The sequence below is a fragment of the Cupriavidus sp. P-10 genome, from assembly GCF_003402535.2.
Taxonomy (GTDB): Bacteria; Pseudomonadota; Gammaproteobacteria; order Burkholderiales; family Burkholderiaceae; genus Cupriavidus.
Window position 1 is genome coordinate 1,191,304 of the sequence record NZ_AP025171.1, and the last position, 230,686, is coordinate 1,421,989.

General features: G+C 62.9%; 199 protein-coding genes and 3 pseudogenes (2 of these 202 running past the window's edge). 97 read left to right on the forward strand and 105 right to left on the reverse strand.

Annotated elements, in window-relative coordinates:
• The 10 genes and pseudogenes from CTP10_RS22510 to CTP10_RS22550 all read left to right on the forward strand — a co-directional run.
• Nucleotides 1–363, forward strand: the final stretch of a protein-coding gene (locus CTP10_RS22510) for a hypothetical protein (protein WP_147316225.1). It extends 717 nt beyond the left edge of the window; only the last 363 of its 1,080 coding nucleotides appear in the window; its start codon lies off the left edge, out of view; its stop codon occupies nt 361–363.
• A 24-nt stretch (nt 364–387) separates the two neighbouring features.
• Entirely contained in the window at nt 388–1,230 is an 843-nt protein-coding gene (gene kdsA / locus CTP10_RS22515) for a 3-deoxy-8-phosphooctulonate synthase (RefSeq protein ID WP_116321094.1), read from the forward strand.
• Nucleotides 1,230–1,970: pseudogene (kdsB, locus tag CTP10_RS41280) on the forward strand (3-deoxy-manno-octulosonate cytidylyltransferase); the annotation flags it as partial. The gene kdsA and the pseudogene kdsB, both read left to right, overlap by 1 nt.
• Nucleotides 1,971–2,534 (forward strand): KdsC family phosphatase, encoded by a 564-nt coding sequence (locus CTP10_RS41285; protein ID WP_442875245.1) that lies wholly within the window; start codon nt 1,971–1,973, stop codon nt 2,532–2,534.
• A gap of 67 nt (nt 2,535–2,601) precedes the next feature.
• Complete coding sequence (locus tag CTP10_RS22525) at nt 2,602–3,564, forward strand: KpsF/GutQ family sugar-phosphate isomerase (protein ID WP_116321092.1); 963 nt, start codon at nt 2,602–2,604, stop codon at nt 3,562–3,564.
• Nucleotides 3,533–5,668, forward strand: coding sequence for a capsular polysaccharide biosynthesis protein (locus tag CTP10_RS22530; RefSeq protein WP_233528203.1), 2,136 nt, complete (start codon nt 3,533–3,535; stop codon nt 5,666–5,668). The genes CTP10_RS22525 and CTP10_RS22530 overlap by 32 nt, the downstream gene beginning before the upstream one ends.
• A gap of 67 nt (nt 5,669–5,735) precedes the next feature.
• On the forward strand, nt 5,736–7,163 hold the full coding sequence (locus CTP10_RS22535; protein ID WP_116321090.1) for a capsule biosynthesis protein: 1,428 nt from the start codon (nt 5,736–5,738) through the stop codon (nt 7,161–7,163).
• Between the two features lie 486 nt (nt 7,164–7,649).
• Nucleotides 7,650–7,991 (forward strand): hypothetical protein, encoded by a 342-nt coding sequence (locus tag CTP10_RS22540; protein ID WP_116321089.1) that lies wholly within the window; start codon nt 7,650–7,652, stop codon nt 7,989–7,991.
• Complete coding sequence (locus CTP10_RS22545) at nt 7,991–9,169, forward strand: hypothetical protein (protein WP_116321088.1); 1,179 nt, start codon at nt 7,991–7,993, stop codon at nt 9,167–9,169. The genes CTP10_RS22540 and CTP10_RS22545 overlap by 1 nt, the downstream gene beginning before the upstream one ends.
• 16 nt (nt 9,170–9,185) lie before the next feature.
• Nucleotides 9,186–10,547, forward strand: a complete 1,362-nt coding sequence (locus CTP10_RS22550) for a cytochrome P450 (protein ID WP_116321087.1) — start codon at nt 9,186–9,188, stop codon at nt 10,545–10,547.
• Between the two features lie 10 nt (nt 10,548–10,557).
• Here CTP10_RS22550 and CTP10_RS22555 read toward each other — a convergent pair whose 3' ends face one another.
• The gene (locus CTP10_RS22555) at nt 10,558–11,610 is read right to left on the reverse strand and encodes a hypothetical protein (RefSeq protein ID WP_116321086.1); all 1,053 of its coding nucleotides are present in this window, start codon (nt 11,608–11,610) and stop codon (nt 10,558–10,560) included.
• Between the two features lie 296 nt (nt 11,611–11,906).
• On the opposite strand from CTP10_RS22555, the gene CTP10_RS22560 reads away from it, so the two are divergent.
• The 3 genes from CTP10_RS22560 (at nt 11,907) to CTP10_RS22570 (ending at nt 13,914) form a co-directional block, all read left to right on the forward strand.
• Nucleotides 11,907–12,539, forward strand: a complete 633-nt coding sequence (locus CTP10_RS22560; RefSeq protein ID WP_116321218.1) for a PadR family transcriptional regulator — start codon at nt 11,907–11,909, stop codon at nt 12,537–12,539.
• 78 nt (nt 12,540–12,617) lie between these two features.
• Nucleotides 12,618–13,445, forward strand: a complete 828-nt coding sequence (locus CTP10_RS22565) for a siderophore-interacting protein (RefSeq protein WP_199414633.1) — start codon at nt 12,618–12,620, stop codon at nt 13,443–13,445.
• Nucleotides 13,446–13,521: 76 nt separating this feature from the next.
• On the forward strand, nt 13,522–13,914 hold the full coding sequence (locus tag CTP10_RS22570) for a hypothetical protein (protein WP_116321084.1): 393 nt from the start codon (nt 13,522–13,524) through the stop codon (nt 13,912–13,914).
• 42 nt (nt 13,915–13,956) lie between these two features.
• On the opposite strand, the gene CTP10_RS22575 is transcribed toward CTP10_RS22570, so the two are convergent.
• Together CTP10_RS22575 and CTP10_RS22580 are read right to left on the reverse strand one after the other, a co-directional pair.
• Nucleotides 13,957–14,202 (reverse strand): hypothetical protein, encoded by a 246-nt coding sequence (locus CTP10_RS22575; RefSeq protein WP_147316224.1) that lies wholly within the window; start codon nt 14,200–14,202, stop codon nt 13,957–13,959.
• 90 nt (nt 14,203–14,292) lie between these two features.
• On the reverse strand, nt 14,293–15,180 hold the full coding sequence (locus CTP10_RS22580) for a phage integrase N-terminal domain-containing protein (RefSeq protein WP_116321082.1): 888 nt from the start codon (nt 15,178–15,180) through the stop codon (nt 14,293–14,295).
• Between the two features lie 874 nt (nt 15,181–16,054).
• Here CTP10_RS22580 and CTP10_RS22585 point away from each other — a divergent pair.
• On the forward strand, nt 16,055–17,392 hold the full coding sequence (locus CTP10_RS22585) for an IS4 family transposase (RefSeq protein ID WP_022533124.1): 1,338 nt from the start codon (nt 16,055–16,057) through the stop codon (nt 17,390–17,392).
• A gap of 1,217 nt (nt 17,393–18,609) precedes the next feature.
• On the opposite strand, the gene CTP10_RS22590 is transcribed toward CTP10_RS22585, so the two are convergent.
• The 3 genes from CTP10_RS22590 to istA all read right to left on the reverse strand — a co-directional run bounded on the left by CTP10_RS22590 (nt 18,610) and on the right by istA (nt 21,600).
• Nucleotides 18,610–18,825 carry a helix-turn-helix domain-containing protein gene (locus CTP10_RS22590; protein ID WP_116321080.1) on the reverse strand — a complete coding sequence of 72 codons (216 nt, stop codon included), beginning with the start codon at nt 18,823–18,825 and terminating at the stop codon, nt 18,610–18,612.
• 451 nt (nt 18,826–19,276) lie between these two features.
• On the reverse strand, nt 19,277–20,104 hold the full coding sequence (gene istB / locus CTP10_RS22595; protein ID WP_116324068.1) for an IS21-like element helper ATPase IstB: 828 nt from the start codon (nt 20,102–20,104) through the stop codon (nt 19,277–19,279).
• Entirely contained in the window at nt 20,101–21,600 is a 1,500-nt protein-coding gene (istA, locus tag CTP10_RS22600; protein ID WP_116324069.1) for an IS21 family transposase, read from the reverse strand. The genes istB and istA overlap by 4 nt, the downstream gene beginning before the upstream one ends.
• Nucleotides 21,601–22,247: 647 nt before the next feature.
• Here istA and CTP10_RS22605 point away from each other — a divergent pair.
• Nucleotides 22,248–23,450, forward strand: coding sequence for an RNA-guided endonuclease InsQ/TnpB family protein (locus CTP10_RS22605; RefSeq protein WP_116322196.1), 1,203 nt, complete (start codon nt 22,248–22,250; stop codon nt 23,448–23,450).
• A 42-nt stretch (nt 23,451–23,492) separates the two neighbouring features.
• On the opposite strand, the gene alaC is transcribed toward CTP10_RS22605, so the two are convergent.
• The 6 genes from alaC to CTP10_RS22635 all read right to left on the reverse strand — a co-directional run bounded on the left by alaC (nt 23,493) and on the right by CTP10_RS22635 (nt 30,604).
• Entirely contained in the window at nt 23,493–24,713 is a 1,221-nt protein-coding gene (gene alaC / locus CTP10_RS22610) for an alanine transaminase (RefSeq protein ID WP_116322195.1), read from the reverse strand.
• A 122-nt stretch (nt 24,714–24,835) separates the two neighbouring features.
• The gene (locus tag CTP10_RS22615) at nt 24,836–25,978 is read right to left on the reverse strand and encodes an enoyl-CoA hydratase/isomerase family protein (RefSeq protein WP_116322194.1); all 1,143 of its coding nucleotides are present in this window, start codon (nt 25,976–25,978) and stop codon (nt 24,836–24,838) included.
• 9 nt (nt 25,979–25,987) lie between these two features.
• Nucleotides 25,988–26,758, reverse strand: a complete 771-nt coding sequence (locus tag CTP10_RS22620) for an enoyl-CoA hydratase (protein ID WP_116322193.1) — start codon at nt 26,756–26,758, stop codon at nt 25,988–25,990.
• Entirely contained in the window at nt 26,755–27,660 is a 906-nt protein-coding gene (gene mmsB / locus CTP10_RS22625) for a 3-hydroxyisobutyrate dehydrogenase (RefSeq protein ID WP_116322192.1), read from the reverse strand. Before mmsB ends, CTP10_RS22620 begins: the two co-directional genes overlap by 4 nt.
• A gap of 242 nt (nt 27,661–27,902) precedes the next feature.
• A complete protein-coding gene (locus CTP10_RS22630; protein WP_116322191.1) occupies nt 27,903–29,426 on the reverse strand; it encodes a CoA-acylating methylmalonate-semialdehyde dehydrogenase in 1,524 nt (507 codons plus the stop codon).
• A gap of 44 nt (nt 29,427–29,470) precedes the next feature.
• Nucleotides 29,471–30,604, reverse strand: a complete 1,134-nt coding sequence (locus CTP10_RS22635; protein ID WP_116322190.1) for an acyl-CoA dehydrogenase family protein — start codon at nt 30,602–30,604, stop codon at nt 29,471–29,473.
• 192 nt (nt 30,605–30,796) lie between these two features.
• Between CTP10_RS22635 and CTP10_RS22640 the strand changes: the two genes are divergently transcribed.
• Nucleotides 30,797–31,813, forward strand: coding sequence for an AraC family transcriptional regulator (locus CTP10_RS22640; protein ID WP_116322212.1), 1,017 nt, complete (start codon nt 30,797–30,799; stop codon nt 31,811–31,813).
• Nucleotides 31,814–31,871: 58 nt separating this feature from the next.
• Here CTP10_RS22640 and CTP10_RS22645 read toward each other — a convergent pair whose 3' ends face one another.
• The 10 genes from CTP10_RS22645 to CTP10_RS22690 all read right to left on the reverse strand — a co-directional run bounded on the left by CTP10_RS22645 (nt 31,872) and on the right by CTP10_RS22690 (nt 42,453).
• On the reverse strand, nt 31,872–33,089 hold the full coding sequence (locus CTP10_RS22645) for a GGDEF domain-containing protein (protein ID WP_116322189.1): 1,218 nt from the start codon (nt 33,087–33,089) through the stop codon (nt 31,872–31,874).
• Nucleotides 33,090–33,248: 159 nt separating this feature from the next.
• Nucleotides 33,249–33,386: a hypothetical protein gene (locus tag CTP10_RS22650; RefSeq protein ID WP_199414678.1), complete on the reverse strand. Its 138-nt coding sequence runs from the start codon at nt 33,384–33,386 to the stop codon at nt 33,249–33,251.
• 119 nt (nt 33,387–33,505) lie between these two features.
• On the reverse strand, nt 33,506–34,348 hold the full coding sequence (gene fghA, locus CTP10_RS22655; protein WP_116322188.1) for an S-formylglutathione hydrolase: 843 nt from the start codon (nt 34,346–34,348) through the stop codon (nt 33,506–33,508).
• A gap of 10 nt (nt 34,349–34,358) precedes the next feature.
• Nucleotides 34,359–35,465, reverse strand: a complete 1,107-nt coding sequence (locus CTP10_RS22660; protein ID WP_116322187.1) for an S-(hydroxymethyl)glutathione dehydrogenase/class III alcohol dehydrogenase — start codon at nt 35,463–35,465, stop codon at nt 34,359–34,361.
• Between the two features lie 130 nt (nt 35,466–35,595).
• Nucleotides 35,596–36,960: an NTP/NDP exchange transporter gene (locus CTP10_RS22665; RefSeq protein ID WP_116322186.1), complete on the reverse strand. Its 1,365-nt coding sequence runs from the start codon at nt 36,958–36,960 to the stop codon at nt 35,596–35,598.
• A gap of 15 nt (nt 36,961–36,975) precedes the next feature.
• Nucleotides 36,976–37,884: an aldo/keto reductase gene (locus CTP10_RS22670; RefSeq protein ID WP_116322185.1), complete on the reverse strand. Its 909-nt coding sequence runs from the start codon at nt 37,882–37,884 to the stop codon at nt 36,976–36,978.
• A 154-nt stretch (nt 37,885–38,038) separates the two neighbouring features.
• Nucleotides 38,039–39,400 carry a GntP family permease gene (locus CTP10_RS22675; protein ID WP_116322184.1) on the reverse strand — a complete coding sequence of 454 codons (1,362 nt, stop codon included), beginning with the start codon at nt 39,398–39,400 and terminating at the stop codon, nt 38,039–38,041.
• A 233-nt stretch (nt 39,401–39,633) separates the two neighbouring features.
• The gene (locus CTP10_RS22680; protein ID WP_116322183.1) at nt 39,634–40,026 is read right to left on the reverse strand and encodes a RidA family protein; all 393 of its coding nucleotides are present in this window, start codon (nt 40,024–40,026) and stop codon (nt 39,634–39,636) included.
• Nucleotides 40,027–40,090: 64 nt separating this feature from the next.
• Nucleotides 40,091–41,545 (reverse strand): N-acyl-D-amino-acid deacylase family protein, encoded by a 1,455-nt coding sequence (locus CTP10_RS22685; RefSeq protein ID WP_116322182.1) that lies wholly within the window; start codon nt 41,543–41,545, stop codon nt 40,091–40,093.
• 2 nt (nt 41,546–41,547) lie between these two features.
• On the reverse strand, nt 41,548–42,453 hold the full coding sequence (locus CTP10_RS22690; protein ID WP_116322181.1) for a MurR/RpiR family transcriptional regulator: 906 nt from the start codon (nt 42,451–42,453) through the stop codon (nt 41,548–41,550).
• 204 nt (nt 42,454–42,657) lie between these two features.
• On the opposite strand from CTP10_RS22690, the gene CTP10_RS22695 reads away from it, so the two are divergent.
• Genes CTP10_RS22695 through CTP10_RS22705 form a run of 3 tightly spaced genes read left to right on the forward strand, consistent with a single transcriptional unit; the run spans nt 42,658 to nt 45,576 of the window.
• Nucleotides 42,658–43,926, forward strand: a complete 1,269-nt coding sequence (locus CTP10_RS22695) for an amino acid deaminase (RefSeq protein WP_116322211.1) — start codon at nt 42,658–42,660, stop codon at nt 43,924–43,926.
• 13 nt (nt 43,927–43,939) lie between these two features.
• Nucleotides 43,940–44,878 carry a sugar kinase gene (locus tag CTP10_RS22700; protein WP_116322179.1) on the forward strand — a complete coding sequence of 313 codons (939 nt, stop codon included), beginning with the start codon at nt 43,940–43,942 and terminating at the stop codon, nt 44,876–44,878.
• A gap of 53 nt (nt 44,879–44,931) precedes the next feature.
• Complete coding sequence (locus CTP10_RS22705; RefSeq protein WP_116322178.1) at nt 44,932–45,576, forward strand: bifunctional 4-hydroxy-2-oxoglutarate aldolase/2-dehydro-3-deoxy-phosphogluconate aldolase; 645 nt, start codon at nt 44,932–44,934, stop codon at nt 45,574–45,576.
• Nucleotides 45,577–45,688: 112 nt separating this feature from the next.
• On the opposite strand, the gene CTP10_RS22710 is transcribed toward CTP10_RS22705, so the two are convergent.
• The 3 genes from CTP10_RS22710 to CTP10_RS22720 form a co-directional block, all read right to left on the reverse strand.
• Complete coding sequence (locus CTP10_RS22710) at nt 45,689–45,820, reverse strand: entericidin A/B family lipoprotein (protein WP_010814145.1); 132 nt, start codon at nt 45,818–45,820, stop codon at nt 45,689–45,691.
• A 140-nt stretch (nt 45,821–45,960) separates the two neighbouring features.
• On the reverse strand, nt 45,961–47,304 hold the full coding sequence (locus CTP10_RS22715) for a GGDEF domain-containing protein (protein WP_116322177.1): 1,344 nt from the start codon (nt 47,302–47,304) through the stop codon (nt 45,961–45,963).
• Between the two features lie 289 nt (nt 47,305–47,593).
• A complete protein-coding gene (locus tag CTP10_RS22720) occupies nt 47,594–48,907 on the reverse strand; it encodes a hemolysin family protein (RefSeq protein WP_116322175.1) in 1,314 nt (437 codons plus the stop codon).
• A 223-nt stretch (nt 48,908–49,130) separates the two neighbouring features.
• On the opposite strand from CTP10_RS22720, the gene CTP10_RS22725 reads away from it, so the two are divergent.
• On the forward strand, nt 49,131–50,042 hold the full coding sequence (locus CTP10_RS22725) for a helix-turn-helix domain-containing protein (RefSeq protein WP_116322174.1): 912 nt from the start codon (nt 49,131–49,133) through the stop codon (nt 50,040–50,042).
• On the opposite strand, the gene CTP10_RS22730 is transcribed toward CTP10_RS22725, so the two are convergent.
• Complete coding sequence (locus tag CTP10_RS22730; RefSeq protein WP_116322173.1) at nt 50,017–50,613, reverse strand: acyloxyacyl hydrolase; 597 nt, start codon at nt 50,611–50,613, stop codon at nt 50,017–50,019. The two genes, CTP10_RS22725 and CTP10_RS22730, sit on opposite strands and share 26 nt — an antisense overlap.
• A 308-nt stretch (nt 50,614–50,921) precedes the next feature.
• On the opposite strand from CTP10_RS22730, the gene CTP10_RS22735 reads away from it, so the two are divergent.
• Together CTP10_RS22735 and CTP10_RS22740 are read left to right on the forward strand one after the other, a co-directional pair.
• Nucleotides 50,922–51,485, forward strand: a complete 564-nt coding sequence (locus CTP10_RS22735; RefSeq protein WP_116322172.1) for a surface-adhesin E family protein — start codon at nt 50,922–50,924, stop codon at nt 51,483–51,485.
• 154 nt (nt 51,486–51,639) lie between these two features.
• Entirely contained in the window at nt 51,640–51,864 is a 225-nt protein-coding gene (locus CTP10_RS22740; RefSeq protein WP_116322171.1) for a hypothetical protein, read from the forward strand.
• Nucleotides 51,865–52,136: 272 nt separating this feature from the next.
• Here the strand turns inward: CTP10_RS22740 and CTP10_RS22745 are convergent, their stop codons facing one another.
• Nucleotides 52,137–52,571 carry an RT0821/Lpp0805 family surface protein gene (locus CTP10_RS22745; RefSeq protein WP_116322170.1) on the reverse strand — a complete coding sequence of 145 codons (435 nt, stop codon included), beginning with the start codon at nt 52,569–52,571 and terminating at the stop codon, nt 52,137–52,139.
• Nucleotides 52,572–52,845: 274 nt separating this feature from the next.
• On the opposite strand from CTP10_RS22745, the gene CTP10_RS22750 reads away from it, so the two are divergent.
• From CTP10_RS22750 to mdoH, 3 genes are all read left to right on the forward strand, one after another.
• Nucleotides 52,846–53,214: a hypothetical protein gene (locus tag CTP10_RS22750; RefSeq protein ID WP_116322169.1), complete on the forward strand. Its 369-nt coding sequence runs from the start codon at nt 52,846–52,848 to the stop codon at nt 53,212–53,214.
• A 401-nt stretch (nt 53,215–53,615) separates the two neighbouring features.
• Nucleotides 53,616–55,205 (forward strand): glucan biosynthesis protein G, encoded by a 1,590-nt coding sequence (locus tag CTP10_RS22755; protein ID WP_116322168.1) that lies wholly within the window; start codon nt 53,616–53,618, stop codon nt 55,203–55,205.
• Nucleotides 55,178–57,787: a glucans biosynthesis glucosyltransferase MdoH gene (gene mdoH, locus CTP10_RS22760; protein WP_116322167.1), complete on the forward strand. Its 2,610-nt coding sequence runs from the start codon at nt 55,178–55,180 to the stop codon at nt 57,785–57,787. Before CTP10_RS22755 ends, mdoH begins: the two co-directional genes overlap by 28 nt.
• A gap of 147 nt (nt 57,788–57,934) precedes the next feature.
• Here mdoH and CTP10_RS22765 read toward each other — a convergent pair whose 3' ends face one another.
• Nucleotides 57,935–58,426 carry a hypothetical protein gene (locus CTP10_RS22765; RefSeq protein ID WP_116322210.1) on the reverse strand — a complete coding sequence of 164 codons (492 nt, stop codon included), beginning with the start codon at nt 58,424–58,426 and terminating at the stop codon, nt 57,935–57,937.
• A 518-nt stretch (nt 58,427–58,944) separates the two neighbouring features.
• Here CTP10_RS22765 and CTP10_RS22770 point away from each other — a divergent pair.
• Complete coding sequence (locus CTP10_RS22770; RefSeq protein ID WP_116322166.1) at nt 58,945–60,162, forward strand: Bcr/CflA family multidrug efflux MFS transporter; 1,218 nt, start codon at nt 58,945–58,947, stop codon at nt 60,160–60,162.
• A gap of 20 nt (nt 60,163–60,182) precedes the next feature.
• Here the strand turns inward: CTP10_RS22770 and CTP10_RS22775 are convergent, their stop codons facing one another.
• Entirely contained in the window at nt 60,183–61,028 is an 846-nt protein-coding gene (locus tag CTP10_RS22775; protein ID WP_116322165.1) for a mechanosensitive ion channel family protein, read from the reverse strand.
• A gap of 222 nt (nt 61,029–61,250) precedes the next feature.
• Nucleotides 61,251–62,453 carry an ammonium transporter gene (locus CTP10_RS22780; RefSeq protein WP_116322164.1) on the reverse strand — a complete coding sequence of 401 codons (1,203 nt, stop codon included), beginning with the start codon at nt 62,451–62,453 and terminating at the stop codon, nt 61,251–61,253.
• A gap of 503 nt (nt 62,454–62,956) precedes the next feature.
• Here CTP10_RS22780 and CTP10_RS22785 point away from each other — a divergent pair.
• The 3 genes from CTP10_RS22785 to CTP10_RS22795 all read left to right on the forward strand — a co-directional run bounded on the left by CTP10_RS22785 (nt 62,957) and on the right by CTP10_RS22795 (nt 64,395).
• Nucleotides 62,957–63,238, forward strand: a complete 282-nt coding sequence (locus tag CTP10_RS22785) for an HU family DNA-binding protein (RefSeq protein WP_029047409.1) — start codon at nt 62,957–62,959, stop codon at nt 63,236–63,238.
• Nucleotides 63,239–63,416: 178 nt separating this feature from the next.
• Nucleotides 63,417–63,902, forward strand: a complete 486-nt coding sequence (locus CTP10_RS22790; protein ID WP_116322163.1) for an acyl-CoA thioesterase — start codon at nt 63,417–63,419, stop codon at nt 63,900–63,902.
• A 16-nt stretch (nt 63,903–63,918) separates the two neighbouring features.
• On the forward strand, nt 63,919–64,395 hold the full coding sequence (locus CTP10_RS22795; RefSeq protein ID WP_376790672.1) for a CreA family protein: 477 nt from the start codon (nt 63,919–63,921) through the stop codon (nt 64,393–64,395).
• Nucleotides 64,396–64,407: 12 nt separating this feature from the next.
• Here CTP10_RS22795 and CTP10_RS22800 read toward each other — a convergent pair whose 3' ends face one another.
• From CTP10_RS22800 to CTP10_RS22820, 5 genes are all read right to left on the reverse strand, one after another.
• The gene (locus CTP10_RS22800; RefSeq protein WP_233528306.1) at nt 64,408–65,250 is read right to left on the reverse strand and encodes an acid phosphatase; all 843 of its coding nucleotides are present in this window, start codon (nt 65,248–65,250) and stop codon (nt 64,408–64,410) included.
• Between the two features lie 40 nt (nt 65,251–65,290).
• Nucleotides 65,291–67,039, reverse strand: a complete 1,749-nt coding sequence (locus tag CTP10_RS22805; RefSeq protein WP_116322162.1) for a class I adenylate-forming enzyme family protein — start codon at nt 67,037–67,039, stop codon at nt 65,291–65,293.
• A 130-nt stretch (nt 67,040–67,169) separates the two neighbouring features.
• Nucleotides 67,170–67,934: an SDR family oxidoreductase gene (locus CTP10_RS22810; RefSeq protein WP_116322161.1), complete on the reverse strand. Its 765-nt coding sequence runs from the start codon at nt 67,932–67,934 to the stop codon at nt 67,170–67,172.
• Nucleotides 67,935–68,199: 265 nt separating this feature from the next.
• Nucleotides 68,200–69,057, reverse strand: a complete 858-nt coding sequence (locus CTP10_RS22815; RefSeq protein ID WP_116322160.1) for an arylamine N-acetyltransferase family protein — start codon at nt 69,055–69,057, stop codon at nt 68,200–68,202.
• Nucleotides 69,058–69,084: 27 nt separating this feature from the next.
• Nucleotides 69,085–69,855 carry a Crp/Fnr family transcriptional regulator gene (locus tag CTP10_RS22820; protein WP_233528305.1) on the reverse strand — a complete coding sequence of 257 codons (771 nt, stop codon included), beginning with the start codon at nt 69,853–69,855 and terminating at the stop codon, nt 69,085–69,087.
• Between the two features lie 203 nt (nt 69,856–70,058).
• On the opposite strand from CTP10_RS22820, the gene CTP10_RS22825 reads away from it, so the two are divergent.
• Nucleotides 70,059–70,556, forward strand: a complete 498-nt coding sequence (locus tag CTP10_RS22825; RefSeq protein ID WP_116322159.1) for an Mpo1 family 2-hydroxy fatty acid dioxygenase — start codon at nt 70,059–70,061, stop codon at nt 70,554–70,556.
• Between the two features lie 19 nt (nt 70,557–70,575).
• Here the strand turns inward: CTP10_RS22825 and CTP10_RS22830 are convergent, their stop codons facing one another.
• Genes CTP10_RS22830 through CTP10_RS22840 form a run of 3 tightly spaced genes read right to left on the reverse strand, consistent with a single transcriptional unit; the run spans nt 70,576 to nt 73,026 of the window.
• Entirely contained in the window at nt 70,576–71,916 is a 1,341-nt protein-coding gene (locus tag CTP10_RS22830) for a sensor histidine kinase (protein WP_116322158.1), read from the reverse strand.
• A complete protein-coding gene (locus tag CTP10_RS22835) occupies nt 71,917–72,624 on the reverse strand; it encodes a response regulator transcription factor (protein ID WP_116322157.1) in 708 nt (235 codons plus the stop codon).
• Between the two features lie 39 nt (nt 72,625–72,663).
• Nucleotides 72,664–73,026 carry a PepSY domain-containing protein gene (locus tag CTP10_RS22840; RefSeq protein ID WP_116322156.1) on the reverse strand — a complete coding sequence of 121 codons (363 nt, stop codon included), beginning with the start codon at nt 73,024–73,026 and terminating at the stop codon, nt 72,664–72,666.
• A 107-nt stretch (nt 73,027–73,133) separates the two neighbouring features.
• Between CTP10_RS22840 and CTP10_RS22845 the strand changes: the two genes are divergently transcribed.
• Nucleotides 73,134–73,373, forward strand: a complete 240-nt coding sequence (locus CTP10_RS22845) for a hypothetical protein (protein ID WP_116322155.1) — start codon at nt 73,134–73,136, stop codon at nt 73,371–73,373.
• 271 nt (nt 73,374–73,644) lie between these two features.
• Nucleotides 73,645–74,103 (forward strand): HU family DNA-binding protein, encoded by a 459-nt coding sequence (locus CTP10_RS22850; RefSeq protein ID WP_116322206.1) that lies wholly within the window; start codon nt 73,645–73,647, stop codon nt 74,101–74,103.
• 219 nt (nt 74,104–74,322) lie between these two features.
• Here CTP10_RS22850 and CTP10_RS22855 read toward each other — a convergent pair whose 3' ends face one another.
• The 3 genes from CTP10_RS22855 to CTP10_RS22865 all read right to left on the reverse strand — a co-directional run bounded on the left by CTP10_RS22855 (nt 74,323) and on the right by CTP10_RS22865 (nt 77,309).
• Nucleotides 74,323–74,691 carry a 5-carboxymethyl-2-hydroxymuconate Delta-isomerase gene (locus CTP10_RS22855; RefSeq protein ID WP_116322205.1) on the reverse strand — a complete coding sequence of 123 codons (369 nt, stop codon included), beginning with the start codon at nt 74,689–74,691 and terminating at the stop codon, nt 74,323–74,325.
• A gap of 157 nt (nt 74,692–74,848) precedes the next feature.
• Nucleotides 74,849–75,445: an HAD domain-containing protein gene (locus tag CTP10_RS22860; RefSeq protein ID WP_116322154.1), complete on the reverse strand. Its 597-nt coding sequence runs from the start codon at nt 75,443–75,445 to the stop codon at nt 74,849–74,851.
• Nucleotides 75,446–75,689: 244 nt separating this feature from the next.
• Nucleotides 75,690–77,309, reverse strand: coding sequence for a methyl-accepting chemotaxis protein (locus tag CTP10_RS22865; protein WP_116322153.1), 1,620 nt, complete (start codon nt 77,307–77,309; stop codon nt 75,690–75,692).
• Nucleotides 77,310–77,605: 296 nt separating this feature from the next.
• Here CTP10_RS22865 and CTP10_RS22870 point away from each other — a divergent pair.
• A pseudogene (locus CTP10_RS22870) lies at nt 77,606–79,442 on the forward strand (phosphodiesterase).
• Here CTP10_RS22870 and CTP10_RS22875 read toward each other — a convergent pair.
• Nucleotides 79,439–80,467, reverse strand: coding sequence for a response regulator transcription factor (locus CTP10_RS22875; RefSeq protein ID WP_271815886.1), 1,029 nt, complete (start codon nt 80,465–80,467; stop codon nt 79,439–79,441). The pseudogene CTP10_RS22870 and the gene CTP10_RS22875 overlap by 4 nt on opposite strands.
• A 168-nt stretch (nt 80,468–80,635) precedes the next feature.
• Between CTP10_RS22875 and cls the strand changes: the two genes are divergently transcribed.
• The 4 genes from cls to CTP10_RS22895 all read left to right on the forward strand — a co-directional run bounded on the left by cls (nt 80,636) and on the right by CTP10_RS22895 (nt 84,093).
• On the forward strand, nt 80,636–82,072 hold the full coding sequence (gene cls / locus CTP10_RS22880; protein ID WP_116322152.1) for a cardiolipin synthase: 1,437 nt from the start codon (nt 80,636–80,638) through the stop codon (nt 82,070–82,072).
• A gap of 112 nt (nt 82,073–82,184) precedes the next feature.
• Complete coding sequence (locus CTP10_RS22885) at nt 82,185–82,829, forward strand: TetR/AcrR family transcriptional regulator (protein ID WP_116322151.1); 645 nt, start codon at nt 82,185–82,187, stop codon at nt 82,827–82,829.
• A gap of 306 nt (nt 82,830–83,135) precedes the next feature.
• Entirely contained in the window at nt 83,136–83,462 is a 327-nt protein-coding gene (locus CTP10_RS22890; protein WP_116322150.1) for a hypothetical protein, read from the forward strand.
• Nucleotides 83,463–83,586: 124 nt separating this feature from the next.
• Nucleotides 83,587–84,093, forward strand: a complete 507-nt coding sequence (locus CTP10_RS22895; protein WP_116322149.1) for a GNAT family N-acetyltransferase — start codon at nt 83,587–83,589, stop codon at nt 84,091–84,093.
• Nucleotides 84,094–84,116: 23 nt separating this feature from the next.
• On the opposite strand, the gene CTP10_RS22900 is transcribed toward CTP10_RS22895, so the two are convergent.
• Nucleotides 84,117–84,542, reverse strand: coding sequence for a hypothetical protein (locus CTP10_RS22900; protein ID WP_116322148.1), 426 nt, complete (start codon nt 84,540–84,542; stop codon nt 84,117–84,119).
• Between the two features lie 233 nt (nt 84,543–84,775).
• Entirely contained in the window at nt 84,776–85,885 is a 1,110-nt protein-coding gene (locus CTP10_RS22905) for a site-specific integrase (protein WP_116322147.1), read from the reverse strand.
• A 101-nt stretch (nt 85,886–85,986) separates the two neighbouring features.
• Between CTP10_RS22905 and CTP10_RS22910 the strand changes: the two genes are divergently transcribed.
• A complete protein-coding gene (locus tag CTP10_RS22910; protein ID WP_116322146.1) occupies nt 85,987–86,970 on the forward strand; it encodes a DNA-binding protein in 984 nt (327 codons plus the stop codon).
• 15 nt (nt 86,971–86,985) lie between these two features.
• Here CTP10_RS22910 and CTP10_RS22915 read toward each other — a convergent pair whose 3' ends face one another.
• Nucleotides 86,986–88,572: a fatty acid--CoA ligase gene (locus CTP10_RS22915; RefSeq protein WP_116322145.1), complete on the reverse strand. Its 1,587-nt coding sequence runs from the start codon at nt 88,570–88,572 to the stop codon at nt 86,986–86,988.
• A 270-nt stretch (nt 88,573–88,842) separates the two neighbouring features.
• On the opposite strand from CTP10_RS22915, the gene CTP10_RS22920 reads away from it, so the two are divergent.
• The 4 genes from CTP10_RS22920 (at nt 88,843) to CTP10_RS22935 (ending at nt 96,732) form a co-directional block, all read left to right on the forward strand.
• A complete protein-coding gene (locus CTP10_RS22920; RefSeq protein ID WP_116322144.1) occupies nt 88,843–91,110 on the forward strand; it encodes an ATP-dependent DNA helicase in 2,268 nt (755 codons plus the stop codon).
• A 135-nt stretch (nt 91,111–91,245) separates the two neighbouring features.
• Nucleotides 91,246–91,569, forward strand: a complete 324-nt coding sequence (locus tag CTP10_RS22925; protein WP_116322143.1) for a thioredoxin family protein — start codon at nt 91,246–91,248, stop codon at nt 91,567–91,569.
• Nucleotides 91,570–91,786: 217 nt separating this feature from the next.
• Entirely contained in the window at nt 91,787–92,920 is a 1,134-nt protein-coding gene (locus CTP10_RS22930; RefSeq protein WP_116322142.1) for a response regulator, read from the forward strand.
• 17 nt (nt 92,921–92,937) lie between these two features.
• Nucleotides 92,938–96,732: a response regulator gene (locus CTP10_RS22935; protein ID WP_158577723.1), complete on the forward strand. Its 3,795-nt coding sequence runs from the start codon at nt 92,938–92,940 to the stop codon at nt 96,730–96,732.
• 25 nt (nt 96,733–96,757) lie between these two features.
• Here the strand turns inward: CTP10_RS22935 and CTP10_RS22940 are convergent, their stop codons facing one another.
• From CTP10_RS22940 to CTP10_RS22970, 7 genes are all read right to left on the reverse strand, one after another.
• The gene (locus CTP10_RS22940) at nt 96,758–97,093 is read right to left on the reverse strand and encodes a hypothetical protein (RefSeq protein WP_116322140.1); all 336 of its coding nucleotides are present in this window, start codon (nt 97,091–97,093) and stop codon (nt 96,758–96,760) included.
• A 103-nt stretch (nt 97,094–97,196) separates the two neighbouring features.
• Nucleotides 97,197–97,448: a hypothetical protein gene (locus CTP10_RS22945; RefSeq protein ID WP_199414682.1), complete on the reverse strand. Its 252-nt coding sequence runs from the start codon at nt 97,446–97,448 to the stop codon at nt 97,197–97,199.
• 29 nt (nt 97,449–97,477) lie between these two features.
• Nucleotides 97,478–97,816: a hypothetical protein gene (locus tag CTP10_RS22950; RefSeq protein ID WP_116322139.1), complete on the reverse strand. Its 339-nt coding sequence runs from the start codon at nt 97,814–97,816 to the stop codon at nt 97,478–97,480.
• A gap of 186 nt (nt 97,817–98,002) precedes the next feature.
• Nucleotides 98,003–99,493 (reverse strand): efflux transporter outer membrane subunit, encoded by a 1,491-nt coding sequence (locus CTP10_RS22955; RefSeq protein WP_116322138.1) that lies wholly within the window; start codon nt 99,491–99,493, stop codon nt 98,003–98,005.
• Nucleotides 99,490–100,377: an efflux RND transporter periplasmic adaptor subunit gene (locus tag CTP10_RS22960; protein ID WP_116322137.1), complete on the reverse strand. Its 888-nt coding sequence runs from the start codon at nt 100,375–100,377 to the stop codon at nt 99,490–99,492. Before CTP10_RS22960 ends, CTP10_RS22955 begins: the two co-directional genes overlap by 4 nt.
• On the reverse strand, nt 100,374–100,592 hold the full coding sequence (locus tag CTP10_RS22965) for a DUF1656 domain-containing protein (protein ID WP_116322136.1): 219 nt from the start codon (nt 100,590–100,592) through the stop codon (nt 100,374–100,376). The genes CTP10_RS22960 and CTP10_RS22965 overlap by 4 nt, the downstream gene beginning before the upstream one ends.
• Nucleotides 100,593–100,619: 27 nt before the next feature.
• On the reverse strand, nt 100,620–102,623 hold the full coding sequence (locus CTP10_RS22970; RefSeq protein WP_116322135.1) for an FUSC family protein: 2,004 nt from the start codon (nt 102,621–102,623) through the stop codon (nt 100,620–100,622).
• Nucleotides 102,624–102,839: 216 nt separating this feature from the next.
• Between CTP10_RS22970 and CTP10_RS22975 the strand changes: the two genes are divergently transcribed.
• On the forward strand, nt 102,840–103,745 hold the full coding sequence (locus CTP10_RS22975) for a LysR family transcriptional regulator (RefSeq protein WP_116322134.1): 906 nt from the start codon (nt 102,840–102,842) through the stop codon (nt 103,743–103,745).
• Between the two features lie 16 nt (nt 103,746–103,761).
• Here the strand turns inward: CTP10_RS22975 and CTP10_RS22980 are convergent, their stop codons facing one another.
• From CTP10_RS22980 to CTP10_RS22990, 3 genes are all read right to left on the reverse strand, one after another.
• Complete coding sequence (locus CTP10_RS22980) at nt 103,762–104,316, reverse strand: hypothetical protein (RefSeq protein ID WP_233528303.1); 555 nt, start codon at nt 104,314–104,316, stop codon at nt 103,762–103,764.
• Between the two features lie 135 nt (nt 104,317–104,451).
• Nucleotides 104,452–106,794, reverse strand: coding sequence for a cytochrome P450/oxidoreductase (locus CTP10_RS22985; RefSeq protein ID WP_116322133.1), 2,343 nt, complete (start codon nt 106,792–106,794; stop codon nt 104,452–104,454).
• Nucleotides 106,795–106,869: 75 nt separating this feature from the next.
• Complete coding sequence (locus CTP10_RS22990; protein WP_199414679.1) at nt 106,870–107,808, reverse strand: Bug family tripartite tricarboxylate transporter substrate binding protein; 939 nt, start codon at nt 107,806–107,808, stop codon at nt 106,870–106,872.
• A 206-nt stretch (nt 107,809–108,014) separates the two neighbouring features.
• On the opposite strand from CTP10_RS22990, the gene CTP10_RS22995 reads away from it, so the two are divergent.
• Together CTP10_RS22995 and ampC are read left to right on the forward strand one after the other, a co-directional pair.
• On the forward strand, nt 108,015–108,866 hold the full coding sequence (locus tag CTP10_RS22995; RefSeq protein ID WP_116322203.1) for an IclR family transcriptional regulator: 852 nt from the start codon (nt 108,015–108,017) through the stop codon (nt 108,864–108,866).
• A 91-nt stretch (nt 108,867–108,957) separates the two neighbouring features.
• On the forward strand, nt 108,958–110,142 hold the full coding sequence (gene ampC / locus CTP10_RS23000; protein ID WP_116322131.1) for a class C beta-lactamase: 1,185 nt from the start codon (nt 108,958–108,960) through the stop codon (nt 110,140–110,142).
• 76 nt (nt 110,143–110,218) lie between these two features.
• Here ampC and CTP10_RS23005 read toward each other — a convergent pair whose 3' ends face one another.
• The 3 genes from CTP10_RS23005 to CTP10_RS23015 form a co-directional block, all read right to left on the reverse strand.
• Entirely contained in the window at nt 110,219–112,003 is a 1,785-nt protein-coding gene (locus CTP10_RS23005; protein WP_116322130.1) for an acyl-CoA dehydrogenase, read from the reverse strand.
• 219 nt (nt 112,004–112,222) lie between these two features.
• Nucleotides 112,223–113,158, reverse strand: coding sequence for an AraC family transcriptional regulator (locus CTP10_RS23010; RefSeq protein WP_116322202.1), 936 nt, complete (start codon nt 113,156–113,158; stop codon nt 112,223–112,225).
• 207 nt (nt 113,159–113,365) lie between these two features.
• Nucleotides 113,366–113,887: a MarR family winged helix-turn-helix transcriptional regulator gene (locus tag CTP10_RS23015; RefSeq protein ID WP_116322129.1), complete on the reverse strand. Its 522-nt coding sequence runs from the start codon at nt 113,885–113,887 to the stop codon at nt 113,366–113,368.
• A gap of 305 nt (nt 113,888–114,192) precedes the next feature.
• Here CTP10_RS23015 and CTP10_RS23020 point away from each other — a divergent pair, with 305 nt between their 5' ends.
• Complete coding sequence (locus CTP10_RS23020) at nt 114,193–114,363, forward strand: hypothetical protein (protein ID WP_158577722.1); 171 nt, start codon at nt 114,193–114,195, stop codon at nt 114,361–114,363.
• A 34-nt stretch (nt 114,364–114,397) separates the two neighbouring features.
• Nucleotides 114,398–114,790 (forward strand): hypothetical protein, encoded by a 393-nt coding sequence (locus CTP10_RS23025; RefSeq protein WP_147316279.1) that lies wholly within the window; start codon nt 114,398–114,400, stop codon nt 114,788–114,790.
• A 100-nt stretch (nt 114,791–114,890) separates the two neighbouring features.
• On the opposite strand, the gene CTP10_RS23030 is transcribed toward CTP10_RS23025, so the two are convergent.
• Nucleotides 114,891–116,270 carry an MFS transporter gene (locus tag CTP10_RS23030; protein WP_116322127.1) on the reverse strand — a complete coding sequence of 460 codons (1,380 nt, stop codon included), beginning with the start codon at nt 116,268–116,270 and terminating at the stop codon, nt 114,891–114,893.
• A gap of 378 nt (nt 116,271–116,648) precedes the next feature.
• Between CTP10_RS23030 and CTP10_RS23035 the strand changes: the two genes are divergently transcribed.
• On the forward strand, nt 116,649–117,407 hold the full coding sequence (locus tag CTP10_RS23035) for an SDR family oxidoreductase (RefSeq protein ID WP_116322201.1): 759 nt from the start codon (nt 116,649–116,651) through the stop codon (nt 117,405–117,407).
• A gap of 82 nt (nt 117,408–117,489) precedes the next feature.
• Here the strand turns inward: CTP10_RS23035 and uraD are convergent, their stop codons facing one another.
• On the reverse strand, nt 117,490–118,014 hold the full coding sequence (gene uraD / locus CTP10_RS23040; RefSeq protein ID WP_116322126.1) for a 2-oxo-4-hydroxy-4-carboxy-5-ureidoimidazoline decarboxylase: 525 nt from the start codon (nt 118,012–118,014) through the stop codon (nt 117,490–117,492).
• 165 nt (nt 118,015–118,179) lie between these two features.
• Nucleotides 118,180–119,136 carry a LysR family transcriptional regulator gene (locus CTP10_RS23045; RefSeq protein ID WP_116322125.1) on the reverse strand — a complete coding sequence of 319 codons (957 nt, stop codon included), beginning with the start codon at nt 119,134–119,136 and terminating at the stop codon, nt 118,180–118,182.
• A gap of 400 nt (nt 119,137–119,536) precedes the next feature.
• Between CTP10_RS23045 and CTP10_RS23050 the strand changes: the two genes are divergently transcribed.
• Genes CTP10_RS23050 through uraH form a run of 3 tightly spaced genes read left to right on the forward strand, consistent with a single transcriptional unit; the run spans nt 119,537 to nt 121,766 of the window.
• The gene (locus CTP10_RS23050; protein WP_116322124.1) at nt 119,537–120,877 is read left to right on the forward strand and encodes an MFS transporter; all 1,341 of its coding nucleotides are present in this window, start codon (nt 119,537–119,539) and stop codon (nt 120,875–120,877) included.
• Between the two features lies 1 nt (nt 120,878).
• Entirely contained in the window at nt 120,879–121,400 is a 522-nt protein-coding gene (locus tag CTP10_RS23055; RefSeq protein ID WP_116322123.1) for a hydroxyisourate hydrolase, read from the forward strand.
• A 30-nt stretch (nt 121,401–121,430) separates the two neighbouring features.
• A complete protein-coding gene (gene uraH / locus CTP10_RS23060; RefSeq protein ID WP_116322122.1) occupies nt 121,431–121,766 on the forward strand; it encodes a hydroxyisourate hydrolase in 336 nt (111 codons plus the stop codon).
• A 23-nt stretch (nt 121,767–121,789) separates the two neighbouring features.
• Here uraH and CTP10_RS23065 read toward each other — a convergent pair whose 3' ends face one another.
• The 10 genes from CTP10_RS23065 to CTP10_RS23110 all read right to left on the reverse strand — a co-directional run bounded on the left by CTP10_RS23065 (nt 121,790) and on the right by CTP10_RS23110 (nt 132,432).
• Nucleotides 121,790–123,178: a hypothetical protein gene (locus CTP10_RS23065; RefSeq protein ID WP_116322121.1), complete on the reverse strand. Its 1,389-nt coding sequence runs from the start codon at nt 123,176–123,178 to the stop codon at nt 121,790–121,792.
• A gap of 13 nt (nt 123,179–123,191) precedes the next feature.
• Nucleotides 123,192–123,638, reverse strand: a complete 447-nt coding sequence (locus tag CTP10_RS23070; protein WP_116322120.1) for a DUF305 domain-containing protein — start codon at nt 123,636–123,638, stop codon at nt 123,192–123,194.
• Nucleotides 123,639–124,153: 515 nt separating this feature from the next.
• The gene (locus CTP10_RS23075) at nt 124,154–125,680 is read right to left on the reverse strand and encodes a Fic family protein (protein WP_116322119.1); all 1,527 of its coding nucleotides are present in this window, start codon (nt 125,678–125,680) and stop codon (nt 124,154–124,156) included.
• Nucleotides 125,681–125,907: 227 nt separating this feature from the next.
• A complete protein-coding gene (locus tag CTP10_RS23080) occupies nt 125,908–126,933 on the reverse strand; it encodes a tripartite tricarboxylate transporter substrate-binding protein (protein WP_233528301.1) in 1,026 nt (341 codons plus the stop codon).
• A 129-nt stretch (nt 126,934–127,062) separates the two neighbouring features.
• Complete coding sequence (locus tag CTP10_RS23085; protein ID WP_116322118.1) at nt 127,063–127,416, reverse strand: DUF4387 domain-containing protein; 354 nt, start codon at nt 127,414–127,416, stop codon at nt 127,063–127,065.
• 26 nt (nt 127,417–127,442) lie between these two features.
• Nucleotides 127,443–128,804, reverse strand: a complete 1,362-nt coding sequence (locus CTP10_RS23090; protein ID WP_116322117.1) for an acyclic terpene utilization AtuA family protein — start codon at nt 128,802–128,804, stop codon at nt 127,443–127,445.
• Between the two features lie 208 nt (nt 128,805–129,012).
• Nucleotides 129,013–130,044 (reverse strand): sigma-54 interaction domain-containing protein, encoded by a 1,032-nt coding sequence (locus tag CTP10_RS23095; RefSeq protein ID WP_116322116.1) that lies wholly within the window; start codon nt 130,042–130,044, stop codon nt 129,013–129,015.
• Between the two features lie 91 nt (nt 130,045–130,135).
• Nucleotides 130,136–131,371, reverse strand: coding sequence for a phospholipase D-like domain-containing protein (locus CTP10_RS23100; RefSeq protein ID WP_116322115.1), 1,236 nt, complete (start codon nt 131,369–131,371; stop codon nt 130,136–130,138).
• A 244-nt stretch (nt 131,372–131,615) separates the two neighbouring features.
• The gene (locus CTP10_RS23105; protein WP_199414676.1) at nt 131,616–131,801 is read right to left on the reverse strand and encodes a hypothetical protein; all 186 of its coding nucleotides are present in this window, start codon (nt 131,799–131,801) and stop codon (nt 131,616–131,618) included.
• A gap of 265 nt (nt 131,802–132,066) precedes the next feature.
• A complete protein-coding gene (locus tag CTP10_RS23110) occupies nt 132,067–132,432 on the reverse strand; it encodes an EF-hand domain-containing protein (protein WP_116322114.1) in 366 nt (121 codons plus the stop codon).
• A gap of 192 nt (nt 132,433–132,624) precedes the next feature.
• Between CTP10_RS23110 and CTP10_RS23115 the strand changes: the two genes are divergently transcribed.
• The 4 genes from CTP10_RS23115 to CTP10_RS23130 all read left to right on the forward strand — a co-directional run bounded on the left by CTP10_RS23115 (nt 132,625) and on the right by CTP10_RS23130 (nt 134,371).
• Complete coding sequence (locus tag CTP10_RS23115) at nt 132,625–133,161, forward strand: GNAT family N-acetyltransferase (RefSeq protein WP_116322199.1); 537 nt, start codon at nt 132,625–132,627, stop codon at nt 133,159–133,161.
• A gap of 95 nt (nt 133,162–133,256) precedes the next feature.
• Nucleotides 133,257–133,607, forward strand: coding sequence for a hypothetical protein (locus tag CTP10_RS23120; RefSeq protein WP_233528300.1), 351 nt, complete (start codon nt 133,257–133,259; stop codon nt 133,605–133,607).
• Between the two features lie 137 nt (nt 133,608–133,744).
• Complete coding sequence (locus CTP10_RS23125) at nt 133,745–134,128, forward strand: hypothetical protein (protein WP_199414675.1); 384 nt, start codon at nt 133,745–133,747, stop codon at nt 134,126–134,128.
• Nucleotides 134,129–134,137: 9 nt separating this feature from the next.
• Nucleotides 134,138–134,371: a YMGG-like glycine zipper-containing protein gene (locus CTP10_RS23130; protein ID WP_116322113.1), complete on the forward strand. Its 234-nt coding sequence runs from the start codon at nt 134,138–134,140 to the stop codon at nt 134,369–134,371.
• Nucleotides 134,372–134,861: 490 nt separating this feature from the next.
• On the opposite strand, the pseudogene CTP10_RS23135 reads toward CTP10_RS23130, so the two are convergent.
• Both CTP10_RS23135 and CTP10_RS23140 read right to left on the reverse strand, forming a co-directional pair.
• Nucleotides 134,862–135,674 (reverse strand): annotated as a pseudogene (locus tag CTP10_RS23135) (ISNCY family transposase); the annotation flags it as partial.
• A gap of 154 nt (nt 135,675–135,828) precedes the next feature.
• On the reverse strand, nt 135,829–137,355 hold the full coding sequence (locus CTP10_RS23140) for an ISNCY family transposase (RefSeq protein WP_271815661.1): 1,527 nt from the start codon (nt 137,353–137,355) through the stop codon (nt 135,829–135,831).
• Nucleotides 137,356–138,037: 682 nt separating this feature from the next.
• Here CTP10_RS23140 and CTP10_RS23145 point away from each other — a divergent pair.
• On the forward strand, nt 138,038–139,024 hold the full coding sequence (locus tag CTP10_RS23145; protein WP_147316342.1) for a hypothetical protein: 987 nt from the start codon (nt 138,038–138,040) through the stop codon (nt 139,022–139,024).
• A gap of 3 nt (nt 139,025–139,027) precedes the next feature.
• On the opposite strand, the gene CTP10_RS23150 is transcribed toward CTP10_RS23145, so the two are convergent.
• From CTP10_RS23150 to CTP10_RS23165, 4 genes are all read right to left on the reverse strand, one after another.
• Nucleotides 139,028–140,461, reverse strand: coding sequence for a hypothetical protein (locus CTP10_RS23150; RefSeq protein ID WP_147316343.1), 1,434 nt, complete (start codon nt 140,459–140,461; stop codon nt 139,028–139,030).
• Complete coding sequence (locus CTP10_RS23155; RefSeq protein WP_116323821.1) at nt 140,430–141,440, reverse strand: ATP-binding protein; 1,011 nt, start codon at nt 141,438–141,440, stop codon at nt 140,430–140,432. The genes CTP10_RS23150 and CTP10_RS23155 overlap by 32 nt, the downstream gene beginning before the upstream one ends.
• Nucleotides 141,419–143,374 carry a hypothetical protein gene (locus CTP10_RS23160; protein ID WP_147316344.1) on the reverse strand — a complete coding sequence of 652 codons (1,956 nt, stop codon included), beginning with the start codon at nt 143,372–143,374 and terminating at the stop codon, nt 141,419–141,421. Before CTP10_RS23160 ends, CTP10_RS23155 begins: the two co-directional genes overlap by 22 nt.
• A 131-nt stretch (nt 143,375–143,505) precedes the next feature.
• Complete coding sequence (locus CTP10_RS23165) at nt 143,506–144,156, reverse strand: hypothetical protein (protein WP_147316345.1); 651 nt, start codon at nt 144,154–144,156, stop codon at nt 143,506–143,508.
• Nucleotides 144,157–144,476: 320 nt separating this feature from the next.
• On the opposite strand from CTP10_RS23165, the gene CTP10_RS23170 reads away from it, so the two are divergent.
• From CTP10_RS23170 to CTP10_RS23195, 6 genes are all read left to right on the forward strand, one after another.
• A complete protein-coding gene (locus CTP10_RS23170; protein WP_116323822.1) occupies nt 144,477–145,115 on the forward strand; it encodes a DUF6471 domain-containing protein in 639 nt (212 codons plus the stop codon).
• An 818-nt stretch (nt 145,116–145,933) separates the two neighbouring features.
• Entirely contained in the window at nt 145,934–147,205 is a 1,272-nt protein-coding gene (locus CTP10_RS23175) for a metallophosphoesterase (protein WP_233528476.1), read from the forward strand.
• A 15-nt stretch (nt 147,206–147,220) separates the two neighbouring features.
• The gene (locus CTP10_RS23180) at nt 147,221–148,084 is read left to right on the forward strand and encodes an SDR family NAD(P)-dependent oxidoreductase (protein WP_116323824.1); all 864 of its coding nucleotides are present in this window, start codon (nt 147,221–147,223) and stop codon (nt 148,082–148,084) included.
• Nucleotides 148,085–148,093: 9 nt separating this feature from the next.
• Nucleotides 148,094–149,317 (forward strand): MFS transporter, encoded by a 1,224-nt coding sequence (locus tag CTP10_RS23185; RefSeq protein ID WP_116323825.1) that lies wholly within the window; start codon nt 148,094–148,096, stop codon nt 149,315–149,317.
• 38 nt (nt 149,318–149,355) lie between these two features.
• Entirely contained in the window at nt 149,356–150,606 is a 1,251-nt protein-coding gene (locus CTP10_RS23190) for an MFS transporter (protein WP_116323826.1), read from the forward strand.
• Nucleotides 150,607–150,745: 139 nt separating this feature from the next.
• Complete coding sequence (locus CTP10_RS23195; protein ID WP_116323827.1) at nt 150,746–151,744, forward strand: aldo/keto reductase; 999 nt, start codon at nt 150,746–150,748, stop codon at nt 151,742–151,744.
• A 356-nt stretch (nt 151,745–152,100) separates the two neighbouring features.
• Here CTP10_RS23195 and CTP10_RS23200 read toward each other — a convergent pair whose 3' ends face one another.
• Together CTP10_RS23200 and nanR are read right to left on the reverse strand one after the other, a co-directional pair.
• Nucleotides 152,101–152,922: a LysR family transcriptional regulator gene (locus CTP10_RS23200; protein WP_233528477.1), complete on the reverse strand. Its 822-nt coding sequence runs from the start codon at nt 152,920–152,922 to the stop codon at nt 152,101–152,103.
• A 267-nt stretch (nt 152,923–153,189) separates the two neighbouring features.
• Nucleotides 153,190–153,912: a transcriptional regulator NanR gene (gene nanR, locus CTP10_RS23205; protein ID WP_116323829.1), complete on the reverse strand. Its 723-nt coding sequence runs from the start codon at nt 153,910–153,912 to the stop codon at nt 153,190–153,192.
• A 303-nt stretch (nt 153,913–154,215) separates the two neighbouring features.
• Between nanR and CTP10_RS23210 the strand changes: the two genes are divergently transcribed.
• The 20 genes from CTP10_RS23210 to CTP10_RS23305 all read left to right on the forward strand — a co-directional run bounded on the left by CTP10_RS23210 (nt 154,216) and on the right by CTP10_RS23305 (nt 179,635).
• The gene (locus CTP10_RS23210; RefSeq protein ID WP_116323830.1) at nt 154,216–155,097 is read left to right on the forward strand and encodes a 3-keto-5-aminohexanoate cleavage protein; all 882 of its coding nucleotides are present in this window, start codon (nt 154,216–154,218) and stop codon (nt 155,095–155,097) included.
• A 27-nt stretch (nt 155,098–155,124) separates the two neighbouring features.
• Nucleotides 155,125–156,090, forward strand: a complete 966-nt coding sequence (locus CTP10_RS23215; protein ID WP_116323831.1) for a Bug family tripartite tricarboxylate transporter substrate binding protein — start codon at nt 155,125–155,127, stop codon at nt 156,088–156,090.
• 92 nt (nt 156,091–156,182) lie between these two features.
• Nucleotides 156,183–157,247, forward strand: coding sequence for an Ldh family oxidoreductase (locus tag CTP10_RS23220; RefSeq protein WP_199414755.1), 1,065 nt, complete (start codon nt 156,183–156,185; stop codon nt 157,245–157,247).
• Nucleotides 157,248–157,350: 103 nt separating this feature from the next.
• Nucleotides 157,351–157,644 (forward strand): putative quinol monooxygenase, encoded by a 294-nt coding sequence (locus CTP10_RS23225; protein WP_116323832.1) that lies wholly within the window; start codon nt 157,351–157,353, stop codon nt 157,642–157,644.
• Between the two features lie 210 nt (nt 157,645–157,854).
• A complete protein-coding gene (pyk, locus tag CTP10_RS23230; RefSeq protein ID WP_199414757.1) occupies nt 157,855–159,282 on the forward strand; it encodes a pyruvate kinase in 1,428 nt (475 codons plus the stop codon).
• Between the two features lie 12 nt (nt 159,283–159,294).
• Complete coding sequence (locus CTP10_RS23235) at nt 159,295–160,923, forward strand: NADP-dependent glyceraldehyde-3-phosphate dehydrogenase (RefSeq protein ID WP_116323834.1); 1,629 nt, start codon at nt 159,295–159,297, stop codon at nt 160,921–160,923.
• A 90-nt stretch (nt 160,924–161,013) separates the two neighbouring features.
• Entirely contained in the window at nt 161,014–163,890 is a 2,877-nt protein-coding gene (ppc, locus tag CTP10_RS23240; RefSeq protein WP_116323835.1) for a phosphoenolpyruvate carboxylase, read from the forward strand.
• A 38-nt stretch (nt 163,891–163,928) separates the two neighbouring features.
• Nucleotides 163,929–165,254, forward strand: a complete 1,326-nt coding sequence (gene eno / locus CTP10_RS23245; protein WP_271815887.1) for a phosphopyruvate hydratase — start codon at nt 163,929–163,931, stop codon at nt 165,252–165,254.
• A 47-nt stretch (nt 165,255–165,301) separates the two neighbouring features.
• On the forward strand, nt 165,302–166,561 hold the full coding sequence (otnK, locus tag CTP10_RS23250) for a 3-oxo-tetronate kinase (protein WP_116323958.1): 1,260 nt from the start codon (nt 165,302–165,304) through the stop codon (nt 166,559–166,561).
• Complete coding sequence (gene otnC / locus CTP10_RS23255; protein ID WP_116323959.1) at nt 166,552–167,196, forward strand: 3-oxo-tetronate 4-phosphate decarboxylase; 645 nt, start codon at nt 166,552–166,554, stop codon at nt 167,194–167,196. Before otnK ends, otnC begins: the two co-directional genes overlap by 10 nt.
• Before the next feature lie 172 nt (nt 167,197–167,368).
• Entirely contained in the window at nt 167,369–168,265 is an 897-nt protein-coding gene (locus tag CTP10_RS23260) for a LysR substrate-binding domain-containing protein (protein WP_116323960.1), read from the forward strand.
• Between the two features lie 372 nt (nt 168,266–168,637).
• Nucleotides 168,638–169,420 (forward strand): SDR family NAD(P)-dependent oxidoreductase, encoded by a 783-nt coding sequence (locus CTP10_RS23265; RefSeq protein WP_116323961.1) that lies wholly within the window; start codon nt 168,638–168,640, stop codon nt 169,418–169,420.
• Nucleotides 169,417–170,286, forward strand: a complete 870-nt coding sequence (locus CTP10_RS23270) for an alpha/beta fold hydrolase (protein WP_233528494.1) — start codon at nt 169,417–169,419, stop codon at nt 170,284–170,286. Before CTP10_RS23265 ends, CTP10_RS23270 begins: the two co-directional genes overlap by 4 nt.
• Before the next feature lie 4 nt (nt 170,287–170,290).
• On the forward strand, nt 170,291–171,607 hold the full coding sequence (locus CTP10_RS23275) for a ribulose-bisphosphate carboxylase large subunit family protein (protein ID WP_116323962.1): 1,317 nt from the start codon (nt 170,291–170,293) through the stop codon (nt 171,605–171,607).
• Nucleotides 171,604–172,992, forward strand: a complete 1,389-nt coding sequence (locus CTP10_RS23280; protein ID WP_116323963.1) for a four-carbon acid sugar kinase family protein — start codon at nt 171,604–171,606, stop codon at nt 172,990–172,992. Before CTP10_RS23275 ends, CTP10_RS23280 begins: the two co-directional genes overlap by 4 nt.
• 201 nt (nt 172,993–173,193) lie before the next feature.
• Nucleotides 173,194–175,080 (forward strand): TRAP transporter large permease, encoded by a 1,887-nt coding sequence (locus CTP10_RS23285; protein WP_116323964.1) that lies wholly within the window; start codon nt 173,194–173,196, stop codon nt 175,078–175,080.
• A 21-nt stretch (nt 175,081–175,101) separates the two neighbouring features.
• Nucleotides 175,102–176,127, forward strand: coding sequence for a TRAP transporter substrate-binding protein (locus tag CTP10_RS23290; protein WP_116323965.1), 1,026 nt, complete (start codon nt 175,102–175,104; stop codon nt 176,125–176,127).
• A 145-nt stretch (nt 176,128–176,272) separates the two neighbouring features.
• Nucleotides 176,273–176,845 (forward strand): Sua5/YciO/YrdC/YwlC family protein, encoded by a 573-nt coding sequence (locus CTP10_RS23295; RefSeq protein ID WP_116323966.1) that lies wholly within the window; start codon nt 176,273–176,275, stop codon nt 176,843–176,845.
• Nucleotides 176,846–176,944: 99 nt separating this feature from the next.
• Nucleotides 176,945–177,673: a transcriptional regulator NanR gene (locus CTP10_RS23300; RefSeq protein WP_116323967.1), complete on the forward strand. Its 729-nt coding sequence runs from the start codon at nt 176,945–176,947 to the stop codon at nt 177,671–177,673.
• Between the two features lie 120 nt (nt 177,674–177,793).
• The gene (locus CTP10_RS23305; RefSeq protein WP_199414766.1) at nt 177,794–179,635 is read left to right on the forward strand and encodes a hypothetical protein; all 1,842 of its coding nucleotides are present in this window, start codon (nt 177,794–177,796) and stop codon (nt 179,633–179,635) included.
• 865 nt (nt 179,636–180,500) lie between these two features.
• Here the strand turns inward: CTP10_RS23305 and CTP10_RS23310 are convergent.
• A complete protein-coding gene (locus CTP10_RS23310; RefSeq protein WP_116323968.1) occupies nt 180,501–180,914 on the reverse strand; it encodes a HipA domain-containing protein in 414 nt (137 codons plus the stop codon).
• A 125-nt stretch (nt 180,915–181,039) separates the two neighbouring features.
• Between CTP10_RS23310 and CTP10_RS23315 the strand changes: the two genes are divergently transcribed.
• Nucleotides 181,040–181,999: an IS5 family transposase gene (locus tag CTP10_RS23315; protein ID WP_271815889.1), complete on the forward strand. Its 960-nt coding sequence runs from the start codon at nt 181,040–181,042 to the stop codon at nt 181,997–181,999.
• A gap of 38 nt (nt 182,000–182,037) precedes the next feature.
• Here CTP10_RS23315 and CTP10_RS23320 read toward each other — a convergent pair whose 3' ends face one another.
• Complete coding sequence (locus tag CTP10_RS23320; protein ID WP_271815890.1) at nt 182,038–182,865, reverse strand: type II toxin-antitoxin system HipA family toxin; 828 nt, start codon at nt 182,863–182,865, stop codon at nt 182,038–182,040.
• Nucleotides 182,862–183,341, reverse strand: a complete 480-nt coding sequence (locus tag CTP10_RS23325) for a helix-turn-helix transcriptional regulator (RefSeq protein WP_271815891.1) — start codon at nt 183,339–183,341, stop codon at nt 182,862–182,864. The genes CTP10_RS23320 and CTP10_RS23325 overlap by 4 nt, the downstream gene beginning before the upstream one ends.
• A gap of 762 nt (nt 183,342–184,103) precedes the next feature.
• On the opposite strand from CTP10_RS23325, the gene CTP10_RS23330 reads away from it, so the two are divergent.
• Nucleotides 184,104–184,934: a phosphogluconate dehydrogenase C-terminal domain-containing protein gene (locus CTP10_RS23330; RefSeq protein WP_116324073.1), complete on the forward strand. Its 831-nt coding sequence runs from the start codon at nt 184,104–184,106 to the stop codon at nt 184,932–184,934.
• A 192-nt stretch (nt 184,935–185,126) separates the two neighbouring features.
• Here the strand turns inward: CTP10_RS23330 and eno (CTP10_RS23335) are convergent, their stop codons facing one another.
• From eno (CTP10_RS23335) to CTP10_RS23345, 3 genes are all read right to left on the reverse strand, one after another.
• On the reverse strand, nt 185,127–186,416 hold the full coding sequence (gene eno, locus CTP10_RS23335) for a phosphopyruvate hydratase (protein WP_271815892.1): 1,290 nt from the start codon (nt 186,414–186,416) through the stop codon (nt 185,127–185,129).
• 46 nt (nt 186,417–186,462) lie between these two features.
• Nucleotides 186,463–187,899, reverse strand: a complete 1,437-nt coding sequence (gene pyk, locus CTP10_RS23340) for a pyruvate kinase (RefSeq protein ID WP_199414655.1) — start codon at nt 187,897–187,899, stop codon at nt 186,463–186,465.
• A gap of 370 nt (nt 187,900–188,269) precedes the next feature.
• Nucleotides 188,270–189,187: a LysR substrate-binding domain-containing protein gene (locus tag CTP10_RS23345; protein ID WP_116321635.1), complete on the reverse strand. Its 918-nt coding sequence runs from the start codon at nt 189,185–189,187 to the stop codon at nt 188,270–188,272.
• A gap of 186 nt (nt 189,188–189,373) precedes the next feature.
• Between CTP10_RS23345 and CTP10_RS23350 the strand changes: the two genes are divergently transcribed.
• Both CTP10_RS23350 and CTP10_RS23355 read left to right on the forward strand, forming a co-directional pair.
• Nucleotides 189,374–190,672 carry a glycerate kinase type-2 family protein gene (locus CTP10_RS23350; protein ID WP_116321636.1) on the forward strand — a complete coding sequence of 433 codons (1,299 nt, stop codon included), beginning with the start codon at nt 189,374–189,376 and terminating at the stop codon, nt 190,670–190,672.
• A 37-nt stretch (nt 190,673–190,709) separates the two neighbouring features.
• Entirely contained in the window at nt 190,710–191,660 is a 951-nt protein-coding gene (locus CTP10_RS23355) for a DMT family transporter (RefSeq protein ID WP_116321637.1), read from the forward strand.
• Nucleotides 191,661–191,991: 331 nt separating this feature from the next.
• On the opposite strand, the gene CTP10_RS23360 is transcribed toward CTP10_RS23355, so the two are convergent.
• The 8 genes from CTP10_RS23360 to CTP10_RS23395 all read right to left on the reverse strand — a co-directional run bounded on the left by CTP10_RS23360 (nt 191,992) and on the right by CTP10_RS23395 (nt 202,686).
• Entirely contained in the window at nt 191,992–192,621 is a 630-nt protein-coding gene (locus tag CTP10_RS23360) for an aspartate/glutamate racemase family protein (RefSeq protein WP_233528250.1), read from the reverse strand.
• 379 nt (nt 192,622–193,000) lie between these two features.
• Nucleotides 193,001–194,644, reverse strand: coding sequence for a GMC family oxidoreductase (locus CTP10_RS23365; RefSeq protein ID WP_116321639.1), 1,644 nt, complete (start codon nt 194,642–194,644; stop codon nt 193,001–193,003).
• A gap of 69 nt (nt 194,645–194,713) precedes the next feature.
• On the reverse strand, nt 194,714–196,147 hold the full coding sequence (locus tag CTP10_RS23370) for an aldehyde dehydrogenase family protein (protein ID WP_116321640.1): 1,434 nt from the start codon (nt 196,145–196,147) through the stop codon (nt 194,714–194,716).
• 41 nt (nt 196,148–196,188) lie between these two features.
• A complete protein-coding gene (locus CTP10_RS23375) occupies nt 196,189–197,883 on the reverse strand; it encodes a GMC family oxidoreductase (protein ID WP_116321641.1) in 1,695 nt (564 codons plus the stop codon).
• Between the two features lie 4 nt (nt 197,884–197,887).
• Nucleotides 197,888–198,610 carry an ABC transporter ATP-binding protein gene (locus tag CTP10_RS23380; protein WP_116321642.1) on the reverse strand — a complete coding sequence of 241 codons (723 nt, stop codon included), beginning with the start codon at nt 198,608–198,610 and terminating at the stop codon, nt 197,888–197,890.
• Nucleotides 198,603–200,507, reverse strand: a complete 1,905-nt coding sequence (locus CTP10_RS23385; RefSeq protein ID WP_116321643.1) for a branched-chain amino acid ABC transporter ATP-binding protein/permease — start codon at nt 200,505–200,507, stop codon at nt 198,603–198,605. Before CTP10_RS23385 ends, CTP10_RS23380 begins: the two co-directional genes overlap by 8 nt.
• Nucleotides 200,507–201,424 (reverse strand): branched-chain amino acid ABC transporter permease, encoded by a 918-nt coding sequence (locus tag CTP10_RS23390; protein ID WP_116321644.1) that lies wholly within the window; start codon nt 201,422–201,424, stop codon nt 200,507–200,509. Before CTP10_RS23390 ends, CTP10_RS23385 begins: the two co-directional genes overlap by 1 nt.
• Before the next feature lie 59 nt (nt 201,425–201,483).
• Nucleotides 201,484–202,686: an ABC transporter substrate-binding protein gene (locus CTP10_RS23395; protein WP_116321645.1), complete on the reverse strand. Its 1,203-nt coding sequence runs from the start codon at nt 202,684–202,686 to the stop codon at nt 201,484–201,486.
• Nucleotides 202,687–202,984: 298 nt separating this feature from the next.
• On the opposite strand from CTP10_RS23395, the gene CTP10_RS23400 reads away from it, so the two are divergent.
• Nucleotides 202,985–203,881 carry a LysR substrate-binding domain-containing protein gene (locus CTP10_RS23400; protein WP_116321646.1) on the forward strand — a complete coding sequence of 299 codons (897 nt, stop codon included), beginning with the start codon at nt 202,985–202,987 and terminating at the stop codon, nt 203,879–203,881.
• A gap of 263 nt (nt 203,882–204,144) precedes the next feature.
• On the opposite strand, the gene CTP10_RS23405 is transcribed toward CTP10_RS23400, so the two are convergent.
• From CTP10_RS23405 to tpiA, 6 genes are all read right to left on the reverse strand, one after another.
• Nucleotides 204,145–205,425 carry a TRAP transporter large permease gene (locus CTP10_RS23405; RefSeq protein WP_116321647.1) on the reverse strand — a complete coding sequence of 427 codons (1,281 nt, stop codon included), beginning with the start codon at nt 205,423–205,425 and terminating at the stop codon, nt 204,145–204,147.
• A gap of 19 nt (nt 205,426–205,444) precedes the next feature.
• Entirely contained in the window at nt 205,445–205,984 is a 540-nt protein-coding gene (locus CTP10_RS23410) for a TRAP transporter small permease (protein WP_199414650.1), read from the reverse strand.
• Nucleotides 205,985–206,061: 77 nt separating this feature from the next.
• Nucleotides 206,062–207,081: a TRAP transporter substrate-binding protein gene (locus CTP10_RS23415; protein WP_158577695.1), complete on the reverse strand. Its 1,020-nt coding sequence runs from the start codon at nt 207,079–207,081 to the stop codon at nt 206,062–206,064.
• 42 nt (nt 207,082–207,123) lie between these two features.
• The gene (locus tag CTP10_RS23420) at nt 207,124–207,945 is read right to left on the reverse strand and encodes a 3-keto-5-aminohexanoate cleavage protein (protein WP_233528251.1); all 822 of its coding nucleotides are present in this window, start codon (nt 207,943–207,945) and stop codon (nt 207,124–207,126) included.
• A 533-nt stretch (nt 207,946–208,478) separates the two neighbouring features.
• The gene (gene gpmA / locus CTP10_RS23425) at nt 208,479–209,171 is read right to left on the reverse strand and encodes a 2,3-diphosphoglycerate-dependent phosphoglycerate mutase (protein WP_116321650.1); all 693 of its coding nucleotides are present in this window, start codon (nt 209,169–209,171) and stop codon (nt 208,479–208,481) included.
• Nucleotides 209,172–209,237: 66 nt separating this feature from the next.
• Nucleotides 209,238–209,978: a triose-phosphate isomerase gene (tpiA, locus tag CTP10_RS23430; RefSeq protein WP_116321651.1), complete on the reverse strand. Its 741-nt coding sequence runs from the start codon at nt 209,976–209,978 to the stop codon at nt 209,238–209,240.
• A 312-nt stretch (nt 209,979–210,290) separates the two neighbouring features.
• Between tpiA and CTP10_RS23435 the strand changes: the two genes are divergently transcribed.
• From CTP10_RS23435 to CTP10_RS23465, 7 genes are all read left to right on the forward strand, one after another.
• On the forward strand, nt 210,291–211,238 hold the full coding sequence (locus tag CTP10_RS23435; protein WP_116321652.1) for a LysR family transcriptional regulator: 948 nt from the start codon (nt 210,291–210,293) through the stop codon (nt 211,236–211,238).
• Between the two features lie 101 nt (nt 211,239–211,339).
• Complete coding sequence (locus CTP10_RS23440) at nt 211,340–212,524, forward strand: CaiB/BaiF CoA transferase family protein (protein WP_116321653.1); 1,185 nt, start codon at nt 211,340–211,342, stop codon at nt 212,522–212,524.
• Nucleotides 212,521–213,429, forward strand: a complete 909-nt coding sequence (locus CTP10_RS23445; protein WP_116321654.1) for an HpcH/HpaI aldolase/citrate lyase family protein — start codon at nt 212,521–212,523, stop codon at nt 213,427–213,429. The genes CTP10_RS23440 and CTP10_RS23445 overlap by 4 nt, the downstream gene beginning before the upstream one ends.
• A gap of 65 nt (nt 213,430–213,494) precedes the next feature.
• Nucleotides 213,495–214,466: a Bug family tripartite tricarboxylate transporter substrate binding protein gene (locus CTP10_RS23450; protein ID WP_116321655.1), complete on the forward strand. Its 972-nt coding sequence runs from the start codon at nt 213,495–213,497 to the stop codon at nt 214,464–214,466.
• Between the two features lie 217 nt (nt 214,467–214,683).
• Nucleotides 214,684–215,637, forward strand: coding sequence for a D-2-hydroxyacid dehydrogenase (locus CTP10_RS23455; protein WP_116321656.1), 954 nt, complete (start codon nt 214,684–214,686; stop codon nt 215,635–215,637).
• A 25-nt stretch (nt 215,638–215,662) separates the two neighbouring features.
• Nucleotides 215,663–217,141 carry a pyruvate kinase gene (gene pyk, locus CTP10_RS23460; protein ID WP_116321657.1) on the forward strand — a complete coding sequence of 493 codons (1,479 nt, stop codon included), beginning with the start codon at nt 215,663–215,665 and terminating at the stop codon, nt 217,139–217,141.
• Nucleotides 217,138–218,301: a glycerate kinase gene (locus CTP10_RS23465; protein ID WP_116321658.1), complete on the forward strand. Its 1,164-nt coding sequence runs from the start codon at nt 217,138–217,140 to the stop codon at nt 218,299–218,301. The genes pyk (CTP10_RS23460) and CTP10_RS23465 overlap by 4 nt, the downstream gene beginning before the upstream one ends.
• A gap of 89 nt (nt 218,302–218,390) precedes the next feature.
• Here CTP10_RS23465 and CTP10_RS23470 read toward each other — a convergent pair whose 3' ends face one another.
• Nucleotides 218,391–219,353 (reverse strand): hydroxymethylglutaryl-CoA lyase, encoded by a 963-nt coding sequence (locus CTP10_RS23470; protein ID WP_116321659.1) that lies wholly within the window; start codon nt 219,351–219,353, stop codon nt 218,391–218,393.
• 297 nt (nt 219,354–219,650) lie between these two features.
• Between CTP10_RS23470 and CTP10_RS23475 the strand changes: the two genes are divergently transcribed.
• Both CTP10_RS23475 and CTP10_RS23480 read left to right on the forward strand, forming a co-directional pair.
• A complete protein-coding gene (locus CTP10_RS23475) occupies nt 219,651–220,571 on the forward strand; it encodes a LysR substrate-binding domain-containing protein (RefSeq protein ID WP_116321660.1) in 921 nt (306 codons plus the stop codon).
• A 106-nt stretch (nt 220,572–220,677) separates the two neighbouring features.
• Nucleotides 220,678–221,868, forward strand: a complete 1,191-nt coding sequence (locus CTP10_RS23480; protein WP_116321661.1) for a CaiB/BaiF CoA transferase family protein — start codon at nt 220,678–220,680, stop codon at nt 221,866–221,868.
• A gap of 304 nt (nt 221,869–222,172) precedes the next feature.
• Here CTP10_RS23480 and CTP10_RS23485 read toward each other — a convergent pair whose 3' ends face one another.
• Nucleotides 222,173–224,053: a tannase/feruloyl esterase family alpha/beta hydrolase gene (locus tag CTP10_RS23485; protein WP_116321662.1), complete on the reverse strand. Its 1,881-nt coding sequence runs from the start codon at nt 224,051–224,053 to the stop codon at nt 222,173–222,175.
• A 244-nt stretch (nt 224,054–224,297) separates the two neighbouring features.
• Between CTP10_RS23485 and CTP10_RS23490 the strand changes: the two genes are divergently transcribed.
• The gene (locus tag CTP10_RS23490; protein ID WP_158577696.1) at nt 224,298–225,218 is read left to right on the forward strand and encodes a helix-turn-helix domain-containing protein; all 921 of its coding nucleotides are present in this window, start codon (nt 224,298–224,300) and stop codon (nt 225,216–225,218) included.
• 190 nt (nt 225,219–225,408) lie between these two features.
• On the opposite strand, the gene CTP10_RS23495 is transcribed toward CTP10_RS23490, so the two are convergent.
• The 4 genes from CTP10_RS23495 to CTP10_RS23510 all read right to left on the reverse strand — a co-directional run.
• The gene (locus tag CTP10_RS23495; RefSeq protein ID WP_233528252.1) at nt 225,409–225,657 is read right to left on the reverse strand and encodes a hypothetical protein; all 249 of its coding nucleotides are present in this window, start codon (nt 225,655–225,657) and stop codon (nt 225,409–225,411) included.
• Nucleotides 225,658–225,775: 118 nt separating this feature from the next.
• Entirely contained in the window at nt 225,776–228,577 is a 2,802-nt protein-coding gene (locus CTP10_RS23500) for a UvrD-helicase domain-containing protein (protein WP_116321735.1), read from the reverse strand.
• A gap of 226 nt (nt 228,578–228,803) precedes the next feature.
• Complete coding sequence (locus CTP10_RS23505; protein WP_116321664.1) at nt 228,804–229,769, reverse strand: hypothetical protein; 966 nt, start codon at nt 229,767–229,769, stop codon at nt 228,804–228,806.
• Nucleotides 229,766–230,686: the 3' portion of an AAA family ATPase gene (locus CTP10_RS23510; protein WP_116321665.1), read on the reverse strand. Its footprint extends 549 nt past the window's final position; 921 of the gene's 1,470 nt are visible here — the last part of the coding sequence; its start codon lies off the right edge, out of view; it ends in the stop codon at nt 229,766–229,768. Before CTP10_RS23510 ends, CTP10_RS23505 begins: the two co-directional genes overlap by 4 nt.

Sequence of the window (230,686 nt, forward strand, 5' to 3'; positions counted from 1 at the left end):
AAATTCTATGTGAGGCTCATGCAAGGAGTTGGCAAGGATGGTCAGATGAAGAGATCTGATTCTCGTACATTGCCCGGCATCGAGCTTGTAAAGGACGGATCGATCCACGACTATCTGATGTTCGTAAACCTGCGAGGGGAGCGAGATAAATTGCGAGATCTGACGGATGAGGCTCGTGATCTGCAAAAGTATGTACAGATCAGCCTCAGTTCTGCTCGACCCGAGTATGGTCACGATATTGACGTCTTTCGCATTAGCCTGCATCGGGGAATTAGCGCACCCCAGGACCCGGAGTTTGGATCACCGGATCCACGCATCGCACAACGCGGTGAAGCTTGCGGTTCTGCAAGCCACCGTCAGTGATCAGATAGAGATTTGGAGCAACAAATGATTAGTGTTGGAAGTGGCATTTCGGTTGGGAACGCGATCCCCTTCGTCCTATTCGGCGGCATCAACGTCCTCGAATCGCGCGACCTGGCCCTCCGTTCGTGCGAGGAGTACGTTCGCGTAACGCAAAAGCTCGGCATCCCCTACGTCTTCAAAGCCAGCTTCGACAAGGCAAACCGTTCTTCGATCCGCTCCTACCGCGGCCCGGGCCTGGAAGAGGGGATGAAGATCTTCGAAGCGGTGAAGGCGGCGTTCGGCGTGCCGGTGATCACCGACGTGCATGAAACCTGGCAGGCGCAGCCGGTTGCCGAGGTGGTCGACGTCCTGCAACTGCCGGCGTTCCTCGCGCGGCAGACGGATCTGGTGGTGGCGCTGGCCAAGACAGGCCGGCCCGTCAACATCAAGAAGCCGCAGTTCCTGAGCCCCAGCCAGGTAGCCAATATCGTCGAGAAGTTCAAGGAAGCCGGCAACGACCAGCTCATTCTCTGCGACCGCGGCACCTGCTTTGGCTACGACAATCTGGTCGTCGACATGCTCGGGTTCGGTGTGATGAAGCGTGTCACCAATGACATGCCGATCATCTTCGACGTGACCCATGCCCTGCAGCAACGGGATCCGGGCGGCGCTGCATCGGGTGGCCGTCGTCAGCAGGTCGTGGATCTGGCGCGCTCCGGTATGGCGGTTGGTCTGGCGGGCCTGTTCCTGGAGGCGCATCCTGATCCGGCCAACGCCAAGTGCGACGGGCCGAGCGCATTGCCGTTGGACAAGCTGGAGCCGTTCCTGACGCAGGTGAAGGCAGTGGACGATCTGGTGAAGTCGTTCCCGCCGCTGATCATCGATTGATGGAGCCTAACGTCGTGGTCAACGAGAAGAAGGATCGCGTCGCGATCGTCATCCCGGCGCGCTATGGATCGACGCGGCTGCCCGGCAAGCCGCTCGCCGACATCCTGGGCAAGCCGATGGTGCAGCACGTCTATGAGCGTGCATGCAAGGTCCCTGGGGTCCATGCGGTACTGGTTGCCACCGACGACGCGCGCGTTGCGGAGGCGGTGCGCGGGTTCGGCGGCGAATGCGTCATGACTTCTCCGGATCACCCGTCAGGCACCGACCGGCTCGCCGAGGTGATGGCGAAGGTGGATGCGGACATCTACGTCAATCTGCAAGGCGATGAACCGCTGGTGCGGCCGGAGGACATTGCGAGGCTGGCCGCTGGCATGCTCGAGGATGGCACGGTGCAGGTGGGCACGCTCTGCCATGCCATCGATGCGGACGAGGCGGGCAATCCGAACACGGTGAAGGTCGTATTGGCCGCTAACGGTGACGCGCTTTACTTCAGTCGTTCGCCGATTCCCTATCCGAGGGACGCCGAGGCGGCTACCTTCCTCAAGCACGTTGGCGTCTACGCCTATCGTCGCGAGGTGCTGGCGGCGTACGCCGAATTGCCCCAGCCGATGGTCGAGCACGCAGAGAAGCTGGAGCAGCTGCGATTGCTGGCAGCCGGCATGCGAATCCGAGCGTTTGAAGTTGCTCCGACCGGTCCGGGCGTGGATACGCCGGAGTGCCTGGCACGCGTGCGTGCGCTGATGGCCGGCAAAGAGCCGGAGTTGCCGCCCTCGTTGGCTGACGTGCGCCTTGTCATCACCGACGTGGATGGCGTGCTGACCGACGGTGGCATCTATTACGACGCCACGGGGGAGTGCCTGAAGCGTTTCCATGTGCGCGACGGGCTCGGTATTCATCTGCTGGAAGAGAACGGCGTACGGGTGGCGGTTGTGTCCGGCCGCGACTCGGAAACCTTGCGCAAGCGTGTGGCGGATCTTGGCGTGACGCTTTTCCAGTTTGGTGTCAAAGACAAGTTTGCCGCTTGCCGCGCGTTGATGGCCCAGGCGGACGCGACACCCGGGCAGACGGTATGTATCGGAGACGACAGCATCGACTTGCCTGCGTTTGCGGCATGCGGTCTGTCGTACGCAGTTGCGGATGCGGCTAGCTATGTGAAGGCGCGCGCCACTGGCGTGCTGTCGGCGCGTGGAGGCGAGGGTGCCTTCCGTGAACTGGCTGATGGCATTCTTCTTGCTCAAGGCAAGGCAGAAGTTTTTGGTACGGCCGAGGGCTTTGCCACTGTGATGTCTGGCATCACGCAATAGTTGTCGACTGCTACTGACAAGTAGAAGCGATCAGAACAAGAGAAGAAACAAGCAGGGAATAAGAGAGATGACTGGGGTCCTCACATTGGCACGCAATGTCGTTGCCGCGGAGATGCAGGCGCTGGATCGCATGTCGAGCCGTATCGACGCAGGCTTCGAAAAGGCGATTGACATTATTTTGAATGCCCGTGGCCGGGTAGTTGTCGTCGGCATGGGCAAGTCGGGACTGATTGGGAAAAAGATCGCTGCCACCATGGCATCGACCGGGACGCCGGCATTTTCAGTGCACCCGGGCGAGGCCTTCCATGGCGACCTCGGCATGATCAAGCCCATTGATGTGGTGCTGATGATTTCCAACAGCGGGGAAACGGAAGAGCTGATCCGTATCCTGCCGTTCCTGAAGCATCAGCAGAACCCGGTAATCGCGATGACCGGCAAGGTCAATTCAACGTTGGCCAGGCATAGTGACGTTGTGCTGGATATCTCGGTCGAGCGGGAAGCCTGCAACAACAACCTCGCGCCCACCAGCTCGACGACCGCAACGCTGGTAATGGGCGATGCGCTTGCCGTGGTGCTTTCCGTGAACCAGAATTTCCAGCCGGAGGATTTCGCCCGTTTCCATCCCGGTGGAAGCCTTGGCCGGCGGCTGCTGACTCGCGTCGCGGACGTGATGCACAAGGAAAACTTGCCGATCTGCAAGCCGGAAGCGTCCTTTCGCGATGTTGTGCACGTCATCAACCGTGGCCGACTCGGTATGGCATTGGTGATGGAGGGCGGCACGCTCCATGGTGTCGTCACGGACGGGGATGTACGCCGTGCGTTCGATTCGGATTGCGACTACAAGACGATCCGCGCCAGGCAGATCATGTCGACCGACCCGAAGCTGGCGTCCCCGGATGAGCGTTTTGCCGATGCGGAAGCACGGATCCATGCTGCGCGGATCGGGGCACTGGTAGTCAAGGATGAGGCGGGGCGCGTAGTCGGCATCCTGCAGATTCATGATCTGGGGACCGATGAGCCTTCCGTCTGAGGGTGCCATCGGCATTCTTTCCCACGGCATTCGCCGCATTGCACACCTCTCCGCCTTTCTTGGTGAAGAGGTGATGGCGGTGCATGCCTTGCAGGGCGCGCGTGCGCCGCTCTCGGGCATCGCTGCCTGGGGGCGGCGTCCGACCGCACGCAAGGCGCATGCGTTCGCGCGCTCGCGCGGCATTGAACGCTTCCTGTGCCTGGAGGATGGATTCCTGCGATCGTTGCATCCGGGGGCGTCGTCACAGACTTGCTCGCTGGTCGTGGATGACCTTGGTATCTACTACGATGCATCAGAGCCCTCCCGGCTTGAAGCCATGGCCGGCATGCCCCTCTCGCAAACGGAGCAGGCACGGGCGCAAGGTCTGATCGAGCGTTGGCGTGCCGCAGGCGTTTCCAAGTACAACTATGCGCCGGCGCCGACGGCGTTGCCGGCAAGGCCGTACGTGCTGGTCATCGACCAGACCGCCAATGATGCTTCTGTCCGGTTCGGCCAGGCTGATGGCAACAGCTTCCGGCGCATGCTGGAGTCAGCGCTGCTGAATTACCCGGACTGCCAGATCCTTGTCAAGGAACACCCGGAGGTCGCACTCGGACGCAAGCGGGGTTATCTTGGCGGCATTCTCGATGCGGGGGATTATCCGAGCGTCGTGCGGCTGCAGGATGATGTACATGTCGTTCCGCTGATATGCGAGGCGCAGGCGGTGTTTGTTGTCACATCGCAGGTTGGTTTCGAAGCGCTGCTTCATGGCAAGACCGTCTATACCTTCGGCATGCCGTTCTACGCTGGCTGGGGGCTGACAAACGACGATCTGCCGGGGCCGTCCAGGCGTCGTCCAGTATCGCTGGAGCAACTCGCGCTTGCCGCCCTGGTCCGCTACACACGCTATGTCTTGCCGCATTCCTGCAAGCGCTGCGAGGCGGAAGAAGCGATCGATTACCTGGCATTGCAACGTCGGATGCGGCACCAGTTTCCTGCGCAATTGCATGCGGTCGGATTCTCGCGCTGGAAGCGCCCGATCTTGCGGGATTTCCTGCAAGGGAACGAGGTTGTCTTTCATCGGAGTCTGCGCGCGGTGCCGCAGGGTACAACCGTTGTGCGTTGGGGCAGAAGCATCGACACGTCGACGCGCGCCGATCTTTCCGTGATTACGGTGGAGGATGGCTTCCTGCGTTCCGTTGGCTTGGGCGCACAGTTGATCCGGCCACTGTCATGGGTGTTCGACCGTACCGGCATCTACTACGACGCGACCAGGGAATCCGATCTGGAGCGGCTGCTGGCGGGCGCGCAATTCGATTCCGCGACGCTTTCCCGCGCGGAGCGCCTTCGGAATGCGATCGTCAATGCTGGCCTGACCAAGTACAACGTTGGTGAGGGTGACTGGAACCGTCCGCCCGGAGTCGGCAATGTCGTCCTGGTCGTCGGTCAGGTGGAAGCGGATGCGTCGCTACGGTTCGGCGCCCCTGGCATCCGTACCAACCGGGCCCTGCTTGAAGCTGTGCGCGCAGAAGCGCCGGATGCCTACATCGTTTACAAGCCACATCCGGATGTCATGACCGGCTTGCGTGGCGACCGCGATGCCGAGTGCGAACTGGCAGCGCTTTGCGACGAAGTGGTGTCGGATTGCCCCATGGATCGCTTGATCACCGCTGTCGACGCTGTGCATGTGCTGACGTCTCTGGCTGGGTTCGAGGCCCTGTTGCGTGGCAAGCCGGTCACGACGCATGGTGCGCCGTTCTACGCCGGCTGGGGCCTGACCGACGACCGCTGTGATCTGCCGCGTCGGCGCCGCCGGCTCTCGCTCGATATGCTCGTGGCAGGAGCGCTGATCTTGTACCCACGCTACGTCTTGCGCGATGCGCGCGACAACTATGCCACCCCCGAGCAGGCGGTGGACCACATGTTGTCGTGGCGAAATGAGGCGCCGACAGCGGGTGAACGTTTGTTGCAGCGATGGATGCAGCCGCTGCTCAGGCCATGGACACGCTGGCGCGATGCTTCGGCCGGTGCGGATTCGCGGCGGGACGGAGATTGTCGCGATGCCGGGCAGGCCCTGGGCGGTAGAGGTGGACGGCATCGGCCGATACCTGCGCCAGAGCAATAGGGCAGAACAAAGCAAGAATCAAAATAGCTTTTAGCGGAAAACAAGCGCAGCGCGAGGGGCCGGGGAAATGTTGTCGTTCAGGAAGACAGCTGGAAGCATTGACATACCGAGTCCGACGAAGGTCGGTCGGGAGACGGCTGCGCAGGATGTGGCAGGGCCGGTCGTACCCGAGCAGGCCAGCATCGAGCAGATTGCCAGGCATCGGCGCATCCTTCTTCTGCAAGGGCCGAACGGACCGTTCTTCTCGCGGCTGCGCGATCTGCTTGTCGGGAAAGGTAGCCAGGTCACCAAGGTCAACTTCAATGGTGGCGACGACTTCTTCTACCGGGCGGGAGACATCGTCCGTTTCACGCAGCCGATGGTGCTGTGGGAATCGTTCCTGCGCAGCTTGCTGGCGCAGCGTCGCATCGATGCGATCGTCGTGTTTGGGACCAGCCGGCGTCAGCACCGCATTGCGGCTCGCGTGGCGGAGGAACAGGGCATCGCCTTCTGGGCGTTCGAAGAGGGTTATGTGCGGCCGGACTACGTCACGCTGGAGCGCGGTGGCGTCAATGCGGATTCTCCTCTTGCGCCGTTGGCGATGGGAGATGTTCCCAAGGTGGCCGTTCCTTCCAGGCCGCGCAAATTCCGGCACTCATTCCGCAAGATGGCACTGCACTCGTTCTGGTACTTTGCCGGCGGTATGGCGGAAGCGCGTCGCTATCCTCACTACCAGCATCACAAGCCGATCGGCATACATGAACTGGGTCGATGGATTCGGGCGGCATTCCGCAAGCAGCTCTATCGCTGGCAGGAGCGAGAGCTTCGCGAGCAGCTATTGGCAAGCGAGCATCCCCATTTCTTCCTCGCGCCGCTGCAGGTCTACAACGACAGCCAGATCCGCGTACATAGCCCATGGCGGCGTATTGAAGACTTTATCGAGTGGACGATCTTTTCGTTCGCCGAGCATGCGCCCGCCGACAGCGTATTGGTGTTCAAGCATCATCCGATGGATCGCGGGCATACGGACTACGCTGCGACCATCGAGGCATGCGCGGCGCGCTTCGGTGCGAGTGGACGCATTCTTTATATTCACGATGCGCACCTGCCATCGCTGCTGCACCGATGCATGGGACTGGTGACCGTCAACTCGACCACCGGGCTGCAAGCCCTCTTTCACCGCGTACCGGTGATTGCGCTCGGCCGCTGCTTCTACGCCAAGCCGGGATTGACGTACCAGGGGCCGCTCGACGCGTTCTGGAACGATCCGGGCTCGGTGGACATGAATATCTTTACGCGATTCAGGAATTACCTGATCCATGTCTCGCAGATCAATTCGTCGTTTTATGCCGACGACATGCTGGTGCCGGTTCCTGAGCGGCGGCGCTGGAATGTGCAACGGCGGCGCCTGGCACGTGCGCTCTTTGCTGTTGGCCTCGTCACGGCAGATGCCTATAGCGGAAGAGCGTGGGACTTTACCGTGACGGTCAATGTGCTGGCCGCGCTGCTGGGGTAAGCAGAGACGCTACCCCCGATGGCGCCTCGTTTAAATGTGCTCATCATTCAAATCCTGGGCGGCGGATTCAATAACGGCTGCGGTCAGGGAAGCTACAGACAGCAAAACAAGACTGATGGTCAGCATGCTAGTCCTTTATTCGAGCCGGCACGGGCTATGGTGTATTCAACGACCGATAGGGTCGGATACAAATAGGAGGAAACCCGCATGTGCTTGGTTGTCCGGTATTGAGCGTTGGATCGAGCCGGACGCGATCTCATGTGAGTCCTGGTCAACCCTGTGTTTCAAAACTACAACAATGCAAACGGTAACACCGGCTCGCTTGATTGCTCCGCTGGCTGACGCACTGATATAGAGGCTGTCTCTCGTTATACTACTGGGCGCTGGCTCGCCAGCGCCAGGTGTCCTTTCGACACGGCAGGCTGGCCTGCCACCGGCGCCCCCCGCCCCAAACGCCCCCAATCATCAATCTCGCCCCCCGCAGTCATGAGAGAACGCATCGCCGGCTTCCTGCTGATGGTCTTTATCGTTCCGCTAGCCGTCCTCGGATACCTGCTGATCGTCTACATCGGCTTCTTTGGCAAAACCGAACGCGGCCGTGCCGGCGTGCGCGCGCTGGACCATTTCGTCAATGCGACCCTGCTCAATGGCTATGCCTGGGAGTCGGTGTCGTCGCACGCCTGGCGCGAGCAGCACCGCTGGTGGGCGCGCTTCATCATCTGGTTTACTGACAAGTTCCAGAAGGACCATTGCCGCCGGGCGAACAAGCGCGAGCAGCCGGTCGTCGATCTGGTGCTGAAAAAGAATCTGCACCACCGGACTCAGTGATGAGTGCAGCGATTCAGCAGAAATCTTCGCCTGTCCGGACGGGCGAAGTAAAGCATCGCAAGGTCTACTACGTCAGTGGTTTCGACCCTCGGGGCGCGGCTTACTATCACCGCTTGTATCGCGAGGAATCCGCCAAGCAAGCTGTCCATCATGGCGGCGCGGTCACGGTAGGCAAGAGATCCCGGCTGGGCGAGCATGTGAGCGGCTGGAATGTCGATGGCGAGTGGGATGGCCATGTGGTATCAACGCAATACCAGTTCCTGCATTGGGACGACCTGGTGCGCAGACACTGGGAACCGAGCTTGTGGCGGTTAGTGCTGTCGGCGCTGACCACCTATGGCCGCTATATCGGATGCGGTGCATTCGGGTCCTTGAGCAGCACGTTTCGCGGTCCTTTCTATAGCGCACTGTATCCGTTGGCTTACCTGGCGCTGCTGATGTTGCTGGCGGCGGGATGCGCCGTCGGTGTCAAGGCGCTGATCGGCATCGGCGGAGCAAATGCCTGGCTCGCATGGGCGGGCGGCATTTCCGTCGGTGTTGGTTTGTTTAGCGGCGGCATTGCGCTGGCGAACCGGCTAGCGGTGTTCTGGCTGCTGCAAATCTATCGCTTCGTGCCGCGGTGGGGTGAGCGTGAGCCGGAAGATATCAAGGCGCGAATCGATACCTTTGCTGACTGGATTCGGAAGGACCTGAAGACATCGGATTGCGATGAAGCATTGGTAGTCGGCCACAGCGTTGGCTCGATCGTCAGCGTCGCGCTGGCTGCGAAGCTGACGGAAGCGCTATCCTCTGCGCAGCGGCGCCGCGTTACGCTAATCACTCTCGGACAGTGCATCCCGCTGCTCAGCCTGATGCCTTCAGCCAAAGCCTTCCACCAGGACCTGCGGCGCCTGTCCGAAGAGCAGGACATGCAATGGCTCGACATGAACGCGCGCGCCGATTCGCTCTGTTTCTCGCAGGCAAATCCGCTCGACATTTCCGGCATCGAGGGTGCCAGGGTCGGGCGTCCGACCCAGCAAGTGGTGCGTCCGTTCCGCATGTTCAGCAAGCAGGACTATGCGCGCATGAAGCGCAGCAAGCAGCGCCTGCATTTCCAGTACCTGATGGCAAGCGCCTTGCCGAATGAGTACGACTATTTTCGGATGACGGCCGGACCGAGCCGTATCCAGCCATATTGAATCCGCTTCCATTGCAATGAATTTCCAGCCGCCTTATCCCAAGCCGCACACGCGCAAGAGTTCGTTCCTGTTGCGCTTCCTGCGTGGCTGGAACTCGTGGATCGATGTGCTGTTCGAGCGCAGCTATTCGATGAAGATGGGCAAGATCTCGCAGCCCGGCATGGACATCTTCATGGTGAACGATGCCGACTGGGTGCGCAAGATCCTGGGCGACACGCATGAGTATCCCAAGCACAAGCTGATGCACCGGATGCTGGAGCCGCTGCTCGGTACCAGCATTTTCACGACCAACGGCAAGGTGTGGGAGCGGCAGCGCCGGCTTGTGGAGCCCGCGTTCGCGCAGGCGCGGCTGAAGCTGGTGTTCTCGCTGATGGCCGATTCGGTGGCAGGCATGATCCGGCGGCTGGATGCGGCGGCGGACGGGCAATCGTACGAAGTGGATGGCGAGATGACGTACGTGACCGCCGACATCATTTTCCGGACGATCCTGTCGGAAAACCTGGAGGAGTCCGCCGCCAGGGAGATATACGACGCGTTCCTGGATTTCCAGCATCATGCGCAGCGCGCGATGATCCTGATGATCTATCGCCTGCCGCCGGTGTTGTCGGCGTGGAAGAGCAGGCGCGCGGCCAAAAAGATCCGTGTGATTCTGTCCGAGATCATCGCGCGGCGACTGGCTGAGCGTGACAGCGGGCAGGGGAACGCAAAGCAGGACATCCTGGCGGGCATGATGGATGCGGTCGATCCGGTCAACGGGGATCGGTTCACCTATGAAGAACTGGTAGACCAGGTGTGCATGCTGTTCCTGGCCGGCCATGAGACGTCGGCGAGTGCGCTGACCTGGGCGCTTTACCTGCTCTCGCAATGCCCGCACCTGCAGGACAAGATGCTGGCGGAGATCCAGGAGGAGGTTGGTGAGCGAGATTTCGAGCTGAGCGACATCAAGAGTCTGCCGACGATCGGCAACGTGTTCCGCGAGACGCTGCGGTTGTATCCGCCGGTCGGGTTCTTCGTGCGCGAAGCGGCGCAGTCGCAATGCATTCGCGACAAGTCGGTGAAGGAGGGCTCGCCGATTCTGATTTCGCCGTGGCTTCTGCACCGGCATCGCACGTTGTGGGAGCGGCCGGACGAATTCGATCCCGACCGCTTCGATACGCAGGCTGGCAAGGAGTCGTCGAAGTGTGCGTATATCCCGTTCAGCAAGGGACCGCGCGTATGCATCGGCGCTGCCTACGCGACGCAGGAAGCGGTGCTGATCCTCGCCAGCATCGTGCGCCGCTATCGTGTCGAAGCCGATCCTGGCCATGTGCCCAAAGTGGTTGGGCGCGTGACGATCCGATCGGGCAACGGTGTCCGGGTCCGCCTGCACCGCCGCTGACCGGAGCCCGTCAGAACCCGCTGATGCGCAGCCCGATCGCAAACAAGGCATACGACCGGTCAAGCCGGCTCGCCGTGACCGGGTTATAAAGCATCGGCACATATCCCATCAGGCTGTTCTGCGCGCCCTGGCCGCGCACGAATATGTCTACGTAGCGGTTGATCGCGTACGAGGCCTGCAGCAGGATGGTCTGGTTGAACTGCGACTTGGGAGCGCCGTAGGCGGTATAGCGGTCGTCCAGTTCACGGAAAAAGTACTGCGCGTGGTAGCCGGCCACCAGGCTCCACGCCCCATAGCGCCACCGCCATGAACCGCCGGCACTGATGAACGCGCCGTCGTCATTGAAGCCATCGCCCGCGTCCATGCCGATCTGCCCGGCGTTCATGCGAAAGCCACCGGTGGAGATCGACGCGCGTCCGACCCGGCACGGTGCAGCAAGCGTGCCGATGGCCATGTTGTCCGCGCTGACCCTGACGTTGTAGAGGCAGGAGCCCTGTTTCAGTGTGCCCTGGATATCGCCGGCGCGAACCCAGCTGTAGCCGGCGCTGAAAAAGCCTGTCAGGAAGTGATTGGTCCAGGGTTGGCCTGTGTAGATTACGTCGGCCTGCACTTGCGTATCGTTCGGATGCGCGATGGTGAAATCGGCGATCTTGCCGGAGCCGGTCGACCCAGTCTTGCTCAGGCTGCCGGTGTAGTTGCCCCACGCGGACAGGCGCAAGGTCAGCTTCCGGCCTGCATCGGGCGTCGTGATCAGGCCATAGCTGGTGGATGCAAGCCAGCTGTCGATGCCGGCGGAATCGTCGCCATAGGTGACGTTCCGGCGCCAGTATCCGGCCTCCAGCGACCACGCGGGCGATAGCTTGTAGCCTGTGCGGAAATGCCCGCCCTGGTAATGGCCACCTGAGTCATAGGCAGTTTCAGCAAAAAATCCCCGCGCTGCCGGAACCACCGGTTCCGCGCTCAGCAGCGCATCCTCCATGGCGCCGTGCGCCATTCCCCATGGCGCCAGCATCATGGCGCCGAGACAGATTGCAGTGAGCCTGCGCTGCGTGTTGGCGCCCATGTTGTCTCCCCGGTAGGACTTGTTGTTCTTGAATCCACCTTTGGTTGGCTGCCGCAGCGTCTGTGGCGTCGCTGGCGCTAAGTGAATGGTGGAAAGCGGGGTGGCGATTCACAACCTGTGTTGGTGCGCTAAGGCACCGATGTGGCGCACGCGCCGACCGATCTCCGGGGTTGACTTTAGATCGTACGATATATATCTTACGATATGTCTAGCGATATACGGAGAGACTTATGCGCCACCAGTTCCAGCACAAAAGCCACCAATACGCCGTACACGGCGGGCCGCACGAGGCGTCCATGCGCCTCGCTCCGCACCTAATGCGCCATGCCATGGGCCGAGGTGGTGCGGGTTTCTGGGGCCATCGGGACGACGACAGCTTCAGTGGCGACGGCCCTGGCGGCTTCGACAACGAAGGCTGGCGGCGCGGCCGCAAGTTCAGCGCCGACGACCTGCAGCTGCTGTTGCTCAGCCTGCTCGAAGAAAAGCCGAGCCACGGTTATGAGCTGATCAAGGCGCTGGAGACCCGCACCAACGGCTTCTACAAGCCAAGCCCAGGCGTGGTCTACCCCGCGCTGACTTACCTGGAAGAAGTCGGCTACGCCACCGTCGACACCGAGGGCAACAAGAAGCGCTACCAGCTGTCTGAATCCGGCAAGGCGCATCTTGCCGCCAACCGCGAGCGTGTCGATGTGATGGTGGCCAAGCTGCGTCACGTCGCCCGCAAGATGGAGTGGATGCGCCGGGCCATGAGCGGCGAGCCGCAGCCGGAACCGGAGCAAGGCGGCTGGCTGCCCGAGCTGATGCAGGCGCGTGCCGCGATCAAGCGTGCGATGGTGATGCGTAGCGAAGCCGGCGCGGACGAGCAGCGCCGCATTGCCGCGATCCTGATGCGCGCCGCAGCCGAGATCGAAGCCGGCCCTCAGGCCTGAACCGTGGCGCTGACGCTGGCATCGGCCATCGGCACCCGAGCCCGGCAGGTGCCGGGCCCTCAACCAAGGAATTCCTCAATGACTGCAAACGCCCCTGAAACCAACCGCGATCTTTCCGTGCAGCGCGTGCGCCATCCGCTGAAGATGCGACTGCTGCAAGTGGTGCGCACCACGCAGGTCACGCCGCAATTGCTGCGCGTGACGCTGGGCGGCGCCGAGCTGGAAGACTTTGTCTCGGCCTCGTTCGACGACCACGTGAAGGTGTTTTTCCCCGTGGACGGCGCCGACAAACCGGTGCTGCCGCAGGTCGGCCCGGACGGCATCAGCTTCCCCGAGGGCCAGCCGCGTCCGGCCGCGCGCGACTACACGCCGCGCCGCTATGACGCCGCCGCGAAGGAACTGGATATCGAATTCGTGCTGCACGGCGACGGGCCTGCGTCGACCTGGGCGGCGCAGGCGCGGCCGGGCCAGTACCTGGGCGTGGGCGGGCCGCGCGGCTCGTTCGTGGTGCCGACGGGCTTCGACTGGCATCTGCTGATCGGCGATGATACGGCGTTGCCCGCGGTGGGACGCCGGCTGGAAGAGTTGGGCGCGGCGTCGCGTGCCATCGTCGTCATGGAAGTGGGCGATGCGACCGCGCAGATCGCGCTGCCGAGCCGGGCCAATGTCGAGGTGCACTGGCTGCATCGCGGCGATGCCCCCGAGGGTAGCCTGCTGGAAGGGGCGCTGCGCCAGGTCACGCTGCCGCAGGGTGAAGGCTATGTCTGGGCGGCGGGAGAGGCGGCGGCGATGAAGGCCGTGCGCCAATACCTGGTCGGCGAGCGCGGCATCGACAAGAAGCGCATCCGCGCATCGGCCTACTGGAAGCGTGGAGACGCGGCGGTGCACGAGACGCTGGACGACTGAGCCCGCCGGCGGACACGGTGTACGTGGACACGGCGTTGCCATAAGATAGCGGCATCGTCACAGCGGGAGGACTGCCATGCTGCCTGCATCCAAGCGGTTGCGCATCATTGCCGCTGCCGCGGCATCCGTTGCCATGCTGGCCGCCTGTGCGCCGGACGCCGTGCGCAACCGCCAGGCCACCGACTTCAATGCCTATCTCGATTCGCTGCGGACCGCGTGCCCGAACATGATCGTCGGGACGAACAATATCAGCGAGTGGCTGCGCACCAGCGGCAGCCGCAGCGACGACGACTACGTCTACTGGCTGGACCAAACCTCGCGCCTGTACTACCAGCGCATCTCTGCGCAGCAGTACCGCGATTCCATCAGTGCGGCACTGGGTGGGCGCTCGGACGCGCCCGCCCTGGATTGCATCGTGCGCAACCTGCCGACTGACAGGCCAACCCACGTGCCGGGCGGCAGGCTGTAAGTGCATGTGACGGGCGCTGGGCCCTCGCATGCTCAGTTCTGATTAGGTGGCTTTTTCCTCTGACCAAAAGGTCAGATCCACCGACACACGGGTGCAGCCCAAGTCGCGTAGGTAATGCAAGGTGTGCTCAAGATTATCAAACCGGTGCGGCTCTTTTTTTCGCGAGCGCAGCCACTGGAAACCATTGATACGCACATACCAACCTTCGCGTGCCGACAGCACTTCAACAAATTCCACCAAGTTGCGTGAAAGCAAAGCAACGAATTCCATTTCAAAGAGATCGGTCATGTATTGCTCCTTGCCGAAATAGCTTCGGATAATGATAAAAATGAAGTCGATGCCGCGCATTGGATTTATATTGAGCGGCGTCTATCAATGCTAGCGACCTAGATAAACTGCAGTAATTTCCTCGCGATTGTGGCCCAGTTCCGAAGACACCTGCAGTCGTGCTACGCGATCAATGTTTCGCTGTTCAGGGCTGAGTTGCGGTGCGATCGGGCCTCCCGCCGCGGGGGCGAGCCAGCCCGTTAGTTGTTGGTATCGTCGCTGGGCATATTGATGTCGAAGCCCATGCAACTTCGATAGACCAGCTTTCTTTACGGTCCGGACATAGCGGCGAACTTGATCGATATAGCGGAGATGTTTGGGGATCATGGAGCCGTTTCCGCAGAATGCAATGGCACGTGCAAGGACTGCTCGCTGATGTTCATCCGTGATTGGTACAATACGTGAGCGTCCACCTTTACACCAAGACGATTTAAGTTTGATCTCACTCACTTCATCCAAGGGCCTGCCAGATAGCGCGTATTTCGCCTGAAACTTCAGGCATTCCTCACGTCGTAGTCCGAAGGCAAACTGCAATTCGATAGAGCACCTCAGACGTTCATCAGAGATCTTTTGTAGATACTCATCGTCAATAGTCAGTGCTTTTGAAATATTTGTAACATAGCGGCGCTTCGCAATCTGCAGTTCGCCATTGCTACGCGGCACGCAGTTTTGCTTGCCGACTTTCTCCGCCCACCACCGTACATGGGACATGCGGTTTTTCATGGTGCTTGCCGCGATGCCGCTGGCCTTCCATCGTGCCACCAAGGCTTCAACATGCTTTGGCTTTAAACCGGTCGCAGGGAGCGTTCGGAAACCCATGTCCTTGAGGTCATGAGCTACTTGTGCCAGCACGTACTTGCGAGCGGCTTGCGTCGCATACGAGCCATCACGATTACGCTTTACCAAGCGCATCAGGTCAGCAAAGATATCGATCTTCATTCCACTCCTTCAATTTTGTCTGCGTCAATTCTGGTCAGTGATAAATGCGACTGGCTGATACCAGTCCTGGCACCGTGCCCCTCAGGACGCGATACGGGTACGTACAGCCGCTAGCCTCGGCATCACCATCAAGGCCGGTGCGTCCCGCTTGGGGTACGTACAGACGTGTTGGCGACGACATGCCGGGCCCGCGTGAGGCGGAAACCAATCTCCGCCTCCGTTGCTTTCCAACAAGCAACTGCTTGCACTGCCGGATGTCCGCTTTTAGAGTGCGGACAAACTCTCCGAAGATGCTTCGGATATGCTCAGGATGGCCCGAGAAAAATGCGCAGAAAGAAGTGAATAAAGGATTCTTTACATCGATGCGAAGCAAGTGTAGAAAAACGTATATCGTGTCATTCGAAGAAATAAGCCATTAGCTATCGATCGAGGAAACTGAAGTGAAGAGAATTGTAAAGTGGTGTGATCTTAATATTTAAAGGGTTGGTAAAAAATATTTGATCATGGACTTCGATCGTGAGTAATCTTGGTAGCATGAATAAAGAAACGAAAAAATCATGGAATGCCAGACCTTCTACATGAAGAAATATCGTCTTGTATATTTGATGTGATCTAGAGACGCCTTACGTCTCATGAAAATTCATAAAGACGAGTTTTTAACGTAGGTGAAATCTTTAAAATAATGTCGTGCTTTATTGAATGTGCCGCTAGGAAAATATATGCGTAGTGATCCTTGGTAGGCCTTTAACTCACCTCATTACACACAAGTCATGCCCCATGGGGTGCCGCGAAAAGTCGTTTACGGTCAATGACATAGCGGGTGGGGTTGTAAACTCCTTCGGATTGTCGTTCACTCTTGCATTTTGGGCGGCACATGCAGCGAGAGGCAACGAGTTGGGCAGCGGCAGAATTCAAGGACATTGACTTGGGCGACCAGCGCCTGAACAAACGGGCGGTGCTGCTAGCGGAGCGGCTCGCAGAGAAGCCGACGGCAAGCATACCCAGCGCATGCGGCGGGTGGGCGGAAACGGCTGCGGCGTACCGCTTCCTGGCTCAGGATGAACTGGACTGGCGCGATATTCTGGCGCCCCACTGGCAGAGTTCGGCCGAGCGGATGCGAGCTTGCGAAGTGGTGCTATGCATCCAAGACACCACGGAGTTGGACTTTAACGGCCAGACCATCACAGGCTTGGGGCCGCTGTCGTATGAGGCGCAACGCGGGCTGTATCTGCACCCGACTTACGCGGTAACGCCATCGCGCGAACCGCTGGGCGTGCTTGACGCCTACATGTGGGCGCGCGAGCCAAAGGGTGCGGATGGCGTGCGCCCCGGCATCAAGGAAAGTACCCGCTGGACCGAAGGATATGAGCGAGTCGCCGAACAGGCGGCCGCACTGCCTGCCACGCGACTCGTCTATGTGGCTGACCGGGAGTCGGACATCATGGCGCTGATGGTCAAAGCGAAGGAGTTGGGCCACCCGGCGGATTGGCTACTGCGCTCGCAGCACAATCGCACCTTGCCTGGCGGCGGCAAGCTGTGGGACCAAGTAACTGCGGGTGAGCCAGTGGGCAGGATTCACTTTACGCTGGCAGCCCGTCAGGCTCAGCCAGCGCGCGCGGTACGGCAGCAGGTGTGGGCACAACGTGTCGCGTTGCCTGATGCTGCAGGCGGCGTGGTGAGTGCCACGTGTATCGTAGCCCGGGAGGTCGACCCGCCGGCCGGCGTCAAACCGATTGAATGGCGACTGCTGAGTAATCGCGAGGTGGACGACCTTGACGAAGCAGCACAGCTTATTGACTGGTACCGCGCGCGCTGGGAAGTGGAACTATTCTTTCACGTGCTCAAGAACGGCTGTCGGGTCGAGGCGCTGCAACTCGCATCGATGGCACGGCTTGAGCGTGCCTTGGCGCTGTTCATGGTGGTGGCATGGCGCATCGCTCGGTTGATGCGACTGGGCCGAACTTGCCCGGACCTGGATGCAGGGCTGTTGTTCGAGCGCGATGAATGGCGCGCGGCATTCATTCTCAACAAGAAGAAGCCGCCGAAGACGTCACCGCGTCTGAACGAGGTCGTGCGCTTGGTCGCTATGCTCGGCGGCTTCCTGGCGCGCAAAGGCGACGGCGAACCCGGAGTCAAGACCATCTGGCAAGGCCTGCAGCGAGTGGTGGATTTCGCCGCAGGCCTCAGGTACGCCCGTGAACTTGACGACTGAGATGTGTGTAATCAAATGCCTTTAACTATGTCTGTGAAATCGAGCTGTGAAAGCCTTCAAGTCGATGGGGTGCTTCAGTGTTCGATCCATCAAAACGACGTTGGGATCGCTTGGAAGGGGCTCGCTTAACGAGCCGGTCCAGACTGGAAAAATGAAGCAATTACGCGTGATACCAGTGAGCTCGCGCCTCGCAACGAGCTAATTTGTTTGCTGTAGGAGCTTGCAATGCGGCTGCTTCGAACGGGCGAAACGTGTCATCCCGCGTATTTGCTGGATCAAATTCTCACACCGGCGTCGATCTCTTCGATGGAAGGTCTGCGGAAGCAAGGTTGCCTGCCTCCTGTCTTGGGCGCGCCCATGTCAATTGAACTCAAAGACCGACTGCGATGCGGCGTACGCAACAGTTAAGGTCTCGCCGCCCCGTTCAGAAGCGGGAGAAGGTCTGTGGAAATCGCGGAAGTTGATGCCTGGTCGAACTGGGGAGTCCAGTCAGGAGCGCTAAAAATGGCCGGTTACGGCTGAGGCGGCAGTCACCGAGATAAGGTGCCGGCCCGAATAAGTCATGCCGCGTATAGCTTGTGGCGAGTAGCGCAGAGGGTCGAGGCGCGCGAGGCGAGAAGTGACATTGGCATAATGTGCGAAATCGACTTTTCTAAGTCGCAACTCCGCCGGACCTTTAGTCCATGTCGGAGTTGTCGCTATGCATCGAGGCGCGCAAGCGTGTACCGCGATGAGCCTGTCAAGTCGGTTGAGCTGAGTCTTGAAAAAACTGCCGTGCGGCGCGCGCAACGAAACGAAATATCGTTCCGCCGCGTTCAGGGGCAGTGGGGCCAATTGTAACCCGGCCTGCTTGCGCAATGGACGGACTTAGACAGCCCAGCCAAAGGCCAAAAAATGAACGCGCTATGGCCTGGATGGTAGGCGCCAGTGAAGCGCCCGGCCGGGGAAGTCATGTCGCGTACAGCTTGTGGCGCACAGCGCCAAGGTCGATGCCCAGAGGGCTAAAAGTGACACTAGCATAATATGCAACATCGACCTTTGCAAGTCGCACCTGCGCCAAACCGTTAGCCCATGTCGAATGCCTCGCCGTTTCGCTCAGAAGTCTCCGGCGCTCAAGTACATCCACTCGTCTTGCCTTTTCGCCGCCTTCATGGTGCCCCATTGAGCAAGTTGGCTTCTCACATGCGGTTCGGACCCCAGAGGGTTGGTGGGCGCGCTCATAGTGTGCTGAAGAGTTCCGCCACGCTGATACGGAGTGCGGTGGCCAGTGCTTCGATGGCATCGAGGGACGGGTTTGCGGCGCCCGTTTCTATGCGGCTCATGTATGTTCGTGCAAATCCCACATCATCGGCAAAGGCCTCTTGGGACAGGCCGGTGGCTTGGCGAAGCTCGCGAATTCGCTCGCCGAAGCGATGGCGTAAGGTTTTCTTCATACCCGCCACTGTCGGAGTATGAACACTAATCGGCCACACACTAATCGTGACATAAGTCGCTGGATAGCGTATGCTTTTTCTGCGCTCGAGGCTATTTCAGTGCAACCGCACAAATCCGCAGGGGCTTACTGGTGCTACGAGGAGGGTAGGCGACCCTTTACAAGTCAGCTGTGGTGACTGCTTGTAGCACCTATTGGTGGTGGCAGCCTCTTGATCGATGCGGGACGAATCTAGGAGGAGTTGCGGGCGAATTCGGTCCAGTATGTCGTGTGTGCTTATTGGCCTACGTTTGTGTGGGTGGGAGCTCTCTTGCACCACGACACACAATGTATTCGGGGAGTCGTTATGACGATCGGCTTAGCCGCCTTGGCTGTGTAGACAGCGTCAAGCAGGACGGCCGGTCCAGCGACAACCATCTTGGCCGGTTAGCCGGGATGATTGTCGGTAGGTCTTAGGTCATGGTTGTCGCTCCGATATCGTTGTGATTGTCGTTGTCGCTGGATGATCGTCGTCGGCTGGACTGGTTGTCGCTGGCGGTGCGCCGGCGGTAGCTTTCGACGTTCATTTCGAAGATCGTCGAATGGTGGACGAGCCGGTCGATAGCGGCGATGGTCATGCCCGGATCGGGGAACACGTTGTCCCACCCAGAGAACGGCTGATTGGCCGTAATAAGCAGACTGCGCCGCTCATACCGTTCTGCGATCAGTTCGAACAGCACGCTCGTTTCCGCCTGGTCCTTACGGGCGTACGAGAGATCGTCAAGGATGATCAGGTCGAAGCGGTCGAGCTTGGCCAGCGTGGCGGGCAACTGCAGGCTTTGCCTTGCCGCCTGGAGTTTCTGGACGAGCTCGCTGGTACGCGTAAGCAGCACCCGGTAGCCAGCGTCGATCAGCGCGTGTCCGATGGCCGAACCAAGGTGGCTCTTGCCGCCGCCAGGCGGGCCGAAGATCAGAACATTGGCGCCTTTCTCCAGCCAGGAATCCCCGGTAGCCAACGCCATGACGTGAGCCTTGGAGACCATCGGCACCATGCTGAAGTCGAACGTGGCCAGCGTCTTCGTCAGGTCCAGGCGAGACTCGGTGCGGTGGCGTTCGATGCGGCGCTTGGCTCGTTCGGCTAACTCATGCTCGAGCAAGGCACCAAGCAGGCGGGTGGCCTGCCAGCCTTCCTTGTCGGCACGCTGCGCAAACTCTGGCCACAGGCGGCCGATAGTAGGCAGGCGCAGCTCGTTGAGCATCAGGGTCAGGCGCGCGGAGTCGTGGGGGATGGGTGCGTTCATGCTGCCGCCCCCTGGCCCAGCAGGGCGTCATAACAACTGGCCGGTGGCATCTGGACATGAATGACCGGGCAGTCGGCTTGCCGCGGCGCAAACTCCTCGCGCAGTGCCTCCAGGTTCGGTAGCGCCCCGTCGGACAGCATCGCCTCCAGGCGCGTGGCCAATACAGCCTCGATGCCGTCCATGGCAGCCAGCTCAAGTAGGCCAACCATCGTCTTGCATGCATCGCGTTGCGACACGCGGACGTCAAGCTGCTCCCAGGTTCGCCGATAGGCCTCCCGCGGGAACAGTTCGTTGCGGAAGGCTAGTCCCTTGAAGGCCTGCGGCTTACGCTTGAGGCCGTCTATGAAGTGCCGATAGTCGATGGACCGCCGGGTACTGTTGGCGGCGTGGGAACCACGAGGGGTGCTGAACACCATCGCTCCAGACAGATAGCAGTCCAGTCGATCGCCATAGACACGGACCTTCAGACGGTGGCCAATCAGGCGCGACGGCGCGCTGTAGAGGATGCCGCGCACGGTAAAGGTGCTGCACCGGGTAACTCGCGCTTCCTCCTCGGCGAAGTCGGTTGTGCGCCGAGGCGGCAAGTCCATAAGCTGCTCGCGCTCGATGCGGAACGCCGCAGCATTACGTCGGTTGCGACGCATTACAACGTCGCGCAGGAATTCCTCATAGGCGGCTCGATCCTCGAAGTCCCGGTGACCGCGCAACATCAGCGCCTGGTCAACGGCCTCCTTCAGATAGCGGTGGGACGATTCTACGCTGCCGTTCTCGTGGCCTTTGCCGCGGTTGTTACGCGTGCCATTCATCCCATAGTGTTCCAGCAACGCCTCGTAACGCGTTGTGAAGTCCTCCCGCTCCCGCAGGTTCTTGAACGCCGCAGACAGGCTGTCGGTGCGATGCTCGCGCGCGCAGCCGCCGGCCTGCCAGAGCGCGTTCTGCAAGCCTGAGGACAGTGCCTCGAAGCTCTCTCCACCTTCGACCACCTGCGCATACTCCCATCGAGAGAACGCGAACACAAAGTGATACAGGCGGTGATCGAACCGGAGGCCGGCGATGGTGACGTCTAACGCCCGCATATCGGTGAAGTCCGACAGCGCCCGGATGCCCGGCGCATGCTCCTGCGGGAAGAATATCTCCTTGGCCGGGCCGGACACGGCCCGCCATTGGCTGATGCGTCGCTCGAGCGTGCGGCGTACGCTGTCGGGATATTGGCCGGGGTGGTCGTCCTGGAGCTTGCGTAGGATGGTGATGGCCTGCAGACGTGGCTCGCTCTTGAGCATCGGAACGACTTCCGTGTCCCAGACATCGGTGAACGGATCGGGCCGTGATCGCCAGTAGCGACGCGGCTTCTGAGACGGCAGACGGGCATCACATTCGATACGCCGAGCGCTGCGTACGCTGATGCCGGCCTTGGCGGCGGCAATCTCCTGGCTGTGTTCTTTGCGTTTAGACATGTAGAGGCGAACCTGTTGGTCGGTAATACGGGGTCCAGACATTGACTGACCGCTTCGAGATGCGATCAGCCATCGTAGAACCCGGCCAACTCGGCGCCGCCGGTGGCGGGAACTCTCCGGCGGCTACGCCGCCTCCGAGTCCCCGCCACCGGCCAAGATGTTTGTCGCTACGCCGGACAAAATGATTGTCGCCGCCCACTGTGGGTCTGCCTATCGCGGCATTTTTCATCTGGGTTGCTCAGAACAGTCTGCGCGCACAGGAGAAGGAGCGCGAGGAGCGCCACAGGCAAAGTTTCGATTGTCAAAGTCTACGTTGCAAAAGAAATCCGACGAGTAAATTGCCCGTGGCTTTTGGTAATTTTCGTCTACGCAGAATCAGCGCTCTAACGGTTCGTTCCTCTCGCTCGCTTTCGGGTCATTGCGCACGCTGTCGATTTCCTTCCCGCAGCTAAGTATGGGTGTGGCGCGTGTTGTGGCTCGCCAAGAGAGTGCAACGCCTTGAGCCTTGCCCCCTTGCTGTCGGAGTTCATCCGTCGTGATCGAGTCTTATCCTGTACTCGCATGTCCAGACCTTTGGAGGACGTCGCGATGGTTGTTGATCACGAAGACCAAATGAACACGAATCAGGAGGACGCAGTGGCGGCAGCTTCAAAACCCTTTCCTCATGGTCCAAGTGTAAAAAGGCCCCGATGCAACGTTTCCAAGCCTTCAAGTTCGAGCTAAAGCCGAATGGCGAACAGCAGTGCAACATGCAGCGCTTTGCTGGTTCGTGCCGATTCGTCTACAACAAGGCACTCGCGTTGCAAAAGGAGAACTACGAGGCGGGCGGTAAATTTATCGGCTATGTGGCAATGGCCAAGCGCCTGACTGAGTGGCGTAATGGGCCGGTAACGCCTTGGCTCAAGGACTCTCCAGTTCACCCACTACAACATGCGCTCAAAGACTTAGAGCGGGCCTACAAGAACTTCTTCGCCAAGCGAACTGCATTTCCGTGCTTCAAGAAGAAGGGCCTGCGGGACAGCTTTCGCTACCCCGACCCGAAGCAGATCAAGCTGGATCAGGGAAACAGCCGCATCTTCCTTCCCAAGCTTGGATGGATTCGATACCGCAACAGTCGGAACGTGCTAGGGGAGGTGCGCAACGCCACCGTGTCCCAAAGCATGGGCAAGTGGTTTGTCTCGATCCAGACGGAGCGCGAAGTCGAGCAGCCGATGCCGCAGGCAACCAGTGCCATCGGCATCGACGTTGGTATTGCCCGTTTCGCAACATTCAGCAACGGCTCGTTTCTCGAGCCGCTCAACAGCTTCAAACGCCACGAGGCTCAGCTGCGCCGCGCACAGCGGTCGATGAGCCGCAAGACGAAGTTCAGCAACAACTGGAAAAAGGCGAAAGCCAGGCTTCAGCGTATTCACGCCCGCATTGGAAACACGCGCCGCGACTTCCTTCACAAGGCCACGACCACAATCAGCCAAAACCACGCGATGGTGTGTATCGAGGACTTGCAGGTGGGGAACATGTCTAGGTCGGCAGCAGGCACGGCCGAGGCGCCAGGCAAGAACGTTCGAGCCAAGTCCGGCCTGAACAAGGCCATCCTCGACCAAGGCTGGTACGAATTCCGTCGCCAACTTGAATACAAAATAGCATGGAATGGCGGCTGGCTCATAGCCGTGCCGTCACAGCACACTAGCCGGATCTGCCCCAGATGTGGCCACGCGGCTGCGGAGAATCGGCAGACCCAAGAGCGCTTCGCCTGCGTGACCTGCGGGTTCGAAGGGCATGCCGATCTCGTCGGCGCGATCAATATTCTGGCGCGGGGACAACGCGTTGCAGCCTGTGGAGAGCCGGCGCAGTCATGCCGCTCAGCGAAGCAGGAACCCACCGAGGCGATCTGAAATGGCGATAATCGTTTCAGACGTGGTAGGAGTCCTCGGCCGTCAGGCAGGGGTGGATGTCAACAGCCCGTCCGCGCGGAACATCGCCTTGATCCCTCGCACCGCCTGCCGAATGCGCGATTCGTTCTCAATCAGCGCAAATCGTACGTATTCGTCGCCGTAGTCGCCAAAGCCGATGCCCGGCGACACCGATACCTTGGCCTTGGCCAGCAGCTGCTTGGCGAACTCCAGCGAGCCCAGCGCGCGGTAAGGCTCGGGAATGCGCGCCCAGATATACATCGACGCCTTCGGAATCTCGACCGGCCAGCCTGCCTCGATCAGCCCCTTTGCCAGCACGTCGCGACGCGACTGGTATTGCGCGGCAATCTCCTGTACGCAATGCTGATCCCCTTCCAGAGCGGCAATCGCGGCGATCTGCACCGGCGTGAAGGTACCGTAGTCGTGATAGCTCTTGATGCGCGTCAGCGCCGCCACCAGGTCCGGATTGCCGACCATGAAGCCGATGCGCCAGCCCGCCATGTTGTAGCTCTTGGACAGCGTGAAGAACTCCACCGCGATATCCTTGGCGCCCGGCACCTGCATGATCGACGGCGCCTTCCAGCCGTCAAAGACGATGTCCGCATACGCCAGGTCGTGCACGACGAAGATATCGTGCTTGCGCGCCAGCGCGATCACGCGCTCGAAGAAATCGAGCTCGACACATTGCGCGGTAGGGTTGGACGGAAAGCCCAGCACGATCATCTTGGGCTTGGGATAGCTGCCGCGGATCGCGCTTTCCAGCTCGGCAAAGAAGTCGATGCCGGGCACCAGCGGCACCGAACGGATATCCGCCCCTGCAATCACCGCGCCGTAGATATGGATCGGGTAGCTGGGATCGGGCACCAGCACCGTGTCGCCGCGATCCAGCGTGGCCAGCATCAGGTGCGCAAGGCCTTCCTTGGAGCCGATGGTGACGATGGCCTCGGTATCCGGGTCGATCTCGACGTCATAGCGCTCGCGATACCAGTGCGAGATCGCGCGCCGCAGCCGCGGGATGCCCTTTGATGCGGAATAACCGTGCGTGTCGGGCCGCTGCGCCGCCTCGGTGAGCTTGGCCACGATATGCGCCGGCGTGGCGCCATCCGGGTTGCCCATGCTCATGTCGATGATGTCCTCGCCACGGCGGCGGGCGGCCATCTTCAGTTCGGCGGTGATGTTGAAAACGTACGGGGGAAGGCGATCGATGCGCGCGAAGCGGCGCTTGCCGGAGGAAGCGGCAGTCATGTGGGGTCCTTTACGTAAGCGCCCGGAACCGTCCGAGCGACGTCCGCAGCTGTTGTCTCAGCTGCCGTGGACTTATGTTAGCGGGGAAGTTGAAATTGCACAACGGATGGAAGCATATTCGTTCAGGCTGGCAAGTCCAGCGGCAAAGGCTGTTCGCCGGGCGCCCACCATGGCCGGAACAGTGCCTGCACATCGTCCGGCGCGACGCCCTCGTAGCTGGTAGTGCGCCAGCGCGGCGCGTTGTCCTTGTCGACGATCAGCGCGCGCACGCCTTCGATAAAGTCGCCTCGCGAGAACGTATTGACCACCACTGCCAGCTCCATGCGGAAGCAGTCGGCCAGGTCCATGCGCCGGCCGCGCAGCAACAGTTCGCGTGTCGCGCAAGCCGACAGCGGCGAGCGCGTACGCAATACGTCGATGGTGCGCGTGGCCCAGGCGGTGTACAGCGGATTGTCCTGGCACGCCAGGCTCGCCAGGATTTCCGGCAACGTGGCGTGCGCGGGGAAATGGCGCAGCAGCGCGGGCAGCACCTGCAGCAGCGGGGCATCGGCGGCGCTGGTCACCGGCTCGCGCACCAGCGCATGGCGCAGGTCGGCGAGCACGTCGCTGCCCCAGGCGATGGCGGCCAGTGCCTGTTCCAGTCCGGCCAGCGTGCCGCTGTCGACAGCGGCATCGGCCAGCCCGCACAGCAGCGCGTCGGCGGCGCCGATGGTGACGCCGGTCAGGCCAAGATACAGCGCCAGCTGCACCGGCAACTTCGACAGGAAATGACTGGCGCCAACATCCGGTACCAGTCCGATGCCGGTCTCGGGCATGGCCACGCGCGAGCGTTCGGTCACGATGCGCAGGTGCGCGGCCTGCGCCAGGCCCATGCCGCCGCCCATGACGACGCAGTCCATCAGCGCCACCAGCGGCTTCGGATAGCGATGCAGGCGGTAGTCCAGCGTGTATTCGTCGATGAAGAAGCGGCGATGCAGCGGCGTGCCGTCGCGGTAGCTGTCGGTCAGCGCGCGGATATCGCCGCCGGCGCAGAACGCCTTGGGCCCGGCGCCGCGCAGCACCACGGCGCGGATGGCGTCGTCGCGGGCCCAGGCTTCCAGTTGCGCGCGCAGCGCGACGATCATCGGATACGACAGCGCATTGAGCTGGCGCGGCCGGTTCAGCGTGGCAATGCCGACGCCGTTGACGATGTCGAACAGGACCTCAGGCTCGGCATCCTGCGTGCCAGCGTTGAGCGGTGAGATGGCCGATTCGGTCAGGCGCATGACGGCCTCCTAGGCATTGCGCCATTGCGGCGCGCGTTTTTCGAGGAAGGCGTTGACGCCTTCGCGCTGGTCGGCACCGTCGAACAGGTCGACAAAGCGCTCGCGTTCCAGCGCCAGCGCGGCCTGGCGCGGCACGCCCTGGCGTGCGAGGTGCACCAGTTGCTTGCTGTAGGCGGCGGCGCGCGGGCTGACCTTGCCGGCGCGTTGCGCCATTTCCAGCGCGGTGGGCAGCGCCTTTCCGCGCGGCACGACTTGCTCGACCAGTCCGATGTGCAGCGCGGTGGCCGCGTCGATGCGTTCGTTGGTCAGGATCATGCGCTTGGCCCAGCCTTCGCCGACCAGCCACGGCAGCGTCTGCGTGCCGCAGCCGCAGGGCAGCAGGCCGACGGCGGCTTCGGGCAGCGCCATCTGCGCGTGTTCTTCGGCGATGCGGATATCGCAGGCCAGCGCGCATTCCAGGCCGCCACCCATGGCGTAGCCGTTGATGGCGGCGATGACTACGGGGCGCGCATTCTGTAGCGCTTCAAAGGCGCTGCCGAACTGCTGGGCCATCGCGCGCGCATGGGCGCGGTCGCCTTCCGCGAAGCCGTTCAGGTCGGCGCCGGCGCTGAAGAATTTCTCGCCGGCACCGGTGACGACGACGGCGCGGATCTCGGGGTTGGCATCGATCTTCGCCACCAGCTCGCGTAACTGCTGCAGGCCTTCGGCGGTGAAGGCGTTGGCGGGCGGGCGGCTCAGCGTCAGCGTGGCGACGTGGCCATCGAGTACGAATTCGATCATGGCTGGCGTTCCTTGTCGGTGGCGGACAGGTACTGGCGGATGACGCCGGAGAAATCGAGCTGGCCTTCGCCGGCGTGGCTCATGGCCTGGTAGACCTGCTGCGCCAGCGCGCCAAGGAACAGCGGCTGCTTCACGCTGCGCGCGGCATCGGCGGCCAGGCCGAGGTCCTTGAGCATCAGGTCGGCGCCGAAGCCGCCGCTGTAGCCGCGGCCGGCCGGCGCGGTTTCGATCACGCCGGGCCAGGGGTTGCAGGTATCCGATGCCCAGCAGCGCCCGGTCGAGGTATTGACGATGCCGGCCAGCACGTTGGCGTCGATGCCCAGCTTTACGCCCAGCGCCATCGCCTCGGACACGCCGATCATCGAGATGCCGAGGATCAGGTTGTTGCAGATCTTGGCGACCTGGCCGGTGCCGGTGCCGCCGCAATGGACCAGGTTGCGTCCCATGCCGGCCAGCACAGGACGCACCTGCTCGAACAGCGCCTCGGTGGCGCCGACCATGAAGGTCAGCGTGCCCGCCTGCGCGCCGACGGTGCCGCCGGAAACGGGGGCGTCGGCCAGCGCATTGCCGTGGGCCTGCGCGGCGGCCGCGAGCTCGCGCACGGTGGCCGGATCGATGGTGCTGGAGTCGACCAGCGGCACGCCGGGGCGCACGCCGGCGAGCACGCCGTCTTCGCCAAGGTAGGCGCTGCGCACGTGCGCGGCGGCGGGCAGCATGGTGATGACAAAGTCGGCTTCCGCCACGGCCTTGCGCGCGGTATCCGCGCTGGCGGCGCCTTCTGCGCACAGCGCGGCCACGGCGGTGGCATTGAGGTCGAATACGGTCAGGGTATGGCCGGCCTTGAGCAGGTTGCGCGCCATGGGCGCGCCCATGTTGCCGAGGCCGATGAAGGCGATATGCATGGGTGTCTCCTAGCTACGGTTGTTCGCGTCCCGCTTGTTTTCTCCCCTCTCCCGCTCGCGGGAGAGGGGCGGGGGAGAGGGCGGGAGCGTCAGTGGCTACTGCATTGGTCGGGTATGGCAAGCGTCGTGCGCGATTGGTTTACTGGGCAAATCGGTCCTGCAAGTGCCGGCCCTCTCCCCCAACCCCTCTCCCGCATGCGGGAGAGGGGAGCAAACCGTCGGCGGTTGCGACGCGCCACGCATCACTTCAGGCTGATCGTCGTATTCACCCCGTCATTCACCGTCGCGTCGTCGAACCACCGCGCCGTCACCGTCTTGGTCTGCGTATAGAACTGCACCACCTGCTTGCCGTACGGCCCCAGATCGCCCAGCTTGGAGCCGCGCGAGCCGGTGAAGCTGAAATAGGGCACCGGCACCGGGATCGGGATATTGATGCCGACCTGGCCGACGTCGATTTCGCTCTGGAACTTGCGGGCCGCGGCGCCGCTCTGCGTGAACACGCCGGTGCCGTTGCCGAACGGGTTGCGGTTGACCAGCGCGATGGCGTCATCCAGCGTCTCGACGCCGATCACCACCAGCACCGGCCCGAAAATCTCTTCGGTGTAGATCGCCATGTCGGTGCCGACATCGGTGAAGATGGTCGGCCCGATGAAGTTGCCCTGCGGATAGCCCGGCACCTGCACGTCGCGGCCGTCGAGCACCAGCTTCGCGCCTTCGCGCTCGCCGGCGGCGATCAGGCCAAGCACGCGCTGTTTCGCTGCCACCGAGACCACCGGGCCGACATCTGTGCCAGGCTCCGCGCCGGCGCCGACCTTCAGGGTCTTGGCGCGCTCGACCAGCTCAGGCACCCAGTCGCGCGCCGCGCCGACCAGCACCACCACGGAGGTGGCCATGCAACGCTGGCCGGCCGCACCGAAGCCGGCACCCGCCAGCGCGTTCAGGGTCTGTTCCTTGTGCGCGTCGGGCAGCACCACGGCGTGGTTCTTGGCGCCCATCATCGACTGCACGCGCTTGCCGTGCGCGCCGGCCAGGTTGTAGACGTGCGTGCCGACCGCGGTCGAGCCCACGAACGACACCGCCTTGATGTCCGGGTGCGTGCACAGGGCATCGACCACGTCCTTGGCGCCGTGCACCACGTTCAGCACGCCCGGCGGCACGCCAGCTTCCAGCGCCAGCTTGACCAGTTCCATGGTCGACAGCGGATCCTGTTCCGACGGCTTGAGCACGAAGGTGTTGCCGCACACGATCGCCATCGGGAACATCCACAGCGGGATCATCGCCGGGAAGTTGAACGGCGTGATGCCGGCGCAGACGCCGATCGGCTGCTGCAGTGTGTAGGTGTCGACGGTGGAGGCGACGTTTTCTGCGAAGCCGCCTTGCTGCAGCGTGCCGATCGAACAGGCATGCTCGACCACTTCCAGGCCGCGGAAGATATCGCCCTCGGCATCGGCCAGGGTCTTGCCCTGCTCGGCGGTCAGGATGGCGGCGATGCGCTTGCTGTGCTCGCGGATCAGCGCCTGGTAGCGCAGCATGACGCGCAGCCGCGCGCCGATGGGCGTGTGGCGCCACGTGGCAAAGGCGCGGTGCGCCGCGCCAACGGCGGCGGCGACTTCGCTGGCCGTGGCCAGCGGCACGCGTGCCAGCACTTCCTGGGTGGCGGGGTTGACCACCTGGCGGAACTCGGTGGCGGACGATTCCACCCATTCGCCGTTGATCAGCAGCGGTACGGTCGGCACGGCATTGTCGGTCTTGGGCACTGCGCTCATGGTTGTCTCCGGACGGTGTGGTTGTATGAGAAGCAATTGTTGGGTCACAGGCTGCGCGCGATCAGCATGCGCTGGATCTCGCTGGTGCCTTCGTAGATCTGGGTGATGCGGGCGTCGCGGTAGTGGCGCTCGACCGGGTAGTCTTCCAGGTAGCCATAGCCGCCGTGGATCTGCAGCGCCTTGGAGCAGACGCGCTCGGCCAGCTCGGACGCGTACAGCTTGGCCTGCGAGGCTTCGGACAGGCACGGCAGGCCCTCGCTGCGCATGCGCGCGGCGCGGTGCACCAGCAGGCGCGCGGCGTTCAGCTCGGTGGCCATGTCGGCCAGCATGTTGGCGATGGGCGGGTGCTCGCGCAGCGGGCGGCCGAACTGGATGCGTTCGGATGCGTAGCGGCACGCGGCTTCGAACGCCGAACGCGCAATGCCGATCGCCTGCGCGGCAATGCCGATCCGGCCGCCTTCGAGGTTGGACAGCGCGATGCGCAGCCCCTCGCCAGGCTCGCCCAGCAACGCGTCGTGCGGGACGGTGCAGTCTTCCAGCGTGATGGCGCAGGTGTCCGAGGCGCGGATGCCGAGCTTCTTCTCCGGCGCATGGACCAGGAATCCGGGCGTGTCGGTCGGCACCAGGAAGGCCGAGATGCCTTTCTTGCCGCGCTCGGGTTCGGTCGAGGCAAAGACCACCGCGACGCCGGCGCGCTGGCCGTTGGTGACGAACTGCTTGCTGCCGTTGAGCACCCAGCCGTTGTCGTTAAAGCGGGCGCGCGTGCGCAGGTTGTGGGCTTCGGAGCCGGCCTGCGGTTCGGTCAGGCAGAAGGCGCCGATCAGTTCGCCGCTGGCCAGCCGCGCCAGGTAGCGCTCTTTCTGCGCATCGGTGCCGTAGTGCAGGATCGGGCCGCAGCCGACCGAGTTGTGCACGCTCATCAGCGTGGCGCAGGCCGCGCAGCCGGCGGCGACTTCTTCAATGGCGAGCGCATACGCGACATAGTCGGTGTAGGTGCCGCCCCAGTCTTCGGGCACGATCATGCCGAGCAGGCCCAGCGCGCCCATCTCGGCGACCACCTCGTCGGGCAGGCGGCCATCGCGGTCCCACTGGGCGGCGCCGGCGGCCAGCCGCTCGCTGGCAAAGGCGCGCGCGCTGTCGCGGATCATCTGTTGCTGTTCGGTGTAGTCGCTGTGCATGGCAGGTTGGCGGTGGTGTTCCGCGGTGGGGTTCCGCAGGGGTATTCCTGTAAAGCGCGTTGGCGCGGCGCAGCATCTCAGGCAGAATGCGCGCTCGGCGTCTAGGCCTGCGGGCAGTGTAGGAACGCCGGGGGCGGGCTCCTATGCCAAAATCCGCCAATCTTCATGAACTCGTTTGCCACCCGCCGGACCATGGAAAAAGGCAGCGTCGCGCTTTGTTTTGTCCACCATGCCATCGCCGGGCTGCAGGCGCGCGGGATCGACCCGGGGCCAGTGCTGCGCAGCGCCGGCATCGCGCCGGAATTGCTGGCGGTGCCGCAGGCGCGCGTCTCGGCGGCCAGCTACAGCGAGCTGTGGCTGGGGGTGGCCGCCGCGCTGGATGATGAGTTCTTCGGCCAGGACTCGCGCAGCATGAAGTGCGGCAGCTTTGCCATGCTGTGCCACGCGGTGGTCGGCAGCCGCACGCTGGGGCAGGGGCTGGAGCGCATTACCCGGTATTTCCGCCTGCTGCTGGACGATATCGGCGTGCGCCTGGACCGTTACGGCGACGAGGCGGCGCTGGTGCTGACCGCGCCCAATGCGGCGCTGGGGCGGCAGCCCGGCGTGTTCGCCAAGGAAACCATGCTCATCATGCTGCACGGCCTGATGAGCTGGCTGCTGCGCCGGCGCGTGCCGGTACGGCTCGCGGCGTTTGACTACGCGGAGCCGCCTTACAGCGCCGAATACCGCGTGATGTACTCGCGCCAGCTCGCCTTTGACCAGCCGGCCACGGCGCTGGTGTTCGACGCCGCCCTGCTGGACCAGCCGGTGCGCCAGGACGAGCGCAGCCTGAAGGCTTTCCTGCGCGATGCCCCCCACAACGTGGTGGTGAAGTATTCCGACCGCAGCAGCGTGGGCGCGCGCGTGCGCCGGCTGCTGCGCAACCAGCAGCCCGAACTGTGGCCGACGTTCGAGGCGCTGGCGGTCAGCCTGAACCTGTCGGCGTCATCGCTGCGGCGCCGGCTGATGGACGAGGGCGTGAGCTACCAGGACCTGAAGGACGGGCTGCGCCGCGACCTTGCCATCGAGGCGCTGAGCCACTCCGGTCGGCCCGTGGCGGATATCGCGGCGGAACTGGGTTTTGCCGAGCCCGGCGCTTTCCACCGGGCATTCCGGCGCTGGACCGGCTCGCGGCCCGGCGCGTACCGGCGCGTGGCGGACGAGGACTGACGGGGGCTGAGGAGGGCTGAGGAGGGCTGAGGAGCGCTGATGGGGGCTGACGGAGGCGTCAGGCATCGAGAGCTTGCGCGGCCTCCGGTGCCGCCTGCGTAGCCGAGGCAGGCCCGCTGTGCGCCACCACGCGGTTGCGCCCGCCCACCTTGGCGCGATACAGCGCCGCATCGGCAAGCGCGCTCAGTTGCGCCAGTGTCAGGCCCGGATGCCAGCCGGCCGTGCCGCCGCTGACGGTATAGCGCACGGTGTGGCTGTCGCCGTCCGACGCTACCGTCGTGACCGCATGACGCTGCACGCTGGCGCGGATGCGCTCCGCCACCGCACTGGCGCCGGCCTCAGCGGTTGCGGGCAACAGCACCATGAACTCTTCGCCGCCAAGACGGCCCAGCAGGTCGCCGGGCCGCAGCTGCGCCGCCGCCAGCTTTGCGAACGCCTGCAGCACGGCATCGCCGGCGGCATGCCCGTAGGTATCGTTGACCGACTTGAAATGGTCGATGTCGACGATCAGCAGCGCAGGGGCGGGCTTGCCGCCAGCAGCGCGCGCCAGCTCGCGCCGGGCACTTTCCTCGAACGCCTTGCGCGACAGCACGCCGGTCAGCGTGTCGGTATTGGCCACCGCTTCCAGCCGGCGCACGATGGCGTCATGGATCATCAGCACCGCGCCCATGGTCATCGCGGGCATCACCAGTGCCCCCAGCGTCAGGAACACTGTGTTGAGCAGCATGGATTCCTGCATGTAGGGGTTGCCCAGCCACTGCAGCGCCGACAGCGTGCCGCGCACCGCATGCCCGGTGGCGAAGAAGAGCGCAAAACAGGCGGTCGTGATGAAGAAGCGCGCGGACGTTCCGCGCGGTCGCCGGCGCAGCAAGGTCAGCCCGACCAGCGCGCAGAGCGCCGCGTGGAAGGCGGAGACGATCACGACGCGCGTGGTGAATTCGTCGACGGCATAGCGCCATACGATCACGCCGGCGGTGGTCACGGCCGTGGCCGCCACTAACCGCCGCCAGGGCGGCACGCCGCCGCAGAAGCGCACGCTGCCGGCGTAGAACAGCGCCAGCGAGCACGCCAGCGCAGCGTTGGCAACGCCGACCGACAACAGGTCCGGGATCATGCCGCGCATCGAGAACAGCACCAGCGCCCCGGTCGCGGTCAGGTTGGCGTTGCACCACTCACCGACGCCGGGCAGCCCGCAGCGCCGCAGCGACCACACGATGGCCAGCATCATGGCGCTGAGGGCGGTCGTGATGGTGAGCAGGGCAAATGGGACGGACATCGGACGGGGGCTGGGTACGCGGGGCTGGAATGCGCCGGTCGGGCGCAAACCGCAATGATACGGGGCGAGCAGGGCCCGCGGGCACCGGCAAGGGTGCTCCGTCGCGCTGTCCGTGGGATGTAAGGCCGCCGCCGCCTGTGCAGGCGGCGCGGCGCAAGCCTAGTCGGTTCGCCGCTGCGGTTTCTGGGGCTCGTCGGCGCGCAGCACCGGGTCGTTGCGCAACAGCCATCGCGCCGCGAACAGCAGCGCTGCCAGGCAGCCGAGGATATAGGCGCCGAGGGAGACGACGTGGTTCATGATGTGACCCCATCTTGTTCCGGCTCTGAGGCCGGTCGAGCTGCCATTATGGGATCGGGCCCGGCACCGGGCATCCCCTGTTTGGGGGCCGGTGTCGGGTTGCGTTGGCGCGCCGAGCGCTAGAGCTGTCCGGCGTGGTGCCGGATATGGTCGGCGATAAAGGTCGTGATGAAGTAATAGCCGTGGTCGTAGCCGCTGTGACGGCGCAGCAGCAGCGGCTGGCCCACGGCCTGGCAGGCGGCCTCGAACGCATCCGGATGCAACTGGGTCTGCAGGAACTGGTCATCCAGGCCCTGGTCGACCAGGATGCCGGCCGGGAACGGCGCACCTTGCTGGCGCACCATCAGCTCGGTGGCGTCAAACTGGGCCCAGGCCGAACGCTCGCTGCCGAGATAACCGGTGAAGGCCTTTTCGCCCCACGGGCAGCGCGTCGGCGCGGCGATCGGCGCGAACGCCGACACCGAGCGGAAGCGCTCCGGATGGCGCTGCGCCAGCACCAGCGCGCCGTGGCCGCCCATCGAATGCCCGAAGATCCCCACGCGCGAGGCCTCGCCGGGCAGCGCGGTGGTGACCAGGTCGAACAGTTCTTCGGCGACGTAGCTCTCCATGCGCCAGTGCTTGTTCCAGGGCGCCTCGGTGGCATCGACGTAGAAGCCCGCACCCACGCCGAAGTCCCACGCATCGGCCTCGCCTGCCACGCCCGCGCCGCGCGGGCTGGTGTCGGGCGCCACCAGCATCAGGCCGTGCTCGGCGGCAAAGCGCTGCGCGCCGGCCTTGATCATGAAGGTCTCTTCGGTGCAGGTCAGGCCGGCCAGGTAGAACAGCACCGGCACCTTCGCGCCGCCCTGTGCCTGTGGCGGCAGGAACACCGAGAAGCGCATCGGCAGCCCGATCGCCGCCGAATCATGGCGGTAGAAGCGCTGCACGCCCCCATGGCAGCCGTGTTGCGAGATCAGTTCCATGGCGAGCGCCTCAGTACAGCACTACCGAGCGGATCGACTCGCCGCGCTTCATCAGGTCGAAGCCTTCGTTGATGCGCTCCAGCGGCAGCGTGTGCGTGATCAGGTCGTCGATATTGAGCTTGCCGTCCATGTACCAGTCGACGATCTTCGGCACATCGGTGCGGCCGCGCGCGCCGCCGAAGGCCGAGCCTTTCCACTCGCGCCCGGTCACCAGCTGGAACGGACGCGTCGAGATCTCGGCGCCGGCCTCGGCCACGCCGATGATGATCGACTTGCCCCAGCCCTTGTGGCAGCACTCCAGCGCCTGGCGCATGACCTGCGTGTTGCCGATGCATTCGAACGAGTAGTCCGCACCGCCGTCGGTCAGCTGGATGATGTGGTCGACCACGTTCTCGACCTGCTTCGGGTTGATGAAATGCGTCATGCCGAACTTGCGTGCCATGGCTTCGCGCGCCGGGTTCAGGTCCACGCCGATGATCTTGTCGGCGCCAACCATCTTCGCGGCCTGGATCACGTTCAGGCCGATGCCGCCGAGGCCGAACACCACCACGTTGGCGCCGGCTTCCACCTTGGCCGTGAACAGCACCGCACCCACGCCGGTGGTGACGCCGCAGCCGATGTAGCAGACCTTGTCGAACGGCGCGTCGGGGCGGATTTTCGCCAGCGCGATCTCCGGCACCACGATGTGGTTGGCGAAGGTCGAGGTGCCCATGTAGTGGAAAATCGGCTTGCCGTCGATGGAGAAGCGCGAGGTGCCGTCCGGCATCAGGCCCTTGCCCTGCGTGGCGCGGATCGCCTGGCACAGGTTGGTCTTGCGCGACAGGCAGAACTTGCACTGGCGGCATTCTGGCGTGTACAGCGGAATCACGTGGTCGCCGGGCTTGAGCGAGGTCACGCCGGGGCCGACGTCGGTGACGATGCCGGCGCCTTCATGCCCCAGGATCGCCGGGAAAATGCCTTCCGGATCGGCGCCGGACAGCGTGTAGTAGTCGGTATGGCAGATACCGGTGGCCTTCACTTCCACCAGCACTTCCCCGGCGCGCGGGCCGTCCAGGTCCACGTCTTCGATGGTCAGCGGGGCGCCGGCTTTCCAGGCGATGGCGGCTTTGGTCTTCATGGGGTCCTCCGGGGAAAAGATGTACGGATGGGCTCGGTGGCGGGCACAAGACACCGGCGACGCGGGCCCGAGCGCAAGACTATACGGCCATCCGGTGTCGGCAGGCCAGTGCCAGGCTTGAAAGCAGGGTTTAGCGCAAAGTCGTGGTCGCGCCTTCGGCCTCGGCGTGGAGGTTTGCCTCCCGCGGCGTCAGCTCGGTCTCGTGCCGACGCCCCAGCCACCATCCCAGCGCCGCCCATGCCAGCGCCAGCGCGGCGCCGGCCAGCGCGACCGTGGCAGGATGGCCGGAGATTGCGTCGATCGCGGTTTTCACCCAGGCGCTGACCGCATCGCCGGCACGATAGACGGCGGTGTCGATCACGTTCTTGGCCTTGTACTTGGCCTCGGGATCGACCACCGTGAACAGCATCTCGCGCCCGGGCCGCAGCAGCGCATATTCGCCCACGCGCCGCAGGATCATGACCCCGGCGAGCACGCCGAAGGTCGGCATCAGCGCCAGCACCACGAAGCCGGCGGCGACCGCCAGCGGCACCGCGGTCAGCAGCAGCGTGACGCCATAGCGCCGCGCCATGCGGCCGGTGAAGAAGAGCTGGACCAGGATGGTCAGGGCCTGCACGGAGGCATCGAGCGCGCTGAAAACCTGGGTCTGCCGGGTGCGCTCGGGGAAGGCTTCGGCCACCAGCCGCGCCTGCTCGAAATACAGGAAGGTGCTGGCCGTGGCGAGCAGGATCACGAACAGCCCGATGCCGAGCAGATAGCGCGAGCGCAGCAGCAACGCCAGCCCCGCCCACAGGCCGCCGCCGACCGGGTTGGCGGGGTCGCTGGCCGCATCGGCCGGCACTTCATGGCCCGCGCCGGCGCGGCGGCGCCAGCCGAACAGCCAGCCCACGCCTGGCAGCGTCGCCGCCAGCAGCACGGCGGACAACAGCATCAGCCCGGTCAGCCCGATCTGCGGCACCAGCCAGCCGCCCAGCATCGGCCCGGCCAGCCCGCCCGCGCTGGCCCCGGCGGCCAGCAGCGCGAACAGGCGCCGCGCCTGCTCGGGCCGGAACACGTCGGCCATCAGGCTCCATGCCACCGAGACCACGAACAGGTTGAACACCGACAGCCACACGTAGAACACGCGCGCCAGCCAGACATCGTCTGGCCACACACGCGTGGCGAAGGCGAAGGCGAGCAGGTTGGCGATAAAGAACGCGTAGACCCACGGCACGAAGCGCCGCCGCGGCAGCCGCGCGCATACGGCGCCGTATATCGGGATCGCGGCCAGCATGACCACGAAGGTGGCGGTGAACAGCCATTGCAGGTTCTTCACGCCGCCGGCGATGCCCATGGTCTCGCGCACCGGGCGCAGCATGAAATAGCTGGCGAACAGGCAGAAGAAGAACAGGAAGCCCGCCACTACTGCGCCAGACTCGCCGGGGCGGATGCCGAAGCCGCGCCGCAGCCGTGCCAGGCCGCCGCCGGCGGGTGTGTCGCGATCGCGTTGGTCCATGCGGGCCGGTGCGCGTCAGGCCAGCAGCGCGGCGATGCGCTCGCGCTGGCCCGGATCCGGCATGCGCCCCAGCGCGGCGCCGAGGTTGTCGGCCATGTTGCGCGGCTTGGAGGTGGCGGGGATGGCGGCGGTCACGGCGGGGTGGCTGACGATGAATTTCAGGAACAGCTGGCCCCATGAGCCGCAGTCGATGTCGCCCGCCCACGGCGGCAGCGGCCGGTCCTTGACCGCGCGGAACAGCCGGCCGTCCTGGAACGGGCGATTGACCAGCACCGCCACGCCGCGCTCCTGGCACAGCGGCAGCAGCGTTCGCTCTGCATTGCGTTCGGCCACCGAGTAGTTGATCTGCACGAAATCGACGCGCTCGTTGCGCACGATGCGCTCCAGCGCCTCGTGCGCGTCTTCGCGGTAGTGGGTGATGCCCAGGTAGCGGGTGCGGCCTTGCTCCTTCAGCTCGCGCAGGAAGCGCAGGTTGCCTTGCCAGTCGATCAGGTTGTGCACCTGCAGCAGGTCGACCTTGTCGACGCGCAGGTCGGCCAGCGAGCGCCCCCACTGCGCCTGCGCCGGGGCGCCGGACTGGGCCGAGATCTTGGTTGCAAGGAACACGCGCTGCCGGGCGTTGGCCGCGCGCAGCAGGTCGCCGGTCACTGCCTCGGCGCTGCCATAGCTGGGCGCGGTGTCGATGACCGAGCCTTCGGTGCGCAACAGCATCGCCATGACTTCAGCCAGCGGCTTGCGCTCGGTGGCTTCGCTGCTGACGTTGAAGGTGTCGGCCGTGCCCATGCCCACGACGGGCAGGGCCTCGGTGGTGCCGGGTATGTTGCGGCGCAAAGGCACGGCCACGGTGGCGGCGCCGGCGGGCAGGGCGGCGGTGGCGGTCAGCCCGGCGGCCAGGGCCAGGAACGAGCGGCGGTCGATTGGCATGGAAACGGTTCGAGGCGGGTCACACACTGGTTGACCTTAGGCGCTCGCCGCACCCTTGTAAACCGTTGCTTCAGTGCGCTTTCCGGCACGCCGCGCAGTGCGGGCACCGCCGCGCGCACCCTGCGGACGGGGTGCGCGGTACGTCTTTCGCGCCTCAGACCACCGTGGCCAGCCCCAGCGTCAGCAGCAGCGCCACCACCGAGATGATGGTCTCGCACACCGACCAGGTCTGGAAGGTCTGGGTCACGGTCATGTTGAAGTACTCCTTGACCAGCCAGAAGCCACCGTCGTTCACGTGCGACAGGATCAGCGAGCCGGCGCCGGTCGTCAGCACCAGCAGCTCGGGGCGGGTGCCCGGCACGCTGGCGGCGATCGGTGCGACGATGCCGGCGGCGGTGGTCATGGCGACCGTGGCCGAGCCGGTGGCGATGCGGATCATCACGGCGACCAGCCAGCCCAGCACCAGCACCGACACCTGCGCGCTGGTGGCGACATCGACGATGGCGGTGGAGATCCCCGAGTCGCGCAGGATGCGGCCGAAGCCGCCGCCGGCGCCGACCACCAGCGTGATGATGGCGGTGGGCGCCACGCACTCGTTGGTGAACTTCAGGATGGTCTCGCGATTGAACCCGCGCGCCTTGCCGAAGGTGTAGAAGCTCACCAGCGCGGCGATCAGCAGCGCCATCACCGAGTTGCCGATCAGCTTGAGAAAGTCGTTGGCAAAGGTCTTGGGCGTGGTGAAGACGTCGGCCCAACTGCCGATCAGCATCAGCATCACCGGCAGCAGGATGGTGAACACCGTGATGCCGAAGCTCGGCAATTCGTGCGATTCCTTGACGCGCTCATCCTCTTCGGTGAACTGGTCGGCCAGCGGGTTGACCGCGGGCAGCTTGACATAGCGGTCCATCAGCTTGGCAAACAGCGGGCCGGCGATGGCGGCCGTGGGAATGCCCACGATCAGCGCGTACATGATGGTCTTGCCAATGTCCGCGCCGTACGCGGTCACAGCCAGCAGCGCGGCCGGATGCGGCGGGATCAGGCCGTGCACCACCGACAGGCCGGCCACCATCGGAATGCCGACCACTACCATGGACGTGCCGGTGCGCTTGGCTACGTTGAAGGCGATCGGCACCAGCAGCACGAAGCCGACCTCGAAGAACACCGGCAGGCCGACGATAAAGGCGATGGTCGCCATGGCCCAGTGCACATTCTTCGCGCCGAAGAAATCGATCAGCGTGTTGGCGATGCGTTCGGCGCCGCCCGACTCGGCCATCATCTTGCCGAGCATCGTGCCCAGGCCCACCACCAGCGCGATATGGCCAAGGGTGCCGCCGACACCGGCTTCGAATGACTTGACGATGTCGCCCATCGGCATGCCCACGGCAAAGCCGAGCAGCACCGAGACGACGACCAGGGTAATGAAGGGGTTGAGCTTGTAGCGCGCGATCAGCACCACCAGGGCGATCACGGCGATCAGCGCATACACCAAGAGCGTGGTTCCGGTGACGGCACCCATATTGTCTCCTTGCGTGGAAAAAAGGCCGCCTGTGGCGGCAGCAGAGGTTCAGGCTTGTTGTTTTCTCCCCTCTCCCACTTGCGGGAGAGGGGTTGGGAGAGAGGGGCGGGCGCGTGGCAAGCACCGTGGCGGCTCACTTCGTGGTGACGCCGGCCCTCTTCCCCGGCCCCTCTCCCGCGCGCGGGAGAGGGGAGCAAACAGTCGGGAAGCAGTCAATCAAGCAGGCAGCAGGCTCAGGCCGCCGGCTTCTTGTAGGCGATGCAGTCGACTTCGACCTTGCAGTCCACCACCATGCTCGATTGCACGCAGGCGCGTGCGGGCGGGTTTGCGCCGAAATATTCCTTGAAGATCTTGTTGAAAGAGGAAAAGTCGCGCGCATCGTCCAGCCAGACGCCGCAGCGGACCACGTGCTCGGGGCCGTAGCCGGCCTCGGCGAGGATCGCCAGCACGTTCTTGATGGCCTGGTGGGTCTGCGGCACGATGCCGCCGTCGATCAGCTCGCCGTTGACCATCGGCACCTGGCCGGAAACGTAGAGCCAGCCGTCGGCCGCCACTGCGCGGGCAAAGGGCATGTGTGCGCCACCCTGGCCGGTGCCGCCTTCCACGCCGAATCGTTTGATGTCCATGGGTACTCCTGGAATTTGTTGCCTGGGAAAAATCGAAAGAATCGAAGAAAAAAGGGGGAGCGAATCAGTCCGCGCCGCGCGCCAGGAAACGTCCGGCACGGATCCCGGTCGACTGGCGCTGCTGCCATGACAGCTCGCCGTTCACCCAGACCGCGGCAATGCCTTCGGCCGGCTGCATCGGGTCGGTGAAGCTGGCGGCGTCGCGGATGGTGGCGGCGTCGAACAGCACCAGGTCGGCCCAGTAGCCTTCGCGCACAAAACCGCGGCCATGCAGGCCGAAGCGCTCGGCCGACAGGCCGGTCATCTTGTTCACGGCGACGGTGAGCGGGAACAGCTCGCGGTCGCGCGCATAGTGGCCCAGCACGCGCGGGAACGCGCCCCACAGCCGCGGATGCGGCAGCGGGTCGTTGGGCAGCCCATCCGAGCCGACTACCGTGGCGGGGTGGCTCAGGATGCGGTCGACGTCGGCATCTTCCATGCAGTGGTAGACGGCGCCGGCGGGCATCAGCCTGCGCGCGGCCTCGTGCAGGTCGACTTGCCATTCGGTGGCGATATCGGCCAGCAGCCGGCCGCCCATCTCGGGCGCGCCTTCGGACCACGTCACCATGATGTCGAAGTCGCTGGTGACCTGCTTCAGGTCCAGCGTCGACGAGCTGGCGGTATAGGGATAGCAGTCGCAGCCGACCGGCTGCCAGCGCTGGGCGCCGTCGAGCGCGTCGAGCACTTCGGTGCTGCGGCCCCAGTTGTCCACGCCGGCGCACTTCAGGTGCGAGATCACCACCGGCACGCGTGCATGGCGGCCGATGCGGAAGGCTTCGTCCATGGCGTCGAGGATCTCGGCGAACTCGCTGCGCAGGTGAGTGGCGTAGAGCGCGCCGGCATGGGCCAGCGGCTCGGCCAGCGCGAGCACTTCCTCGGTCGGCGCGTTGAAGGCATTGGCGTAGGCCAGTCCGGTGGACAGGCCCAGCGCGCCGTGCTGCAGCGATTCTTCCAACTGCGCGCGCATGGCCGCGATTTCCGCGGGCGTGGCGGCGCGGTCGAGCCGGTCCATATGGTTGCTGCGCAGCGCAGTATGGCCAACCAGCGCGGCAACGTTGATCGCGGGCTGGGCGGCATCGACGGCGTCGACGTAGGCCTTGAAACTGGGGTAGCGGAACGCGTCGGCATGGCCGAGCAGGTTCATCGGGTCGGGCGGATCGCCCGAGAGCGTCACCGGCGCGGCGCTGATGCCGCAGTTGCCGACAATCACGGTGGTCACGCCCTGCGACAGCTTGGGCGTCATCTCGGGCTGGCGCACGACGTTGGTATCGTCGTGCGTATGCACGTCGATAAAGCCCGGTGCCAGCACCAGGCCGTGGCCTTCGACCACGTGCGCGGCGGCATCGGGATCGATCGCGCCGCCTTCATCGATGCGGGCAATGCGGCCGTCGCGCAGCGCCACGTCGGCCAGGCGCGCGGCGGCGCCGGAGCCGTCGATCAGCGTGACGAGGCGGATCAGGGTATCGAACAGGTGTGGCATGGTCAGTCTCCCAGCGGCTGGCGGCTGTCCGGGCCCAGGCTTGGGCCGGCTTCGCCCCGGTGGCTGTCCAGCACGTACTTGAGCCGGCGCAGCCGCTCCTTGCTCAGGTCCGGCTGCAGCAACGCGCACTGGGTGGCCAGCACGTCCAGCACCATCAGCATCGCGTAGCGCGACGCCGACGGCTTGAAAATGAAATCCGTCTCCAGCGTGCGCACCGGCAGCAGCACGTCGGCGCGCGCGGCCAGCGGCGAGCCCAGCGCGGTCACCGCGACCAGCTTCGCGCCGTATTCGCGTGCGATCTCGCAGCTGGCCAGCATCTCCGGCACGCGGCCGCTGGCCGAGAATGCCAGCACCACGTCGTCGCGGCTCAGCGTGGCCGCCACCATCTTCTGCAGCAGCCCGTCCTGGTAGCTCGCCACCGGCTGGCCCAGCCGCGCGAGGCGGTGGCGCGCCTCGTCAGCCATGAATGACGAGCCGCCGCCCATGCCAAAAGCGTAGACCATGCGTGCGCCCAGCAACAGGCGCGCGGCGTCTTCGATCCGCTGCGCGTCCAGCAGGCCGCGGTTGACTTCAAGCGCGGTCAGGATGTCGGCATGGATGCTGTCGGCCAGCGTCGCCGGGGCTTCGGCGGCTGCATCGGCGCCGCCAGGTTGCAGGAATCGCGCGCCCACGGCGGTGGCCTGCGCCAGGCGCAGCTTCAGGTCGCGCACGTCGCGGCAGCCGATGGCCTTGGCAAAGCGGGTCACGCTGGCCTCGCTGACGCCGGCCTTGCGCGCCAGCTCGTTGATGCTCGCCGCGGCGGCGCCGGCCAGGTCTTCCAGCACCACCTGCGCGACCTTCTGCTCGGCCAGGCGCAGCGCGGGGCCGCGCTCGGCGATGCGGGTCAGGATGTCGAAGGGCGCGGTCATGGTCGGTAGCTGGGCGGGGGCGGAGGCAAAGTGGCGCAGGCGGCAGATGCTGCCGGCAGGGGCTATAACAGTGACTGGCGCGGCCTTGCGCGTCGTCGCCGTAGCCGTGGCTGCCATCTGCGTGTTACTTTATAACAAGGATGAAATATCTTATTTTCAGGGCTATCATTACGTCAATCAGATTTTTTCAGGGTGATGACAAGCATGCGTGAAATAAAGTATCAGGCCGGCGTGATCGATCCGCTCAACAAGGCGCTGGGACGCCTGGAAGCCCCGCTGGCACCAGACGCCGCCCGCACCGGCTGGAGCCTGCTGCAGGAAGAGCTGAGCCTGCCGGCCGCGGTGCTTTATGAAGACCGGCTTGCGCATAACCTGGAATGGATGCGCCGCTTCATGGGCGAGTACGGCGTGCAGCTTGCGCCGCATGGCAAGACCACCATGGCGCCCAAGCTGTTCGCGCGCCAGCTCGGCGCCGGCGCGTGGGGCATCACGCTGGCGACCGCGCACCAGACCGCCGCGGCGCATGCGCACGGCGTCAAACGCGTGCTGATGGCCAACCAGCTGGTGGGCCGCCGCAACATGGAAATCATTGCGGACCTGCTGCGCGACGATCCTGGCTTCGAGTTCTTCGCGCTGGTCGATTCCGCCGCGCTGGTCGACCAGCTCGGCAAGTTTTTCCAGGAGCGCGAACAGACGCTGCAGGTGCTGCTCGAACTGGGCGTGGCCGGCGGCCGCACCGGCGTGCGCGACGACGCGCAACAACAGGCCGTGCTCGACGCGCTGGCGCGCTGGCCGCAGGCGCTGTCGCTGGCGGGCGTGGAGATCTATGAAGGCGTGCTGAAAGAAGAGGCCGATATCCGCAGCTTCCTGCAGCGTACCGTGGCGGTGACGCGGCAACTGGCGCAGCAGGGCCGCTTCGGCCGCAGCCCGGTGGTGATGTCGGGCGCCGGCTCGGCCTGGTATGACGTGGTGGCCGAGGAATTCGCGCGCACCGACATCGGCACGCCGATCGACATCGTGCTGCGCCCCGGCTGCTACCTGACCCATGATGTGGGCATCTACCGGGCCGCGCAGCAGCGCATCCTGGCCAGCAACCCGGTCGCGCAGAAAATGCGCGAGGGATTGCTGCCGGCGCTGCAGCTATGGGCCTACGTGCAGTCGATTCCGGAGCCGGACCGCGTCATCATCGGCATGGGCAAGCGCGACGCCGCCTTCGACGCAGGCATGCCGATCCCCGCGCGGCTGTACCGCCCGGGCAGCGAGGCGCCGGTCGACGTGCCCGCGCACTGGGAGGTGACCGGCATGATGGACCAGCACGCCTACCTGCAGGTCAAGCCGGGCGACGACATCCAGGTCGGCGACATGGTCGCCTTCGATATCTCGCACCCGTGCCTGACCTTCGACAAGTGGCGCCATATCCCGGTGCTGGATCGCGACCTGCGCGTGATCGACATCGTGCAAACCTTCTTCTGAGGCGGGCCGCCCCATGAGCATCGATATCCTGGCCTACGGCGAGCCGCTGGTCGAATTCAACCAGCAGCCCGACGATCCCGACCGCTACCTGCAGGGCTTTGGCGGCGATACCTCCAACTTCTGCATCGCCGCGGCCCGGCAGGGCGCGAGCACCGGCTATATCAGCGCGGTCGGCGCCGATACCTTCGGGGAGCGCCTGCGCGCGCTGTGGACGCACGAGCGGGTCGACACGCGCCATGTGCACGTGGACCCGTCCGCGCCCACCGGCGTCTATTTTGTCTCGCACGACAACCACGGCCACCGCTTCGACTACCTGCGCGAAGGGTCCGCCGCCAGCCGCTACCAGCATGAGCAGCTGCCGCTGGGCGCGATCGCCGCGGCGGGATACCTGCACCTGTCGGGCATCAGCCTGGCCATCAGCACCAGCGCCTGCGATGCGGGCCTGGCGGCGATGGAGCATGCGCGCAAGGCCGGCACCAAGGTCACGCTCGACACCAACCTGCGCCTGCGGCTGTGGTCGCTGGCGCGCGCGCGCGGCATCATGCGCGAAGCGTTTACGCTGACCGACGTGTGCCTGCCCAGCTGGGACGACATCACCGTGCTGACCGGGCTGGACGACCGCGATGCCATCGCCGATTACCTGCTCGGCTGCGGCATCGGCCTGGTGGCGCTGAAGCTGGGCGAGGAGGGCGCTTACGTGGCCACGCCCGAAGCGCGCACGCTGGTGGCGCCATATCCGGTCAAGCCGGTCGATGCCACGGGTGCCGGCGATTGCTTCGGCGGCAGCTTCGTCGCGCGCCTGGCGGCGGGCGCCGACCCGTTCGAGGCCGCGCGCTACGCCAACGTGGCGGCGGCGCTGTCCACCACCGGCTATGGCGCGGTGGCGCCGATCCCCGATGCGCAGACCGTCATGGCCCGGCTGGCCGAGTCGGTCTCGGTGATCGGCGGCTGAGCCGTCTGCATTCCCTGACTTTGCCTTCCTGAACCCTTCACCCCGAGACAGACATGCAAAACCAGACTTCCCCGCTGCTCCCCCTGCTGGCCGACGTGCCGGTGATCCCGGTGCTGGAATTCCACTCGGTCGACGAGGCCTTGCACGTGAGCGAGGCGCTGGTCACCGGCGGCCTGCCGCTGCTGGAGATCACGCTGCGCACGCCCGTGGCGATGGACGCCATCAAGGCCGTGGCGGCCGCGCTGCCGCAAGCGTGCGTGGGCGCGGGCACGGTGCTGACGGTCGAGCAGCTGCATGCCGTGCGCGATGCCGGCGCGCAGTTCGCCGTGTCGCCGGGCCTGACCCCGGCGCTGGCGGAGGGCGCGCAGGGCGCGGGGATCTCGCTGTTGCCGGGCGTGGCCACGGCCAGCGAGGCGATGCTGGCGCTGGAAGCCGGCTTTACCTTCCTGAAGTTCTTCCCGGCGCAGGCGGCCGGCGGAGTGCCGATGCTCAAGTCGCTGGGCGGACCGCTGCCGCAGTTGCGCTTCTGCCCGACCGGCGGCATCGATGCCGCGCTGGCGCCGACCTACCTGGCACTGCCTAACGTGGTGTGCGTGGGCGGGTCGTGGGTGGTGCCCAAGGACGCGGTGGCTGGAAAGGACTGGGGCCGCATCCGCTCGCTGGCCGAGCAGGCGCGGGCGCTGCGCAGCAAGGGCTGAGCGCGCGGGCTGGGCGCCCTGGCGCAAGTCAATGCAAAACGGCACGCAGGGCGTGCCGTTTTTTCCTGCCGATGCGGCCACGCCGCATCGTTGCGCGGTTTGGCGATCCGGCTTACTTGTGCCGGTCCGCCGAGCTTTCCAGCTTCTGGCCGCCGCGCTGAATGTCTTGTCCGAGTCCTGCCATCGTGTTGCAGCCAGCCAACAGGGTGGCAAACAGAACGCACCAGATCCAACCTTTCTTCACGCCGGGCTCCTTTCCATTCGGTTGAGGGTTTGACGCAGATTTTACCGTCGCTGTCAGCGCGGTTGATATCTGGTATGTGCCAATTTGTAAATCGTGCAATCGGTGCAACAGTTGCCGGTGGCCGGGCCGGCTGGATTTGTTCAGCCAGCCGGCGTCAGCAGATCGCGGGCGCGCTGCTGGATTGCGCCATGTGTCTGCATCAGCCATGCCGCCGGGAACGGCTGCGCCAGCAGGTAGCCTTGCACGCTGTGGCAGCCCCAGGCGCGCACCGCTTCCAGTTGCTGCCGGGTTTCCACGCCCTTGGCGCAAACTGCCGCGCCGGCACGGCGCGCCATGACGCAGGCGTCGCGCAGGCGCTCGGCCGGCCCCGGGTTGCCCCCGCGCGTGGCGGTGTGGCCCAGCCGGCGTACGTCAAGCGTGACGCTGTCGGGCCGCAGTGCCTCCAGGGCGAGCCGGTTGCCGAGGCTGTCGTCAAAGTCGCCCAGTGCCAGTTGCACCCCCAGCCGGCGCAAGCCGGCAAAGCGCCCGAGGATGCCGGCATCCTGGGGCACAGCGCTGGCAGGCAGCTCGATGGACAGCCGCTCCGGGGCAATGGCGCCGGCATCGAGGGCGCGCGCCAGGGCATCGACCATCTCCGGGCGGTGCAGCTGCGCACTGGACGCCAGCAGCGTAAATTGCAGCGGTGCGAGGGCCTCTGTACTACGTACCAGCGGCAGGACGCCGTCGAGCAGCCAGGCGCCGATACGCCCGACCAGCCCGAGCGCTTCAACCGCCGGCAGGAAGTCCTGCGGCGCCACCCGGCCGAGCACGGGGTTGTGCCAGCGCAGGCGCACGGTATAGCCGCTGACACGGGCGCCATCAAAGTGGGCGCGCGGTTGCAGCTGCAGGCTCAGTTCGCCGCGCTCCAGCGCCTCGGGCAGGGCGGCCAGCAGCGGGGCGGAGGGCGGGGCGGCGGGCTTGTCGGCGCGCGCAAGGCCAGCGCCGCCCTGGCGGACGATGCGCAGCATGGCATCGAATGCCTGCTGCACCCTGCGCTCGGCGGGGATATCAGGGTGGTCGGTGGCGACACCGATGCTGCAGGAGATAAACAGCTCGAAGCCGTCCAGCAGGAACGGGCGGGACAGGTCGCCGGCAATGCGCTCGGCAATTGGCCCGGCATCGGCGCAGCCGGCCGGCAACGCCGTGACCACGCCCAAGTCCGACGCAGCCACCCAGTGCATGACCGCTCCGGGCGGCAGCAGCGCGGCAATGCGGGCCTGCACCAGCGCCTGCAGGCGGGCGGCGCGGTGCGGGCCAAGGGTCTCGCATGCGCTGGCAAAGCGGTCGAGCCGGATCGCCAGCACGGCGGCCAGCGGCGCGCCATCGGCGCGTCGCGCGGCCAGCGCGGACAGCAGTCCGGCCGGGCGCGCCGGGACCATCGCATCGGGCGGCGCCTGCTCGTCCCCCGCTGGCGTCCCGCCGAGATCGTCGGCATCTGGATGCATGAATCGTATTGCGGGCGTCGCCGTGCTGGCAGCGCTGTCCCGCCTCTCCCCGTTGTCAGTGTTCCACGTCTGGCAGGACCGCTGGCGCGGGCCGGCTCCTATCGTCAGGCGTGGCGGCGCACGCCTGCTGCAGCCGCACAACGGGCTGCAAGGCCCGATCATAAGCCAAGCCAGGCGGCAGGACCTTGCAAGTTGCGACAAGTTGCGGACTGCGCACCTGTTGCTTGACGGGAATCAACGCGGCGCCAAGTGGCCACGGGATGGGGTTTGACTGACCAGATGCGCGGCATCAGCCGGTCGTCTCTTCCTCCGGACCGTCTTCGGGCGGCAGGCGCGAGGCCAGCACCTTGTCGATGCGCTTGCCATCCATGTCGATGATCTCGAAGCGCCAGTCGCCCCATTGGACGTTGTCGGCGATCTGCGGCAGGCGTCCGAGCAGCAACAGCAACATGCCCGACAGCGTGTGATAGCGTTCCTTTTCTTCTTCCGGCACCTGGCGCAGCCCGATGCGGTCCTTCAGTTCGGGGATGGGGATCAGGCCATCGAGCAGCCATGAGCCATCCTCGCGCTGCACAGCCCATTCCTCGCCGGCGGCCTCCGCCTTGAACTCGCCGGTGATGGCTTCGATCAGGTCCTGCAGTGTCACCAGCCCCAGCACCTCGCCGTATTCGTCGATGACAAAGGCCACCTGGCCGCCGGATATGCGGAAATTTTCCAGCAACTCCATCCCGGTCACGCTTTCGGGCACGAACACCGCCGGCTGCACCACCGCCATCAGGTCGGCTTCTTCGCCGCGCAGCCGGCGTGCCAGCAGCTGGCGTGCGCTGACCACCCCGACGATGTCGTGCATGCCGCCGCGCACCGCCGGGAAGCGGGAGTGATCGGATTCCTCGATACGGCGCAGGTTTTCGTCCAGCGGCGCCTCGACGTCCAGGTAGACGACGTCGCCGCGCGGCACCATCAGCGAGGCAAGTTGGCGGTCGTCGAGGCGGAACACGTTACGCACCATGGTGTGCTCATGCTGCTCGATCACGCCCGCCTCGGAACCTTCCACCAGAAGTGCGTGGATTTCTTCCTGGGTCACGCCGGGGCCACGGTCGGTCTTGCTGCCAATCAGCCGCAGTACCAGCCGGGTGGAACTCGACAGCAGCTTGACGAACGGGGTGGATGCCACCGCCAGCCAGGAAATCGGGCGCGCCACCAGGCGCGCGATCGCTTCGGGGGCCATCTGGCCCAGGCGCTTGGGCACCAGTTCGCCCAGCACGATGGAAAAGTAAGTCAGGCCCGCCACCACGATCGCCGTGGCGACGTAGCCAGCGGTGGAAGAGGCCATGCCAACGCTTTGCAGCCAAACGCCGAAAGGCTGTGCCAGCGTCGATTCGCCGACCACGCCGTTGAGCACGCCGATCGACGTGATGCCAATCTGCACCGTCGACAGGAAGCGCGTGGGATCTTCGCCCAGCTTGGCGGCTGCGATCGCCCCCCGGTCGCCGTTCTCGATCTGGCGTTGCAGGCGCGCCTTGCGCGCAGTGACCAGCGCGATCTCCGACATCGCGAACAGGCCGTTCAGCAAGATCAGCGCCAGTAATATGGCAATTTCCATCAAAGTGCGCGCCCTTTGCGCGCCCGGTGTTCCAAAAGATCAAGCATACCATTCGGCCGTTACAGGAAGCCTGCACAGTGACGCCCGCGCCGCAAAGCTGTCAACGCACTCCTGCAAGGCAGCAAACGCCGCACCACCGCACTACGCAACGAGGCGGCAGGGAATTGCGGTCATTACCTGGCAGGTAGTCGCTCCCGCCGTCCGACCATGCTGTAATAGGCGCATGGAAACGCTGACACCCGCCTCCGAAGCTACCCTCGACTTCCCCGGCCTGCTGCGCTACTGGCGCGGCAAGCGCGGCTACAGCCAGCTCGCGCTGTCGCTGGCCGCCGGGGTTTCGCAGCGCCATATCTCCTTCCTGGAATCCGGCCGTGCCCGGCCCAGCCGCGAAATGGTGCTGGCGCTGGCCGAGCGCCTGGGCGTGCCGCTGCGGCAGCGCAACCGCATGCTGCTGGCGGGCGGCTTCGCGCCGGCGTACAGCGAGCACGCGCTGGCGTCGCCGCCGCTGCAAATGGTGCAGCAGGCGATCGCGCTGATCCTGTCCAAGCAGGAGCCGTACCCGGCCGTGGTGCTGGACCGTTTCTGGAACCTGGTCGATGCCAACCATGCCTACCGGCGCATGCTTGATACGCTGCTCGACGGACGCGCGCCCGCGTCGCTGGCGGATGGCGACGGGCAGGCCGGCGGTCCGCGCCGCGTCAATCTGATGCTGTCGGTGTTCGACCCGAAGGGGCTGTGGCCGGTGATCGAGAACGCGCGCCAGGTCGGACGCTACCTGCTGCGGCGCGTCTGGCAGGAACTGCAAGTGCAGGCGCACGACCAGATCGCGCGCGAGATCTTTCGGCGCATCGCCGCGTGGCACCCCGACATGGTCGGCCCCGGTGGCGTGCTGCTGCCCGACGAAGACGGCGGCGAAGGACCACCGCCACCGGTACTGCCGGTGGTGCTTCACGCCGGCGCGTTCCGTGCGTCGCTGTTCTCGACGCTGACCACGCTTGGCATTCCGCAGGACATCACGCTGCAGGAGCTGCGCATCGAGTCCTTCTTCCCTGCCGACGAAGCGACGCGCGCCCTGTTCGAAACGCTGGGCGCCGCGCAGCCACCGGCGCTCAGAAGCGGTAGCGCAGGTAGATGACGTGGAAGGTGGTGCCAGGATTGGGCTCCTTGATGCCGCCGTTGGACAGGTGCTGGAAGCGGTAGCCGGCGGTAAAGCGCCGGTCCGAGCCGAAGGTCACGCCGACACCGGCGGATTCCGCGAACTGGAACGCAGTGGAAATGACATGGTCGTCCGAGGTTCGCGTCCCGGTCATCAGGCGCGGGCCGACAGACAGTTCCAGAAACGGCGCCCACGCGTGCTTCCACCAGCCGATCCGCACCACCGGCGAGGCACCGAACTCCCACAGGTCATGCGGATTGTTGTCGCTGCTGCTGTTCCAGCGCGCGATATTGACTTCCCATTGAAGATCGACCAGCCAGCCCTGCGGATTGCCCCACGCAAAGCCTGAATCCCACAGCATGGCCACTTCGGCCTTCTGCACGTGATGGGTTTCGTCGAAGCCGTACCCCAGCTGCACGGCCGGCGCGGCGTGGGCCGTGCCGTGAACCAGGTGCAAGGCCAGCAGACCCGCGGCGGCGGCCTGGCGCACCGCCTGCAGCGCTATGCGCCGCTGTCGATGCCATGGAGACCTCGCGCGTGCCGGTGACATGGGGTGGAGGTCGGCAAGACTGGCTCGGCGATCTTGTCCGGCTTCTTGGTCTTGTTGGCGCATGGAAAGCAAGCTTGGGTTGCTGCGTTGCTGTCGGACTTCGCATCGGGCGGCATCCGTCACGGGCGCCGCCATGCAAGGCCGGCCTCCATACCCTATTTGTAGTACACCGGCAGGCACATTGCTGGCGTGGGGTGCGGAGCTGCGCAATCCAGGCGCCTGTGCGCAACGCATGCAAAGCGACCAGATGGTGCCTGTCGTGTGCGACAATGCGGCTCGCTTTTTCCCGTCTATACGAGGGCAATTCAATGATGTTCCGCATGTTTGGGCATGCTGCCGCGCTCGCCGGTTGCATGTTCGGTCTGGCCGTGCCGACCGCCCACGCTGAAGGCAGTGCCATGCCCGCCCAGCGTCCGGCCGCAGCGGCCGGCCTCTATGAGTGCCAGATGCCCGGCGCTGGCACCGTCTTCCGCGCCACGCCCAAGGAAGGCTGCCGCCAGGTCGCCGCGCCCGACGCCGGCGCACCCGACCCGCAGCGCTGGTTGCCGCTGATGGGCGCCAACGGCGTGATCTCGTATGTCGACCAGTCCGCGACCCGGCGCCAGGGTAGCCAGGTCGGCGTCGTGCTGATGCGCAATTCACCGTCCGGCGTCATCCGCACCGCCAGCGGCGAGCCGATCCGTTCTTCGCTCAGGCGCATGGTGCTTGACTGCGCCACCTCGATGTTCGCGGTGGTCGAGCAGACGCTGTACAGCAAGCGCTATGCGCGCGGCAACCCGCTCTATACGATCCGCGCGCCGCAGTCCGGCACCTTCCAGCCTGCCGGCCCCGGCACGATCGCGGGTGAACTGCTGCGCAGGTTGTGCCGCTGAGCTGAGTGGCCTGCGCCCGGTCACCGGCGCCCTTGTCAGGGTTTGTCCCGGTCAACCGCGTGCAAAGCGTCCTCGTTGATGCAAATGAACCGGCGCGATGGCGTGCCGGTCATTGCAGGCATTCCCACACGCAGGGCTCAAGAGGAGACCGAAAATGAAGAAGTGGATCGTCATGCTGTCGCTGGCAATGTTCGGTGCAGGCGCGATGGCGCAGGCAACGCCGGCAACCCCCGCCACGCCGGCGGCACCGGCTGCCGACAAGGCCACCCCGGCCAAGGCCGACAGCAAGAACAAGGCGAAGGCCAAGAAGACCAGCGCCAAGAAAAAGAAGAGCCACGCACCCGGAACCAAGGACCCGATGACGAACAAAGGCGCCTGAGCGCGCTGCCGATGGCGTGGGACGCCCGGCTCCCCGGAAAGCGGGGAAGCAGGCGGTGTCCGTCGCGCCATGCCGCCGCGCTGCGAGAGCGTGACACGCCAGGCGGGGATATGCGCCCGCCGCGCGCACGACAAACCGTGGCACGCCATGCAGTGCCTTCCGGGGGGGAAAGGCAGGGTCGTCGCGGTGGATCGAGACAGGAGGCTACGGCCTCCTTCTTTTTATTCCGGCGCGCGGCGTTGCTGGCTCAGTCGCCGCTACGCGCGATCCGCTCAGCCGTCGACGTGGCGCGCCTTCCATTGCCCGCTGGGCTGCTTGCAGAACCAGCCTTTCCAGTGCTCCTGCGAGCTGCCGCGCTTGAGTTCCGACTCCAGCCGCCGGCACTGCTGGCCCTTGTCGGTCTTGCTTTCAACGGGAGTGATGGTGCCATCGACCTGCGGGCGCCGGCCGTTGGCTGGATAGGTCCACGTCACCGACTGGCCGTCGGCAGTATCGTTCAGCGCCTTGCGCACCGATTGCGACAGCGAGGCGCCTTCCTTCTCGTTGAGCGTGCCGATGATGGATCCGCTCAGGTAGTTGTCGAAGTACGCGTGGGCCGGCGTGGCCATGGCGAGCAGCACCGTGGAGCCGAGCACGCCGGCGATGGCGGCGCGGATGGAGGGACGGGTGGCCGGGCGGGCAGTGCGGTCTGGTTGCCGAGGTAGCATGACGATTCCTTTGGCTTCGTGTTGGCATGCCGCGAGCCGCGGGGAGGGCATTGCGCGGGCAAGCCGGATGGGTCGTTTGGGTGGCATTGTAAGCGCAATGCCGCGCTGGCGACGACCACTTTGCCGCATTGCGGCGGCGCCGGCGCGGTTGACACCGGCATGGCGCTGACCTAGCGTTGATTGCTGCCCCAACGCTTGCCATCCCTTGTTCCGCAGCAGCTGTCAGCGGTGCCCGCCGCAAAGTGCAAGCGCCTTTCCCCCGAGAGGAGACCTCATGAAGCTGCGCTATCTCATCATCGGTCTGGCCGGTGCCTGCGCCTTCGGCGCGCTGCACGCCCAGACCGGCAAGGCCGACAAGTTCAACCCCTACACCGACGGCGCCAGGCAGGACAAGTTCAGCACGTACACGGATGGGGCCAGGCAGGACAAGTTCAGTCCCTATTCGGATGGCGCAAAGAGCGACAACGTGACCTCGCTCAACCCCGGTGCTCGGCCGGACCAGATGGAACCGATCCAGGGCGGGGCGCAGAAGTCGTTTGATTCCTACAGCCAGGGCGGCATGAAGAGCGGCAAGTTCGATACGTACTCCGAAGGCGCCAAGAGCGGGAAGTTCGACCCCTACAGCGAAGGGGCCAAAAAGTAACACTGTATTAAAAGTGTGGAGCGCGGGGTGTCGGCGGGCACCCCGGTCAATCACGCTTGCCGCGAGGTCCGACGAGCTTAACGCTCGCCCGCACTCGAGCGGTGTGACCCTAACGCCCGGAAACCCTTGCCCGGAGCGGCTTTCGGGCAACCTCACCAACATTTTGTTTCAAACCTTGCGTGATCGAAACGTGACTTTCGCGTCTCGAATTGTTATGGTTTATTTCGCATCGCAACAAACCGGACACAGTGCCCCGCGGGCGCCGAGACCCATGTCTGGGCCACGCCATGTTTGGCCGGGCCCGTCTCTTGCTGTGCCCTGCCTTGCTGCGCCGCCTGCAAGGTCCTTCGTCCCGACCGTCGATGCCGGTCACCCCGATTTAACCGTTCACCCTGGCATACATGTCACAGATCGCCACGCCACGCTTGTCCGTAATTTTCACCGTGCCTGCCTCGGGTCAGGCCCGTCGCCGCAGCGTGGGCGTACGGATCGCGGCATGGCTGGGCGGCGGCGTCCTGGCCCTATGCGCCATGACGGCGCAGGCGTTCGACTTCGATACCGTCGCGGCGCGCGCCAAGCAACTTGCCTCATCGCCGTACAAAGCCCCGCCGCAGAACCTGCCGCGCGAACTGCGCGAACTCACGTACGAGCGCTACCGCGAAATCGAATACAAGCCCGAGCGTTTCGCCTGGCGCGGCACGCGCTCGCCGTTCGAGCTGTCGTTCTTCCATGAGGGCATGGTGTTTGACCAGCCGGTGCGCATCCATGAAGTGGTGGGCAACAGCGTGCGTGAGTTCCGCTTCGATCCCGCCGCGTTCAACTATGGTCCGCACAAGGTCGACGCCGCCAAGCTCAAGGGGCTGGGCTTCGCCGGCTTCCGTATCCTGTATCCGCTGAACCAGGGCAAGCGCAAGGACGAACTGGCGTCGTTCCTCGGCGCCAGTTATTTCCGTGCGCTCGGCAAGGACCAGTGGTACGGCTTGTCGGCGCGTGGCCTGGCGGTGGATACCGCGCTCAATTCGGGCGAGGAATTCCCGCGCTTCGTTGAATACTGGATCGAACGGCCGGGCCCCAACGCCAAGGAAATCACCATCTACGCGCTGATGGATTCGCGCCGCATGAGCGGCGCCTACCGTTTCACCATCAAGCCGGGCGCGGAGACCGCGATGGAGGTCAAGTCGCGCCTGTTCCTGCGCGAGAACGTGACCAAGCTGGGCCTGGCACCGCTGACCAGCATGTATCTGTTCGGAGAAAACCAGCCGGCGCCGGCGCAGGATTTCCGTCCCGAGGTGCATGACTCGGACGGCCTGTCGATCCACCTGGGTACTGGCGAATGGGTCTGGCGCCCGCTGGTCAATCCCAAGCGCCTGCTGGTGACGTCCTTCTCCGCCACCAATCCGCAGGGCTTTGGACTGATGCAGCGCGACCGCAGCTTCAACAGCTACCAGGAACTGGGTGCATGGTATGAACGCCGCCCCAGCGGGTGGGTGCAGCCGCGCGGCAACTGGGGCTCGGGCCGGGTCGAGCTGGTGCAGATCCCGACGCCGGACGAGACCAACGACAACATTGTCGCGTACTGGGTGCCGGACAACCCGCCCAAGCCCAGGCAGCCCTTCGATTATGAGTACCGGTTGCTGTGGCAGAAGGACGGCGAACAACTGCCGCCGCTGTCGTGGGTGAGCCAGACCCGACTGGGCCAGGGCCAGTCAGCCAGCAAGGAGGACACGAGCTTTTCGCTGGTGGTGGACTTTGAAGGCCCGGGCTTCCGCAAGCTGCCCGCGGACGTTCGCATCGACCCGGTGGTTTCGGCCGATGCCAACGGTGAACTGCTCAAGACGTCGGTACAGCGCAATGAAGCGACCGGCGGCTGGCGCATGACCATGTTGATGCGCCGCAAGGATGAAACCAAGCCGGTAGAGTTGCGCGGCTATCTTCGCAACGGCAATACAACCCTATCCGAGACGTGGAGCTACATCTTACCCCCAGGCTAAAGCAGCGACCGGCCCAGGCAGCGGCATGCGAGCGCTATGTCGACCGCCTGCCCGTATCGCCTGAAATCCGCAACGAACTGCTGGCCGATGTGCCCGGTGCGGCCGTAGTGCCGGTGGCATCGCTGGCGCCGGTGAGTCCGGTCGTGCCGGTCGGCAGCGACGGCCGCGACGCGCAGGAAGCGATCTCGCGCCTGCAGTCGCGCCTTGCCGCCAAGGACGCGCCCGCCGCGCAGGGCGGCGGCGCCTACGCTTCGGTCGGCCGCCGTTTCACCATCGCTTACGGCAACCCGCAGGTTGGCGGCGAGCCGCTGCTGCAGCGGCGCGAAGATGGCACCGTCAAGGTCGATACCGGCCCGGAGCCCGAGCGCAGCTCGATGGTGCCGCGCCAGTGGCCGCCGCATATCGTCACCGGCTGGCTGCGCAATACCTGGCGCCGCATGCTGGGCCGCCCCCCCGTGCCCGAAACCTGGGACACGCTGCACGACGGCCCCGATGCCGAAGGCAAGTGGCACCCGGCCGGTTCGCATCGCCGCTGGTTCCTGCTGGCGCTGGTCGTGATCCAGACCGTGCTGGCCACCTACTTCATGACCAGCGTGCTGCCGTACCACGGCGCCGATCCGGTCGAGATCGCTATCCTGGGCCTGTTCGCCATCCTGTTCTCGTGGGTGTCGGCGGGCTTCTGGACCGCGATGATGGGTTTCCTGGTGCTGGCCAAGGGCGGCGACCGCCATCTGGTCTCGCGTTCCGCAGCGCCTGACGGGCCGCTCGCGCCCGAGGCGCGCACCGCGATCATCATGCCGATCTGCAATGAGGACGTGACGCGGGTGTTCGCGGGGCTGCGCGCGACCTATGAATCGATGGCACGCACCAGCCACCTGTCCAATTTCGACTTCATCGTGCTGTCCGACAGCGGCAACCCGGACCTGCGCACCGCCGAGCACGATGCGTGGATGGAACTGTGCCGCGCGGTCGGCGGCTTCGGCCGCATCTTCTATCGCTGGCGCCGCCACCGCGTGAAGCGCAAGACCGGCAACGTCGCCGACTTCTGCCGCCGCTGGGGCAGCAAGTACCGCTACATGGTGGTGCTCGATGCCGACAGCGTGATGAGCGGCGACTGCCTGGCCACGCTGGTGCGGCTGATGGAAGCCAACCCCGGTGCCGGCATCATCCAGACCGCGCCGCTGGCAGTGGGCCGCGAGACGCTCTATGCGCGCGTGCAGCAGTTCGCCACGCGCGTGTACGGGCCGCTGTTCACCGCGGGCCTGCACTACTGGCAGTTGGGCGAATCGCACTACTGGGGCCACAACGCCATCATCCGGGTCAAGCCGTTCATCGAGCATTGCGCGCTGGCGCCGCTGCCGGGCCGCGGCCCGCTGTCCGGCGAAATCCTGTCGCACGACTTCGTCGAAGCCGCGCTGATGCGCCGTGCCGGCTGGGGCGTGTGGATCGCCTACGACCTCGAAGGCTCGTACGAAGAACTGCCGCCCAACCTGCTCGACGAAGTCAAGCGCGACCGCCGCTGGTGCCAGGGCAACCTGATGAATTTCCGGCTGTGGCTCAAGCAGGGCTTCCACGTGGTGCACCGCGCGGTGTTCCTGACCGGCATCATGGCCTACCTGTCGGCGCCGCTGTGGCTGTTGTTCCTGCTGCTGTCCACCGCGATGCTGGCCAAGCATGCACTGGTGCCGCCGGAGTACTTCACGCAGCAGTACCAGCTGTTCCCGACCTGGCCCGAGTGGCATCCGGAGAAGGCGCTGGCGCTGTTCTCGGCGACCGCCACGCTGCTGTTCCTGCCCAAGCTCGCCAGCGTGGTGCTGCTGATGAAGCAGGCGCGGCGCTACGGCGGCGCGGTGCAGCTCTTTGCCAGCATGCTGGTCGAGGTACTGCTGTCGGCGCTGCTGGCGCCGACGCGGATGCTGTTCCATACCAAGTTCGTGATCGCCGCCTATAGCGGCTGGGGTATCTCGTGGAAATCGCCGCCGCGCGAAGACGCCGAGACCACCTGGGGCGAGGCGTTCCGCCGCCACGGCTGGCATACCGCGCTGGGACTGGCGTGGGGCGGGCTGGTCTACTGGCTGAACCCGTCGTACGTGCTGTGGCTGTTGCCGATCGTCGGATCGCTGGCATTGTCGATCCCGTTGTCGGTGATGTTGTCGCGGGTGTCGCTGGGCCGCGCCTCCCGCAATGCGGGCCTGTTCATGATCCCGGAAGAAACGCTGGTGCCGCGCGAGATCGTCGAAACGCAGCAGCATGTCGAGAACGCCGCCGACACGCCTGACTTTGTCGATGCGGTGGTGGACCCGGTCACCAATGCGCTCATGTGCGCGACCGCGTCGGCGCGGCTGGTACAGCCGGAATCGGCAAGGCAGCGCCACCAGACGCTGGTCGAACACGCGCTGACCCACGGCCCGCGCGCGCTGACACCGGCGCAGAAACACTTGCTGCTGGGCAACCCGTTCGCGCTGGCCCGGCTGCATGAGCTGGTGTGGGGTTCGCCGCTGGCAGATGCCGGCTGGAAGGATACGCGCATGCTGGTGCGCAGGGCGGCCAATGTGCTGCCATTGCGGCCGCGCGCGGCGTGATGCCGATCGCCTGCTGAACAAAATCGGCCCGCTGCATGCGGGCCGATTTTCTTTGCGGACAGGGTGCCGGCCTCTGCCAACATCAGCCGGCACCGCCGAAGTGCCAGTTGCAATCGATTTTTGTTTCCCGGATGGTTGTTGCTTGCTTCAGCGCAGCGCCGACGTGCAGATCGGCGCGTTGATGTAGACATCGCCGATACGGCGCTCGCCGCGGTCCTTGCGCGTCATGTAGCGGAACATCAGGCTGACGCCGAGCTTGGTCAGGATTTCCACGTCGCGGTTGGCGCAGATATTGCGCTGCAACGGCGCGGCATAATTCACCTCGAAGCTGGCGAGGTCCAGCATCGGCCCGCGGTAGTTGGTCAGTTCCAGCTGGAACAGCACGTGCTTGCCCGGCACTGACTGGCAGCGTCGCAGCCGCGTCTCGCCGTCGATCTCGATCGGCAGGGCATCGTTGAGCTGGCGGCAGGCGCGCGCCAGCACGCTGTCGGGACGGGTGGTGTTGCGCAACAATTCGGGCACGCCGGCGGCGCCGGTATTCTGGCCCGTGGCCGCCCCCTTGAGCATGCGCGACAGGGCTTCGGCTTCGTCGATCACGGGTGCTGGCGCCGAAGCCGCGGTGGCATTGCGCGCCGGCATCGGTGTCGGTGCCGCATGCAGCTGCAGCGGCCACAGCAGCGCTGCCACCCATGCAAGGGTGGCCAGGCCAGGCGAAGCGGAATGCAGCGTATGTCGTGTTCTCATGCAGGCTAACGTTGCCGTGAGCGGTACTGTAGTCCGACTCTGCGAGGCCGGCGGCGCATGTCACGCGAGACTTACGCCGTCAGGCTGGCATTGTACCCTTCACCTTGCCACGCGTGAAAGGCGCGCCACACTTGTCATCCTGGCCAGCGTCAGCACAACGCATGTCAAGCCATTTGGGGCAACGGCTCGCTTGATTCCACTATCTGGCAAGTTTGCCAATCCTGCCAGCTTCGTTGAACCCGACCGCAACTGGGCAATATTCCTGAACGAGTGTTTCAAACCTGTGCAACCCACCGCGGCATCGCTTTCGTTATGCTGTGCAACAATTGCGCCTTCCCAACGGCTTGCGAAGGCGCTCCCGGCATTGCCCCCGGCGGCCAGCGCCGCGCAACCCTGTTTTTCGGATCTGTTACATGTCCCGTTCCCCAAGCGCCGTGTCGACCGCGCGCTTTCCTGCCTGGCTCCTGATCTGCGGCTCGCTGATGGCGATCGCGCCGCTGTCGATCGACATGTACCTGCCGAGCTTTCCGGCGCTTGCGGGCGACCTTGGCGTCGATATCGGCCAGGTGCAGCTGACCCTCGGCACCTTCCTGGTCGGCCTTGCGCTGGGGCAGGCCTTCTACGGGCCGTTCAGCGACCGTTTCGGGCGCAAGCCGCCGCTGTATGTGGGGCTGGGACTCTATGTGGCTGCCGCGGTCGGATGCGCACTGGCGCGCAGCGCCGAATCGTTGATGCTGTGGCGCTTCCTGCAGGCGCTGGGCGGTTGCGCCGGCATGGTGATGGCGCGCGCCGTGATCCGCGACCGGCTTGAGGCGCATGAATCGGCGCGCGCGTTCTCGTCGCTGATGCTGGTGATGGGGCTGGCGCCGATCCTGGCGCCGATCATCGGCGGCGCAATCCTGACGGCGGCTGGCTGGCGCACGATCTTCTGGGTGCTGGCGGCGGCCGGCCTGGCCATCCTGCTGCTGGTGCACTGGCGCATGGAGGAATCGCTGGACCGCCGCCAGGCGGCGCCGCTGCGGCTGGGCACCGTAGCCAGGAGCTATGGCGAACTGCTGCGCGACCGTGAATTCGTCGGCTACTCGCTGTCGGCCGGCTTTGGTTCGGCGGGGATGTTCGCGTATATCTCGGGCTCGCCGTTCGTGCTGATCGAGTTGCACGGCATTGCGCCGTCGCACTATGGCTTTGTGTTTGGCGCCAACGCGCTGGGCCTGATCGCGATGTCGCAGCTTAACGGCAGGCTGGTGCGCGGCCGCACGCTCGACCACGTGCTGGGACGGGCGCTGCTGGCGCCCTGTGCGGCCGGCGTAGTGCTGGCCATGGCCGCATTGGCCGGGCTGGCGACGCTGCCGGTGCTGCTGGCGTCGTTCTTCGTCTTTATCGGTGCGCTGGGTTGCGTCACGCCCAATGCTTCCGCGCTGGCGCTGGCGCACCAGGGGCATCGCGCCGGCACGGCGTCGGCGCTGATGGGTACGCTGCAGTTTTCGCTGGGCACGCTGGGCGGCGCCGCCGTCAGCGTGTGGCGCGACGGCACCGCGCTGCCGCTGGCCGTGGTGATGGCGCTATGCGGCGCGGGCGCGGTGCTGATGCGTTACTACGGCCGCTCCGGCGCTGGCCGGGCGGCTGCCTGAGGCATGCAGGCGCCGTGGGCTCAGGCAGCGGCCTGCTGCAGGGCGGCGGCCTGCTGTACGACCACCATGTGGGCCGGCATTGGCGCGGCATAGCCGGCCTGGCCAAAGCACTCGCGGATGATGCGGTTGGAGTCGAAGTAGACCTGCCAGTAGTGGTCGTTGTGGCAATACGGGCGTACCGCCAGCACCGGCCCGACCAGCGTGAACTCCAGGATCTCGACGTCGACCGCGGGTTCGGCCAGCACGTTCGGGATCTGCGCGATGCGCGACTTGAGCAGCGCCACCGCATCGGCCGCGTCGGTGCTGCCCGCCAGCTGGGCCTTCAGTTCCACGCGCCGGTACGGGTTGGCGGTGAAGTTCTGGATCGTGTCGCTGAATATCTTGTTGTTGCCGATCACGGTCTGCACGTTGTCCGGCGTATCGAGCGAGGTGGCGAACAGCCCGATCTCGCGCACCGTGCCGGTGACCCCGCCGATGGTGACGAAGTCGCCCACCTTGAACGGCCGCAGCACCACCAGGAAGGCGCCGGCCGCGAAATTCGACATCAGCCCCGACCATGCCATGCCAATGGCCACGCCGGCGGCTGCAATCAGTGCGGCGAAGGTGGTGGTCTGGATGCCGAAGTAGCCGAGGATGCCGATCACCAGCACCACGTTCAGCGTGACCGTGACGATCGAACCCACATAACGCAGCAGCGTCGGGTCGACCTTCTGCTTGCCGAGCGCGTTCTGCACCATCCGTACGACAAAATGGATCAGCCATCGGCCGATGACCCAGAATGCTAGCGCTGCCAGGATCTTGACCCCGAACTGCGTGGCATAGGCGACAACCAGGGTCTTGAGGTTGTCGAAAGTAGTGGCATCCATCGGCGTGTCCTCTCGGTTTGGGTAAGTGCCGCCCGGCGGCCGGCGGCGACATCCCAACCGACCCCGCCGGCAACTGGGTGCAAGCCCTGCGCGCTGACGCGGCGCAATACGTGGGCACGGCAATTATTGGAATGCCGTGCCTGGAAGCGCAAGCAAATAATTGTCAAGACAAGCTGGCCGGCAGGCCAGCTTGTCCAGGCGCCGGGGGGCGGCGCTTCCGCCTTACCAGTTGGTTTCGCGCTCCGGCGTGGCGGAAATGCGGTGCAGCGTCAGGTCCGCGCCGTTGAATTCGCCTTCGGCATCGAGCCGGATGCCGACCAGCTTCTTGAGCGCGCCGTAGACCAGGGTGCCGCCCACCAGTGCCACCACGATGCCCAGCACCGTGCCGATCAGCTGCGCGCCGAGCGACACGCCGCCCAGCCCGCCCAGCGCCTTAGTTCCGAAAATGCCCGCGGCAATGCCACCCCAGGCGCCGCAGAGCCCGTGCAGCGGCCAGACGCCGAGCACATCGTCGATATGCCATTTGTTCTGCGCCAGCGTAAACATGTAGACGAAGAGGGCGCCCGCGATCCCGCCGGTGATCAGCGCGCCCAGCGGATGCATCAGGTCCGAGCCGGCGCATACCGCCACCAGCCCGGCCAGCGGGCCGTTGTACGCAAAGCCCGGATCATTGCGCCCGGCGGCCCAGGCCGCCAGCGTGCCGCCGGCCATCGCCATCAGCGAATTGATCGCGACCAGGCCGCTGATTTTGTCGACGGTCTGCGCGCTCATCACGTTGAAACCGAACCAGCCCACCGCCAGGATCCATGCGCCCAGCGCCAGGAAAGGGATATTGGAAGGCGGATGCGCGCTGATGCGCCCGTCCTTCTGGTAGCGCCCGCGCCGCGCGCCGAGCAGCAGCACCGCCGGCAGCGCGATCCAGCCGCCCAGCGCGTGCACGACTACCGACCCGGCAAAGTCATGGAATGGCGCGCCGGCAATTTGCGTGATCCAGTCCTGGACGCCGTAGCGCTGGTTCCACGCAATGCCTTCGAAGAAGGGATAGACAAAACCGACCAGTACGAACGTCGCCACCAGTTGCGGATTGAAGCGCGAACGTTCGGCAATACCGCCCGAGATAATCGCCGGAATGGCGGCGGCAAAAGTGGCCAGGAAAAAGAACTTGACCAGGTCGTAACCGCTTTTTTGCGCCAGCGTTTCCGCCCCGGACATGAATTGCACGCCGTAGGCAATGGTGTAGCCGATAAAGAAATAGGCAATTGTGGAAACTGCGAAATCCACCAGGATCTTTACCAATGCATTGACCTGGTTTTTCTTGCGCACCGTGCCCAGTTCGAGGAAAGCAAAGCCGGCGTGCATGGCCAGCACCATGATGGCGCCAAGCAGGATAAACATGGCGTCGGTGCCGGTCTTCCAGTTGTCCATAGTGACCTCATGCTCAAAATGGGCGCATGGGTATGCAAAAAGCATTCCAGTGCTGGCTGCATCCTGGTGCCGGCTGCACCGGAGTGGGCAGAAACCGCACCGGAATGCCGCGTGCGGGGAATCGGGCGCGGACGACCTTGGGCGAGAGGGGTGGCAGCCGTGCCGCCAATGCGCCAGAATGGCGCGTCGCAGGCGTCCGCGGCTGATCCGTTGTGGTGCGACGCCCCAATTTCGGGCATTTGTCCCATCGGGACCCAAGCCGGCCGGTGAAACTGGCTCCTTGCGACACAACGCCGCAGCCCGGCGAATCTGGCCGGTGGCAAGCGCAAAAAGAGTGGGAAATTGCCCGCTAACCGGCCTCAAGCAAGGATTTGCGGGTTTTTTCGTTGCATTGGTGCCACTGGGGATTGCTCAACGCACAAGGGGCAGATTAGACTGCGCCGATCGATGTTTTGGCGCCAGGCCGGCACATCGGTGACGACGACCAACAAGGGAAATCAGCCATGAATAAAGGTGAACTGGTATCGGCCATCGCCACGGAAGCAGAACTGAGCAATGCGGCCGCTGAGCGCGCACTCAATGCAGCGTTGGACAGTATCAAGAAGGCAGTGGCAAAGGGTGATTCGGTCACGCTGGTAGGTTTTGGAAGCTTCAGTGCCGGCAAGCGCGCCGCCCGCACCGGCCGCAATCCGCGCACCGGCGAAACCATCAAGATCCCGGCCGCAAAGACGGTCAAGTTTTCCGCCGGACAGGGTTTCAAGGACGCGGTGAACAAGAAGAAGTAAGCAGTTTGCGTCCACAGCGTGAGAAGGCGGCCAGGCAGGCCGCTTTTTTGTTTGTGTGCCGTTTGCGTGCCGTGCCGCGACGACTGCCAACGGCGGGCCCGATCCGGGTTAAACTGCCGGCGCCCGGAGCCGCCAGCCGGCCCGGGCGACCGCCCCCGCAATCCAGACCTCACGCATCATGAACGACCAGTCCCACCAGCTTTCCATGACCGTGCTGATGACGCCGGACATGGCCAACTTCTCCGGCAACGTCCACGGCGGCACCATCCTGAAGTACCTGGACATGGTCGCCTATGCCTGCGCCAGCCGCTATGCCGGCCGCTACGTGGTGACACTGTCGGTGGACCAGGTGGTATTCCGCCAGCCGATCCACGTGGGCGAGCTGGTGACCTTCCTGGCGTCGGTCAACTTTACCGGCCGCAGTTCGATGGAGATCGGCATCAAGGTCGTGACCGAGAATATCCGCAGCAAGCTGGTGCGCCACACCAACAGCTGCTACTTCACCATGGTGGCGGTCGACGACAACGGCAGCCCGGCCGAAGTGCCGCCGCTGGAGCCGCGCGATGAAGTCGAGCGCCAGCGTTTTGCCGCCGCCCAGCAGCGCCGGGCGCTGCGCCAGGAAATGGAAAAGCGCCACGGCGACATCAAGTCGTCGGTGACCTGACACGTTGCCACCCGCCATGATGAAACGATCCTGCACGATCCTGGCCCTGGCCGCCTGCGCGGCGGCCACGGGCGGCGCGCATGCCGAGGAGATCGGCAGCGTCAGCACCAATTTCCGCATGACCGGCTCCGACAAGGTCGTCATCGAAGCCTATGACGACCCGCAGGTGGACGGCATTACCTGCTATGTGTCGCGTGCCCGCACCGGCGGCATCAAGGGCCAGCTGGGCATGGCGGAAGACCCGCCGGAAGCCTCGATCGCGTGCCGGCAGGTGGGAACCATTGCCTTCAAGGGGCCGCTGAAGCAGCAGGACCACGTTTTTTCCGAGCGCATGTCGGTGCTGTTCAAGACCCTGCACGTGGTGCGCGCGGTCGACCGCAAGCGCAATACGCTGGTCTACCTGACGTATTCGGACCGTATCGTCAGCGGCAGCCCGCAGAACAGCGTGACCGCCGTGCCGGTCCCGGCCGGCACGACGATCCCCGTCAAGTAAGCGCCGGCGCGCTCAGGGCGCCAGTGCCGCGGCTTCTGCCTGGCAATCGCCCGCGGGGCGGGCGCCGGCGGCACGTGCGGCGGCCACTTCGCGGCGGGCCTGTTCGAGGTCGGCGCGGAAGGTCGGGTCGGCATGCAGGCGCGCCACCGTTGCGGCGGCCATCATGCGGCCTTCGTTGACATCGCTCTGCCAGTGCACGTTGCACACCACCCGGCTCTGGCCGAAGGCGCGCCCGCGCGCCAGGATGGCGTCCGCGCGGGCCGGTTCCACCTCGGCCAGGATCAGCGCCCAGGCCCAGCCGATGGCGCTGTGTCCCGACGGGTAGGATCCGTCCTTCTCCAGCTTGGCGGCTTCGTCTGGCGTGCACATCCCGGTCTTGTTGGCGACGAATGGCCGCGTGCGCTTGTAGCGGTCCTTGGCGCCATAGGTGGACAGGCCGGCATCGACCAGGCTGCGGCGCAGCAGGATATTCAGGTAAGGCGTGTCCCTGGCACTGACCGGCACCCCCAACGCGCATGAAAAGGTGCTGGCTGCCTGCGGAAAGTTCAGCACGGCGTCGGTGCTGGCAACCTGCCAGCGCGGCGAGCCGCGCAGCGTGCCCGCCTGGCGCGCCGCATCGTCATCCAGCGCCTGCGCGGGCGAGCCCTGTGCCGGCGGGGCGGGCAGCAGCTTCAGGCTGTCCGGGCGCGCATCGGCGGCCAGATAGCCGGCGGGCACACCCGGGCGGAATTCCGGCACCGCGGACAGGTTAGTGCCGCCGGCCGCGCAGCCGGCCAGCAGCGCGGCTGCCGCCACGGTGGCGCCAAGGCGCAAGGGATTGGACAGGTTTCGATCCCGCTTTGCTTGGTCCGTCAATTTTTTTTATTCCTTGTCGTGATGGTTTGCCGCCGGCCGGTCAGGCTGCCGGGTCGAACAGCTTGCGCAGGTTCGACTTGAGTATCTTGCCATTGGCATTGCGCGGCAGCATCTCCTGGTACAGCAGGATGCGCACCGGCACCTTGAACGCCGCCAGCCGCTCGCGCACGAAGTCCTGCAATCCCGCCTCGGTTGCCTGCATGCCTGGCTTCAGGCTGACCACGGCGGCCGGTTCTTCGCCCAGCGTCTTGTGCGCGATGCCTACCACCGCTGCGTCCATCACCGCCGGGTGTTCGTACAGTGTGCTTTCCACCTCGATGCAGTAGATGTTCTCGCCGCCGCGGATCAGCATGTCCTTCATGCGGTCGACGATATATACATAGCCTTCCTCGTCCATCCGCGCGATGTCGCCGGTGCGCAGCCAGCCGTCGACAAAGGTCTGCGCGGTGGCTTCGGGCTTGTTCCAGTAGCCGCGCACGACGTTGGCGCCGCGTACCAGCAGTTCGCCGGTCTCGCCCGGCGGCAGTGCGTGGCCGCGTCCGTCGACCACCTTCATCTCGCCGATCGGCAGCGCCGGGCCGCTGCTGTCGGGGCGCAGCACGTATTCTTCGGCGCTGTGGCTGGTGAAGGTCGACGAGGTTTCGGTCATGCCCCAGCCGATGCCAGGCGCGGCCATCGGGAACACGTCGCCGATGCGCCGCACCAGTTCCGGCGACGCCGGCGCGCCGCCGTAGTTGACGTTCTCCAGCGAAGACAGGTCGAAGCGCGCGCGCTCCGGATGCTCCAGGATCTGCCAGGCGATGGTGGGCACGCCGCCGGCGGCGGTGCAGCGCTCGCGCTCGATCAGCGCCATGCCGCGCAGCGCGTCCCAGCGGTGCATCAGCACGATCTTGCCGCCGGTGGCGAGCGCGCCGTTGAGCACCGCCATGCAGCCGGTGACATGGAAGAACGGCACCGCCAGCAGCATGCCTTTCTGCGGCGCCGTGGGATCGGGAGCCGGAATCGGCTCGCCGCGGCGCAGCAGGTTGCGCAGCGGACTGAAGCTGCCCGCTGCCGCGACGGTCGCGGAGTTGCGATGCGTGCCCAGCGCGCCCTTGGGTTTGCCGGTGGTGCCCGAGGTATAGAAGATGGTGGCATCGTCCTCGGGATCGATCTCGATCTGCGGGGGCGACTGCTGCGGCAGCGCGGCCCAGTCTGAGCTGGTGCCGATCACGCTTTCGAGTGCGGCGACGCGGGCATCGCCCGTGGCCGCGCCGGTGCGCGAAACATAGACACGTTCCAGCGCCGGGCAGCCGGGCAGGTGCTCGAGGATGCGGTCGAGCCGTTCGGCATCGACGATGGCCACGCGGCTGCCGGAATCGGCCAGGCCATATTCCAGCTCGGCGCCGGTCCACCAGGCATTCAGCGGCGTCACGATCGCGCCGGCGAGCAGGGCGCCGTAGAACGCCACCGGCCATTCCGGCAGGTTACGCATCGCCAGCGCCACGCGGTCGCCCTTGCGCACGCCGTCGCGCACCAGCGCGTGTGCCAGCGCGATGGCCGCGCGCCGGAAGGCATCGTAGGAAACGCGCTCGTCCTCGTAGACCACGAAGGTGCGGTCGCCGAAGGCACTGGTCGCGTGGAACAGGTCGCACAGCGTGGGGGGTGCGTGTTTCCAGACTGTGGTGGGGATGCCGCGGATCAGGCGCGACTCGGTCTCGAAGGGCGAGCCGGGCGCGGTCAGCCGGGCATGGGCCTCGGCCAGGGACATGACCGGCCAGTTGCCGGCCGTTTGCGGATTGCTTGACATGACTGCCTCCCGTAACTGCGCTGCAGGTTGAGGGCAATGCAAAGAAAGCGGCATGCGCCGGACATGCCGGCGCACGCGCGACGCTTGCGTCAGAAGCTCAGGTACAACTAAGGTGCGGCCGGGATGCGGCTCAGATCGTCACGCCGCCGTCGACCACCAGTGCCTGGCCGGTCATGAAGCTGCTTGCCGCCGAAGCGAGGTATACGGCCGCGCCGGCGATCTCGACGGGCTCGCCGATGCGGCGCAGCGGCGCGCCATGCGTGGACTGCTTGTAGCGCTCCGGGTCTTCCCACAGCGCGCGCGCAAAGTCAGTCTTGATCAGGCCCGGCGCGATGCAGTTGACGCGCACGTTGTGCGGCCCGAATTCCACCGCAAGATTGCGCGCCAGCTGGAAATCCGCAGCCTTGGATATGTTGTACACGCCGATGGTCGGCGAGCCGCGCAGGCCGCCGATCGACGACACGATGATGATCGAGCCGTCCTTGCGGTCGATCATCTGCGGCGCCACCATCTGGATCAGCCAGTGGTTGGAAATGACGTTGTTGTCCAGCACCTTGCGGAACTGGTCGTCCGAGACGCCGCCCATCGGCCCGTAGTACGGGTTGGACGCGGCATTGCAGACCAGCACGTCGATCCGGCCGAAGGTGCGGTTGGTTTCGTCGACCAGCCGCTGCAGGTCTTCTTTCGACGAGATATTGGCCGGCACCGCGATGGCGGTGCCGTCGCCATGGCGTGCATTGATGGCGTCAACCACTTCCTGGCAGGCCTCGGCCTTGCGCGAAGAAATCACTACCTTGGCGCCCTGGACGGCCATCTGCTCGGCGATGGCGCGGCCGATGCCGCGCGATGAACCGGTGACGATGGCAACCTTGCCCGTCAGATCGAACAATGACATGGAGTCTCCTGTATCTGCGCCGGCGTCAGCGGCCGGCTTCATGCAGGCGGCGAGTCTGCCGCGCTGTTGTCCTGGCGATGCGGCGCAAACGCTGCATCGCCAGGACATTATGGTGTTGCCGCGCCGGCCGAGTCCACAGCGCCAAGGGCCGGATGGCTGCCATATCAGCATTCTTTCTGCGGGCAATGCGCGGCGTGCATGAAGGCTTCTGGTGCGGCGCCGCATGGGCAGCACCGGAAGGTGGCGCACAAGCCGCGCAATGCCTTCACGTGCGCGCATTGCGGGCAAGCAGCGGCGGCAGCGCCACCATCAGCCCGTGCCGCAGCGCATCGTCGAGCCGTATGCCGAAGCGCTCGTCCAAGACCCGCACCACGGCGTCGGGCGTTTCCAGGTGCTGGCGCCGTACGCTGCCATCGGGCGCGCGCTCGGCCAACTCGCTATCGGCCAGTGTCACGCGCGTGCCGCCGTCGGTGCGCGCGGCCATCAGCCGATGAAGGAACACGCTGTCCGGATGGGTCGAGACATACCAGTTGCGCGGCCCGAAATCGATCCATGGCTGCGGCGTCAGGTCGAAGCGGTAGACCTTGATCCAGCCGGCATCGCCGCGTGCTTCCAGGTCGAAGCTGTGGAACGCAGTGGCGGCCGCCTGCGGCGGAGCGCTGGCGAGCCGGTATGGGAAGTCATCGTCGGCAGGCACGGACAGCGCCATCGCGCGGAACGGCGTGGGCCCGCCGAAGCCAACGTCGGCAAGATAGCTGCGATGCGCCACTTCCACGCGCAGCAGCATGTGCGACGCCACCGTCTCGACCGCATCGGGCACACCCCAGCGCACGCGCGCGGCCAGCGGCGTTACGCTGAAGCCGAGCGCGCCCAGCGCCGCTGCCAGCAGCGTGTTGAGCTCGAAGCAGTAGCCGCCGCGCCCGCGCGTGACCAGCTTGTCAAACACGGCGTCGAGGTCGATGCTGACCGGCCGCCGCAGCAGCGGGTCGATGTTCTCGAACGGAATGCTGGCCAGTTGCGCGCCGAGCACGGCGTCGAGTGCTTCGAGCGTGGGCGAGGGCGGGGCGGCGATGCCCAGCCGCGCGCAGTAGGCGTCCAGTTGGGCAGCATCGAGTGTGGTCATGGCAGGCAAGGCTCCACGGTGGTGGATTCAGTTAAGCGCTTCCAGCGCGGCCAGGTCGAGCAGCTCGATGCCGCCGTATTCCAGCCGCAGCAGGCCGCGCGCCTCGAGTTCGCGCAGGGCGTGGTTGACGGTCTGGCGCGACAGCCCCAGCATCTGCGCCAGCTGTTCCTGCGGTATGCGCACGCGCAGCACCGCATCGGCATGCGCCGGCAGGTTGCCATAGCCATGCGCGATCGCGGCCAGGCGCCGGGCAATACGTGCCGCCGGCGGCAGCAGCTGCGTTTCCTCGACATAGTCGAAGGCCTGGCGCGTCTTCGCCGCGAGCAGTTGTCCGAATGCCTGCCACCATGCCGGATGCTGCGCCAGGCGCCGCTCCAGCGGCGCGCGCGGCACGTGCCAGAGGGCCGCAGCGCTGACCGCGCGCGCGTCGTGTGTGCGCGGCAGCCCGTCGAACAGGCAGATCTCGCCGAACCAGGTGCCGGGTTCGAGCAGGCCCAGCAGCGCCGCCTTGCCCGATTCGCCGCTGGCGTGGATCTGCACGGTGCCGCTGGCCACGCAGTACAGGCCGTCGAAGCGGTCGCCTCGGGCAAACAAGGTCTCGCCAGGCACCAGCCGGCGCAGGCTGCCGTCGTCGAGCAGTGCCTGGCGCAACGCCGGCGGCAGCTGGCTGAACCATGCGCCGGCGCGCACCGCGGCGAGCGGGTCGTCACCCGGCGGTGCGGCGTCCGGCTGCGCGCTTGCGTGCGCGGGACTGGCCGGCAGCGGTGCGTGGCGGTGCGGCGGGGGCGCGGATCCCATGCCGGTCTCCTGTGGGGGCGGAAAGTCTGGCAAAGCCGTTGTGTCGGATGGACACACAGCGGCGCCTGCGCGCCAGGCGGATTGTCAAAAACCAGACAGACCCGCGGGTGCGCGCTCATTACTATAAGTCCACATCGCGACCTGAGCGCGGACAGCAGCAGGCGGCAGCTTCCGCGCACGCCTGCGCACAATGGAGACGCCCCGTGAAAACCCTGATCGAGCACCTGGCCAGCTACGCCGCCTACCACCGTGATCCGCGCAATATCCTCACGCATTTCATCGGCATCCCGATGATCGTGCTGGCGGTTACCACGCTGCTGGCGCGGCCGGCCATGCCTCTGGGCGACGGCTCCGCCCACCTGACCCCGGCGATGCTGCTGTATATCCTGTCGTGCCTGTTCTACCTGCGCCTGTCGCTTGGCTTCGGCGTGGCGATGGCGTCGATCCTGGCGCTTTTCCTCTATGCCGGGGCGCACATCGCCGCCATGCCCACCGCTGCGTGGCTGGCCATCGGCGTCGGCCTGTTCGTGGCGGGGTGGATTATCCAGTTCATCGGCCATTACTACGAAGGCCGCAAGCCGGCGTTCGTCGACGACCTGGTAGGGCTGTTGATCGGCCCGCTGTTCCTGGTCGCCGAGACTGCTTTTGCGCTGGGGCTGGCGCGCGACACGCGTGACGCGATGGCGGCACGCGCGCCCTGACAAGGCGTTTCCAAGCGGATCAGGGCAGGCCTGCCGGCAGCCGCAGCCGCGCCGAAAGCCCGCCCAGCGGGCTGGTTGCCAGCGCCAGGCTGCCATCGTACATCGCGGCGATCTCGGTGACGATCGCCAGGCCCAGCCCGCTGCCGGCGGCCGCCTCGTCCAGCCTGCCGAAGCGGGCGGTGGCCAGTTCGCGCGCCTCAGGCGGCATGCCCGGTCCATCGTCCTCGACCAGGATTTCCAGTTCGCCGCCGGCCTCGCGTAGCGTGGCGTGCACGCGCGTGCGCGCCCACTGGCAGGCGTTGTCCAGCAGGTTGCCCAGCATCTCGACCAGGTCCTGGCGATCGCCGGCAAAATGCCCGTTGCCTTCGACTTCCAGCGCCAGCGCGCGCCCGGCATGCAGCCGCGACAGCGCTCGCACCAGCTCGCGTATGGCGGGGCCGGCCTCGATGCGCATGCCGCGTGCGCCCGCCGCCCCCGCGGCGCGGGCCCGTGCCAGATGGCGGTCGACCTGGCGGCGCATCGCTTCCACCTGCGCAGCGACGGCCGAGGCGGCGCTGCCCGGCAGCGCTGCGGACTCATTGGCCAGTACCGCCAGCGGGGTCTTGACGGCATGTGCGAGGTCGGCCGCCTGGCGGCGTGAGCGCTCCAGCGCCTGCGCGTTGCGTGCCAGCAGCGCGTTGATCTCGCTGACCAGCGGTTCCACTTCCGTTGGCCAGTCGCCACCCAGGCGCGCTTCGCGGCGCGCCTGCATCGCTTCCAGCGCGCGCCGCAGCCGTGACAGCGGCGCCAGGCCGAATTTCACCTGTGCCGCCACGGCGAGCATCAGGCCCAGCCCCAGCGCCGTCAGTGACCACGCCAGCGTGCGGTTGAAGTTGCGGCGCGCGGCGCGCAGTTCAGTACGGTCCAGGGCTACCGCGATTTCCACCGGGGTATCCGCCGAGGCCAGCACCAGCTGCCGAGACACCACCAGCAGTGACTGATGGTTAGGCCCGAGACGCACTTGCGCCTGCGCGCCGGGTACGCGCCGCTCCACCGCGGTCGGCATCTCCGTGTCCCACAGCGAGCGCGAGCGCAGCAGCGCACCCGGCGCGCGCGCTTGCCAATAGGCGCCGGAGTAAGGAAGTTCATAGCGGGGATCGGCCGGGGTGCGCGTCAGTACCAGCTTGCCGTCGGCGCTCCAGTCCAGCGCCGCGGCCAGGCTGGCCAGCTGGTGGTCGAGCTGCCGCACATAGGTATCGTTGACGTGGCGCTCGAACAGGGTCGACAGCAGCCAGCCGCTGCCGCCAAGTGCCGCGGCCAGCCAGATTGCGGCCAGCGCCAGCAGGCGCAGCGCAAGCGAACGGCGCAGGCGGGCGGGCATTTATGCCAGGTTCGAAGGGGTGCCGGCACTGCCGGCATTGTCGGCGCCTGGCGGCGGCCGCAGCCGGTAACCCTGGCCGCGCACCGTCTCGATCACGTCCACGCCCAGCTTGCGGCGCAGCCGGCCGACGAAAACCTCGATGGTATTGCTGTCGCGGTCGAAGTCCTGGGCGTAGATGTGTTCGGTCAGCGCGGTCTTGCTGACGATCGCGCCTGGATGATGCATCAGGTAGTCCAGCACGCGGAATTCATGCGAGGTCAGCACGACGGTCGCGCCGTCGACGGTGACGGTGCCAGCGCGCGGGTTCATCCGCACCGGGCCGCATTGCAGCTCCGGCACGGCCATGCCGTGTGCGCGCCGGATCAGCGCGCGGATGCGTGCCAGCAGTTCTTCCATGCGGAACGGCTTGGCCAGGTAGTCGTCAGCGCCCGCGTCGATGCCTTCGACCTTTTCAGTCCAGCTGTCGCGCGCGGTCAGGATCAGTACCGGCACGTTCACCTGCCCGGCGCGCCAGCGGCGCAGCACGGATAGCCCGTCGAGCCGGGGCAGGCCCAGGTCCAGGACGACGGCGTCGTAGGGTTCCTGCTCGCCGAGGTGGCAGGCATCGATGCCGTCGGTGGCGATGTCGACCGCATAGCCCGCCTCGGCCAGGCTGGCGCGGACCTGCGCGGCCAGGGCAGCTTCGTCTTCAACCAGCAGGATGCGCATCAGTGTCTTCCGGTGGGCAGGTTGGCGGGCGGCGCACGCTCACGGCTTCTTGCGCGCCTCTTCCAGGCCGCGGCCCTTGGCCTTGATCAGCGCGGCGGTGCGCGCATCGTATTCCAGCTTGGCCACCGAGCCGCCCGGCAGCAACAGCTTGACTTCGTATTGCCAGACGCCATCGTCGCGGTCCAGCTCGACGCCGATCACGTCGCCGGCAAACTGGCGCGAGACAGTCTCGAGGATGCGCGACAGCGGCAGGATCTCGCCCGACTGCACCGCGGCGCGGGCACGGTCGGCATCCTTGTCGGCATGCGCGGCAGGCATGGCCGCGAGCGCCAGCAGCGCTGCCAGTGCGGCGGCAGACAGCAGGCGGACAGGGCGGGGCAGCGGCGCGGAGAATCGCTTCATGGCCCGAAGTTTGCATCAAAAAGCCTGAACGCGGGCTGAACAGAACGCTCAGGCCGGGTTCAGCCAGCGCTGCCGACAATGCCCGCATCCCACTCAAGGAACCGGACATGTCCCGACTCAGGCCCCTCGCCAGCCTTTCGCCGACTCTTCGCGGCAGGCGTCTGCGCACGCTTGCGCTCGCCGCGGTCGGACCGCTTTCGCTGCTGTGCGTGGCCAGCGTGTTCGGCATGCAGGCCGGGCTGCCGGCACTGTCGCACGCATGGACGCAGGCCGATGCATCGCTGCCGCTGCTCGCGCTCGGCGCGCTGTTTGCAGGCCCTTTGCTTGCGCTTTCGGTGCGCGACTGAGGCACGGAATCCGGGCCGCGCAGTCGTGTTGCGCTGCGCGTGAAAGCGCCAAAACGGGGGTACGTAGGCCCTCTTTGCGTGTTCACTGAGGCAAAGCCGCGACAAAACCCGGGGTTTTCACGGGGTTTTGCGTTTCGCATGCACGAAAACCCCTTGACTTACGGTTGTTTCCGCTATGATTCAGTGGGCGCCGACAAGGCGTTTTGCGCAGCGCTGCTGAGCGATGCAAAACGATGAGCCGGCATCCATCGTTCAACTTACGTATATCGATATGGCGACCAAAGCTAAACCGACCGCGAAGACTGCAACCAAGCCCGCTGCCAAGAAGGCTGCGGCAACCAAGGCACCCGTGAAGGCTGCCGCCAAGAAGGCCGCGCCGGCCAAGAAGGCTGCTCCCGCCGCTGCGCCCGTTGCGCGCCCGCTGAAGGACACCTTCAACAAGTCGAGCCTGGTCGCTCACCTGGTAACCCAGACGGAACTGGAAGCCAAGACCGTGAAGACGGTGCTGGCCCATCTGGAAAACACCATCGTCAGCGCGCTGAACAAGAAGGGCGCTGGTGAATTCACGCTGCCGGGCCTGCTGAAGGTGACGGCACAGCAAGTTCCCGCAAAGAAGAAGCGCTTCGGCAAGGACCCGTTCACCGGTGAAGAGCGTTGGTTCCCGGCCAAGCCGGCCAGCGTCAAGGTGAAGGTGCGCCCGCTGAAGAAGCTGAAGGACGCCGCGGCCTGATCTGCGCCAGCCAGTCCCAATAAAAAAAGGAGCCGCTCGCGGCTCCTTTTTTCATGGCTGGGACATTGCGGGGCATTTAATCAAGGTCAATCCGCCGCCGCGCCTCGCCGCCTAGAATCTCAAACGTCATGGGTGCGGGGGCGCTCCCCGTGACAGGCTTCGGCGTCTTCCCCGAAGCTGGTGCCCGCGGCCTGCGAAGGCCGCGGGTTTTTTATTGGCTCAGGCAATGACCTGCTTGGCGAAAGTGGCGCGCTGCATCTCGCACACTTCCACCGATACCTGTACCGATTGCCCGCCGTCCACGCCGGTGCGCACGGCATCGGCGATCACGTCGCAGACGGCCTGGCCGAGCGCCTGGCGCACGGCGGTGTCGCGCCCATCCAGGATCGACAGGCGCGCATGCACGAAAGCGCGATCAGCGGCGTCCACGCCCTGGCGGTAGGTCGAAAGCGTGATGCAGCGCGACTTGATATCGGCCTCCTGGAACTGCCCCGATGCCAGCAGCGCGGCGTTGGCTTCATCGAGCAACTCTTCCTGCGAGCAGTTCAGGCGGGTGTTTTCCGTGAGTTCGATGACGAGGTGGGGCATGGCAGTGTCCTGGATGATCCTGGCGATGGTGCCGGCGGGATTGCCGGCGACAGCGAGCATGATACGGGATCACGCGGGGATCGCGCGCCACGCGAAAATGCAACGGGGCGCCCGAAGGCGCCCCGCTTGGCTTGCCGCAAAGGTGGTTGGCTGCGGATCAGGCGTGCACGTACTCGCGCATGACTTGCGTGGCCTGCTCCGGGGCGAAGCGCGCCGGGTTCTCGCGCGCCAGTTGCTGCAGTTGCGCGAGCTTGGCCTTCAGGCCCGCATCGAGCTTGGGCGCGGGCATCACCGTGGACGGGCAGGCCACGCCCAGGATGCCGAGCGCCTGCTGGAAGTTTTCCAGCGTCAGGCCGAGCGCGGGGTCAACGCTGACCAGGTGGTCGCGCAGGGCTTCCGGCATGGACTCGGGCGCAGCGCAGGACAGGATCACAAAATGGACGGGCGCCGCAGCCTGCGCAAAATAGGCGGCGATCTCTGCGCCGTGGCCGCCAGCGGTGGCCGGGGTCATGGCTTCGATCTGCAAGTCCAGTTGCTGCAGGATCGCGGCCGGCGTGCCGCGACGCCAGGCATCGGACACCACGACGCGTGCACCGGCGACACCGAACAGCCTGCGGACAAATCCGAGCGCGATCGGATCGAAGGACCTGACATCGCGCAGCGTGCCCGAATCCGGAATGCCGCCGAGGCGGGCGCGGGAGCGGTCGGAATACAGGACGCCGGGTACGTCCAGCATGATCAGTCGTTCAGCCATGGTTTCCTGGGCGGATGCCAGTTCAGTTGGTGTGAGGCAAGATTACTCGTCAGTTAGCGGCCTACACGTAACTGGCTTCGCTTCAGTTGAAACAGATCTGTAACTTTGTCGAGGAAGTCGTAAATGCCGGTTACCTCGCTATGTCAAATGTTTCGCGCTGACACATCTGCCTGACACAAAACCGCGCGGGGCAGCAACCCGGGCCCTAATCAGGCCCCTACCAGGCAGCAACAAACCTCGCCCCTCAGAAGCGGAAACGCGCCACATCCTCGGCCAGGACCGCAGCCTGGTGGTCGAGGCGCCCGGCCTGCCCGCCCAGCTCGTCCACCAGGGCGGCATTCTGCTGGGCGGTCTGGCGCAGCTGCGTGACGGATCCTGCAGCCGCCTGCACACTGGCGGCCTGCTGGTCGGCCAGCGTGCACAGCGTGCCGGCCAGCGCATGGCTATGCCGTACCGCGCTGGCGATGCGCTCCATGGCCGCGACCACGTCGCCGCTCAGGCGCGCGCCCGTGCCAATTTCATGCGTGGCTGTGCCGATGATGCCGCCGATCTCGCGCGCGGCATCGGCGCTGCGCTGGGCCAGCGCGCGCACTTCCTGCGCCACCACTGCAAAGCCGCGCCCGGCCGGGCCGGCGCGGGCCGCTTCGACGGCCGCGTTGAGGGCCAGGATATTGGTCTGGAACGCGATGCCCTCGATCACGCTGACGATTTCGGCGATGTGGCGCGAGTGCCCGTGCAGCGCGTCCATGGCGCCGCGCATCTGCCGCACCACCTCCGCGCCGGCATCGGTGGCGGTGCGCGCCTGGTCGGCCAGCAGGCTCGATTCGGTTGCCTGCGCGTGTGCCTCGGCAACGCGTCCGGCCAGTGCCTGCATGTTGGCGCCCGCGGCATCGAGTGCGGTGGCCTGCAGCTGCGTCCGCGCAGACAAGGCCTGGTTGTCCGCGGCGATCTGCTGGCTGGCAGCGGCAATCTCCTGCGCAGAGCCATGTATGCGTGCCAGCACGCCGGCGAGCTGGTCGCGCATGCCTGCCACGTGGTGCAGCATGCTGCTGCGATCCGAGGGGTGCAGCGCAATCGTGGCGGTCAGGTCGCCGCTGGCAATGCGCCGCGCAATCTCGGCGGCGTCGCGCGGCTCGCCACCCAGTTCGGCCCGCAGGCCGCGTGCGGCGATCCACGCCAGCGCTGCCGCGGCCAGCAGGCTGGCGCCAAGCAGGGCCACCATCCACGCCTGCGCGCGCAGCTGGCTGGCGGCGACGCTCCCCACCGTGGCGGCAGCCTGCCGCTCCTGCAGCACGCGCACTGCCTCGATGCGCTGGCTCAGCGCCTGCAATTGCTCGGTGACAAAGTGGCCCTCGACCGAGACCGCGCTGTCGAACTGCAACGGATCGAGCGGTTGCTTGCGCAGCAGCGCTACATAGCCTTGCACCAGCTCGGCGGCGCGTTGCCGCGCGTCGAGCAGCGGCCCGGCCTGTGCGGCATTGGCCCGGCGCACGCCTGCCAGCGCCGCGTCGAGCCGCGCCAATGCTTCGTCGATTTCGCTGGCGGCGGTGTCGCGCTCGGCGCCGCTGGTGGCCATGGTCAGCGCCAACTGGGCGCGGCCGAGTGCGGCCAGCGCCGAATGCGCGCGCTCGGCCGATATGGCGCCGTGCATGTCTTGCTGGTAGAGGGTATCGGTGCGCGCCTTGATCGACACCAGATTGGCGATGCCGGTCAACCCGACCGCGGCCCCGAACAGGTAGACCAGGGCAAAGGCGATGCACAGGCGTGCGACCAGCGGCAGGCGGCCCAGGCGCGAGGCGGCCCGACCCAGCGCGGCAAAAGCCGGGCGGCGGCCCGGCAGGCTTGACTTGATGACGTGCAACACGGAGATGACTCCTGACGGGCGCGCGTCCAGCCAACCGCAGCGGGCGGCAGCGCAGCCCGGGCTTGACCCGGTTTGCCGTTGCGCCTTCCTCGTGCGGGAGGGTCGCTGGCGGCGCATGGATGGTGGCCGATCAACGTGACGCCGGCGTGACATGACAGGCACGGGATTGTCATCGTGCTGTCATATCCATGTCATGCAATGTGGCCCGCTTCCACGCCTTTTGCTCTGCCAATCTGCTCTGCCAACCTGCTCTGCCAACCTGCTCCGCCAAATTGCTTCGCCTTCCGGATCCGCTCATGCCCGGCCACGATGCCGCACTGCCACCGCTCCACCTCGCGCCAAGCCTTGCTGCCGGGCCAGCGGTGCCACGCGCGCAGATTCCGCCGCTGCATGCGGTGTTCCAGCCGATCGTACAGGCTGGCACCCGAATTGCTCGGCTACGAAGCCCTGGTCCGCGGCCCGGCGGGCTCGCCGTACGCAATGCCGGAAGCCTTGTTCCGCCTGGCGCAGGGGGTGGAGACCACTGTCGCGCTGGAAATCGAGGCGGCGCGCACCGCGCTGGCTGCCTGGCGCGGCCTCGACCTGCCGGGCAAGCTGTTCCTGAATTTCAGTCCGATGACCTTGCGGCACCTGCTGGCCGATCGCGAGCGCTTGTCGGCGGCATTGCTGCGCGCCGGCATTGCACCATCGCGGCTGGTGGTCGAGGTCACCGAGCAGACCCCGATCGGCGATGCTGCCAGTTTCGGCACGGCCATGTCGGTGCTGCGCGAGTTGGGCATGCAGTATGCGCTGGACGATTTTGGCTCCGGGCATGCCAATCTGGATCTGCTGGCGCACCTGTCGCCGCAGTTCGTCAAGATCGACAAGTCGCTGGTGCGCGGCATCGCCTCGTGTTCCCGGCGGCTGGAGATATTGCGTGCCGTGATGCGCATGATGAGCGCCTTCGGCGGGCGCGTCATCGCCGAAGGGATCGAGCATGAGGAAGAACTTGCGGTGGTCCGCGACCTCGGGGTGACTGGTGCGCAGGGCTACTACATCGGCCGGCCGTCGGCGCAGCCGGATACGCAGGCGACACCCCAGGTGCGGCGCGCGCTGGCGTCGCGGCATATCGCCGTATTTCCGCAGATGGTGCGCTCCGGCTGGTCCGGCATGACTGCCGGGCGCCTGCTGCGGCCGGCGCCGACTGTCTCGCCCGCCACCAGCAACGACGCGGTGCTGCGCATGTTCCAGGACCAGCCCGAGTTGCATGCCGTTGCGGTGGTCCATGACGATGGACGTCCACTTGGCATCATCGGCCGGCAAGGCTTTATCGACCGCTACGCCGCACCGTTTCACCGCGAGCTATATGGCAAGAAGGCCTGCATTGCGATGGCCAATCGCGAGCCGGCCTGCTTCGAGCGCAGCGCGACGCTGGAGGAAATGGCGCAGATCCTCTCCGGGGAGCACACGCGCTCGCTGGCCGATGGCTTCCTGATCACCGAGCAGGGACGCTATATCGGGCTGGGCACGGGCGCCGACCTGATCCGCGCAATCACCGAAGTGCGCATGGAAGCGGCACGCTATGCCAATCCGCTGACGTTCCTGCCGGGCAACATCCCGCTCAACCAGCATATCGAGCGCCTGATCGACGCCGCCAGCGAGTTTCGCGCGTGCTACGTCGACCTGAACCACTTCAAGCCGTTCAACGACAAATACGGCTACTGGAAGGGCGACGAAATGCTCAAGGGCGCCGCCGCCATCCTGGCCGAGGCGTGCGACCCCGCGCGCGATTTCCTTGGCCATGTCGGCGGCGACGACTTCCTGGTGCTGTTCCAGAGCAACGACTGGCCGGCGCGAATGCACGAGGCGATTCGCCGCTTCAACGACGCGGCACTCGCCATGTATGCGCCGGGGGATCGTGCTGCCGGTGGCATGCAGGGAGAAGACCGGCACGGCCACGCGGTGTTCTTTCCGCCGGTGTCGATGGCGGCGGGAGTCGTGTGCGTGAGCGGGGAGGGCGTGGCTGCGCTGCAGCGCTTGGGCAGCCAGCATATCGGCGCTGCCGCCGCAGCCGCCAAGCGCGAGGCCAAGCGTTCGGCCACGGGCATGGCGGTGCTCGACTTCCTTTCGCTGGCGGCAGCGCTGCCGGCCTAGCAGCCGGAGGGCTTGCGTGCGGGCAGGTTGCGGCCGGACGACGGCAGGCGCGGCAGGCTGCTTTCCTCCAGCACGTCTAGCCGATAGCCGTGGGCATAGACGACGGTGACGATGATGCCGTTCTCGATGCCAAGCCGCAGCGTCTTGCGCAGCCGCGACATCAATCCCGCCAGCGCCCGCGACAGCGGCGGCAATTCATGGCGCCATACCGCCTGCTCGATGCGGCTGTTTGGCAGCATCCGGCCGACATTGGAAAACAGCAGCATGGCCAGGTCGAATTCCTTCGGCGTCAGTTCGATGCGCTCGTCGCGCAGCGTGGCGAAGCGCCCGACGCTGTTGAGCTGGTACGGGCCGGCACGCACCACCAGCCCCTGGCGTAATCGTTCGCCTGTCACGCGACGGCGCAGCGCGGCGATGCGCGCCAGCAGTACGCGGTGGCTGAGTGGGCGGCACATGTAGTCGTCGGCACCGGCGTCGAGCGCATCGACCAGGCGGTCTTCGCTGCTGTCACTGCCCAGCATCATGATCGGTACATCACGCGAGCGCGCGCTGCGCACCGCGCGGATCACGTCGACGGCCGGAATGTCGGCAACTTCGTCGGGAAGCAGCAGCATGTCGTAGGTCTGCTGCAGGGCGCTGTGGATCAGGTCGCGGCCCGCATCGAAGATGCTGCAGCGAAAACCTGAACGCATCAGCAAGTCTGGAACGTCCTGGAGCTGGGATGACCTGCCCAGCAGCAGCGCAATAGTGATCGGCGACGGCATATGAAGCGTGACGGCGTGTGGAGACGGCTGGCACCGGACAGGTACCGGGCAGCGTTTGAACTGGATCGGAACCGAAGCGCCGCGCATGACAGGCTGCGGAAGGCGGAGCACTGTGCGGCCCCAAAGAGTAAAAAGCCGCGTGCCGTGGAACAATCGGACATTTCCGAAAATGCTTGCCGTTTTTTGCCATTTCTTTGCCGGCGCGATACCCGGAAGCGGGTAGCGCCCGGCCGGGCGTGCGCGGGCGACGAAGTTGTCCACAGATCCTGTGGACAACGGGCTAGCCCCGGGCCTGGCGGCCGCCTGGCGCCGTCATCCCATCGGCGTGCCAAAAAAGAAGGCAGCCCGGGCGTCGCGCTATCAACATCCGGCCGGCGGGTGTGCCAAAATAGCGCGCATCGTGTTCCGGTGCGGGGACTCAAGCCACCGATGCTGCAGAGCCCGAGTGTCATCGCCGTTATCCTCCTGGCCTTTCACGTCGTCGGCGTGGTGGCGGCGCTGCACGCCGTCATGACGGTGCGCACCGCGCCGGGCGCCATTGCCTGGGCGGGGTCGCTGCTGATGATGCCGTACTTCACGCTGGTCCCGTACCTGATCTTCGGGCGCAGCACCTTTGCCGGCTATGTCGACGCGCGCCGCTTCAATGACGACCGGCTGCGCGAGATCCGCCATGGCATGACCCCGCGCGAACGCGAGGCCCGCAGCGCCTGTGTGGTGCATGCGCCCACGCAGGTCTGCATGCGCGCGCTGCCGAGGCTGACCGGCATGCCTTGCCTGGCCAACAACGACGTGCGGCTGCTGGTCAACGGCACGCAGACCTTCGATGCCATCCTTGCGGCGATCGGCCAGGCGCGGCAGGTATTGATCGTGCAGTTCTTCATCGTTCACGACGATGCGTTGGGCCAGCGCCTGCAGGCGCTGCTGTGCGAACGTGCTCAGGCTGGCGTCAAGGTCTACTTCCTGTTCGACAGTATCGGCTGCCATGCGCTGCCGCGTCGCTATGTGCGCACGCTGCTCGAGGCGGGCGTCGATGCCCGGCCGTTCTCCACGCATCGCGGTTTCGTCAACCGCTTCCAGCTCAACTTCCGCAACCACCGCAAGCTGGTCATCGTGGACGGGCGCGAGGCATTTATCGGCGGCCACAACGTTGGCGTGGAATATCTGGGCGAGCGTCCGCCGCTGGCACCGTGGCGCGACACCCATATCGCATTGCGCGGCAGTGCCGTGCTGGATCTGCAGATGGCCTTTGCCGAAGACTGGTACTGGGCCGCGCGCGAAGTCCCGCACTTGCTGATGCCGCCACCCGAGGTGGGCGGCCGCATGACCTGCCAGGTGGTCCCGACCGGCCCCGCGGACTCGCAGGAAACGTGTTCCCTGTTCTTTGTCGAGGCGATCCAGTCGGCGCGGCACCGGCTGTGGATCACCTCGCCATATTTCGTGCCGGACGAGGCGGTGTTCGCCGTGCTGCGGCTGGCGGTCTTGCGTGGCGTCGATGTACGCATCCTGATACCGGCGCGCCCCGACCACCTGGTCGTCTACGCCGCGTCGACCATCTATGCGTACCAGGCAGTCGCAGCGGGGATCAAGCTGTATCGCTACCAGCCGGGCTTCCTGCACCAGAAAGTGATCCTGATCGACGACGAAGCCGCCGCGGTGGGCACGGCGAACCTCGACAACCGCTCGTTCCGGCTCAACTTCGAACTGATGGTGATGACGGCGGACAAGGGCTTCGCTACCGACGTGGCGGCGATGCTGGAAACCGACTTCGCCAATGCCACCCGCATCGGGCTGGATGAGTTCCTGGGCGCGCCCGCGCCACTGCGCGTGGCCATGCACGTGGCCAAGCTGTTCGCCCCGATCCTTTGATACCGGCCGCGGATGCGGAGATGCATTGAGCCGGTGGCGTCTTGTTTGTGTACACTGTTCACTATAAGCGCCTACAGATAATGAACCGAATCCAGCATCACAGGGGAGCCGCATGAAGCCGGCCGTCCCCGCGCCACCGGCGCGCGCCACCTATCGTCACGGCGACCTGCGCCGCGCCTTGCTTGACGCCGGCATCGACCTCGCCCGCGAAGGCGGCCCCGACGCCATCGTGCTGCGCGAAGCCACGCGCCGTGCCGGCGTCGTTCCCAATGCCGCTTACCGGCACTTTGCCAGCCGACAGGACCTGCTGCAGGCGGTACGAGCCTCCGCGTTGTCATCGCTGGCGATCGCCATGGAGGCCGAGATCGGCGGCCTGCGCCCGGGCCGTGGCGCCGCCGCCCATGCGCGTGCATGCCTGCGCGCGGTCGGCACGGGCTACCTGCGCTTTGCACTGTCGGAAACCGGCCTGTTCCGCACGGCCTTCTCCGTGCCGGATGAAGTCGAGGATGACGCCGATCCCGCCAAGGCGGGCAACAGCGGACTCAACCCTTTCCAGTTGCTTGGCGCCACGCTCGACAAGCTGGTCGAGGCCGGCGTCATGCCGCCGGAGCGGCGGCCCGGTGCCGAATACCTGGCGTGGTCCGCCGTGCATGGCCTGGCGATCCTGCTGATCGACGGCCCGTTGCGCAGCCGCGCGCAGGAGATGGCCGAGGCGCTCGGCCAACGGCTGCTGGACATGGTCGAGAAGGGCCTGTAATCCCGCGCTGTGGCAAAAAAATTGCCACGATGGCGGGGACCATCGTGGCAGTGCAAGGAACCAGGAAGGGGGTCAACCTGGCTCTGTCGGGGCACCCGCGGGCCGGGTGCAAGGGGCAATGTAATACGGGGTTTCTCATGCCAATATCGGATAACTCCTAAATATGTCCTTGAATTGCCATGAGTCGCGTGGTATTGCTCGTCAAGGGATCGCCACTAACGGCCGGGTGGCAGTGGAATTGCGTGGCAGCCGCCGCGGTCTAACCCTGTGCCCGCAAACCAGGCAGGCGATGCAAGGAGGGGACCCATGCGCTACGGATATGGTGTGTTGCTTGCGGCAGCGCTGGCCGCTGGATGCGTGGCCTATCCCTATGCCAGCGACGACTATCTGGCCTATCCCGCGTACCCGGTCAGTTCGCCGTACTACAGCGGCTACCCGGTCGCGCCCGGCTACCCCTATTTCGGGCCGGGATATGGCAGCTATTACGGCAGCTTTGCCTTTATTTATGGCGGCGGTGGCCGAAGCTGGAACCACGGACATCACGGGCATCACGGACACCGCGGCTGGCATGGCGGGGGGCGTGGCAAAGGCGGCTGGGCCGCAGGGGGACGTGGCGGCGGCAGGAGCCGGTGACGGATGGCTGGCGAGGGTGGCCAGGGCGCACGGCCAGGCATAACATCCGGTCTTGCCCAAAACGGCGCACGATCGCCATGGGCCATTCAGCACTATCGCGCCATCCCGCACACTTCATCGACACATGGAAATTCGCACCCGGAATGAACGGCCGGCCGACGCCGACGCCATCACGCAACTGACCGAAGCCGCCTTCCGCAGCGAGCCGTACTCGAGCCATACCGAGCAATTCATCGTCAATGCGCTGCGCCGCGCCGGTCAGCTGACAATATCGCTGGTGGCCGTGGACGGCGATGCCATCGTCGGCCATGTCGCGGTCTCGCCGGTCATGGTCTCGTCTGGGGCAACGCGATGGTATGGGCTTGGTCCGATCTCTGTCTGGCCAGAGCGGCAAAGGCAGGGTATCGGCACCAGCCTGATGGAGGCGGCGCTGGACGAACTGCGGCGCCTGGGCGGCGCTGGCTGCGTGGTGCTAGGCGACCCCGCTTACTACGGCCGCTTCGGCTTCCAGGTGCATGCCGGTCTGGTCCTCCCCGGCGTACCGCCTGAGTACTTCCAGGCCATCTCGTTTGGCGGCCCGGTGCCGGTCGGCGAGGTGCGCTACCACCAGGCGTTCGACGCCACGTCCTGACGCCTGACCGCGCGCCACGATAGCTAAGGCAGCTGCCGCAACTGCCCGATCACGGACATCAGGCGCCCGTGCGCCACGATGACACCCGACTCGTCCTGCAATGCTTCCTGGTAGCGCCTGCGAAAGCCGGGATCGGCGCCGTCGCTGAACAGTTTTTCGGCGGCACGCGCCACGGCGCGGCAGGTGTCGTCGTGATGTTCCTTCGATTCAAGTTCTTCGTCGACCTCGATGATCAGCCGAGACAGCGGATCGAGCCAGCGAAAGAAGTTGTCCTCCGTGACCAGCTGGACAAACAGTCCGGCCGGGATCGGGCCGTTCAGCCGTTCGTACTGGCTGCGGTCGTAGCCGATGACTTCCTTGTGAACTTGCAGCAAGGCCGCCCGCAAGGCTTGAAGCCCCGAGCGGCGAGTTTCCTGGGTGGCGAGGAATTGTTCGTTGGGCATGCCCATCTCCGCGTTTCCACTGGGTTGGACCGGCAGCCGGTCCGGTCGCTCCGGCAGGCGCTCCGGCGCACATCGTGGGCTCGTCCGGGCGGGTCGCCATCACCTGCCGGACCTTCGGGTGCTGCCGGCCAGCGCATCTGGCAATGTCCGGCGCGCCTGCCAGTATAGGCACCTGACGCATCCCGGGCCAGCGTGCGGGGATAGCGAAATACCCGCATTTGCGGCGCGTTCTGCGCCCACTAGCCTTTTTTCTCTTCCGCTTGTGCTGGCCCGAGCAGGTCCGCCGCGCGCGAGCGCTGCATGTCGGCCGCACGGAAATAACGCACCACCGTGGCGACGCTGGCGTGGCCAGTCATTGCCATGGTCTCGGCCAGCGGCACCTGTTGCGCTGCCGCTTCAGTGACGAATCCCGCGCGCAGCGAATGCGCGGAGTAGTTGCCCTCCAGTCCCGCCTGCTCGCAGCGCGCCTTGACGATGCGGCTCACGGCAGCGTCGGACAACCCTTCACCCACATGGCCGCCGCGCCGGATGCGCCGGAACAGCGGCCCGCTGCCAAGGCCCGACGCGGCCAGCCACGCCTCCAGCGCCTGTCCGGCCGCGCCCGTCACGGGCTTGGTGGCATCGGCATGATCGCGGCCTGACTGGTTGGTCTTGGACCAGCCCAGCACGTAGACGAATTCGCCCGGCGCAACGCGCGTCAGATTCTCCACCGTGGCGCGCGCGACCTCGGACCGGCGGCGGCCGCCGCTGGCCCATGCAAACAGCAGCAGCGCGCGGTCGCGCACGCCGCGCAATGAGTCATCGCAGGTAGCGAGCAGCTGCAGCAGCGGGTCGCGTGTCAGCGCGGCCTTGCGCGTCTGGCGTTGCCCGCGGCGTGCATAGGCGCGGCGGATGCCGGACATCAGCTCGCGCACCGACGCGTCGGCACAGGGATTGGGTAACTGCTGCAGGCGATGGGCCTTGGCCAATACCGCAAGGCGGTGCGTCAGCGTGGACAGCGCGGGCGCGCCGGGTCGGGCCTTGTATCCATCAGCGACCAGCGCCTGGTCGATCGCCTGGGGCAGTTCACAGACAGGCCCCTGCGGCGTCTGCCGCGTGGCGTGGTCGACGATGAACTGAACCACGACGGCAGGAGCAAGCGGAAGCCGGACCGGCTGCCGGTAGCGCAGCCCATGCCAGGCAGCCCAGTAACGCAGGGCGGAACGGTAGCTCGCCACGGTGTTGGGCGACTCGCCTTCGCGCTGAAGCGCGTTCGCGGCCTGTTCGGCAAGGGGATCCAGTTCAGACGGGCGAAGCGGCGCCGGGAATTCGACATCGGAGGCAATCTGGGGTGGGTTGGCTGCGATCATAATAAATATGATGTATGATGTAGCATATCATACATACACATCGAATAGCGTTCGATAAGTCTCCATTATCGAACCTTATTTTGGCTTTCTTCGGACCCACCATGGAAACGCTCAGCACCCGAGGCACCCGAGGCACCCGAGGCATTACCCGCGACGATGTCTGGAACGCCGCCGACAGCCTGCTCAAGGCAGGACAGCGACCGACCATCGAACGCATCCGCCTGCACCTCGGGCGCGGCTCGCCGAATACGGTGAGCCCCCACCTCGACGCATGGTTTGCCGCATTGGGCGGGCGATTGCAGGATCCGCAAGGTTTCGCGCCGAAGCCGGGTTGTCCGGAACCAGTTACCGAAGCGGCGCGTTACTTGTGGGAAGCAGCGATGCAGGTCGCCCGGGCCCAGGCGGAGGCAGCGCTGACCGTGCGCGAAACGGCGCTGGCCGAGACTCAGGCGGCGTTAGCCACCGAACGGGAAGCGCTGGAGCAGGAGCGCCTGGTCATGCAGGCGCGGCTGGACGGTGCCGAAGCGGCGATGGCGGCGTTGACGCGCGCGCGGGACGAGGCGCTGGAGCGCGGCGCGCAGGCCGAAGCCCGCGCTGCAGGCCTGCAGCAGCAGGTCGAGACACTACGCGCCGAGGCCGGCGTCGCGCTGGAGGCGCGCGCCGGCTTGCTGCGGGAATTCACCGCGGAACGCGCCGCGTGGGACCAGGAGCGCGAAACCATGACCGCCCGCGCCACGGCCAATGAGCGGCGGCTGGCGCTGGAACTGGATGCGGCCCGCGTGGCGGGCAAGGAAGCGCAGAAGTTGCTGGAAGCGGAACGCAAGGCCGCGCTGGAGCGCCTTGCGCATGCTGCCGAAGCGGCGTCGCGCCAGGGCAGCGAAATGACGCGCCTGAGCCAGTCGATTGCCGTACTGGAAGAACGCGTCCGCCAGCGCGAGGCGATGCTTGTCGAGTATCGCGAACAGAAGAAGGAGGCAGCCAGCGCTGGCGCCGCCGCGGTGGGCCGGCGTGGGCGCCCGGCCCGGGGTACATTGGCCGGCGGCGCCAGCGGCCTGCTGCGTATCCGCGCGGTGCCGGGCGGATGAGCCGCGGCCGGCGCGCTACGCCGCCTGCGCGCCGGCGCGCAGCATATGCTTCTGGATCTTGCCGCTGGTCGTCTTGGGCAACGTGTCCAGGAAGTGATAGCGACGCGGCCGCTTGTAGGCCGCCAGCCGGTCGCCCTGCAACAGGAAGGCGTCGAGCTGTTCGGCGCTGACCGGTGCATCGCCGCGCACCACCACATACGCACCTACCACCTGGCCCCAGGTGGTATCGGGCTCGCCCAGTACCGCGACTTCCAGCACGGCCGGGTGCTCGATCAGCGCGTCCTCGACTTCGCGCGGGTACACGTTCTCCGCGCCGGAGTTGATCATGTAGTCGATGCGGTCGCGGATCCACAGGTAGCCGTCGGCGTCCAGGCTGCCGAGGTCGCCGGTGTGGTACCAGCCATGCGCCAGCGCGCGCGCGTTGGCGTCGGGCCGGTTCAGGTAGCCCTGCATCATGCAGGCGCCGCGCACCAGCACCTCGCCGACTTCGCCGGGCGCGCATTGCTGCGCCGGATCGGTCGGCGCGCCATCGTCGCGCAGCTTTGCCACCACCAGGTCATGGCCGAGCGCGGGCAGGCCCGCCGAGCCGGCACGGCTGAGCTGCTCGTGGGGATAGAGCACCGACATGCACGGGCCCATCTCGGTGGTGCCGTACACCTGTACCAGGCCAGCGCCGATCTTGCGGTCCCATTCGCGGATCAGGTGCGGCGCCATCGAAGCGCCGCCGTATTCGACCAGCCGCAGCGACGATAGGTCGCGCGTTTCCGCCTCGGGGTGGTTCAGCAGCATGCCGATCATGGTCGGGGCGGCGAAGAAGTGGGTCACGCCCTCGCTTTCCACCAGCTGCCAGGCCTCGCCCGCATCGAAGCGCCGCTGCAGCACCTGCGTGGCGCCGACCTGCAGCCGCGGCAGGAAGCTGGTGTGCAGCTCGGCGGTATGGTTCAGCGGCGCGACCGACAAGCCCACGTCCTCGCGCGACAGCGTCATGGCCTGGTGCATGATCGCGTTGTGCTGCACCTTGCTGCGATGGGTGTGCAGCACGCCCTTGGGGCGGCCGGTGGTGCCGCTGGTGTACATCAGGATGCAAGGGTCGTCCTCGCGGATGTCGGCCGCGGGCAGCGTGGACGGCTGGCCGGCAGCGATTGCATCGAGGCGGTGCGTGGCAAATGCCGGGGCTGCGTCCGCGTCGGCATAGATGCGCAGCGCGGTGCCCGGCGACAGTTCCGCCGCCTTCTCCACCACCGCGGCGCCTTCCTGCTCGAACAGCACCGCCTTGGCGGCGCCGTCGTTCAGGATGTAAGCCAGCTCCTGTGCCGCCAGCCGGTAGTTGACGGGGTTGAACACCGCGCCCAGGCGCGCCGTCGCCAGCAGCGTGAAGACAAAGGCCGGCGTGTTGTAGAGGAACGCGGCCACCACGTCGCCCTTGCCGATGCCGAGCGCCCGCAGCCCGTGTGCGTGGCGGTTGACCTCGGCATCGAGTTCCGCATACGTCCAGGCCTGCCGCGCGGCGCCGGTGCCGCTGACCAGTGCGGTCTTGCGGGGCAGGTAGCGCGCCGGCCAGGAAAGGGTGTCGCCAAGGGTGATGCCGCGGGTCAAGGTCATGCTCCAGTCGTGTGCCGGCCGCCGGTCGGGCGCTGGCGGCCGATATTCTTGTGAACCGAAGACTATAGGGCGCAGTACGGGGCACATGGAAATAACGATTTGCTCTTTCCTTATGCCGCCGCTGCCTCGCGCGGCCGGCGGAGCGGCTCGGATACTGTATATTCATACAGCCTTCAGCCGTTCCCGCTCGTGTCCGTCGACTCACCTGCCGCCCCCGTTCCGGTCCCTGCTCCAGCCCCAGCGCCAGCCTCAGCGCAGGCCGCTGCCTACGTGGTCGCCGTGCGCGCCTTGTGCGAGTTCACCGCCAAGGCCGGCGACCTCGACCTGCGCTTCGTGCCCACACCAACCGCGCAGGAAGGCGTGGCCGGCCACGCCCTGGTGACCGGCAGGCGCGGGCCGGGCTACCAGGCGGAAGTGTCACTGTCCGCGGATTTCGGCCCCTTGCATGTGCGCGGCCGGGCCGACGGCTACGATCCGGTCGCCAACCGCCTCGAAGAAATCAAGACCGTGCGCGGAGACGCCGCCGTGCCGGACAACCACCGCCACCTGCACTGGGCGCAGGCAAAGATCTATGGCTGCCTGTTGTGCCGCAAGCTCGGCCTGCCCGGGCTCGACGTGGCCGTGGTCTATTTCGACATCGTCGGCCAGCGCGAGCACCCGGTGGTGGAGCATTTCACCGCGGACGCGCTCGGTGCGTTCTTCGTCCAGACCTGCGAACGCTTCCTGCAGTGGGCCCAGGCCGAACTGGCTCACCGGCAGGCCCGCGATGCCGCGCTGGCGCGGCTGGCTTTTCCGCATCCTGCATTCCGCACCGGCCAGCGTGAGCTGGCGCAGGCGGTCTACAACGCCAACCGCGCCGGGCGCACCCTGCTGGCCCAGGCGCCCACGGGCATCGGCAAGTCAATCGGCACGCTGTTCCCGCTGCTCAAGGCGATGCCGGGGCAGGGCATCGACAAGGCGTTCTTCCTGTCGGCACGCTCTACCGGGCGCGGCGTGGCGTTGCACGCGGCGCAGGCACTGCGCAACCATGGCGCACAGCCGCTGCGGGTAATCGAGCTGGTGGCGCGCGACAAGGCCTGCGAGCATCCCGAGCTGGCCTGCCATGGCGAATCCTGCCCGCTCGCGCGCGGCTTCTACGACCGCCTGCCCGCCGCGCGCGAAGCCGCCTGCGAGGTGCCGGTGCGTGACCGGGCCGCAGTGCGCACGCTGGCGCTGGCGCATGGCATCTGCCCCTACTACCTGGCGCAGGAACTGGTGCGGTGGAGCGATGTGGTCGTGGCGGACTACAACTATTACTTCGACCGCAGCGCGCTGCTGTATGCGCTGACCGTCGTCAACGGCTGGCGCGCGGGCGTGCTGGTCGACGAGGCGCACAACCTGGTCGAGCGCGGCCGCGCCATGTACACCGCTGGGCTGGATCCGCAGGCACTGCGCGAAGCCCGGCGCGGCGCGCCCGCGGCGGTGGCCCGGCCCCTGGCACGGCTGGCACGCCACTGGAGCGCACTGGCGCGGCAGGCCGACGATGCCTATGAAGTCTTGCCGGACGTGCCCGCGCCCCTGCGGCGAGCGCTCGACGACTGCTGCGCCGCCGTGCTGGCGCAAATGACCGAGCACCCCGCGGCGATCGACCCGGCGCTGCAGCGGTTTTATTTCGATGCGCTGCATTTCAGCCGGCTGGCCGAGCAGCTCGATGCCAATTCGCTGTTCGATATCCAGCGGCCCGCCCGCGCCGCCGGCCCCACCCGCCCCGGTCGCGGCAACCATGCGCGGCTGTGCCTGCGCAACGTCATTCCGGCGCCATTCCTGCGGCCGCGCTTTGCCGCGGCGCATTCCGTCACGCTGTTCTCGGCGACGCTGGACCCCGCGGCGTTCTATCTTGATACGCTGGGTTTGCCCGCCGACTGCGCGCGCGTGGTCGTGCCGTCGCCGTTCCGGGCCGAACAGTTGTCGGTACGCATCGCCAGCCGGATTTCCACCCGCTATGCCCGGCGCGGCCAGTCGCTGCCGGCTATCGCCGCGCTGATGGCGAACCAGTTCCGCGCCCGCCGCGGCAATTACCTGGCGTTCTTCAGCAGCCACGAATACCTGCAGCAGGCCGTGTCCAGTTTCACGCAGGCCCATCCCGACATCCCGCACTGGGTCCAGTCGCGCGGCATGGACGAGGCGGCGCAGGCCGCGTTCCTGGCCGCCTTCGTGCCGGGCGGCGAAGGCATCGGCTTCGCGGTACTGGGCGGCGCCTTTGCCGAGGGCGTGGACCTGCCGGGCGAGCGGCTGATCGGCGCCTTCGTCGCGACGCTGGGGCTGCCGCAGTTCAACGCGGTCAACGAACAGTTCCGCGCGCGCATGCAGTCGGCCTTCGGGCAAGGCTACGACTATGCGTACCTCTATCCCGGCCTGCGCAAGGTGATACAGGCCGCTGGCAGGGTGATCCGCACGCAGCAGGACGAAGGCGTGGTCTACCTGATCGACGACCGCTTTGCCGCGGCGGAGGTGCGCCGGTTGCTGCCGGAATGGTGGCAAATCGGCCCGGCGGCGTAGAAATTACACGGCGGGCGCCGCCTGGTCCAGGCCGCATGCTCGTACCGTGGGGCTGGAACGAATCTGGCAGGAATCCGGCAGCAATGCGACGATGCGTGCCGACTGCACGTCGTTTTCGATCCCAAGGACCCGACCATGACCATGACCCAACATTACGCGGCCAGCGAGCCGCCCCGGACCGAAGTCGATGCGCTGACCGGCGGCACCGTGCTGGAGTTCGGCGCCCCGTGGTGCGGCTTCTGCCAGCGTGCGCAGCCCGCGCTCGCCGAAGCCTTCGCCATTCACCCGGCACTGCGCCATATCAAGGTCGAGGACGGCAGCGGACGCCCGCTCGGCCGTTCGTTCCGCATCAAGCTGTGGCCGACGCTGGTGTTCCTGCGCGATGGGCAGGAAGTCGCCAGGCTGGTCAGGCCGACCGAGGCGGATCCGATCCGGGAGGCGATGCGACGCATTAGTTGATGGTTTTGAGTGGCTGAAGCGGCACTTCTCGGCAACTTTCTGCCGCTCATCGCCGATCAACCCCGCTTAGGGAGGGAACAAGCCGGGCCATTTCTGCCGATTGTGCAGAAGTCGCCCCCGCGCAATGGCCGATGGCCGCGCGCGCGACCAGCCCGGCAACGGCCCGCGCCCCCCGGCGCGCAGGAAACAAGACGGTCCCAACCGCCAATTTCGACAAATGAGCGCCCTTAGCCCCGACCAGCGGCCGACAGTCCTGGTCGTCGACGACGTTCCCGAAAACATTGCGACCATGGTCGCGCTGCTGCAGGACCCGTACCGCGTCAAGGTGGCAACCCGGGCGGCCACGGCGCTGCAACTGGCGCGGGAAGCGCCGCCCGACCTGATCCTGATGGACGTGTCGATGCCTGGCATGGACGGCTACGAGGCGTGCCGCCAGCTCAAGGCCGATCCGCGCACTGCCTGCGTACCGGTAATCTTCCTGACGGCACGGGCCGAGGCCCACGACGAGGCGCTCGGCTTCGAGGTCGGTGCCGTCGACTACATCATGAAGCCGGTCAGCGCGCCGGTGGCGCGCGCGCGCATTGCCAGCCAGCTGGCGCTCAAGCAGGCGCACGATTTCCTGCGCGACCGCTCGGCCTGGCTCGAGGCCGAGGTGCAGCGCCGCACGCGCGAGATCGAGCTGATCGAGGATGCCACCATCATCGCGCTGGCGGCGCTGGCCGAGACCCGCGACAACGAGACCGGCAACCATATCCGCCGCACCCAGCACTATGTGCGCGCACTGGCGCGCAAGCTGCAGCACGAGCCGCCGTTCGCCGACCGGCTCGACGACAAGACCATCGACCTGATGTTCAAGTCCGCGCCGCTGCACGATATCGGCAAGGTCGGCATCCCTGACCGGATCCTGCTCAAGCCCGGCAAGCTCACCGCCGAAGAATTCGAGGTCATGAAGACCCATACCACGCTGGGCCGCGATGCCATCGCCGATGCCGAGGCCCAGTGCGGCACCACCAGTTCCTTCCTGCGCTACGCGCGCGAGATCGCGCACCATCACCACGAGAAGTGGGACGGCAGCGGCTATCCCGACGGCCTGGCCGGCGAAGCCATCCCGCTGTCGGCGCGGCTGATGGCGGTGGCCGATGTCTACGACGCGCTGATTTCGCGCCGCGTCTACAAGCCCGCGTTTGCGGACGATGACGCGGTGCGCATCATCGCCGAGGGCCGCGGCCGCCATTTCGATCCGCGCGTGATCGACGCCTTCCTGGCGATCACCGGCGAATTCCGTGCGATCGCACTGGAGTATGCCGATCCGGCCGCTGCCGAGCCGGTGCCGGCCCCCGCGCAAGGCTGACCCGCATGTCACTGCGCATGGCATTTCGCCGCCGCGTCGGCGCGCGGCTGTTCGGCCCGCTGCTCGCCTATGCCGCGCTGCTGGCGGTGGCGGTATGGCTGCTCGCACTCGGCGCCGCTTCGATGGTGCGCGAGAACGAGCAGGCCAGCGTGGGCGCGCGCCTGGGCGCCACCGTCAATACCACCGCGCGGCTGCTGGAGGTCTGGGCGGTCGAACAACGCCGCCGCGCCGTGTCGATCGCCGCGCTGGACGACACCGTGCGGCTGGCGGGGCCGCTGCTGGCCAGCCATGGCGATGCCACCCCGGCGCAGGCGGCCGAATTTGCCGGCTGGATGGCGCCGCTGCTGCGTTCGCACGGTTATATCGGCTTTGCGCTGGTGACCGCGGACGACCGCATCGTGGCTTCCGAACTGCCCGACCGCAATGGCCAGTTGCTGTTGCCCGAGTCCGCCCGCACCGCGCAGCGTGCCCGCCACGACGGGGCCGCCGTGTCCGCGCCATATCCCGGCCCGCAGCTGATGCCCGATGCGAGCGGGCGTGCCGCCGTCTCGACGTTCCAGGTGGTATGCGCGCGGCTGTGGGATGCGGAGCGGGATAGCGGACGCGTGGCCGGCACCCTGTGCCTGCGCATCGACCCGAACGCGGTCATGCTGCAGATCGTGACGGCGGCGCGCTATGGCCGCAGCGGCGACCTGTACATGATCGACGGCAATGGCCGCCTGGTGTCGCCCGCGCGCTTCGATGAAGAGCTGGCCGCGCAAGGGCTGCTGGCGCCTGGCATGGCGTCGATGTTCCATACCGTGGCGCGCGTTCCCGTGGCGGACGGCAACGGCACCTACCGTTTGCCGCCGGGCGCGCCGCTGACCCGGCTGGCGCAGCAGGTGCTGGCGCACCAGACACTGCAGCTTGGCTTCGGCTATCGCGACTACCGCGGCCGGCGCGTGGCCGGTGCCGGGCTGTGGGTGCCGGCGCTGGCGAGCGGGCTGATCCTCGAGCAGGACATGGACGAGGCCTTCCTCTCGTACCTGTCGACGCGCACCGTGGTCATCGGCATGGCGCTGGCGATCCTGCTGCTGATCGGCCTGGCCGCGTGGGCGCTGCGCCGTGGCCAGCTGCGCCTGGCGCACAGCGAGGAACGGCTGCGCGCGATGCTCGACCATTCTCCTGCGATCATCCACCTGAAGGACCGCAACCACGCCTTCCTGGCGCTGAACCCCGCCACGCAGGCGCTGATCGGACAGACCGAGCGCGGGGCGCTGGGCCGCACCGACCGCGAATTGCCGGTGATGCCCGACGGCACGCAGGAGCGCTGGGACATCGAGGAGCGGGTCATGTCCACCGGCGCGGCGGAGGAGCACATTTACACGATGCAAGCCGCGGAAGGTACGCGCGACCTGCAGGTGATGCGCTTCCCGGTGCGCAATCCGGCCACCAACGAAGTGGTCGGCGTGGGTTCGGTCGGCATCGACATCACCAGCCAGGTGCGCGCGCACCGCGAGCTGAAGGAACTGTCGCAGACGCTGGAGCACAAGGTGTCCGAGCGCACGCGCGAACTCGCCATCGCCAACGCCGAACTGGCCGAGGCCAAGCATGAGGCGGAATCGGCGGCCCAGGCCAAGGCCAGCTTCCTCGCCAACATGAGCCATGAGATCCGCACCCCGATGAACGCGGTGATCGGCATGGCCCACCTGGCGCTGGGCACGCCGCTCGATCCCAAGCAGCGCGACTATATCGAGAAGATCCAGCGCTCCGGCCAGCACCTGCTGGGCATCCTCAACGACATCCTCGACCTGTCCAAGATCGAGGCCGGCAAGCTGGAAGTGGAAGAGATCGACTTCTCGCTGGAGCGCGTGCTGCGCACCGTGGGCGACCTGGTGTCGGAGCGGGCCGCGGCCAAGCAGCTGGAGCTGATCGTCGAGGTTGCGCCGGACGTGCCCGACGCGCTGCGCGGCGATCCGCTGCGGATCCGCCAGGTGCTGATCAATTTCACCACCAACGCGGTCAAGTTCACCGAGCGCGGCGAGATCGTGGTGCGCGTGGCACGCTGCACCGGCGACGACGAGCTGCCGCGCGTGCGGCTGCATTTTGCCGTGCGCGACACCGGCATCGGCATCGCGCCCGAGGCGATCGGACGCCTGTTCCAGAACTTCGAGCAGGCCGACAGCTCGACCACCCGCCGCTACGGCGGCAGCGGCCTGGGCCTGGCGATCAGCCAGCGGCTGGTGCAGTTGATGGGCGGCACGCTGGGCGTGGAAAGCACACCGGGCGAGGGCAGCACGTTCTGGTTCGAGCTGTCGCTGCTGCCGGGCAGCCAGCGCGCGCCGGCGCTGCTGGTGCGGCCGGAACTGGCCGGCCGCCGCCTGCTGGTGGTGGACGACCACGGCTACGCGCGCCAGGTCCTCGCCGCGATGCTGCGCCGCTTCGGCTTCCGCGCTGACCAGGCCGCCTCGGGCGAAGCGGCGCTGGCTGCGATCGAAGCCGCCGATGCCGAGGGCGATCCTTACCACGCCGCCTTTATCGACTGGCGCATGCCCGGCTTGGACGGCATCGAGACCGCCCGCCGGCTGGCCCGGCTGGCGCTGCGTGGTCCGCGCCCGCGGCCGCTGATGGTGACGGCCAACGGCAGCGAGGCGGCGATGCGGGCCGGCGAGCATGGCGGCTTCGAAGCGCTGCTGCTCAAGCCGGTCAGCGCGTCGGTGCTGTTCGATGCCACGCTGCGCGTGCTGGCCGCCGAGCCTGGCACGCCGCTACAGGCCGAACCGGAGCGCCCCGCGCCTGGCCCAGGCTGGTCGCTGCCGCAGCGGCGCGTGCTGCTGGTCGAGGACAACGAAATCAACCGCGAGGTCGCCGTACACCTGCTGCAGCAGGCCGGCATCACGCCGGACACCGCCGAAAACGGGCGCGTAGCGCTGGAGCGGCTGGCCGCGCATGCGTACGACCTGGTGCTGATGGATATGCAGATGCCGGTGATGGACGGCGTCGAGGCCACGCGCCGCATCCGAGCCGACGCGCGGCTCGCCGCGCTGCCGGTGGTTGCCATGACCGCCAATGCCTTGCCCGAGGACCGCGAACGCTGCCTGGCCGCGGGCATGGACGACCATATCGCCAAGCCGATCAGTCCGCCGGTGTTTTTTGCCACCGTGCATCGCTGGTTGACCCACGGCGACTCAGTGCCGGCGGTGGCACCGGCGGCGCAGGCATGGCCGGCATGGCTTGGGGCGCTCGCCGCGACGGGCGTGCTGGATGTCGATGGTCCACTGGCGCGCGCAGGGGGACAGCCAGAGACGTACCGTGGCCTGCTGGCGCGGCTGCGAGATCGCTACGCCGATGCCGGCACACGCGCTGGCCGGGCCGCGCAGCTTGCGCACGAGCTGGCCGGTGTGGCCGGCAACCTCGGCGCGATGGCAGTGTCGCGCGCCGCCGCGGCGCTGGAATGCACGCTGCGGGATGGCGGCGATGGCGCCGCGCGGCAGGCCGCCGCGCTTGAAGCTGCGATGTCGGACCTGCTCGCGGCACTGCACCGGCACCTGCCGGAGGCGCCGGACCCGCAAGACGAGCCAGCAGCGCCGGCAGCGCCGATCGAGCCTTCCGCCGCGTCCGCCGCGCAGGCAATGGCCCGGCTGCGGCGGCAGTTGCGCGAAGGCGCCAGCGAAGCCGGCTCGACCCTCGCCACGCATCGCGCCGCGCTGGCCGCGGCGGCGCCTGCGGGCATGCTGGCCGAGCTGGAAGCCGCGATCGAAGCGTACGACTACGCCGCGGCGCTGGCCGTCCTCGACGACATGCTGCCTGTCATGGCCTCTGGCCAGGGCTGATGTCTGGCCCCGGGCCCCAGGCCCGTCAGCGGCCGGCCGGCAGCACCATCGTCACCAGCACCGATGCATCGGTGTCAGCGGTCAGGTCATAGCGCACGCACGGGCCGACATAGAGCAAGTCGCCCTGGCACAGTCCGCGTTCGGCGCCGTCCACGCGGAGGCGGACTTTTCCTTCCAGGCATTGCACAGTCATCGGGCCATCGACCGAATGGGGCGGCACATGCTTGCCCGCCTTCAGCACCAGCCGCATCACTTCCAGCGGACCTTCCTTGAACAGGGCTTGGGTGACAGTCTGGTCCAGGCGCGTGCCCAGGGGCAACACGCTGGCGATCTGTCCGGAAGCTAGGTGGGGGAGGGACATGCGCGGCTCCTCGCTGTAGTGGGTCGTTTGATTTGTGCCTTGTCAGGCGCTGCTGGCATTTGCCGCCAGCAAGCCTTTCCAATCTAGCACCGGAGCGCGCGACTCAATAGCGTTCAGCGTGACGTAGCCGGCGTAGCTGGCGCGGGCGACGTGCCGGCGTCTTGTGCGCAGGGGGACGCATGGCGGGCCTGTGCCTGCGCTCGATCACGGTCCAGTCAGGGCCCGCACTGGCAGGCAGGGATACGGCAATGGCGCCAGGCGCGAGCATGGCGAGCAGGAAGGTCTTGATGGGAATGTCGTCGAACTGGGATGGGGGCTGGCCGGAACAGGTCTTTCCGGCCAGCGGTGCCGCCACGGCGAGCGCCGCGGCGGGCGGGGGCCGTATCAGGCGGCGTGAGCCGGCGGCGCCGAGACGCCGGTGCGGTCCAGGCCCGCTAGGTCCATGCCGGCTGCCGGCTGGTTGGCGCCGTCGGTGAACGGGTCGCGCTTGCCATTGACGTGCGCGCCGTCGCTGAACGGATCGCGCTTGCCGTTGACGTGCGCGCCTTCGGTGAAGGGATCGCGCTTGCCGTTGTGCTGCAGGTTGTAGCCGTAGCGGTCGGCTTCGGTGCCGTGGTCATTCATGCCTTGGGCGGCAGCGGGGCCGCAGGCGAGCACGCTGGCACCGAGGGCGGCGATGGAGAGCGTCGTGGCAAGGAGGGCTTTGAGATCGTTGTTATGCATGTCTGCTGTGTCTTGGGTGAGGGGACGGCACGGCCCTGCAGCTTCCTGCGGGCCGTGCGGGGTGGGCGGATCTGCCTGGCCGCCAGCCGTCCGGTTCGCCTTGTGGGCGGTGCCGGGGAGCAGCAGCGACTGCAGCGCCGGGGCACGGGACGAAGTGTAGTCACGCCGATCCATTCCTGTGATGATTTAAAATGACAAAAATAAGTCGTTTTTTTCATCGTTATGCGAAGCCGTTTCCGAGGACCTTGCCGACACCTTGCGGGCGGCTTGCCAGCCGCCGCCCAGGGCGAGGAAGAGGTCCACCTGGCGGTATGACACCTGAGCCTCGGCCGCGGCCAGCGCGGCGTCGGCATCGGCCAGCGCCTGCTCGGCATCGAGGCGGTCGAGGTACGGGATGCGCCCGGCCTGCTGCAGCCGCACCTGCTGGCGCGCGGCGTCGCCGGCCTGCTCGCGCGCCGCATGCAGCAATTCCCGCCGCTCCAGCGCTCGGGTATAGGCGGACAGCGCCGTTTCCGTTTCCTGCAGCGCGCGCAGCACGGTGCCGTCGAAGCGCGCCAGCGCGGCGTCGGCGGCCGCCTCATGGCCGTGGATGCGGTGGCGCACGCCGTTGGTCGGCAGCGACCAGCTCAGCATGGGGCCCAGGCTCCAGCGCGCCGTCGGGCCGCTGCCCAGGTCGCTGAGCACGCCGGTCAGGCCGGCGCTGGCGCCGATGCGGATCGACGGGTACAGGTCCGCCGTGGCAACGCCTACGCGCGCGGTCGCCGCAGCCAGTTCGCGCTCGGCCTGGCGGATATCGGGACGGCGCCGCAGCAGCGCGGCGCCGTCACCCACGGGCAGAGGCGCGCGCAATTCCGGCTCGGCATGGCAATCGACCTCGTCCGGCGCCAATGCTGACGGTGGCTTGCCCAGCAGCAGGGCCAGGCGGTAATGCGCCGCGGCGCGCTCCGCCGCGAAGGCCGGCAAGGCGGCGCGCACCGCTTCCGTGCGGGCGCGCTCGCGTGCCACGTCCGGCGGCTGCGCGCGGCCGGCAGCGACCAGCCGGCGGGTTGCGTCCAGCGTTCGCTCCCGCACCGCAAGCTGCTGCGTGGCCACGGCCAGTTCATGGGTGGCCGCGCAGCCTTGCACGTAGGCGCGCACGGTCTGCGCGGCCACGCTGACGCGCACCATGTCGAGGGTGGCTTCGCTGGCTTCGGCGCCCGCCAGCGCGGCCTCGTCGGCACGCGCCAGCTTGCCGAAGAAATCGATGAGGTAAGACACGCCGAAGCCGAAGTCGCCCAGGTTGAACACCGGCGGCTTGACGGTCTGCAGGAAGCTCTGGGCCGACAACTGCGCGCGCGACACGCTGGCGTCGACGCCGCCTTGTGGCAGGTTCTCGGACTCGACTTCATGCAGCAGCGCCACTGCGCGCCGCAGGTTGGCCGAGGCGGCGCGGATGTCGGTGTTGGCCGCCAGCGCCTGACGCACCAGCCGGTCGAGCCGCGCGTCGTCATAGAGGTGCCACCAGTCGTCCGGGACCGGGCCGATGTCGACGCCATGCGCGTTGCCGCCCCGCAGCGCGCCGTTGGCCTGCGGCGCCTTGATCGCGGCGCGCTCTGGCACGCGGTAGTCCGGGCCTACCGTGGTGCAGGCACACAGGCACGCGGCCGCGCACGCCAGCCAGCGACGGCGCCCGCTCATGACCGCGCCGCGGCAGGGCGCCGCGGTTCGCGTACCGACACCGTCGCGGTGCGGCCCGACACCAGCCTGACGTCGGCGGGCACGTCTTCCAGCACGATGCGCACCGGCACGCGCTGCGCCAGGCGCACCCAGTTGAAGGTCGGGTTGACGTTGGGCAGCAGGTTCGAGCCGGCACTGCGGTCGCGGTCCTCGATGCCGGCGGCGATGCTCTGCACATGCCCGCGCAGGTGCCGCGGCTCGCCCATGATATGGACGTCTACCGGGCTGCCGATATGGATGCGGTGCAGCTTGGTTTCCTCGAAATACCCTTCCACATGGAACGACGCCGCGTCGACCATCGACAGCACCGGGCGGCCGGTGGACACGTAGTCGCCCAGCCGCGGCAGGCGGTCGTTGAGGTAGCCCGCCACCGGGCTGCGCACGCTGGTGCGCTCCAGGTTCAGCCGCGCCAGCCGCACCGTAGCCTCGGCCTGCGCCAGCGCGGCTTCGCTTTGTTCCACGCGGGCGCGGCCCTGTTCGGCGACTTCGCCGGCCACCAGCCCGTCGAGCGCCCGGTTGCGCGCGGCCTCGCGCCGCGCCTGCGCCAGCGTCGCGCGCAGCGTGGCGGCGGTGGCCTGGGCCTGCTGCAGCGCCAGCGCGTAGCGGTCGCGGTCGATCTCGAACAGCACCTCGCCGCGCTGCACGTACTGGTTGTCGCGCACCGTCACGCGCGTGACCAGGCCGGAAACGTCGGGCGCGACCTGGACGATATCGGCGCGCACATGGCCGTCGCGCGTCCATGGCGCGGCGGTGTAGTAGTCCCACAGGTGGCGCAGCACCAGCACGGCGGCAAGCACGGCCAGCAGCGTCGGCAGCAAGGGAAGGGGGCGGAGTCGGAGTGTCATGACGGCAGTCCCGGCACCGCGGCGAAGACCGCCGCCACGCCGCCGAGGACGATCACATAGAGGGAAAGGTTGAACAGCGAGCGGTGCCAGACATGCCGGTAGCATCCCAGCCCTGCCAGCGCGATGCGGATCGCGGTGGTGATGGCGAAGGCCAGCACCATCAGCACCAGCACGCCTGGCACGAATACGCCATAGAGGTCGATTTCACTGAGCATCGTGGGGTAACAAGGGCGGTGAGTGGATCAGGGTGCGCACGTCGGCGGGCAGGCGCCGGGCTGCAGCGTGACCTGGAGCACTACCAGCGCGCCCAGCGCACCACTGTCCTGGCGTGGCAGCGCGGCGATGGCATCGGCCACCCAGCGTGACAGCGCCGCCGGTGCCGCCACCGCATGGCCGCCGCGCAGCCGTGACCGGTAATGCCGCGCGACCGCCGCCAGCACCCGGCGCACCGGCTTGCGCGCCGCGGGCGGGAGGCCCGGCAGCGCCCTGTGCAGCGCCAGCGCGCAATAGCCCACCTGCAGCGCATGGAAGCCGTCCGACGAGAGCGGGTCGCCGGCCGCGCCCAGGCGAGGCACCAGCTGGCCGAGCCGGTCCAGCATGCGCGCGCCCAGCCGCGCGTCGCCGTCCGCCGCGCGCAGCGTGGCCGCCTGCGCCAGGTCCTGCCAGCTTGCGCGCACCAGCCGGTGCGCCGCCGCGCGCGCGCCGAACGGGCGCACAGCCATCGACCACAGCGGCGCGAACAGCATCGCCGCGGCGCTGGCCAGGCTGGCATTGAAGGTGCCGAGGAAATCCGCGTCGAACACGGCCTGCACATTGGCGAACGAGGCGGTGTTGACCGACAGCAGCATCGCGATCAGCTGGAAGCCCGGGCGCGCCACCAGCAGGCCGATGCCGAGGTAAGGCAACGCCAGCATCGCCGCCAGCGCCTCGAAGGTATGCGCATGTGGCACCACCACGAACAGGTAGCCGGAGGCCACCAGCAGGCACACCAGGCTCCAGCGCAGGAACGGCGCGGCCATGCGGCGCGGTTCGTCGATGGCAGCAAAGAAGCAGCAGGCGATCGACGCCACCGCCACCGCGCCGGCACCGTCTTCCCAGCCCGAGAAAATCCACAGCAAACCGGCGCAGAACACCGCCAGCCCGCTGGACGCGGCCCCGAACAGCAGCATGCCGTGGTCATGGTGATGGCCGGCGCCGTCAGGTGCCTCAGGTGCCTCAGGTGCCTCCGGTGCCGGCCGGCTGGCGGCGGACGGCGCCTCGGGGCCGCGTTCGCCGATGCCACGTTGCAGCGCCAGGCATTCCGCGTACAGCGTGCACAGGCGTTGCAGCTGGTCGGCGGCGGTCGTGGCGAGCCGCGCCGGCCACCCGCCATCCCCTCCGTCCAGACGCCAGTCGCGTTGCAGGAGCGGAGCCGGCTGCGGAGCACCGCTGCCCAGCCACGAAGCGGTCGCGGCCAGCGCCTGCTGCAGCGGCGCCGGCATGCCGCCGGGCAGGGCGCGCAGCGCCTGCAGCACGCTTTCCAGCGACGACAGCAACGGCATCAGCATGGTCATGCGCTGGCGCAGCGCGCGCGCATGGCGCAGCGTGCGGCTGCCCTCGGTGTCGTAGGCGAGCTGGCTGATCAGCTGGTCCAGCGCCAGGATGTCGGTGGCAAGCCGATGGCGGCCATCGTCGGCGCCGGGGCTGCCGCGCAGGATCGCCGAGGCCCAGCCGCTGGCGTCGGCAAGCCAGGTCGCCGCGCGCTGGCGCAGCGCGGGCGCCACCTTGGCCGGGAACACGATCGATCCGACCAGTCCGGCGCAGACAATGCCGATCACGATCTCCTCGATGCGCGCCACGGCGATATCGAAGATCTCGGCCGGCTGGCTGACCGCCGGCAGCGCCACGATCGGCAGCGTGTATGCCGCCAGCAGGAACACATAGCTGCGCGGCGAGCGCTGCAGCAAGGACAGATACACCAGCGCGGTGATCCACAGCCCGATCGCGGCCATCAGCACGATCGGCATGTTGACCAGCTGCGGCACCGTCGCCACTGCGGCGGTCGCGCCGAGCACCGTGCCGGCGACGCGGTACGCCGCCTTGGAGCGGGTCGCGCCGGTCAGCGGGTGCGAGACGAAATACACGGTAGCCATGGCCCAGTACGGCCGCGGCAGGCCGAGCGCCAGCGCGATATAGAGTGCCAGCATCGCGGCGGCGAATGCCTTCAGCGAGAACAGCCACTGTCGTGCATTCGGCCAGCTAGCCATGGGGCGAGGTCTTGAAGACAAGGAGTTTGGGGGCGCGCAACGCCAGCTGCCGCCCCACGCTTCATGGTGGCGCAGTCGGGCAGGGGCGATGTGTGGAAGCGAAGTGTAGCCGCACCTTTTGCATTCCATTCATGATTTAATATTGGCTTTTCCATTCGCTTTGTTCATGTAAGCGTGCCGCCAGGGCCCGACGCCGGCGGTGCGGCCCATTTGCCCATGCCTATCGATATCCGCGCGCTGCGCTACTTCGTCGAGACCGCGCGCCTGCACAGCTTCACGCAGGCGGCGAGTTCACTGTTCGTCACCCAGTCGACCATCAGCAAGATGGTGAAGCAGCTTGAAGACGAGGTCGGCCAGCCGCTGCTGATCCGCGAAGGCAAGAGCGTGCGCCTGACCGACGTGGGGCGCGTGGTCTACGAGCGCGGTCAGGAAGCGCTCGGCGTGGTCCACCGGCTCACGCTGGAAGTGGCCGACCTGTCATCGCTGGGCCGCGGGCAGCTGACGGTGGGTATCCCGCCGATGGTCAACCTGTTTTTCTCGCCGGCGGTCAGCGCGTTCCGGCAACGCTATCCCAACCTGCAGCTGACACTGGACGAGCATGGCGGGCAGGTGGTCGAGCAACTGGTCGCCAGCGGCGAACTGGAGGTCGGCGCCACGGTGCTGCCCGGCGACAGCGGCCTGGCGCTTGAGGCACGGCAGTTTGGCCGCTACCCGATCTGGGCGGTCGGGCCGCGCAAGGCGAAGTGGGCACGCGGGCGTACCGTCACGCTGGGCGCGCTGGGCGACGAGCCGCTGGTGATGCTGACCGACGACTTCTCGCTGACGCGCAAGCTTAACCAGGCCTTCCTGGAAGCGCGCATCGAGCCACGCGTGGTGGCGCGCAGCGGCCACTGGGATTTCCTGGCGTCGATGGCGGCGGCGGGTCTGGGCACCACGTTCCTGCCGCAGCCGCTGGCCGAGCGCCTGCAGGGGCAGGACACGCTCGCCATGGCGCGCCTGACCGAGCCGGCAATGGACTGGACCATGGCGCATATCTGGTCGCCCGGACGCTACCTGTCGCACGCGGCACGCGCGTGGCTGGCGGTCTGCGACGAGGTACTGGGGGAAGCCGAAAAGCGCTAGCGCGGCGAGTTCGCGCCTATTTGCCCAGGCACTGGTCCGGCGCGATATCCAGCCGCACCAGCGACTGGCGCCCGGCGGTGTAGTGGTAGAGCAGCGTCACGCCGAGCTTGCCCAGCACCGGCACGTCCGGATTGCGGCAGATGCCGCGCTCCAGGATCGGCTTGGCCGATGCCATGTACTCGCGCGTGCCGTCGCGCGTGGCATCGACGCCCGACACTTTCAGCTGGAACTCGACGATCTTGCCGGGCCGGACCACGCAGCCGTCAAAGCGCGTGGTGTCGTCCAGGTCCAACGGGCCGGCGCGCATCAGTTCCTGGCAGGCCATTCGCAACTGCCGGTCGGCATCGCCCGCGGTCAGCCGCGTGACGCCGGTCATGCCGGTCGGCTTGCCGCGCACGGTGCCGAGCAGCAGGGTGGCGAGGCCGGAGAGTTGCGGGCTTGGCGCGGGCGTCGCTGCCGGGGCGGCAGTGGTGGCAGTAGTGGCCACCGCGGCGACCAGGACAACGAGGGCCGCCAGCGACGGCAGAAGGCGGTGAGGCGTGGCCGTCGGGGCGGCTGGGGCAAGGCGCATAAAGGGGGCGGGGGTGGTGAACCTGTAGCGCTGCTACTTTAGCCGCTGGCACTTGACGCCGTTGTCAGGCGTTGTCCTACGCGGCCACGCGGCCGGCGCAGTGCGCAGCACATTGTGCCGGGACGGCCGCCGCCGTTACAGCTCCAGCACCAGCCGGCATCCGCCGGCCGCACGCGAACAGCACGCCATCATCCGGTCGTTGGCGTCGCGCTCGGTGCGCGTCAGCACCACGTCGCGATGATCGACCTGGCCGGCCAGCACGCGCACTTCGCACGAGCCGCACAGGCCTTCCTCGCAATCGCTCTGCACGTCGATATTGGCGCCGCGCAGCGCAGCGAACAGGGTCTGGCCGGCGGGCACCTCCATGACCAGGCCGGAGTCCTTCAGCTCGACCGTGAAGGGCTGCTCCTGCGATGCGTCCAGCGCGCCCAGCCGCGACACGAAGTGCTCGACCCGCAGCGCGTCCGCCGGCCACGCGGCGCAGCCGTCGGCCAGCGCGTCGAGCAGCCGTTGCGGGCCGCAGGCGTAGACGTGGGTGCGCGGCGCCGGCGTGGCCAGCAATGCCCCGAAGTCGGCGCGCCGGCCTTCGTCGCCGGCATAGACGCGCAGGCGCTCGCCATGCAGGGCCTGCAGCGTGTCCAGCATTGCCATCGACCGCCGCGAGCGGCCGCAGTAATGGATCTCGTAGTCGATGCCGAGCTGGCGCGCGCGCCGCGCCATCGCGCTGACCGGCGTGATGCCGATGCCGCCGGCAATGAAGATGGCGCGCCCGCAACCCTCGTCGAAGCGGAAGTGGTTGCGCGGGCCGCGGATGCGCAGGCGGTCGCCCGCCTTGACGCTGTCGTGCACCCAGGCCGAGCCGCCGCGGCTCCCGGGCTCGCGCAGCACGGCGATTTCCAGCGCGCCGGCATCGTCGGGATCGCCGCACAGCGAATACTGGCGCGACAGCCCGGTATCGCCGCACTCCACATCGATATGCGAGCCCGGCGCCCAGCGCGGCAGCGGCTTGCCGTCCGGCGCCGCCAGCCGCAGCCGCACCACGCCGTCGGCGGCGGGGGCGATGCTTTCCACCACCACGGTGCGCGCGCTGGTGTGCGCCGACGGCTCGCCAATGCGCACGGGCTGCCGCTGCAGCAGCAGCGCGGGGTCGCGGCGCTCCGGATTCTGAGCGGGATCCCACTCGACCAGCAGGTGCTCCGGGCCGCGGAAAGAGGTGTTGGGCACGTAGGTGAAGGACTGTTCCGCCAGCCGCATATGCGGCAGCCGGCGCGTCAGCTCTTCCAGGAAGATCTGCATCTCCATGCGCGCCAGGTTCTTGCCCATGCACTGGTGCGAGCCGTAGCCGAAGGTCAGCTGCTCGCTGGCGTTGTCGCGGCGGATGTCGAACAGGTCGGCATCGGCGAAGTGGCGCTCGTCATGGTTGGCCGACGAGGTCACGATCAGCAGCTTGCTGCCCGCGGCCAGGCGGATGCCGCCCACTTCCGTGTCGCGCGTGACCAGCCGGCGCCACGCCGCCACCGAGCCGTTGTGGCGCAGGCATTCCTCCACCGCGTTGGGGATCAGCGAGGGGTCCTCGCAGATCTCGCGCCACGTATCCGGATGCTGCAGCAGCAGCTTGAGGGCATTGGCCGAGGCATTGGCGGTGGTTTCGTGCGCGGCGACGATGCCGGCCATCATCATCGAATGCAGGTAGGAGTCGGTGACGACCTCGGGCAGCGCCTTCTGCTTGCGCAGGCCGTACTGCATCCAGCCCGGGCCCGACGGGTCCTCGCGCATCTTGTCGAGGATGCGCCCGGCCAGCTGCCAGAAATTGCCCACGGCATGCGCCACCGCGACCTGTTCCTCCGGCTTTGGCCGGCCCCAGGTGTTGACCGTGTGGGCGATGGAGTACTGGCGCAGCAGGTCCATGTCCTCTTCGGGCACGCCCAGGAAATGCAGCGCCACGGTCAGCGGCACTTCCCAGAGCATCTGGTCGACCAGGTCGGCGCGGCCATCGTCGATAAAGCGGTCGACGTATTCGCGCGCCAGGCGCCGCACCATGGGCTCGTGATGCGCCAGCTCGGCGGGCGTGAACGGGTCCATCAGCGCGCGCCGGCGCGGCATGTGGGCGGGCTCGTCCTCGTTGACCAGCGTGCGGTTCATGGCATAGCCGTACGAGGCCAGCACCGCGTTGGCCTCGTCGCCGGTGGGCGTGATTTTCTCCAGCGCGATCGACGGGCTGAAGGTGAGGTTGTCGCGGAAGATCGCCTTGATGTCGTCGTAGCGCGTGACGACCCAGTAGCCCAGCCTGGGGCTGTAGAACACCGGTTCCTGCTCGCGCGACCAGCGTACGTATTCGGGCGGGTCCTGCTGGTAGCCGTCGCCGAAGGGATCGAATTCCGCCGCGTCATGGCTGACGGGGCAGCCGTTGGGTGCCTTGAAAGCGGAATGGTCGACGGGGCAGCCGCCGCGCGCGGCACCGTGTGAGAGGTTGGCCATACTGCGTACTCCTGGCTAAAGCACTTGCCGTCCGGTCGGTGCCGGACGGGCTTGGGGGTCAGATGATTGCCGGCCTTAGTTGTCCAGCGTGATCTTCAGGTCGCGGATCAGCCTGGTCCAGCGTGCCGACTCGGTGCGCAGCAGCTCGCTGAACTGCGCCGGCGTATTGCCCACCGGCTCCACGCCGAAATCCACCAGCCGCTTGTTCACCGCCGGCTCGCGGATCGCCGCGACCACATCCTTGTTCAGCGTGTTGATGACCTCCGGCGGTGTGGCCGCAGGCACCACCATGCCGACCAGCGCGGCGGCTTCCACGCGTGGGTAGCCCAGCTCGGCGAAGGTCGGCACGTCGGGCAGCTGCGGCAGGCGGGTGGCATTGGCCACGGCCAGCGGCCGCACCTTGCCGCCCTTGATAAAGCCGGCGCCGGCGGCATAGTCGACCATCATCGCGGCGAGCTGGCCAGCGGCGACGTCCGACAGCGCGGGCGCGGCGCCGCGGTAGGGCGCGTGCGTCATCGGCAGGCCGCCGGCTTCCACCTTCAGCAATTCCATGGCCAGGTGGTGCGGGCTGCCCGCTCCGGCGGATCCATAGCTGACGCCGCCCTGCGTGGACTTCGCCTGCGCGATGAAGTCCCTGGCGTTCTTCACCGGGCTGTTCGCGCCGACCACCAGGATCATCGGGAAGCGGCCCAGCAGCGTGACCGGGGCCAGGTCCTTGCCCGGGTTGTAGGAGAGCGTCTTGTACAGGACCGGGTTGAATACCAGCGTGCCGTTGTCGGCGGACAGCACGGTGTAGCCGTCGGCGGCCGAGCGCACCGTCTCGGCCGCGCCGATCGCCGTATTGCCGCCGGGCTTGTTGTCCACCACGACCGGCTGGCCGACCTTGGCCGACAGTCCCTGGCCAATGGTGCGCGCGAGGAAGTCCGAGCCGCCGCCGGCGGCGTACGGCACGATCCAGCGGATCGGCTTGGCGGGGTAGGTGTCGGCGGCGTGCGCCGGCAGGGCGGACAGCATGGGCAGGACGAGCGCGCCAAAAGCGCCGATGGCCAGGCGCGGCAACAGGGTGCGGGGCATGTGGTTGTCTCCGATGAATTTCTGTTTTGCGTAAATCTTATACGCATTGCGTAATCATTGAATGAGGGTTAACCTTGGGGCCGGCCGACCTACCGTCGCCAGACCAGGCGTGGCCTAATCTGCCTGCCATTGCCACCACCATTGCCATGCACGCATCCCGTTCCAAGTCCGCCGTCCCCGAAACGCCTGTTGACGCCGCCTCGCCCCGCACCCGGGAGCGTCGCCAGCGGGTGCAGTCCGCCGTCACGGGCATGGCGGTGCTCAAAGGGCTGGCCCGGCTCGGCGGGCGCGCCAGCCTGACCGCGCTGGCCGCGCATATCGACGAAAGCCCGGCCAAGGTGCACCGCTACCTGGTCAGCCTGCTGGAAGAGGGACTGGTTGCGCAGGAATCCGGTACGCAGCAGTACCACCTGGGCTACGAGGCGCTGCAGATCGGCATGGCGGCGATGCGGCAGGCCGACCCGATCCGGCTGGCCGAGGCCTCGCTGGTGCGGCTGCGCGAGACGCTGGAAGTGACGTGCTTTGTCGCGGTGATGGGCAACAAAGGGCCGACCATCATGCGTTTTGAGGAACCGGGCTTGCCGGTCACGGTGAACGTGCGCGCGGGGTCGGTGATGCCGCTGCTGTGGTCGGCCACCGGGCGCGTGTTCCTGGGCCTGCTGGACGAAACCCGGGTGCAGCAGCAGGCGAAGGAAGAACTGGAGCAGGCTGGGGCGGCGCGGCTGGCTTCGCTCGATCGGGACGACCCGATCGGCGCGCTGCGCCGCGCCGTGCAGGCTGATGACTGCGCCTGGGTGCGCGACACCAACCTGACCGGCATCAGCGCCGTGGCCGCGCCGGTGCGCGACTACACCGGCCGCGTGTGCGCGGTGCTGACGGCGCTGGGCGCCACCGGCGGCTTCGATCCGTCGATCGACGGGCCGGTCGGCACCGCCGTGCGGCACGAGGCCCGCGTGGTCAGCGCCGCGCTCGGCTTCCACCCGGAAGCGGCGGGCTGAGGCGCCGCCGGGAAGGGCGTGGCCATTGTGCAAGCCGTGCGCGGACGCGTATATTCCTCGCGGTTTGCCGACACTCCTGCCACTGCCTGACATGAAGATCCATGCCCTTACGCGCCTCGCGGCGATAGCCGCCACCGGCCTCCTGTGCACGCCAGCCGCGTACGCCGCCGACAAGGTCGACCCGCGCCAGCTCGAACGCGCCGTCAACGAGGCGATCGCGCCCATGATGAAGGCGCACAACATACCGGGCATGGCCATCGCGGTGACGGCCGGCGGCAAGCAGTATTTCTTCAACTATGGCGTGACCGCGAAGCGGGGCGGCAAGCCCGTCACCGAGTCGACCCTGTTCGAGATCGGCTCGGTCAGCAAGACCTTCACGGCGACGCTGGCGGGATATGCGCAGGCGCGCGGTGCCATGTCGCTGTCGGATCCCGCCGGCAAGTACCTGCCGGCGCTTGCCGGCAGCGCCCTGGGCACGACCAGCCTGCTGGACCTTGGCACCTACGCGGCCGGCGGCCTGCCGCTGCAGTTTCCCGAGGCGGTCAACAATCCGCAGGCAATGGTCGATTACTTCAGGGCCTGGCAACCCGCCTACGCGGCTGGAACCCATCGACGTTACTCGAACCCCAGCATCGGCCTGTTCGGCTACCTCGCCGCGCGCAGCCTGGGCGAGCCGTTCGATGACCTGATGGAGAAGACCCTGTTTCCGGCGTTCGGCCTGAAACGTACCTATATCCGGGTGCCGAAGCCGTTGATGGCCGACTACGCATGGGGTTACACCAAGGACGACAAGCCGACCCGCGTGACGCCGGGCGTACTGGATTCCGAAGCCTACGGCGTGAAGACGACGTCGGCCGACATGATCCGCTTCGTCGAGGCCAACCTGTCGCCGGCGGGGCTTGACGACAAGATGCAGCGCGCCATCGCCACCGCGCGTACCGGCTACTTCAAGGTCGGCAGCATGGTGCAGGGGCTGGGATGGGAGATGTATGCCTATCCGACGCCGGTCAGCGCCATCCTCGCGGGCAGCTCGCCGCAGGTGGTATTCGAGGCCAACAAGGTCGACAGGCTGGAGCCGCCGCAGGCACAAAGCGCCGATGTGCTGGTCAACAAGACCGGGTCGACCAACGGGTTTGGCGCCTACGTCGTGTTCGTGCCGGCCAAACGCATCGGGCTGGTGATGCTCGGCAACAAGAACATGCCGGTGCCGGCGCGGGTGGAAGCGGCGTATCACATCCTGACGGTGCTGGACGCCGCGCTGGCGGCAAAACGCTAGGTACACAACCGCCAGTCGCTGCCAGAAAAAAGGGCGGCCCGAAGGCCGCCCTTGTCTGCTGCGCGCCCGGGCGCCGTCAGAACTGCTCGGCCGTCAGCGCATTGACCGGGGCAGCACCGCCAACGACAGCATCGCGCAGCGCCGTTGCCTGCGACAGGATGTGCTGTGCGAAGAAATGCGCGGTGGCGATCTTGGCGTCGTGGAAGCCCGGATCCTCGGCCCGCTTCGCATCCGCGGCCAGCATCGCCCGGCCCAGCTGCCAGCCCGAGAACACGATGCCGCAAAGCTTCAGGTACGGCACGCTGCCGGCGAACACGGCATTCGGGTCCGACTTGGCATTGGCCACCACAAACTCGACCACCGCTTCCAGCGCCGCGCGGCCATTGGCCAGCTGCGCCTGGACCGCGGTGAAGGCAGCGCCGCCATGCCGGCCCAGCGCGGCCTCGGTCTCGGCGATCTGCGCGCAGATCGCGCGCGCCACGGCGCCGCCGTCACGCACGGTCTTGCGGCCGACCAGGTCGTTGGCCTGGATGGCCGTGGTGCCTTCGTAGATCGGCAGGATGCGGGCGTCGCGGTAGTGCTGGGCCGCGCCGGTTTCCTCAATGAAGCCCATGCCGCCGTGCACCTGCACGCCGAGGCTGGTGACGTCGATCGACAGTTCGGTGCTCCAGCCCTTGACCACCGGCACCAGGAATTCATAGAACGCCTGGTTCTGCTTGCGCACGGCTTCGTCGGGATGCTGGTGCGCAGTGTCGCTGGCGGCCGCGGCCACGTAGGCGACGGCGCGGGCGCCTTCGGTCAGCGCGCGCATCGTCATCAGCATGCGCTTGACGTCGGGGTGGTGGATGATGGTGACGGCCTCGCGCGCCGAGCCGTCGACCGGGCGGCTTTGCACGCGCTCGCGCGCATATCCCACGGCCTGCTGGTAGGCACGCTCGGACACCGCGACGCCCTGCATGCCGACCGCGAAGCGGGCCGAGTTCATCATGATGAACATGTACTCCAGGCCGCGGTTCTCTTCACCCACCAGCGTACCGATGGCGCCGCCGTGGTCGCCGAACTGCAGCACGGCGGTCGGGCTGGCCTTGATGCCGAGCTTGTGCTCGATCGACACGCACTGCACGTCGTTGCGCTCGCCCAGGCTGCCGTCGGCATTGACCAGGAACTTGGGCACGATGAACAGCGAGATGCCCTTGACGCCCTCGGGCGCATCGGGCGTACGGGCCAGCACCAGATGGACGATGTTCTTCGCCATGTCGTGCTCGCCGTAGGTGATGAAGATCTTGGTGCCGAAAACCTTGTAGGTGCCGTCGCCCTGCGGCTCGGCGCGGGTGCGCACGGCGGCCAGGTCCGAGCCCGCCTGCGGCTCGGTCAGGTTCATGGTGCCGGTCCACTCGCCATTGATCAGCTTGGGCAGGAAGGCGGCCTTCTGTTCGTCCGAGCCGGCGGTCAGCAGGGCTTCGATGGCGCCGTCGGTCAGCAGCGGGCACAGCGCGAACGAGAGGTTGGCGCTGTTCAGCATTTCGATACAGGCGGTGGAGATCAGCTTGGGCAGGCCCTGGCCGCCAAACTCCTGCGGATGCAGCACGCCCTGCCAGCCGCCTTCGCCAAACTGGCGAAAGGCGTCCTTGAAGCCGGGTGTCGTGGTGACCACGCCATCCTTCCAGCTGCTCGGATCCAGGTCGCCGGTACGGTTGAGCGGCGTCAACACCTGTTCGTTGAACTTGGCGGCTTCGTCGAGCACGGCCCCGGCCGTTTCCGGCGTGGCTTCCTCGAAGCCGGGCAGGCCGCTGACAGCTTCAAGACCTGCGAGCTCGTTCATCACGAACAACATGTCTTTGAGCGGGGCACGGTAGGTCATGGATGTCTCCTGTCTGTACGTCTGTAAGCTTGTTTGGGGTGGCGCGCAAGGCATGGCGCCTGGCCGCAACGCGGGCCGATATGAGATCGTACCGCCGGAAGCGCCGGGCGCGGTTACCCAATGCTGCCCATTCATTGACGAAACCTGCCGCCCTGCACAAACCGGCGCGCGGGGATGCCCCACTGGCCGGCCGCTGCCGCCACCGGGTGGCAGCATTTGTCAGGCGTGCGCGGGCATGGTCCGGTAGGCCTTGGGCGTGCTGCCGGTCCAGTTGCGGAAGGCGCGATGAAAGGCGGTGGGGTTGTCGAAGCCGATATCGAAGGCGATTGCCGCGATGGCGTCCGTGGTGCGCGTCAGCCGCTGGATGGCGATGTCCCGGCGCACCTCGTCCTTGATGGCCTGGAAGGTGGTGCCCTCGGCGGTGAGCCGGCGGCACAGCGTGCGGACGGAGAAGTGCAGGTCCTGCGCCACCGCTTCGATGGTCGGCGTCGCCGGCAGGCAGTCGGCCAGGTACTGGCGCACATGGTGGCACACCATCTGGTCGGCGAACGCGACGAAGATCCAGTCTTCGGGCGCGCGCGCCAGGAATTTCTGCAGGTCGGCCTTGCGCCGGCGGACCGGCATGTCCAGGTAGGCTTCGTCGAACCTGAGCAGCGTCTGGCGGCCGCCAAACTGCACCGGGCCGGGAAACAGGTACAGGGAATCGCTGGCGCGCGGCGGCCGCGGGAAATCGAACTCCACCCTGACCAGCGGAATGCGCCTGCCGATCAGCCATGACGCGACCCCGTGGACCAGCTTGAGCATCAGCTCGCAGCCCAGCGCGCTGACGCCGGGGCCGGCCGGGTCGGCCCGCAGCATGACATCGCCGAAGCCGTCATCACGCCCGGATTCAAGCCGGAAATCGTCCAGGATCAGGTGGAAGAACTGGCCGAAGCGGCGCAGCGCCACCTCCAGCCGCGGGGCATCCAGCAAGCTCAGGCACAGGTACTTGAGCGTGCCGTTGCGCAGCGGCCGGCTGAAGATGCCCGGCATCTCGTCGTCCAGTTCCATGGCGAGTTCGCGGTAGAGCGTGGAAAACTGTTCCTCGGTCACGCGGGCAGCCGGCGCCTGCAACAGGCCGCCCGGGATCCCCGCACGCTCCGCCAGCCGCGCCATGGCGGCCGGATCGGCACCGGACAGGAAGCCGTTGACCAGCGAAATGGGGACGGTGGCGGTGAACTGGGTCAATGTTGCAGGGCCGGTAAGACGGTCCGGCCGGAAGCGGGGGCGGGCCGGGTCGTGGCATATTTTGTCATACCCGGGAAGGCTTGGGCGGCCCCTTCGGCGTGGCCGTGCCGCCCGTGTCGAGCGCTGTGGCCGCGGTCAGTCCTGCGCGGAACGTACCGGTTCCTCCGGCGCCTGCACGCCCGGGTCCGCGTCCATGTGGACGCCGGCCAGGCCGGCATTGAGCTGGTTCAGGAAATGCACCAGCGAAACCTTGTCATCAAAGCGGAAACTCGCCAATGCCTGGCGGTAGAACTCATAGATCCGCGGTTGCAGGCCGTTCCAGAACTCGCGCCCCTTCGGCGTCAGCACGACCTTCTTGGCGCGGCGGTCCACCGTGTCGGCGACGCGTTGGACATGCTTTTCCCGCTCCAGCCGCTTGAGTACGCCATCGAGGCTCTGCCGGCTCACCACCAGGTATTCCGTCAACTCCGAGAATGACATGCCTTCCGGCACCTGCGGCCGCGACAGCGCCCCGAGCACCGACCATTGCACGGTGGTGATGCCGAGCGACTTGCTCGTCTGCCGGTCCAGCGTATTGCCAGCCTGGAACAGCCGGAAGAACAGCCGGTTATGGACGGAGACGTCGGATGGGTCGTAGGTTGAATCGGGTTTGGTCATGGTGTGGGATCGACACTGGCCGCCCTGGGGCTTGCCATGGGTGTGCCTATTCTAAGGCGGCGCGGAGCACACACGTGCGCGGGGTGAAGGGTGGGGTGGGCGCGGGGGGCTGCAGCAGGGCTCGCAGGGATGTGTATCAAAGCCAACTTTTACTGCATTTGAGCAAGGATCTTGATCATTATTTCTCGATGTAAGCAGCATATTTAGCCATTGTGGCGGATTCATAGGTAAAGATAAGTAATGATATTGACGTACACACGCGGCGTGCCTAGTATCTCCCGGACGCCTGCCATAAAAGTTCAGCCATGACCATCACGCTCCACCACGCCCGCGATGCCGCCGTCCTGACCATCGACCGCCCCGCCGGCCTGCGGGCGCAAGCGGATCTGTTCGTGCAGACGGCCCGGACTGCCGGCGCGAGCGAAGGCATCGCCGCCTTCGTCGTAAAGCGTCCGTCGCGCTTCCTCGGCCGCTGAGCGGTCGGTTCTCCGGCGCGCTGGGACACAAATCATGGAAGTGGCACAAGCCGTGCGACCCCAACGGACTACACAGCCGGAAATGGGCATCGCCGACATGCTCCATCACATCCGCGCCGCGGCCCGCACAATCCAGGCCGAGGCCAGGCGCCAATGGCCCGGCGACGCCAACGCGGTGACCCGCCGCCTCAGCCGCCTGCTGACGCTGGCCATGCGGCAGCAATCCGCGCTGGATATCGCCGTGATCCTGGGCAGCGCCGCCGAGCTTCGCTATTTCCCGGACGACGCGGCCCTGGAGCGGTGTACCAGCATGGTCGAGTCCCATGGCGGCAAGGCCATGCGCGCGGTGGTCTGGGCGGTGCGGCATCGGCGCGTGCGGGCCGGCGCTACCATCACCCGGCGCTTTATCGTCGACGCCGTCGACTGACCTCAAAAAAAATGGCGGGCCCCGGCATCGTGCCGGGCCCGCCATCTGTTCCATCTGTTTCCAGCGGCGCACCGAGGCGCCGCCCGCCAGCAAGACTCCCTTAGCTGCGCGCTTCAGCCACGGCCGGCATCACCGATGCCGGCGCCGGGCTTGCCGCCTCATCGGCATGCTGCGCGGATGCCGACAGCCTGTGGTTGATGCACGCCAGTGCCAGCGCGCCCACGATGCCCGCCGCGCCGATGACCAGGAAGTTCTGCGCCAGCGGCAACTGCAGCGAAACGATCAGCCCGATCAGTACCGGCGCCGCGATGGCACCCAGGCGTCCGATGCCAGAGGCCATGCCCACGCCCGTCGAACGGATCGACACCGGATAAAACTGGCCGCTATACGCATACGCGACGATCTGCGCGCCGGTGGTGCAGGCCCCTACCGCGCCGATCAGCAGGTAGAGCATCTCGGTCGAGGTCTTGAACGTCATCAGGTACAGGAACGCGGCGCCGAGCGCGTACATCACCACCAGCACCCACTTGATATGGAAGCGGTCGGCCAGCCAGCCGCCGCCAATCGCTCCGACCACCGCGCCCACGTTCAGCGCGATCACGAAGCTGAGCGCCGAGCCCAGGCTGTAGCCCGACATCGCCATCAGCTTGGTCAGCCAGGTGCTGAGCGCATAGACCATGAACAGGCCGGTGAAGAAGGCGATCCAGAACATGATCGTGCTGAAGCCACGCCCGTCCTGGAACAGGCGGGCCACCGGCACGCCGGTTGCACGGTCCTGCTGCGGCAAGCGGAAGGTAGCGCCGGCACCCAGCCGCAGTTGCGGATCGATGCGCTGCGCGAGGGCGCGCAGGTCCTTTTCGTTCTGGCGCGACACCAGGAACGACAGCGACTCCGGCATCGTCTTCAGGATGAACGGGATCAGCAGCACCGGCACGCCGGCGGCGAAGAACACGATCTGCCAGCCAAAACCGGCAATGAACTGCTTGCCGATCACCGCGGCCAGGATGCCGCCAATGGCATAGCCGGAAAACATCACCGTGGTCATGAAGCTGCGGATCTTGCGCGGCGAGTACTCCGTCATCTGCGCGACGATGTTCGGCATGACGCCGCCGATGCCAAGGCCGGCGATAAACCGCATCACGCTGAACGAGACCGGATCGTTGGTCAGGCCCGCGGCAGCGGTGAATACGCTGAACAGGAATACGCACAGCGAGATGGTCCAGCGGCGGCCGATCTTGTCGGAAAGGGCGCCCAGGAAGATGGCGCCGAACATCATGCCGAACAGCGCGGAGCTCGCCATGAAGCCGGCCGTCGATGCCGTGACGCCCATCTCCTTCATGATCGACGGCAGGGCGGCGCCTGCGACGGCGATGTCGTAGCCGTCGATGATGATTACCAGCAGGCACCAGGCCAGCACGCGCGCATGGAATCGGTTAAAGCGGGCGTCATCGGCCAGCTTTTGTACATCAATGTGCTGCATCGTATGTCTCCTTCACCAATCTTCTTTTGAACGCTCAACAAGCGGCGAGGCCCTCTGAACCGGCCCCCGGCCTGGGCTGGACGGAATATGGTTGAAGCGAGGTTATACGTCAAGATCATTACTTATTGAATCGGCAAAAACTAGGGTAATTACGGTAAATATGTGCCTATTTCGCCTTTACTAGGTCAATAAGTTGATTTATCAAGGTTGGCGCTGGCGTTAGCTTGGCGCAGCCTGCGCGCGCTGACAGGGGCACCGCTCGCATTGTTGCCAGCCCGGCAACACGATGCGCTCCACCGGGGCCTACCGCCTCCCGCCTCCAGTCACCTAGGATTCCAGCGGGGTCGTCCCAAACTGTTCGAAAAATCGAGGTGCATGATGAAGATTGTCGTAATCGGTGGTACCGGACTGATCGGCAGCAAGGTCGTGGCGCGGCTGAAGGCGAAAGGCCATGAGGTGGTTGCCGCGTCGCCGCAGACGGGTGTGAACGCGCTGACCGGCGAAGGCCTCGCCGAGGCCCTGGCGGGTGCGAAGGTGGTCGTGGATGTCGCCAATTCACCCTCGTTCGAGGACGAGGCCGTGCTGAATTTTTTCAAGACATCCGGGCGCAATCTCGCGGCCGCCGAGAAGGCCGCGGGTGTCGGGCACCATGTTGCGCTGTCGGTGGTGGGCACCGACAAGCTGTCGGAGAGCGGTTACTTCCGTGCAAAAATTGCCCAGGAAGGGCTGATCCGCGAGGCCGGCATTCCCTATACCGTCGTCCGGTCCACGCAGTTCCTCGAGTTCCTGGGCGGTATCGTCCAGTCCGGGGCGGACGGCGATTCCGTGCGCTTGTCCGCCGCGCTGATCCAGCCCATTGCGTCGGACGATGTTGCCGAGGCGGTTGCGGACCGTGCGCTGGCCGCGCCAGTGAATGGCATGGTCGACATTGCCGGGCCGGAACGATGCCGCATGGACGAGCTGGTGCAGCGCTATCTCGACGCCACTGCCGATTCCCGCAAGGTAGTGACCGATCCCAAAGCCCGGTATTTCGGGGCCGCGCTCAAGGACGATACTCTGGTGCCAGAGGGTGAGGCGTGGCTGGGCAAGACCACCTTCGAGGCATGGATGGCGCAAAGCCGCGCCGCGCAGCGCTGAACGCCCTGATGCGCGGCGTCTTGTGCACCGGCCGCGCTGTCCGGATGCCCGACCGGCGTCGGGCATCCGTCATGGCATTTTTTCAGGCCAGCGCGCTCAGTCGTGCCTGGAGCCTGCCGCGCGTGATCGCGCCGATCTGCGCCAGCGCCTCATCCAGTTCCTGCTGCGTGCTGCGGTCGATACGCCGCTCCAGCGCTGCAAAGATGCCTTCGCGCGTGTAGTGCCGCACGCAGATGATGAAGGGAAAGCCGTGCCGCGCTAGGTAGGCGGCATTCATCCGATCGAGCGTGGCTTCCTGCTGCGCCGACATCGCGTCCAGCCCCGCGCTCTTCTGTTCGGCATTGGAATCCGCGGTCATGGTGCCAGCGCGGATATTGCCGGCGGACAGCATCGGATGCAGGTTCAGGAAATCGCACTGGGATTTCGCATCCAGCTTGCGGATGACATCCATCATCGCATCATGCAGCGCATTGGCCGATGCAAAGGGCCGCTGCGCCCAGGCGCGCTCGGCCGCCAGCGGAAAATGTTCAAACACGCTGCCGAACGCGTGCATAAAGCCGGACTGGTCCAGCGCGTTGACCGGCGCCAGATCGAGTGACTGTGACATGGACTGCTCTCCCGTTAGGCCCGACGCGCAGGCCAGGCATGGAAACCGAATACGGGCCGAGTATAGGAAGCGGGCATGGCCGCGGCGAGGGGCGCGGCCATATAAGACGCATAACAGAATCCGATACCGCCGTGGATACCGCCGTGGATACCGCTATGGACACCACTACGCGCGCGCGGCAGGGTCCAGGTCGCGCAGGTCCCGCAGCGCCTGTGATGCGGACGTGAGCATGCCGCGCAGCCACGCATGCGAAGCCGAGCGGTGGCGCGCGGGATGCCAGAGCTGGTAAAAGCGCATGAACGGAAACTCGATCGGCGGCTTGAGCACCGCCACCGGCACATGCTGCGCGTGATAGTTGGCAAAGTGACGGCCCGTGGTCAGGATCAGGTCCGTGCCCGGGATCAGGCTCGGCGCCAGGTTGAAGTAAGGGCAGCTGATGCGGTTGTCCCGGTGCACGCGCATCGTGCTGAGGCCCGTGTCCACCAGCCCGCGCTGGTCGCGCGAGTAGGGCGTGGGCACGATATGCGCCGCGCCCAGGTAGGACTGCGCGGTGAACTTGCCCGGCTGGTTATGCACGCTGTCCGGCGCCACCATGCAGACCACCTCGTCTTCCAGCAAAACCGACAGGTGCAGGTGCTCCGGCGGATTGGGCCAGTTGCCGATCACGATATCGATGGTGCCCTCCGACAGCGCCTGCTCGTAGTCGAACGTGGCGCTCAGCGGAATCGCCGCCAGCCGCGCGTGGGGCGCCATGCGCCGGAATTCCCGCACGACGTGGGCAAAGAAGGGCGGCGCCAGGTAGTCGGGCATGGCTACCGTAAAGCTCTGCTCGGTGGTGGCGGGATCGAAGCGGTCGTCCGATACCAGCAGGTTGTCCAGCGCGCTGAGTGCCGCCTGCGCGTTGCGGGCGAGCTGCAGGGCGCGCTCGGTCGGCACCATGACGTTCTTCTCGCGCGTGAGCAGCGGGTCGTTGAAGATGGCGCGCAGGCGCTTGAGCGCCGAACTGATGGCGGGCTGCGACTGGTTCAGGCGGATGGCGGTGCGCGAGACGCTCTGCTCGGCAATCAGGATGCACAGCACGCGCAGCAGGTAGGTATCGAAGGGGTCGTCGGCGCGGATCATGCGGAGTCTCGGGCATCTGGTCGGTAAGTCGGCGTGGGCAGCAGGCGGCGCAACCGGTGCGCATTGCTTGCTGCCCATGGCGGATTTGTAGCCTTTTGCGCACCGCACGGCAACGCGGTCGAACCCGCACGCGGCCGGGGTGCCATCGCCAACGGACGCCGTGCGAGCGCGGAAAAGCCAGCCCACTAGGGTAATCCATAGGTCTGCCAACGCGCCCGTCAATAGCCCCGAAACCCGCGCCAGACAAGGCATTCCGACCCATATCCAAGCTGATATAGGGCCTATACCAGCCCCCCCGTTCCGCATTCCGGGCCCGTTCCTATACTTGCACCCAATCCAGCCGCCGCACCATCCCCGGGGCATCGGCTGCAAAACACAAACCGACAAGACAGGAGACTCCATGTCCATCACAAAACAGGGCGTTCCGCTGTTCGCCGGCACGGCGGACGATGCGGAAGCCAGCGTCTTTCGCAAAGTGTCGTGGCGCCTGCTGCCATTCCTTGGCGTGCTGTGGGTGCTCGCGTGGCTGGACCGCGTCAACATCGGCTTCGCCAAGCTGCAGATGCTGGATTCGCTGCGCTTCAGCGAGGCGGTCTACGGCCTGGGTGCCGGCATCTTCTTCCTCGGCTACTTCTTCTTCGAAGTGCCGTCGAACATGCTGCTGCAGAAGATCGGTGCCAAGAAGACGATCATGCGCATCACCATCTGCTGGGGCGTGATCTGCATGCTGCAGACCTATGTCACCACGCCGACGCAGTTCTATATCCTGCGCTTCCTGCTGGGCGCATTCGAGGCGGGCTTCTATCCCGGCGTGATTCTTTACCTGACCTACTGGTATCCGTCCGAGCGGCGTGCCCGCGCCTTCGGCACCTTCATGTCGGCGTCGGCCATCGCAGGTGTGCTTGGCGGCCCGCTGGCCGGCTGGATCATGACCTCGATGGGCGGCGTGCACGGCATGCACGGCTGGCAATGGCTGTTCATCCTGGAAGGCATTCCTTCCGTGCTGGCCGGCATCTTCGCGTGGTTCTACATGACCGACAAGCCGGAGCAGGCCAACTGGCTGACCGACAACGAGAAGCGCGTGGTGCTCGATGCCCTGAAGCGCGACAACGCCACCATGGGCGAGCGTGGGCACGACTGGCGTACGCTGTTCACCAACCGCAAGGTGTGGCTGCTGATCGCCATCTTCTTCTGCCTGCTGTGCGCCAACTCCACGCTGACCTTCTGGATCCCGACCATCATCAAGGAAGTCGGCTTCACCACGCCGATGGCGGTGGGCTGGATCGCGGCGGTGGCCTACCTCTGCGGCGCTGTCGGCATGATCGTCAACGGTGCCCACTCTGACCGCCGCAACGAGGTGCGCTGGCACTTCAGCGGCGCCGCGCTGGTCGGCGGTGCAGCAATGGCCGCGCTGGCCGTGCTGCTGGGCGTGCAGGCGCTGTCGCCGGTGATCACCTTGCTGGCCATGACCGCCGCGCTGGTCGGCACCATGAGCGCGATCCCCGTGTTCTGGCAACTGCCCAACCGCTACCTGGCGGGCAGCGCCGCCGCGGTGGGCGTGGCCCTGATCAATTCCGTCTCCAACCTGGCCGGCTTTGGCGCGCCCTATGTGATGGGCCTGATCAAGACCGCGACCGGCACGGTCAGCAGCGGCCTGTACCTGGTGGCCGCCATCGAAATCCTGGCTGCGGTGCTGGTCCTGTTCGGCATCCGCCGCCTCCATCACAAGCGCGAGGCCTGACATGCACGACGACCACGATCCCGGCTTCAACGCCGCCCGCCGCCGCTTCGGCCTGCAATCGATCACGCTGGGAGGCAGTGCGCTGCTGGCTGGCAACGCACTGGCCGCCAGCCCGGCACCGGCAGCGGCCCCTAACCAGACTTCAGGTCCGGTGCAGCAGGGCGGCCTCAGCCCCCGGCTGACCATGCACGCGCTCGACACCTGGCACGGCACGCCTGCCTCCGGCATGCGCGTGGACATGTACCGCGTCGACGAAGGCCCGCCACGCTTGCTGCAGACGGTCACGCTGGCCGCCAACGGCCGCAGCGAACCGCCGCTGCTGATCGGCGACACCTACCGCACCGGCACCTACGAACTGGTGCTGCACGTGGACGAATATTTCGCGGCCCGCAAGGCCAACCTGCCGCAGCCGCTGTTCCTGTCGAAGATCCCGCTGCGCTTGCGCGTGACGGACGCCAGCCAGCGCATCCACCTGCCCGTGCTGTTCGGGCCGTGGAGCTACAACTACTACCGCGGCAGCTGATGCCGGCGTTGCATTGAAAGGAGACAGATCATGGCAGGCATCAGCACTCACGTACTCGACGTATCGCTTGGCAAACCGATTGCCGGCATGCAGATCGAACTGTTCGACGTCGGCACGCAGCCCCCGAAGCTGATCGCAAAGGCGCGGACCAACAAGGACGGCCGCACCGACACGCCCATGCTTCCCCCCACCCAGGCGCGCACCGGCGATTTCGAACTGCGTTTCCGGGTGGCGGACTACTTCAAGACGCCGGACATCTTCTCCGACATCGTGCCCGTGCGCTTCACCATTGCGGACGCCGCGCAGCACTACCACGTGCCGCTGCTGTGTTCGCCATGGAGCTTCGGCACATATCGGGGCAGTTGAAGCCGGGGCCGCTGAAGCGCAACCTACTGCGTGCTGGTCAGCACGGCACGTGTGGGGGTCGGGGGTGCGTTACCCTCGACCACCAGCAGCGTGGCGGCGGCAGGCTTCTTCCCGGACAACGCCGACACCGCCTCGCGCATCGGCCCGATGGCCGTGCCATTGGCCGCGCCTGCTGCATTGGTCCTGAAGCTTGCAACCGGAGTCCGTTGTCCCGACACGTAGACGTCATAGACCGTCTGCGGCTTGAGCTGGTAGAGGAACACTTCCAGCGCATCGACCAGGCCGAGGTTGCGCGCCACCACAAAGCCGCGCCCGGCGGCACCGGTCGCCTTCAGCGGAATGTTGATGGGATCGCTGTTTGCATGCGGCGTGAGATTGGCCTTGCCATCGCCGGCCGGTACGGCGTTGGAAACATAGACCAGGGCCTGCGGTGCCTGTCCCACCGGAGTGCGCGCGATCACGCGGTCGGTGGCGGTATCGATCACGTCGACACCGTCGCCGTTCTCAAGGCCCACGTACATCCGGCTACCGTCGTCGGACGGCCAGATGCCATGCGGCAGCGCGCCGACGGGGATCGTCGCGAGCAGCCGCGGGTTGGCGTCGGTCGTGTAGACCTTGACCGCGTTCTCGCCGCCGACCGTCACGTAGGCGAGCGTGCCGCGCGCGGTCCTGGCAAAGCCGAGGTGATTGGTGATAAAGCCGGTGTCGATCACCCCCTTGACCTGGAGGCTTTGCGTGTCGATGCGGGTGACCTTGCCGACGTCCTTGTGCGTCATCCACACTTCACTGAAATCCGGGGTGAACTGCAGGAAGGGCGAAAACGGGCTGGCCACGGGAATGCGCCGGACGACCTGGTGCGTGGCGACATCGATCACATCGACCTCGGGCGTAAAGCTGGAAACCACGAAGGCAAGCTTGCCATCGGGATGGAACAGCACCATGCCGGGCCCCGGTGCGGTCGGGATGCGGCGGATTTCCTTGTAGCTGGCCGGGTCGATCACCGAGATATAGTCCTCGCCGCGCACGACCACCCAGGCTTCCTTGCCATCCGCGGTAAAGAAGCCCTCGTGCGGCGAGCGGCCGATATAGGCGATGCCCTTGACCCGGTTCGTGGCGGTATCGATGAACGTTGCCGAGTTCGAGCCATTGGAGACCACGAGCAGCGTCTTGTGATCCGGCGAGAAGCCCAGGCCGTGCACGTTGATCTCGCCCTTGTAGAGCGGCGAAAGGATATCGGGCCGTGCATTGCCAAGGCGGATCTGGCCCAGCAGCGTATTGGTGCCGGGGTCGATGACCGAGACGGTGTTGCTGTTCTGGTCCGCCGTGTAGACGCGGTCGCTGGCGGCAGGCGCCGCGACGGCAAGCGACGATACCGTGCCCAGCACCAGCGCAAGCTGCAATGTCTGCTTCATGTGGGAATTCCTTTCAGTGAGAATTGGCGGGCGCCGGGGTGATGCCTGGCGCGGGCTTCGGATGGCGGGCGAGCCAGGCTTGCATCAGGCGGATTTCGTTTTGCTGGTCGGTAATGATGCCCTGCGCGAGGTTGCGCAGTTCCGGATCGCGGGTGTCGAGCAGCAATGCCTTGGCCATGTCGATGGCCCCCTGGTGATGCGGGATCATCATCGCGACGAAGTCATGGTCCGGCTCGCCGTTCATGGCTGCCGCGTGCATGCCTGCATCCATGACCGCCATGGCGTCGTCCATGCGTTGCGCGAAAGGCTTCGCGGTGCTGGCGACATAGGGTTCCGGCTGCCGCGCCATGGGCGCATGGGCATGACCATCCGGCACCGCAGGCACGCCGCCTGCCAGGCAGGTCGACCCGACCGTCAAGGCCATGGCGGCGAGCACGATAACGGGCAGGGGCTTCTTCATGTGGCGTTCTCCAGGTTGTCGTTGCTACGTCGCAGTAAACAAACCTGGGGCCGGTTTTATTCCATGCAGGCCAAATTTTTTTTTCGCGCTGTCGTCGGGACGCCAACCGCACTGGTACGGCGCGCTTGCCGCCAGGGCTTTGCGATGACGGCGCCAGAGGGCGACGCTCAGGGTTCTCCCCCTCCCATGAGCCTGCCGCCGTTCGCTAAACTGACCTGCCGCCAGCGGCCGGCGAGACGCCAGCATCCTGGCGCTGTGCGAACGCCTGGGCGTATCGCGCCGCACGCTGCAGTATGAACTGGCGGGGACAGGGGGTTAGCCGGAATCGGCAACCGGCGTACCGGGAAATGTACTGAGTCGCAGCGCGTGTGCGAAGGGCGGGGCGGGGTGCAGGGCGCCGCCGCCGGGCAATCATGGCGTCGGCGCGCCTTTACAATGGCCATGCCGGCGCCGCTACGGATATCCGATTTTGGCAAGCGTGCGGCGCCCGAGGCGCCTGGAACACGCGGGCGAAGTCAGGCCGCCTTCGCCGTGGCTTCGAAGTAGTCCGCGAATTCGTCGCGCACCACCTCTTCTATCCGCGCAATCTCCGCATCGGACAACTCGGTGAATTTCGCGCGCTTGCGGTTCGATAGCTCGCCGTGGTTCTGCACGACCAGGTCGATCAGGTTGGTGAGTCGCGGCTGGCGCAGGTCCAGCCATCCTTCGATCCGGGCCACGCTGGCATCGAACGCCTTCAGGTAGCGGATCTCCATCGCAAGGTCTTCCTCGACGCACTGCTGGATGCATTCGAAGACAAACTCGCAAAGCGCTGTCGCATCGAACGACGCATAGAGCCAATAGGGCTGCGGCGACTTGATGAGGATCGTATCGCTGTCCGTGTCCAGGACGTAGTTCAGCAGCCCCGTGCGGGGCGCCGAGTAGTCCTTCAGCAGACCTGCGTAGACCGGCAGGTTCTTCAGCATGCTGGCCGATACCGGCAACACCACCCCTTCCGGCGTCACGCCGGCCTGGCGCAACAGATGGTGGATCAGGAAGCGGTGAAGCCGCCCGTTGCCGTCATAGAACGGGTGGATGTAGACAAAGCCGAATGAAACGCATGCCGCGATGACTAACGGGTGCGCCGCTTTCGTCTTGATCAGGCCAGCAACCTGTGCCAGGCCATCCATCATCGCCTCGACCTGCTGCGGGGGCGGAGGGATGTAGTCGGCGATGTTGCGCAGCCGTCCGCCGCGCGAGAGCCAGTTCTGGCGATCGCGATAGGCAAACTCCGCCCGGATCGATGAAATGATCTCGTTCTGCCATTCGCAGAACTGCGCCTCGTCGAGCGGCACCGCGGCACCGGCAAACTCCAGCAGGCGCCTGAACCTGGCGACCCGCTGGTTGTCGGGCAGCTCCTTCTCGATCGAATAGGTCGACCGGGTTTCGGCGAGGTAGAGATAGTCCACCGCGCGGGCTAGCACTTCCGGTTCAAGCCGGTTGATCGCGGCGGCGATCTTGCCCGGAAGGTCCGCGCCGATGAATGCCTCGAGGCGCCCGGTGCGACGTACCAGGGGGCAGAATGCCGCCGGGCCGAGGTGGTTGTTCAGGATGCCGAACTGGGCGTCGAGCTGGCTGGTGCCGGTGACATAGTCCGCTTCATCCAGCGCCGCAACCCGGGCGGTTCCCGCCGGCAGCTTGTAGTCGAACTCGGCGCCGGCAAGCCACTTCGCGTAGAAGCCGCCGAGCCGGGCATACCGCGAGCCGGGCGAAGCGGCCAGCCACTGGCGCACCTCTTCAACCGCCGCCTGGTGCTCGAATAGCGCAGCGAGTACCGTCAGGTTCAACGGTTCCCTGCGCAACGCAAAAGTAAGGTGGTCGACCGTCGTGTCGTCGCCACGGTAACGGTTCCTCGGATAGACGGTCTTCACGCTGCCGTCCGCTCCGGTATGCGTGCTCAGCACCCCCGTCTTGTCTGAAAGCTCCGAGGTGGAATGCAGGGGCGGTACGCGAAGCTTGAACTTTGCAATCAGGGCGCTGTAGCCGAGTGGAGCGTGAGCCATAGGCGAACTGCGGTGTGAAGTAAAGGATGCATGGTGGATTACCAGAGTTTATACGTTGCTTACCAGTTCGTCTATTTTCGAGGGGAGGGCTTACCAGTTCTCATATTGCCCCTGCGCATCCCGACCTACCAGATTGCCTATAGGGCTTACCAATCCACCTATCCTTGGCCGCTCCAATCACCAGTTTGCATGTGATTCCGGGGGGCAGCCAGCACAGGCGAAGGCGCTTACTCGGCAACGATCTTGCGTTCCGCGGCGATCCGCTTCCATTGCACAAGATCGTGCTTCATCCGGGCGCCAAACTCGGCGGGCGACACGGCCAACGGACGCGAGCCATCCGGTTCCAGCACCGCGCGCACCTCCTGCGAGGCAGCAATCTCGCCGATCTCGCGATTGAGCCGCTGCACCAGCGCTGCCGGCGTGCCGGCGGGCGCCAGCACGCCCACCCAGATCTCGATGCCATAGCCCGGCACCGACGCCGCCAGCGGCGGCAACTCCGGAAAAGCCGGATTCGGCGAGGCCGACGTCACGGCCAGCGGCTTGACCTTGCCGGACTTGATCTGCGTGGCGATCGAACTGTAGTTCGACATCATCACATCGATCTGCCCGGCTGCCAGGTCGATCAGCGCATTGGCCGCGCCCTTGTATGGCACGTGCATCATCTGCACCTTGGACGTGTCGCACAGCAGTTCGGTGGCAAGCTGCCCCAGCGAGCCGACGCCGGCCGAGCCATAGGTGATGGCACCCGGCTTCGCACGCGCGGCGGCGATCAGTTCCGCGGGCGTGCGGATCGACTTCGACGCCGCGATGGTGGACGACACCGCCAGCAGCAGCGGCCCGTCGGCCACCAGCGCCACCGGCGCGAACGCGGTCAACGGGTCATACGGCGAGCGCGCCTGCGTGGCCGCCGCGGTCAGGAAGGTCGACGACGTCAGCAACAGCACCGATCCGTCGCGCGGCGACTTGGCGACGTAATCCGCGCCCAGCACACCGGCCACGCCGGGCCGGTTCTCGACGATCACGGTGTTGCCGAGCCGCCTGGCCAACGCCGGCGCCATCGCGCGCGCGATCACGTCGTTGCTGGCGCCTGCCGAGAACGGCACCACGATCCGCATCAGTGGCGGCACGGCGGCCGCAGTGTCCGCGGGCGCCGCGCCGGCCATGGGGGAGAGCGCCAGCGCGGCCGTGGCGATTGCCGGCGGCAGGGTGCGCGCCAGGCGGGTCCAAATGCGCTTGAAAGAGGTCTTCTTCATACGTCTGTCCGAACTCATCGTAGTGCAGCAAGGCTGCAGGACGGCGCCACGGGAGCATCCGGGCGGCGCCGGCGGTGCCACAGCCCCGCGCGCGGCCAGCCGTGCCGGCCGCGGCAGGTTGTGCGCAGGTCAGGCGGGGATCTCCAGTTCCAGCAGCGGCGCGTACTGCTGGGCGCCGAAGATGTCGCCGTCGCCGGCGCTGCCACTCGGGCGCTTCCGGTACATGGTGAACTTGATCGCGAAGGCCGGATCGTATTCGACGAAATCGCTGATGCGCGCCACCGGTACACCGAACAGCGCGGCCATGCTGTCGCGGCTCAGTACCCGCGAGCGCTTGACGCGCTCATACTGCGCCGCCTCGCGGAAGATGATGTCGAAGGTGATCTTGTTGACGCCGGCGTTCTTGCTGCGGATGGTCTTGGCAAGTTCGTGCAGCTTCTGTGCGGGCGCCGGGGGAAGGGTGGATGAATTGGCAGTAGTCATGATGGATATCCTGGAAGCCTGGCGCGTCAGATGCCGGCCTCGACAACATGGGTGGGGAACAGTGCCAGCGGATCGTGCACCGCCATCGTGTGGTTCAGCGTCCAGCGATAGGCGGGGCTGGCACGCAGCACCTCGTCCAGCGGGAACGACACAGAGCCGGCCGTGCCTTTGACGTCAGGCAGGCGCGCGTAGAACATCTGGCGCAGGCCGATCATCGCCACTTCCTCCGCCATCTCGCGGGTGGGCGCCACGCCTTGCACCATGACGCACAGTTCATGGCCGGGACGGTCGCGCAGCGGCTCCAGTTCGCCCATCACGCCGTCGCGTCCGTAGACGTTGTAGTGCAGCTCGTAGCCGGTGTCGCCAAAGCGCGCGCGCACCTGGTCCCGGGCCCAGGCAATCACGCGGTCCACATTGGCAATCGTGTACGGGTCGCGGATGCCGCAAAGTCCCACGTACCGTTCGCCGACCTTGCCGGCGCCTTCCAGCTTGACGCGCACGACCTGGTCAGGTTCGAAACGCGAGCCGGTAATGCGGGTCGTGCGCGGGTCGAGCTGCTCGTAGCGGCAATGGCGCATGTCGAGCCTGCCGCCCGCGACGAATTCCTCGAATGGATTGGACCGCTCGTACATGGCATGCCCCGCCACCGAGGCAACGGTGCAGCGCTGGTCCGGGTGCATCGCCGTGACACGGACGTCGTCACCGGTGATCTCGCCCAGTACCGTTTCCTTGCCGCCATACGGTTCCGCGCAGAAAGACGCACACTCCAGCACCTTGCCCAGGTAGTAGGCATGGTCCGCCGCGAAGCCGTGGTGCAGCGCCGGCGCGGCAAACACGGCGGCGTCGGAACTGCGGCCGCCGATGATCACGTCCGCCCCCTGGCGCAGCAGTTCGAGATACGGATGCACGCCCGCCATGGCGACGATGCGGTCGGTGCTGTCCAGCTCGGACAGCGTCAGGTCGGCAAAGCCGTCGAGGCCCCGGATGGTCTCGCCTGCGCCGAGCTTTTCACGCACCAGCGACGTCGGAACCTCGGAGTAGAAATAGCCGATGCGAAAGCGCTTGAGTCCGTGCCGTTGCGCCAGCTCGCGGATGATGTTGACGTAGAGGTCGACCCGGCTGTTGGTGCCCGTGTCGCCAGCCGAGCCGATGATCATCGGCACGCCCAGGCGCCGCGAGGCCAGCAGCATGTGTTCCAGGTCGTGGCGCTGCCACGCCTCGGGGCTGGTCGAGGTATCCGAGCCGAGCGGCACCGGGCCCACGTCATCGCTGCCCGAATCGGCCGCGATGTAGTCCGGCCCCGCGGCCACGCCGATCTCGAAGCTGCCGGTGCGCAGCGGCGCAAAGCCGAGATGGCCGTTAGGGCAAATGATCTTCAGCGACTGCATGCAAGGTTCTCCAGTTAGGTGTCGCTTCATTGATTAAGCGAGTCACACGACACTTACTGAGCAGAAGCCGTGCCAGCCGAAGAGGTCAGATTTTTTCCTTTGAAATCAAAGGTCTGCAGATTTATGGGAGGAGGCTGCGTGAAGGACGCGCGCATGCAGCCCCGGAGAGCGCGCGTATCCCACGCGGCTGCGTGAAAGGCACGCCGGCTCAGCCTGCGGCCAGGCCAAGCTTGGTCATCTGGTGCCGGAGGGCGTGGCGGCTCAGGCCAAGCCGGCGCGCCGCCTCGGCAAGGTTGCCGTGGCATGTTGCCAGGGCCTGACCGACCAGCGCGGCCTGGAATTGCGCCGTGGCGGCGTGGTAGTCCAGGCCATCCGCCAGCGCCGTGCTTGCCGCGGGCGATGCGGCGCAGGCAACCGGCGCGAGATCGGCCAGGGGCGCGGTGGTCGTGCCAGGGGTGTCAGCCCCGCCGGTCGCGCGCAGGATCCGCGCCGGCAGATGCACCGGCAGCACGCTATCGCCTTGCTCGAGCAGGCAGATGCGTTCCAGCAGGTTTTCCAGCTCGCGCACATTGCCCGGCCAGCGATACGCGCGGAAGATCCGCTCGACTTCCGGGTGGAGCCGTTCCATCCGGCTGCCGTACTGGCGGTTGTAGCGCTGCAGCGCGGCAAGCGCGAGCAGCAGGATGTCGTCGCCGCGCTCACGCAAGGGCGGGATATTGATAGCGATGACCTGCAGCCGGTAATACAGGTCTTCGCGGAACTTGCCGGCGTTGACCTCGCTGAGGAGGATCTTGTTGGTGGCGGCGATAAAGCGCGCATCCACGCTGATCGGCTTGACCGCGCCGACCCGGCGGAAACGCCGGGTATCGAGCAGCGTCAGCAGCTTGGACTGCATCACCAGGTCCAACTCCCGTACCTCGTCCAGGAATACGGTGCCGCCATTGCCGGCCTCGATCAACCCTTCCTTCTTGCCGACTGCACCGGTGAAGGCGCCGCGCTCGTGGCCGAACAGCTCGGATTCCAGCAATTGCGCCGGGATCGCCGCGCAGTTGATGTCGATAAATTCCGCACCGGCGCGGCTTGATTGCTCATGCAGCATGCGAGCCACCAGGCTCTTGCCGGTGCCGGTCTCGCCGTACAGCAAGACCGTGCGGGCCTGGCTGCTGGCCACGCGGGCAATGAGGTCGCGCAAGGCGACGATCGATGGATGGTTTCCGACGAGTTGCAGTGGGGCGTTCATCGCTGGCGGACGGCCGAGCAGGGCGCGCATGGCTGGCGCGCTCTGGCATGACCATGGGGGCGGGCCTGAATCGCCAGCATCATAACCCGCGTCAGAGTTGGGAACCGATCAGCGATGCCATCCGGTCGCGCAGCTTTTCGGTCCAGGGACGGTTGGCCCACTGTTCATGCGTCTGCGGGTGCGATAGTTTCAGGTCTTCCTCGAAGATCCTGGTTTGCTCCGCGGCAAATCCGGCATCCAGGATATTCAGCGTGGCTTCGTCATTGAGACGGAATGACCGGTTGTCGAAATTGGTCGACCCGACCGACACCAGCAGGCCATCGACGATCAACACCTTGCAGTGGTACATCGTGGGCGCATATTCGGCGATCAGCGCGCCAGCCTTGAGCAACCGGCCCCAGCGCCGGCGCGACGCGGCGCGCACGGTTTCCGAATCGATATGCTCGCCCGGCACGATCACGCGCAGCCTGACACCTCTTTCCAGGGCCGCCAGCAATGCCTTTTCCGTCAACTCGTCGGGCACGAAGTAGGCCGCCGACAGGTCGATGGTCTGCGCGGCTGCCGTGATGGCAAGGTGGTACATCAGCGCCATGCTCTCGCTGCCGCCGGTGGGCGAACTGCTGAACATCTGGGCGCGGCCGTCGCCGAGCGGCGGCAATTCTGGGAAATACTCCGGACCATGCGGCACCTGGCCGCTGACCTTGATCCAGTTGTCCAGGAATATGGACTGCATCTGGCCAACCACGGGGCCTTCCACCTGGAAATGCGTATCGCGCCAGTGGTCGGGATCCTGGGCATTGCCGGTCCATTCCGGCGCAATGCCGACGCCGCCGGTAAAGCCAATCGCGCCATCGACCACCAGCACCTTGCGGTGCGTGCGGTTGTTGAGCTTGCCGACGGTGTACCACCGCACCGGATGGTAGCGGCGCACGTCCACGCCGGCGCTGGTCATGATGTCCATGGCGGATTCGTCGATCTTGGAACTGCCGACGGCATCCAGCAGTACCTTTACCTTGACGCCCGCCCTGGCGCGTTCGGAAAGGGCCTGCGCGAACTCGTTGCCGATTTCTCCGGACCAGTAGATGTACGACTCGAAATTGATCGTCTTCTTCGCGCCGCGGATCGCGCCCAGCATCGCGGGAAAGATTTCGTCGCCATTCCTGAGCACGCGATAGCGGTTGCCATCGACGACCGGCGGCCCTAGCAGCACGCCCAGTTCGTGGGCAAACTGCGGGTCGGCCAGGCTGTAGAGCCGGTCGAGACGCCGCTCGATACGCTTTTCGCCGCCAATCAGATTGTACGCAACAATGCCGCCGAGGGCGGCCATGAGAATGACGGCTAGCAGCGCGAGTATTCGGCCCCTTCTGCGCGCGCCTGGAAAGGCGTGGCGACGGCGGATCACGCAAGCACCATGATGTCTGGCCCGAGGGTTGCACCGGCAAGCTGGCGACTATGAAAGCATACGTCGTTTTTATGGGCTGGCGGTTTCCAGGGTGGACATCCGAGCCTGGCCGGAAGAGGGCAGCTTGCGGGGCGCCGGGCGCTCCCGATTGAGCACTACCCCTTTCGTGTCAGGCTTCCTGCGGCGCGACGACGGACCGGCTCCGCTTCTTGTCGAGGACAGCTACGATTATCAAGCCGAGGGACGGGCTGAAGATCAGCGAGAAGGCCATCCAGACGGCAGCGGAGCGTCCCAGCGCATTGGCAATGAAGCCAACCGAAACGGAGAAAATCAACCAGCAAGCAATAGCGAACATGACGGCAGCTCAAATGGTTTTCCAGTGCGTCGCGCGGGGCAGCGCGTTGCATCCATGGGCCGCGTTTATTCGATCCGACCAGGTCGATCGAGAGCGACGGCTGCCTTCAGTATGAGAAATCTTTGCGCCCGCGTTTTGCTATGCGGGACATAAATTTTGCAGTTCGGGGCAGCCAGGCACAGCACCGGGCAAACTTCGATTGGCACAAGCCGCTTCCGCCACGTTTGCCCGTGGCTGACCCTTTGGGTGAACCTACCTTGCGACTTCAGTTCCAGATCGGATCTTCCTTCTGCATCTGATCCTTTGTCTTCTTCATCCAATACGAACCGATCTGGCGTTCCGTGACGTATCCCTTCTTCCTGGCGTCGATCTTGTCGAAGTTCTCGTAGACCTGCGGCATGCCCGCCTGCGCTTCGTCACGGCTCAGCTTGCCGTCATGATTGGCATCCGCCGCCTTGAATCGTTCGGCAATCAAGGCCTTGGCTTGTGCCGTGGTCGGTGGCGCTTTCGGAACCTCGCCCGGCGCCGCTGCCGGTGGGGATGATCCCTGCGCCGGCTGGGCGATTGCACCTAAAGAAGTGAATGCCATCAGGACGGCGAAACCAACTGCGGGCAATTTGCGTACGGTCATGTCGCTCACCTCCAGTCACGATGTTGTTTGAGTCGTTGCAAAGGGAGATATCCAGGCCAGTGAACCTGTGCTCACTCAGCATTCTAGGCGCTGGGGCGAAAACTGCGCGCCATATCCGGCGACGACGATTTAGAGCCTAATATGGAACGCTGCGAACTCTTAAACGCGGCTTTCTCTTACGGCACCGACGTCATGCAAAACAAGCCAGATGCGACAACATTCCCGGCGTTCAACATAGTCCTGCGCGATGGACGGGAGGTGCTGGTTCGGGCGATTGCCGAAGACGACAAGGCCGGCCTGATCGCGGCATTCAGCAGGCTTTCTGCCGATGCGCGTTATGCCAGATTCATGGCTGCCATGCAGCAACTGCCCGAAGCCATGCTTGAGCAGGCGACACACCCGGCCGCCGAGCGCGAGTTCGCCCTGGTGGCGCTTGCCAGGACGGAAAAGAATCCCGCTATCGTTGGCGGCGCGCGCTACGCTGCGGCGGCGGGCAGCGATACCTGTGAGTTTGCCGTGACGGTAGTGGATGACTGGCATGGGCTTGGCCTTGCCAGCCGACTGCTGGGCGCTTTGATCGACATTGCCCGCCGTCGCGGATATCGATGCATGGAAGGTTATGTTCTGTCATCGAATACTGCGATGCGGCGACTGGCCAGGCGGTTGGGATTTGCCGACGTACCGTGTCCCGACGATGCCACGCTGCGCGTGGTAACCCTTGTGCTGTAAGGCCGGATGTCAGTTCGGAAGCGAACAGAAGCGACGCTGAGGCTGATACAGGCTGATACAGGCTTTTTCACCTGCCGGACCCTTGAGGACTTCCAATGCGCACCCAGTTTGCCTTCCTTTTTGCATTCGCTGCGTTAATGCTTGCCGGATGTAACACCGCACCGATCCCGCCAGGCAAGCCAGTTGATATCCCCACCGCCTTGCAGCAAGTCTCCGCCGGACTGTGCGCATTCAAGAAGGACGCCGAGGCAAAAGGGCAGGGGTCTTTCGACGCGGTCAATGTGGAGCTCGACCTGACCATCGGTGGCGCAAAAAATCCGCCGGTAGCCGTGGCACCCGACATTCAATTCATGCCGACTGTCAGCTACGGACAGACCATATCTGTAACCAAGGGAAGCAAGCTGACGCTGACGCTCAAGATGCCAGCGACATGCCCGGGTAGTTAGCCAGGGAGGCAGCCTGGCGTGGGAGCAGGCCCAGCGACTCGCTTGAGCTCCGCAAGGAGTGGATCAGCAGACGCCTGCACACCAACTAATATGGATCAAGACAAAGTCCTGTGCATGGCCCAACTGAGGAGGATGCGATGGCAACAAGGCTGATCGGGCTCGCGGTGACAGCCATGGCGTGGACGGCGCTGACGATGGGCGCCAGCATTGCCCGTGCGGATGAAATCCCATTGATCACCGGCAAGCAGTGGACTGAATCGTCAGATCAGATGAAGAAGGCTTACCTTGTCGGCATTGCCAACGTCGTCCAGGTTGACGTGGCCTATCACGCCGGTAATTCACCGCCCGACTCGGCAAGCATCGTCCCGCGTTTTGCAAGGGGGCTGAAAGCGCACTCGCTGGATTCGGTGCGCCAGGGCCTGGATCGTTGGTACGCCGCACATCCGGACCAGTTGCAGCGGCCGGTCATTGAAACCATCTGGTTCGAGATGGTTGTCCCCGGATTAGCCGGCAAAAAGTAAGGCAATGCCATGAAACGACTCCATCTCATTGGCGCAACGCTGGCCGTCGCTGGCGTTGTCGGATGCACGAACATGACGCCGCAGCAGCAAGGCACGGTATCAGGTGCCGCAATCGGCGCAGCGGCCGGCGCGGGCATTGCGGCCATTGCCGGAGGCAGCGGCTGGACCGGCGCCGCGATCGGCGCTGTTGCCGGCGGGGTTGCGGGCAATATCAAGGGAGGCAAGCAGCAACAACCTTGGTAGCTGTTCGCCGCACAGGGTACCCGGATCAACCCGGACATTTCAACTTTGCCTGGACACTAACTGTCCAGGCAAAGTTGAAATGTCCGGGCGCCAGCAAAGTTGAAATGTCCGGTTGTCCGGTGTCATTTCAGCTTTGTTTGTTCTGTTTTTGGGGTGCCCGTCGGGCGGTGGTGCTGGCCTGAAGCGGCAGATTTGTGATCAGGGTGGGGCGGTCATGCCAGCAGGGCGGATTTGAATTCCCAGGTGTCAAGCTGAAATCAGTTCTCGGTTCCGTTAAGCGGCCACGGTTGCCGCTGTAAGCGTTTTAGCGCTTCCAACATATCGTTCTGATCCAGCGAGCGCTGCGACTTCTTGCCGGGCGGTCGTCCTCGCTTGCGGGGAGCCCCCTCCGTGCCAGGCACAGATAGCGACCGTGTGTTGTCGCGCTTCTCCTGAACGTATTGGGCCATCTGCAGCACATGTCCCAGGCGCTTGTTGTCCACGATCGCGCCCTGGTCCACTTGACCAACCGGTCCTGCAGGGTCAGGTGAGTCCGCTCGACGCGGCCCTTGGCCTGGCTGCTGTTGGCGCAGATGCCTTCGATGTTCAGCTCAAACAACGCCCGGGCAAACTGGGTGTGGCCGTCGCCGCTGGTCGCCCCTTGTTTGTTGACCCGGAAAACGCTGGCCTTGTCACTGTAAAACGCCACCGGCTTGCCATGGCGCTCCAGATAGGCACGGGTCGCCGCGAAATACGTGAACGTGGATTCCGAATGAGTGAAGCGCAGTTCCATGATCCGGCTGGTGGCGTCGTCGACGTACACCAGCAGCGTGCAGGCTGGCGCGCGCTCCTCAAACCAGCGGTGATCGCTGCCGTCGATCTGGATCAGTTCGCCATAGCAGGCGCGCCGGTTACGAGGCTGGTAGACCTTGGGCGGCCGCTGTTTGCGCGGCACCCACAGGCCGGCTGCCGTCATCAGTCGGCGGATCGTTTCTTTGGACAAGGTCAGTCCATGGCGCTCGTGCAGCTTCTCGGCCGCCAGCGTTGGGCCGAAGTCGGCGTAGTGTTCCCGGATCAGGCCAAGGGCTACAGATTCGCGGTCCGCAGGCATGCGATTGTTGCTGGGTCGCCCGCGCCGTCGCGACACTAGCCCGGACGGGCCTTCCTGTTTATAGCGTTCCAGCAGCCGCCGGAACTGCCGGTCCGTGATCTCCAACCGTTCGGCGGCCACACCGGGCCGTAACTGACCATCTACGACCGCCTGGACGGTCTTGAGCCTGTCTAACTCATGCATGCTGACTGTAATGACCTCGGATTTAGCCATCCTCTGGCGTCTCCATCGTGTTCAACCGGGCAGGCTAAATACCACGAATGGAGCACTCAAGCGGACATTTCAACTTTGCCAAAACCGGACATTACAACTTTGCCGCTACACCGCTTGTCCAGCCGGTTTTGAAAGGTCGTCCCTTCCGCTGAATTCAAATGTCGGAGCGAGCGTGCTTTTTGTGCGGGGTTGGCGTCTTTTGCGGGGTGGTGGTGGGGCGGTGGTGCTGGCCTGACGTGACAGAATTTAGCCCAGGGTGGGGCAATGGATTCACGGTGGGCAAAGTTAAAATGTCCGCCTTCTCATTGCGCGGCGGCGCCGCCATCGCGCGCTCCAGATCGAGCCGGTTGATCAGCCGCTGCCGCTTGGTGTTGGGCGCCGGCCGGTGTGGGCGCGGCGGCTCGCCGGCCAGCGTGCGCGACGGCCCGATGGTTTGCCGGCTGTCGCGCCGCGCCTGCACCTGCGCGGCAATGGCCAGCACGTGCCCGAGCCGCTTGTTCTCGACGATCGCGCCCTGGTCGACCTCGGCGAGCTTGTCAAAGGTGGTGTAGGGCAGGGACGCGCCGTCGGCCCACAGCTCGATCCGCCCGTCCGGATACTCGGCGACCTCGAGGTAGCGGTGGACCAGGCGCCGGTGCTCGGGCCGGTCCTCGAGCAGGTACAGCACCTTGTCATACTGCAGCGTGAGGCTGGCCGACACCTTGCGCCACTCGCGCCAGCTGAAGATCCGCTCCAGATCCTCATCGCCGCGCAGCGGCCGGTGCGCATCAAAGTCGCTGCGCGGCACCTTGGCAAAGCGCGCGTTGAAGTCGGCGATGAAATGTGCGGCAAAGGCATTGGCCGCATCCATCGTGCTGATGCCGCGCAGCCGCAGCTCCTTGACCAGCCGGTCCTGCAGTGTGCCGTTCATGCGCTCGACGCGGCCCTTGGCCGGGCTCGAATTGGCGCACAGGATGTCGATATTCAACTCGAACAGCGCGCGCCCGAACTGGGTGTAGCCGCGCCCCTCGGCGCTGTCCCGGGCATTGACCCGGAAGACACTGAACTTGTCGCTGTAGAACGCCATCGGCTTGCCGTGGCGCTCAATGTAGGCGCGTGTGGCGGTGAAGTACGCTGGTGTGGATTCCGATGGGACGAACAGCAACTGCATCAGCCGACTGGTGGCATCGTCGACAAACACCAGTAGCGTGCAGGCCGGGGCCCGGTCCTCGAACCAGGCGTGGTCGCTGCCGTCGATCTGCACCAGCTCGCCCAGGCAGGCGCGGCGGTTGCGCGGCTGGTGCACCTTGGGCGGGCGCAGCTTCCTGGGGATCCAAAAACCGGCGTCGATCATGATCCGGCGCACCGTTTCCGTGGCCAGGTTGATGCCATGGCGCTCGCGCAGCTTCTCGGCCGCCAGCGTGGGGCCGAAGTCGGCGTAGCTGTCGCGGATCAGGCCCCGGACACGGGATTCCAGCCCGGGCGGGAGCTGGCGGTTGCTGTCACGACCACGCTTGCGCGAGCCCAAGCCGACGGGACCGTCCTCACGGTAGCGTAGTACCAGACGTTCCACCTGACGCCGTGATAAGCCGAGCTTCTCGGCCGCGCGCCATACCGACAGGCCATGATCGACCACGGCCTGAATCACCTTGAGCCGATCGAGTTCGCGCATAGTCATCGTGATGGTCTCGGGCTTGCGCATCGCGGCCTCCGGTACATCCCTGGACTAAAAACCTAACAAAGATCTGCTCGTAAAGTCTTTTCAAATCAATGACTTCCATGCGTTTCGTCTTCTTTTTTGGGCGACTGCATTTCAAAATCAGTTGTCGGTTCGAAGAACTAATAATTATACAATTGGAAATTAGTAAGTAATTCATCAACATACGCTGACGGCTTATGTCTGCAATCGACTGCGGATCCCACTGGTCGCGCAAGCGTGTCACCTTTGCGCCACCGTTCCCGCATGTTTGCTTTTTGAGTTTCGAGGAGTAGCAGATCCGCCATCTTTGTTTTATCTGCAGCGCCCATCACGCCCACAAAGGCTTCAGGGTGTTGCATATTCACAAGCCAAACTCAACGCCATCGCCCTCACCCTCACCAGGCGACTCCATGAAATCTGCGCGAAACACCTCGGCTGAACAATTTTATCTATTCGCGGTTGGGATTACATGGGTCAATTAGCGCCATGTCAGACGCGTGAAATCAGAAGTAATTCTTCGAAAATGTGCAAAAGAGGCTTGAGTCTTTAGTCTATTGAACAATTTCTTCATGATGCCTAATCTTCTATGGAAGAGCGGATAGTCATCAGGGGACGTGGAATGGGTCTGATATATTATGGCGCTACACTTCACCATGCCATTTCCCGCATTGAGGAAATCGGTGCCGTGAGAAAGTGGCTTAATCGTTGCGAGGTGCCCTCGACGTTTTGTTCTTATCGTCTAGAAGTCGCACGGCTGGCAATATGGTTCGATTTGTCTGAAAACCGCTCCCTTAACAGGCTCTCGGATGACGACTGGGCAGTGTTTGTCGAGTTTCTAAAAGACCCACCAGTAAACTTGATCGGGCATGTAAAGGCCTCGTACGCCTCATCGGAATGGAAGCCGTTCTTTCGAACCGGCTTGAAGACTGCCGCTCTACGCACGTCGCTCAGGATCTTCTCCTCCCTGTATCAAGAACTGCAAGCAGAAGGCCTGGTAGCCAGAAACCTTGCCCTCATCAACATTAAAAACCAAAAATGGGAACGACTGAAGGAGCCGAAAGTCCCGGCCCTGACGGATGACGACCTTAGTTGTGTTGAGGCACATCTGAAAACTCTTCCCACAGATGATGATGGCCCGCGTCTACGTTGGATTTTTTCACTTCTCCGTTCCGGATTTCGGGTGTCGGAACTGGAGGATCCAAGAAATACTATGGCAGCATTCCGAGACGTCTTGTTGGGCAGGAGCACGACTGTTCTTGCGTATTCAACTTGCCTTGGTGTACGAGAAATTCCGACTCTGGGTTCTGAGTTGGCTTCCCGCCTGCAGGACTATCGTCTGAGTATGGATCTCTGGGATTTGCCTCATCCTGATGAAGACGCTCCGCTGGTCTCGTCGGAGGCAGGTAATGTGATAACTAGACAAGCTCTTCACAAGCTGATGAAGTCGGTATTTTGTTTCGTGGCAGACGAGTGTGCGCAGGCCGGTGCTCCTGCCGCTATGGTCGAACGCCTACGTTGCGCTTCGTTAGAGTCGGTGCGATTAGGGGCGGCAAGGGAGATTGCTGAACAAAGAGGCGCAATTGATGCGCGAGCTTTCCTTGGGCTAAAAAGTTTAACCAACGTTCCAAGTCTGGATCAACGTCTTTTTGAAAATTACCGAGCAAAAGAATAGCGGTTAGGCCAGAATGTAATCATAACTCGCCCGGTATTTTTCGCTGAAGTTGGAAACCGTAAAGGAAGTTACACCGTCGGCTACGTGATTCCACCCGTGGCGATTGTAAGATTCATTAGAGTTTACCGAAGGCCGAGCTGATGTCGATCGCGTTACGCAAATATTCGTAGTGCGATCGCGAATGACTTCGGTCACTGGTAATAATCCTATTATCGCGTTTTGATCATTTATATATTTCGCCATAACCCTCGTTTCTGAGTGGTTTGTCTGAATCTTGAATGGAAGGGTCGCCGAAATATGGTCCAATGTAAGTTTCCATAACCGGATAAAGTCTATCATTAAGCTTATTAATTTCGCCTGAGCTGGAGTATCTTTTTTGATCCAGTATGGCAGCGATATGTCCGAGGGGGGTGCCTTCATGTTGAGGGCATCGATCGTGCACCCCTCCCGCGCCGCGCGCCAGGACAGCAAAGCTAGGGCAAACGGGCAGCAGTTCGAAATCTCGATGGCCTCACGTTCATGCTGTGCGAGCCGAAGGAGTTCAGCCAGGCATTGCCGGTGGCGACGACTGTAGGTATGGGTAATCCAACGCCTCACGATGCGATAGATCATCCGATCATCGAATGCATCATTAATATCCGATAATGATCGCTCAATAATCCGACACAATGACGGCTGGGAGGGGAATAATATCCTCGGCGGAGATGGCTCAATCGCCGTTGCGGCGCCTAAAATCCATGGAAATATCGGGTCTGGCCTACGCGCGTTACTTTTATTTGAAAATAGGGCGGAAAGCAGTCCATGGTGGGAGTGCGCGCCGTGCAATCTAACGAGCCATTCAACAAGGGATCTGTTAATGCTGGACATTTCATTTTCGAAGTCTGGCTGGATTCGATGTCGATGATCGAGTAGATCAATGCTGATTCCGGTTGTGCAGCAATTAAGGTATCGAGGTATGATGTCGTTGCGCGACAAAGAAAATGATCTCGCGCAAGCTTTGCAGCGAATATAAGGTTCATCGTGTATAGGGCACCGTTCCATTATGCGGAGAGCGTTGAGCGAGCTTTCATATAGTTGCATCAAACATCCTGGGCAATGAAAAATCTCTGTAGTTTGGTTTGCGCCAAAGCCGAAAAGCTCGGCAAAAGAAAGCTTTGCCAAACCGTAGTCGGTGTCAGTCAGCCGAGCTAAGCGTGCCACATCAATGCTGGTGTCTATGACGGTGCCAGCGGCATTCGTATCACCGGCGGCTAGCAGACGCATGAGTTCCCTGATTGTCATGGCGTTGTCGACGGCAAGCGAATAAATCCACAGCCATCCGGCGACAAAGGGCGTTGGCGAACAGCGTTGGATCAAGTGGGCCGAGGGTGAATTCATTACGTTCGGCCTTGAACAAGAAGAAAGATCAAAGATTGAGTTTTGGATTTTGGTTTCCATAATCAGATTTTTCTATTGCAGCATCGATATCTTGCGGTGTGAACGCAAAACACGGTGAGTCCCGTTTGAAGTTATCGAGAAAAAGATGTCTAACGACCAGTGCGACAATCTCCATTTGTAATCCAATTATCGGAATTTTCTGACGCGACTCTAGCGTTTCCCATATGGACGACGCGTAGTTAGAAAGGCGAAAGCCATTGTGGACGTATGCCAGTGGAAAATAAAAACGGGTAAAGCAGATATTAGTGCCGTCTGGCCACGCGGAGCCCTGTGGTGAATCATACTGAGAGAGAATGTAATGAAGCTCCTCCACGCTTCTGCAGCCATAGAACGGATCCACGGATCGGAAGAAGCGAGCAATAATCTGATCTTCTTCGTCTTCACGAAATTGCGAGATCCTAGCTTTCAATTTCGTTAGCCCAAACAAAACGGATGTCATCTTTATCTGCTGCTCATCAAGACCGTTTTGAATCGCGATCAACTGGTGAAAATCGAGTTTGCCCAAGTTGTTTGCCTCATCGATGACAAGTACAAATTGGTGTCCCCCAAGTTGAGCGCATCGGGAAATAACAGCGGAAATAATCATCTTTAAAAGGCGAGGTTGTCTTGCTGATTGAGGATAGGGGTGTCCAATCGCGTCGAGCAGCAGACGATGAACTCGCTCATTGGAGGTGCTTTCAACAGCCGGAACAAACATTGCTGTGACGGCGCATTGAGGGAAATCTTCAATAAGTTGGCTTTTGCACCATCGTGCTGTATACGTCTTCCCTAAGCGCGATTCGCCAGCAAACAAAGTTCCCGTACGTTGGTCGGCTACACGACTACTTGCTTCCTCGTAACATGTCATAATCATCGGAGTTGGAATGATATATGTACCCATTTGAAGGGGGTGCATGGACAGCAACCGTGCTCGCTGTGTTTCGTCGCGAAGCAGGGACTCGGCTTCCGCCGTCAGTATTATCGATTGCGAATCTTCCATGATCTTTCTCCATTGAGAATGCCTGTGCGATTGGTAAAGCGTGGCGTAGTCGGCGGCGTAACTTTCTGCTTATTTTTTTTACCTTCTTTGTGTTTGTCACGGAAATATTCCGCCGATTCGAGTCGCAGTAACTCGAGAGCCGCCCTTTTTTGCCGTTTGGGGTCCTTCGTCGTCTTGAGTCGGTCGACCAGCATCTCGTGATAAGCCTGCATATAGTTTGTTCTACCCACCAAGGAAAGTTCTTTGCTTCGGACGGCGGATAAGATTGCTTTTCGATCCCGAATCGAATGCTCGAACCCAGACCATTTACCCTGCACCGTGACTCGATCGAATAAATTACCTTGGTAATAGAGATCGAGATGTCGCCCCCCTCTTTCCAGGCAGTCTATTTTTTTGCCGCGGAGCCAGTAACTGTTTGCGAGCTTCGGGGAAGAATACCGACAACTCTCGTGTTGAATGTACGGATGTATTCCTTTCTCGTTATTTCCTTTCACCGTATGTACGGCATGCACAGACAGTACGTCCGCCAGTTCCTTTTGATAGGTCGGGAGATGCCTCGGCAGTGCGCTGGGCGCGTTTCCGGCGAATGCACGTTGAAGTAGTTGCATCGGGGACAGCCCGGGAATTGTCGCCTTGGGAGTAACGTTGTAATTGGCAAAGAAATTTCCACTGAGATGCGCGACTTCGTCAGCGCGAATTCTTAGGCGAAGCGCGTTTTCTTCGGCGACTGAGGGTCTTTTGTCAGGCCGGTTTCCTGTTGAACTGGGAAGCTGATGAGAGACCCCGTCAGCGTATCTGTCGAACAGGTGTTCGATATTGTGCCGAGTAGAAGGCGTGTGTGGACTGCCATAACAAATCGAAAACCCGAAGATCTTCCTTGTTTCCATGTGGATAGCTCTAGCAAGATGGGCGAGGGCGTTGTCAAAAAGGACGAGACTCGGGACGGCTCCCGAGAGAGCGGGAATCAATACGTTCGGGAACCCGGCGCCCGGCGCGAACCGCTGATAGGGCTCCGGGAAACCGTTTGGAGTTTGCGGTGTGCCGAAGGCGAGCTTTATCAGTTCTTGGACGTCTGACGCCCTCACTTCGGAAGAAAATACTGGAAGATGTGCCCATACCGCCGTGGAGCGAGATTCCACAACAGCGAGAATCCACCAACGGGGTAGGATTACATCAATTTCCTCGATACCGTCATTAAACATGATGGTCGTCAACGCTTGGATCTTGTGGGCGTCTATCTCGACAGCATAAAAGGGCTCAAAGAACTGGAGTAGCGATGTTTCGCCCGTGCCTGTCTGTGATCTGGTTCGGGCTAGGTCGCTTTGGGTCGCAACGAGGAGGCCTGGTGTGGTGGCAATAATTTCGTCAAACCATTTATAAAGCGTCTTCCGTCCCTTATCGTTGGTATTCTCTGGCCATTCGGTGTCCACCTTATGGACGTATAACAATCGAATGAATTCGGCATATATTAGACCCTTTCGAAAGGCTTCCGGATTGCCGCTGCAAATTTCCACGCGTTGCTTAAGAAATTGGATAAGGTCGGTCTCAAGCCGGGGTTCCTGGCGCAGGACGTACTGCAAGGCCCCAGCATAGTGGCCACGGTTGTTTGAAGGCTTTCCTTTGACAGGCGTTGTGCGCGTATACCGCTTGTGATGCTTGTGGGGCTCTAAGGCTCGGAATCCGAAGATCTGGCCATCGGGCGCAGTTTCCAGGCATTTCCTGAGCAGCCCAGAGTAAAGGCATCGATTTATGGTTGTTTCGCGTTGGATTTGAATGCCGGTTTTCACGCCGTCGACATAGTCGGTGAGGGCGGCGACGCGATGGGCGAACAGTTCCCTTTTCTGGGACGACCAGCCAAGAGTAGGCGGCGTCGGCCATTCTTCGATCGGTGGCGCGAATGCAAGTAGCGTCATTACTGGTGAAACTCTGCCCATCGCGAAATCTCCATGTTCGTCTTCAACGCTTCGCTTCTTCCTGTCGGCCCTGAAACATGTGTGGGCTGGCCCTCGGTATCGGTTCAATCACCGGGCACAGTCGGGATTTCAAGCACCTGAGGCGGTTCAAACTACCTTTTTGTCCACATGGTGCGCAATGAAAACGATTCAAGGGTCAGATCGATGATTATCGTGCCATTGGCGACTAATCTGCTTACTATCCCGAAGAGGATTGGTTGTTCAATGTTGGGTAATGCGGTTGCCAGATCGGAGATTGATCCGCGTTCGCGCTGCGCAATTTCGTGCAACAGGGCGTTTTGCTCAGCAGCGCACGCATAATCCCGAATTGCGGCCGCGAAGCATGTTAACTGGTGGTATCTCTGAATCAACGGGACATGTTTCCTCAGATCTTTTTTGCGGTGAATAACTATACTGTAGTCATCCGCGAAGGAGCTTTGCACGTCGGATCGTTCTAAGGTATCGGAGATATAATGGACTTCTGCTGGAAATCCCTCTGACAGCGTAAGAACAAACGTTGCATGTTCTGCAGATTTTTCCATTCCGGGGGGCTCAGGACGATAGTCGATGGCCTTCACTCGAGGGTCCATTTCGACAGCGATCATCCACAGTACAAACTCAGCGTCGCCAATCAGGAGGACATCGTCGTTAATCGTTGGACTGTAGAGAAGAAATAATTGTCCTTTGGACTTGGCATATTTTTCATCGCTATATCGGCGGATTAATGCGGCACGGCCACCCCGCATGGGTGTCGGATAAGTCATGTTGTCACGGCTGCTGCTGAACGTCTTCCGGTTAACGTAAGTGCGCTGTATCGCTAGACCGGGACCAGTCCACAGCGCAGGGCAGCATTGCTGCGTTGCCGCCCGGTGTGCACGCTCGGGCGCCGCGATGTCTACGCTGAAATCGCGTATCCTCGGTAGTTCACACGATTGACCGTCGTACGCGGCCAGTGATCCAAGGCGCGGCCGCCCTCTGGGGGGCCGCGCGGTGTGCGCTCGGCGCGGTGATGGGGCGGCGAAGGAATACGAGCAAAGTCGCCATGTGAACTCTTATTTTTGAAATGTAAACTAGGCCAAGTTTCGTGAAACCGCAAGCCATACGATCGACGGTTGCCGGCGTGCCGCCGCGGGAAGCCATTGCGCGGGACATCCTAGGTTCGCAACTGAAGTGGCACCGGGTGTCTTATGAGGATCTCGCAACTGCGGTGAACAAGCTACGCACCGGGCTATTGGGGGTTGAAGCGATGGAGACCCCCCATGCGATGTTGCAAAAAGTGGGGCGTGGGACGTATTCGCTTGCCTTTTTCTTGGAGCTTTCCTGGGTCCTGCCTATCCGCCTGCCCGCTGCTTGGGTATCGCTGTCTGGCCCGAAATCAGCGCTCTGGGCAGCACAAATTCTGCGCTACGAACTGGCGGCACGCGACTTGACCTATGCGCGCTACGCCGACTTACTGCGCCGCAGCGGCATGCGGGAAACGGCCAACTCGATTGCGCTGAAAGCCATGCGCGGTACCTACCGCATGTCGTTCGTGATCGACTCCGATCGTGCCTTGGTGGAGGCAGGGTACGAGCCCATGTTGCCAAGGGAACTGATGGTCGAGCCCCAGACACGTCGCTCGTCGCGAGCCCGCCGTGAGCGGCGCAGCGCCTCGACGGGCGACGATGACTGCCTACCGGCTGAGGCGGAGATTTTGCGACAACGCGGGCTACATGGCGTTTAAGGCGGTGAGCCTTACACCCACGTAGTAGGACTACACTCCGCGCGCGGTGGGGTCACACTTCGGCTAACTGACCGGCCGGCTGTCTGGCGGCGCGCGCCAGCCAAGGGGATGCAGGGGCCCCGGCGCAAACGGGCCTGCAGGGACGATAGCGTCGCATTTAGACAGTTGTCCGCTTATGTCTGAACCTGTCCCTTATTTTGCTTTTAGGTGCCGCTGCATCTTGCTCGGGACTGGTGGATGCAAACGCGGACGCCCCCCGCGTTGTCCTGGCTTTAGTGGTGCGGGGCCGATGGCGGTGAAGCGCAGAGCGTTACTTGACGGCGAAGGATCAGGCGTTGTGGCGCCCTAATTTTGCTGGCAGCCGAGGAAGCCAAAAATTGAAACGCGTCGAATTTCAGCCGTATGTCTTCGTCAGGCAAGTGACGGCTCATCGCAGAACCCGTTCAACGGGAGTTCAACGGGGGGAAGGTTGGCGATCGTCCTTCGCTCCGCCCTTTTTACAGCGGGCCTCCTCAGTGAGACTTAGAAAGCCGGGTCTATAGGCATATCGGGATGAACGCGTTTCGACGGCGTCCAGTTTGGACCCGCTGCGCTGGTATTGCGACAAGAAAACTTATCGCAATAGTCGGCTTATGGGGCAAACGCGGGCGCAACTTTTAGAACGCCCCTGCCGCAGCAAGGGCGATCTGCAAGCTTGGGCCCCTCTCAAATCGTTGACGCTTGGCCACAATTCGCGTGGGCATGCGTGCGCGATGTGTGAGCAACCTACGACAGGTGTGGCGCTTCGAAGGGAGCCGTCGGGATTGCCTAGCCCGTGATTGCTCGCACGAGCAGGACAAGCGATCAATGAGCGGATTTCATCGAAGCATCCGCTGAGATTCAACCGCACAGCATGGCGTTACGGATACGATCAGCGCGGTCATTCCCCATTTGTCTTCCGTTCGGGCGGGAGCTTTCAGCAGAAAGTGTTTCACATCTATCTCGGTCTTGCGGCCGCGTACCTGCTCTGGCGTTTCGTTCCTCGGCTACCGCTATCTCGGAAGTGTCGAGCACTTATCAGTGCACTTGTCGTCGCGACCGCGATGCACTTTTTGGCCTTCCAACTGGTGTGGGGAAACATGTTTTCTCCTGAGTTCCCTCGACCATTGGTTGCGGCAGTTGGCTTCCTTTTTGGAGCTTTCGGTCTGTTGGTTGCCTTCACTGTCGTTTGCGATGCGGTGAGCATTGTTTGGCGGTGTATGCGAATCTCAGGGTGGAGTCGCCGGCGCGACGCCTTGCTTCGTGGCGCCGCTGGCGTGCTGGCGTTGTGTTTGTCTGCCGCTGGTATCTGGGCGGCAACACGATTGCCAGAGGTAAGGCGAATTGAGGTGAACGTCGGAAATCTGGCGCCGCGCCTAGATGGGTTCACTCTCGTTCAGCTATCTGACCTTCACATTAGCCGTCTATTTCCGGAAGAGTGGGTGAGTGGGGTCGTCGCGCGGACGAACGCGCTTCGTCCGGATCTTGTGGTGATCACGGGGGACCTGATCGATGGCCACGTTACTGCCAGGAAAGCTGACGTTCGACCCCTTGCCGCATTAAGCGCCCATCATGGTGTTCTCGCGATTCTGGGTAATCACGAGTACTACTTCGGCGCTGATGCGTGGAGGGAAGAGTTTGAAGCGCTCGGCATGCGCATGCTGGTCAACGAGCATGCCGTTGTCAGCACAAGTGGGGGGAGCCTTGTTGTGACGGGGATTCCCGACCCGGTTGCCGCTTCCTTTTCCGAAGAGCCACCGAACTTCCAGAAGGCTGTTGCCGGCGCCTCGCCTGACCAGCCCATGATTCTATTGAGCCACCGCCCCTCGGATGCTGAACAGCACGCACAAGCTGGTGTGGCACTTCAACTCTCCGGGCATACGCACGGCGGCATGCTGCGAGGGTTCGACTGGTTCGTGGCGCGGCTCAATGAAGGATTTGTGTCTGGTCTCTACGAGATTGGTGGGATGCACCTGTACGTAAGCAACGGCACGGGGTTGTGGAATGGATTTCCGCTGCGAATAGGCGTTCCCGCCGAGATCACGGAATTTGTACTGCGCGCAAAGCGCTGATCGTTTGGAGAAAGCATGCATCAAGCCATACAAAAGAATGCCGTCGCTATCGTCACGGGAGGTGCGGCAGGCATTGGCTATGCGATTGCGCGCCGGCTGGTCGCAGAAGAAATGAGAGTTGTTGTCTTCGACAAGGACGAGGCCGCATTGAACGCTGCAGTCACCGAGTTGCTCGAGCAGTCCCCGTTGCGCACTGTCTACGGCGTTGTCGGGGATGTCTCATCACCGAGCTCGCGGCAGACATTGCTCAAGAAGTCGCTCAATCGTGGCGACATCGCTCTTCTGGTGAACAATGCCGGCTCGCTGAAAGGGTCCGGACCGTGGGAAAACATCGAGCAATGGCGACAAACTATGGAGGTCAACTTCTGGTCAATCGTAGAACTCCAGGCACTGTTTGTCGAACATTTGCTGAAGCAGGAGTCCTGCTCGGCGATTGTGAACGTCGGCTCTAAGGAGGGCATAACCACCCCACCGGGAAACGCTGCCTACAACGTGTCCAAGGCAGCTTTACGGGTGCTGACGGAGCAACTGGCACATGAACTGCGAACGCGAGCAGGGGAGAAGGTCACGGCTCACCTCTTGGTGCCGGGCTACACCTTTACGTCGATGAATTTTCCGGGTATGGCGTCAGCCTCGCCAAAACCTCGGGGCACTTGGACGGCTGACCAGGTCGCCGAGCGAATGCTCGAACGCCTGAATGCGGGCGACTTCTACCTGTACTGCCAAGACGAAGAGGTGACCTGGGAAACTGATCGTCGACGATTGCAGTGGTCCGTCGACGACATCATCAAGAATCGACCGGCGCTGTCGCGTTGGCATCCCAACTATCAAGCCGAGTTCCGAGCCTACGTGGGCGGCGGTCAAATCAAAGATCAGTGAAGGAAGCCAATGCAAGGAAGTGTGATTGGCGCCCGGCTCTCCGCAATGCTGGTCTTATTCAGCAATGGCCTGCTGTATGCCACGTGGGGTGTCAGCGTCCCGTTAATCAAATCGAAGTTTGACGCGTCGGAAGCGGTTCTGTCCTTGGCCATGGCCGCGGTTGCTTTGGGTGGGATCGCGACTATGGGCCGGGCAGGCACCTGGATCGCTCGGCGCGGAAGCGGTACCACTAGTGTGAGAACGGGATTAATGATGGCGCTAGCTGCTGCCCCGATCCTGTTAATTCCAAGCTATCCGGTGCTGCTGATTGTTCTCTTCGTCTATGGCATCGCCACGGCAGCCAACGATGTTGCCGCGAACGCGCAAGGTGCCCACCTCGAGAATCTAACCAAGAGATCTCTCATCGGCTCGCTCCATGGGAGTTTCAGTATAGGCGGTTTGGTTGGCGCACTATTGGCTAGCGCATGGGCGGCCGGAGGGCTGCCGTCAGCGGCGAGTTTCATGTCGTTATCTGCAGTTGTCGGCTTCGCTATGCTGATTGCCGCTCGTCATCTGCAAAACGAGGAGCATCGGTTTGATTCCTCCCCACATCCCGAGGCTGGCAACGCCAGCCGTGTGCCTCAGGCGAGTACTGTTCGCCTGCGTCTTTTCGCGTTTGGAGTGCTGGCCTTTTGCGCATTGGTTGTGGAGGGAGCCTTCTATGACTGGGCGGCCGTGTATATGCGCGATGTTGCCGGGGCACCGCCCTCATGGGTGGGCTTCGGGTATGCCGCGTTTGCCGTGGGGATGGCGGGTGGGCGGCTAGGCGGTGATTGGGTGCGGAACCGAGTCGCACACCAGGCTGTCATCGCGGCCAGCAGTGCGGTTGGCGTTGCAGGATTGGGGGTCATCCTGTGGAACAGTTCGGCAGATGGGGTGGTGGTCGGCTTCTTTGTAACGGGTCTAGGGCTGTCAAACGTGATCCCCATACTTTTCTCTTCCGCAGGAAGACTATCGATCGGTGCTGGGTTGGCACCATCCCAAGGACTTGCAGTGACGACACGTGTTGCCTATGTGGGGCTGCTGGTAGGCCCTCTCTTCATCGGTCCTCTAGCAAATATTGTGGGGCTTCGCTGGTCACTTCTTCTTGTTGCGGTCGCAATTGGATTGATATGCGCGGGATGGCTGTGGCTTAGCTGGATCAGCGGCGGGACACCGTGGGAGATGCCGACGAAAGACGATCACCCGGCGTGAAGCGGTAACCGATTGCATGCACAAGTTTAAGGAAGGAAATGTCTAAAGGACAGCCGATACAGAACGCAGGAAACCTTGTCAGGCCGCCTCGCGGGCTCTTCGCGGCGATACTGACGCTGGGACTCGGTGGCCTGGCTATCGGAACGGGCGAGTTCGTTTCAATGAGCCTTTTGCCAGGCATGGCTCAGAGCACGAACGTATCGATTCCGGGGGCCGGCGCCTACATCAGCGCATACGCTGTGGGGGTTGTAGTCGGTGCGCCGCTCATCGCGGTCTGTGCTGCACGATGGGCGCGGAAGGTTCTCCTCTTTGCGCTTTTGGCGCTAGTCATTGTGGGATATGTCGGGAGCGCCATTGCGTGGGACCGCGCGAGTCTGCTGACGGCACGGTTTATCTCTGGGTTGCCTCACGGGGCGTTTTACGGGGTGTCATCGCTTGTTGCGGCGGCCATGGTTCCCGCAAACCGGAAAGCACAGGCAATTGGCTATGTGATGCTTGGGCTAGCCGTTGCAAACGTAATCGGCGTCCCTGTGGCGACGTGGATCGGTCAGGTTTGGGGGTGGCGTGCGGCGTTTTTTGCGGTGGCAATCGGATCTGCTTTCACCGTGATCATGATGCAGTTCTTCGTCCCGTCTGTTGGGAATGATGCAGAAGTGAGTCCAGCGTCCGAGCTGCAGGGGTTGAAGCGACCGATGGTCTGGCTGACCCTTGCTGTTGCATCTATTGGCTTCGGCGGCATGTTTGCGGTCTACAGCTACATCACGCCCACGCTTATTGAGGTTGCCGGGTTTTCCGAGGGACAGGTACCCTTGGCGTTGGCCATCTGGGGGGTAGGCATGGTTTTCGGCAATCTTGTTGGAGGATGGCTTGCCGACCGCGCGTTGGTGCCCTCGATCTTAGGCATGCTCGCCTGGAACGCGATCTTTCTGGCCCTGTTCTCCCTCGTCGCGAGCTCTCGGCCACTGACCCTTGTGGTTCTGTTTCTTATCGGAAATGGATTCGCTTTGGTTCCGGCTCTTCAGGCTCGCCTGATGAACGTCGCGGGTAGAGCTCAGACGCTCGCTGCAGCGCTCAATCATAGTGCGTTCAATATATCCAACGCCGTTGGGGCCATCCTGGGCGGCCTGGCAATCGCTCATGGACTGGGCTGGGCCGCTACGGGCTGGGTAGGTGGCCTGCTTGCCATTGCCGGACTTGGTCTGATGGTGCTCTCCACGCTTCGCCTTACTCCTGCGCACGCCAGTACTCAGAGTCGAGCCGTCACTGAAGGCGCTTCAGCGGAGGACTGAATTGGTTTCATTCCGTAGCGTGGAAGTCTTGGTAGCCTAGTGTGTAGCGAAACGTCTCCCCATTTTGCGGGTGCTCGTTAGCAATCTCGATATCAATGTGCTTGTTGGCGCTCTGGTGCCAGACAACAAAGGGGGCAGGATGCAATATACCAAGCTGGGTTCCACAGGGCTGGACGTCTCGCGTCTTTGTCTTGGATGCATGACATTCGGGGATCCTCAGGCCGGCGATCACGCGTGGACTCTCGGCGAAGCGGAGTCGCGCCCGCTCATCAAGCGTGCCATCGAACTTGGCATCAATTTCTTCGATACCGCGAACAGCTATTCGGCCGGGACGTCGGAAGTCATTGTCGGGAAGCTCTTGAAAGAGTTTTCACAGCGAGACGAGATCGTGCTCGCAACGAAGGTGTACTTTCCACCAGGCGGAGCTTTGGGGGGCGCGTCACGCCCCAATAGCATGGGGCTTTCTCGCAAGGCGATCATGAACGAGATCAATCAAAGCCTGTCGCGATTGGAGACCGACTACATCGATCTCTATCAAATTCATCGATGGGACCATGCAACGCCCATTGAGGAGACGATGGAAGCGCTTCATGACGTCGTTAAGGCAGGAAAAGCTCGGTACATTGGGGCCTCATCGATGTTTGCCTGGCAGTTTGCTAAAGCTCAAGAAGTGGCGCGACGTAATGGTTGGACTGAGTTCGTCTCCATGCAGAATCATTTGAACTTGTTGTACCGTGAGGAGGAGAGGGAAATGGTTCCGCTCTGCCGCGATCAGGGTGTGGGCCTGATTCCTTGGAGCCCCCTCGCCCGAGGACGGCTCAGCAGGCCGTTTGGTACGCAAACGCAGCGTTCAGAGACAGATGGCGTAGGCAAGTTGCTGTTCGAAAGAACTCAAGCCGCAGACAAGCAAGTCATTGACGCGGTGGAGCGCGTGTCCAGCGAACGCGGGGTGCCCATGGCGCAGGTCGCGCTTGCATGGGTACGTTCGAAGGGTGGTGTGTCGGCCCCGATCATCGGTGCCTCCAAAGTTGCGCAATTGGAAGATGCCGTGGCGAGTCTGGAGGTGGAGCTGACGGGGGACGAAAGGTCGCTTCTGGAGGCTCACTATGTGCCCCACGAGATCGCCGGGCACAAATAGGCATACAGCGCCCGGCCCGTTTCCCGTTTATTTAGGGGCGGATGCAACGTCGAAATCTGGTAGGGGCATTGTGTTTGCAGAGCGCCCGCACGTCAGGATCTGATGTGCGGGCGTATTGTTCGTCGCAGGAAGCGTACAAATGCGCTTTCCCGTAGCCAGGAATATCAAGTTTCATATTGAACCCTTGCTACTGACGGAACAGGTGGTCCGCAGAGGCTGGCGAAACGTCACAGTCTCCGGCCAGCCACGTATGAATGGCGAACTGGGCCGAGTGCGAACGCACGTCTCGAAAGCGTGAAAACTACTTCGCTGTACACGACCATTCTTCTCAACTCAACGACTTCTTGAAGTCGTGTCTAGATTTCAGAGCTGTCGCGAAATGTATCAATCATCTCCCGCAAGCCAGGCGGCATCCGGCGACGATCAGGGTAATACATATGGAATGCGGGCTCGATGGGCGACCAGTCGCCCAGGACGACCTGCAATTCTCCCCGTTCGACATGCGCTGCAATCCGGTCCTGAAGGCAGTACATCACGCCGAGGCCAGCCAAGGCCATCTCTATACCAAGAGTCGTTTCATTGACGCAAAGCTGGCCAGGAACCTCGATCACTCGATAGTCGTCGTCCTTTTTGAATTCCCACCGATAGATGGTTCCTTGTCCGGTTCGAATCTGAATGCAGGTGTGTGAACGCAGATCTTCGGGCACCTTAGGTGAGACACGTCTGTTCAGATAGCGAGGAGATGCCACTGCGACCCATCTGAGTTCTGGACCGAGTGGCACTGCCACGAAATCCTCGGGTATCGTCCCGCCAAAACGAATCCCGGCATCGAATCCGGCTGCCAGAATGTCAACGACCCGGTCGTCTACGGCAACTTCAACCTCGACGTCGGGGTAGCGCTGTAAGAACGGAGGCAGGAGCTTCGCCAGGACCAAGCGCGCACCATCACTGAGTACGTTCAATCGCAATCGCCCAACAGGGCTGTCGCGATGTTTGTTCATGTCCTCCAGCGCGTCGCCAATTTCCTGGAAGCCGATATCAAGTCGGCTTGCCAGGCGTGCTCCAGCATCAGTTAAGGATACCGTGCGGCTAGTCCGGTTCAGAAGGCGAACACCCAGCCGCGATTCGAGGTTTCGAATCGCATGGCTCAGCGCTGACGGCGTGATTCCCAATTCCATGGCTCCCTGCTTGAAACTTAGCAATCTGGCAACGGCACGGAACGCGTTCAGATCGGCAAGGTCAGCCCGAGAAATCTTAGCAATCGGTCGAACAGGCATGTAATGAGACAGGAACTACTTTTGAGCTGGAGGCCGCAGGTCTTGCCGGCCTCGCTAGCGCCGCGATTTGCACCGGGCGATGCTGAAATTCTTGGTTCCACCGATCCGTTTCGCCAGCCGACGGAACATGGGCTGTCTGAAGAGCCTTCCCTCGTGCGCCCGTCACGGTCACGCCCGCTTTGCTGCCCAATAGTGAGATTCGACTTCGCGAAGGTGGTCTTGCATGGCCGCCTCCGCAGCATCGGCATCATGCGCGGCAATGGCCTCGTAAATCCTGCTGTGCGCTTCGAAGGCTGCGTGCTCGGCGCCCGCGGACCGCAGCGACGTGGCGCGCTGCTCTTCCAGCCAGCGCGCCATCGCGGTGTGCAACGCCAAGAAGATGGGATTGTTCGGAATCTTGGCTAAGGCAAGATGGAACTCGACGTCAGTCCTAGTGAACTCGGCATCGTTTCCCAGCGCGTCTTTATTTGCTTGGAGCGCCTTCTCAAGGCCCGCAATATCAGTAGCGGTTGCGTTCTTGGCCGCATATCGTACCAGCGAAATCTCGTGCATTGTGCGCGCTTGCTGGAAGTCCCGAACTCCCTCAGGCGTCGATAGCAGATGCCGAACCGAGCCTGAAAGTTCTCCAACAAGGGTATCGGCTGATGGGCGTGTGACATACGCGCGCTCACCGTTTCGAATAACGACGAGCCCCATCTTCTGCAAAGAGAAAAGAGCCTCCCGGACCGACGACCTTCCGACCTGGAACGTGTCCATGAGCTCGCGCTCGGGCGGGAGTGTGTCCCCCGGGTTGAGGGCCCCGCTAAGCATCATTGACTCTAGTCGCGAGGCGACTTCCTCATAAAGCTTCTTCCGCCGAATCGGCTGGTTGGGAATCGAAGAAGTATCCATTTGCGTTCGAATGGTTGTGGTGTATGCAGCACATTTGGTGGCCACGCCACCTTTGCGAAGTGGTGCTCCGAAATGGCAGGAGCTATCCACCTATTAGACCATAATGGTCGGAGGCTGTCTGCTTTGAGCCAAACAGATGCCGAGTGTCGCCTATTAAAGAGCCTAATAGTCTACAAATTGCCGAGCCGATTTGAGGGTTTACCCTCTAATTTTGAAACACACCTAGCTTTTGGTCTGATAGGTGGATAGCATGTGGTCTGAAAGGTCGTCAAAGGACGATGACTCTGACCTAACGGAGACAGCATGAAAGCGCAGAAGAAACTGATCATCGAGGCACGTATCAACGAATACATGCCACGGTCTGAGAATCCAAACATTCCCTATACGCCAGAGGAGATCGGGCGCGAGGCTGCAAAGGCGAGGGAGGCGGGCGCAAGCATTATTCATTTTCACGCGCGGCAAGCGGACGGCAAGCCGGCCCATGATGCTGAGACGTTCGCCGCATGTATCCGCGCGATCCGGGCAAACTGCGATTGCCTCGTGTTTCCGACGCTAGGCCAGATCTCCAACGAAGGCGAAATGAGTCGATTGGCCCATATCGAGGTTCTCTCCAAATCGCCCGAGACGCAGCCGGACCTCGCACCGATCGACTGCGGCAGCACGAATATCGACCGCTTCGATTACGAGGCGAATCGCTATCTGACCGGCCATCTGACCTACAAAAATGACACCAAGATTCTAGAAGCCTTTGCGCGTCGGCTGCCGGAGTTGGGGGTCAAGCCACAGTTCGTGAGTTGGACCGTGGCATTCACCCGTTGCTTTAGCGCTCTGCGGGATATGGGCTTGGTGAAGGACACGCCTTACTTCATGTTCGAGCTAACCGATTGCGGGATTCTCGGCGGACATCCCGGCACGATACAAGGTCTGTACTCTCATCTGCCGTTCCTTCCCAAGGCGCCCCTGGAGTGGACCGTCTGCAACAAGATCGGCAATCCGACCGGACCTGCGGTTGCGGCGATCGAGCTTGGAGGCCATATCGCCATTGGTCTTGGCGACTATGGGTGGTCGGAACTTGGGACACCCAACAACGGAGACGTCATCAACCATTTCGCGAAGATCGCAAAGATGATGGGCCGTGAAGTCGCCACGCCGGCCGAAACCCGCGAAATGTTCGGGATGGCGTAATACAACTCGAATCAAGGAGATAAAGACATGCAAAAATTTCAAAAGACCTTCGCAGCCTTGATGCTGTCGTTCTGCAGCGCAGTGGCTGGCGCGCAAGATTACCCGGCGAAGCCCATCTCGCTGATCATTCCGTTTTCGCCCGGTGGCACCAACGATATTGTGGGACGTCTGGTGGCCAAGGACATGACTTCCGCGCTGAAGCAATCGATTGTTCCGGAGAATCGTCCAGGTGCCAGTGGCACCATCGGTGCGAACTACGTTGCAAAGGCTTCTGCGGACGGCTACACGCTCCTGGTGACGGATCTGTCGTTTGCCATGGCGCCGGGTCTGTTTGCGCATCTCCCGTTTGATCCGGTCAAGGATTTCTCGCACATCACGACTGTCGCTTCCGTGCCGTTCGTCATGGTCGTGAATCCAAGCATCAAGGCCAACAACGTTAAGGAGTTCATTGCCCTGTCCAAGGCGTCTCCTGGCTCCATCAACTATGGGTCGGCTGGAAAGGGCACCAACTCCCATCTCGGCGGCGAACTGTTTCGCCTGAAGACTGGTGCCGACCTGACGCACATTCCTTACAAAGGTGCGTCTGCCGCGATGCAGGATTTGCTCGGGGGCCGCATTCAAGTCATCTTTACGGCGTTGCCGACGGCTCTGAGCTTTATCCAGTCGGGCAAGGTAAAGGCACTGATGGTAACTGGCGACAAGCGGGTTCCGGTGCTGCCAAACGTCCCAACCGCGAAAGAAGCGGGGGTCGCCGATATGAACCTGAAATTCTGGGTCGGGATCGCCGCACCGGCAAATACGCCTCCCGCAGTGGTCGAGAAACTGAACAAGGCAGTGGTGTCCGGACTCTCGCAGCCGGAAGACAAGAAGACGTTTGCTGACATTGGCATGGACGTCATCGGTGACAAGCCTGGCCAGGCTGCGAAGTTCGTAGAAGCCGAAGTCAACAACTGGCGCCAAGTGATGAAGGCGGCCAACATCACGGCTGAGTAAGTCGTCCATCCATCGCCGATCGCGGCGATGGGAACCAGAGCGTGGCGAAGGGCTGCGCTCCTTGACAGAATTTTTTTGGAAGGAAAGGCAGAATGGAAGCCGAGAACAGCGTTCGGGTTAGCGAAGCCAACCTGAAGAATTACTGCGTGGAGATTCTCACGCGTGTCGGTGTCTCCCACGGTGAGGCGGTAGAGGTCACCGACAATCTCGTGGAAGCAGACCTCAGAGGTGTCGACTCACATGGCGTCGTACGCTTTCCCATCTATATCAAACGCATTCTCGATGGCGGTACGAATGCCACACCGAAGATTTCCCTCGTTCGCGATAGCCTGACCAGCGCTGTCATGGACGGTGACAATGGTCTCGGCCACCTGGTCGGCATTCGGGCGATGGAGCATGCCATCGAGAAGGGTAAGGCCGGCCACTGTTCTTTTGTGGCGGTTCGGAACAGCAATCACTTTGGCGCTGCGGCCTACTATACGGAAATGGCGGCCCGGAACAATATGATCGGCTTCAGCTTCACCATCGGAGCCATCAACCACATGACGCCATGGGGCGGTGCCGAAGCAGTACTTGGCAACAACCCGTTCTCAATCGCTTTCCCGACACCAGGAGATTTTCCCATCGTGCTGGACATGGCGTGCAGCATCGCAGCGCGCGGAAAGATCATCGTCGCAGCGAAAGAGGGCACCCCTATCCCGGCCGAATGGGCCACTGGCCCTGATGGTCTGCCGACAACGGATGCGGTGGAGGCGCTGAAGGGATTTGTTGTTCCTGTGGGCGGCCCTAAGGGTTACGCGTTGACGTTGATGGTGGGTCTGCTCAGCACGATGCTGTCGGGCGCATTCTTTGGGCGTGATGTCGGCGATCTTTATGAGAAGACGACCACTGCCCAGAACAGTGGCCATCTGTTTGGTGTGCTTCCTGTAGAGGCATTCGACGACGTTGATGCCTACATGCAACGCATGCAGAAGGCGATGGGAGATATCACGGGCGCTAAGCGCGCAACGGGTGTTGAGCGTATCTATTTGCCGGGCGAGCGGGAGTTCATCAGCCTGGGCGTTCGCCGCCGAGAAGGCATTCCTCTTGGCAACTCCCTGGTAAAGGAACTCCAAGAACTGGGCGCGCAGTACGGCGTGCCGCTGCCTCTTGCCTGATTGCGTCGAAGGAACGTGTGTCGTCTCGGTGCCCTGCAACGGTGAGGCGCCAGACGGCCCCGATTCTTGCCCTATGTTACCCCCCTAGAAGACGAGGTTGCGCATGCATGCAGTCATCGTGACTTTTGAGGTTCTGCCTGAAAAAGTCGATCTATTCAGAGATGCCATTCTGGCCAACGCCGCCATATCCCTTGAAACAGAACCCGGGTGCGTCACGTTTGACGTCCTAAAAAGCCCCACAGCGCCTCAGTTCATGCTGTACGAGATCTATCGAAATGCGGACGCGTTCCAACTGCATTTGGGCATGAGTCATTTCCACGATTTCGATCGTATCAGTACAGATTGGGTCGTCAGCAAGAAAGTGGAAGAGTTTGGCCGGATCAATAACGTAACATAACAACTTCCTTCAGTTGTATAAATAGATTTTTTCAGCATACGGCCTCGTTGGATAGCCGGCAATTTCAGGTAATTTATCCCGATACGGATAAATTACATTTTCAAGTTAAATTTTCAAAATTCCGACTAGACATCGGAATGCTTTCACTCGTCTTTTTTTTCAGAGCGATGTCCCTATCGCTCGCATCAGTCATCGGAGAGAAACATGCGACTGCGGCGTGAGCGCCACACAAAGATTGTGGCAACGCTCGGACCGGCTTCATCAAGCGCGGAGGTTATCGAGCAACTGTTCCGAGCTGGTGCGGATACGTTTCGACTGAACTTCAGTCATGGTACCCATGAGGACCACGCGCAACGACTCCAGACCATTCGCGAAGTCGAAGCTGCGATAGGGAGGCCGATTGGCGTATTGCTTGATCTCCAAGGGCCGAAGCTGAGGGTAGGCACTTTCCCGGCCGGTCCGGAGATCCTTGTCGCAGGGCAGCCGTTCCGGCTCCAGCTTGCCGCCGTTCCCGGCAACGGCGAGATTGCTCAGCTCCCTCATCCGGAAATCTTCGAAGCGCTGACGCCCGGCAACACACTGCTCATCGATGATGGCCGCATCCGTTTGCGGGTCGTACGCTGTGGATCCGATTTCGCGGAAACAATCGTAGAGGCTGGCGGAAAGATCTCGGATCGAAAGGGCGTGAACGTTCCTGACTGCGCACTGAAGTTGTCTGCGCTCACAGAAAAGGACCACCGTGATCTGGCCTTCGGTCTGACGCTCGGTGTTGATTGGGTTGCTCTGTCGTTTGTGCAGTCCGCACAAGATATTGAGGAACTCCGGAAGATCGTCGGGGCGGGCGTTGGCATCATGGCCAAGATCGAGAAGCCTGGCGCCATCTCCGACATCGAAGCCATTGTCGCGGCAGCCGATGCGATCATGGTGGCTCGCGGGGATCTTGGGGTCGAAATGCCTCCCGAAGAGGTGCCAGCGATTCAGAAGCGTCTCACGCGACTCTGCCGGCAGGCAGGGAAGCCCATCGTGGTGGCAACGCAGATGCTGGATTCGATGGTGAATTCGCCCGCGCCGACCCGCGCCGAGGCTTCCGACGTCGCGACGGCTGTCTACGATGGCGTGGATGCTGTCATGCTTTCCGCGGAATCGGCAAGTGGAGACTATCCTGTGGAGTCCGTGGCAATGATGGCGCGGATTATCCGTAATACCGAGAAGGACAAGCTTCAGCGCGACACGATGGGCGCCATTGCGGCTACGCGCAGGGAAGATGCCATCGACGCCATCGGCGCCGCGATCCGTACCGTTGCCGATGTCTTGCCTCTGTCTGCATGCGTCACGTACACACTCTCTGGTTCCAGTGCATTGCGAGTTGCCCATGAACGGCCGAATGTACCCATTATCGTCATGACCCCCCGCGTCGAGACGGCCAGGCGATTGGCGGTGGTGTGGGGAGTCCATGCGGTCCATGGGGAAGACGCGGAGAATGTCGAAGAGATGGTCACCCATGCGACAGAGGTGGCACGCATCCAAGGCTTCGAGCCTGAAAAGCGTCCATTTGCGATCGTCGCGGGCATGCCCTTCCGCACCCCGGGATCAACGAATTTGCTCCGCCTGGTCTTCCCCACTGTCCCCGCAAACTGACACCTGGCTACCATGAAACAAATCGAACGACTGGCGGCACTCTTTCCGGCACGGGAATCGGTTCCTCCCGCACATCGCCTCGAATCGCCGCTGCACCAGCGCAGCATTCTCATCAATGGAGAATTGCGTGATTGGGAGGGACCAACTCATACCGTGCTTTCCCCGGTATCTTTCCGTGATGCGGATGGCAGGCTGCTGCCGGTGGAGGTAGGAAGCTACCCGATAACAAGCGCAAACGAAAGCCTTGAAGCTCTGCAGGCAGCGGTGGGAGCTTATGCTGCTGGTACGGGGCAGTGGCCGACAATGTCAGTCGATCAACGTATCGTCCATGTTCAGGACTTCACTCGCCGAATCGTTGAGCAACGCGATCTCATTGTGAAACTGATCATGTGGGAGATCGGTAAGTCGGCGGCCGATTCGGCAAAGGAGTTCGACCGAACGATTGATTATATCCGCCAGACCATCGACGCGCTAAAGGAACTCGATAACAACAACTCCCGGTTTCAGATGGTGGAAGGAACCATCGCGCAGATCAGGCGAGCACCGCTCGGCGTGGTGCTATGCATGGGGCCATACAACTACCCCTTGAACGAGACGTTCACCACGCTGATTCCGGCTCTGATAATGGGCAATGTGATCCTGTTCAAGCCGCCTCGATTTGGGACACTGCTGTTTGCTCCCATCCTGCAAGCCTTCAGGGACGCATTTCCACCAGGGGTTGTCAACACCGTATACGGCCGGGGTGAGGAAGTCGTACCGCCTTTGATGACGTCTGGACAGGTGAACGTCCTTGCGCTAATCGGCTCCTCGCGGGTCGCAGACAAGCTAAAGAAGCTACATCCGAAGACGAACCGTCTGCGAGCCGTATTGGGATTGGATGCCAAGAATGCAGCGATCATCCTTCCGGATGCAGACATTGATCTCGCCGTGCGCGAGTGCGTGCTTGGTTCGCTCTCCTTTAACGGGCAACGATGCACTGCGCTTAAGCTCGTCATGGTGCACCAGTCCATTGCGGACGCGTTCGTGGAGAAGTTCTGTGCAGCCGTTTCGGCGCTGCCGGTTGGGATGCCGTGGGAGCCGGGCGTCGCAATTACTCCATTGCCCGATCGGAACAAACCTGGATACCTGTCTGAGTGTGTGGCCGATGCGCTGGAAAAGGGGGCGCGAGTCTGCAACACGGATGGCGGGCAGAGCGCTGAGACGCTCTACGTTCCGGCGGTGGTGTATCCGGTCGACGAAACAATGCGGCTATTCCGCGAGGAGCAATTTGGTCCAATCGTTCCGATCGTGCCGTTCGACGACATTGACTCGGCGCTCTCCTATGTGGAGAACTCCGATTACGGGCAACAAGTCAGCATCTTCGGCTCGGACGCGGACACCATCGCAACACTCGTTGATCCACTGGTAAATCAAGTTTGTCGCGTCAACATCAACTGCCAATGTCAACGCGGTCCAGACGTTTTTCCTTTCACGGGCCGGAAGGACTCGGCGGAAGGGACGTTGTCGGTATCAGATGCGCTTCGAGCTTTTTCGGTCAGGACCATGGTTGCAGCAAAAGACACGGCGGCATCAAAGGCGCTGCTGGACGATATCGTACTTGGTCACAAATCGTCGTTCGTCAATACTCGCTTCATCTTCTGAGACACGTCGTTTCTGAAGAAATAACGCGCCGGTGGGGCGCCAGGCAGATTTTGCGGGGGTCTCCATGGCGCCCGATTGGTGAGAAAGCATATGTTGCAAGCGACATCGACGCCGAGATCGCATCGGCCGGATTCCCGTGATACGCGCTCCGGTGCTCGCAGTCCGGAACCCGACCTTGAGGGCGTTGCCGTCCTTCAGGCCCTGCAAGCTGACCATCAGGAGCGGCTGAATGCGGACATCCGGCTGTTCGGTGACCTCCTTGGCGCCATCATTAGAGTTCAGGACGGCGCGGCGATGTTCGAGAGGGTGGAGGAGATCCGTCGTCTCGCATTGCAATTCACCCGGACTGCAGAAGCCGCTGTTCGGGCGAAGCTCAACCAGACGATGGCCGGTCTTCCAGCGGAGGCCATGCAATCGGTCGCACGTGCTTTCTCGCTGTTTCTTCTCTTGGCCAACATTGCCGAAGACCAGCATGAACGCCGCATCAGGCGCGCCGCCGCCATTGCTGGTCAAACGAGGCGCCCCGGCAGCCTGGCCCGAAGCCTCGACGCGATGGTCTCGCTCGGCTATGCACCAAACGAGACGGTAGGAATGTTGCGGCGGCTATCCATCATGCCCGTCCTCACGGCCCATCCGACGGAGGTGAGGCGTCAAGCGATTCTATTACACGAAAGGCGGATCGCGGAGTTACTGGACGCGAGAGACGGGCGTGCGCTCACGCCGGAAGAGGACGAAAGTAATCGCGAAGAGATTGCTTTCGCGGTGAACTGCCTATGGAACACGCGCCTTCTGCGGTTTCAGGCGTTGACACCCATCGACGAGGTGAGGAACGGAATCAGCTATTTCGAGAGGACATTCTTCAGGGAGGTCCCGCGTCTGTACTGCGGGCTGGAGGATGCCATCAGGGAGATGTGCAAGGGGTCGCGTAGAGATGTGGCGTTTGCGGCTCCGCCCTTGCTGCAGATCGGCACATGGATAGGCGGGGACCGGGACGGAAACCCGAACATCGACGCGTCAGTGCTTCGTATGGCGGGCCGCTTGCAGTTTGAAGCTTGTATTGGGCATTACCAATCCATTCTGGGTCGATTGGTTCAGACGCTTACGCTCTCCACCGCGCGCACTCGCGTCGCACCCGCTGTCAAGTTGCTGTCCGAACGTGCGACTGGCGTATCACCACACACGGTCGATGAGCCATATCGGCGCGGCCTTGCGTATGTGTCCCAAAAACTTCGTGGCACGCTGGATCTACTCACGTCCGAGTCGCAGGGAGCAAGCGTCCGCAAGGAAGACCGCTACCGTGATCCTCGTGATCTGCTTGACGATCTGAGTCAGTTTCAGGTCTCCCTCGAGCATGCGGGCAACGGGAGGCTGGCACGAGGGGAATTGCGAAGCCTAATCAAAGCTGTAGAGATATTTGGATTCCATCTTGCGCCGATAGACCTGCGTCAGAGCGCCGAAGTCCATGCGCGTACGATCGCGGAACTGTTTATGAGAGCTGGCGTCTGTGCGGACTACCTTGGTCAGCCAGAATCCGAGCGCAGGCGCCTGCTCGAAGTGGAGCTTGCCAGTGAACGTCCACTGTGGTCGCCGCTGGGAACCTACAGCGATGAGACATCTTCAGAGATGGCGATTCTCGCGACGGCTCGGGAACTCAGGGAAACCTACGGTCCGTCCATTGTCAAGAACTGCATCATCTCGAAGACCTCCAACGTCTCGGATCTTCTTGCGGTCGCCGTTCTTCTCAAAGAGGCAGGCCTGATCAGCTTTGCTCAGAACTGCCTGGAAGGGAGCGAGACGATCTCGATCGTGCCCCTGTTCGAAACGATCGCGGATCTTAGGGCCGCCGGATCGATCATGCACGAACTCTTCGGCGTTCCGGCCTACAGGAAGCTCATAGTCCGGCAGGGCGATGAGCACGAAATCATGCTCGGATACTCCGACAGCAACAAGGACGGGGGCTACCTCACATCCTGTTGGGAGATTTACCAAGCTGAGGTGGCGCTAAAGGAGGTGCTAATGCGCCATGGGATCGTCATGCGCCTCTTCCACGGGCGCGGCGGAGCCATCGGGCGAGGCGGAGGGCCGACCTACGATGCGCTTCTTGCTCAGCCCCATGGCGCGCACTCAGGCAAGGTTCGGATCACGGAGCAGGGCGAAGTCATTGCGTCGAAATACAAGAGTGCGGACGTTGGGAGACTTCATCTGGAGGCCCTGGTGGCGGGCAGCCTTGAAGCCTGCCTGACAGGGCCAACCCTGGACCCACAGAAGGAAGCCGTTTTCCACAGCGTCATCAAGGCGCTGTCGGATGCCGCTTACAGGACGTACCGATCACTAGTCTATGAGACTGAGGGATTTGCGACGTACTTCCGCGAATCTACGCCGCTCTCAGAGATCGCCCAGTTGAATATCGGCAGTCGTCCGGCGTCGCGGAAGGCGGGGGACCGTATCGACGATCTGCGCGCCATCCCGTGGGTTTTCGCTTGGTCTCAATGCCGGCTCATGCTTCCCGGATGGTTTGGCTTCGGATCCGCGATCAACGCATGGCTTAAGGAAAGCCCCGACGGCATGACCCTGCTGAGGGATATGTGTGCGTCCTGGCCATTCTTTGGCACGATGCTTTCAAACATGGAAATGGTTCTGGCGAAGTCTGATCTGGGGATTGCCTCTCGTTATGCCGACCTTGTTCAGGACGAAAACCTCCGAAACAACATCTTCGGTCGGATCCGCGAGGAGTATGAACTCACCAAGCGCCACTTGCTTTCGATCATGAATGCGGAGGTGCTGTTGTCTGGGAGCCCTGCGATTCGCCGCTCTATCCGAAACCGAGGCCCTTATTTGGATCCGCTGAATCATGCCCAGATCGAACTGCTGAAGCGCCATCGAAATGGACAGATTTCCGAAAGTATCACACAAGGTATTCGAATGACCATCAACGGCCTTGCTCAAGGCCTGCGAAACAGTGGCTGACGGGTTCTCAGTCCCTCTCTCTTTTCCTACAGATAATCATGACTGCAATCGTAGACATCATTGGACGCGAGGTTCTGGACTCGCGCGGCAACCCCACTGTCGAGTGCGACGTGCTGCTGGAATCCGGCGTGATGGGCCGAGCGGCGGTACCCTCGGGTGCATCGACCGGCTCGCGCGAAGCCATCGAACTGCGTGACGGCGACAAGTCGCGTTACTTGGGAAAGGGTGTGCTGAAGGCCGTCGAGCACATCAACACCGAGATCTCTGAAGCGCTCCTGGGGCTGGACGCTTCCGAGCAGGCCTTCGTGGACCGCACCCTGATCGAGCTCGACGGCACCGAGAACAAGGGCCGCCTGGGCGCCAACGCCATGCTGGCCGTGTCGATGGCTGTCGCCAAGGCCGCCGCGGAAGAAGCCGGCCTGCCGCTGTACCGCTACTTTGGCGGTTCGGGCGCGATGCAACTGCCGGTACCGATGATGAACATCGTCAACGGCGGGGCGCACGCCAACAACAGCCTGGACATCCAGGAATTCATGATCATGCCGGTGTCGGCAACCAGCTTCCGCGAAGCCCTGCGCTGCGGCGCCGAGATCTTCCACGCACTGAAGAAGATCCTTGCCGACAAGGGCATGTCCACCGCGGTGGGCGACGAGGGCGGCTTCGCGCCGAATTTCTCGTCCAACGAGGAATGCCTGAACACCGTGGTGCAGGCCATCGAGAAGGCCGGCTACCGCGCCGGTGAAGACGTGCTGCTGGCGCTGGACTGCGCCGCCAGCGAGTTCTACCACGAGGGCGAAGGCGTGTACCAGCTCGAAGGCGAAGGCCAGAAACTGACCTCGACCCAGTTCGCCGACTACCTGGCCAACCTGTGCGACAAGTTCCCGATCGTGTCGATCGAGGACGGCATGGCCGAAGGCGACTGGGACGGCTGGAAGACGCTGACCGACAAGCTCGGCAAGCGCGTGCAACTGGTGGGTGATGACCTGTTCGTGACCAACACCAAGATCCTGAAGGAAGGCATCGAGCGCGGCATCGGCAACTCGATCCTGATCAAGATTAACCAGATTGGCACGCTCACGGAGACGTTCGCGGCCATTGAGATGGCCAAGCGCGCCGGCTACACCGCCGTGATCTCGCACCGCTCGGGCGAAACGGAAGACAGCACCATCGCCGACATCGCCGTGGGCACCAACGCTGGCCAGGTCAAGACCGGCTCGCTGTCGCGTTCGGACCGCATCGCCAAGTACAACCAACTGCTGCGGATCGAAGAGGCACTCGGTGACACGACGTCATATGCAGGCCGATCGACTTTCTATTGTCTGCGCCAGAGGGTTCCCAGCAGCAACGCTAGTACCATCGGTTAGAGGGGCGCGTTGATAACTTACAACCACTGAAACGGAAGGAGCGCAACATGTCAAAGCCACTTCTGGGCTGCGTTGCAGACGACTTTACCGGCGGCACCGATCTGGCCAGCATGCTGGTGAAGGGCGGCATGAGAACAGTACAGACGATCGGCGTTCCGGAAGGAACGGTCGTGGATGCTGATGCGATTGTCGTGGCACTGAAAACACGAACGCTACCCGTCGAGGACGCAGTACGCGAGTCCATCGATGCTCTACGATGGCTAAAGCAGATCGGTTGCAAGCAGTTCTACTTCAAGTACTGCTCGACATTCGACTCGACCCCGACAGGAAACATCGGTCCGGTGATCGACGCCATGATGGAGGAGCTCGGCACGAACTTCACGATCGCGTGTCCGGCGTTTCCGGAGAATGGCCGCACCGTCTATAACGGCTATCTCTTCGTCGGAGATGTCCTGCTTAGCGAGTCTGGCATGCGGAATCATCCCCTGACGCCGATGACGGACTCGAATCTGCTTCGCGTTCTCGCACCGCAAACCAGAAAAAACGTCGGACTCGTCGATCGACGTGTCGTGATCAGAGGAAGCGAGGCGATTCGCGCAGAGTTCGATCGGTGTAAACAAGGCGGTCAGCAAATTGCCATTGTGGATGCCATCGAGAACGATGATCTGTACCGGATTGACGCGGCGGTGGCAGAGTTTCCTCTGCTGACCGGTGGCTCGGGTCTCGCGATTGGACTGGGTGAAAACTTCAGGCGCGCAGGGATGCTAAGCGCCTCGACTGATGCCGCCACGCTTCAAGCCACGTCAGGTCGCATGGTATTGCTGTCGGGCAGTTGCTCGGTGGCGACAAATGCTCAGGTCGAACGCTGGTTGCAAGAGCACGCCGGGTTCAAGATCGATCCTTTGGCCATCCATCAAGGCGAAGACCTGGTGTCTCAGACCGTAGACTGGGTGATGCAGCATGAGGAGCCTGTTCTGGTCTATGCCAGCGCCATGCCCGAAGAAGTCGGACAGGTCCAGCATCAACTCGGTGTCGAGGGGGCCGGCCTGCTCGTAGAGAGGACGCTGTCAACGATCGCAGTAAGGCTTCACGAACGCGGATTCAACAAATTCATCGTTGCCGGCGGAGAAACGTCGGGAGCTGTTGTCAAGGCGCTGGATGTGAAGGGATTGCGCATTGGCGAGTCTATCGCTCCAGGCGTTCCATGGACACAGTCGATCGATGGGACCCCGATTGCGCTGGCGCTGAAATCCGGAAATTTCGGTACCGTCGGTTTCTTCGAGGAGGCAATGAGGCAATGTCCGTGAGCGAATCACAGATCCGTGACGAGATCGTGCAGATTGCCAAGTCAATCTTCGATCGGGGATTGACGCACGGAAGTACCGGCAATATCAGCGTGTCAGTCGAAGATGGATGGCTGCTCACACCGACGGGCGCCTCGCTTGGCAACCTCGATCCAGCACGGCTGTCGAAGCTCGATCGTGACGGGCGCCACATTAGTGGCGATGCTCCCACGAAGGAGAGTCTGCTTCATCTGGCAATGTACCAAGAGCGAAAGGGTGCAAGGGCTGTTGTGCATTTGCATTCCACGCATTCAGTTGCATTGTCGCTGGATTCCGAGCTGGATCCGGAGGATCTTCTGCCCCCCTTGACAGCTTACTATGTGATGCGGGTCGGCTCTCTTCCTCTGGTTCCATACTATGCGCCAGGTGATCCGAAGCTTGCCGACGCCATCAGGTCATGGGCCGGAAAGCATCACGCCATGCTGCTGGCTCACCACGGTCCGGTAGTGGCCGGAAGCAGTCTAGCCGCAGCAATGGATGCGGCAGAAGAGTTGGAGGAAACGGCAAAGCTCTTCATGATGCTTCGGGGCAGGGCAATACGTTCACTGTCTACCGAGCAGGTCGCGGCCTTGCGGAAGAAGTTCGGTACGCCCGGTTAGCTCGAAAGAGCGGGTCCCGGTGTCTGCGCACCAAGGAATACCGACGATCGGCGTCTGGCTCGCGTGGTCGGGTAGCTAAGGATTGACGTGACGGTTTGTCCTCTCGCACACTGGCGCCCATTGTTCGACTGGAATGGATCCCTAAGAGGGAGCCGAACGGGGATCTCACGCTATGCTGACGCGCCGGTTATCTTTGAACGCATTACGAGCCTTCGAGGCTACATCTCGGCTGCGCAGCATGTCCGCAGCGGCTGACGAGCTTTGTGTCACACACGGTGCGGTCAGCCGGCATATTAAGCTGCTCGAGGAGAATCTTGGGGTCACCCTTCTAAACCGCGGTCCGCACTCAACGGAGGCCACGCCAGCCGGTCGACGGTTGGCTGAGGACCTCGCTCGAGCCTTCGGACTGATCGAGGCGAGCCTCGATCAGTTCAAAGAGGGCCCGCTAACGATATCGTGCTCTCCATCTGTGCTGATGTTTTGGTTGTTGCCGCGCATTTCGCACTTCAATCAGAGCCATCCAGAAGTTCAGTTGCAGTTCAACATGAACTACGAGCATGTTGACTTTTTGCGGGATCGTATCGCGGTGGCGATAAGCAATTCCACCTTTACGCCGCCGCCTGATGTCGACATCAGAGACGTCGCGCTGGAAGAAATTGGTCCGGTCTGCGCGCCGGACTATGCCAGGTCAGCCGGCATTCGCGACCATGCGGATCTTCGTGAAGCACATCTTCTGGCGACAAAGACCAGGCCGGACGCGTGGCAAGACTGGGTGTCGAGTATTGGGCTTGAGGCGCAGCTACTGCCAAAGCAGCATTACGATCACTTTTATCTGCTTATTCAGGCTGCCGTGTGCGGGCTCGGCGTAGCCGTTGTGCCGAAAATGCTGGTGCAAAACGATCTCGAGTCGGGGAAGCTCGTGGCGCCATTCGGATTCACACCTGGCGGACGCAAGCTGGTTCTGTGGACAGCGGCTCGTCTTGTTTCTCGACCGGACGTGAAAATGCTGGTGGAATGGCTTGCGAATGAACTCGCCAGAACCAATGTTTCCGGCACCCAGACTACTTAATACTCCATACTCGCGTCAAATTTTTGGGCCCCGCGGCTCGGCAGGTCCTAGCAACCGCAAAACATTATCTAAATTATGCCGTTTCAACCCCGAGCGGAGGCGCTGGCGGGTTGTTTTTGAGATATCTGCTACGCAGAACGGGCCCGGCGGTGCTCAGCTATATTAGGACTTACCCCGAGCCGGCCTCTGCCGGCGTTGGCAAGGCTCGCCTGAGACCGCCCGTACCCCTTGATCTACAGTACTTTGCGGGTCTCACAGCGTTGGTTGTGAGTTTACCTGACAGCGCGCCCATTTTATTTGATTTGTCACCAGCCCGGCCCGAACTTATATTTCCTCCACGCAGTTAGATAACCGACATTTGGAGGAGCGGATATGCGTTTGGACGGAAAAATTGCATTGGTAACCGGTTCGGGCCAGGGTATCGGCCAGGCAATTGCAAACCGATTTGCCAGCGAGGGGGCTCATGTCATCGTGAGCGATATTGTGGCCGAACGCGCTGCGGCGGCTGCTGCTGAAATTCAGAAGAATGGCGGAAAATCCTCGTATCTGATTCTGGACGTCTCGAACGAAGGCAGCGTTCAAGCAGCGTTCGAGCAAATTGCCGCTGATTTCGGTGGTGTCGACATTTTCGTGAATAACGCCGGCGTGGGCATCAATGCCCCGTATGTTGAATACAAGCTGGCCGACTTCGAACTGATGCTGAAGGTCAATCTGACGGGGGCCTTTCTTTGTGGGCAGTACGCTGCACGCCAGATGCTCAAGAAGGGCAGTGGCCGGATCATCAATATCGTCTCGCTGTCCGGCCAGCGTGGCGGGATGGGGCGCACTGGCTATGGCGCATCGAAGGCCGGTCTCGAAGTGCTGACCAAAATTATGGCCGTTGAACTGTCTCCCCACGGCATCAACGTCAATGGCATCGCGCCGGGCCCGATCGAGTCGGATGTAACCACCGCGATGCACGCTGCAAGTGGAACGCGGGAAGCCTATCGCTATCTGGTTCCCATGCACCGATATGGCGAGGTCGAAGAGATTGCTGCTGCCGCGGCATTTCTGGCCAGTGGCGACGCAAACTATATCAACGGTCACATCCTGAACGTTGATGGCGGATTCGGTACTGCAGGTCTGATGTACCCGCTTCCGCGCACGGAAGCATGAGCGTCACGCAAATGGAAAACCTTCAAGTGGAACATCACTGCGCCACTGTCGGCGACTCCCGCGTTCACTTTGTGACCGCGGGACAGGGCCCCGCCTTGGTGCTGCTGCATGGCTGGCCGCAGACCTGGTACTCGTGGCGAAAAGTCATTCCGGCGCTCTCGCAGCGCTTCAAGGTAATAGCCCCGGACCTTCGCGGGCTTGGCGACTCTTCACGACCGCGAGACGGCTTTGATATGAAGCGCGTGTCCGGCGAGGTCGCGGAGCTATTGACCGGTGTACTGGGTCTCAAAGAGATCTATCTGGCGGGACATGACTGGGGCGGTCCTGCTGCCTTTGCCCTCGCAGCATTCAATCCGGGCCTGGTTCGCAAGCTGGTCATGCTGGATGCCGCTGTTCCCGGCGATGGTAGCGGGACGTACAACCAAAACGGACGACGCTGGCACCACGCCTTTCATCAAGTCATGGATTTGCCCGAAGCGCTGATTGCCGGTCGTGAAGACATCTACTACCGCTACTTCTTCAAGCAATTCGGGTTCGTCCAGGACGCGATTAGCGAAGAAGACATCGCGGAATACCTCCGCACGTACCGCGATATCGGCACGCTCCGCACGGGGCTCGGGTACTACCGCGCTGTTCCGCAAACCGTGCGTGACAACGAGGCGTGGTTGCGGGAGAACCGCCTACAGATGCCTGTGTTGGCCTACGGCGGCGGTGAAGCATTCGGTCGCGGCGAGGAAGGCTTCACGTCATTGCAGCGTGTGGCGACCGATGTGAAGGGCGGCGTCATTGCTAATTGCGGTCACTGGGTTCAAGAGGAGCGCCCGGACTTCGTAGTTCAAGAGATGGTCTCGTTCCTCGGGAGTTGAAGCGATGTCTGAATTGATTGCTATCGGTGAGTCGGTACCGCAGCAGAAGCGCTCGAGTACGCGTCCCGAATTCTTTGCCCGCTATCTTGTCGAGAGCTGGGTTCCTTCTGCCAAGGCCGCAGTCGTCATCGCTGGTGAACAATCCAGCGGTACGTTTATGCAACTGCCCGGAGAGACGGCAGAGCTGCAAGAGCGGTTCCGGGCCCGCGTCTGCAGTGTCGAGGATCTCGAGCCAGTCTCGGAGCCGACATTACGGAGTGCGCACGCGGAGCGCCGGGGCCATACTGGCAAGTACTATCGAGCGATCGTCGAGTTAGCATTCCCGATCGCGAACGTTGGCCCGAACCTTCCGACCCTACTCGCGACCGTTGCGGGCAATCTGTTTGAACTTGGCGAAGTCACGGGCCTCAAGCTGCTGGACCTCGATGTTCCTCCGGAATTCGCCGCTGCGTTTCCCGGGCCGCAGTTCAGTATCGAGGGCACCCGTAAATTGGCAGGCGTCTTCGACCGACCAATGATCGGCACGATCATCAAGCCGAGCGTGGGCCTGACGCCCGAACAAACCGCAGCGCTGGTAGACGATCTGTGCGCAGGGGACATTGACTTCATCAAGGATGACGAGCTGCTCGCCAATCCGCCGTATGCGCCATTCAAGAATCGCGTGGAAGCGGTTATGCCTGTGCTGCTCAAGCATGCCGATCGTCTGGGTCGCATGCCGATGTACGCATTCAATATCACCGGGGGCATCGATGAGATGCGGCGCAACCACGATATCGTTGTGGAGGCGGGCGGAACTTGTGTCATGGTGAGCCTCAACTGGACCGGCATGTCCGCCATCCAGAATCTGCGGGAATACTCCGAGCTTCCGATCCATGGCCACCGCAATGGGTGGGGAGCGCTCACACGTCATCCGTCACTGGGCTTTGATTTCCGCGCCTTCCAGAAGCTTTGGCGTCTGGCCGGGGTCGACCATGTTCACGTGAACGGGCTAAAGAGCAAGTTCTGGGAGCCCGACGATTCCGTCATCGCTTCGGCCCGTGCCTGTCTCACGCCGTTTGCGGGGGTTGCGCCAGCCATGCCGGTCTTTTCGTCCGGGCAGTGGGCTGGGGTCGCAACGGAACTCTACGGCTATCTCAAGACTACCGACCTGATGCACTTGGCTGGCGGCGGTGTCATCGGTCATCCGGACGGGATCGCCGCAGGTGTCACTAGCATGCGCCAAGCGTGGGAAGCCGCGGTCTCGGGCGTGAGCCTGGCAGAGGCGTCTGCGAAGCACACAGAATTGCGCAACGCCATCGCAGAGTTCGGATCCAAGCTATGAAATCCAATCTGAAGCTCGCATTCCTGGGCGACGACTTTACTGGGTCGACGGACGCCTTGGAGATGCTTGCAATGGCAGGTCTGCGTTGCGTGCTGTTTCTGCGCCAGCCATCGAAGGAACTCGTGGACCGATTCGACGGTCTGGATGCCGTGGGCGTTGCCGGAGACAGCCGCGGTATGACGCCAGAAGAGATGGACGCGCATCTTCCTGGGCTGTATCGCAGCCTTGTAGATCTTGATCCGGCGATTGTTCATTACAAGGTCTGCTCGACGTTCGATAGCTCGGTAGAAATTGGCAATATTGGGCACGCTATGCGCTTGGCCCGCGATTCTGGTCACTTCGCCGACGGGCCGATTGCCGTGCTTGGTGCCAACTCAGCGTTGCGGCGTTATTGCGTGTTCGGGAATTTGTTTGCGGCCTCGGCGACAGACGGTAACGTCTATCGCATTGACCGGCATCCGATTATGAGCGTCCACCCGGTCACGCCCATGCGTGAGTCCGACTTGGCTGTCCACCTCGCCAATCAGTCGCCAATGGACTTTGGGCGTTGCACCTATGGCGAACTTGAGTCAGCCGGTGAGCGCCTGGACGAGCTCTGCGACTCCCTCTGGGATTCGCAGAAGGATGCAGTGCTCTTCGATGGCGCGAATGAAGACCACATGAGCGCGGTCGGAAAGCAGCTTGTTCGATTGAGCGCACATGCTTCGCGGCCTTCCTTTGTGGTGGGATCATCGGGAGTCGAGTTCGCGCTGACTCGTGCCTGGGACGCGTCAGCCAACGTTACTCATGCCATGCCTGCGGCGGCGCCAGTAAGCCAAGTGCTGGCTATTTCAGGCAGCGGCTCGGAATTGACGGCGCGCCAGATCGAGAGAGCTGGCGAGAGCGGTTTCGAACTGATTGCGGTGAGCGCGCGGAATCTCGTTGACGATGGAAAGTGGGAAGCCGAAGTCGAAGATGCAGTGGGTCATGCGGTCACTTCGCTGAAGTCCGGCAAGAGTGTGTTGGTTCATACCGCAAAAGGACCTAGCGACCCGCGCATTGCGGAAATGTTGGCATACATGCAGCGCGACGGCGCGAGCGTCGCCCGAGCAAGACACGAGGGCGGCAGGCAGCTCGGCATCAGCCTCGGGCATCTGACCCGCGAGATCTTGAATCGCGTGGAGCTTCGACGTCTGCTGATCGCAGGGGGCGATACATCGAGTCAAATCATGCAGGTGGTCGGCGCCGACGCCTTGATGGTCTGCGCTCGACTTGCCCCCGGGGCCCCTTTGTGTCGATTGATTTCCAAGTCACCCTCGCTCGACGGCATGGAAGTGGCACTAAAAGGTGGTCAGATGGGCAATCTCAACTTTTTTGAGGAGGGTAGGCGCGGGATCGGGGGATAAATCCCCACCAGGCATTTCCGGGACACAGTGAAGGACAACCACGGTGTCCCGGACGAACAGTTGAGAAAGGCCTTCGCAGCACGGCTGGGCAAGTCCTGACGGATCGACATATTGCCCACAGCGTGACCGTACACGCGCTCGACGAAAGATCGGCGAATGCACCAGAGTCACGACAGAACAGATTCATAAAGGAGACAGACAATGGAAACGGTTCGTACGACGAAGCCGGACGCCGCACTCTCCAGCGGCATCGGCTGTCGGGGTTTACTAACGGCAGAGCGAGCGCTTGTACTCGCGGTTGAAACGGTGGCGGCCATCCTCGTGGCAGCCGAAGTACTGGTCCTGCTCGCAAGTGTTGTGTCGCGATACGCGCTGCACCAACCGCTGGTCTGGGCCGATGAGGTGGCGTCGATCCTGTTTCTGTGGTTAGCGATGATCGGGTCAGCCGTCGCATTTCAGCGCGGCGAGCACATGCGCATGACCGCAATGGTTAGCCGGGCATCCCCAAAGACCCGGAGTTTCCTTGAAGCATTCGCACTCACGACGTCGTTGCTGTTCATGGTGTTGATTTCACCATCGATCCTCCACTATGTTGAGGAGGAGGCGTTTATCCGCACACCAGCACTTGACATCCAGAACACGTGGCGTGCCTCGGCCATTGCTGCCGGATTTTTCCTGATGGCAGTGTTCTGCTTTATCCGTTTGATTCGCCACGGCGCAGCCAGGCAGACAATGCTTGCCGTTGCGGCCTCGGTGCTGGCAGCGGGGGGGATGTGGTTGCTGCAGCCGGCGTTCGGACAACTTGGCAATGTGAATTTGCTGATCTTTTTCGTCGGTGTTGTCGGCGCGTGTGTGTTCTCCGGCGTGCCGATCGCGTTTTCGTTTGCAGCCGCCACGCTGGGCTACCTTAGCCTTACAACTCAGACTCCCACGGAAGTGATCGTCGGTCGAATTGATGAAGGTGTGAGCCATTTGATTCTTTTGGCCATCCCGCTGTTCGTCTTCCTCGGCCAGCTCATCGAAATGAACGGCATGGCTCGCGCAATGGTGGGCTTCCTTGCCAGCCTGTTGAGCCACGTTCGCGGAGGCCTTCATTATGTGTTGGTCGGTGCTATGTACCTGGTATCGGGCATTTCGGGATCGAAGGCGGCAGACATGGCAGCAATCGCCCCGGTGCTGTTGCCGGAAATGAAGCAACGCGGTGCAAAAGAGGGTGACCTCGTTGCGCTGCTCGCTGCCACCGGTGCACAGACCGAAACCATTCCCCCGAGTATTGTTCTGCTGACGATCGGCTCGGTGACCGGGGTCTCCATCGCGGCGCTGTTTACCGGCGGCATGATCCCGGCCCTAGTTCTCGGGGTGATGCTTTGCGGGGTCGTGTACTGGCGGAACCGTCACGAGGTGGTTGCGCCCCGCACGGCGGCGGGACCGGGGGCACGCCGTGCAAGCCTCAAGGCCTTTGGCGTGGCCGCCCCAGCGATCGCACTGCCATTCGTGATTCGTGCAGCGGTGGTGGAAGGCGTCGCGACCGCGACGGAGGTTTCGACCATTGGCATTGTGTATTCGGTTGTTGTCGGAATCTTGTTTTACCGTCAATTCGATTGGAAGCGTATTGGCCCGATGCTCATTGAGACAGCATCGCTTTCAGGCGCGATTTTGCTGATCATCGGTACTGCAACCGGCATGGCTTGGGCGCTGACTCAGTCCGGCTTTTCGACTGCGCTGGCGCAGGCGATGAGCGGCCTTCCCGGCGGCAGCGCGGTGTTTCTTGCCGTGTCAATCCTGGCCTTCATCATCCTGGGTAGTGTGCTGGAAGGAATTCCCGCAATCGTGCTCTTCGGGCCGCTCCTGTTCCCTGTAGCGCGCGCCGTTGGGATCAACGAAGTGCATTACTCCATGGTGGTCGTGCTCGCAATGGGCATTGGCCTGTTCGCGCCGCCGTTCGGTGTGGGGTACTACGCTGCCTGTGCGATTGCCAAGGTGAATCCTGACAAGGGTATGCGGCCGATCATTGGGTACATCATTGCAATGGTAGTGGGTCTCATCTTGGTCGCCGTGTTCCCGTGGTTGTCCATCGGATTGCTGTAATCAAGTGAATAGAAACAGTCAATGGAGGCAAAAGTGAAAATTAGCCGTCGAAATTTTGCGATCGGGTTGGGCGCCGCTGCGGCATCTGTTGCGCTGCCACGGCTTGCGAGTGCCGCACCGCAATACACGTTTAAGTTTGGCTTCAACTTGGCAGAGAGCCATCCGATTACTGCGCGTGCCAAGGAAGCTGCCGAGAAGATTCTCAAGGAGTCAGGGGGGCGGCTCGAGGTGAGGGTGTTCCCTAACAATCAGTTGGGCGGCGACACCGATATGCTGGCGCAGCTCCGCACCGGCGGCCTCGAACTGTTCCTGAACTCCGGGATCAATGTGCTGTCAACTCTGATCCCGTCTGCATCGGTGTATGGGCTGGGCTTCCTGTTCCCCGACTATCCTGCCGTATGGCGTGCGATGGATGGTGACCTGGGCAAGTATGTGCGAGGCCAGATCTCGAAGGCCGGGATCATACCCTTCGACAAGATGTGGGATAACGGATTTCGCAACGTAACCACGAGTACCAAACCGATCAAGACTCCGGACGACCTGAAGAACCTCAAGATTCGGGTGCCGGTGGGCGCGTTGTGGACCTCGATGTTCAAGGCATTTGGTGCGGCGCCTGCCAGCATCAACTTCAACGAGGTCTATTCTGCACTGCAGACCAAGCTCGTGGACGGTCAAGAAAATTCGATGGCCAACATCTACACGGCCAAACTCTACGAGGTGCAGAAGTACTGCTCGATGACCGGCCATATGTGGGACGGATTCTTCTGCGTGGCGAATCGCAAGGCCTGGGAACGGCTCCCCCAGGACCTCAAGACTATTCTCGCCAACAACCTTAACGCAGCCGCGCTGGGTGAGCGCGAAGACATGCTCAAGCTGACATCGACCTTCCAGGAACAGATTGCGGCCAAGGGCGTGGTGTTCAACAAAGTGGATACGGCACCCTTCCAGGATGCGCTGAAGAAGGCTGGCTTCTACAAGGAGTGGCGCGCCAAGTACGGCGAGGAATTGTGGGCACTGGTGGAAGCCACTGCCGGCAAGCTGACTTGATGCAGGCGCGTAACACGCTTCATTAGACGTTTTCTTAATTCTCCATGGTTGGATTTTGGCCGGACCCATCTTCGATGGTTCCGGTCATGTTTTTTTAGGGACGGCGCGTTGCCTGACAGCATGCCGTCCAGCAGGCTGGGATCAAATGGACGCGAACCTATTGAATGATGAGATTGAACTGGCATGTGAGGCGCTGCGAGAAGGGCGGGTCATCGCCTATCCGACAGAGTCGGTCTTTGGCCTGGGGTGCAATCCTCTGGCCTTAGCTCCAGTGCTCGACGTTTTCGCACTGAAGAATCGCAACCCTGAACAAGGCTTTCTGCTGATTGCTTCCACCTTTGATCAGGTGGCCCCATATATTGACTTCAACAAGATTGCACCTAGTCGAGTCGAATCCATCTGCGCGCAGTGGCCGGGCCCCACTACCTGGATCTTTCCAGCATCCTCCAACGTGCCAGCCTGGCTGGTGGGGCGGCATGCGGGCATTGGACTGCGCGTGACGGCTCATCCCGTTGCGGCGGAGATTTGCCGTGTGTTCGGAAGGCCTATCGTATCCACGAGCGCCAATCCGCACGGGGCGGCTCCTGCGACCTCTGTCAAAGGAGTTCGCGAGTATTTCGGCGATCGGTTGGGAGCGATCGTGAATGGGGAATTGGGCGGCTTCGCGCGACCCACTCCGATCTTGGACGCGCTTACCGGCAAGGTTGTCCGCAACTGACTGGTGCGAGGTCCTTGAGGCGGGTGCCACGATAGCTACAGGACTGGAACTGCTATCATGTCATCTACTGGTGTAATGACATGAAGTGGGGCCTTTGCAATGGTTAGTCCTGAACCGATCCAGCGTCGCAGACTCTACGAAGACGTTCTAGAGCGACTAAGTGAGCGGATCCGCAGTGGCGAGATCGCGCCCGGTGAACAATTGCCCGCTGAGCGGGATCTGATGGAGCACTATGGGGTCGGACGGCCGGCAATACGGGAAGCACTTCAGTCACTTGAACGGGCCGGGATCATTGAGATTGTGCACGGAGAACGTGCACGAGTAGTCATTCCAACTGCTGATCATCTCATGAAGCAGATAGGCGCCGGCGCACAGCACTTACTTCGCTCCAGTCCCCATTCACTCGAACATCTTAAGGGTGCCCGGCTCTTTCTCGAGGCCGGGATGGCGCGCCTTGCCGCGGCGAATGCGACGGACTCCGACATCGAGCTACTGAGGAAAAGACTCGAAGAGCAGCGAGCCGCAAAGGATGATCCAGAAGAATTTCTTACCCGCGACATGGCCTTCCATCGTGAACTGGCGCGGACGACCGGAAACCCTATCTTTCCCGCTATCGTGGAAGCGCTTTTTCAATGGGCGCGCGAATACTATCGCGGAATCGTTCGCGCCCCCGGGGCAGAAGAGCTGACCCTGGAAGAACACCAGAAGGTCGTAGATGCAGTCGCCAAGCGAGACGGAGAAGCTGCAGCTAAGGCCATGGAAAACCATTTGACGCGTGCGAACGCGCTATACAAGAGTATTGAAGGTAGTGGCGTCATGGTCAGCTAACTAACGCTGCATCTTCAGTAAGGGAAGGCGCCTTTCGGGCGAGCCGTTTCATTAATCTGTTGAAATTTGGGGCGCTTTGACTAATCTAGCAGCAACATCCCCGTTCTTTCTGACAGATACTTGATCAAAAAATCTTCCCCAGCGCTTGACGCCACGCGGGAACCCGAATCCGATGTTGACGCGGCCATTGTGGCCCAAGGCGCCTTGACGGAGGCGGCTTCCGCACCCCGCATCCCCGCCGAGGCCGGCGGCATCCAGATCAACTTCTGCAAGACCCCGACATGCGTCAACTTCGGCGTCGCCGAGGATGCAGATGTCGCCAAGTTCTCCAAGAGTCCCGCGAGCCGCTATCGGCTCGCGGGCGCGGGCAAGCATTACCCGCACCTGGTCTGCAAGGCATGCTCCATTTCGTTTCCGGTCAAGAGCAATCTTGGCATTCTCGAAGAACTCGGGCGAATGCAGGCAGAACATGTCCGCGAGCGCGCCGCCCCTAGCTGCCCCATCACGTCCTGCGCCAATCATGGGCTTGGCGTATCCCTGGGCAAAGCCTACTACTCGGCATTTGGCACCTCCGCGATTGGCTCCCCGCGTTGGAAGTGCAAGGCCTGCGGCAAGACGTTCTCGACGCCCAAGTCCACGACCCACCGCCAACGGGACAGCCACAAGAACAAACTCATCTTCAAGCTGCTGGTCAACAAGGTGCCGTTGCGACGCATTTGCGAAGTGGCTGAGATCGGGCCCAATGCCCTCTATGGGAAGATAGACTTCCTGCATAACCAGTGCCTGAAGTTCCTGGCGGATCGGGAGGCCAAACTGCCCACCTTAGCGGTCCGCCGCCTGTATCTTGGCGTGGATCGGCAGGACTACGTGGTGAATTGGGCACGGCGCGATGATCGCCGCAATACCGTCATCTCGGCGGTGTCGAGCGTGGATAACGAGACGGCATATTGCTTCGGTCTGCATCTCAATTTCGACCCGTCATTGGTGTTAGACGAAATCGAGCAGGACGCCCTAGCGGCCGGGGACTTCCAAGTACCGCCACCATACCGTAAGCACGCACGAGAATGGCTAAGCCACGATTACATCAACTCCGTGCGGAAGCCCACCAAGTCGTCCCCGGCGGCCTCGCTCAAGGACAAGGTCGCTCGGACCTACGCCAAGGCCCTGGATCGGGACGATATTGAGGCGGGGGATGGACCGGTCGACACTGAGAAGCTGCCTGATCAGGGCATGCAGATTCACTCGGAGTACACACTATATGGTCACTTCCTGTATCTCAAGGGGCTGACCGCCAGCGTCGAGAAGCTGTGGTTCTTCCTCGACCAGGATTCGGGCGTGCGGGCCGCCTGCCTGGCCGCCTTCGCCAGCGACATCAAAGTCAAGCGTCGTGTGGACGCGTTCTATGTCAGCATTGCCAAGGAGATGACGGTCGACCAGAAGCGGCGGCTGAAGAACGAGGCCAAGGAGGCGTTGGCCGAGTTCATGGAAGCCAACTCCGCCTTGACGCAAAGCGAGGCCGTACTGGCCATGATCAAGCAGCGGTTGGCCGCGATGACCTCCATCGGCAAATGGAACGACCGCTGGCTGATGCACCCGTTCCCTGATATGAGTGAACCCGAAAAGGCGATCGCGTACCTGACCGACTTGGGCGACTATGACCTAGACCATCAGGCGTGGCTCTACAACAAGGCGAGCCTGCGCGGGGTCGACAACCTCTTCATGCAGATCCGCCGACGCCTGACCCTGCTGGAGCGAGGCATCCACTCGCAAGGCAACGCGGGCCGCGTCTGGAACGGCTATGCTCCGTACAACCCCAAGCAGATCGGCAAGATACTCGGCATCTTCCGCGCCTTCCATAATTACATCCACGTGGGTGCTGACAAAAGCACACCGGCGATGCGACTCGGCCTCGCGCGCGGCCCTATCCAGTATGAAGACATCATCTATTTCCAACCGAAGTGACCCGCGTGAATTGCACTGATCCCTTGGGGTCGCAGTCGTCGCGAGTGGGCACCATAGGTTCGATCGACGCCCGTCTTTCAAATCGGTCGCACGCTTTGTCGGTAGGTCGTCTGGTATTTGTCTCAGTTCGACCCGAAGCGGTCAGTTGCAACTCTCAAAAGCGGACGTTCGCAAGCCGGTGCTACCAGACTCTTGATTCGTAGCTGGTAGGAGGCCGGCCGTGAATCCTTTCGAAGGCAAGCAAGATGTCAGCTTTTGAAAACGGGATGCCCTGGGCCAATAATTCTATGTAAGGAATAAGCCAATCCGCCCCGGTAATCTCGAAGTGCTCCTTCCATTTTTCCTCTAGCGCTTCGGCGGCAGACACCACACATCCGGCGGCGCCATGACCAACGCCCTCGCTGAATGCTATTGGATGCGGGACACTAACTCAAAGCACACAGCGATGTCGTAAGGCCAAGGGAAATTACCTGCGTTAGCTAGCGGCTTGGTTCCGTGCGCGAGATCAAAATAAAGCGCCATAGTCCTCCTTATCTCAGCCTTCGACGAATCTACCGCGCCTCTCCAGCGCAAATCCAACGACCCTTCCTGGCCGGCTAGTGCCTGACGTATCGCCCGAGAGCGGCCACTGATAGCGGCATGCATGCGACGATCTTGCCGAAAAGGCGCGGCCCTGTCGCTAACGGGTATCAGCGATGTAGCCGCGTTTTTCGACGAAACTGCACTCTTGCTGATCAAGCGGCTGAAATTCCGGCAAGGCCTGCGGTGACGCAAAGTGTCAGATTTAATACGGACTGAGCCGAAGTGACGCTTTTATTGAGCTAGGAGTGGAAGCAACACTGTCACTTAAACCATTATAATTCAACTATGTTTTAGCAGATGATGATGGCACAGGCAGTGCCCCCTCGATAATCTTCAAGGCGTGCTCAAGCGCTTTGCGCGGCGGGCATTTTGGGCACTCATCCAAGGTCGTCGCCATGCTCTGCAATGCGATCTCGCGACACTGTGCTTGCATTTGAACGATGTCAACATTGTGGCAATGACTGAGAGAGGCGAGGCGCTCCAGCTCAAGCTGATCCAGCCATTTTTCCGTACCCCTCGGGTCGGTCTTTTGCATCGCTAGCGCGGGCACCTCTTGCGGAAACCATACCTGGGTGGTGAGTACGTCGTACACGGGGGAGAGCCGCGGGCGCATGACATCGTCATAGACCAAACCAAAGTTTTTTAGATGTGCATCGCCGTTGCGTAGTGCGTCGTTCATCATGACCAGTTTCAGCATGGCCACGGCGTTGTTGCATAAATCCGGGTGTCTGGCTGGGCCCTGACGTTTACGCGCAACGGTCTGGGCGGCGCCCCTGTTAACTCTTCGGGTAACTGCGTAGATTCTCGATTTTTGCCCGAGAGATGCGCAAGGACGAACACAAGCGGGGAGAGCCAAAGGGGATCTACCGTGTCAGGAACTGGGCAAAGTACAACGCAGGCTTGATCGCGAGAGGCGACGTCACGATGTGGATCGATGAAAGCGTGATGAATGCAGCGCCCGAGGCGGCGTCGCCCAGGCGTGGCCGGCCACACGTCTACTCGGACGCGGCGATTCAGATGCTGCTCGGAATCAAGCAGGTGTACCGTCTGCCGTTGCGTGCGCTGCAGGGCTTTGCACATAGCCTTCGCAAGCTCGCCTTCGCCGATTTGCAAGTCCCGAACTACACGACTCTGAGTCGGCGCGCCCAGGATCTGAACGTGGTGCTGCCGGTGCAGCGCGCCAGTCAGTCGCTGCATCTGGTGGTCGACAGCACTGGCCTGAAGGTATTCGGCGAGGGCGAGTGGAAGGTGCGCAAGCACGGTTACTCGAAGCGGCGCACCTGGCGCAAGGTGCATCTGGCGATGGACGCCAAGACCGGCCAGGTAAGCGCAGCTTTGATGACACATCAGGACGTTGGCGACGCTGACGTGTTGCCCGAGTTGCTCGATCAAATCCCCACCGATACGCCAATCGACACCATCGGTGGCGATGGCGCATACGACACGAAGCAATGTCACGCGGCGATTGCCGCGCGAGGCGCGCAACCGTCGATTCCGCCGCGTGAGGGAGCGATGCCATGGCCGCAGACCACGTCCGGTGCGGTCTGGCGCAACGAGGCCATTGATGCCATTGCCCGAAGTGGCAGGCGCGAATGGAAGACGTCCAGCGGCTATCACCGGCGTTCGCTGGTCGAGAACTTGATGTACCGGCTCAAGACACTCACGGGTAATCGCTTGTGGGCGCGTGATGTCGGGGCCCAGGCGGCCGAGGTGGCGATCCGCGTCGGCATACTCAACCGCATGGCGGCCCTTGCACGCCCGCAGTCCGTCCGCATCGCCTAAATTCATCAGCACGGGAAACCTTTGTTTTCAGATCTGATTTATGCAACAACGCCCATGGCCACGAGATCTGTCGCCTGGTCGTCTGGATGTACGAAGAAGCGGATCATCTCAAACAGGTGTTCAATCGATCCGTTATATTTCCCACTACGAAACAAGCCCGACAGCGCACATGCATCTTCGAATCCGCGACGTGATCCGTCAGGGGCGATATCAAATCGGCTCATCGTCAGTGACGTGCGATCCGGGCTTAATTCAATCGCAGGAACGTCTAGTCCCGCTGCCGAGCATGCTTTCATGCATGCATACTCAACCAAACTCGCGCCAACATAATGGGGCGAGTCGAATTTAACGATGGAGCCGTGCGCGGCGACAGTCCCGGGGCGAGTCTTTTCCGTCTGGAATGTCGACATCTTGGGCATGACGCCAGACACGCCAAACATCTCCGGAGATGTCTTCAGAATTTCGATCAGCCGCTGTGCCGCACCCTCAGTTCTGGCGGCATCCAGAATTTTTTGTTGAAGTGTGGCGTCTGGGTCCAGCGGGCCGCCGAAGGTAGTGCGGCCGATAGTGTGACGACCGACAAGACGGAGCAGCGACATATCGTTATCAACGTCGATATGCTTGGCGAAGCGGGTTCTAATGGCTTCCAGCACGATGCCTTCGGGCAGGGATATCTGAAAGGGTGGGGGCACCCCGTTGAAACCAAGATACTCTTCCGCTGGTGCGCTCGGCGGCATCAGTAACGAGACTGTCATTTGATCCGGGACATCCGGAAGGTAACGGAAATCAATCAGGCCTGTCTCGATGTCTTCACTGAGCAAGCCGACAGGATAGTCCGAAACGAAAACCTCGAGTTCGCTACTCATTGAGCTACTTTGTGCAAGAGATTCGTCTGGAGCATTGCCTGGCGCTCCCGCTCCGCTCGCATCATTTCCCTGAGCGTTGGGCGACGCCTTACGTTGCTTTCCGGGTAGGAAACTGGGGCGGTAAAGGACGCCGATCCCACGCGCTGCCGGCTGGGTAATTTCGCCTGGAGCATTGCCTGGCGCTCCCGCTCCGCTCGCATCATTTCCCTGAGCATGGGGCGACGTGGTGGCGTGACGATCGCCGGGTCTGGTTGAGGGTTAAGGTTCACGCCGACCGCAGCCGCCATCAGGAGCAGATTCAATGTCGAGACGCTTTGGCCGCTCTCGATTGCAATGACGGTTGCCCGAGACACGCCCACTTTCTGGGCGATGTCGGATTGCTTGCTACCTTGTCGCTCGCGCGCGGAGCGCAAGGCTTCCCCGATTCTGCGGCGCATTGCGTCCGCTTTATCATGTAGCTCTCGTCGATGGTCCATTTGACCCCCTTAACCGGGTTGGATTCAGAAAATCTGATGTCAACAATAATTGACATTATAGTCCATGTCAATTTTTTTTGACTTCCGAAACTGAGTTCGCAATTCGAGGCTGGGGCGGCCTAGTGTTGACACCGCTTGGGGCAGCGCAGCCGGCAATTCGCTCGCCGGAAACCGGTCGTTGAGCCGGGGCGAACGACACCTCGGCTATTCGAATTGGATGGCGAGGTCGACCGACCGCTTCTCGCCTCTGCCATCGGGCCATCGAGCTTCCCCGCAAATCAACGTGGCGCAGAAAGAAGGCCCGCCCGGAAGAGGCGGGCCATAGGTGATCCATATTTCACAAATCAACAACACCCCTGTGTAACGGGTAGCTTATCGGGGGGGCACCGGCTCACTGCAGTTCTCGCCTAGGGTGAAGGTGCTTGATTCCGGCTTCCTGGCCCAAGCAGTTCTTTGAGCGCGGTACGCTAACCCCGAGCATCGCCAAGGCACCAATGCAACGAGCCGACCTAGTTCTCTGGCCGGCTCAGATTTCAACAGATTAATGAAACGGCTCGCCTTTCGGGGCGCCTTTTTTTATTGCTTTCTGCGCCGCTACGCCGAACCAACGGTGAGTGCGGGTTTACCCCCGGCCGGTAGAACTTGGCTTTTTGGTGTACTCATCATACCATTACACCACGCCAGCGTTCGGATGGTTAGCCGTCACTACGCTAGCGGTCGATAGGTCGATTGCGCTGCTGAATTGAATCTTTGGAGAGACACGTGAAAGAGAAGATCGCTTTGTTCGGGGCAGGCGGAAAAATGGGGGTGCGCCTGGCCAAAAATCTGCTGAAGTCTGATTACCGAGTCAGCCACGTAGAGGTCAGTCAAACGGGACAGCAGCGACTTCGCAGCGAACTCGGTATCGAGTGCGTGAGCGTCGACGTAGCCCTCGACGGCGTAGACGTCGTGATTCTGGCCATCCCGGACACGATCATCGGTAAGATCGCCGCTGAAATCGCGCCAAAGCTGAAAGCTGGCACGATGGTCATGACACTGGATGCCGCCGCGCCGTTTGCTGGCCATCTGCCCGAGCGGCCAGACCTTGTCTACTTCGTCGCCCATCCGTGTCATCCGCCGATCTACAACGACGAGACAGAGCCTGAAGCGCGGCGGGACTATTTTGGGGGCGGCGCGGCCAAACAATCCATCACCAGCGCCCTGATGCAGGGTCCGGAGGAAGCGTTTGACCTGGGCGAGGCGGTAGCTAAAGTGATCTACGCACCAATCCTTCGGTCCTATCGCCTCACGGTGGAGCAGATGGCTATTCTTGAGCCGGGCCTGTCAGAGACCGTATGTGCGACGTTGCTCCAGGTCATGCGAGAGGCGATGGACGAAACTGTCCGCCGCGGGGTGCCTGCGGAAGCCGCACGCGATTTCCTGCTCGGGCATATGAATATTCTCGGTGCGGTGATTTTCAACGAAATCCCGGGAGCGTTCTCGGATGCCTGCAATAAGGCGATCGAATTCGGCAAACCGCGTTTGATGCAAAGCGACTGGATCAAGGTATTTGACCGAGCAGAGATCGCGGACAGTATCCGACGCATCACCTAAGCTGCTGAACCTGAATGTCCGGGTTCCAACCCAAGCCGCGAGATGGCACCCGGGCGCGCTTCTAGCAGGGCGGAATGGAGGAGACGCCGTAGGGCTCAAATATGGGCGATTACAGACGAAACTGCTAACACCCTCCAAAGTGACCTGTGCCGGCGGTTTCCGAAGTAATGCGGGCACAAGTCCTGTAGTTGCTTAGGGCAAGTTGTAGAGCGCACCTCGTCCGGCATACGCCGTCGTGTCACCGAGTGCCTCTTCGATCCGCAGCAGTTGGTTGTACTTGGCGATGCGGTCCGAACGCGACAGCGAGCCGGTCTTGACCTGGCCAGCGTTGGTGCCCACGGCGATGTCGGCGATGGTGCTGTCTTCCGTTTCGCCCGAGCGGTGCGAGATCACGGCGGTGTAGCCGGCGCGCTTGGCCATCTCAATGGCCGCGAACGTCTCCGTGAGCGTGCCAATCTGGTTAATCTTGATCAGGATCGAGTTGCCGATGCCGCGCTCGATGCCTTCCTTCAGGATCTTGGTGTTGGTCACGAACAGGTCATCACCCACCAGTTGCACGCGCTTGCCGAGCTTGTCGGTCAGCGTCTTCCAGCCGTCCCAGTCGCCTTCGGCCATGCCGTCCTCGATCGACACGATCGGGAACTTGTCGCACAGGTTGGCCAGGTAGTCGGCGAACTGGGTCGAGGTCAGTTTCTGGCCTTCGCCTTCGAGCTGGTACACGCCTTCGCCCTCGTGGTAGAACTCGCTGGCGGCGCAGTCCAGCGCCAGCAGCACGTCTTCACCGGCGCGGTAGCCGGCCTTCTCGATGGCCTGCACCACGGTGTTCAGGCATTCCTCGTTGGACGAGAAATTCGGCGCGAAGCCGCCCTCGTCGCCCACCGCGGTGGACATGCCCTTGTCGGCAAGGATCTTCTTCAGTGCGTGGAAGATCTCGGCGCCGCAGCGCAGGGCTTCGCGGAAGCTGGTTGCCGACACCGGCATGATCATGAATTCCTGGATGTCCAGGCTGTTGTTGGCGTGCGCCCCGCCGTTGACGATGTTCATCATCGGTACCGGCAGTTGCATCGCGCCCGAACCGCCAAAGTAGCGGTACAGCGGCAGGCCGGCTTCTTCCGCGGCGGCCTTGGCGACAGCCATCGACACGGCCAGCATGGCGTTGGCGCCCAGGCGGCCCTTGTTCTCGGTGCCGTCGAGCTCGATCAGGGTGCGGTCCACGAAGGCCTGCTCGGAAGCGTCCAGCCCCAGGAGCGCTTCAGAGATCTCGGTGTTGATGTGCTCGACGGCCTTCAGCACACCCTTTCCCAAGTAACGCGACTTGTCGCCGTCACGCAGTTCGATGGCTTCGCGCGAGCCGGTCGATGCACCCGAGGGTACCGCCGCTCGGCCCATCACGCCGGATTCCAGCAGCACGTCGCACTCGACAGTGGGGTTGCCGCGCGAGTCCAGAACCTCGCGTCCAATGATGTCTACGATTGCAGTCATTGCTATTTGGTTGGTTAATGCGTTGGAAAATGGCTCGGAGAAACGGTCAACGGGCAAGGGCCGACGAGGGTGATGGAAAGACGAGCCTCAGCAAGTTGGTGGAGCCGGGCGTGCCGAATGGCATGCCAGCGACGATCGCGAACGGGCGTGACTCGGGTGAGAAGCCTTGGGCGAGAGCGACATCGCTAGCTTGGGCGACCATGTCCTCCACATTCTTTGCATCCTCCGCATGCACTGCATGAACGCCCCACACAACTGCGAGACGCCGAGCGGTCTCCATCTTCGGCGTCATGCCAACAATGGGCACATTGGGCCGTTCGTGCGCGACCCTGAGTGCGCTGGCTCCAGAGAGCGTGTATGTCACGCACGCGGAGAGCGGCAGGGTGTCCGCAACTGTGCGGATGGCTGCACCGATCGCGTCGGCAGCGTCAGCGTGGCGCGTTGCAGAGATAGCGCCCATGGTATCCCGCTGCAATTTGTCGCGCTCCGTGTTGCGAATGATTCGTGACATCATCTCAACCGCCTGGATCGGGTATTCGCCGCTAGCAGACTCGGCTGAAAGCATGACCGCGTCGACACCGTCGTATACGGCTGTCGCGACATCTGAGGCTTCTGCCCGGGTTGGCGCTGGCGAGTTGACCATCGAATCAAGCATCTGCGTAGCCACCACAATGGGCTTTCCGGATTCGCGACAGAGCCGCGTGAGTCGCTTCTGAATTGCAGGCACTTCCTCGGGAGGCATTTCGACGCCAAGATCCCCGCGGGCCACCATGATTGCATCGGCCCCAGCCACAATAGCTTCAATCTCCGTAAGCGCTGCGGGCTTCTCGATCTTCGCCATGATGCCCACACGGGTTCCAACGATAGCCCTGAGTTCTTCGATATCCTGTGCCGATTGAACGAAAGACAATGCAACCCAGTCAATGCCCAGTTGCAATCCGAAGCTCAGATCGCGATGGTCTTTCTCGGTTAGTGCGGAGAGTCGGAGCGCACAATCCGGAACGTTGACGCCCTTTCGATCAGAGACTTTACCGCCCGTTTCGACAATCGTTTCCGCGAAATCGGGCCCGCAGGACGTAACACGCAATCGGATGCGCCCATCATCGATCAGCAGTGCGTTACCCTGTGCGAGTGACTCGAAGATTTCTGGATGAGGCAGATGGGCGATCGTCTCGTTCCCGTCGATCGGTGTGAGTTGAAGCCGAAAGGTCTGCCCCGCAATTAGTTGGACCGGACCATTCGTAAAAGTCCCTAAGCGAAGTTTGGGGCCCTGCAGATCCAGAAGCACACCAATCGGGCGTCCCGTAATCGATTCCACTTCCCGGATGCAGCGTAAGCGTGTCGCGTGATCCTCATGGGTACCGTGACTGAAGTTCAGACGGAACGTGTCCGCACCGGCCCGGAATAGCCGCAATATTCCATCGGATCCCGGCGTGGCAGGGCCTAGGGTCGCGACAATTTTGGTATGGCGCTCACGGCGCAAATTCATTTAGTTCTCCAGAGAATGACGTGTGGAGCAGCCAAGCCGGGCTCTGAGCGAGCTACAGCGTTTGGGAAAGAAATTTCCGCGGTGCCAAGGGACGTTTGCGCACACGCGAGCCTGAGTCGTCGGCAATGGATCGCGGGGGTTGTTGTCCCCTCTCGCCTCCGAGCTGAGCTTGACACGCGCCAAACGCCGTCAAACTTGGGGCGACGTGTCGAAGGACGATGAGGGAACGCTCTCCGTGTCATAGCTTTCGCGCCCAAAGCGCCATCTGAGGCTCCTGGTTACGCTAGCGCGTGGAAGGCCTCATTTTTTGCGATTGTTGCAATCCGAAGCAAGCGATGAAAATTCAGCGGTCGATGAATGTCTGTCAACTATGCGTGGACATATCGAGCGCAATCATCGGCTCGACGGCCGTTTTGCGCTCGCTGCGCAGCCATTCAAGAAAACACATGACTTCGGTGCGTGCGGCAACTCTCGCGGGATAGACAACGAAATGTTGGACGACCTCAAGGCCCAGACCCTCGCCGAAGACGCGGCGCAGGCGTCCATTCGCCAGATGCTCGCCACTTAGCGTGGCACTCTCCAACGCGATGCCTAGTCCTTGGACTGCTGCGTCGATGCTCATCATGGAACGATCAAAGCGCATTGTCATTCGCTCCGGGCACCCACCGGGTAGGTATTTAGCAAACCATTCCGGCCATTGCACGAGATTGGAACTGGACTGTATCAATGGTGCCTGCGCTAGATCTGCAGGTGAGGAGATCCGATGCGTTTCCAGAAAGGACTCGCTTGCCAGGGGAATAATGGCTTCTGGAAATACTGGCTCGACTTCCAGGTCGGCCCAATTCGGTAGTCCATAGCGGATATCAAGATCGACCTGTCCAACTTCAAAATCAGAAATCTCCGGCGAGACCGAGAGATTCAAGGAGATCTTCGGGTACCTTCGAGCGAAGCTTGCGATCCGGGGCATCAGCCAAAGACTCGCGAAGCTTGGACTGGAGTGCAGATACAAGGCGTCTTGGACGCCATGACGCAGATCCTCCGTTGCAGCGTTGATCGCGCCAAGCGCGCCAGCCACACGTTGAAGATAACTTTGGCCAGCCGGAGTCAATTCAACGCCCCCCGTTTTGCGCTCAAAAAGTCGCAGGCCAATCAGCTTCTCTAACCGGGCAACCTGATGGCTCACGGCTGAAGGCGTGAGGTGAAGTTCTGCCGCGGCAAGGGCAAAGCTGCGACGCCGCGCAATGGCTTCGAATGCAAGCAGGGATGTGAGCGGCGGAATCATGTCCAGAGAGGGTGGGGACTACGATGTTGTGCGGTGCAGCATGTCATCGTTTAATGACTGGGTGAGATTTTATCGTTTGCCCATCGATGAGTCGCCCAAGACAATTGCGTCCACGCCGTGAAAATTCTTCATCGCCATAAGCCCCCACCTCTGGCCCTGCGCCTTTCCAACGGAGCTGTACCGCCCATGGACGATCCGAAACGCACTCTCAGGCACCTCTTTGAGGCTGCAGTTCTCAGTGCTCAGCCCCACGAGCTGTTGAAAGCTCATGTGCCTGCGCCGCCGAGAGGGCGAACAGTTGTCATCGGAGCCGGCAAGGCCGCCGGCGCAATGGCTCAGGCATTTGATGCGCTGTGGCCGGAGGATGCTCCACTGGAAGGCCTGGTGGTGACGCGCTACGGCCACACGCCGCCAACCCCGATGGATATGCGACGTCGGATTGAGATTGTGGAGGCCTCACATCCAGTGCCGGATGAAGCAGGGCTGACGGCAGCGGCGCGGATCCTCAGAATGGTGAGCGGATTAACCGCCGATGATCTCGTTGTGTTCCTCGCTTCCGGAGGCGGCTCTTCCTTGCTGACACTGCCACCGCGTGATTTGCCGTTCGTCGAGAAGCAGCGCATCAATCATCAGTTGCTGATCTCCGGCGCGAATATTTCAGAGATGAATTGTGTGCGGAAACACCTCTCCCTGATCAAAGGGGGGAGGCTCGCTGCAGCCGCGCAACCGGCACGGATGATCACTTTGGCAATCAGTGACGTGCCGGGCGATGATGTCTCGACGATTGCAAGCGGGCCGACAGTACCTGACGAAAGTACCTGTGGGCAGGCCTTGGAAATCCTGCGTCGGTATGGAGTCAGCATACCAGTTGCCATTGGGGATGCGCTACAGCAAGGGGAACTTGAGACGCCGAAGCCGGGCGCACCGTGCTTCGCGGCCAATGAAGTCCGACTGATAGCGACTCCGCAGATGGCGCTCGAAGCCGCCGCTCGGGTAGCAAGGGAAGCAGGCTTCGATGTACACATTCTCTCTGACGAGATAGAGGGGGAGTCGCGAGACGTTGGCAAGGTGCATGGTGCGATTGCGCGCGCGGTCGCGCGGCGAGCCCAACCTTTCCGAGTTCCGTGCGTCATCCTGTCGGGAGGGGAAACGACCGTTTCCGTTAAACCGTCGCGGCCTGGTCGGGAACGGGGCCGCGGAGGCCGAGCAGGGGAGTTCTGCATGGGGCTGACATTAGCGTTGCAAGGATGGCCGGATATATGGGCGCTTGCTGCGGACACCGATGGTCTAGACGGTGTCGAGGACAACGCTGGGGCATTTGTGACCCCCGACACCCTGCTACGGGCTCAATCCCAGGGTCAGAAAATCGAAGACTATCTCGATCGCAACGATGCGTATGGCTACTTTAGCCCGCTCGGCGACCTGCTTTTCACCGGCCCGACCTATACGAACGTGAATGACTTCAGGGCCATACTGGTGCTATGAGGGTCCCTTCATTGCTTGCCTACCATGCAGAGCGGAAATGACGCAGGCCTCGACTCTTTTGCGAGACTCGGCTGACCGCCGCCAGCTTTTCGCCGGCGTTCTGCTGCTCGTCATCGGGCAATGGATACTCAGCTTGCTCGACGCTACCAGCAAAGCCCTGACTCATGAAGGAATATCTCTCGTCGCGGTTGCCTGGGTACGATACGTCGGCCATGTCGTTGCAATATTTTTACTGCTGGGCCCTTCCGGTTGGAAGCGTTATTGGCGGCCAGCCCGCCCGGATCTGCAATGGATGCGTGGCGCGATGATGCTGGTGTCGACCCTGGTTTTCTTTGGGGTCTTGAAGTTGATGCCGCTAGCCCAAGCGACGGCGTTGAATTTTTGCGCGCCGCTCTTTGTTGTGGCGCTTTCTCCCTGGCTGCTCGGAGAAAGGCCGCAACGCCATGTTCGCCTGGTTCGGTGGGCGGGCGTGACTATCGGCTTCGGCGGGATGCTGGTGGTGGTACGACCAGGAGGGCAGCTCAGCCTGTTTGGTATCGGATTAGGGCTCGTCTCTGCGTTGGCCTTCGCAATGATGAACATGCTGACTAGACGCGTCGCAGCTCATGATCCGCCGATGACCACTCTCATTCAGAGCGGGATCACGGGAGCATGTCTGACGACCCTGATCGTGCCATTCTTCTGGTTCGACGCCTGGCCGACGCCATTGCAATCTGCGTTGTTGCTGTCAACCGGCGTAACCGGCGCGCTCGGTCATTACTTCATCATCCGAGCGTTCAGACACGCTGACGCATCGTTTCTTAGTCCGTTCCATTACCTGCAAATCGTTTCCGCGACGGCGATCGGATACCTTGCATTCTCGCAACTGCCGGATTGGACTACGGCGTTGGGAATTGGCATCATCTGCGCCGGTGGATTGTGCGTAGCGGGAGGGGAAGGGGCACTCAAAACTATCCAGAATCGCCTATCAGACATCCGTCACAGGTGAATGCACGTTCCGCCAACAGTCACGTATTCTCACGCTGTTGGCTCAAGGGTGGACATCGCGGATTGTCCGGTCCGTACTCAGCCAGGAGCCGGTATATGCTGAATTGATTTCATCGGAACGATGCGCACCGTTGGCGGTAGTGCCGTGGAGGCGAGTGGTCAAACTGCTCAATACAAGGGCGACAACGCTAGATACTGGCGATCTCAGAACCGCTACGCATCATCGCCCGCAGGTTCCCCGGAGTTCGCAGTAGCGCACGACGTCCCGTAACGCCCCGCGAACGAGGGTTGGACGCCACGTGACGGGCTCCCTGTTGTCCCTTCCTGCGGCCTTATGTGCATCGCGTTGCCTGGCCGTTTGTGGCAGCCCTAACCGCAGCGAGCAGCCCTGTCGCGGGACTGGTCAAGGGGCGAAGATCTCGGGGGAGCTGGTCGGCGGCTTTTGCCATCGACGCCTGCGCAAGCGCAACCGTGCACTCGGACGCCTGCCGCACAGCCAGTGCCGCTTTCGCAATCAATGTCAGATACCCGTCAATGTTGCCCGCCTTGAAATAGTCCCATGCCCCTGCCACCAACTCAACACTAACGTCCGCACCGGCGCGTGCAGCGGCGTCATTAAAGACTTGGCGCGTAGCCTTGATGCTCGTCTGGACAGCGCACAGAGCGACCACTTTTCCACCCAGGCGGGTGGCTTCGCGGGCGAGAGCAGCATCGACGCGTAGAACAGGGACAGACGCGGCTTCATCTGCGACATCGGCTGCCGGCCCCAACGTCGAGCAAGTGAGCAGTACAGCATCAACATTGCGGGAAAGCGACACCAACGCTTCCACTGTGTCGCGCTGGATTGCATGAGTTAGGCCGCCTTCATTTTCTGCGGCGACGAGGAGATCCGCGCGCACGAAATGTTGTAACGACAGCTCACGGACATCCAGCCGGGATGCCGCGGAATTGAACACATCCACGTTACTGGCGGCTGTGTGTAGGCAAGCAATACGCAAAGTGTTCTCCGATTCGTGACCCGCAGTGTTTGGGCAGCATCCTCCGAACCTTCCGATGGCTTTGCGTGGGTCAAAGATCGACACCATTCAGCATCCGGATGGTGCCCGCGTGAACGGCATCCGACTTGGACCTCAGTTCGAACGGCCTGTCGTTCTAGCATCAATTCTGGAACCCCCGATGCTAAACAACGATACGAAGATCGTCCACTGCAACCGTTTTGGAAACACCTGCCGGTAGCGTGACCGAAACGGGCCTGCGACATTGCACGACGAACGGCAAAGCCAGGCGTCATCGCATTCACTTTCACGTTTCCTCGCGTTGTCGCAAGTATAGGCCGTCTCGTCATTCACTATGTTGACTACCGCGCCCGAGAATGAGGTCGGCAGCCTTCTCCGCAATCATCATCGTCGGAATCTGCGTATTACCGGACGGCATTGTTGGCATGATGGACGCGTCGGCTACCCGTAAGCCTTCCATACCGATCACCCGCAGGTTTGGGTCAACTACAGAATCGGCACGGTCTACCGGCCCCATCCTGCATGTGCCCATGAGGTGCCACGCCGTGCCGCCGCGCTGTCGCGCAAAATCCAAGAGTTCGGCGTCCGACCGTGCCGTCTCCGGCGGGAACTCGTCTCCCGCACGGTACCGCTGGAGCGCAGCACCGTGAAGAATCTTACGGGTGAGCCGAAGGCCGTCGATTGTTGCCCGCTGGTCATTTTCGTGCGTCATGTAGTTCGGCTGGATGACCGGGTCGTCAGATGGGTCTCTGGAGCGGAGACGGATGGCGCCGGTACTTTGGGGGCGCATTACATAGAACCCCAAGGTCATTCTAGGAAACTCATCAAGCAAGCCCGCCACCCCTTCCTTGTAGCTGCCGGGACTGAAGTGAAATTGCAAGTCCGCGCGTTGCAGAGTCGGATTCGACTTCCAGAAAGCGTAGGCCACCGAGGGGCTGATGGAGAGAATGCTGGGCTGTCTGAGCGCCCAGCGCGCGACCTGTCCTATCAGAGACAAACCGCGTGCTGTCTCATTCAGCGTTTGTGTATTCTTGACCCTGCAAACCGATCGTATCATGTGATGATCGCGCAGATTTCTGCCAACGCCGCCCAGCGCATGTCTAACTTGGATACCAAGTGGTGTTAGATCCTCAGGATTGCCGATGCCAGACAGCATCATCAGCTTCGGCGTGTTTGCAGCGCCAGCGCAAAGGATGACCTCGCGACGAGCCTTCACGTAGCGAACCATCGCACTGTGACCGTGGGCATACGCAATGCCTACTGCACGATTCCCCTCAATTAAGATGTTGGTCGCTTGCGCTTCCGTGCGGACGTCCAGGTTCCTACGGCCGAGCACCGGACGCAGAAAGGCATAGGCTGCACTGTAACGGCGTCCCCGGTAGATCCAACGCTGGTAGTAGCCAGCGCCTTCCTGGGTCTCGCCGTTGTAGTCAGGATTGCGAGGAACACCGACTGAGTGAGCGCTCTCAATGAATGCATCACAAAGAGGATGTCGCCAGTCGCAATCGGTTATGGGGAGCGGGCCATCGCTACCACGATAGCGCGGGTCAAAATTTCCAATACGCCGCTCGCTTCGCTTGAAGTACGAGAGTACGTCGGTGTATCCCCATCCCCGATTTCCGAGAGATGCCCACTCATCGTAGTCCTGTGCCTGCCCACGCGTGCAATTGAATCCATTGATTGCGCTGGAGCCCCCCAGTGTTTTGCCCTGCGTGGTGGGAATGCGCCTTCCCGCGGTACCTTGGGCAGGCTCGGTCTTGAATTGCCACGTGTAACGCGAATCGTACGCCAGCTTGATAAAACCCGCCGGAATGTGGATGAACGGGTTCCGGTCGGGGGGGCCTGCTTCAAGCAAGCAGACCGACACGCTTTTGTCAGCGGACAGGCGGTTCGCAAGGACACAGCCGGCAGCGCCGGCACCGACGATTACATAGTCGAACTCATCCGCGCTTGCAGAAGGGGCAGTCATGGTCGATATATTCTTTGATGTGCTTGCCGGGCCGGAACCGGATTTCGACGCCGGCCCGGTGGCGTAGTGCTATGCGTGGTACTGGACGATAGTCTTGGGACTGCTCATCTCTTCCAGCGCAAGCAAGCCCTTTTCGCGACCATGTCCGCTCCCCTTCACGCCGCCGAAGGGAAGTTCGACTCCGCCTCCTGCGCCGTAGCAATTGACGAACACCTGGCCGGCCCGGATGGCTTTTGCAACGCGGACTTGCCGAGCACCGTTCTCGGTCCATACTGCTGCGACGAGGCCATAGGGCGTTCCGTTGGCGAGCGCGATGGCTTCCGCTTCATCACTGAAGCGTTGCACCGACAGGACCGGACCGAATACCTCTTCGTTCGCCAACGCATTGTCTGCAGCAACAGGGCCAAACAGAACAGGCGTCACGTAATAGCCGCCTTCAGGCAGATTCGCATCCAGGCGTCCCTCCGCCAGCACCGGGATGCCGTCGCGCTTCGCACGTTCGATATAGCCTTTGACACGTTCAAGCTGCGAAAGATTGATCAAAGGCCCGCAATCCCGGTCGTTTGCAGGAAGGCCCACGCGGATGCCGCCGAACGCGTCGGCGACTTTCGCCACGAACTTCTCATAGATGCCATCCTGCAGCAGCAACCGGCTGCCTGCGGCGCAAGTTTGTCCGGCGTTCTGTGCAATCGCCTTGATGATGATGGGAAGGGCACGGTCGAGGTCGGCGTCATCGAAGACTACCTGCGGGGATTTTCCGCCTAGTTCCAGCGCCACCTTCACGTGGTTGCGGGCAGCCGCAGCCTGGACCAGGGTGCCAACTTCGTTGGAGCCCGTAAACGTCACGAAAGCAATCCCGGGGTGAGCGGCCAGCGCGGCCCCGGCTTCCTCGCCAAGTCCCGTGACGACGTTCATCGCTCCTGCGGGGAGGCCGGCCTCCGCCGCCAGGGCGGCAATCCGTAGGGGAGTCAGGCAGGCATCCTCGGATGGTTTCAGTACCGCGGCATTCCCCATGGCCAGGGCCGGCGCAACTGAGCGACCCACCATCTGGGCCGGGTAGTTCCACGGAATAATATGGGCCGTGACGCCAAGCGGCTCACGTGACATCAAGGCCTGATATCCATGAAGGAATGGGATCACTTCGCCGTGAACCTTGTCCGCAGCGCCACCATAGAACTCAAAGTATCTCGCGAGAACCTGGATATCGTTCCTAGCCGTTGAAATCGGCTTGCCGGTGTCGCGCGATTCGAGTTGAGCCAGCTCGTCGATGTTCGCGAGAACCAATTCCCCAATGCGGGACAGAATGCGCCCGCGTTCGGTGGCCGTCATGCGACTCCAGTCCCCCTGCAGTGCGCCCTGGGCTGCGATCACTGCACGATCTACATCGACGCCCGCTCCACGGGCGATCGTGGCAAAGACTTCGCCCGTGGCGGGATCAATCACATCCAGGCTCTGGCCAGATTCTGCAGGAGTCCAATTGCCGTTGATGAATAGCTGGTTCATGTTCGTTCTCTCGGGGTAATTAAAGGATGCAATGGAGATATCTAGGCTGCATCCGGGGCAACCTCTAGGAATGGCTTACCGGATGCCAAGCCCATATCGATGAATTTCGTCTCCGGCGTCAGCGGGGCACGGCCGAGAATCATGTCGGAAGCCTTCTCGGCAATCATCATTGTGGCTGCGCACGTGTTCGCCGATGGCATCTGCGGCATGACGGAGGCATCAACAATGCGCAGATTCCGCAGGCCGTGAACGCGCAGTTCGCTGTCGACCACCGCAAGTCGCTCACCGGCGAGTCCCATTTTCGCGGTCCCGTTGACGTGATAGGAAGACACGCCAAAGCGTCTGGCGAAATCCAGAAGCTCGTCATCGCGTTGGACATGCTTACCGGGGAGTGTCTCGGTATTGACGTACTGGGAGAGTTCCGGCGTCTCAAGGAGTCGTCGAGCGATTTTCATGCCGCCGACGAGGGTGGCGCGATCGCGTTCATCTGCCAAGTAATTCGGCTGGACGTGCGGAAGGTCCCGGAAATTGCGCGAAACAATGCGGACGCTTCCTTTGCTGTACGGGCGATGCTGCCATACGCCACATGTCATGCCGGGGAAGGTATCCAGCATCCCAACGTAGCCTTCGCGATAGCTCGCAGGCGAAAAGACACCTTGCAGGTCGGGACGGGACTGACCTGACCGCGAACTCCAGAACCAGTGCACAAGCGAAGGGCTCAATGATAGGATATTTGGTCGGTCGAACAGCCAGTTCGCAATCTGGCCCCAGAGCCGTGGCGCGCGTGCAAGCTCGTTCATTGTCACAATATTTCGTGCCGAGGCCACGAGGCGAACGGAGTAGTGGTCTGTCAGATTCTCACCCACGCCTGGAAGGTCGTGGACAACTTGCACGCCCATAGACCTGAGAAAATCGGCGGGGCCAACGCCGGAGAGTTGCAACAGTTTTGGTGTGTTGATGGCACCCGAGCAGATGATGACTTCACGACGTGCCGATACCTCCTGCTCGCCGGAGCCGGCACCCCGTACATATCGCACGCCCACCGCTTGTTTCCCATCGAAAAGCACCTTTGTGGCGCGCGCCGTTGTGAGAATCGACAAGTTGTGGCGCTTGCGGGCCGGGGCCAAGTAGGTTCGCGCGGTGCTCATGCGCCAACGACCGCGAATCGTGCGCTGGTAGTAGCCAACACCTGCCTGCGTTTCGCCGTTGTAGTCGGGGTTCAGCGGCATCCCCAGACCCTGCGCACCAGCGATGAACTGTTCGCATATCGGATGCTTCCACGCAATGTCTGAGACAGGGACTACGCCGTCTGCACTACGGAACGTCGGATCTGCCGCGCCGAGCCGACGTTCATTGCGCTTGAAATACGGCAGCACTTCCGCATAGCTCCAGCCTTCGTTCCCCGATGCTGCCCATTCTTCAAAATCCTGCCGCTGGCCGCGGTTGTAGACAAGGCCATTGATGGAAGTCGAGCCGCCAAGGGTGCGGCCCTGCGGGAGTGGTACGCGGCGGCCGTTTGTCCAGTCCGTCGGCTCGGAACTGAATTGCCAGGTGTATGAAGGATTAAACAATACCTTGATGAAGCCGGCGGGTATATGCAGAAATGGATGCCAGTCTTTGCCCCCAGCTTCGAGCAGACACACTGAGTGCTTGCCATCCTCGCTCAGGCGATTCGCCAGAATCGACCCGGCAGCGCCGGCACCAACAATGACGTAGTCGAAAGTAATCCGGTCCATGGTCTTAATGTTTTCCAAGATAGGCGGCGCGAACCTGCGGGTCACGGCTGAGCTCGGCCCCTGAGCCTTCCAACGTGATATGACCCGTCTCAAGAACGTAGGCCCGGTCAGCCACCTTCAATGCCTGGTTGGCCATTTGCTCAACCAACAAGATGGTCATGCCGGCCACTTTCAAGGCAGCGATGACCTCGAAGATCTCCTTGACGATGAGCGGCGCCAAACCTAACGAAGGCTCATCGAGGAGCAAGAGCTTTGGCTTGGCCATTAAGGCGCGAGCAATGGCCAGCATTTGCTGTTCGCCACCCGACAAGGTCCCCGCCATTTGGAACTGGCGCTCGTGCAGACGAGGAAAGGTCAGGAATTGCTGTTGCACATCCGCTTCAATGGCGCGAGTACCGTCCCGTCGATGGAATGCGCCCAACAGCAGGTTGTCGCGCACGGTCTGGTCTGCAAAGACATGTCGTCCTTCGGGAGACTGTGCGATGCCCAATGCAACGCGCCGATGCCCTGGCATGCTGCCAATGTCCTCGCCCCCGAAACGGATCTGGCCCGAAGTTACTGGCTCAAGACCCGAGAGCGACTTCATCAGCGTGCTCTTGCCTGCGCCATTGCCGCCAATGAGCGTGACAATCTCGCCGTGATGAACCTTTAGGGAGATGCCTTTCAACGCTTGGATCGCGCCGTAGCGAACATGAAGCTCGCTAACCTCCAGAAGAGCCTTATGCATGCTTTACCCCCGTGGCACATGAGATGGAATGCACACCACCAGTACCGTGAGCATCGGTGGAGACCTGAACCTTGGTTTCTTCGGCGTTACTCGCCGCTTCGGAGTCCGCAGCTTCCTCCACGCCAAGATACGCGGCAATCACGGAAGGGTTGTTCTGCACGGCAGCGGGCGTGCCCTCGGCTATCTTCACGCCGTGGTCCAAAACAATCACGTGGTCGGAGATGGCCATCACGAGATCCATATGATGCTCGATGAGGAGCACCGTGATTCCGAGGTCTCGGATCTTGCGAATGACGTCAATCAGTTCGTGCGTTTCCTGAGGATTCAAGCCGGCAGCGGGTTCGTCCAGAAGCAGTAGATGCGGGTGTGTGGCAAGGGCACGAGCCAGTTCGACGCGTCGCTGCAGCCCGTATGCGAGCCGCCCTGCCTTCTCGTGGGCCACACAAGCCAAGTCCAGTGTCTGGAGTATCTCCATTGCCTCTGCGGTGGCGGCGATTTCATCCTGACGTGCGGCTGAAAGACCTAGCAACGCATCAGCCATGCTGCTGCCCAAACGGGTGTGCAAGCCGACCTTCACATTGTCGAGCACGGACATGTCGGTAAACAGCTTGAGGTTCTGGAACGTGCGTCCAAGCCCCAGCCTGCAGATGCGATTGACGGGCGAATCGGCGATATCGGTTCCGCGCAGGGTCACGGTGCCGCGGTCTGGGCGCACGACACCAGAAAGGATATTGAGAAGCGTCGTTTTGCCTGCGCCGTTAGGGCCGATAAGCGAATGGACGTGTCCAGTTGTCAGCGTGACGTGGACATTGTTTGTGGGAACCACGCCGCCGTAAGCCTTGTAGACATCGCGAGCGTGAAGAAGCGGTTGACCTGGTGTCGTTGACGCACGATTCTCACCGATCGACGGACGCCAGCCGGCCGAGCCCGCCTTGGCTACAGCCTCTACATCCTCGGCAGGGAGGAGTCGCGAAGCGATGGCTCGGATGGCGCCCGCTAATCCGTCCTTCATTGCGTAGAGCGAAAAAAGCAGAAGAAAGCCGTAGATGAAATGCTGTACGACCGGCCACCGCGCCAGGAACGCATCCAAAAGCGTGAGCACGATGGCACCAAGAACCGGACCATAGATCGAGCTTCCTCCAAAGAGAACAATGAGCAGGAAGAATACGGACAGGCCGAACGTGATGAAGTCGGAGCTGATGAACTGGTTCTGTTGTGTCGTAAGCGCGCCTGCGAGACCACACGTCACAGCACTAATGACGAAGGCCAGTACCTTGAATCGGTATACGCTTATTCCCACGCTTTCCGCGGCAATCTCTGCTGTACTGACGGCGCTAAAGGCGCGTCCGAATTTCCCGCGCAGCAGCGATCGAAGCATGAGGTGGACGCATAGCGCGAGCGCACCGGTGAACCATACCCACTCCCGTGGCCCGAAATCGTTGCCTTGAATGGACAGGGATGGGACACCGTAGATCCCTTGCTGGCCAGCGAATACATCCTGCCACTCGGACACTACTTTCTCGACGACAACGCCGAATCCGATGGTAACCATCGCGAGGGCGGGTCCCTTGACCCGCAGCGATGGCAGTGCGATCACAATGCCGAAGACGCCGGCCAGTCCAGTGCTGACGGCCAAGGCTATCCAAGGGTTCCAGCCAGCCCGTGTGGTCAGCAGCGCGACGGCATATGCGCCTACCGCGAAGAGTCCGGCATGTCCCAGTGATTTCTGGCCGGTACGGCCGACGAGCACGTTTAACCCTGCAGCCGCGATGTAGTTAACCCCAACGAGAAACAGAATCTTGAGATAGAACGCGTTGTCAGTAAGAAGCGGAATCGTGGAAATTGCTAAGGCGGTGAAGGCAACCCCCACCAGATGTGTGCGATTGTTAAGAAGCATCAGACTTTCTCCACCAGGCGCTGGCCGAGCAGTCCCTGAGGACGCAGAACCAGTACGAGTATGATCAGGAGGAACACGCTGATTTCGCGCAGCTCCGCTTGCCACAGCCCCACCATGGCCTCAATCAATCCGATGATAAAACCGCCAAGCATGCAGCCGCGTGGATTGTCCAGGCCACCCAGAATGGCCGCCGAGAACGCTTTGAGCGCGAGTGTTAGGCCCATGAATACAGATGCGGTAGTGATGGGTGCAACGAGCAGGCCGGCCAGGCCGGCAAGTCCGGAGCTCACCACGAATGCCATGATGACGACGGCCGTCACATTAATGCCCATCAGCGTTGCGGCGTTGCGGCTTTGCGCCACCGCCCGCAGTGCTTTGCCGATGCGTGTGCGTCGCATCAAGACGTCGAGCCCTAGCAGGATGGCTATGCTGAAGACCAGCACGAATACTTCATGTGGAAGGACCCCTGCGCCTCCCAAACGGATGACGTCGCTTCCCAGAGGGGAGGGCACAACGGTGGCGGAGGGACCCCAAACTGCAAGGGCCGTGTTCTGGATGATGATGCCAAATCCCAGCGTGCTCATCACCCAAGCAAGGCCGCCTGCACCTAGGAACGGACGGACGGCGGTGTAATAGAGCGCGATACCCAGAAGACCTACGATAGCCAAGGTCGCCAGCATCGCCGTGATGTAGAGCGACGACGTCACCTCTGTTGGCGAGAGCATGTCGACGGCGCTTTTTCCATTCAATAGTAGTAACGTCGAAACGCCGACGAAGGCACCGGCAACTAGGAATTCCCCTTGCCCAAAGTTGAATGTCTTTGTGGTGTTATGGGTGATATTGAAACCCACTGCCACCAATGCATAGACGCCGCCAAGCGTCAGGCCGCTGAAGATGGCCTGCAGAATTGCAATCATGTCTTGCTCCGTGTAGCCGAAGGCGGTGTGTTGCAAGCCGCCCACGGGTGTGCGGTTGATTAGCGCTTCAAGTCCGCGGTGGTAATCGACTTGGAGACCGTGTCCTCATAACGAACTACCGTCTTGCCATCTTTCCATCGCGCCAGGTAGAAGTCGGCCACGCTCAAACCTTCATGATTGGTTTTGCTGAACGGCTTGTCGTAGGTCTTGATGATGCCTTGGACGCCACTAACCTGCTCCAAGGCAGCCGCAACCTTCTGGCCATCGGTGGAGCCCGCGGCTTTCATGGCTGCCGCAATCAGCATGACCGAGTCATAGGTCTGGGCGGCGCAAGGAAAGGTAGTGAGTGTGGGAAAGTTTTTCCGGACGCGATCAGCCAAGGCCTTAGCTCGCGGACTGCTGTCTTCGGTCGTGGATGCAGCCAGAATCATTTGCTCGGAAAGCTTGGTCCCGGTCATGCGCGGGAAGAGGGAGCTCAAGCTGCCCCAAGTTCCCAGGGTAATGGGTGCATAGTTGATTTTCTCCATGCTGCGCACGACTTGTGCTGAGCCGTCGGCGATGGCGTAGACGATGACTGTATCGGCGCCTGTGTCCTTGATCTTGTTCAGTTGAGAGGTAATGTCGGTATCTTTCGGACCAAACTTCTCGATCGTGACCGGCTTGATGCCATGCAACCCAAGCACCTCAGTCGTATCCTTGATGCCGCCTTGCCCGTAGCCCGTTGTATCGCCCAGAATCGCAATCTTCTTGTTCTTCGAGGCCTTCGCTGCGTAGGCCACCAACAGCGAAACTTGTTCGCGGTCGACCATGGAGACCCGGAAAAGGTAGTTCTGTGCCTCCTTGGCATAGCGAGTCGTAATTTCGCTACCCGTGGCGATTGGCACGATCACAGGAATCTTTCGCTGTTGTGGGATGTGCAACCAAGCCAGCGCATTGCCAGAGTTCGCCGGGCCGACAACGGCTTGCACCTTCTCGTTGTCGATGAGTTCGGTCATGTTCTGAATTGATTTCGGCGGCGCGCCCAAGTCGTCCCGAATGACGCCCACTACCTTGCGGCCCAGGATGCCGCCATTCTTGTTAAGGTCCTCTATCGCTGCTTCGAAGGCCCAACGACCGGATGCGCCGAGCTCGGCAACACCACTGGCGGATTGGTCGGCGTTGTACCCGATGCGAATCTCCTGGGCCAGTACACCGGTTGCGCCGAGCGCGAGGAGTGATAGCGCGACGGCCGCTTTGCGCAAGGCCTTGCTTGCATTAGTCATTGGGGTCTCCTTGGGGTGGGTGGGCTGCGGGAGCGCGTGGGATGCACGGCTCCGCCTGCCCCCAGCGCGATGCGCTGTGCATGGGAAATGGCTTGGATTTGGGAGCCGACGCTGCGGCGATCGCAGCGCCTCGGGCGCGGGCGGGCTAGGTGGAACGGTGAAGCGTTGGCATCTGTGTCTCCGTTTATGCGTGGCGCCAGTGCGGGGCCGCCATCGTTTCTGCTTATGTGAGTCGACTATAGAAGTCTTTTGAGATACAGTCCAATATATGAAACGGATCCTGTAATACTTTCCACAGATGGAACTTCGACACCTACGTTACTTTGTCGCTGTCGCTCACGAACTGCATTTCACACGAGCGGCTGAGCGGCTCGGGATTGGCCAGCCGCCCTTGAGTCAGCAGATTCAGCAGTTGGAAGCCGAGATTGGGGCGCCACTGTTCGTGAGAAATCGGCGAGGCGTCGCGCTCACCGAAGTCGGCAAGGCATTCCTTGCGCAATCCGAGTTGTTGCTGGAGGGGGCACGACATGCCATTGAGTCGGCGCGTAGTATCGCCAAGGGGGAGATCGGTTCTTTGAGGGTGGGATTCACGGTGTCGGCAAGTTTTCACCCATTTGTTCCACGATTGATTCGACACTATCGCGAAAGATATCCTGGCGTGAGTGTTCGCTTGAGTGAGCACCATACCAATGAGCTTGTCGAGAGCACCGAGAAGGGCGCGCTAGATCTGGCTTTCATTCGCGCTCCGGCGGACTGTCCGGCTGGCGTGACGATCGAACCCATCCAATCGGAGAAGATGCTTGTCGTTTTGCCGGTACAGCACCCGTTGAGTCGTCGCAAGTCGTTGCGACTCGCGGATCTGGCCGACGACACGTTCATCCTGTATCCCAGAAGCGCCGGCCATGCAGTTTACGATGCAGTGGTGCAAGCATGTGAAGCGGTGGGGTTCAGTCCGACGCTGGGGCAGGAAGCGCCTCAGTTGACTTCGATCGTCACCTTGGTCGCCGCAGGGATGGGCGTGTCGGTGCTTCCCTCGACGATGGCCCAGCTCCGCGCGGAGGGCGTTACCTATGTACCGATTGCAGGACCAGCGCCTGAATCATTGCTCGCAGCCGCCTTCCGCACGCAAAATCCGACCCCGGCTCTCGGATACATGTTGACTCTTATGCGGCAGGACCTGGCAACACAGAAGTAGGCGGGAAAGTCGAACGTCGTTACGTGGCAAGATACCGATGAGCGATCACTGTCGATCACACAGGCAGCGACGGGTTTTAGGAGGAGTTATGGTGGCGCTGCGTGAGCAGCACCCGGCGTTAGTCCGTACCGCGCCACAACAAGCTCCCGACCGATGCGGGCCGTCGCGCAATCCTGTGCGCAAAAAAATGAGCGCCGAATGGACGCTCACAAAGGAGGATCGGCAGAGCCGACAGACAACATCAGGTCGAAGGCTCGTTGCGATCAGCCTCCGAACAGCTTCGCGGGTTCGGTCACGATTTGCGGGAACAGCACCATGAGAAACATCACAGCGAACTGCACAAGCATGAACGGCATTACTCCACGGGTGACCTGGTCCATTCTCATCCGACCGACGCCCGCGACTGCATTGAGCACCGTGCCGACGGGCGGTGTTACCAGCCCGATGGAGTTGTTGATGATGAAGAGCACACCAAAGTAGACGGGATCAATGCCGGCCTGCTTGACCAGTGGCATCAGGACGGGAGTGAGAATCAGGATAGTCGGCGTCATGTCCATTGCTGTTCCCACGACCATGGCAAGAATCATGATGGCGATCATCAGCAAAATGGGACGATCGAGGAAGGGTGTCAGCAACTCGACGACTTGGTCGGGCAGTTGCGCCACTGTGATGAGCCAGGAGGAGACCATTGCGGCAGCGACGAGAAACATGACAACGGCTGTCGTTTTCGCGGATGCCAGGAACACCGCATAAAGTTGATGCCATTTGAGCTCGCGATAGACTACACACGCGACCACCAGAGCGATAACGGCAGCGACGACTGCGGCCTCTGTGGGCGTAAATACGCCGAAGCGCAGCCCTACCAGGATAACAACGGGAAGCGTTAGCGCCCAGCCTGCCTCCTTTAGGGCGGTTAGAACTTCTCCGCGATTGCGCTTTGGTGGTGGTTCCAGCTTCTCATTCCGGATAAGCCACCACCACGTTGCCCATAGGCCCAAGGCCAGCCAGATGCCAGGAAAAATCCCCGCGAGAAATAGCTTCGAAATGGAGACGTTGGCAGCAACGCCGAAGATGACGAAGCCGATAGAGGGGGGGATGATCGGGCCGATGACACCGCACGCTGCGATCAGTCCCCCGCTTCGTGCCTTGTCATGTCCTGCTTTTACCATCATGGGCAAGAGGAGGGCAGTCAACGCCGCCGCGTCCGCCACCGCAGAGCCGGAGAGCGCGGAGAGGACGCATGCCGCGACGATCGTTACGTAGCCGAGTCCTCCACGGATATGGCCGACGAGTGCCATAGCGAAGTTCACGATCCGTTTGGACAGACCGCCGGTATTCATGATTTCCCCGGCCAGCATGAAGAATGGAACGGCGAGGAGCGGAAAGCTGTTGGCACCTTCAATGATGTTTTGCGCAAGAATCTGGGAATCGAAGGTGCCGAGGTGCCACATCAAAGCGACGCCGCACAATAACAGAGCGAAAGCAATAGGAACACCCAACAGCATGGTGCCCAAGAGCGAGGACAAAAAGACTGCGATGGTCATGATCGGTTCCTCACGCTGGTTACTTCAACGGTACTGGTAAATCAATTGGCTCTTCTTCCGATTCTCGGATGCCTATCAATTCCGTTTCAGAAAGATCGCCCTTGAGTAGACGCCAGAGATTGTCAATAAGAATGACTGCTATGGACGTGGCGCAGACGACGCCACTGGCATAGAAGATGCCCATCGACACTCCCAAGGTTGGACTTGTGGCACCGAGATTGACCTTCACTTGCTGAAGAGAACCCTGGAGCAAAAGCCAGCAGCAATAGAGCATGAGCGCATGCCCAAGAACGAGACATATCTTTTGACCGGTCTTACCGAGACGCGATACAAGCATGTCCGTTCCAAGATGGGCACCGTCTCGCATGGCCGCCACGGCGCCTAAGAATGTGACCCAAACGAATAGCCAGCGGGAGAGCTCGTCTGAGACGGTTATCCCGGAATTAAAGATGTATCGTAAGACGACATTTCCGAATACCAGTATCACCATGATCGCGAGCGCGATGACCATGAGCACATGGAGGACTTTGCAGTAACCATCAATGATATTTCTCAGCATTGCGTACCTCATAGCTTTAGCGGAAGACGGGAAGGCCTTAGTATGACGATTCGCACAGGAGCGCGTCGTGTCTGCGTTCAGCGCGTCGTCAAGCGGACCTTTTCCAACTCGACGGTGATCTGCTTGTAGGTATCTTCACCAAGCAATTTGGAATGCTTGTCATAGACGGGCTTCAAAGCCGTACGGATGCGCGCGCGTTCCGCGTCGGTAAGATCGTTGTATTGCATACCCTTCGCCTTGAGACTTGTCAGCAGCTTGGGATCCTGTTCTCGATTAAAACGGCGCTCGTAGTCGCGTGCCTGGTAGCAGGATTCCTGAAGCATTTTCCGCTCGTCAGAATTCAAACCGTCCCAGAATCTTTTTCCCACAAGTACCACTGCGGCGCCGTAGATGTGGCGTGTCTCGCTCACATACTTCTGTACTTCAAAGAACCTGCTGGTATAAATGCTGTTGTAGGGTGTTTCTTGTCCGTCAATCGCACGCGATTCGAGCGCGGTATAGACTTCAGTGAACGCCAGTGGTGTTGCGTTGGCACCAAGCGTATTGAACACATCAATGAACACAGGGTTCTGGATGGTGCGAATCTTGAGTCCTTTGAAATCTTCGAGCTTACTGATCGAACGCCGGCTGTTCGTCACGTTTCGGAAGCCATTCTCCCAGTAGCACAGCCCAACAAGCCCGCTGCCCTGCAGCTTCTCCAGTGTGCGCGTTCCGACGGGTCCGTCCAGAACTGCGTCTGCCTCCTTGTAATCGTTGAAGAGGTAAGGCAGGTCGAACAGGCCAAAATCCTTGATGGTAGTGGCGGCGGCTGCAGTTGAAACGATGGCCATCTCGATCACGCCCCCTTTAGCCGCGGAAATCGACTGTACTTCTGCGCCCAATTGGCCGTCAGCGTAACCACGAACCTTCATCTTGCCTCCTGTTTTGGAAGCAACAAGCTCGGTGAACTTCGCAACGCCGGCCCCATATGGATGGTCTTTGGGCACGACATAGCTAACCTTTACGTTTCGGTCCGCGAAGTCCGCCGCCACGGCACGCGTTGAAAGAAAGGCAAGTGGCAAAATGCACGTCGCGAGCAAGGCAAAGCGGGTGTTCATGATCGTCTCCTGTTTATGCATTTGTGCGGGTGTACGGCGAGGTCACACTTGGGAATTGAACAGTGCTTCGCGCGTATAGCGAGGGGAGGCAATCGATGCGCCTTCCGCCTCGATCAACCGGCGCGCTTCATCCACCAGCATGGCGTTCGTCTGGGGGGCGAACAATGGGCTGTCCTCGATGCCGACGCGCACATGGCCGCCGTGCCGAGCGACATAGGGCATCAGATGCCGAATATCGACGCCAAGGCCGGCGACCATCCACTGCGCGCCTGGCGCTTCTTCCTGCAGCAACTGGAGGTAGGCCGCTAACGCGTACTCTCGGGGCGGGAATCCGAACGTAAGTTGGTCTGAGAACATGAACCGGTACATCGGTGCAGGCACCTCTGGCATCGAGCGACAAAACGCAGCGGCCAGACGCAGATAGCCGGGCTCGTAAATCGCAAAGCCGGGATGGAGTTGATATCGCGCGGCCAGCTCCAGTCCATGACGGATTGCGGATGGGGTGTTGATGTCGACGAGGCCCTTCGCGCGAGTCTCAACGTCTCGGTAGCTGACAAGGTTCGTGGAGCCGGGATCGACGATGAGCCAATCCGAGATTCCTTTGCTGGCCATTGCGCCCAGATGCGCATATCGTTTTGGGCCCGAGTCATCCGCGATCGACTCTGCGTTGCTCATGTATCGGATTGCGGGATAGACAATGACATCAGTCTTTGCACGAATTCGGTCGATGATTTCGGTCACCAGGCCGAGATCCGTCGTTTGCTCGCCTGTCGTCACATCGTATGCATGGAAGTGGACGACGGATGCGCCTGCATTTGCGCACGCGACGGCTTCATTGACGATTTCGTCAGGGGAAAGCGGCATTTGGGGCTGCAACCGGCGCGTCCAGGGTCCATTCAACGCAACCTCTATGCAGACAGTGTGGTGTTTCATTGCTTCCTCTGGAAAAGCATGACCGAAGAAATCCGCACCGGAGCGGCGCCGGGCCAAGCCGGCTTCCCCCGGTCATGTGGTTAAGTTCGTGACAACCGGCGAAGCGACGTTATTTCAGATAACCGAGCTGGAATTGGGGGGCATCGGGAGTCTCCGGGGTCACCGTCCGTTGTCGGCACCCTCGTGTTCGATTGATGGTGTAATGGTATGATGAGTACTCCAGAAAGCCAAGAGAATGACGTTTGGCGTAAACCCGGAGAGCGGTTGAGATGTGGACGACGTTTGCCGCACTAAGTGCTGCTTAAGGAACAGGAAATGGGCATTGCGCGCGCACGCAAGCGGGGCAGTCGTCGATCGACCGAAGGGGCGTGAGGGGAGAAGGGGCGGAGTTCTGAGCGCCCCGATAGGGCAGCTCAAGAGGAGAAGTCCTGGACCCAGGGCCAGGACTTCTCAGTTGACAGCTATTACGCCGTCAAGAAACTGCATTCCAGAGGCGTCAAGGTGCCGTCGAGTTGATAAACGAGCGGCACCCCGTTCGGAATATTGAGCGCAACAATATCCTCGTCGGAAATGCCATCTAGATGTTTTACCAAGGCCCGAATACTGTTGCCGTGTGCGACGATGAGGATGTTTTTTCCATTACGCAGGGCTGGCGCAATCTCGGATTCCCAGTAAGGAAGCACCCGCGCCATCGTGTCCTTCAAACATTCAGTGGAGGGGATGAGCGCCTTGTCCAATGCGGCATACTGCGGATCAGCTTTCGCGTGCCGCGGATCCCCGAGTTCAAGGGCGGGCGGTCGCACATCATAGCTGCGTCGCCATTGCAGTACCTGCGCATCCCCGAACTGGGACGCCATCTCTGCCTTGTTCAGACCTTGCAGGGCGCCATAGTGTCTCTCATTGAGGCGCCAATCGTTCTTGACGGGCACCCACATGCGATCCATTTCGTCCTGGATGTGCCAGAGGGTTCGGACGGCTCTCTTGAGAACCGATGTATAGGCAACATCGAATGCGAAGCCCGTTTGCTTCAGAAGCCGACCGGCTTGTCGGGCTTCTTCGATGCCATTGGCGGTGAGATCGACATCGGCCCAGCCTGTGAATCGGTTCTCCAGATTCCAGGCAGATTCGCCATGGCGAACGAGTACAAGTTTTGGCATAAAAGCACTCCAGAAAGGAAAGAATTGGCGGTGTAGCCGACCGCCAGTCGGTGTCGTTGTTGCAGGTCACACCGAATTTAGGATCGCCAGAAACTCCGCAGCACTCAACGAGGCACCACCGACGAGCCCGCCATCGATATCCGGTGCGGTGAACAATTCGGCCGCATTGTTACTCGTCACGCTTCCTCCATAGATAATGGGTACTAAGCTGCGGATCGATTCGGCTTTGGTGACCAGCCGTTGCCTCAGGTATGCGTGGACTTCCTGTGCCTGTTCGACGGATGCGGCCCGGCCACTGCCTATTGCCCAGAGGGGTTCATACGCAACTACGATTTGATTGATCGATTCGGTCGCGAGCCGATTCAGCACGACGTCGACTTGTTGTCCAATTACCTCCATCGTCCGGCCGGCATCACGTTGTTCCTGCGATTCGCCGACACAGATGATGGGACGGATTCCCGCCTCTAAGCATCTCGCGGCTTTTTCGGCGACTACTTCATCGGTTTCGCCATGCCGTGTACGACGCTCGGAGTGACCGACAATTGCAAACCGGCAATCGAAGTCTTTGAGCATCGATGCGGAGACTTCGCCCGTAAAAGCGCCTTGCTTGGCCATCGACACATCCTGTGCGCCAACTAGCAATTCACTATTGGCGAGGATAGTGCGCGCGCGATCGAGGTACACCGAGGGGACACAGACGGCGGCGGAGCATCGGACATGTTGTCCGGCCAACTCCGACAGCAGCGTGTTGACGATGTCGGCGCTCCCATTCATTTTCCAGTTACCTACAACAAGACACTTTTTCATTGCCTACCTTGCGTGATTTCGCGGAGTGATAAGCACAGCTAGCTTTTCAACTGTGTGCTGAAAGATGCCAATATCGACGCGATGTGGTTTCTTGGGAGCGCAATCACCACTTGTAGATTGCGAACGATAAAGCGGAAGGGGGCTGTCGATTGCTGCCCGTGACCGCGCGGTCTACCTATCCGATAGCAGACCTATCATACCAATGCAATCACGTCGCGGGCTAGCGCTGTCGGGGAAGGGTAAACCCGGGAGCCGCGGTCCTCCCGTGATGTTTTCGACACCTTCGGCAGATGGGCTCGGAAGCCGTTCCCAGTGGGGTATGCTTCCTCTTTCGATTCGTACCAACCCATTGGCAAGATCGTGCGGATAGACCCGACCACCCTGACCATCTTCCTGACCGTTGTTGAGGAACAAAGCTTGGCTCGTGCCGCAGAGCGGCATTTCATGGCTGCTTCGGCCGTCAGCAAACGGATCAGTGACCTCGAGGACGCGCTATCAGCCCGCCTTCTGGACCGACACAGCGGTGGCGTCCGTCCGACCGCCGCAGGCCTTGAACTCGTCGAATATGCGAAAGGTATCGTGGACTTACTTCAGCGTCTGCGCGCGGACATGAGTCAATACAGCGAGGGGACCAAGGGAGACGTTCGGGTCTATGCAAACAGTACTTCCATCGTTGGCTTCCTGGATCAGGATCTTCCGGCATTCCTTAGGCGCTATCCTCAGGTAGAAGTGCGCCTGGAGGAGTGGAGCAGTCCGTATATCGTGAGGTCGCTCAAGGACGGTTTGGCCGATGTTGGCCTGTTCTGGGCTGAGACTCCCCACGCCGGCCTGGACACCGCACCGTATCGGTCGGCGCGTCTAGTAATCGTTGTGCCGGAACGGCACGCCCTTGCTGGCAAAACCGGCGTGCATTTCGCGGACACGCTGGACTTTGACCATGTTGCCTTCCATGAGGGCAGCATGATTCATAGATTGTCGGTTCAGGCTGCGGAAGCTCTTCAACGAACCATCCAGACGCGGCTTCAAGTCACGAGCTTTGATGCCATGAGGACTATGGTCTCGGCCGGGGTGGGCGTGGGCATCATGACGGACTTTACCGTTGCTGCGAAGCACAATCGGGGTGGGTTATGTATTGTTCCACTGCTGGATGATTGGGCCGGGATGGACGTGATCCTTGGGTATCGAGACTATGCTGCGCTGCCGCGGGCAGCGCAGCAATTTGTTGATCACCTGTCAACTGGGCGCTTGCCGACTGGCTGAGCCATCAAAATTTGGAACGGCCGCCATCGAAATCCAATTATTTACGGTCTGCGGAGGTTTTCCGACACTAGCCACTCACGCAACAAGATGGCTGGTGCCTCATGACTCTCCCTTTGGACGGAATTACTGTAGTAGCGCTCGAGCAGGCAATCGCTGCTCCCATGGCAACTCGTCACCTGGCAGATTGGGGCGCGCGGGTCATCAAGGTGGAGCGTCCCGACGTCGGCGACTTCGCGCGCGGTTATGACAAGGTTATGCAAGGCATGTCCAGCCAGTTTGTCTGGACCAACCGCACAAAGGAAAGCGTTGCGCTGGATTTCAAGACCGAGGCGGGTCGATGCGCACTCGACGCCCTGTTGGAAAAGGCCGACGTCTTCCTGCAGAACCTAGCACCTGGCGCGGCCAAGAAACTTGGCCTGGACGCCAAGAGCCTAGTGGCCCGGCATCCTTCCCTGATTGCCTGTGACATTTCCGGCTACGGTTCGACAGGGCCGTACCGCTCGAAGAAGGCATACGACCTGCTGGTCCAGTGCGAGACCGGCTTCTTGTCCATCAACGGGACGCAGGAATCGCAAGCCAAGTGTGGTCTGTCGATCGTCGATATCGCCACTGGCATGTACGCGCTGAACGGCATCCTGATGGCGCTCTACCGCCGCGAGCGTACCGGCGCAGGTACCGCTTTCGAAGTCTCGCTGTTCGACAGCATGGCCGAATGGATGAGCTACCCCGCCTACTACACGCGAGACAGCGGTGCACCCCTTGCGCGCGCCGGCGCACGCCATGCCACCATCGCGCCGTATGGCCCCTTCAAGGCTGGAGACGGCAAGGCCGTGTTCTTTGGGATCCAGAATGAGCGCGAGTGGCAAGGCTTCTGTGCCCGCGTTCTGGAAGACACCGCCATCGCCGTCGATTCCCGCTTCAATACGAATCCGAATCGCCTGGCCAACCACGCCGAGCTGGAGGCGGTGATTACGGAGCGTTTTGCGAAGTGGTCGAGCGAAGAGGTCGCCGAGCGACTCGAAGCAGCATCCATTGCGAACGCGCGCCTGAACGATGTCGCCGAATTTCTGCAGCATCCGCAACTGCACGAACGCGACCGGATCCGGACGGTGGATAGCCCGGTTGGACCACTTCAGGTCTTCAAGCCGCCTCTCATCATTGATGGCATCGAACCAGTTCTCGGACCGGTGCCAGCGGTGGGTGAGCACACCGACCGGGTCCTCGTGGAACTCGGTTTGAGCGAGACTGCGCAGGAATCGGAGTCGGCAGAAAGGAGCGCCAAATGAAAATCACGCGAACCTATCTCGCCGTGCCTGCTCATCAGGACAAGCTGGTGACGTCTGCAGCACGCTCTGACGCCGACGCCGTCTTTCTGGACCTCGAAGATGCCGTGCCGGAGGCGATGAAAGCCACCGCACTCGGCGCGGCCGTACGGGCCATCAACGGACTGGACTGGGGCAGCAAGGTTGTCGTGGTGCGTGTGAACGGTGCGGGCGTTCGACAGCGACAGGAAATCGACACCCTCGTGAGGTTTGCGTCCCGGCTCAATGGCGTGCTGCTTCCGAAGGTCGAATCTATCGAGGAAATTCACGCCGTCCAGCAGCAGGTCGACGGTACCGACGTCGCCATCGAGGCGATGATCGAGACGGCCAAAGGCCTGGTGTGCTGCGAGCGAATCGCGGCTGCAGGGGGTAGCCTGGAAGCGCTGCATTTTGGCGTCGGCGATTTCGGTGCTTCCATTGGTGCCAAGGGTGTGGAAATCGGGCTGTCCCATCCGCAGTACACCATGAGGTCACGCGCTGGAGCCGGCTATGCGGATACCGCCCTCGACATGTGGGCCTATCCGATGATGCGCATCCTCGTCGCGGCTCGCGCGTTCGGGCTGCGAGCCATCGACGGTCCCTGCGGTGCGTTCCGCGACGCGGCGCTCAGTGAATCCAGTGCGCTGAAGGCCGCCGCCATGGGTTATGACGGCAAGCAAGTCATCCATCCTTTGCAGATGGCCTTTACCAATCGCGCCTTCACGCCCACGGACGCAGAGTACATAGCCGCCCAGCGAGTCGTTGCCGCGCTAGCGGAAGCGGAGCGCGAAGGGCGGGGCGCTGTCCAGCTCGACGGGAAGCTGGTGGACTACGCAAATATCCGGATGGCGAAGAAGGTCGTGGAAGTTCGCGACCGCGCCGTCGCCTGAGCATCTTGGATTCCTGCTTTTAGCCGGTCACGTTAGAGGCCCGGCAATACCCTTGGAGACACACAATGAATCATCCCATCCGCATGGCGCTTGCCTGCGTTCTCTTCGGTGCTTCGCTTGCGCACGGCGCCACGACCGACAACTATCCCTCGAAGCCCGTGACCATCGTGGTACCGCAGGCACCCGGTGGTACGAACGACATTGTCGGCCGGATTATCGGCGCAGCACTTTCCCAGTCCACAGGTCAGCAATTCATCGTCGATAACAGACCGGGTGCCGGGGGCAACATCGGCAGCCAGTATGCCGCCCGCAGCAATCCGGACGGCTACACGGTACTGTTGACCATCAGTAGTACTCAGGCGATCAATCCCGCGCTCTACAAGAAAATTCCGTTCGATCCGGTGAAGGACTTTGAGCCCGTCGCGCTCGTGGCCAGTGTGCCGAACGTACTGGTGGCCAATCCGGCATTCCCCGCCAATAACATGAAGGAACTCATCGCCCTGGCGAAAAGTAAGCCGAACGAGTACCGGTTCGGTTCTGCCGGCAATGGTTCGCTGAATCACCTGCTGGGTGAAATGCTGAACAACATGGCAGGCATCTCACTTGAGCATGTGCCGTACAAGGGCGTAGGACCAGCGCTGAACGACCTGCTCGGCAACCAGATTCCGCTGGCCTTTGCCAGCCTGCCTTCGGTACTGTCCCATGTCAAGGCCGGCAAGTTGAAGGCGCTTGGCGTGAGTTCGGCCAAACGTTCCAGCGCAGCGCCAGACATCCCAGCCATCGCCGAGACGATTCCTAACTACAACGGCGACCTCTGGGTAGCGCTCTACGCGGTTCACGGCACGCCCAAAGACGTTCTGGCGAAACTGACGAATGCGGTGGACAAGGTCCTTAATGATAAGGCCGTGCAGGAGAAGTTGAAGGCCCAAGGTGCAGATCTGCCGCGCGCCACGCCTCAGCAACTCTCCGGCATGCTGAAGACGGACATGGATAAGTGGGCCAAGATTGTCAAGACATCCGGTGCGACAGTCGACTGATATGCCGATTCACTCGGGAAAGTAGGGCATCGCTCGACCCTTTCCCTTTGGGAAAGGGTGCTCAGCAAAATCGCAATTCACCGATCCTGGCCGTCACGTCATCATGCAAAAGTAGCGATGCGGGCGGCGATGCCGCCCGTTTCTCATTCATCCAAGCAGGCGAGCCGAGCGCGTTCGCCGGGACATTCACTTCAGGCCGTACGCCGGCACCATTCCCATGAAGATCGTATTTCTGGACCGTTCCACCATCTCCCCGCAAACGACGCTCAAGACCCTGCCGTTTCCGCATGAGCTTTTCCTTCACAACGAAACGGCTGACTCAGAAGTCGCGGGTCGTATCGCTGACGCCGATGTGGTGATCACCAACAAGGTCAAACTCACCAGCCAGCAACTGGATCAGGCGAGCCGGCTCAAGCTCGTAGCCGTTGCGGCGACCGGTACTGACATCGTCGATCTGAAAGCCTGCTCGGCACGAGGAATCATCGTCTCAAATATTCGTAACTACGCGGTCCACACGGTACCGGAACACACGTTCGCACTGATATTTGCGCTGCGACGGAGCTTGGCGGGTTACCACGACGCCGTCCGCAAGGGGCGATGGCAAGAGGCCGGGACGTTCTGTTTCTTCGACTATCCCATCAAAGACCTGTATGGCTCGGTTCTGGGCATCATCGGCGATGGCGTGCTGGGGCAGTCGGTGGCGGCCATGGGCAGGGCACTGGGCATGCAGCCGCTCTTCGCCACCTACAAGGGTCGCACTGACATGGGCCCTCTCTACACACCGTTCGATGACGTCATGCGCCGCAGCGACATCATCACGCTGCACTGCCCGCTGACGCCTCAGACGCGCAACCTCATTGATGCGGCGGAGTTCGATCGGATGGAAAAGCGTCCTCTGCTCATCAACACGGCACGGGGCGGTTTGGTGAACGAATCCGCGCTGGTCAATGCCGTGCATGCCGGCAAAGTGAGTGGTGCAGGCTTTGACGTCGCCAGCCAGGAGCCGCCGGGAGAGGACCATCCTTTCCATCAGTTAAGAAACACGCCCAACTTTATTCTCACCCCTCACGTGGCCTGGGCCAGCGAGGAGGCGATGCAAGGCTTGGCCGATCAGCTCTTTGACAATATCGCCGCGTTCGTGCAGGGCACGCCGCGCAACGTCGTGGCTTGATCACTGGATTTGTGCGAGGGTATTAATGAGACGCTATCGCAAGGCGAAGATTGTCGCGACGCTGGGACCTGCGACCTCATCCGTAGAAGCTATCCGTTCGCTGTTTCTGGCCGGCGCGGATGTCTTTCGATTCAACTTCAGCCACGGGTCGCACGAGACCCATCAGCAAAACTACGCCTTTGTCCGCCAGATCGAGCGGGAAACGGGACGGCCAATCGCGGTGCTGGCCGAATTGCAAGGGCCGAAGCTGAGAATCGGGCTGATGGGCGAGGCGACCACCTTGGTCGAAGGCAGCGAATTTGTCCTCGACCGCTCACCGCAGCCGGGAGACGCCCGGCGCGTCGGGTTGCCACACCAGGAACTCTTCGACTGCGCCCGGCCCGGCAAGACCCTGTTGATTGACGACGGAAAGCTGCAGTTGCGCGTGCAGGCCGTCGCGCCGGACCGAATGGTCACCACGGTCGTCACGGGCGGTATCCTCTCTTCGCGCAAGGGCGTCAATGTTCCCGACGCGGTCATCCCGATCCCCGCGTTGACAGAGAAGGACATCGCCGACCTGGAATTTGCATTGACCATGGGGGTCGACTGGGTAGCGTTGAGCTTCGTACAGACCGCAGACGATGTGATTGCGGCAAAGACGCGCATCGCTGGCCGTGCGACAGTTGTCGCGAAGCTGGAAAAGCCGGCGGCCGTCGAGCACCTTGAACAGATTGCACGCCAAGCGGATGCCGTGATGGTGGCGCGTGGCGATTTGGGTGTCGAGCTGCCGCCCGAGCGTGTTCCTGCCGTGCAGAAACGAATCTCTCGCGTATGCCGTCAGTTGGGGCGCCCGGTGATCGTGGCGACGCAGATGCTTGAGTCGATGATCGCTGCGCCCGTGCCGACGCGAGCGGAAGCCTCGGACGTTGCCAGCGCCATCTACGACGGCGTCGACGCCGTGATGCTTTCGGCCGAGTCGGCGTCTGGCCGGTACCCCCGCGAAGCGGTCCAGATGATGGATCGGATTATTCGTGAAGTGGAAGCCGACCCGCTTTACCGCAACATGATCGATGCGCAGCAGGTGGCAGCGCTGTCCAACAGGCAGGATGCCGTGTGTGGCGCGCTGCGCGACATTACACGCATCGTGGGCGCAAATACCACGATTGCGTATACGTCCTCCGGCGCCACGACGTCGCGAGCAGCCCGCGTGCGGCCGCAAACGCCCATTGTGGGTATCACGCCTTCGCTGGAGGTGGCCCGGCGGATGTGTCTCACCTGGGGCGTGCATGCTGCTGTCGTACCCGACGTAAAGGACGTGGACGAGATGATAACTGTGGCCAGCAACGCAGCGCTCAATGAAGGCTTTGCCGAGGATGGCGAGGAGATTGTCATTGTCGCCGGCATGCCATTCGGGAGGCACGGATCGACCAACATGCTGCATGTCGCCCGCGTAGCACAGGCGCAGGATGTCGCGCTCTCCGGACTTCCTGCCTCCAAAAGCACTGATGAAAAGGTGACCGCATGAGCGAGGCAGTGTTCCGTGTCCTGGTAGCCCCCGATTCATTCAAGGGAAGCCTTGGCGCCTCGGCTGTCGCCGATCGCATTCGCGCAGGCATTATTCGGGCCGTTCCCGGGGCAGATGTCGTACTGGCCCCCATCGCCGATGGTGGTGAAGGAACCGCAGAGGTAATGGCGGCAACGTTGCCCGGCAAATGGGACGAGGTTCGGGTAGTCGAGGCCAACGGTATGGAAAAAGCGGTGCGCTATTACCGAGGGCGATGCAACGAGTTCGGGGAGATTGCCATCCTGGAAGTCGCCGAAGTCGTGGGTCTTCCGCAAGCAGTTGCGGAGCCGGGCAAGCGGACAACGCGGGGCATTGGCCAGGCCATCCGGCATCTTGCTTCGCAGGGCGTGAATACCATCGCCATCGGACTTGGCGGTTCTTCCACGAACGAGGCTGGCGCCGGTATGCTTTCCGAGCTTGGGTTCCGCTTTGTCGACGGGAATGGCAAAGTGCTGTGTCCGATCCTGGAAAACCTCCAGGCAATCCGCGAGATTGGATACGAACGGCCCGAATCGCTGGCTGGCGTCCGCATGATTGCGCTTTCCGACGTCAATAGTCCATTGTGCGGCCCCACTGGCGCGACCTACGTCTTCGGGCCGCAAAAGGGCGTCACGGCATTGGCTGCGGTCGATGCGACCCTCGCGGGCTTTGCCAAGCGATGCACCGCCGCGCTGGGCGTCGATTTCACCGAGGCCGAAGGCAGTGGCGCGGCTGGCGGAATCGGCTTCGCATTGCGTCTTCTCGGTGCCGAGGTGGTTTCGGGCGCCACGTTCGTTTTGCGGGCGGCAGGGCTCCACAAGGATCTGAACACATTCGATTGGATGATCACGGGGGAAGGGCGGTCCGATGTCCAGACGATGATGGGAAAGGGGCCTGCGACCATTGCCTACATGGCGAGGGAGGCGGGTGTTCCGGTCACGCTCCTGTCAGGTGGCATTGACCCCAGCCCGGCGCTGACCGAAGCTTTCGACGGATGCATCTCCATCCAGCAGGGTCCAGTGTCGTTGAACTTTGCCATGGAACACGCGGGGGCGTTGCTTGAAGAGGCGTCACACCAGCTCACGCGCTTGTTTGCCTCGGGGAGTCGGCGGAACTTGGCGGCCAGTAGCGCAAGAAGGTAGCGAGGTATGACGAGAAGAAAGGGCGAATTGGCACGCGGCCAGTGCCCTCTCTTCACGGCTTCCACCAAGTGTAGGATCGCGTTATGTCCTTATCCTGCGCTCGACGAGAATGCATGTTGTTCCGGCAGGCTGGCCGACGCTGGCATCGGATGAAGGTCGGAACGGCGACCGGCCTTGAGAATCTGGCTTGGCACATCGTGGCCAATCAGGCCGGGGAGCCTGGCCGATGCGACAAGGATGGCAGCCAGGTCGACGCCCGTGTCGTAGCCATCAAGTTTCAGCATGTGAACCAGGTCCTCGGTGCACACGTTGCCGGTGGCACCAGGCGCGTAGGGGCAGCCGCCCAGCCCGCCGAGCGAGGCATCGAACCGATCGACGCCGACCTCCAGGGCTGCCAGGGTATTGGCCAGGGCAAGGCCGCGCGTGTTGTGAAAGTGAAGGGCGAGTTCGAGAGCCGGGAACTGACGTCGGGCGGCCTCGCACAAAGCTCTCACCTGCGAGGGGTGAGCCATGCCCGTGGTATCGCAAAGGGTAACACCATGCACCCCCATGTCCGCGAACCGTTGCATCCATCCCAGCACCGCCGCAACGGCTACGTCGCCCTCCATGGGGCAGCCCATCGCGGTGGAAAGCGACACGTTGATAGTGGTGGGTGTGCTACGCACTATGTGGATGACGTCCGAGAGCTGAGCAAACGATTGCTCCCGCGACATACGCAGGTTCGTGCGGTTGTGGCTTTCGCTGACCGACATCACGAGGTTGACTTCGCTGACGTTGCACGACAGCGCGCGCTCGGCGCCGCGGACGTTGGGAACCAGCACCGTGTAGACGACACCGTCCTGACGGGTGATGCGATGCATCACGGCCTCTGCATCGCGCAGGGCGGGGATGGCCTTCGGAGACGTAAACGAGGTCACCTCCACCTTTGCATAGCCACACGCGCTCAGCGCGTTGATGAGGCTGATTTTGTCCTCTGTTTCAACGAACTTGACCTCGTTTTGGAATCCGTCGCGCGTCGCGACTTCTTGAATATGTACCTTCTTGTTTTTCATAATGTTCTCCTCATTGACTTGCCGGCCTGTCAGGTTGTATGAGCCGGTACACGCCACGATCCGGTACCAGTACGGCTGCCAGAAGGGATCGGCGATCCCCTCTCAGGACATCGCACATTCGTTCGGATCGAACTACTTTCACGCCTTTTCCCTCCGTCTCATTCCACTTGTGAGAGGACAATTTTTTTATGAATGGCGACGCAGGGGAATCCTTCATCCCTCAACGACCCTTTCCGGAATGGAAAGTTAAAGGGGTGACGGAAATCCATGCGTAGCGCACAAGGAGCTGGATTTTCAATGCTTAAGCCGACGCACTTTGACTTACCGTCACTGAGAATTTTCATGCTAGTGGCCGAGAATGGCAGTGTCACCCGAGCTTCCGAGAAAGCGCACATGACCATGTCGGCCGTCAGCAAGCGGATTGCGGATCTGGAGCGAACCGTCGACTGCCCCTTGTTTCAGCGCTTGCCTCGCGGCCTGGTGCTGACCGCGGCTGGGCACGAGTTGATGCGCCACGCTAAGACTGTCCTTGACACCGTCAACCGTATGTCCAGCGCAATGAGCGACTATGCAATCGGTGTCCGGGGTCATGTACGGGTATGGGCCAACACCTCCGCAATCATTCAATTCCTGCCACGCGAGCTTGCTGATTTCCTGAGCAAGGAGCCGCTGATTCGAGTCAGCCTTGAAGAGCGCCTAAGCCAGGAAGTCGTCGAGGCGGTCATCGCCGGTATTGCCGATGTGGGGGTCTTTGCCGACAACGTTAGTGCTTCGGCACTGCAGAAGTTCCGGTATCGTGAGGACTCGTTGGTCGTGCTGGTTCCCCCGGAACATCCGCTGGCAGGCGTCCCGGAAGTTCGATTTGCCGATACCCTGGCCTATGACTTTGTGGGGTTGAATCAGGGGAGTTCGCTCCTTAACCGCATGAGCGAAGCCGCCGCCGCGCTGGAATGCGTACTGAAGCTACGGATTCAGGTGACAAGCTTCGATGCCATTTGCCGAATGATCGAAGCAGGGCTGGGTATTGGTGTGCTGCCCGCCGGGGCGGTGCGGCAGGAAATTCTGATGGCTGGATTGAGGGCGGTCCGGCTATCCGATCCTTGGGCGAATCGGTCGCTGTGGTTAGGGGTCAGGGACGCAAAGGCATTGCAGCCGGAGGCCATAAAGCTGGTTGAGCACCTATGCGGCGTGAGTCTGGACGCCATTCGAACAGGCTGAGATATCCGTACCCTTTCTGTTCCGGAAAGGGGCCCTGAAAGTATTGCAACGCCTTCTGGCGCGAGTTGTCACATCATGCTGGCTACCACCGGCAGAAAGAGACAACATGGAACAAGCACTCAAGGGTATCCGCGTCATCGAACTGGGGCAACTGATCGCAGGCCCGTTCGCAGCCAAGATGCTGGCGGAGTTTGGCGCGGAAGTCATCAAGATTGAATCGCCCCGGCATGGCGATCCGTTGCGAAAATGGCGCCTGCTTCATCAGGACACATCAGTCTGGTGGGCGGCGCAGTCGCGCAACAAGAAATCGGTAACCTTGGACCTGCGTTCAGAAGAAGGGCAAGAGGTAATTCTGCGCCTCGTTGCGTCTGCTGACATTCTGATCGAGAACTTCCGCCCAGGCACCTTGGAAAAGTGGGGGCTGGGTTGGGATACCCTCAGGGCGATTAACCCGAAGCTGATCATGTTACGCGTCTCGGGATACGGGCAGACGGGGCCTTACCGCGATCGGCCAGGATTTGGCGTCATCGGTGAGGCGATGGGCGGCCTGCGGCATTTGAGCGGCGAGGCCGGCCGTACCCCTGTCAGGGTCGGCGTGTCCATCGGGGACTCCCTATCCGCACTTCATGGCGTCGTCGGCGTGCTTCTCGCGTTAGCGCATCGAGAGCGCAATGCCGGCGAGGGCCAGGTCATCGACGTGGCCCTTTATGAGTCCGTATTCAACATGATGGAAAGCCTGGTGCCGGAGTTTTCGGTCTTCGGCGCTATCCGCCAGGCCGCCGGTAGCAGTCTTCCCGGTATTGCACCGAGTAATGCCTATCAGTGCCGGGACGGGAAGTACGCATTGATTGCTGGAAACGGCGACAGCATCTTCAAACGACTGATGTCGGTGATCGGGCGGCAAGACCTTGCCGACAACCCGGCTCTCGCACAGAACGATGGGCGCGTGGCAAAGGTGGAGGAAATCGACGCCGCCATTCGGGAGTGGACTCAAGCGCGTGCATTGGACGACGTGCTAGCCAATCTCCACGAAGCGGGGATTCCGAGCGGAAAAATCTATGATGTGGCTGACATCGTCCACGACCCGCACTACCGCGCGCGCGAGATGTTGCTGGACGGGCGGTTGAGCGATGGCACCCCGGTGATGTTACCGGGGATCGTGCCGAAGCTGAGTGGTACGCCCGGTACCGTCCGCCGACCGGCTCCCACTTTGGGCCAGGATACCGATGAAGTCCTCGAGTCAATTGGCATTGACGCTGCCACGCGCAGCGACTGGCGACTACGGGGCGTGCTCTGACCGAGCGATAAGGCCCTATATTGTCGCTGAGGCGGGATCGTCTCGGCGAGTTGGGGTAACAGTCGGGTGTCGGTGCCCAGAAAAAGAGCAGAGAACATGCAAAAGGAAAAAACTGGATCGATGCAGCAAGGCATAAGGGACGTGCATGGGGACAGCGACCGCAGGACCACGCAGGGCTTCTTGGGCGCTCCTTGGTCCGCTTATGCCGTAAGGGGGCGCACCACTTAAAGGTGAGAGCGCCCAGCGCCCAGGCGCCGAGAACGACGGCGAGGGCGAGGGCGGTCTGCAACCTTGGCTTGCTGGATCAGGAGCAGGTGTAACTGCTCGCATGGAAAGGATCGCCATTCACGAAGGTGATCTTCTTCGGATAGGCGCACAGGGGCATGCTTTTGGCGGGGGATGATGCGCGAGCCATGAGACTGTCTGGCGAGACCCCATTTTCGACCCAGTCTTGAAGGGCAGCGAAGAGTTCCTCTCGTTTCGGAAAAGCCGGAATCGCATTCGGATTTGCGCTGCCGTTGTGATAACCATTGAATCCGTGTCCCATGCCAGGAACGAGGTAAAACTTATAGAAGCTCTGCGTGGCTGAGAGACCTCCCATTTTAGACGTGACCCGGTTGTAGTAGTCGACGGAGCCTTGGGGCGGGATCGCTTCATCATCCAGACCATGATAATGAATCATTTTTCCACCTCGAGCCTTGAACGCAGACAAATCTGGATTGTTCGCATCAATGTTGCTGAATGCCGCTTGCAACGATATACCGCGCTCAAAGGCGTGCGACAACTCCGCGTAGGAAAGCCTCTTCCAACGTGCGGCGCCATTTCCGGTAGCGTTTACGAAATTTGATTCCGCCATCGTCGGATCTTGGAGGTTTAGCGCGAGTACGTCGGAAGCGATAGTGAAGGGGCCACCTGGTGAGGCATTAACATTAGTGGTGGGAGAAAGGCTACGGATCCACGCGTCATACAGGGACGTTCCGCGCGACGTCCCATACCAGCGCCGGCTGCTGCTGAGTGCAGTATCCCAACCGTTATCGATTGCAGGATCGGGCACACTGCCATCCGCAGTCATGCCGTACCAGATTTTGTTAAGGGCAGACGCTTGTGCGAGATTGACACAGTTTGCGCTGCTACTTGTACCACGTACACCACCATTGCCATCGACACCAGGGCACAGCACCGTTGCATCCCTTGTCGGGTCGTAGCGACACTGCGAAGGGTCGATAAGGTATCCCATATGCTGCCCGCCCACCATATCGCATGAGCTGATTGCCGTGTTGGATACGAAGTCAAGCTGGGCGATCGTCGGGATCGGGATGCCGTTGTCGACCAGATCACGCTGATACACGATTTGCGGGTACATTTCGGCGGTGATAAAGCGCGTCCAGTTCATTGCAGGAAAGGCAACCATAATCCCATCGTAGTCAGCCGGATACGACTGTGCTGCCTGCATGGCTTGGCGACCACCCATTGATCCGCCATCAAAGTACGCGTGGGACGGTGCCGAGCCGTAATATGCTGTGGCCAAGGCTTTCGTTTTCACTGCCAGTTCATGGACGGTACGCAACGAGAAGTCGCGCCATCCAGCAGAGTTGATCGATCCGTCGGGGCTCATTGCGAACGATCCACCGTGCAGCCTGTCGGTGTGCCCCGTGTCGGAACTTGCACTCACGGAGCCTTCCGACGCAGCGATCTCGGCAGGGCTGCCGGATGCGTTGATAAGCGTCGCAAGCTGCGTAGTGGACGTTTCCACGCCGCCACCCCAGCCGCCGCTACCGAGCACGTGTATGCGTTTGTTCCATCTTGTCTTCGCAGGAAGCCATATCTCCATCCCGATTCCAGACGTTGTTGAGGGGGCATCAGCCGGCCCTGCATTGCCAGGGCCGACACTGAGCTTGACCATACATAGATCGCTGCCGGCAACTGGTGTCGCATCTGTTGCGGCACCGGTCAGCAAAAGCGGATCCCCCTTTTGGAACGCTTTCACGAGCAAAACAGTAGTGTCGGCATCTGGTTTGAATTCGGTCTTGAGGGAGTCGTCGCAACCCAGAGAGGCCGGCGTACCTGAAGTGGGCGCGGGCGGGTCGTCACTGCCGCCGCAGCCGCCAAGGGTCAACAAGCAGATCAGTGTCGCGAGCGCGGATGTTGCCCGTGTCGGTATTGGGCGCGGATGGGGAAATTCCATAAGTGTCTCCAATATATTGTGGTCGGTTACTTCGCTTCGCCCGAAAAGTCGATTACATCAACTTGGTTAACGAAAAGTGACTGATGAGTATCTTTAAGCGGTGCACTATAATGCATCGCCCCTAATGATAGGTTGCGCACTATCCTGCAGTAGTCCAGAATATTGCTGTTCTTGCTCTGTAAACTTGCTGTCCTGCAGCCGCGAGCGCCGGACGTGTGTGCGACCCCTCATCTCTTTTCCAAAGATGTCGATCCAGCGGCCCACTAAGGCAGCAGCACCCATCCAGTTACTGGCTGGACGCGTATCGGTGCGGCTTGATGAATTGAGAATTGGTGGGGAGAGAGTGGGCCAACAGCCCTTGCGGCCGTGGCTTGGATTTCCTGTCGAGTTTCACAAAGGCCGTGCCGAAAACCGAGACGTAGGCGCGCTGCTCTATCCCAACGCATTGATCTGGCAGCAGAGAGTCGGGCGGACCCGAGCCCAGATGACTTCGGGCTGCCAGGAATTTGAGGCTGTCACGCACGGCGGCGATTCGCTCTTGATTCAGGAAAACTTCGAATTTGATCGTGGCCATCTCCAGACATCAGACACATACGGAATCGCAGTGGAGATCAGTCGGGAGAAATTGACACACCTGTTCCCAGATGAGAGTGGGACGATGAACTTGTCTGGATTCAAAATCGTGCAGGACAGGACGTTAGACAATCTCTTTTCGTTGATGGAGAAGGAGATTGCTGACGGATGCCCTTGCGGTGGCCTTTACGCGGAAAGCCTGTCCGTCGCATTGGTAAGCTATCTGACCCACGTATATGCCTGCCCAAAAACTCCCCGAAAGATTGGAAATCGTCTCTCAGGGCGAAACATTGAAACAATAAAGGCTCATGTCCGGGAAAATCTTGGGAACTCGGATGAACTTCGATTAGCAAAGCTGGCCAGCCTCGTCCATACGAGCCCATATCATTTCGCGCGCCTATTTAAAGCAGCCCTCGGCATCACGCCGCACCGCTACGTCATGGATCTACGTATCAAAGAAGCGCAACGGCTATTACGGGCGGGTCTTACTATCGCCGAGATAGCGGTTCGAACGGGGTTCGCCTCTTCGACACACATGTCAGATGTGTTTCGACGCCGTATGGGCGTCTCGCCGAGCCAATACCGCGATTAGACTCGTTCGAGGGCGCGTCCGAACAAACTGAAAGAGGTATTGACTTTGTACTTCCGGCGGGGCTGTCGTGGGCCCTGGTTCCGGGGGGCTAGCACATTGCCGGTGAAATGCTACGCAAGTGGACCGACGTTCCGATGATGCAAGCATTCTATGGCCTTATACGAAAAATGCTCGATCGACTGGCCAGCGCTCACAGCTCGCTATAGCCAGTCCGGTAGATCACCGTGGCCGTCCCACGCGTGGCCATCGGCATCCCGGAAGCAAATCGGACGGGCTGCGGCATTGACAAGGGACGCTCCTTCAGAAAAAAACAGCCGGCGTTCTGCAGGTCAGCCAGATGCAGGCGGTAGTGGGCCATCTGCGTCTTGATCCAGAGGATCGTCTCTGCACGCTCGCGCAACAGTTGGGTGTCGGAATTCTGGAGAAGAGCAGGGGGCATGCAGGCGAAATGGGGTCCCCGCCTCGTCTCTCTGGGCGGACAACTGCTTCTGGTCCCGCAACCGCTGCGGCAAAAGGCATGGCCGTTTACGCTGTCATGCATGTCGATGCGTTCCCGCCTACCGCAAATTCGGTCGGGTGCGGCGAATCGTGGATTTTTTCCCGTGGAAGGAGCGTGCCTGAGGGGGCTTGTACTCGCATCTGGGATACGCAGAGCAGGCCTGGAACTCACCATATCGTCCCGGTCGGGTAATGATGACCCCAACCTTGCAGATCGGGCACCGGTGTTCATGAATCGACTCGCCTTCGGTGTTTGTCACCGCGACGGCGTGATCCTGAACGAGTTCATCCAGGAAGCTCGACACCTGTCCGCGGACCGTGAACAACGCAACGCTGCGGCGTGCGCGCGTGAGGGCGACGTAGAACAGGCGGCGTTCCTCACTCAGGGCAAAGGTGTCACCCGCCGGCATGGCCAGCGCGAGGACCGGGTCGTCTGCCCGCAGATTGGGAAAGCCTCGTCGGACCATGGCCGGCAGGACAATGTAGTCGGCTTCGGCCCCCTTGGAGCGATGCACCGTTAGAAACTCCAGATCGATCCGCGCCCCATAGCGAGAGCGCCATAGGGATGGCACAAAGGCGCGGTCGGCTTTATAACGTCCCAGAATGAAGACGGAGACCCGGCCATTGCGCCCTTGCGGAATGGTTCCCTCGCGCACGCCGTCAAAGAGCCGTGAGAGATACGCATCGATTGCGCCTTGGGTCTCGTCTTTGTGGGAAACCTGCAGGGCTTGCAGGACTGGGCCATGGGCCGCCGTGGCGGAGCGCACGCCCTTCGGAAGCTGGTTCGGATTGCGGGTGATGAAGCGACTCGATGCGTCGCAAAGTGCCTGGGGGCAGCGAAACGTCTGTTCGAGTTTGAGGACTGCGCTGGGCCCAAACCAGTCTCGAAACCCGGTCATCACGGACAGATCGGCGCCGGCGAACCGGTTGATCGATTGCCAGTCATCGCCCACCGCAAAGAAATGCCGACCTGGTTGCCTGACCAGCGCTCGGCAGAGTCGCGCGCGGGCGCGCGAGGCATCCTGGAATTCGTCCGCCATGACCAGGTCGTACTCCGGCACGTATCTGCCGGTTTCGAGATGCTCGGCGGCCTGGTTCAGCATGTCTTCGAAGTCGATGCCATCTTCGGCCGCCAGCGCCGCGTCCCAGGCCTCCATGATGGGGATCGCAATGGTCAGGAACATGCGATGACGAAAACGGAAGTCGTCTTCGGGCATGGCGTCCAGGCGCTCGTGCAGAAGCTTTGGCGTCAGACAATTACTCTTGGCGTGACTGATGAAGGTGCGTACCAGCGCGACGAGGTCGGCGGCGGCCATGGGCGGTTGCCCCTGGGCTGGAATGGGCCGGTCGGGATTGGGATCGAGCACGAGCCCGCGCGCGGTGAGCGCGCGCGACAAATGCGCGAACAACTCGCCGGAACGCAGTTGGTGCGAGGTCGTTTCGACCAGCGCGGTGCCGCGCCGTTGGTGCTCCTGACGCTTCCAGGCGAGGCTCTCCAGGTAGCGCGCGAAATGCGCGGGTGGCTCACCCCTCCCGTTCAGAGCAAGGTGTTCATGATAAAGCTGGATGTCGGGATAGTAGAAGTCGGGCCGGTACTGGCGGTATTCGTCGGTGGCGGTGTCGAACTCGTAGGGCGGCTCGTACTGATAATTGACGCCGTTGTAGAACAGCCAGTCAGCAATCACGCATTCCTCGCGGCTGCGCACCCGTTCCCCGTTTAGGGTCCGGACGTAGCCGACGCCGTGCCGGTCCCATTCCTCGGCAGGCGTTTCCGCGCCGAAGCCTGGCAGGTCCCGGCCGAAGACGAGGCGGAAGAGATCCCAGGCGGTGCGGAATTGCGGGGAGCGATCCTTCAGTCGGTCGACCATGCCGGCGATTTGCTGGAGCCCCTCGGCCGTCTCGACGGCCCAGACGGGGAGGTCCGGCATGCGGCCGGTTGCCTTGCCGATGATGCGGCGCCCCAGCGCATGGAAGGTCCGGGCGTCCACAGCCGTGTCCTGCAAGCCAATCCGTTTGAAGGCCCGCTCCGAGCGTACCGCCAGTTCCTCGGCGGCTTTGGCGTTGAACGCCAGCAGCAGGATGCGCTCCGCAGGGACGAGGGCACGGCGGATGGCGTAGGCCGCCTTGGCGACCATCGTGGAGGTCTTGCCGGAGCCCGCGGACGCGATCACCAGCACGCGGTTGTCGAAACAGATCACGGCTCGCGCCTGCTCTTCCGTCAGCGGCTGGCTTTCGACGGTATCGAACAGGTCCTTGTGGTCGCGCAACTCCCGCTGCAGATGCGCTTCATTTTCGCGCGCCCAGACCGTCGTCCAGTTCGCGTTCCATTCGCTGATGTCCTGCCGGTTTTTCGTCTGGTCCTGGGCGGGTCCCGCCTGGATGTCCGGATCGTCCAGCAGCTCATGCAAGTGTTGGTCACTGAGCGCCAGCGCCGGGCGCTTGTCCAACAACGCCTGCTGTTGTTCCTGGGTAATCCAGCGGCGTTCGGTGCGGGACAACTGGGTGTGCCGGGCCACCAGCTCGAGCCAGCCGCGGATCTGACGCAGGGCCGCATCGAAAGTGTCTTGACGCGCCCGCAAGCGCTGGGTGGCCAGTACACCGGCAATGAAGGCCTCGACTTCTGCGGCGTGCCGATGGGGCAGGCCCTTGAGCTGCACATTCTGCAAATCGCCCGCGCCAAAGCTCAAGGTCGTCCAGAACAAGCCCCGCTTTGCCCGCATCGGCGACGCTTGCTGGATCGGAATCTCTTGCCGCCCGCCGGCGGTCGTCAGTGCCAGACCGTCCTCGATCGCATTGAGTCGCCACGGCTGGCATTGCGTCAGCAATCTGCCCCAGCGGGAAGGTTCCCATTGATTCATCATGTTCGAAGCCCCCATCCGCTCGCCTGTCTATCCCCGGCGGTGCCTTATCTCCAGTAGTGCAGCACCGAGTCGAAATGGCCGGGAAATGACGGCTGTAGCCTGTCGTACCCGCCTCATCCCTTGCTTGACAGCCAGCGTATGCGGGCAAGCTCCGATTTTCTACTCTACAGGCAAGGCAAGCGGTGACCGGTCGACCCGTCAGCCATTGCCCGCTGCGCTCGAGCGGCTACGGGATCAATTCCGCTTCGGTCGACGCGTAGATATCGAGCCTGAGCTTCCCCATGGGCACGTTCTTGTAACTGGCGTTTGTCACATCGAAGCCGACCGTATCAGATTTCTCCGTCTGCAGGTCGGGCAGGAGTGCCGCGAGCATTTGCTGCCGCGACGCCAATGTCATCAGTTGCCTGCGTAACCGGAACATCTGGTCCACCGCCACCTCGTAACGCTCGGGTAACGCGAAGGTTTTGAGCGAGGCCTGCGCCTTGGCGATGTGAGCTCCAGCGAGAGGCTCCAGCCGAATCTCGAACTGACTCGAGTCGGCGTTGCAGACCCTTGTGCCGAGCAGGGTTGCAGGGGGGGCCGTCCGCTGGGCCAGCGCAAATTGCACGGATTCGCGATCGCTCAACGGATGCAGATGGGGGACCGCCACAAAGTCAGTGGTGTGCTTGCACTGTGGGCCATTGCACTTTTCGCAACAGGGAATCAGGTTCGCCAGCGTCAGGGCGAGGTAGGGGTACTGTGCCTTCGCATAGTAGTGATCCAGATTGGGACGCAAGCCATCGTCGCGGTCATCTGCCGGGAGTTTGGTCTCGATGGGAACGATGTGACAGTACGGGCAGATCGCATAGCGCGCCAGGCTGCACAATTTATATGCCGACCAGGAACGCTTGTGCCAGCCCCGTTTCCGAGAGAAAGCATCGTAGTCAAGATGTTGCTTGATGAGGTTCTTGGCAGCGGTACGATCATCGTCGCTGACAAACGTGGCCTCGAAATCCTGTACCACCGGCGGCAAAGCTACACTGCGGGCCGAACACAGTGCCTTCACATTGCGATCGAGAAAGTCTGCCACGCGCAGCTTAATCGCCTCGGGCCCATTACGCAAAGTCAAAACCGTCGTCTGCAACAGCGGCCGCAGAAACAGCCGGTGGGCATGGGCGGCGTCCCGCCATACGTCCGGGATATGGATGATCATGACTGGCTTCCCTTGGCGACACGGCGCAAGGCATTCTGGATTGTGAGGTCGCCAATCTCCTCGAGGAGCGCCGCATCGGCCTCGGTTGCGTTGCCGTCGCGCAGGTTGGCGTGCAACGCGTCGATCTTCTGTGCCGCAAACGAACCGAGCGTCTGAGTGCCAAAGGAGGTGAGGGCAATATCGTCCAGCGGGGCGGCAAAGGTCCGGCGCGGGGTCACGTCGTCATCCAGGTTCGTAACCATCGCACTCGGGAAATCGGTCGCGATCACGGGAGAGTGGGTCGTCAGAATAACCTGGAGCGTCGCAAGATCGAAATCGCGCTTCATGCCAGTGAGGAAGCGGTCGAGCAGCTCGACATAGCGCCGCTGCCAGTCCAGGTGCAGGTAGGCATCGCCCTCATCGATCAACAGCAGGATGTTTCGGATGCCGCGCTGGTGCAACTGTTCAATACCGCCGCGAATGCGCGAGAACTGGTCGATCAGGGCCTGCATGCCGGAACTGAGCTGATCCCACGCGACTTGAATGGCCGTCGTCGACCGCTCCAACACGCTCGCCTCTTCGTTCGAAGGGATGACGAAATAGATGCCGTCTCGGTCGTCTTCGATCTCAGCCAGGCTATCAACGTGCCGGTAGGTCTCATCGATCATGTCTCGGAAGGTGGCCAGATACCTTTCATGCCTGCGATCGGTAGCCGGGCCATCCAGCGTGTTGGTCCAGATCAGGAAATTGAGACCGAGTTCGACCTTGTCGCGCGTGCGGGCGGCCAGTTTCTGGAGTACCGCCAACTCAATGGTTCGGCCGCGCGAGATATATTCCGCCGCGGATAACTGTGACTTCAGAATGTGGATGAGCTCTTGCTTCGCTTTCCGGCGGCCTTTGTCGCTTTCGGCACTATCCTCGACGGTGAACGCTTGAGG

Bases quoted from the DNA above. Each gene is read 5' to 3' on its own strand.
- CTP10_RS23190 (WP_116323826.1), top strand. From the start codon at position 149,356: ATGTCTAAAGGACAGCCGATACAGAACGCAGGAAACCTTGTCAGGCCG.
- CTP10_RS23275 (WP_116323962.1), top strand. From the start codon at position 170,291: ATGTCTGAATTGATTGCTATCGGTGAGTCGGTACCGCAGCAGAAGCGC.
- CTP10_RS23295 (WP_116323966.1), top strand. From the start codon at position 176,273: ATGGACGCGAACCTATTGAATGATGAGATTGAACTGGCATGTGAGGCG.
- CTP10_RS23095 (WP_116322116.1), bottom strand. From the start codon at position 130,044: ATGAACGCCCCACTGCAACTCGTCGGAAACCATCCATCGATCGTCGCC.
- CTP10_RS23115 (WP_116322199.1), top strand. From the start codon at position 132,625: ATGCAAAACAAGCCAGATGCGACAACATTCCCGGCGTTCAACATAGTC.
- CTP10_RS22815 (WP_116322160.1), bottom strand. From the start codon at position 69,057: ATGACCACACTCGATGCTGCCCAACTGGACGCCTACTGCGCGCGGCTG.
- CTP10_RS23505 (WP_116321664.1), bottom strand. From the start codon at position 229,769: ATGATCATCCATATCCCGGACGTATGGCGGGACGCCGCCCATGCCCAC.
- CTP10_RS22630 (WP_116322191.1), bottom strand. From the start codon at position 29,426: ATGAGCGCAGTGCCCAAGACCGACAATGCCGTGCCGACCGTACCGCTG.
- CTP10_RS23165 (WP_147316345.1), bottom strand. From the start codon at position 144,156: ATGACTTATCCGACACCCATGCGGGGTGGCCGTGCCGCATTAATCCGC.
- CTP10_RS22885 (WP_116322151.1), top strand. From the start codon at position 82,185: ATGAAGCCGGCCGTCCCCGCGCCACCGGCGCGCGCCACCTATCGTCAC.
- CTP10_RS22840 (WP_116322156.1), bottom strand. From the start codon at position 73,026: ATGAAGCGATTCTCCGCGCCGCTGCCCCGCCCTGTCCGCCTGCTGTCT.
- CTP10_RS22980 (WP_233528303.1), bottom strand. From the start codon at position 104,316: ATGCGCCTTGCCCCAGCCGCCCCGACGGCCACGCCTCACCGCCTTCTG.
- CTP10_RS23445 (WP_116321654.1), top strand. From the start codon at position 212,521: ATGAAAATCACGCGAACCTATCTCGCCGTGCCTGCTCATCAGGACAAG.
- CTP10_RS22735 (WP_116322172.1), top strand. From the start codon at position 50,922: ATGATGTTCCGCATGTTTGGGCATGCTGCCGCGCTCGCCGGTTGCATG.
- CTP10_RS23025 (WP_147316279.1), top strand. From the start codon at position 114,398: ATGGAAGTGGCACAAGCCGTGCGACCCCAACGGACTACACAGCCGGAA.
- istB (WP_116324068.1), bottom strand. From the start codon at position 20,104: ATGAACGCACCCATCCCCCACGACTCCGCGCGCCTGACCCTGATGCTC.
- otnK (WP_116323958.1), top strand. From the start codon at position 165,302: ATGTCAAAGCCACTTCTGGGCTGCGTTGCAGACGACTTTACCGGCGGC.
- CTP10_RS22635 (WP_116322190.1), bottom strand. From the start codon at position 30,604: ATGCACAGCGACTACACCGAACAGCAACAGATGATCCGCGACAGCGCG.
- eno (WP_271815892.1), bottom strand. From the start codon at position 186,416: ATGACTGCAATCGTAGACATCATTGGACGCGAGGTTCTGGACTCGCGC.
- CTP10_RS23280 (WP_116323963.1), top strand. From the start codon at position 171,604: ATGAAATCCAATCTGAAGCTCGCATTCCTGGGCGACGACTTTACTGGG.
- CTP10_RS23235 (WP_116323834.1), top strand. From the start codon at position 159,295: ATGAAACAAATCGAACGACTGGCGGCACTCTTTCCGGCACGGGAATCG.
- CTP10_RS23100 (WP_116322115.1), bottom strand. From the start codon at position 131,371: ATGGCCGCCCTCGGCGGCATTGTTGCGTACAATCTGATTGGCGGCGAA.
- CTP10_RS22805 (WP_116322162.1), bottom strand. From the start codon at position 67,039: ATGTCAAGCAATCCGCAAACGGCCGGCAACTGGCCGGTCATGTCCCTG.
- CTP10_RS23140 (WP_271815661.1), bottom strand. From the start codon at position 137,355: ATGCGCAAGCCCGAGACCATCACGATGACTATGCGCGAACTCGATCGG.
- CTP10_RS22665 (WP_116322186.1), bottom strand. From the start codon at position 36,960: ATGGACCAACGCGATCGCGACACACCCGCCGGCGGCGGCCTGGCACGG.
- CTP10_RS23440 (WP_116321653.1), top strand. From the start codon at position 211,340: ATGACTCTCCCTTTGGACGGAATTACTGTAGTAGCGCTCGAGCAGGCA.
- CTP10_RS22750 (WP_116322169.1), top strand. From the start codon at position 52,846: ATGAAGCTGCGCTATCTCATCATCGGTCTGGCCGGTGCCTGCGCCTTC.
- uraH (WP_116322122.1), top strand. From the start codon at position 121,431: ATGGCAGGCATCAGCACTCACGTACTCGACGTATCGCTTGGCAAACCG.
- CTP10_RS23485 (WP_116321662.1), bottom strand. From the start codon at position 224,053: ATGGAATTTCCCCATCCGCGCCCAATACCGACACGGGCAACATCCGCG.
- CTP10_RS23105 (WP_199414676.1), bottom strand. From the start codon at position 131,801: ATGTTCGCTATTGCTTGCTGGTTGATTTTCTCCGTTTCGGTTGGCTTC.
- CTP10_RS22985 (WP_116322133.1), bottom strand. From the start codon at position 106,794: ATGGCCAACCTCTCACACGGTGCCGCGCGCGGCGGCTGCCCCGTCGAC.
- CTP10_RS23035 (WP_116322201.1), top strand. From the start codon at position 116,649: ATGAAGATTGTCGTAATCGGTGGTACCGGACTGATCGGCAGCAAGGTC.
- CTP10_RS22895 (WP_116322149.1), top strand. From the start codon at position 83,587: ATGGAAATTCGCACCCGGAATGAACGGCCGGCCGACGCCGACGCCATC.
- CTP10_RS23350 (WP_116321636.1), top strand. From the start codon at position 189,374: ATGGACGATCCGAAACGCACTCTCAGGCACCTCTTTGAGGCTGCAGTT.
- CTP10_RS23375 (WP_116321641.1), bottom strand. From the start codon at position 197,883: ATGGACCGGATTACTTTCGACTACGTCATTGTTGGTGCCGGCGCTGCC.
- CTP10_RS22585 (WP_022533124.1), top strand. From the start codon at position 16,055: ATGCAGCGAGAGGCAACGAGTTGGGCAGCGGCAGAATTCAAGGACATT.
- CTP10_RS23075 (WP_116322119.1), bottom strand. From the start codon at position 125,680: ATGGCTCACGCTCCACTCGGCTACAGCGCCCTGATTGCAAAGTTCAAG.
- CTP10_RS23120 (WP_233528300.1), top strand. From the start codon at position 133,257: ATGCGCACCCAGTTTGCCTTCCTTTTTGCATTCGCTGCGTTAATGCTT.
- CTP10_RS22575 (WP_147316224.1), bottom strand. From the start codon at position 14,202: ATGACCGATCTCTTTGAAATGGAATTCGTTGCTTTGCTTTCACGCAAC.
- CTP10_RS23300 (WP_116323967.1), top strand. From the start codon at position 176,945: ATGGTTAGTCCTGAACCGATCCAGCGTCGCAGACTCTACGAAGACGTT.
- CTP10_RS22755 (WP_116322168.1), top strand. From the start codon at position 53,616: ATGTCACAGATCGCCACGCCACGCTTGTCCGTAATTTTCACCGTGCCT.
- CTP10_RS23215 (WP_116323831.1), top strand. From the start codon at position 155,125: ATGCAAAAATTTCAAAAGACCTTCGCAGCCTTGATGCTGTCGTTCTGC.
- istA (WP_116324069.1), bottom strand. From the start codon at position 21,600: ATGTCTGGACCCCGTATTACCGACCAACAGGTTCGCCTCTACATGTCT.
- ampC (WP_116322131.1), top strand. From the start codon at position 108,958: ATGAAGATCCATGCCCTTACGCGCCTCGCGGCGATAGCCGCCACCGGC.
- cls (WP_116322152.1), top strand. From the start codon at position 80,636: ATGCTGCAGAGCCCGAGTGTCATCGCCGTTATCCTCCTGGCCTTTCAC.
- CTP10_RS22905 (WP_116322147.1), bottom strand. From the start codon at position 85,885: ATGATCGCAGCCAACCCACCCCAGATTGCCTCCGATGTCGAATTCCCG.
- CTP10_RS22970 (WP_116322135.1), bottom strand. From the start codon at position 102,623: ATGGCTAGCTGGCCGAATGCACGACAGTGGCTGTTCTCGCTGAAGGCA.
- CTP10_RS22590 (WP_116321080.1), bottom strand. From the start codon at position 18,825: ATGAAGAAAACCTTACGCCATCGCTTCGGCGAGCGAATTCGCGAGCTT.
- CTP10_RS22925 (WP_116322143.1), top strand. From the start codon at position 91,246: ATGACCATGACCCAACATTACGCGGCCAGCGAGCCGCCCCGGACCGAA.
- CTP10_RS22685 (WP_116322182.1), bottom strand. From the start codon at position 41,545: ATGCCACACCTGTTCGATACCCTGATCCGCCTCGTCACGCTGATCGAC.
- CTP10_RS22930 (WP_116322142.1), top strand. From the start codon at position 91,787: ATGAGCGCCCTTAGCCCCGACCAGCGGCCGACAGTCCTGGTCGTCGAC.
- CTP10_RS23110 (WP_116322114.1), bottom strand. From the start codon at position 132,432: ATGACCGTACGCAAATTGCCCGCAGTTGGTTTCGCCGTCCTGATGGCA.
- CTP10_RS22950 (WP_116322139.1), bottom strand. From the start codon at position 97,816: ATGCATAACAACGATCTCAAAGCCCTCCTTGCCACGACGCTCTCCATC.
- pyk (WP_116321657.1), top strand. From the start codon at position 215,663: ATGAGACGCTATCGCAAGGCGAAGATTGTCGCGACGCTGGGACCTGCG.
- CTP10_RS23475 (WP_116321660.1), top strand. From the start codon at position 219,651: ATGCTTAAGCCGACGCACTTTGACTTACCGTCACTGAGAATTTTCATG.
- CTP10_RS22640 (WP_116322212.1), top strand. From the start codon at position 30,797: ATGGAAAAAGGCAGCGTCGCGCTTTGTTTTGTCCACCATGCCATCGCC.
- ppc (WP_116323835.1), top strand. From the start codon at position 161,014: ATGTTGCAAGCGACATCGACGCCGAGATCGCATCGGCCGGATTCCCGT.
- CTP10_RS23420 (WP_233528251.1), bottom strand. From the start codon at position 207,945: ATGCCGCTTTCCCCTGACGAAATCGTCAATGAAGCCGTCGCGTGCGCA.
- CTP10_RS41285 (WP_442875245.1), top strand. From the start codon at position 1,971: ATGGCCGGCAAAGAGCCGGAGTTGCCGCCCTCGTTGGCTGACGTGCGC.
- CTP10_RS22530 (WP_233528203.1), top strand. From the start codon at position 3,533: ATGATCTGGGGACCGATGAGCCTTCCGTCTGAGGGTGCCATCGGCATT.
- CTP10_RS23365 (WP_116321639.1), bottom strand. From the start codon at position 194,644: ATGACTGCCCCTTCTGCAAGCGCGGATGAGTTCGACTATGTAATCGTC.
- CTP10_RS23265 (WP_116323961.1), top strand. From the start codon at position 168,638: ATGCGTTTGGACGGAAAAATTGCATTGGTAACCGGTTCGGGCCAGGGT.
- CTP10_RS23220 (WP_199414755.1), top strand. From the start codon at position 156,183: ATGGAAGCCGAGAACAGCGTTCGGGTTAGCGAAGCCAACCTGAAGAAT.
- CTP10_RS23415 (WP_158577695.1), bottom strand. From the start codon at position 207,081: ATGAACACCCGCTTTGCCTTGCTCGCGACGTGCATTTTGCCACTTGCC.
- nanR (WP_116323829.1), bottom strand. From the start codon at position 153,912: ATGGATACTTCTTCGATTCCCAACCAGCCGATTCGGCGGAAGAAGCTT.
- CTP10_RS23005 (WP_116322130.1), bottom strand. From the start codon at position 112,003: ATGACCTACCGTGCCCCGCTCAAAGACATGTTGTTCGTGATGAACGAG.
- CTP10_RS23065 (WP_116322121.1), bottom strand. From the start codon at position 123,178: ATGAAGCAGACATTGCAGCTTGCGCTGGTGCTGGGCACGGTATCGTCG.
- CTP10_RS22975 (WP_116322134.1), top strand. From the start codon at position 102,840: ATGCCTATCGATATCCGCGCGCTGCGCTACTTCGTCGAGACCGCGCGC.
- CTP10_RS22785 (WP_029047409.1), top strand. From the start codon at position 62,957: ATGAATAAAGGTGAACTGGTATCGGCCATCGCCACGGAAGCAGAACTG.
- CTP10_RS22860 (WP_116322154.1), bottom strand. From the start codon at position 75,445: ATGGCTGAACGACTGATCATGCTGGACGTACCCGGCGTCCTGTATTCC.
- CTP10_RS22700 (WP_116322179.1), top strand. From the start codon at position 43,940: ATGAGCATCGATATCCTGGCCTACGGCGAGCCGCTGGTCGAATTCAAC.
- CTP10_RS22965 (WP_116322136.1), bottom strand. From the start codon at position 100,592: ATGCTCAGTGAAATCGACCTCTATGGCGTATTCGTGCCAGGCGTGCTG.
- CTP10_RS23130 (WP_116322113.1), top strand. From the start codon at position 134,138: ATGAAACGACTCCATCTCATTGGCGCAACGCTGGCCGTCGCTGGCGTT.
- CTP10_RS23370 (WP_116321640.1), bottom strand. From the start codon at position 196,147: ATGAACCAGCTATTCATCAACGGCAATTGGACTCCTGCAGAATCTGGC.
- CTP10_RS23405 (WP_116321647.1), bottom strand. From the start codon at position 205,425: ATGACCATCGCAGTCTTTTTGTCCTCGCTCTTGGGCACCATGCTGTTG.
- CTP10_RS22615 (WP_116322194.1), bottom strand. From the start codon at position 25,978: ATGCGCCTGACCGAATCGGCCATCTCACCGCTCAACGCTGGCACGCAG.
- CTP10_RS22900 (WP_116322148.1), bottom strand. From the start codon at position 84,542: ATGGGCATGCCCAACGAACAATTCCTCGCCACCCAGGAAACTCGCCGC.
- CTP10_RS22855 (WP_116322205.1), bottom strand. From the start codon at position 74,691: ATGCCCCACCTCGTCATCGAACTCACGGAAAACACCCGCCTGAACTGC.
- CTP10_RS22705 (WP_116322178.1), top strand. From the start codon at position 44,932: ATGCAAAACCAGACTTCCCCGCTGCTCCCCCTGCTGGCCGACGTGCCG.
- CTP10_RS22545 (WP_116321088.1), top strand. From the start codon at position 7,991: ATGAGTGCAGCGATTCAGCAGAAATCTTCGCCTGTCCGGACGGGCGAA.
- CTP10_RS22835 (WP_116322157.1), bottom strand. From the start codon at position 72,624: ATGCGCATCCTGCTGGTTGAAGACGAAGCTGCCCTGGCCGCGCAGGTC.
- CTP10_RS22995 (WP_116322203.1), top strand. From the start codon at position 108,015: ATGCACGCATCCCGTTCCAAGTCCGCCGTCCCCGAAACGCCTGTTGAC.
- CTP10_RS23345 (WP_116321635.1), bottom strand. From the start codon at position 189,187: ATGATTCCGCCGCTCACATCCCTGCTTGCATTCGAAGCCATTGCGCGG.
- CTP10_RS22650 (WP_199414678.1), bottom strand. From the start codon at position 33,386: ATGAACCACGTCGTCTCCCTCGGCGCCTATATCCTCGGCTGCCTGGCA.
- CTP10_RS23400 (WP_116321646.1), top strand. From the start codon at position 202,985: ATGGAACTTCGACACCTACGTTACTTTGTCGCTGTCGCTCACGAACTG.
- kdsA (WP_116321094.1), top strand. From the start codon at position 388: ATGATTAGTGTTGGAAGTGGCATTTCGGTTGGGAACGCGATCCCCTTC.
- CTP10_RS22570 (WP_116321084.1), top strand. From the start codon at position 13,522: ATGCTGCCTGCATCCAAGCGGTTGCGCATCATTGCCGCTGCCGCGGCA.
- tpiA (WP_116321651.1), bottom strand. From the start codon at position 209,978: ATGAAAAAGTGTCTTGTTGTAGGTAACTGGAAAATGAATGGGAGCGCC.
- CTP10_RS22660 (WP_116322187.1), bottom strand. From the start codon at position 35,465: ATGAAGACCAAAGCCGCCATCGCCTGGAAAGCCGGCGCCCCGCTGACC.
- CTP10_RS23450 (WP_116321655.1), top strand. From the start codon at position 213,495: ATGAATCATCCCATCCGCATGGCGCTTGCCTGCGTTCTCTTCGGTGCT.
- CTP10_RS22690 (WP_116322181.1), bottom strand. From the start codon at position 42,453: ATGACCGCGCCCTTCGACATCCTGACCCGCATCGCCGAGCGCGGCCCC.
- CTP10_RS23210 (WP_116323830.1), top strand. From the start codon at position 154,216: ATGAAAGCGCAGAAGAAACTGATCATCGAGGCACGTATCAACGAATAC.
- gpmA (WP_116321650.1), bottom strand. From the start codon at position 209,171: ATGCCAAAACTTGTACTCGTTCGCCATGGCGAATCTGCCTGGAATCTG.
- CTP10_RS22560 (WP_116321218.1), top strand. From the start codon at position 11,907: ATGCGCCTCGCTCCGCACCTAATGCGCCATGCCATGGGCCGAGGTGGT.
- CTP10_RS22680 (WP_116322183.1), bottom strand. From the start codon at position 40,026: ATGGACATCAAACGATTCGGCGTGGAAGGCGGCACCGGCCAGGGTGGC.
- CTP10_RS22940 (WP_116322140.1), bottom strand. From the start codon at position 97,093: ATGTCCCTCCCCCACCTAGCTTCCGGACAGATCGCCAGCGTGTTGCCC.
- CTP10_RS23290 (WP_116323965.1), top strand. From the start codon at position 175,102: ATGGAGGCAAAAGTGAAAATTAGCCGTCGAAATTTTGCGATCGGGTTG.
- CTP10_RS23070 (WP_116322120.1), bottom strand. From the start codon at position 123,638: ATGAAGAAGCCCCTGCCCGTTATCGTGCTCGCCGCCATGGCCTTGACG.
- CTP10_RS23380 (WP_116321642.1), bottom strand. From the start codon at position 198,610: ATGCATAAGGCTCTTCTGGAGGTTAGCGAGCTTCATGTTCGCTACGGC.
- CTP10_RS23030 (WP_116322127.1), bottom strand. From the start codon at position 116,270: ATGCAGCACATTGATGTACAAAAGCTGGCCGATGACGCCCGCTTTAAC.
- CTP10_RS22915 (WP_116322145.1), bottom strand. From the start codon at position 88,572: ATGACCTTGACCCGCGGCATCACCCTTGGCGACACCCTTTCCTGGCCG.
- CTP10_RS22765 (WP_116322210.1), bottom strand. From the start codon at position 58,426: ATGCCGGCGCGCAATGCCACCGCGGCTTCGGCGCCAGCACCCGTGATC.
- CTP10_RS23050 (WP_116322124.1), top strand. From the start codon at position 119,537: ATGTCCATCACAAAACAGGGCGTTCCGCTGTTCGCCGGCACGGCGGAC.
- uraD (WP_116322126.1), bottom strand. From the start codon at position 118,014: ATGTCACAGTCACTCGATCTGGCGCCGGTCAACGCGCTGGACCAGTCC.
- CTP10_RS23090 (WP_116322117.1), bottom strand. From the start codon at position 128,804: ATGCAGTCGCTGAAGATCATTTGCCCTAACGGCCATCTCGGCTTTGCG.
- CTP10_RS23490 (WP_158577696.1), top strand. From the start codon at position 224,298: ATGTCGATCCAGCGGCCCACTAAGGCAGCAGCACCCATCCAGTTACTG.
- CTP10_RS23200 (WP_233528477.1), bottom strand. From the start codon at position 152,922: ATGGAATTGGGAATCACGCCGTCAGCGCTGAGCCATGCGATTCGAAAC.
- CTP10_RS23085 (WP_116322118.1), bottom strand. From the start codon at position 127,416: ATGACTACTGCCAATTCATCCACCCTTCCCCCGGCGCCCGCACAGAAG.
- CTP10_RS22795 (WP_376790672.1), top strand. From the start codon at position 63,919: ATGATGAAACGATCCTGCACGATCCTGGCCCTGGCCGCCTGCGCGGCG.
- CTP10_RS23150 (WP_147316343.1), bottom strand. From the start codon at position 140,461: ATGGAAACCAAAATCCAAAACTCAATCTTTGATCTTTCTTCTTGTTCA.
- CTP10_RS22935 (WP_158577723.1), top strand. From the start codon at position 92,938: ATGGCATTTCGCCGCCGCGTCGGCGCGCGGCTGTTCGGCCCGCTGCTC.
- CTP10_RS22720 (WP_116322175.1), bottom strand. From the start codon at position 48,907: ATGGAAATTGCCATATTACTGGCGCTGATCTTGCTGAACGGCCTGTTC.
- CTP10_RS23465 (WP_116321658.1), top strand. From the start codon at position 217,138: ATGAGCGAGGCAGTGTTCCGTGTCCTGGTAGCCCCCGATTCATTCAAG.
- CTP10_RS22910 (WP_116322146.1), top strand. From the start codon at position 85,987: ATGGAAACGCTCAGCACCCGAGGCACCCGAGGCACCCGAGGCATTACC.
- CTP10_RS23260 (WP_116323960.1), top strand. From the start codon at position 167,369: ATGCTGACGCGCCGGTTATCTTTGAACGCATTACGAGCCTTCGAGGCT.
- CTP10_RS22845 (WP_116322155.1), top strand. From the start codon at position 73,134: ATGTCCCGACTCAGGCCCCTCGCCAGCCTTTCGCCGACTCTTCGCGGC.
- CTP10_RS23180 (WP_116323824.1), top strand. From the start codon at position 147,221: ATGCATCAAGCCATACAAAAGAATGCCGTCGCTATCGTCACGGGAGGT.
- CTP10_RS22890 (WP_116322150.1), top strand. From the start codon at position 83,136: ATGCGCTACGGATATGGTGTGTTGCTTGCGGCAGCGCTGGCCGCTGGA.
- CTP10_RS22725 (WP_116322174.1), top strand. From the start codon at position 49,131: ATGGAAACGCTGACACCCGCCTCCGAAGCTACCCTCGACTTCCCCGGC.
- CTP10_RS22605 (WP_116322196.1), top strand. From the start codon at position 22,248: ATGCAACGTTTCCAAGCCTTCAAGTTCGAGCTAAAGCCGAATGGCGAA.
- CTP10_RS22830 (WP_116322158.1), bottom strand. From the start codon at position 71,916: ATGCCCGCCCGCCTGCGCCGTTCGCTTGCGCTGCGCCTGCTGGCGCTG.
- CTP10_RS23320 (WP_271815890.1), bottom strand. From the start codon at position 182,865: ATGAGTAGCGAACTCGAGGTTTTCGTTTCGGACTATCCTGTCGGCTTG.
- CTP10_RS22745 (WP_116322170.1), bottom strand. From the start codon at position 52,571: ATGCTACCTCGGCAACCAGACCGCACTGCCCGCCCGGCCACCCGTCCC.
- CTP10_RS22645 (WP_116322189.1), bottom strand. From the start codon at position 33,089: ATGTCCGTCCCATTTGCCCTGCTCACCATCACGACCGCCCTCAGCGCC.
- mmsB (WP_116322192.1), bottom strand. From the start codon at position 27,660: ATGCATATCGCCTTCATCGGCCTCGGCAACATGGGCGCGCCCATGGCG.
- CTP10_RS22580 (WP_116321082.1), bottom strand. From the start codon at position 15,180: ATGAAGATCGATATCTTTGCTGACCTGATGCGCTTGGTAAAGCGTAAT.
- CTP10_RS22775 (WP_116322165.1), bottom strand. From the start codon at position 61,028: ATGGATGCCACTACTTTCGACAACCTCAAGACCCTGGTTGTCGCCTAT.
- CTP10_RS22555 (WP_116321086.1), bottom strand. From the start codon at position 11,610: ATGGGCGCCAACACGCAGCGCAGGCTCACTGCAATCTGTCTCGGCGCC.
- CTP10_RS23160 (WP_147316344.1), bottom strand. From the start codon at position 143,374: ATGGGCAGAGTTTCACCAGTAATGACGCTACTTGCATTCGCGCCACCG.
- CTP10_RS23410 (WP_199414650.1), bottom strand. From the start codon at position 205,984: ATGCTGAGAAATATCATTGATGGTTACTGCAAAGTCCTCCATGTGCTC.
- CTP10_RS22960 (WP_116322137.1), bottom strand. From the start codon at position 100,377: ATGACACTCCGACTCCGCCCCCTTCCCTTGCTGCCGACGCTGCTGGCC.
- CTP10_RS22525 (WP_116321092.1), top strand. From the start codon at position 2,602: ATGACTGGGGTCCTCACATTGGCACGCAATGTCGTTGCCGCGGAGATG.
- CTP10_RS22670 (WP_116322185.1), bottom strand. From the start codon at position 37,884: ATGCCAATCGACCGCCGCTCGTTCCTGGCCCTGGCCGCCGGGCTGACC.
- CTP10_RS22810 (WP_116322161.1), bottom strand. From the start codon at position 67,934: ATGTCATTGTTCGATCTGACGGGCAAGGTTGCCATCGTCACCGGTTCA.
- alaC (WP_116322195.1), bottom strand. From the start codon at position 24,713: ATGACTGCCGCTTCCTCCGGCAAGCGCCGCTTCGCGCGCATCGATCGC.
- CTP10_RS23155 (WP_116323821.1), bottom strand. From the start codon at position 141,440: ATGGAAGATTCGCAATCGATAATACTGACGGCGGAAGCCGAGTCCCTG.
- CTP10_RS23225 (WP_116323832.1), top strand. From the start codon at position 157,351: ATGCATGCAGTCATCGTGACTTTTGAGGTTCTGCCTGAAAAAGTCGAT.
- CTP10_RS23385 (WP_116321643.1), bottom strand. From the start codon at position 200,507: ATGCTTCTTAACAATCGCACACATCTGGTGGGGGTTGCCTTCACCGCC.
- CTP10_RS22535 (WP_116321090.1), top strand. From the start codon at position 5,736: ATGTTGTCGTTCAGGAAGACAGCTGGAAGCATTGACATACCGAGTCCG.
- CTP10_RS22540 (WP_116321089.1), top strand. From the start codon at position 7,650: ATGAGAGAACGCATCGCCGGCTTCCTGCTGATGGTCTTTATCGTTCCG.
- CTP10_RS22780 (WP_116322164.1), bottom strand. From the start codon at position 62,453: ATGGACAACTGGAAGACCGGCACCGACGCCATGTTTATCCTGCTTGGC.
- CTP10_RS22730 (WP_116322173.1), bottom strand. From the start codon at position 50,613: ATGTCACCGGCACGCGCGAGGTCTCCATGGCATCGACAGCGGCGCATA.
- CTP10_RS22550 (WP_116321087.1), top strand. From the start codon at position 9,186: ATGAATTTCCAGCCGCCTTATCCCAAGCCGCACACGCGCAAGAGTTCG.
- CTP10_RS22770 (WP_116322166.1), top strand. From the start codon at position 58,945: ATGTCCCGTTCCCCAAGCGCCGTGTCGACCGCGCGCTTTCCTGCCTGG.
- CTP10_RS23270 (WP_233528494.1), top strand. From the start codon at position 169,417: ATGAGCGTCACGCAAATGGAAAACCTTCAAGTGGAACATCACTGCGCC.
- CTP10_RS22820 (WP_233528305.1), bottom strand. From the start codon at position 69,855: ATGGGATCCGCGCCCCCGCCGCACCGCCACGCACCGCTGCCGGCCAGT.
- CTP10_RS22695 (WP_116322211.1), top strand. From the start codon at position 42,658: ATGCGTGAAATAAAGTATCAGGCCGGCGTGATCGATCCGCTCAACAAG.
- CTP10_RS22675 (WP_116322184.1), bottom strand. From the start codon at position 39,400: ATGGGTGCCGTCACCGGAACCACGCTCTTGGTGTATGCGCTGATCGCC.
- CTP10_RS23310 (WP_116323968.1), bottom strand. From the start codon at position 180,914: ATGCTGAAACTGGTCATGATGAACGACGCACTACGCAACGGCGATGCA.
- CTP10_RS23480 (WP_116321661.1), top strand. From the start codon at position 220,678: ATGGAACAAGCACTCAAGGGTATCCGCGTCATCGAACTGGGGCAACTG.
- CTP10_RS23080 (WP_233528301.1), bottom strand. From the start codon at position 126,933: ATGAAGAAGACCTCTTTCAAGCGCATTTGGACCCGCCTGGCGCGCACC.
- CTP10_RS23020 (WP_158577722.1), top strand. From the start codon at position 114,193: ATGACCATCACGCTCCACCACGCCCGCGATGCCGCCGTCCTGACCATC.
- CTP10_RS23055 (WP_116322123.1), top strand. From the start codon at position 120,879: ATGCACGACGACCACGATCCCGGCTTCAACGCCGCCCGCCGCCGCTTC.
- CTP10_RS23185 (WP_116323825.1), top strand. From the start codon at position 148,094: ATGCAAGGAAGTGTGATTGGCGCCCGGCTCTCCGCAATGCTGGTCTTA.
- CTP10_RS23015 (WP_116322129.1), bottom strand. From the start codon at position 113,887: ATGACCAAACCCGATTCAACCTACGACCCATCCGACGTCTCCGTCCAT.
- CTP10_RS23125 (WP_199414675.1), top strand. From the start codon at position 133,745: ATGGCAACAAGGCTGATCGGGCTCGCGGTGACAGCCATGGCGTGGACG.
- CTP10_RS22620 (WP_116322193.1), bottom strand. From the start codon at position 26,758: ATGATCGAATTCGTACTCGATGGCCACGTCGCCACGCTGACGCTGAGC.
- CTP10_RS23325 (WP_271815891.1), bottom strand. From the start codon at position 183,341: ATGGACCATCGACGAGAGCTACATGATAAAGCGGACGCAATGCGCCGC.
- eno (WP_271815887.1), top strand. From the start codon at position 163,929: ATGACTGCAATCGTAGACATCATTGGACGCGAGGTTCTGGACTCGCGC.
- CTP10_RS22790 (WP_116322163.1), top strand. From the start codon at position 63,417: ATGAACGACCAGTCCCACCAGCTTTCCATGACCGTGCTGATGACGCCG.
- CTP10_RS23395 (WP_116321645.1), bottom strand. From the start codon at position 202,686: ATGACTAATGCAAGCAAGGCCTTGCGCAAAGCGGCCGTCGCGCTATCA.
- CTP10_RS22565 (WP_199414633.1), top strand. From the start codon at position 12,618: ATGACTGCAAACGCCCCTGAAACCAACCGCGATCTTTCCGTGCAGCGC.
- fghA (WP_116322188.1), bottom strand. From the start codon at position 34,348: ATGGAACTGATCTCGCAACACGGCTGCCATGGGGGCGTGCAGCGCTTC.
- CTP10_RS23355 (WP_116321637.1), top strand. From the start codon at position 190,710: ATGACGCAGGCCTCGACTCTTTTGCGAGACTCGGCTGACCGCCGCCAG.
- CTP10_RS22715 (WP_116322177.1), bottom strand. From the start codon at position 47,304: ATGCATCCAGATGCCGACGATCTCGGCGGGACGCCAGCGGGGGACGAG.
- CTP10_RS23045 (WP_116322125.1), bottom strand. From the start codon at position 119,136: ATGATCCGCGCCGACGACCCCTTCGATACCTACCTGCTGCGCGTGCTG.
- CTP10_RS23470 (WP_116321659.1), bottom strand. From the start codon at position 219,353: ATGAAAAACAAGAAGGTACATATTCAAGAAGTCGCGACGCGCGACGGA.
- otnC (WP_116323959.1), top strand. From the start codon at position 166,552: ATGTCCGTGAGCGAATCACAGATCCGTGACGAGATCGTGCAGATTGCC.
- CTP10_RS22850 (WP_116322206.1), top strand. From the start codon at position 73,645: ATGGCGACCAAAGCTAAACCGACCGCGAAGACTGCAACCAAGCCCGCT.
- CTP10_RS23010 (WP_116322202.1), bottom strand. From the start codon at position 113,158: ATGGCGCGGCTGGCGGAGCGTGCGGGGATCCCGGGCGGCCTGTTGCAG.
- CTP10_RS23195 (WP_116323827.1), top strand. From the start codon at position 150,746: ATGCAATATACCAAGCTGGGTTCCACAGGGCTGGACGTCTCGCGTCTT.
- CTP10_RS22990 (WP_199414679.1), bottom strand. From the start codon at position 107,808: ATGCTGTCCGCCCTGCCGGCGCACGCCGCCGACACCTACCCCGCCAAG.
- CTP10_RS23285 (WP_116323964.1), top strand. From the start codon at position 173,194: ATGGAAACGGTTCGTACGACGAAGCCGGACGCCGCACTCTCCAGCGGC.
- CTP10_RS22740 (WP_116322171.1), top strand. From the start codon at position 51,640: ATGAAGAAGTGGATCGTCATGCTGTCGCTGGCAATGTTCGGTGCAGGC.
- CTP10_RS23315 (WP_271815889.1), top strand. From the start codon at position 181,040: ATGCGCAAGGACGAACACAAGCGGGGAGAGCCAAAGGGGATCTACCGT.
- CTP10_RS23455 (WP_116321656.1), top strand. From the start codon at position 214,684: ATGAAGATCGTATTTCTGGACCGTTCCACCATCTCCCCGCAAACGACG.
- CTP10_RS22955 (WP_116322138.1), bottom strand. From the start codon at position 99,493: ATGAGCGGGCGCCGTCGCTGGCTGGCGTGCGCGGCCGCGTGCCTGTGT.
- CTP10_RS23390 (WP_116321644.1), bottom strand. From the start codon at position 201,424: ATGATTGCAATTCTGCAGGCCATCTTCAGCGGCCTGACGCTTGGCGGC.
- CTP10_RS23500 (WP_116321735.1), bottom strand. From the start codon at position 228,577: ATGATGAATCAATGGGAACCTTCCCGCTGGGGCAGATTGCTGACGCAA.
- CTP10_RS23495 (WP_233528252.1), bottom strand. From the start codon at position 225,657: ATGCCCCCTGCTCTTCTCCAGAATTCCGACACCCAACTGTTGCGCGAG.